Raw genomic sequence first — 230,686 nt, 5'->3', positions numbered from 1 at the left:
GCGACTTCACCAATGGCATAAATATTTGTGTCGGAACTGCGGCAATGCGCATCAATTGTGATGCCGCCGCGTTCGCCGATGACCAGGCCGCAGTTGCGTGCAAGTTGGTCGCATGGCCGGATGCCGGCCGAGAAGACCACCATGTCAGTTTCCAGGAAATCGCCCTCGGCGAAGCGTAAGCGGTAACGGGACGATAAGCCTGTGGAGATGGCTCGTGTCATTTTACGCGTGTGAACATGAATGCCCATAGCTTCGATTTTGTTGCGTAACAGTTGTCCACCCGATTCGTCAATCTGCATGGCCATCAAATGGCCGGAAAACTCGACAACATGTGTGTCGAGACCCAGGCTATGTAACGCACGCGCGGCTTCCAGACCCAACAAGCCACCACCGATCACCACTCCCCTGCGGGCTCCTTGAGCCCAGTGTCGAATCGCGTCAATGTCGGTTAACGAGCGATAAGGTAGGCATCCGGGTTGGTCGTTGCCCTCGATGGGTGGTATGAATGGGTTTGATCCTGTAGCCAGAACCAGTTTGTCGTAAGGGTAGACGCTCTCCTGCGCCGTATAAACGCATTGCTTTTTTCGATCTATCCACGCTACCGGTTGGTTGTGCAGCAATGTTATGCCGTGGTGGTGGAAAAAAGTTTCATCCGTTAGTTTGATATCGTCCGGCGAAGAGCCGTTAAAGCACTGGCTAAGCTGTACCCGGTCGTATGCAAGGTGGGGCTCGCCGCTGAAAACAGTAATGTCATAACGCGCGCCTAGTTGCATGAGTTCTTCCAGCAGTCGTTGTCCGACCATGCCATTGCCAATCACGATCAGGCGTGGTTTCCCGGTGAAACGTTCGTTGGAAAGATCATTGGGTTTCATACTTCACTCCAGCTCATCAATGGTTTTAGGGACCGTAAATGCAAAAAAGGCGCCTACACCAAAATTCCTTGGTGCAAGCGCCTTTGCTCAGAAACTGACTGCATGTCCGTATCAGTCGGGCAGTTATCTTTGCCGGCCGTCCTTGGTCTGCGTTTGATGACTGCTTGTTCTATACCAAGCAATAAACGTGCCAATTATTTAGAGGTTTCGTCGTGCCCTGTTTATTACCAGTTAAAGCGGTTTACTGAATAGGTTGTCGGCTTGTTGATGTGAGGGCGAACTGAAGGTGCACTGTATTGGTGCTCACATGCACCAATGCTGTCTTCATTTTTCGTCGAGCAAATGTTTAGTCGGGGGAATCGGCGGGTTTGTCATTAATCGGTTCAGCGGGTTTGTCGGTTAGCTCCGACAGGACGCCGGCGATTTCAATTAGTTTACGACCACGGTTCATCGCCATGCGACGCAGCTCCCGGTGAGCCTGGTCTTCAGTCCAGCCATACCATTGCATTAGTCTGGTTTTGCCGCGCTCCAGTATCTTGATCTCTTGCGCGGCTATTTCTGCCTGAGCGAGTGCTTCGCGGGTTTCCCGCAGGCTACGTTGTTGCTCGTAAGCCCAATCCATTAACGTTTGGCCCAATTCAGGTGGTAAGTTAGTGTCGGAAATCGTGCTTGGTTCGGTTGACCAATTTTGCGGGTGTTGTGCAACAGGCAGGTAAAGCCCTACCAGTGGGGGTGTGGCCGGCATGGCGTCAAGTGACTCGCTATTGAGCGCGATGGTGGCTTGGGCCAAGCGGGCTTGTGCCTTTTCTTTCAGTTGGTTCTCTAGTGATTTCTGGTAATTGAGTAAGGATTCAATGCGTGCTGTACTGATCTGGAACCAGGCTTCACCCAATGATTCTCCCGACGAGTTTTGTCCTTCCAGAGTGTGTGCCAAACGCCGCATTCGTTCTAACAATGCCATGTCGGACGTTTCGAATTCCGATTCTCCAAGGGTACCGTTATGGGCTTTTTCAATCGATTTTGCCCGTTCTATGCACGCTTCTTGTGCGTGGATAAGTTGTGTTATTTGTTGCAAGTGTAATTTTGAAAAACTTCCTCGCGTGAATCCCGCCATTGTCAGTGCCCGCTCTTGTCCGGCATATTCTTTTGCCTGCATAACGGAAAACAATGCGACAACCTGAGCCGCCAAATGGGGATCAACCCACAAACTGGTCGTTTCGTAAACCGTGTGAAGTAAGCGGGTAATGATCGAAGCGTATTTTTCGAACGCGGTGTCAGCGCGAATCCGGCGCGCGAAGCATTGCTGTCGTAATAGCTGAAGGCTTTGCAAGCCCGAGAGGGCGTCGGCAAGGCGATTGAATAAACGGGCGGCACTCGGGCCCGACGGATTTTTGAGTACTGTTTGAGCAGGAGGCAGCAGTTCTGGCAATACGGAATCGCTGAGCGCCACAGCGTTTTTCAACAACGCTATGCGGGTGTCATCAAGATCGTTTAAATAGCCTTGTGTCGCACCTCGTTCGCGTTGTAATGCATGAGTTACCCGGCCAAGTGCTTGTGTTAGATCGTGCAAGGGTATTGCCGCCTTTAGGCCTTCAATTTCCGTGCGTAATGCCGTGCGACGTATGGGGTCTATGATCTCGGAAAACATGGTGGTCTTGATGTTAGTCGGATTGCGCCGTGTCGTGATGTTCCGGGGCCGCTGCGTCGGCCACTCGCCCGGCAAAGCCCGGCGCCGACATCCCCGGCACATGCCCGTCGGAGATACAAGCGCGGCAGCGTTCCATAAAAGCTTCCACCACACTGCGCAGTTTCTGGTCTTTCAACCAGGCCAGCCCTAATTTCATGGGGCGGTGCCGGCCTTTCAAATTGACACTGACCAACCTTTTTCCGTCGAGCGACACATTGGTGCGCGGCCTGACATTCGCCAGTGAGTAACCTACTCCATTGGCGACCAGGGAGCGCAGCACGTCGGGGCTGGTAGACCGCGCAGCAATAGTGGGTGATACCCCCGCCTCACGGAACAGCGATAAAAAGTATTCCCGGCTAAGCGGCAAATCGAGCAGGATCATTGGGCGTTTGGCCAACGCTTTCAATGAAGTGATCCGGTTTTGCGCCAGCGGGTCGGTTTCGCTCACAATGACGAAGGGCGGCAACGACGCCAATGCTTCAAACTCAATGTCACTTTCAGCGACGTTCAGGTCGTAGGTGATGGCAACGTCAATCTGGGCGTTGCGCAGGCGTTCTATCAGGCCTTCATGGTGATCCTCAATTTGCAACACTTCGGCACCTGGGTGGGCGCGGGCAAAGCCTTGACACAATTCGGGGGCAATCATGGCAGCCAGCGGCGTAAAACACCCTACACGCAATGGTCCGCGTACTAAATGCTGGGTGTTGTTGGCAATATCGTAGAGGCTGAGTGCCTGATCAAGCGTCAGGCGAATTTGCTTCAGGACTTCCACGCCGGCTGGTGTAAGCGACAGGCCTTGTGCATGGCGGCGTATGAACAGCGTGACCGATAACTCGGTTTCAACCTGAGTAATGGCCGCCGAAATGGACGACGGTGAAATGTGGATATACTCGGCTGCTTTGGCAACGCTGCCGAACTCGCCGGCGGCCAAACAATATTCCAGTTGTCGGAAAGTAAGTCGGGTGAGCATGGGTTTAGGCAGGCAAATGTTTTCTAAAAATTGTTTTAGTTGCCTTGTTTGCCACCAAGGCGCGAATATCACGAAACAATGATGCGCATACAGTGCAATTCATTCTATCACGCGTCATTTCGCGCAAAAAAAGCGCTCACAACCCCTCAAAACTGCTGTGGAAGGGCGGTGAGCGCTGAACGGGCAGCTTGACGGTGCCGGCTGGTTTCGGGGCCGGCAACCGATGTGCTTACTGACTATGTCTTAGTAGTTTGTCCATTCACCGTTTTTAACGGTACGTACTTCAATGTCGACCGGGATTTCAGTTTGCCCGTTATCGTCGAATGTGGTGGTGCCCAGGGCGCCTTCGTAGCTAATCCCGCGAATGGTTTCGGCAATGGCCTTTTTGTCTTTCGGCCCGGCTTGTTTAATCGCTTCAAGCAGAATGCCGGTGGCGTCGTAGGCATACTTGGTGTAAGGGCTTTGTGCTTCTTTGTAGTCTTTCGCTTTATAGGCCTCTTCCATGGCTTTCAACTTGGGGTTGCTTTGTGCCTTGGGCACGCCTACCACCACGCCATTGGCTGCATCTCCGGCGATTTCGATGAGTTGCGGATCATGGATGCCGCTGATGCCAAGCATGGGTTGCTCCATACCCAGTTCGGCCATTTGCTTGCGAACAATACCCGCTTCGGTAATCACGCCGCCAAAGTACACCGCATCGGGGTTCAGAGATTTGACTTTGGTCAGGATGGCGCGGAAATCGGTGGTGCCCACCGGGAAGCTTTCACGCGCAATGATTTCGCCGCCCGCTTCTTCGAAGAAGGTGCCAAACCATTTCAGGTTAGCCGCGCCGTAGTCGCTGGTGTCGGAAATAATGGCAATTTTTTTGGCGCCCAGTTCTTTGGCCGCCCAGTCGGCCAATGGTTTGTTTTCATTAACCAGCGTTGGTGTGACGCGTGTGGTGTTGGGCAGGTTCTGTTCGGTAATTTTCGGGCTGATCGCGCCCCAGACAATAAAAGGCATTTGCGAGCGGTTGAAGACAGGCAAGGTTGCCAAGGCGACCGGGCTGTTCCAGTGACCGGTCGCGGCAACGACGTCGCGATCATTAACCAGTTTCAGCGCGGCGGAAACACCGGCCTGGGGGTCGGATGCGTCGTCAAGTACGATGCCTTCCACCTTGAAGGGCACGCCTTCGGTTTCATTCCATTGGTCGATGGCCAGCAGGAAGCCGTTTTTGGCGCCCAGTCCTTGTTGGGCGTTGCCACCGCTTAATGGGCCGATAAAGCCAAGTTTAATGGTGTCTTGCGCTTGGGCGACGCCCGCACCAAGGAGTGTGGCGCATGCGACAACGAGCGCTCCCGCCAAGTGGCGGCGTCGCGACGCAGATGTTTTTGTAAGAGTTGAAAATGCGTTCATTGTCAATCCTCTGAAGTTTCATTGGTGGGGTCGGCGAAGGGGTCAACCATCACACGACTGAAAAAGCATCATACCGAGGGCGGGCCGGATGCTGGTTCGCGTTTTCCGACGTAGTTAATTGAAAAAAGCGAATCAGTGACGGCAATTTTTTGGGTTTAATAGACCCCTTGCAAATCGTTCCATCGGAACTTTCAGGAGTCAATGGTATGCAGGACGTCTTGTTCCAGCAGCTTATTAACTGGTTGACCTTGGGTTGCATATACAGCTTATTGGCATTGGGCTTTAGTCTGTTGTTTGGTGTATTGCAGGTCATCCATTTTTCTCATGGCGATGTGGCGCTGGTGGCGCCTTTTGTTGCCTTGGCAGCTGTTCAAATTGTGGCTGCCAGCCTGGGCGCAGATGCCTCGTGGCTGGTGTTGGGAGGCGCTTGTCTGATCGCGATTGTGGCGGTGGGCTGGCTTGGTGTGGGGCTCGACAAGCTGGTTATCAGCCGTTTTCGTGACGCGCCGGCCATGATGCCGTTGGTGGCGACTGTTGCACTGGGTATCGTTTTACGCGAACTTATTCGCCACGTGTATCCAGAAGGGAGCAATCCACACGCTTTTCCCGCCGTGGCGCAGGGCAGCATCACCACACCGTTTGGTGCAATTCCCATGATTAGCGTGGTGTCGGTTCTGGTGTCGGTCGGCCTTGTTATTGCGCTTTTATATGTTCTGCATCGTACGCCGGCCGGCATGCGCTTACGGGCGGTTTCGCAAGACCGCGAGACGGCTCGCCTGTTCGCGATTGCTAGTGGCCCCGTTTTTCGGCGCGCTTTTTTCATTGCGTCGGCTATTGGCGCGGTGGGCGGCATTTTTATGGCCAGCTACGCGGGCGTGGTGCGATTCGATTTCGGCATTCAGGCCGGCCTCATTGGCTTTTCGGCCGCAGTAGTCGGTGGTTTGGGGCGTTTGGGCGGTGCCATTATTGGTGCGTTGCTCATTGCGGCCATTGAAACCATTGTGCAGGGCTATGTTCCCAACGGTACCTCTTATCGCCTGGTGTTCGTCTTTGCATTGGTTATTTTGGTATTGGTGTTCCGTCCGGCAGGCTTGTTCGGATCCCAGAAAATGGAGAAGGTCTGATGCAAAAGAATCAAGTAAGGCATTCAACAGACCCGGTTGGCGCACAGGCAGCCCCTGGTGGGTTGGTCGATTTGCTGATTGTGCTCGTGCTGACATTTGGCGCGACGGCATTTTTGTGGGTGTTTTTGGCCGTTGAAAGCTGGGTTGCCGTGCTGGGCTTGCTGGCGTTGTTTGCCGTTGCACTGGTTGCCGTTCAGCGCCGCCCGTTGTTTGAAGAGCGGCTGGTTGAGGCTTTCCGTCGTAAACGCAGCGTGGCCACTGTGTTGGGTATTGTTTTGGCGATTGTGTTCCCCTGGTTATTGGGCGGCGACACGTATGCGCTGCACCTACTGATTATCGGCAATCTGTACGCGGTATTGGCGTTGGCACTGAACTTTCAGTTGGGCAGTGCCAATATTCCAAACTTTGCCACGGGAGCGTCGTACGGTATTGGGGCCTATGCCTCGGCGTTGTTGGCCATTCATTTCGGAGTGAGTTTCTGGGTGGGGTTGCTAGTGGCTGCCGTTGTCGCCACTACGTTCGGCTATTTGCTGGGCCTGCCCTCAATGCGCACCCGCGACAGCTACCAGGCACTGGTCACGATTGCGTTCGGCATTGTGGTTCACCAGTTACTGATGAATCTGGAATGGACGGGTGGCGCAAATGGTTTGGTGGGGATTCCGCCGCCCACTTTGTTCGGCCATTCCTTCAATGACCCCATTGAACTGTTTGGCCATAGCTTGCCGGGCCAGGGCAACTTCTATTATGTGTCGGTTGCGCTGGTGGGGCTGGCGATTTTGTCGGCCAAACGTTTGCATAGCTCGCGAATCGGCCTGGCGTGGAATGCACTGCGCGATGACGAAATCGCGGCACGTGCCTGCGGTATTAACGTTACCTGGTACAAGGTGCAGGCGTTCGCGGTTGACGCCTTCCTGGCCGGTTTTGCCGGCACGGTGTATGCGTTCTATGTGAGCTTCATTTCGCCCGACAACTTCACTTTCCTGGTGTCGGTCACCATTATGACCATGGTGATTGCCGGGGGGATGGACAATATTCTGGGGGTAATCGTGGGTGCCTTGCTGCTGACCATGCTGCCCGAGAAACTTCGTGCGTTCTCCGACTACCGAATTTTGTTCTACGGCCTGGTTGTCATTCTGTTCCTTGTTATCCGTCCGCGCGGCATTTTCCCTCAGCGAGTGCGTAACCATGAGCATTGATACACAAGTGAAAGCGCCCGAACCCAATACGTCCGAGTCGCTGGTACTCGAAGGTCGTGGACTCACCATGCGTTTTGGTGGTTTGGTTGCGGTTGAGTCCGTGGATATTACGTTAAAGCGTGGTGAGGTGTTGGCCATTATTGGCCCCAACGGTGCCGGCAAGACAACTTTGTTGAACCTGATTACCGGAATTTACACGCCGACTGAAGGGGATGTTTTCCTGGAAGGGCAGCGGTTGAACGGGATCCCCGCACATAAGATTGCTGAAGCGGGCATTGCCCGTACATTTCAAACGAGTCGATTGTTCGGCAGCTTAAGTGTGTTGGATAACGTCATTATTGGTATGCACACCCGCACAAAATGCGGTGTCTTGACGGCTTTATTGTTACCCGGGCGCGCCAATGCCGAAATGCGTCGCGCTGCCGAGCGCGCAGGTGAATTGTTGAAACGGGTTTCGCCGGATTTATACGAGCGTCGTAATCAACTGGCCAGCAGCTTGCCGCAGGCTGATCGCCGTCGCCTGGAGATTGCCCGTGCGCTGGCAACGGAACCAAAAGTCGTGCTGCTCGATGAACCTTCCAGCGGGATGGATGATCGTGATACCGACGCCTTAATCGCCGATATTCGGCGTCTTCAGCAAGAGAACCCGACGCTCAGTTTCATCATTATTGAACACGACATGCGTTTGGTGGCGGCCTTGCCGCACCGGGTCATGGTGCTCGATTACGGTCGCAAAATCGGTGACGACCGTTTCGAAGTGGTACGTCAGTTGCCGCGTGTTCAGGAAGCTTATTTGGGAAGAAAGGCCAGCCATGCTTGAGCTTGATGCAATTAGTACGCGCTATGGCGTTGTCAACATACTAAACAAAGTCAGTTTGAAGGTGGATGAAGGCAGCGTTGTTTGCCTGTTGGGTCCGAACGGTGCCGGAAAAACCACGACGTTCAAGGCGATTGCCGGCCTGTTGAGGCCTTACGAAGGCCAGATCACCATTTATGGCCGCAAGTTGGCCGATATTAAAACGGAAGACCTGGCCGGGCTGGGTGTGGGGTTTGTGCCGGAAGGCCGCCGGCTCTTCCCGGAAATCAGTGTGCGTGAAAACCTGCAAATTGGTTATGACGCCTTGAAACCGAAGGATTCTTTCAAACAGGCGCTTGAGCGCGTGGTTGAACTCTTCCCCCGCGTGGGCGAGCGCCTTGCCCAGGACGCCGGCACTTTGTCCGGCGGCGAACAGGCCATGGTGGCATTGGGCCGGGTGCTGATCGGTAACCCGAAAATGGTTGTGATGGATGAGCCCACGCTGGGCTTGTCGCCCAAATTGATTGAAGAGTACTTCATGACGGTAGAGCGCATTCACAAAGAAGGCATTACGGTGCTGCTGATTGAGCAGAACGCTGAGGCGGCTTTGTCGATTGCGCATAGCGGCTATTTATTGCTGAAAGGGCAGATCGTAGCGTCGGGGTCTGCGAAAGAATTACTGAGCAACGACGTGATCAAGCATTTGTATTTGTAGTTTTGTAGTGCGTTTGTATATACCTCTGTAGAAAGAAGGAACAGCCATGACGGTAGAGAAGAAATCGATTGACACACTGGTTGTGGGTGCCGGCCAGGCAGGGATCGCCATGAGCGAGCACCTGACCGCGCAGGGCGTGCCACATGTGGTGCTGGAGCGTAATCGAATCGCCGAGCAATGGCGCACGGGGCGCTGGGATTCGTTGGTAGCGAACGGGCCGGCCTGGCACGACCGTTTTCCGGGGCTGGAGTTTGAGAATTTTGATCCCGATGGCTTTCCGGGGAAGGATCAAATTGCCGACTATTTCGAAGCCTATGCCAAAAAGTTCAATGCGCCGATTCATGCGGGCGTTGAGGTGCACAAAGTGGTGCGTAATCAGGGGCATCCCGGTTTTACGGTGGAAACGTCGGAAGGTGTTTACGACGTCCAGCGTGTGGTGGCCGCAACCGGTCCTTTTCAGCGGCCCGTTATTCCGCCGATTGCGCCTAAAGATGATCGACTGACGCAAATTCATTCGGCCCATTATCGCAATCCTGAGCAGTTGCCTGAAGGCGCTGTGTTGGTTGTCGGTGCGGGTTCGTCGGGTGTGCAGATTGCTGATGAACTGAATCGCGCAGGTCGCAAAGTGTATTTGTCGGTAGGTCCTCACGATCGGCCCCCGCGTGCCTATCGCAACCGCGACTTCGTGTGGTGGTTGGGTGTATTGGGCCAATGGGATCAGGAGGTCGCCACACCAGGCAAGGAGCATGTGACCATCGCTGTCACCGGCGCGCGCGGTGGCTATACCATTAACTTCCGTGAGTTGGCGCATCAGGGCATTAACCTGGTCGGTTTAACGCATGCGTTCGAAGACGGCAAAGTGACGTTCAAATCAGACCTCGTTCAGAATTTGAATAATGGGGATGCGAACTATTTGGCCTTGCTGGATGCCGCCGACGCGTATATTGAACGTAATGGCCTTGATTTGCCGGAAGAACCCGAGGCGCGCAAGGTATTTGCCGACCCCGAGTGTGTAGCAAACCCCATTCTTGAACTGGACTTGGACCAAGCCGGAATCAATAGCATTATTTGGGCCACCGGGTATACGGTTGAGCACCCTTGGTTGCAGGTTGATGCGTTCGACGAGCGGGGTAAGCCGAAACATCAGCGTGGCGTGTCCGCCGAACCGGGTGTTTATTTTGTCGGCCTGCCATGGTTGTCGCGCCGGGGTTCATCCTTTATTTGGGGTGTTTGGCACGATGCCCGTCATATAGCCGACCATATCGCGACACGGCGCAAGTACGAGGCGTATCGCGATGCTTCACAGCGCGAGCGCGAGCGGGAAACGGCTAGGGCGTAATCGCGCAGCCGGCAAAATTTGAAATTTTTTGATAGCGTGAGAAGATAACAGGAGGGCGTGATGCCAACTCATACGCGCATTCGGATGTTCAACACCAAGGATACGTATCCTAACCAAGCGTTGGATAATGATCTTTGCCAGGCCGTGCGGGCCGGCAACACGGTGTATGTTCGTGGTCAGGTCGGAACCGACTTCGACGGCAAATTGGTGGGGCTGGGTGATCCCCGCGCTCAGGCCGAACAGGCCATGAAGAACGTAAAGCAATTGCTGGAAGAGGCCGGTAGCGATATGACGCATATCGTTAAAACAACCACTTATTTAACCGATCCGCGTTTTCGTGAACCGGTTTATCAAGAGGTCGGTAAATGGCTGAAAGGGGTTTTCCCCATTTCAACCGGTTTGGTAGTCAGCGCCCTGGGTCAGCCGGAATGGTTGATGGAAATCGATGTGATTGCTGTCATTCCGGACGATTGGAAACCCCAGCAGGCGTAATAAGGAGGCTTTTATGACATTCTCGATTGTGGGTCGTTGCGAGAAAACCAACCAATTTGGTATTGCCATCAGTTCGTCCAGTATTGCGGTAGGGGCACGTTGCCCCTGGGCGCGCTCGGGGGTTGGTGCCGTGTCCTCCCAGAATGTCACGTTGCCTTCGCTAGGTAACCAGATTCTCGATTTACTGGCTTCCAAAGGGCTGTCGGCCGAACCGGCGTTGAAGGCGGCGCTGGAGACAGATGAGTGGCGTGATTATCGCCAGGTTACCGTTGTGGACAATCAGGGCCGCACGGCGTTTTTCAGTGGCAAGGAAGCGCTGGGGATTTATAACGCCGTCGCGGGGAATCAATGTGTCGCAGCAGGTAATTTGCTGTCGGACCAATCGGTGATTGCCGCCATGGTGCCCGCATTCGAGAACACGTCGGGCGAATTGGCGGACCGTTTGTTGGCGGCGATGCAGGCTGCCATGGATGCGGGCGGGGAAGCCGGGCCGGTTCATTCCGCCGCGTTGAAAATTGTAGGTAACGTGCCGTGGCCGATTGCCGACTTGCGTGTCGACTGGGCCGACGAAGATCCCATTGGCCAGTTACAGGGTTTGTGGAAAGCCTACCAACCGCAGATGCAAGACTATCTTTCACGGGCGCTTAACCCAACCGTTGCGCCAAGTTATGGGGTGCCGGGCGATGAGTAATGTGTCCAGCCGTGCGATGCTTGAGCAATTAATCAGCTTTCCAACGGTAAGCCGCGACTCCAACCTTGAGTTAATCCGGTTTATTCAAGCCTATCTTTCCAGGCTGGGCGTAGAAAGCGAGTTGTTCTATAACGCCGAGCTCACTAAGGCCAACTTGTTTGCCACCGTGGGCCCGCCGGACCAGGGGGGCGTTGCGTTGTCCGGTCACACCGATGTGGTGCCGGTAGACGGTCAGAACTGGACGGTTGATCCTTTCAGTCTTTCAGAAAATGACGGGCGTCTGTATGGCCGCGGTACGTCCGATATGAAAGGGTTTATAGCTTGCGTGTTGGCCGCCGTGCCTTCTTTTCTGGTCAAGCCGTTGAAAAAGCCCATTCATCTCGTTTTTTCTTACGACGAAGAGGTGGGCTGTTTGGGTGTGCGCCCCATGTTGGCCGAGCTGGAAAAACGCAACAACAAGCCGCAATTATGTTTAGTGGGCGAGCCTACGTTGATGCAGCCGGTGCTGGGTCATAAAGGCAAGCTGGCCATGCGTTGTAGTGTGAAGGGTGCGGCGTGCCATTCCGCCTATTCACCGCAGGGTGTGAATGCCATCGAATATGCTGCCAAGCTCATTGGCAAGTTAGGGGAAATAGGCGAAGCGTTGGCGCAACCCGAACTGCACGACCATCGGTTCGAGCCGCCCTATTCAACCGTACAGACCGGGGTCATTAAAGGCGGCCGTGCATTGAATATTGTGCCGGCCGAATGTGAGTTTGATTTCGAAATTCGCGCAATTCCCGGGTTTGATGCTGCTGTGGTGCCGGATCAACTGAAAACCTATGCCCAGGAAACCCTATTGCCGAAAATGCGTGCGGTAAGCGGGCAAAGCGACATTCAGTTCGATCATTTAAGCGATTATCCAGGCCTGGCGACACCACCGGAAAGTGAAGTGGCACAGTTAGTGGCCGCGCTTACAGGGTCAACCCAGTTCAGCACGGTGGCCTTTGGCACCGAAGGCGGGTTGTTCAACCAGGCGGGTATTCCTACCGTTATTTGTGGCCCGGGCAGTATCGACCAGGCGCATAAGCCCGATGAGTTCGTGAGTCTTGAACAGCTGGCCGCTTGCGACGCCATGTTGGCGCGGCTGGCAAACTTGTTGCAAAACAAATAATCAACTTATTGGCGCTTCAATTTTTGCGCAATCATTGAGCTGATAATGAGCTGCAGCAAGTGAAATAACATTAGTGGCAATACGATGACGCCGGCGGTTGCTGCGCTAAATAGCACTTGCGACATGGGTACACCGGTTGCCAGGCTTTTTTGCGCCCCGCCGAATAACGCGGTAATACGATCTTCCCGGTTAAAGCCAAACCATATGGCCAAACCGTACACGTAAATCATCGACAAGATCAGAAGAATAAAGCTGATCACCAACAGGCCGGCAATCATTTCCCAAGATATTTTTTGCCAGAGGCCGCCAACTACTGCCGCGCTGAACGCGCTGTAAATTACCAGCAAAATGGCGCCGCGATCCACGAACGAAAGGAGCTTCCCGGTTCTCTTGAACAGTGTGTCGAAATAGGGGCGCAGCAAGTGGCCGGCCAAAAAAGGTAGCATCAGCTGCATGAAAATTTGAGCGATGGAATCAAACGTTGAAGCGGACCCCATTGTGGAAGTGATCAAGCCGTTCACCAGAAACGGTGTGATCAGAATACCAAGCAAAGTGGAAAAAGAGGCACTGCACACCGATGCGGGAACGTTGCCACCGGCGATACTTGTTAAGGCCACGGCCGACTGCACTGTGGCGGGCAGCATGCACAAATAAAGTACACCAAGATAGAGTTCATGATTGATCATGGGTTGCAGTAGTGGCCGCAGCACAAACCCCATGACGGGAAAGAATAAAAACGTGCAACTAAGAATCAGTGCATGCAAACGCCAGTGCGTTACACCGTCGATGATCGCCTGCCGTGGTAATTTGGCGCCGTGCAGAAAAAACAAGAGCGCGATAGCCGCGACGGTAATGTACTTTAGGCCAACGGCAAACATGCCGCTTGCGGGTAGGTAGCTGGCCAGCACAACGGTGCCGACCAGCAAGAAAGTGTATGAGTCGGGAAGAAAAGGGATGCGTTTCATGACCGCTATTGAAAGGCAAAGTGGCCTGTTTGCGCAACCCGTAATATAAGAATAAAAACGTTTGTAGTCTTTACTGAGTTAATACGCCGTCTTTGTCGTAATCGTAGCGATCGAAGTCTCGGCTTACCTGAGTCATAAACTCTTCCTCAGTGACAACACCGTCTTTGTTGACGTCGACGCTGTCAAACTGTTCCGATGTAAGGACATTGGCCGTTTCGTTCTTGGTGAGGCGCTTGTCGCCGTTGGCGTCCATTTTTGTGTAGGACTCGCGCATGAATTGCTCGTATTCCGCTTTGCTGACGCCGCCGCTGCCATCGCGATCGAGTTGAGCAAAGTGCTCGGGTGTGAGCCCGCTTTGCTGAGTTTGATTTTGCGCTGTTGCATGCCCTGCGGTTGCCACGCCGGCCACCACAAACATTGCGGCCAAAATAGATTTAATGGTGAATGTTCTCATTATCGGCACCCCGCCTGGTTTCCAAGATATCCCCCAGCACCGATGCCTGCCGCTGTTGCAAGCGTGTTGCCGCGACCGCCACCGATAGTGCTGCCTATTAAACCGCCAATAATGGCACCGCCAACCGTACCGGCAATGCAGTTGAATTCCGAGTTTCCACCCCGGCCGGCCTGTGACGGACTTTGACAGGCGGTGAGCGCGCCCAGGCTAAGCAGAGCGATTGCCAATGTCGATTTACTCATGATGGTTCTCTTATATGTGCGGTAAACGGCTGGATTATGTCACGATACGATGTGATTGTGAATGGGTTATCGCGGGCGTTAAAGCGCGAGAAATTATCGTTCAAGAAACTTGAAACACGGGGTTTTGCCTAGGTTGGTAGTTGCTCAAACGATGTTAAGGTAATCTTACTGAGCATGCTCATTTTTGAATTGAGGATGCCGGGATTGATTGATTTCCCGAATTTCTTATCTGGAGACGTCTAATGAAAAGATTTGCCATTGCCTGCCTGGGTGCCGCGCTGTGTTTCGGGTCGGCTGCCTACGCAGATGACCATGGAGCGAAAGCAAAGGCCGACGCGCAAGGAGAAAAGGTGTTTTTGAATTACACCCAAGCTGAACTGGACAAGAACTATAACCAGGGCGAATGGGCGCCGAATATTCGTCAAATTCTTCAGCGCTATGGTGCGCGCAGTGAAACCGCGCGTGAGCGTTTGGGTGATCCGGAAAAGCTTTCGTACGGCGACAGTGAAGTTGAAACGTTCGATTTGTTCCGGGCCGAGAACGAGAAGGCGCCGTTGCATGTTTTCATTCATGGTGGGGCATGGCGTGCCGGGAAAGCAGCGGGATATCACTTCCCGGCGCAAATGTTTGTGGATAACGGCATCAGCTACGCGGCACTGGATTTCGGCTATGTACAAGATATTGGTCTGGACGGTATGGCTGAACAACTGCGCAACGCCATTGCCTGGATGTACAAGAACGCCGACAAGCTCGGTATTGATAAAGACCGCATCTATATTTCCGGCCATTCATCAGGTGGTCATTTAGGGGGCGTTTTGCTGGTAACCGACTGGTCAAAATATGATGTGCCCGCCGATGTTATCAAGGGCGCCACGCTTATTTCCGGCATGTACGATTTGAAACCGGTTCGTTTGTCGGCCCGGTCGTCTTATGTTCCGTTTACCGACGAGCTTGAAGACGCTATGAGTACTCAGCGTCATTTAGACAAGATCAACACGCCGGTTATTCTGGCATATGGTGGCCTTGAAACGGATGAGTTCAAACGCCAAACGCAAGATTTCGCCAAAGCCATGAAAGAGGCGGGTAAGCCTGTGGAGCTCATTTTTGCCGAGCACTACAACCATTTCGAAATCATGGATGATTTCGGCAACCCATACGGGTTGGTCTCTGCTGCAGCGCTGAAGCAGGCGGGAGCCAAGTAAAGAAAAAGCCGGCTGAATTGCCGGCTTCTTTGTATGTGGGTTAAGGTTCTGAGTCTTATAGCAACGATTTCACTAACCCGCCGTCTACTGTAATGTTTTGGCCCGTTATGTAGCTTGCGTGTGTGGAACACATAAAGGCGCATACCGGGCCAAAATCTTCAGCCAGACCAAGGCGTTTCATGGGAACCGATTCGGCCATGCGGCGTTTTGCTTCATCGGTCGAGATGTTCTGCTGTTCCGATTGGGCTTTGTACACGCGTTCCAATGCGCCGGTATCCATTAAGCCGGGCAGGATGTTGTTCACGGTAATGCCCAGCGGCGCCACTTCGTGAGCCAGGCTGGCCATGGCGCCGGTTAGGCCCGCGCGTACACCGGTTGCCAGCCCCATATTGGGATAAGGCTCACGGACGGTAAACGAAGTAATGTTTATGATTCGCCCGAACCCCGCCTGCTTCATGTTGGGCAGGGCCATTACAGTGAAATCAAGGGCGGCCAGCATATTGGCTTCCAGTGCTTTGTGCCAGGTTTCCTGTGAGTGCTGTTCCACCGGCCCGGGCGGCGGCCCACCCGCGTTGGTAACCAGAATGTCGATGCGGCCCAGTTTGTCGCGTGCAGCATTGAAAATGGCAAGCCGCTTTTCCGGGCTGGAAATGTCGCCCGGCACGGCAACGGTGCCGACCCCCAATTGCGCGGCGGCGTTTTCCGCCCGCGTTGCATCACGACCATTCACGGCCACGCTAACCCCCGCCTCGGCCAGGGCCTGGGCGCAGGCGAATCCAAGACCTTGTGAGCCACCCAGTACCAATGCGCTTTTGCCGGAAATGCCTAAGTCCATATTTGTATCCAAGATATCAATGAGTTAACAATTTAAAATCACATTAGCGATGGTAGCCAAAGAATAATATCGGGTACGAGCGCCAACACAACAATAACGAGCAGATAAAGCAGAATCACGGGAACGGATGCCCGGTAAAGTTCTTGAATCGTAGTGCCTTTTGCCGCGCCTTGTAAGGCAAAGAGTGTATAGCCAAAAGGCGGCGTGACATTACCGATTGAAACGTTCACCAGGAAAATAGCCCAGAACCATAAGGGGTCGAATCCCAAGGCGGCAATAATGGGCTTGTAAAGTGGCACCAGCAGAATCATGACGGCGATCTGGTCGATGAACATGCACAGCACAAACCCAAGTGCCATCAGCATGATAAACATCAGTACCGGGTGCCACTCCAGGCTGGTGACGGCGTTCACCAGGTGGGTTGTCACGCCGCTCATGTTCAGAATCTGGCTAAAGGAGACCGAGCACACCATAATGATCATGATCATGCCGGTGGTCCATGCAGTAGACCGCAGCGCTTGCACCAGTGTCGGCCAGCGCAGCGAGGCAAACAGCGAACAGGTGATCATGGCAACGACACAGCCCATGGCGGCTGCCTCCGTGGGAGTCGCAACACCCGAAATAATCAGCACCAAAATGGTGGCGATAATTGCCAGGAACGGTACAGCCCGAAGTAAAAGCTTTATGCGTTCTTGGGCACTTAAGCTTGACGACTCGATAACGGCGGGCGCCAGTTTTGGGTTGAGCTTGACCCGAATCACGATATAAATAAAGAACACCAGCGCCAGCAAAAGGCCCGGAAGAACGCCGGCAACCAGCAGCCCGGAAATGGAGACGCCGGCCAAAATGCCCAGAACGACCGCCATGACGCTTGGGGGAATGATGGGTGCAAGGCTTGAGCCACCCAATATCGTGCCTAACGACATGTTTTTCTGGTAGCCGCGTTTTTCCATTTCGGGTAACAACGATGCACCCATCATGGCGGCAACGGCCATGGCAGAGCCCGAAAGTGCCCCGAAAATAGTGGACAGAATCACGCTGACGATATACAAGCGTGACTTTACGGCGCCAACCACCGCGTCGACGGCGTTGAACATGACATTGACAGCGCTTGAACGAAAAAGTATTTCACCGAGCAGAATAAAAAGCGGAATGGCCGCCAAAGACAAGCTTGTGCCGGTGTCGTACATCGAGTTCACCACCAGCAAGACGCCTTTGAAATTCCCAGTTAACGCATACAGACCCAGCAGGTTCAGTGTCAGGAACGACAAAAAAATAGGCAAGCCTGTGGCGAACAGCAGGAGCATCAAGCCTACGGCGGCAGAAATGAGCACGTACCATTCCATTATGTGGCCCCGGTGTTGTTTTGTTCGCAGGAGCCCGCCCAGGTGCACAGGAAGTGGCGCAGGAAATAAAAGCCCATATTTGATAAGGCGTACACAATGGCCAACATGAGCCACCACTTTGGAATGGGCGTAACGGCAATCATCATCACATTGCCGGCGAAAACGCGTTTAAGTTCGGCAAAGCCAAACCATGCGGCAATGAGGCAGACAGTACAAGCCAATAGCCAGGTAAAGCGTTGTAGCCAAACAGCGATGTGCTCGGGTAATGCGTTAACCACCATATTCATGTTTGCGTGCCCGCTTTTCCAGGCCAGCATAGGGGCCGCGCAGAAAGTAATTAAAGCGAAGCTGATTGCCGCCGTGTCGGGCCCCCATCCGGTGGGGTTGTTGAGCGCGTAGCGGGCGATGACCTCCCAGGCCAAGACCAGCGTTAGATAAGCCGAGGCGATAACGGCAACGACAAACGTAATACGCGTAATGACATCTTGAAAAGCGGCCAGCAGACACAAGGCGTGTCGTACTGGCCGAAAGGGGCCGGAGGCACTCATTGACTGGTTAAACCCTTTTCAACAGCAAGCTTGTGGAAGGCTTCGCCATCGGCACCGGCGCGATTGCGAACCTGTTTCCAGACACCTTCAGCAAACATGGCGTCGACTTTAGGCGCGACGTCTGGGCCGAACTGGGTAATTTCAAGACCGGCCTCTTGCATGGCTGCATCTTCTTTGGCCCAAAGGTCGGCGAAAACCTGGCGACCGGATACCTCAAGCTCGCGCGCCACTTCCATAATGGTGTCTTGTTGCTGTTTCGATAACCCGTTCCAGGTATCGAGGTTCATGAGCATGACTTGGTTAGTGACACCGAACGTGGGGCGGGTCATGTAATCGGAAACCTCATACCAGCGGTATTCCATTGCGCCAAACACTGGCCAGGCGGCGCCGTCGACCACACCCCGTTCAAGGCTGGAGTAAATTTCGCTAGGCGGAAGGGTGACCACGGCACCTTGCAATTCCTGCACCATATCGTGATAGGTTGCCGACGCGCGGATTTTGCGGCCTTTAAGTGCGCCATCTTCCGCAATTGGTTGGCGTAGCAGGAAGTGATAACCCGAGGCGGAAGAAAAGACCCCGATCAATTTCAAGCCACGGCTTTGGTAGTGTTTATCGATGAGCTCGTAAATACCGCTTTCGCGTCGCGCGATGGGGTCATCTTTAACGGCGTCCAGTCCGAATGCCATGCCGGTTTCACCCAAGTGGTAGGCGCCGTGGGTGAAGAGCATGTCGAACAGCCCACCGGCAACGGGTTGCAGTTGCTCAAAGGGAGGAACGGTTTCAGGGCCTCGAACCTGAACGCTCAGATCGCCGTTTGATTTTTCTTTCAGCTTTTCCACGAATTGGCCGACGAAAACGGGGACGGCGTTGTAGTTGTCGTCCCAGCTCGAAAGCAAAGTAAGGTCTTTGGCGTGGGCCGAGGCGCTGATAAGTAGGCAGGCCGAGGTGAGGGCCGTTGCAAGCAAGCGATGCAGCATGATTTGTCTCCTTGATTATTTGTTTATCTAAGATAAGCAGGCGGGTACAGAGCGTCAAGGAGAAACCGACGCAAAGGTTCCGCACTGCGGAATTCATGCGTCGGCCGGGCGGCGCGCTTTTTGCCTCTTGTTACGCCTGGTGCACCACAATGCCGCCAACAGCGGTTGCTTTCACTTCTATATCGCGCAGTTTCATGGGGTCGACTTTGTAAGGGTCCTCCGCCAGCGCGACCCAGTCGGCCAGGTAGCCCGGTTTCAGCATGCCCCGCTCGTGTTCTGAAAACGCCAGCCAAGCGGCATCCCGGGTGTACATGGTGAGGGCCTGGTCAACGGTGATCGCTTCATCGGTTCCCAAAGCGACGCCTAGCTCATCCACATAGCGGGTGACAGCGTGCCAAATGCCCGTTAACGGGGCGTAAGTGGCAATCGGCGAATCGGATCCGCCGCCGACACGAATGCCGCCGTCGAGCCAGGCTTTGAGTGGCGTTGCTTTGCCCACCAAATCGGGGCCGAATCGCCGTGTGAGTAAAGGGGCGAACTGATACTGCATGGGAGCCTGGGTTGCGACGCCCACACCCAGTCGGCGCGCTGTTTCAATGTTCTCTTGCGTGGGCCACAAGTATGCGTGAATCAGGCTGAAGCGAAGTCCGTCAATGGGGTTTTTCTGATGCGCCTGGTCGAACAGTTCCAATGCCAAATCAATTGCCTTTCCGCCCACCGCGTGAACGCCTAAAGACCAACCTGATGCTGCGCAGAAGTCGACAATGCGGTGAAACACGTGTGAATGAGTGACCTGAATGCCGCATTGGCAACGCTCATCAGGATACGGTTCGCGCATGAGGGCGGTGTTCAGCGAAGCGCCGCCATCCAGATACACTTTAATGGCGCCCAATTTCAACCACTCATCGCCAAAGCCGGTGCGCATGCTCCAGGACTTCAAGCTGGCCATCAGCACCTCGGGATCGGCGTCGACCTGCGCCTGTGGCATGGCGACAGTGCGAACAGAGAGTTCGCCTTTGCGCCATAACTCCTGATAGATTGACATGTCGTCGGCAAACAGGCCCGGTTCAATCACGCCGGTAATGCCCGCTGCGTGGTAGGCCTTCTGAATGTCTTTTAATGCTTGAATGCGGTCGTCGCGTGAGGGGGGAGGGAGCAGGTCACCCACCAGGTTAAAGGCGGGTAATTCCATTAACAGCCCATTGGGTTCGCCTGTTTCGTCGCGGTGAATTTTGCCGCCTGCCGGGTCGGGCGTGGCGGCGGTGATGCCGGCCAGTTTCAGGGCAATCGAGTTCACCGAAGCGGAGTGTCCCACGCGTGGCAGGTAAACCGGGCGGTCCGGCACAACGGAATCCAGTTCCTGGCGAGTGGGGTAGCGCTTTTCCTGCAGCGCTTCAATGTGCCAGCCTGCGCCACTGACTATCCATTCTTTGTCAGGATTGTCGCGGCGATAATCGCGCAGCGTGTCCAGTAATTCGGCAATTGACCGGCAGGCTGAGAGATCGACACTTTGTTGCTGCATGCCTGTCCAAAGCATGTGATTGTGGGAGTCGATGAGACCCGGGATCACAACGCCTTCTTGGTAGTGATGCACCGTGGTGTCGGCGCCCATCATGCTTTTAACGTCGGCAAACGTGCCTACGCAAACCACGCGTCCGTCTTGTACACCCATGGCCTCAACACGAGGCTGGTCTGGGTTCATGGTGATGATGTCACCGCGCACAATGCCGGCTTGTGTGTTGGCGCGACCGCGATATTCAATTGTGTGGCCCGTTTGCATAATGTCTCCATGGTTTGGTTTTGCGCTTCAGCTTGTTTCGATTCTATCGGTAAATTCACCTGACTAAACATCTTTGGCGTTTTCTGCGAAAATCAGACCACTGATTATTTAGTAGACATGATTCCTACAGGAGACAGCATGCTATTCCCCACCACTATTGTTGGTAGTTATCCGCAGCCGGATTGGCTGATTGATCGTGAAAAACTGGCTGGTCGCTTTCCGCCGCGTGTGCGTGCCAAAGAGCTTTGGCGCATTCCCGAGGCTTATCTGCACGAAGCCATGGAAGACGCCACCATTGTCGCCATTCGGGCACAAGAGCGTGCCGGGCTGGACATCATTACCGACGGTGAAATTCGCCGTGAGAGCTATTCAAACCGTATCGCTACAGCGCTGGATGGCGTCGATATCGACAACCCCGGTACTGCGCTGGATCGCTCGGGACACCCGAATCCGGTCCCGCGCATTGTGGGCAAAATCCGACGCATCAAGCCGATAGAAGTTGAAGATCTGTTATTCCTTAAAAAGAACACTGATCGTAAAGTAAAAATTACGGTGCCCGGGCCGTTCACCATGTTGCAGCAGGCACAAAACGATTTCTATGCGTCGGAAAAAGAAGCGGCTATGGATTATGCCGCCGCGCTGAATGAGGAAATCAAAGACTTGTTTGCCAACGGGGCAGACATTGTTCAGGTCGACGAGCCTTACATGCAGGCTCGTCCTGAAAAAGCCCGCGAGTATGGTGTTGAGGCGTTGAATCGCGCGTTGGAAGGTGTGCAGGGCCAAACCGCTGTGCATATTTGCTTTGGTTACGCTGCGGTAATTCATGCGCGCCCAAGCGGGTACGATTTTCTGCCGGAATTGAATCAGTGCTCTTGCAATCAGGTTTCCGTGGAAACCGCGCAGTCGAATCTGGATTGCACGGTGCTGGAAACGTTGGGCAACAAGCAAATTATGGTGGGCTGCCTCGACTTAAGCGATATGACGGTGGAAACGCCCGAATTGGTGGCTGAGCGTGTTCGCAAAGCGCTCAAGCATATCAAGCCCGAGCAGGTTATTTTGGCGCCCGATTGCGGCATGAAGTATCTGCCTCGTGAAGTAGCCGATGGCAAGTTGCAGGCTATGGTTAAAGCGGCTGAAATTTTGCGCAAGGAATATGCCTGATTAACGCAAAAGAAGAAAGGCCCGGTCTTATAAACCGGGCCTTTCTGGTTTTCGCCGGCCGTGCTGCGTTAGGCGAAACAGCACGGTTGACGAAATTTACATGGGCATCACGACCGTATCAATAACGTGAATGACACCGTTGTCGGTTTGGATGTCGGTTTGTACAACGGTTGCGTTGTCCACCATCACCTTGCCGTTTTTCACACTCACTGTGAGCGGGCTGCCTTGAACGGTTTTGACTTCACCGGGTTTAACGTTGGCGGCCATTACTTTGCCGGGTACCACATGGTAGGTAAGCACACCGGTTAACGCTGCTTTGTCTGCAATTAGCGCGTCCAGTTTGTCTTTCGGAATTTTGGCAAAAGCGTCATCGGTTGGAGCGAAGACGGTGAACGGACCCGGCCCTTTCAGTGTTTCAACCAAACCCGCGGCTTCAACAGCGGTAACCAGCGTGTTGAAAGAGCCGGCTGATTTTGCGGTATCCACGATGTCGGCGGCGGAGGCCGTGCCAACGGCGAAAGCAAGAGACATTCCCATTAAAAAGCGTTTCATCATTAACTCCTTTGGTGAACTAAACCAAGTGTTGAACTAACCAACCCAGCGCACTTGTACTGGGTATGGTTCATAATTTAGGTTTATTTCCCCTTTTTGTCCATGTTTTGAATCGTTTTAGTTTAAATAAAACGGTTCAAAATAGGTTCAATAAGTAAGAAATTTTTAAGGAAACGTATCCATGTCCAACGTGAGCGAACCTATTCAAGGCACTATTTCGGCTTTATATATTTACCCCGTTAAGTCGTGCGCCGGCCTGAAACTAAGCCATACCGCGGTGCGGTCGACCGGGTTGGCGTTCGATAGGGAATGGATGGTGGTGGATACAAATGGTCACTTCCTTACGCAACGGACTCACCCACGCATGGCGTTGATCCAGCCGCGCCTGCACAAGGTGGACGGTGTTGATGGTTTAACGCTGTCGGCACCGGGAATGAATGACTTTACGCTCATTGCGCCGGGCAGCCCTGATCCCTTAATGGTGAAAGTCTGGCGTGATTCGATGTCGGCTTCAGACATGGGCGACGAGGCGGCCGAGTGGTTGAGTGATTTTCTTGGAACAGCTTGTCGTTTGGTGCGCTTCGATAAGCGTGAACGTCGTATTTGCGACCCTGAGTGGACGCGAAATAACGAGACGTCCACGTACTTTGCCGACGGCTTTCCGCTGTTAGTGTTAAGTGCTGCCGCCATTGCGCACTTGAACTGCCGCATGAGCGAGGCAGGGCGCGCGACGGTTGGTGTGTCCCGGTTTCGTCCCAACATTGTGGTGAGTGACTGGCCGGCTCACCTGGAAGATAAGGTGCCCGGGTTAGTTGCGCCGGACGTTGCATTGCGTTTCGTGAAGCCTTGCACCCGGTGTGCAATTCCCGATATTGATCCGCTTACCGGGCTGGTGACGAATCGGGTAAATGATATTTTGCGCGACTACCGGCGCGATGCACGCATGAAAGGAGCACTGACGTTCGGTATGAACGCGGTGATTACGCGCGGCGTGGGTGAAACATTGAAAACCGGGCAGGTGGTATACAGCGACGACCCAGTTTAAACGGTGGTGCTGGCCCGCCAGAATACTTGTTGAACACCGGGCGTTTTCTTCATTTTTCCCATGAGTGTGTCCAGTTCCGTTCCCTGCAGGGACACAGGAAGCAAACTGGTTTCAATTTCCGTGCGTTGTTCACCGAATGCTTTTATCTCCATGTCACGGAATGGCAGGCCCACTGTGCCCAGTGCTTTTTCCAGGGCCGATAACACGGCATCACTTTGTTCTTCATGTGTAATGACGTGAATTGAGTAGGTCACCTCCACCTCGTCTGGATGCAACGGCCGTCGGTTGATGCGGTTTACGGCAGGGCGCAATAGTGTGTTTGCAGCCAAAACAAACAGTGCGCCCAGTATGGCCTCGGGTAAAAGATCGGCACCTGCCGCGCATCCCACTGCCGCTGATCCCCAAAGAGTTGCCGCCGTGTTAATGCCGCGGACATTCCCTTGTTCGCGCATAATGACCCCGGCACCAAGAAAGCCGACGCCGGACACCACATACGCCAGCACTTGCAAGGTGCCTGGAGATCCGCCGTGAATCTGATGAAAGCGCATGGCCGTGTCAACAAAAAGCGCCGCCCCCACTGCCACCAGGACATTGGTTCTTAAGCCTGCTGTACGAAGGCGAAATTGTCGCTCAAGGCCAATTGCCCCGCCCAGGATAAAGGCGGCAACAAGGCTGACCAGGGAATCAAGAAAAGGGGTTGTCTCGAAATAGGCAAATGCTTGCATAATAGGACTTCAAACCAAGTTGCCTCTATTGTAAGCACCAGCGTTTAACTGATGTGGTCTCCGACGAAATGCAGGTGCCGCCGCGAACCGTGAATACGCTATGGAACGTGTTGACGCGACTTGTTGGGGCGTCGCGGAGCAGGATCTGGGCAAGTTCCTGCAAAAGCGGGGTTAGTTGGTAATTACCCTTTGATTTTTTTGCCAAAACCTTGAACTAGGCTTAGTTCCGACATTTCCCAAGTTGCTTGGCCTGCCAACGCGAGACGCAAATATTTCCATGCAGAGCGAGAGTGTTCTACAGACATGAATTGGGCGCGGGTTCCTTCGCGGGCGCGAATGGCTTCAGCAACTGCTCTGTGCTGTTCATTCGAATGTTGCAAGATGGCTTTGATTCCGGGGAAGTCTGTTTGTGATGATTTAACGAAAGCGTTCGGTGCAGCAAACGGTAAAGTAAGTACGCGTTCTAAGGAGCGTTTGAGCATGGTGCTTTGCGATGCATCGACTAATAGCTCGTGGAATCTGTCGTTGAGTTCGACATAAGCATCAAGATCTTCGGCTCGTTCAAGTGTGCTCACGACAGTGTCCAGTTTTTTGACGCAGTCGTCCAGTGCGTCAAGAATTTCCAAACTAACGCCTCGTTCGGCCGCATATCTTGCGGCCAATCCTTCCAAGGTGCCACGTATTTCGATTGTTTCGGAAACGTCACGCATTGAAAAGCCGCTAACTACAAACCCGCCGGATGAAAGCGGTTCAATAAGCCCTTCTTCCTTTAGTTGCATTAAGGCCATGCGCGCCGGTGTTCGCGAAACACCGAACTCTCTTGCGAGAAACGTTTCAGAGACGCGCTCCCCTGCACGCATTACACCGTCGACAATTAAGCCTCGCAACCCCAATACGGCTTTCAGAGTTTGTGATTGGCGAGAACTTTTTTGCATATCGGCCCCTTTTGCGTCATGGCGGTCTTTAAGTATTTCGGACTTGCAAGTTTTAACACAAGTGCATTTTCATATTGCATTCTATATGTATACATAAAATACAAAAAAACTTATTTAATTTAAGGGTTAATACTAGTTTTTAAAGATATATGTATACATTCATAATTCAGGCGCATACATTTTTTATTTTAATAAGAGTGGAGACATCATGATCAAAAAAATTGGAAGAGTAGTTTTTGCGGCTGCAGCTTTCGCGTTAAGTTTGACGACTGCTGGTGCAGAGGTGGTGAAGGTCGGGGTTATCGGGCCTTTTTCGGGGCCTTTTGCCGGTGCGTTTGGCACTCCGTTTAAACAAGGTATTGAGGCCTATGTCGAGATGCACGGTACAAAGGCGGGGGGTAATGAGGTTGAGTTTATCTATCGAGATCTAGCTGGCCCTGATCCACAAAAAGCTCGAAGCTTGGCACAGGAATTGGTTGTCAAGGACAAGGTTCAATACCTGGCAGGGGTTGTATTTACTCCAAATGCCCTTGCAATTGCACCATTGTCCCAAAGCGCCGAAATTCCATTGGTGATTTTCAATGCGTCCACATCGGTAGTAGTTTCAAAGTCCGATTATTTCGTTCGCACATCAAATACATTGCCTCAGGTTACGGTACCGGTTGCGCAGTACGCACTCGACCAAGGCGTTAAAACCGTCGTGACGATTGTTTCTGATTATGGTCCTGGCATCGATGCAGAAAAAGCGTTTACGAAAACATTGGAAGGCGGTGGTGGTAAGGTGATAGAGCAAATCAGGATGCCGCTCAACACAACCGATTTTGGACCTTTTTTGCAGAAAATAAGATCAATCAAACCGGATGCTTTATTTACTTTCTTGCCCTTTGGTCCACCCACTTTCGGGTTTGTAAAGGCTTATAACGATAACAAGTTGAAAGACGAAGGTATCAAGTTTCTGGGTACGGCAGAAACACAGGAAAGTGACCTTCAGGCATTGGGTGATGGTGCCATCGGTTTGGAAACGGCATATTTTTATTCTGGAGCTCACGAGACTAAAGAGAATGATGCATTCAAAAAAGCGTTGAAAAAAGTTGATCCAGATGCAATAGCGAACCCAGCGACTGTCTCTGCGTTTGATGGTACGCATGTGCTTTATAAGATGATTGAAGCCACGAACGGTCAAGCTAATGGTTCTGAGGCTGTCAATGCGGTGAAAGGGTTGTCGTGGGAAAGTCCACGAGGTCCTGTCACTATCGACTCAAAAACCCGTGACATTATTCAAAATGTGTATATGCGCCGTGTGGAACGAGATTCTAATGACATGTTGATAAATCGCGAGTTCAAAGTTTACGAAGCCCAACCCGATCATGGTTTGACGCTCGGTGATTGATTCTACGAATAGCCATGTTTGAATCATGAAACGGTGTGAGGTAACGGGTGGAATTGATTACAAGTATTTTGATTGATGGATTGGCCTACGGAATGATTCTTTTCATCATTTCCGTAGGTTTGTCTATCACTATGGGGCTTATGCGAGTGGTGAACCTAGCACATGGTGTTTTTGCCATGCTGGGAGGGTTTTTCACTGTCGCGATTGGGGCTTGGCTAGGGTTGCCGGTCGAGCTGTCTGCATTGCTCGCCATTGTGGCAGTCGGGATATTGGCCTTGCCTTTGGAAAAATTCATCTTTCGGCTTATTTATGGCCGGAGCGAGTTACAGCAGGTGCTGTTAACGATTGGCCTGGTGTTTATTGGTATTGCGGCTACCGGTACGTTATTTGGCAACGCGCTTACTGCAATTCAGCTTCCGTTGTACATGCAACAGTCGATTGATATTGGGTTTCGTGTCGTTCCTGCGCATCGAGTTGCAGTGGTGATTGCCGGCTTTGCAGTTTTGGCAGGGTTATGGTGGCTATTTACTCGTACGCGTTTTGGAATAAATATCCGGGCTTCCGTTGACAAGGCTGATGCTGCCGAAGCTGTAGGCATTGACACATCAAAGGTGTATCAGTTGGGATTCATGCTTGGTGCGGCTTTGGCGGCATTGGGTGGCATTCTAGGTGCTGAGCTGCTTCCAATAGAGCCTTATTACCCCTTGAAATATTTGGTGCTGGTTCTCGCTATTGTTGCAGTCGGGGGAATGGGCAGTGTGTTTGGCTCATTTCTAGCAGCTCTTATATTGGGAACGGTCGAGACAGCCGCGAAGTATCTTATGCCTGAAGTTGCTTCCATTGTGTTTTATCTAACTATGTTAGCGGTTCTAAGCTGGCGTCCGCAAGGGTTGTTCGGGAGAAGTGGATGACAATAATGAAAAATAAAATGGTCGGTTTCCCTGAAGTCAGCTTGTTGGTAATGGGGCTGGCGGCCATGTGGCTGATGCCCAATGACTTAAGCTTCCTTACCCGGATAATCACTTCGGCTCTCTTTGTGCTGTCTCTAGACCTCGTGTTGGGCTACGGGGGGATCGTGACATTGGGGCATGCCGCTTTCTTCGGTGTAGGAGCTTATGCGGCAGGTGTATACGCGATTAGCATCTCAGGTGAACCCTTAACCGGGCTGCTGGTAGGTGGAGTTGTGGGAGGTCTAGTCGCCTTGGTGACGGGTGCGTTGCTGTTAAGAACGCACGGCCTAACGTGTTTGATGATGACTATTGCTATTGCTCAGATTCTTCTTGAGGTTCTGAACAAATGGCGCAGTGTCACCGGGGGTGATGACGGTCTGTCGGGTATTGTTGTCGAGCCTATTTTTGGAGTGTTTGAGTTTGATTTCATGGGGCGCACAGGTTTTGTGTATAGCCTTATAACTCTTGTTGTTTGTTTTTGGATAATGCGCAAATTGGTTAGCTCTCCTTTTGGACTGACTTGTGTGGGGATTCGTGAGGATCGGTTACGTATGACAGCACTGGGCTGTAATGTGTATCTGCACGCTTTGGTAATGTACGTCGCGGGCGGGGTGTTTGCCGGAATCGCCGGTGCCCTCATGGCACAAACAACGCAGGTCGTGGGGCTGAGCAGTTTAGGTTTTACCTGGTCCGCAGAGGCCTTAGTCATGCTGGTATTAGGCGGTATGGGTCATTTGTGGGGCGCGGTCATTGGCACCATTTTGTTTATGGTAGTTCATCATTTTGCGTCTGCAATCGATCCTTTTCAATGGATGTTTGTCATCGGGGGCCTTTTGGTTGCGGTCGTGCTTTTGTTCCCGCAGGGGCTTGCCCAAGCGGGCATCGGAATGTTTCAGAAAATTTTTGGGTATGGTCGCATTGCTGAGGAGAAGTCATGACCGAGGCCCTGAAAATCGAAAATTTGTGCCGTAATTTTGGGGCATTGCAAGTCACTGATGATGTTAGCTTTTGTCTGGAAAAGGGCGCAAGGGTGGCTTTGATTGGTCCTAACGGCGCTGGAAAAACAACATTGGTGAACTTGATCGCGGGCAGCTTGTCTCCGAGCTCCGGTCGCATTTATCTTCATCAGCAAGATATTACTCACATGGCTCAAGCTGCGAGGGTTCATTCGGGACTGGTTCGTACTTTTCAGGTCACGCGGCTTTTCAATGAGCTAACGGTTGAAGACAACATTCGCATGGCTATTGTTCAACATCATAAACAATCGTTTCGGCTTTTTTCGCCTCTAAGAAAATTAGCCAATCTTGATTCTGAGTTGCAGCATGTAGTGGACATGATGCAACTTAATGACGTTGCACGGCGCCACGTACGAAATTTGGCTTATGGTGAACAAAGGTTAGTGGAAATTGCTATGGCTTTAGCGCTGAAACCCAGGGTCTTATTACTTGATGAGCCTGCCGCGGGCGTACCGCAAAGTGAAAGTGATGTGGTAATGAGAGCTATATCTGAGTTGCCAGAGGAGATTGCGATTCTGTTCATTGAGCATGACATGGATTTGGTCTTTCGATTTGCACACCGGATATTAGTGCTGGTTTCCGGGGCTTTGTTACTTGATGACACACCGGAAGCTGTGGCTGCGGATGAGCGCGTTCACAAGCTTTATTTAGGAGAGGCGGCATGACGAAAGTGGCGTTTCAACTTAACAACGTGAGCGCAGGTTATGGTCACACAACTGTTATTGAAAACATTGATTTTGCGGTTTGCCCGGGAGAAAAACTCGGGATTATTGGTCGTAATGGTGCGGGTAAAACCACCACTCTGGCTACAGCGATGGGCCTTACGCGCCTGCGCTCAGGCACGATCTATTTCAATGGTAGGGACGTATCCTCAGCTCGACCAAGCATGCGGGCGACGATGGGTTTGGGTTATGTTCCGCAAACGCGCGACATTTTTCCGTCTTTGACGGTGGAAGAAAACCTTAAGGCGGGCATTAGAAGAAAATCCTCCACTTCCGAAGCGTCATTGCTTGCTGAGGCTTATCAACTGTTCCCTCGATTGAACGAACGTAAAAATAATTGGGGGAATGAGCTATCCGGCGGCGAGCAACAGATGCTGTCTATCGCTCGCGCATTGATGGGGCAGCCTTCTGTCCTTTTGCTTGATGAGCCGCTGGAAGGCTTGGCCCCCGTCGTTGCTCAAGAGGTGATGGCCGCTATTCGCTTCCTGACCGGGAAAAGGGGGATCGGAATAGTTCTTGTTGAGCAACATGTGGAATTGGTTTTGGATTTCAGCACAACGATTTTGGTGCTAGAGCGTGGGCAAGCTGTTTACTATGGTTCTACGGCTACGTTGAAAAATGAACAACGTCAAATACTCGATTTATCTATCGGATTAAAGAAGGTGCCTGCGAGCGCCGGGCTTTAAGCAAACTGTATGGGAGTGATGTAAATGTATATTCAAAATGCTTGGTATATCGCCGCTTGGAAACATGAAGTGAGCCAAAAACCATTTGCGCGTCGTATTTGCAATGAGCCGATTGTGCTTTTTCGTGACAAGTCGAATAAAATTTGGGCCGTTGAGGATCGTTGCTGTCATAGAGGGGCGCCGCTTCGTTTTGGAAAGGTTGTTGATAGCGGCTTGCAATGTGGCTATCACGGTTTGGTTTTCGACGGCAAGGGACATTGCGCGGATATCCCAGGCCAGCAAAACATTCCCGCTAAAGCTCGTATTCGGCATTTTTCGGTGGTTGAGAAGGATGAATTTATTTGGATTTGGATGGGGGAGGCCAGTAAAGCTGACGAGTCTCTAATCATCGACTATCCGTTTCACAACGATTATAAAAACTGGCCTCACAAGCATGAGGTTTACCATATTAAGGCGAACTACATGCTGATGGTTGATAATCTTATGGACATGACGCATTTAGCTTATGTTCATGTTGGGTCCATCGGTGGGGATACGAAAAGTACGCATTCGGCAAAAATGGAAACTACCCGGACAGATCTTGGTTTGAGGTATGTGCGGTGGATGTTGGGAGTAAAACCTCCTCCAACTTATTCGAAGGCTGTACCGACGTTGGCTGAGAGTGTTGACCGGTGGCAAGAGTTTGAGTACATAGCGCCCGGCAATATTATTCAATGGAGCGGGGCCACGAATGCTAACACCGGGGCATATGACAAAAATCTTCGTGAGGGTGGATTTTCACTGCGTTTGTTTCATGGTTTAACACCTGAAACGGAGAGCACTTGTCATTATTTTTGGTCGACAGCGAATGGTTATCGTCAGGATGATCCTTCTGCAACTGAGCAGTTGTTCGACGAGATAGCAAGAGCTTTTCAAGAAGACAAGGTGATTGTTGAAGCCCAGCAGGCAAACTTGGATGAGTTGAGTGATCGACCTTTGGTCGATGTCGTTTCTGATTCTGCACGAATTCACATGCGTCGCACCGTTGATCGGTTGATTAAAAAAGAAACGCTTTGAGGGTGAACCCTCATAGATGTAATTGGAGAAAAAATGCCTTATGTCAAATCGAATGGTGTCCGCTTAGCTTATGACATTTCTGGTCCGGAGGGTGCGCCATTTTTGATTTTGTCTAATTCTATCGCGACAACAAAAGCGATGTGGAATCCGCAACTTGATGCGCTTTCCAAAGAATTTCGTGTCGTTCGCTACGATACGCGTGGGCACGGGAAATCGGATGTTCCTTTTGGCCCCTACTCAATTGATGATCTTGGACAGGATGTTTTGGGCCTATTGGATAAGTTAAAAATTGATTCTGCTCATTTCTGTGGCTTATCCTTGGGTGGAATGACGGGCATGTGGTTGGCCTCGAAGTATTCGGAACGGGTTAATAAATTAGTTTTATGTCATTGCGTTTCTCATATAGGCAATGCTGAGATGTGGAATAAACGAATAGCGCATATTCGGGAAAATGGCATGAGCGATATCGCTTTTGGTCAGGTTGAGCGATGGTTTAGAAAAGGTTATGACTGTTCGCATCCTGATATTTATCGGATGTTCCAGAAGGGAGTTTGCGATACTCCCGTCGAGGGGTATGTCGGCTGTTGTGCAGTGCTACGAGATGCTGATTTAAGCAGTTTATTAAGTACGATCACGTCGCCAACATTGGTTGTGGGCGGAAGAGAGGATATTGCAACACCACCTGAGAAGACGAGGGTTGTGGCGCAGAAAATAAAGAATGCTGAATATATGGAGCTTGAGGGTGGGCATCTATCGAACTGGGATTCAGAAACTGATTTCACTAACGTATTGAATGATTTTTTGAGGTGTTAGCGTCATGATTAGATACGTTCATTGAAGCAGGTTTCAAGACAAAATGAAGTAATTTCACTATGCTCTTCGGATATGTTATCCGGTGTACGTTGGAGCTTTAGTGATTCTGCTTTTGCAAACCTTTCTGCAAATGAAAAGAAAAGAAGTCTGGCCGGTTATGCTGGCCGGTCTTTTCTTTTTCTGCGTACTTGCTGCATTGATGGTGGTGCGACCGGCCCGCGAGGCGCTCGGTTTGCAGCGGGGTATTGAAACGGTGCGCTGGCTTTTCCTGGGCACCTTGTTGTTAACACTTCTGGTTAACCCCCTGTTCGGCGTTCTGGTGAGTCGCTTTCGGCGCCGTGTGTTCGTCAGCATCACCTACTTATTCTTCGCAGCCGGGTTACTGGTTTTTTACGCGTTACTGGTATTCACCCCTACGGCGGTGGGGCAAACGTCGGGCATGGTTTTTTATGTTTGGTTCAGTGTATTTAATTTGTTTGCCACCATGCTGTTCTGGGCGTTTATGGTCGACAGTTTTACGCCGGATCAAAGCGAGCGGCTCTTTGGCGCTGTTGCGGTTGGGGGAACGTTGGGGGCGTTGTTCGGGCCGTGGCTTGCGGGGGCCTTGGTTCCCCATGTTGGGACTGCGGCATTGCTGCCGGTTGCTTCCGGTTTTCTTGTGGCTGCGGTTGTGGCAGCGCACGTGTTGGGTGCTTTGGTAAAGCCGCGAGCTGACAGGGTATTCGGTACTGACCCATCATCACCGCAACCGACCGATCCACACATGCAGGGCGGGCGTGTCATAAACGAGGTTTATCCCGATCCGCTTGAAGAACGCCTGATTGGCGGCAAGGCCTGGGACGGCTTCAAAACCACTGTGCAGTCGCCCTATTTGCTGGGGATTGCCGGTTACGTTTTGTTGGTGGCCATTATGGCGACTTTGCTTTACTTTACCCGTTTGCAAATGGTGTCGGCCCTGGTCGACGATACCGATGGCCGGACGGTGATATTCGCGCGTATCGATTTCATAACGCAAGCCACCACATTAGTTCTGCAGGCATTGATAACGGGTCATATTATGCGGCGTCTGGGCGTGGCAGTTGCCCTGGTGCTGTTGCCCGTTACAGTGGCGTTGGGCTTTGTGGGTTTGGCCGTCACCGGAACGTTAACCGCGCTTATTGTGCTCGAGGCGGCGTTTCGTGCAGTGCAGCGTGGCATTATGCGCCCTGCGCGTGAAACGCTTTTTACGGTTGTGCCCCGCGCACAGCGCTACAAATCGAAAGCATTTATTGATACGTTTGTGTATCGGGGCGGCGATGCCGTTGGTGCGCAAACGGAAGGCTTGCTGGGACGGCTGGGAATGGGGCTTGCCGGCTTGGCGGCATTTGCGCTGCCGCTGGCTGTGTTGTGGGCCATGCTGGGTGTCTGGCTGGGCTGGATGCAACGCAAACGTAAAGGAGAAAGTCATGACGACGCGACGTGATGTATTGAAATACGGGGCCTGCATGTTGGGTGGGTTGGCGACAGCCGGTGCGGGTGGCGTTGCGCTGGGAGCCCATCATGAAAATGATGCCATGGGAAAGCTTATTTACCGTGCGATCCCATCAAGTGGGGAAAAGCTGCCCATTATGGGGTTAGGCAGTTCGGCAACATTTCAGCGTATTGCAGGTAGTGAAGATGTTGCAGCGGTTAAAGGCGTGTTGTCGACGATGGTTGAGCTGGGCGGAACGGTGTTCGATACTGCGCCCAGTTACGGGGCCTCGGAACAAGTGGCCGGCCAAGTGGCGAAAGAGCTGGATATCACCCAAAAACTTTTTTGGGCGACGAAGCTGAATGTGGCGGGCTATGGTGGCGGTAAGGCCGATGAAAAAGCGGCTCGCGAGCAATTGGAGCGCTCGTTTCAATATGCGGGTAAAGAAGTGATTGACCTGGTGCAGATTCACAATATGGGGGACCTGCCCACGCAATTACCTATATTGCGCGAATACAAGCAGGCCGGGCGCATTCGCTATATTGGCGTAACCACGACGTTTCAAACGCAATATGAGGCATTTGTGCAAATGATGAAAGACGAGACGCTTGATTTCATTGGCACAGATTACGCCATCGACGAACGTCACGCTGAAGAGATGATTTTGCCGGTGGCGCGGGAACGTGGAATCAGTGTTCTGGTCTATGCGCCGTTTGGCCGCAGTCGTTTGTGGAGCAAGGTGCGCGGCAAGGCTGTGCCGGAGTGGGCGAAAGAGTTCGACGCCGCGACTTGGGCGCAGTTTTTCCTTAAGTATGTGGCCAGCCACCCCGACGTGACGGCAATCACACCTGCAACCAGCAAACCTGCAAACATGGCCGATAATATGCGCGGCGGCATGGGACGCTTGCCTGATGCGGCAATGCGAACCAAAATGGTTGCGTTAATTGAATCTTTGTGAGAATAGATAGAACATTAAGTGGTGGAAAGAAGGCGTAGTTGTTATGTCTCACTTGTGTGAATGAATTGGTCTTGGAGAGCTATATGCGTTGTGCCGCCGTCCCGTCGTTTTCGTCTTTGGCTGCGTTTAACCCTTCCTTTAATACGGAGGATGGTTTCATCGGGTCGCATGAAGGGGCATATCTGGGCCGGCGTCGTCAACCGGTTTGTACGTGTGGGGGGGTAGCGGCGCAAGTCTTGCACGATCGCGTTATGGCATCCATGACCCGCCGAATGTTTTTGGGGGGCGCGGCGGCGGCTATGGTGCCGTTTATTGGTTTTCAAACCAGCAAAGCCATTGCGCAGCAACCCGCTCCTCCGGATCGCCCGGTGCTGTTAACTAACCTGCGTTTGTTCGATGGGGTTAGCGGAACAGTGCAAGAGGGGGTTAACATTCTCGTCGAGGGGAATCGTATTTCGGCTTTGCCCGGGGCAGGCGAGGTAATTGAAAACGCGCAAATGATCGATTGTGGTGGGCGCCTGGCCATGCCCGGATTAATCGACGTGCATTGGCACTCCATGTTTTGTGGCCTTACAGAAATGGCTGCCATGACGGCGGACATTGGTTATGTTTATCTGGTTGCGGCGCGTGAGGCGGAACGTACGTTATTACGCGGTTTTACCAGTGTGCGCGATGCCGGTGGCCCCAGCTTCGCTTTGAAGCGGGCCATTGATGAAGGCATTGTTGTTGGGCCACGCATTTTTCCGTCGGGTGCGATGATTTCGCAAACTTCCGGCCATGGTGACTTTCGCATGCGTTACGAGGTACCACGTCAAACGGGCGGTCCGCTCAGTTATGCCGAAAAAATGGGGGCCGCCATGATTGCCGATGGCGCCGACGAAGTATTGCGCCGTGTGCGTGAGCAACTTATGTTGGGTGCCAGCCAGGTGAAGCTTATGGCCGGCGGCGGCGTGACATCGCATTACGATCCGCTCGACACCACGCAATACACGGAAGCCGAGTTGCGCGCGGGGGTGCAGGCTGCGGAAGACTGGGGTACGTATGTCATGGTGCATGTGTATACCTCCAAAGGTATTCAACGCGCCGTGAAGGCGGGCGTGCAATCTATTGAACATGGGCAGTTGGCCGACGAAACAGCGGCCAAACTCATGGCCGATGAGGGCGTTTGGTGGAGCCTGCAACCTTTTCTTGCCGATGAAGATGCCAACCTAAAGGCGGATCCGAACAGCAAGGAAAAGCAACGCGAGGTGGCCGAGGGGACCGTGCGTGCGTACCAGATGGCGATCGACATGAAAATTAAAACCGCCTGGGGTACTGATATTCTGTTTACGCCGCAGAATCTGTCAACACAAGGTCGGCAATTGGCGAAGCTTACCCGTTTTTACGATCCGCTGAGCTTGCTGAAAATGGCCACGGCGCAGAACGGCGAATTGTTGGCCATGGCGGGGCAGCGTAGTCCGTACAAGGGCAAACTGGGCGTGATCGAGCCGGGCGGGCTGGCCGATATCCTGATCGCCGACGGTGATCCCACTCAGAATCTTGACTTCATCAGCGACCCAGACAAGAACCTTAAGCTGATCATGAAAGATGGTCGTATTTACAAAGATCAACTTTAAGCAAAGGGTGTGCCATGTCCTGGCTTAAAGCAATCAGGTTGGAAAAAGTCGTTTTAACCTTCCCGGTGTTCTTCATGCTGGCGGGTTGTTCCCAGGGGCGTGCCCCTTCATTTCTTTTGTTTGGCTCTTATTTTCCCTCATGGCTGGTGGGCGCGGCCATTAGCATCCCGTTAACCCTGCTTGTTCGCTGGGGCTTGATACGTGTCGGTATCGACGACGTTCTGCCCCTGCGTTTATTGGTTTATGTTTGCCTGGGTCTGATCTTCACAATGATGTTTGCATTTCTTTTTTCTCCCCGGTGATGCCAATGGCCGACGCTAATCATTCTTCAAACCGCCGTCTTGCCGTTCTGTTGGCGGTTGTCGTGATTCTGGCCGCTGTGGTTGCCGGTACGGTTTACTGGCGTTATCTCGATCGCAACCTGATGTCTGAAGATGCCGTGTTGGAAGCAGATGTGGTTCACATAAGTGCGGCGGTGCCCGGCAAGATTACTGAGTTGAACGTGGCTGAAGGAGGTCGGGTATCGAAAGGCGACGTGCTGTTTCGCCTTGATCCCGAGGCGTACCGCCTGCGGGTGCAACAGGCCGAGGCCGAGTTGGCGGCTGCCCAGGCAGCGCTTGCGACACGTGAACGGCAAATTCGGGCTGAAACGGCAAATGCTTCCGTTGCCGACGAACAAATCGGGCGCGCGCAGGCCAATTTAGACCTGGCGCGTAAAACGGTAGAGCGCTTAACACCTTTGGCCAAGAAGGGGTACGTTACCCAGCAGGATCTGGATGCCGCCAAAACCGCACTGCGCGATGCGCAAGTCAGTCTGAGTCAGGCGCAATCCCAATCCACCGCCGCCCGTGAGTTAATCGGTGAACTGGAAGCCACGCAGGCAACGGTGGAAGTGGCTCAAGCATCGTTGGCGCTTGCTCGTAAAGCGCTGAACGATACGGTTGTTCGCGCACCCCATGATGGCTTGGTGGTAGGCTTGAAGGTGATGACCGGTGAGCACATGGCACCCGATCAGGCATTATTTACGCTGATTGATGCAAACGAATGGTTTGCCACGGCGCTGTTCCGGGAAACCGACCTTGCCCATTTGAAAGCGGGGCAATGCGCGCAGGCGTATGCCTTGTCGGATCCCACGCGAGAAATCAAGGGTAAGGTCGTTAGCATTGGTTGGGGTGTGGCATCTGAAGATTTGGTGTCGTTACCGCGATCTTTGCCCTATGTGCAGAAATCCCTGAATTGGGTGCGTGTGGCGCAGCGCTTTCCCGTCCGTATTTTATTGCAGGATCCTCCGGCTGATTTGATGCGGGTCGGGGCATCGGCTTCGGTGGTGGTGCGTACTGATCGCGAGTGTTAATTCCTATGGTTTCCTGGTTCCAACGTGAAATCATTCAAGAGCTCAAGCCATTCGAAGGCAGGTTCGAAACGGCCTGGCGGATTGCCCTGATTTGTTCGCTGGCGGCACTGGTGTTCATGACCTATGGCATTCCTCTGGTGGCCATTGGTTGCTATTTGATCCTGTTTGTCATGAAGCCCGACCCCGCAGAATCCACGCTCATGGCGATTGGTATCAGCGTACTGGTTTCAATTGTGGTGCCGGTTTTGGTGCTGTTAACCAACCTGGCGATTGATGTGCCGCTGTGGCGCATGGTTATTATCGCGGTCAGTTCATTTTTGTTTTTGTTTCTGGGGGCCGCCTCGCAGTTGGGGCCGGCAGGCAGTATTCTGGCGTTGGTCGTGGCGTTCATCATGACCTTGTTGGGTAACGCGCCATTTGGTGAAGTGGCTACGCGCGGTATTTTGTACGCGTGGCTGATGGCGGCGGTGCCCATGGGCTTGATTATTGTGTGCAATGTGGCGTTCGGGCGCTCGGTACCACGTTTATTGCAGCGTTTGGTCGCTGAGCGTTTGAACGTGGTGGCCGACGTTCTTCATGGGCACGCATCGGCGGATGATGTCTGGACCCTTTTACGAAAGGGTAATACCGAAGCCGACAGTTATATGAAGTATGTTGCTTTGTTTCACCTCATTCCTAAAGTGCAGCAAGCCCAGCTGAAAGCAGCCGTCACGCGAAGTTATGAGCTTTTGATTCATGCCAGTCAATTCGACTCATTGGGAACAGCCGACGACAAAACGCACGTGGCGCAGCGCGGCGGTTCCGACAGTTATGCTACAGAGTCGGCGGCTCAGTGCCGTCGGCTGGCGCAGGCTTTCCAGGCCGGCCAGTATCCAGCGCTGCCGCAGCAGGCGGAAAATGTTTCGGTTAGGTTGCAGCCTTTCACGAACGCCATGGCCTTGTTATACACACCCGTACCCGAAGGCGGGTCCGCTCCCCATTCGGGTTTCTTTTATCCGGATGCACTGACTAATCCGGTTTATCAGCGGTTTGCGCTTAAAACCACATTGGCCGCCGTGATTGCCTACACTGCGTATACGGCGATGGATTGGCAAGACATTCACACGGCCATGATTACCTGTTATGTGGCAGCGCTGGGGTCCACTGGGGAAACCGTTCATAAATTAACGTTGCGTATATTGGGTTGCCTGGTAGGGGCGGCCATGGGTGTGCTTTCCATTCTGTTTTTGATTCCGCTGATGACGTCGATCGGGCAGCTTATGTTATTGGTGTTTGCTGGAATATTCTGCGCGGGTTGGGTCTCCAGCGGTTCCGAGCGCAGTGCTTACGCCGGTGTGCAAATTGGTCTGGCATTCTTGTTGACGGTGCTTCAGGGGTTTGGGCCCGATGTGCAAATGTCCGTTGCGCTGGATCGCATAATGGGCATTTTGCTGGGGAACCTGATTCTTTATCTTGTATTCACGCGGATATGGCCCATCAGTGCCGCACAAGCCGCTCGCGCCAGGCTAAGCGCGGTTTTAAAGCGTTTGTCCTGCTATAGCGGGCAGTCTCACCCCGGTCCGTTATGCAGTCCTAATCAAACGGCGCAGAATCTGGCTGCTCTGGACGCCGTTCGCGAGCAGCTATCGCGTGTGCATTTCGAACCCCGTTCGTTACGCCCCCCGCGTGAAGAATTGGACCTGCTTAAGAAAACGCTGAAACAAAGCGAAGGATTTTGTGTGCGAATGGCATTAGCGCAAGAAAGTCGTGGTACCGTCGCGCAATGGGAGCGTCAGTTAACTGACATGCGTCATCAGCTAAGTGTGCAACCGGCATGAACTATTCTCCAACCTGTTTTTTCAGCAGTCGGGCTACGGTCAGTGCTGCGCGCGTGGGTCGTCAGACGCTATCCCTTCTGGCATGTGTTGCCTTGTCGTCGTGTGCAAGCAATGCAATTAATCGTGCGCCCGCGTCGGCTCACGAGCCTTGGCGGCCAACTGAAAGCCAGGCGTCGGCGGGTTTGGATATTAGCCCTCCTGACCTTTCCGGTTTTTCAATTCCTTCGGTGCCGGCTTTGGCGCAAGTGGATTCCGGCCCGGATCTTGATACGTCGAGACCTTTACAATTACCCGAGCTCATTGATATCGCCCAGCGTGAGAATCCCCAAACCCGTCAGGCTTGGAATCGGGCGCGGCAGGCGGCCTTAGCCACCGGCATGGTGGAAGCCACGTTCTTACCCATGTTGTCGGCCAATGTCATTGGCGGCTATCAGCGTACCAGCCAGCCCTTGCCCTTGCAGGTAGGTGGCTATCGAAACCTCGATACCGATATCAGTGGAACTGTACCGGCAGTGGCTTTAGGCTGGCTATTATTCGATTTTGGCCAGCGTGAAGCGTTGCTGGAAGGGGCGTCCCAACTATCGTTCGCAGCGAATGTGTTGTTCAATGCAGCGCATCAAAAGGTGATTCGCGACGTTACCGATCAGTTTTACCAATACAACACGGCGCGCATGCGGACAAAACTCGCGCGTGAAGCGCTGGCTAATCAACGTAAAGTTGAGCGTGCTGTACGTGACAAGCTGGACGCTGGTGTGGCGACATCCATTGAGCTCTCTTTGGTTCGACAGGCGGTGGCGCAAGCCAAACTGAATTTGGTCGATAACGAGGGTTTGGAGCGTAATGCGTATCTGGGACTGATGAGCGCGTTGGGCGTGCCGCCGACAACCCAACTTAATATTGCGCCGGTTCAAACACGCGCGTTGCCCGTTGCAACCGACCCGATCACTTCGGAGCGTATGCAACAGGCGTTGGCGCAACGCCCTGATTTAGTGGCGGCCTATGCGGCGGTAAAGGCGGCTAAAGCGAATGTGAAAGCGGCCGAGGCCGAATTCTTGCCCAAGGTGTATTTAGGCGCGGTTGCCGCCAACAGCCGCATCAGTTTCGATGTGCGGGGTTTGCCTGGATTAAGTCAAACAGCCACGTCAAGCGGGGTTTTGCTGGGTGTCACAATGCCGATTTTCGATGGCGGTTTGCGACAGGCTCGTTTGCGCGACGCCGAAATTGAGGTGGACGAGGCACAGCAAGCGTTGCGAACACAGCGTCGTGATGCTTTGCGGGAAATGGTTGCTGCGGAAACGGTGTTGCGATCCGCATTGCAAAGCTTTGAGGCTGCAACGGAACTGGTGTCCACTGCGCAAACCACTTACGACGCGTCGTTTGATGCGTATCGCAGTGGTGTGGGAACATTGACTACGGTGACCGAGGCAACGACCGATTTGCTGGAAGCACGCCAGGCGCGAGCGGATGCCTATAATGCGGCAATGGCGGCGGCCGCGAATCTGGCATTTGTGATGGGGCGCATGACAACACCGCGGTCGTCTTGGCTTAGGTCACCATAAGGTTTTCTGTGAGGGTTTGTGCGGGCTCAGGTTTGCCGTAGAAGAAGCCTTGGTATTTATGGCAGCCCAGCTGGGCCAGTACGTCTCGCTGCGCCTGGGTTTCAACGCCTTCGGCGATAACATCCAGATTTAACGCCTTGCCCAGGTTAATAATGGTTTGAACAATGGCTATGTCGTTGCGATTGAAAACCAGGTCACGTACAAAAACAGCGTCAATTTTTAATTGGTCGACCGGCAGTTGTTGAATTTGGCTTAACGAGGAATAGCCGGTGCCGAAGTCGTCCAGTGCCAGTCGTATGCCTTTTTGTTTCAAGGCCTGCATTTTTTTAATGGCCGCATCAACGTCTTGCATGAGTTGGCTTTCGGTCAGTTCCAGTTCCAGTTTTTCCGGGGGGGCGCCGGTTTCGTTCAAGGTATGTGATACATAATCAACGAATCCGTCGTCGAAGAATTCTTTCGCACTGACATTTACCGCAATGGTTAAGTGTTGTGTCGCAGGGCACACTTGCCAAAGCGCCAATTGGCGACATGCCATGTGCAACACTTTTTTCCCAAGCGGCACAATCAGCCCGGTGAGTTCGGCCAGCGGAATAAAACTGGCTGGAGATGTTAAACCTTGTTGCGGGTGCTGCCACCGCACCAGTGCTTCAACGCCGACAATGCCGTCGGTACGGTCTATTTGGGGCTGGTAGTAAAGAACGAACTCGTTTCGTTCAATAGCCTGACGCAGGCCGCGTTCCATTTCCGAGCGCGCAGTGGCAAGGGCCTCCATTTCAGGTTCAAAAACGCGAATGGTGCCGCGCCCCACAGATTTTGCCTGGTATAGCGCCAGTTCGGCTTGTTTCAATGCCTCTTCCGCACGGGTGGTGTGGGCGTTGAATATGGTGGCGCCGATACAGACACTTCCCTGGAATTCGAGCTGCTCGAGCATAAAAGGCCGGCTAAGTTGTTTGCGCACAGTGTCGGCAAAGTCAAGCACATGGCTATTTGCCTGAGCGTATAAAGTGGGTAGTTCGTCGACATAAATAACGAAGGAGTCGCCTACAAGGCGCCCGGCAAGATCATTGGGCCGACATAAACTGGTAATGGTGTTGGTCACAGCGATCAGCAGTAAATCCCCAACCCGATGACCCTGCGTGTCGTTCAGCGAACGAAAGTCATCAATATTAATAATGATAAGCGCGGCATTCATCAAACGCATTGCGTTGTTTTGCAAGCGTTTCTCAAGCTGTTCGAAGAAATGGCTGCGGTTGGGTAATGCGGTTAAGGCGTCATATTTGGAAAGCTTTTCAATGGTGTCACGAAAATGGCGCTGCTCGGAAATGTCGGTTGATATTCCGCATAGCCCGACGATTCTGTTTCCGGCGTCGCGCAACGGGATCTTGACCGAATAAAAATAAGTGGTCAGGTTGTTGTTGCGCGTTGTGTCGACCTCTTCTCCGGCAAAGCGCTCACCTTTTTCAATTACCTGGTGGTCAATCTCGTTAAGATGTTTTACCGTTTCCCGGTCGAAAAGGTCTTCGTCTTTCTTGCCGACGATATCGGCGGCGGGACGATTGAATAGTTTTGAGGCCGCCTGGTTTACATATAAATAACGAAATTGCAGGTCTTTGATGTAGATGCAGGCGTCGACGGCATCCAGGATGGTGTTGCGTAGTGACTCGCTTTCGGCCAAACGCCGCTTACGTTGCTTCACTTCCCGGCGAAGTCGTGACGCGGCAAATAACGTTAATCCAAGCAGTACCAGGCTTGCAGCAAGTGTCCACCAGACATATCGCGGCACTTCTGAAATGATCGGCTCGCCACCCCATTTTTTCAACGTGTCGTAATAGAACGATTGCGTGTCCGCCTGCCAGGCTTGAAGTTGCTGGTCGACTGTTGCCAGCAAAGCGGGATTCTGACCTTCTGCCGTTGTGAAGTAAAGCGCGCTTGGAAGAAAAATAATGGGCGTTTCGTCAACGTTAAACGTGTTGGCGGTGTAGTTGCCGAAATGGTGGTTCGACACCACGGCATCGGCTTGCCCTTGTTCTACAAGCTTGAACCCTTCTTCGTAGCGATCAACAAGTATGATTTTTGCGTTCACCCCGAACCCCGCAAGCGCCGATTCAAGATACGACTGTTGAATGGATTGCGCAAGCACCACAATACGCTTGCCTTCGAAGTCACGCAAAGATTGTATGTTTTGGGTTGGATTCTGGTACACCTGAGACCAGCTGTACAAAGCCGGAGTCTGGTGAAAATCAAGCTGAGTGTCGCGCAACTCTGAAAGTGCCACGTCGGGCATCAGGTCAATTTTGCCTTGCTGGGTTAATTGCAGACACGCCTCCCAACTACAGGGAACCACTTCAATATCCCAACCTTGCTTGTCGGCAATGGCGTTAATGAGATCGCCGAAAATGCCGGTAATGCGTCCGTCGGGAGAGATAAATATTTTGGGTGGGTTGTGGTAGACGCCCACGCGTACTGATTGCGCTTGCGTGCTTGTTAATGGAAGCAGGAGCGCCAAGCTAAAACCACACACCCATTTGGAAATGCGGCTGACATGAACAGGCGGTTTAACGGCCATGGAATCCTTGCTGTAGAAAGGGAGCGCTTTCCGTTAACATGTGGTTATCCCCGTGTTTGATTTTGACACTGATCCTTTCCCCGTACAACATAATTCAGGTTAAGCCATGCCTCTTCATCCCCGGAACAAAATTCGCGACCGTTTGCTCGACGATGTTTATGCTTCAACCGACTTGTCGGTGAGTATGCCCAAGTATCGTTTCCCGAAAATAGAGCAGGATCCCCGGCATGTGTATCAAGTGGTTCACGATGAACTGATGCTCGACGGGAATTCACGCCAGAACCTGGCGACATTCTGCCAAACCTGGGTTGAAGACGAGGTGCATCGTCTTATGGACGAATGCATCGATAAAAACATGATCGACAAGGATGAGTACCCGCAAACGGCCGAAATAGAGGCCCGCTGTGTGCACATGCTGGCTGATTTATGGCATTCCCCTGCGGCGGAGAATACGTTGGGTTGCTCCACAACCGGTTCGTCTGAAGCGGCAATGCTGGGAGGGCTCGCGTTGAAATGGCAATGGCGCAAGAAAATGCAGGCGCAAGGAAAGCCAACCGACAAGCCGAACCTTATTTGTGGTCCAGTGCAAATATGCTGGCATAAGTTTGCACGTTATTTCGATGTTGAGCTTCGGGAAGTGCCGTTGGAGGGAGACCGTTTGATTTTGTCTCCGGAAGAGGTGATAAAGCGCGTTGATGAAAACACGATTGGGGTCGTGCCTACGCTGGGCGTCACATTTACCTGCGATTACGAGCCGGTTGAAGCCATTAGCCAGGCGCTGGATCAATTGCAGGCGCAAACCGGGCTCGATATTCCCATGCACGTTGATGGGGCCAGCGGTGGTTTTCTGGCGCCTTTTTGCGCGCCCGAGCTGAAATGGGATTTCCGTTTGCCCCGCGTGCACTCCATTAATGCTTCGGGCCATAAGTTCGGTCTGTCGCCACTGGGAGTGGGCTGGATCGTATGGCGTGATGCAGAAAGCTTACCTCGGGAGTTGATTTTCGACGTTAACTACCTGGGCGGCAATATGCCTACTTTTGCGCTGAATTTTTCACGCCCCGGCGGGCAAATCGTGGCGCAGTATTACAACTTCTTGCGTCTTGGTGTCGAGGGATACCGCAAGATTCAAACGGCGTGTTATGAAGCCGCGCAGTATCTGGCGCAGGAAATCGACAAGCTGGGGCCTTTCAAAGTGCTGTTCGACGGCGACATGAAGCGCGGCTTGCCGGCTGTGTGCTGGACACTGAAAGACGATGCGCAGTCGCGTGGTTATACCTTGTACGACTTCGCCGATCGGCTGCGCAGTCGCGGCTGGCAGGTGCCGGCGTATTCCATGCCGGCGAACAGAACCGATTTGGTGATACAGCGGGTGCTGGTGCGGCACGGGGTCAGCCGTGATTTGGTTAGTCTTTTGGTCGATGATATGAAACGCAGTCTTGAGTATTTCGAGAAGCACCCAGTTGACGTACCGATGAGTGCGGGTGAGGCGGGCGGCTTTCATCATTAAACTTAGCGTCTGAAAATTTGGTGGTTCTTCGAGTGAGTTTTTGAGCATATGGATGGCCTGGTTGACAATCGTTTCGAGCGCGAATGGGAGGCGCTTCATGAAGGGGTTGAGCCTGTCGTTGAGTACGTGACGGCTGAACAGGTGGCGCACCACGCGTCATTATTGGCCGATCACTTTTATCAAACTATGCTCGATGATGTTGAGGCGGGCCAGTTTCTGACTCACGATAAAGTCAAACAACGTTTGCATCGCTCAATGATGCAATGGCTGATTGATTTGAATGCAGCCAAAACGCCTGCCGAAATTCATGCTTTATACACACATCAACGTAAGATTGGCGCGATTCATGCGCGTCTCGATATTCCGGTATCGGTTGTGTTGAAAGGCGCGCGTTGCCTTAAAAGTCGCTACGCTGCGTTGGTGGATAACGCCGTCGATATCGCGCAACAACAGCGACATTTTTCGATACGGTTGTTTTGTTCCCGTGTTGATCTGGCCATGGAGGTGATGAGCGAAGCGTATACCTTGAATGTTGAACGTCAGGCCAAGTCCTGCGAAGCATATCGTTTGTTTTCAATTACTGAAAATTTGTCGACCGAGAAAGAGAAACAAAAGGCCGCGCTATTGAACTGGGAAAGTGAGGCGATGTTTCAGGCGGCGTTGGGCGGCCTAACCGACACCCGCTTGCCGCGAATTCGGGAATCGGAGTTTGGCCTGTGGTTCAGGCACAAAGGGTCGCACGCCTTTCAGGGCGTGACCGAGTGTGCAGTAATAGAGCAGGTTATTGAAGAGGTTGATACTGTTTGTTTGCAGCGCATTGAACGTAGCGCACATGATCTGTCGTTGCGGGCTGAGCAATTGCGTGTGCTTAAAACACATGCACAGAATTTGTTGCTGCAGCTGTCAAGCTTGTTTGAAAAGAGCCTGGAGCTTGAGTCGGGTAAAGATGTTCTCACTCATTTGTTAAACCGAAAATTTCTGCCAACGGTGTTGTCTCGCGAGATCGACCTGTGTCGCAATCAAGGGCGGGAATTTGCTGTTGTGTCGGTTGATATTGACTACTTTAAACGTATTAATGACCGTTATGGTCATGAAGCGGGTGATGTGGTTGTGCAGCAGGTGGCCGCCCTTTTGCAGAAACAATGTCGCGGCGGAGACTTTCTGTTCAGAATGGGGGGTGAAGAGTTTCTGGTGCTTTTGGTTGATGTGGGGCGGCACCAGGCGTTGGAGCTCAGTGAGGCCCTTCGCGTAGCCGTAGAGACGCATCAGTTTGAGTTGCCTCAAACTGATGCGTTGAAGTTAACCGTGAGTATCGGGTGTGCAGTGTATTCGGGCCATCCCGATTACAGCTATCTGCTGCGCGAAGCCGATAACGCTTTGTATGAGGCTAAAGAAGCCGGCCGTAATCGGGTGTGTATGGCTTGAGTACGTTGGTTCTTATCGGGCCACAAAATCAAAATAAGTTTCTGGGAAAGGTTCGTTTTCCAGGGTGAAATGCCACCACTCCTGTTGCAGCGGCATGAAACCGTGCTCCATCATGATTCTTCTTAACAACAACCGGTTCGCGCGTTGTTGGGCTGTTATGCCGGCATAGTCGGGCCAGGATTCCTTGCCAAGAAAGTCTATGCGTGTGCCCATGTCCAGTGGCGTTCCGGTGTTCAGGTCGCATAGGGTCAGGTCGACCGTGCTGCCGCGGCTGTGTCCTGATTTAGCGGCAATATAGCCTTCTTTGAATAGGTCGGGCTTGGAAACATCGGGGTAATAATTTTCGCGCATTTTATTGTCATCGGTGCGAGACCAGGCAATGAAATCGTCGACTGCGCGTTGGGGGCGATAGGCATCGTAAACCAATAAACCGAGCCCAAAAGGTTTCAGGCTATCTTGTGCTTGCTTTAACGCTTGTGCAGCCGATTTGGTGAGGACGGCGCGCGCGTCCTCATATCCGTTAACCGGGCGCCCCAGAAAGTTATCGCTGCCGGTGTACATCAAGTTGATCTTGATCTCTGGAATGGCTACTTCCAGATAAGTGAAACCGGCAGGTAATGCGTTGGCGATAGCGTAGGTGGGAAACAAGCTGCTCATTGCGAGTATTAAACCAAATAGCCAGGAATGGAAACGTGTGCGCATAACAAACCCGATATGTTGAAATACAAAACGCCGCTGAAGGCGGCGCTGCAAGGGTGGGAAGGCAGCTTCCCACCCATCGGCGAAAGGTCAGCTTAAAACTTATAGGTGGCTGAGGCAACAATACTGCGGCGCGCGCCATACCAGCAGTCACCGCGCGACAGGCATGTACTGACGTAAACCTTGTCGAAAATATTGTTGGCATTCAGTGCCAGGCGCCAATCGGGTGTTTCGTAGGCGATCATGGCATCGACCAGGGTTACGCTGGGCGTGCGGGGTGCGTTGCCGTCGGTGAAGGCGCCGAACCAACGTACCCCGGCACCGGCGGAAAGCCCATTTTGCTCTTCACCGGTAATTTGGTATTTGCCCCACAAGGCCGCCTGATGGCGCGGCAATGCTTCCAGTTGTTCGTCGACATCGGTGTAGTTGTAGTTGGCCAGCACATTAAGCTTGCGGGTCACTTTCGCTTTCACTTCAATTTCAAAACCACGGTTGGTTGTTTTGCCGGCTTGAATGTTTTGAGTCGGGTTGGCCGGGTCACTGACCAGGCGATTTTCTTCTTTCAGGTTGTAGACCGCCGTGTTGACAAGAATGTTGCCGTCGAACGACTCGTATTTCAAGCCGGCTTCAATTTGTTTGCCACGCAACGGTACATAGGGAGAGCCGGCCGAGGTGCGGCCTAACACCGGAGTGAATGATTCGCTGTAACTGACATAGGGCGAAACGCCATTTTCGAAGGCGTACATGATGCCGAAGCGATTGGTCCACGCGGTGGATGTTTGATCCTGCCCGCCATCGGGCGCGTTAGTGGAGCGGTCGTAACGCAGGCCCGCTACGAAAATCCAGTTCTGATAGCGCATCTGATCTTGCACGTAGAAACCGATATCGCGTTGGCGAATGGTGGGAAGCTCAGAGAACGAGGGTGGGGTGTAGGCGGGATAAACCGGATTATAGGCGTCGATCAGCGGTACGGTGCCACCGTTGTAGTTCGGCGCATCATAAGCTGAGCGCTCTTCTTCACGACCGTAGGTGGCGTCAAAGCCTAGTAAAACGTGGTGTTTCAGCGCGCCGGTGTCAAACTTGCCTTCCAGGTGCTGGTCGGCCGAGGCCATGAACACATTCTTGATGGAGCCATAGGCAATGCGCCCCAGCATGCGTTTGTTGATCGGGTCGCCGGCCCAGCCGCCGGGCAGTGTGAAGCTGTCGCCATAGAGCGAGCGGTAATCCACTTCATTCTTCGAGAAGCGGGTGTTTTGACGAACAGTCCAGTTATCGTTGAACTTGTGTTCGAACTCCCAGCCAATGGCACGGCGCTTCGAGTTATAGCGATCCCAGTCGGGGTCACCAATGAAGCGGTTGGTGGGTAGTTGGCCGTTTGGATTGTAGGTAGCCACCCCTTCCCAAGGGAAGAACTGGGAGGTTGAGCCTGATTTATCTTCCTGTAATAGCGCCAGCAGGGTGAGCGAGGTTGAGGCGCTGGGCCGCCAGGTTAATGACGGTGCCAGTACCCAACGGTCGTCCCGCACGTAATCGACTTGCGTGTTGGACTTGCGCTTGAGTGCAACCAGACGATACAGCCACTTTCCGTCTTCATCGATTGCACCGGTTAGGTCTGCCTGTATTTGACGGCGGTTATGCGAACCATAGGAAATGCCAATTTCGTGATGTGCCTCTTCCTGTGGCCGTTTGCTAACCATATTAATGACGCCGGCTGTGCTGCCCTGGCCATACAGCATGGATGACGGGCCCCGCAAGACCTCGACGCGTTCGAGCGTGTAGGGTTCTGTGCGGGTTGTACTGGTGTAGTAGTTATAGTTGGTGCGCAGGCCGTCCAGATAAATGGAGGGCGAGGCGCCGCGAATACGGAAATTGTCGGAGCGTGAGTCGACGCCGTATGCTTCGGTGCGTACCCCGGCCGCATAGTTCAGCGCGTCTTGAAGGCTTTGTGCACCCGTGTCTTCAATTTGCTCTTGTGTGACAACGGTGACCGATTGCGGCGTTTCAATAAGAGGTGTGTCTGTTTTGGTTGCGCTGATTGAACGGGTGGCAATATAGCCGTCGACCGGGCCCAAGGGTGATTGAGCATCCTGGCCTTGAACAACAATGGGTGTCAGCGTACGTGTTTGGGTGACGGCGTTGTTGGTTGTTTGGGCCCAGGCGGTTGAGCCGAGGCTGAGCAGCGCGAGTGTAAAGGCGGAAAGGCGGCACACAGAGGCCTTATCTGCGCAGTAGTGCGAAGAGGACATGGAAAACTCCCTGAGTTGTATGTGACTGTTTTTGTGAGCGAGCCCGGATGCAGTTTTATTGGCGTCGGTGCTGGATGGTTCGGGTTTTGTTTCTGGGGAAAATCCAGAAACCTGCGCCAACCAGCAGAGGTATCGCCATTGCGATCCAGCTAAACACATTCCAGATGCCGCTTCCCAATAGTGCGGAAAGCAGGCCGAAACAGGTAAGAATTCCCAACAAAACAGGGGTGCGCCAGACATGGACACGAGGGCGCGGTTGTGTGGAGGAGAGGGGCTGGGATGACATCATGACCTCGTTGCTGAATAGGCGGGGGTAAGCGTATCGGCAATTTGTCTGATGCGGGCATCATTGGTTTTGCGTCGTGCAACCCACAAGTACAAGCCGCTTACCAGCACCACAATGGTGATCAGGTCGAGTAAAGTCCAGATGATTTTGAGTGGTAGCCCGCCGTAATCGCCAAAGTGCAAGGGGCGGGATAGCTCCAGCATGACCAGATACCAAGGGGGTTCAGCAATGGCGGTTACTTCAGCCGTTGTCGCGTCGACTAATACGGGTGTGAATAAATGGGATGTAAGGGGTGTTGATCCTTTCATCCAGAATACGTAATGATGCGGCGTGGCGAACATATTGCCGGGATGGCTAAAACTGGTTGCTTCGCTATCGGGCAAAGCCTGGGTGGCCGCCGCCATGGCGGCGTCGGCTGATACATATTCCGCCGGGGGCGTTTTGTTCTGGTAGGGCGCTATTAGTGCGGCGACTTCTGTGGACTGCCAATAGCGGAACATGGGCGTAGCCAGCTCATTGATTACGCCCGTTACCCCCACAACCGTCACCCAGACGACGGTGACAATACCCAAAAGGTTGTGCAGATCGAGCCATTTGATTCGGCGTGACCGATCGGCGCGAACGGAACCAAACTCGAGTTTCTTCATGAAGCGGCCGTAAAGCACAACGCCCGATACGGTGGCAAGTACAAACAACAGCCCCATGAAACCCAGGAAAAGTTGACCCGGCAGACCCGCAAACAAGTCGACGTGCAGGGCGTACATGACGCCCATGAATGTGAATTGCTCTTCAAATACGCTGGGCCCGTCGTAGAGCAGTTCCGCGGTATGGGCGTCGAAACGCATGTAATGATGGCTTTTCGCGTCGGAGGCCGTTGCGGGGTCGGCCATGCCGACCCAGACTACGGGTTCGTGATCATCAACGTAGGTATATTGCAGTGCTTCGCCGGGGTACAGTGCCTTGGCATTGGCGTGAATGGCATCCATGGCGGCGCGGGGGGTGCCTTCGGGAACGACGGTGTGAGGCTTGCCGTCTTCGAAAGCATGTTCAATTTCCTCATGAAATATCAGCGGTAGCCCAGTCAGGCAGATGAGGAGCAGGAAAATGGTACAGACGAGGCTGGACCACTTATGCAGCCAATACCAGGTTTTAAGCGACGCGGCAGTTGTCATGGAAAACCTATGTTGAAAGGGGGAGTTCAGTTTACTAATACAACTGAGAACCATTCTTATTTTAATTCATCTGTCATAAATCGTCAATCCAAGTGAGGCCTGTTTACAATGTCCGGCATATAACAAAAGGAGAACACGCATGCAGCTTATTATTTCGGCCGGCGTCATCCTGCTGATCGTCATGTGGGGGATCATTGCGCCGCAATCCCTCGGGAGCATTTTCGACGAGCTTCTTGGTTTTATAACGGTTACGTTTGGCTGGCTTTATTTGTGGATTGTTTTGGGGCTGGTGGTCGTAGCCGGTTTGTTGGCGTTCAGTCGTTACGGCGATTTAAAACTGGGGGCCGAAGACGAAGATCCGGAGTTTTCTCTTCATAGCTGGTTCGCCATGTTGTTCGCGGCGGGAATGGGCATCGGTCTTGTCTTTTGGGGGGTGGCGGAACCCATTTCCCATTATGGCTCGCCGCCTCCTGGGTTTATAGCCGAAACGCCGGCGGCTGCATCGGCGGCGATGCGTTACAGCTTTTTCCATTGGGGGCTGCACCCCTGGGCTGTATATAGCGTGGTGGCATTGGCCATTGCCTTTTTTTGTTTCCGCCGCGATAAACCAGCGCTGGTCAGTGTGGCCACCAGTTCTTTGCCATGGTCGTGGGCACCTCACTTGGGTTTGGCGGTGAATGTGCTGGCCATTATTGCAACGGCTTTTGGGGTAGCGGCCTCGCTGGGTATTGGGGCGCTGCAAATTAATAGTGGGCTGCACTATGTGTTGGGCGTACCCATTAGCGTAACGTCCCAGGTTTTGATTATTGTGGTCACAACCATTTTGTTTTTAACCTCTGCCGTTACAGGGGTGACACGCGGCATTAAATGGTTGTCCAACATTAATTTGATTCTGGCTTTTCTTTTAATGGTCACGGTTTTTCTGCTTGGGCCAACCGTTTCGTTAATCGATACCTTTACGACCACCCTGGGCAGTTACGCCAGCGAGTTTGTGCGCATGAGTTTACGAACGACCCCGTTCATGGACGATAGCTGGATCGGTGGCTGGACCATCTTTTACTGGGCCTGGTGGATAGCCTGGTCGCCGTTTGTTGGTTTGTTTATTGCGCGGGTTTCGCGGGGTCGGACGATTCGTGAATTTGTGCTTGGTACGGTTTTGGCGCCCACATTGGCGGGTTTTCTGTGGTTTTCAGTTTTCGGCGGTACGGCGCTGCACATGCAAATCTGGGATGCCGTACCGTTGGCCGATGCGGTCAAGGCCGACGTGTCCACGGCGTTGTTTGTGATGTTCGATGCCATGCCGTTAGGTACGTTAATGTCCATTGTCGCTACCGTTCTGGTACTGGTGTTTTTCGTGACCTCGGGCGATTCCGCCACACTGGTATTAGGCATGATGAGCACTGGGGGCGAACCTAATCCACACGCCCGTGTAAAAATTATTTGGGGTGTTCTGGTGGCGGGTATTGCAATTAGTTTGTTATTGGCCGGCGGCATTCAGGCGGTACAAACGGCCACGATTGTATTTGCGCTTCCGTTTACGTTAGTTATTGTGCTGATGGTGGTCGCGCTCTGGAGGGGGGTGAAACAGGATTATCGCGAGGAGCGCCGCCGCGAGCGTGAATTGCGTCGCAAGTTGCGGTATTTGGCTGATCGTGAAGATGGGCAAGCGGCTTCTACGCCGCCATCGCCTTAATGCATGGCAGTGGGCAAACAGGAAACAAGTATGAACAGCATGAAGATAATGAAACCCGTAAAGTGGATGCTTTCGTTAAGTGCAGCGTTTCTGGTTGCGCCTTCTGTTTCGGCGGTGGTTCTGACGGAAGGGTCACAGCATTCCGTTGAGCTGTACGGTTCATTGCGCATGCAGTTGGAGTCTGTGCATCCCGGAAATAGTGGGCCATGGGGTTCCTATGTGGGGTTGCGCGACGCCTACACGCGTGTCGGCTTGAAAGGCGAGTACCGTTTTAATGAAGATACCGCTGTGTTCGGCCAGTTTGAGTTGCCGTTCGACACTGCCAATTTCCGTATCAGCGACCCCTATGATCAGGGCGGGGCGGGGCGCGATCATCGCCAGCGTATCCGTATTGCCCAAATCGGCGTGCGCACAACGGCGGGTACTTTAATTGCCGGCCAGCAATGGATGCCTTATTACAACGCCGTTGCCGCTCCGGTTGATCAGTTCAGCAGTTACTACAGCGGTTTTGCCACGTACACCGCGTTTCGGATTCCAGACACGATTTCGTACTACAGTCCGGCCGTTTACGGTTTCACCCTTTCGGGCAGCTACACGTCGGCTGCGGGTAATCGTCGCTCAACTTCGCGTATCGATGACCGCCGCATGCAGGCGGCTTTATCGTATGTTTTGGGCGACACGCGTTTGGCGGTTGGGTTTGACGATCGTGGTGATACCGGGCTGGGGAAGGACCGAGTGTATGGTGTTTCAGCCAGCCACCAGGCCGGCCCGTGGTATTTTGCCGCCAAGTACGAGATATTCGACACAAATAATCATACGCCCGGTGCTTTCTCGCGTGATGGCAATAAAGCGGTTAATTTGTTTGCCAGTTACAACACGGGCCCGTATACATTCAAAGCGATGTTTGCCAAAGTGCAGAACTACGGCGACAACATTGTGCATTTGGGTGTCGACTATCAATACGATAAAAACCTGAAATTCTTTGCCGAGTTTTATCGTGAAGGGTCAACCGCTTCTATTGTCGAAAAGCGCGGGGGCCTGGCTGATTTAACCTCGGCCAGCCAGGGTGGACGCGTCTTTTTGGTGGGTCTTCGTTTCGATTTCTAAGCCAGGTTTTTTACCTGGCCTTCCAGGTTGTTTTTCAGACCCGGCTCCAGCTTTAATTGTCTCGCCAGTTCATCCAGATAGGCGCGCTCCATAAAGCTTTGGTCATCAATAACCAGCAAGCTGGCCAGGTACATTTCAGCGGCCATTTCGGGCGTTGCCGCCTGCCGGGCAACGGCTGCCGGGTCGGCCGGTTTTTGCAGCTCAGAATGAAACCAGGCTTGATCTTGCGCGCTGCCCAACCGGGTGACCTCTGCTTCCAAGAGTGTGCGTTCTGAATCACCGATATGGCCATCGGCTTTGGCTGCGCCGATCATGGCGGCCAGTACTGCCTGGCTATGTGTTTCAGTGTCTTTTTCCGACCAGCCGAGTGCGGCACTTGAAGTTTGAGCAGCTTGAGCACCGGCCATTGGCGTGGGTTGCGCTGACGCGGACGCGTTGTTGGTTGAGCGTTGCGTTTGCCAGTCTTGATAAGCCTTGAGAGCGACCGCGCCCAACGCCGCCGCTGCGCCGTAGGTGGCGACTTTACCGCCCATTTTTCTGAATTTTTTGTTGCCTAGCAGAAGCCCCAGTGCGCCGCCGGTTAACGCACCGCCGCCAAATCCGCCTAGCCCGGTTTTGCGGCCCAGGTCGTTCAATTGAGTGCCGGCGGATTGCCCGGCCTGCTGCCCGGAGGAAAGCATTTGCTGAAGTAGATTTTGTATGGACATTGGATATTTCCCACCGCGTATTGAACCAAATTGGGTCAATAATAGCAGGGCTTGGCGTCAATTTTTGCCGGCTTGTGGGAAGGTGATTTCAGCTGCTGGAAAGGTGATCGGGTGTATTATCAGCGCACTGATCATGTTGGAGGCTGTTCATGTCCGCAAAACCCAGGCTTTTTAACCCTAATCTCGTGCTGTTGATTGTTTGCCAGGGCTTGTTTTTTACGAATAACGTGACCTTTATCGGTATTAACGGCTTGGTGGGGATGAATTTGGCGACGGTCCCCTGGATGGCGACGTTGCCCATCATGGGCTACGTCATTGGCGGCGCGTTGTCGACGGCGTTGGTTGCCAGAACCCAGAGTCGCCATGGTCGTAAAAGATCTTTTCAGTTGGGCTTGGTCGTTGCTGTGTTGTCGTCCTTGCTGTGCGCATTCGCGGTATGGATTGAAAGTTTTTGGTTACTGGTATTGGCCACACTGATTGCGGGCTACTACAGCGCTAACGGACAGCTATATCGTTTTGCGGCAACCGAAGTTGTTGACGCCGGCCTACGTGAAAAAGCGATTTCCTGGGTGCTGGCCGGTGGGCTGATTGGCGCTATTGTGGGGCCGGCTTTGGCGCAGCACACGAAAGACGTGGCGGCGTACCCGTTTATGGGGGCTTATTTGGCTTTGGCGGTGCTGGGCGTTTTGGGCATGGCCGTGATGCATTTCATCCGCTTTCCTGATGATGCAAGAACGGAAGCGCCCAAATCGAGTGGTCGTGATTTAAAGGAAATTGCCCGCCAACCTGTCTTCATTGTGGCGGCTTTGGGCGCCGGTATCGGCTATGGCATCATGAACCTGTTAATGGCGGCCACCCCGTTGGCAATGGAGGTTGATGGTTTTCCGTTCTCAGACACCGCGACGGTGTTGCAATGGCACGTTATCGGCATGTTTGCCCCAGGCTTTATTACCGGTTCGCTCATAAAGCGTTACGGTACATTGCAGATCATGCTGGCAGGGTTGGTGTTGAACATGGCATGCATTTTCATTGCCCTGTCGGGTAACACCTACGAGCATTATTTAATTTCTCTGTTTTTGTTGGGCGTGGGCTGGAATTTCCTGTTTACCGGCTCCACCAATTTGGCCACCCAGGCGCATACCCCGCAAGAGCGCGACAAAGCACAGGGGGCCATTAATTTTGTGGTGTTTTTTGTCATGGCCGTGTCGTCGTTCAGTTCCGGTGCGCTGGTAACGACGCAAGGCTGGTGGTGGTTGAATATCGGGTCACTGGTTCCCGCAGTGATTGTGGGCGTCGCGCTTTTGGTTCTGTACTTTCGTCGCGCCCGTTCGAGCGCGGCGTGAAGAGTAATGATCCGTTTCGGTGAGTTCTACGTTGTTACTCAAGATTAAAAACAAGCACGCTTGATGTTGCGGAAACATAAAGGCGCCCATCCTGATCAGTGAGTTTTGCTTCTGAAAAAATAACGCGTTTGCCACTGCTTGTAACAATACCTTCCGCCCGCAGCAAACCCGTATCCTTGTTAATTGGCCGATGATACGAAACTTTCAAGTCAATGGTGGAAACGGATTTGCCTGCTGGAATCTTGCTCATCGATGCATAGCCGCAGGCAAAATCCATCATGGTGGCTGAAAAACCGCCATGTATGAAGTAGTTTGGGTTATATAAATGTTTATCGGGCGTGGCCTCGAATACCGCGCGGCCGTCTTCGGCCTCAACCATTTTAATATCCAGTGTTTTCGCGATTGGGCAGCGTAGGTCCTGATCCAGCATAATCTGCAGTTGTTCCAGGCCGTTTAGATGCAGACCCAGTTCGTGTGTCATTGTCATTGCATTTTCCATTTGTTACGTCGTATGTTGAAACAGAAACCGATTCTAGCGAAATTGGTGAAAATGGGTTGAAGGGCAACGTTAGCAGGTGTAGCTTTGTGAAGTGCTTGTTAAGGAATAGGTCGTTATGAAAGCAGTTTGGTATGTCCGTAACGGTGCGGCGCGTGAAGTGCTCGAGTATGGTGAGTTATCCGATCCCGAGCCAGGCATCGGTGAAGTGCGAGTGAAGTTGCATGCGTCGGGTATTAATCCGTCGGATGTGAAGTTTCGTTTGCGCCGACCCTTGGATTTTGAACAAATTGTGCCCCATAGTGACGGCGCGGGAACGATTGATTACGTGGGGCCGGGTGTTGGGTCTCATCGTGTCGGTCAGCGTGTATGGGTATGGAATGCCCAGTGGCGCCGCCCGTGGGGTACAGCTTGTGAATATGTTGTCTTGCCGGAAGTTCAGGCTGTGCCCCTGCCCGACGCAATGAGTTTCGAGCAGGGTGCGTGCCTTGGTATTCCGGCGTTAACTGCGGTGCAGTCTATCCGGCTGGCCGGTTCATTGGCAGGTAAAACGGTTCTGGTAACCGGGGCGGGCAGTGCGGTGGGTCACTACGCAACGCAGATGGCTGTGCTTGAAGGGGCGCGTGTTATTGGCACGGCTGGCTCAGGTGCGCGTCGTGAAGATGCCGAGCAGGCGGGCGCATTTTCGGTTATCGACTATAAGCAAACCGCAGTTGGGTCGCGCGTGCTTGAGTTAACGCAGGGTGCGGGTGTTGATGCCGTCATTGATATGGATTTCTCTTCAACGGCTGCATTGCTTTCGGAAAATGTGCTGAAAACACATGGTGTGTATGTTTGTTATGGCTCCAACACGACCGGTGTTTTGCCTGTTGATTTGAAAACCCTGTTGTGGCGTTCAATCGATTTGCGCTGCTTCCTGGTGTACGACTTGCTGCCCGACGATCGTGCAGCCTGCATCGAAAAATTGTCGGGGTGGCTTGAGCAAGGGCGTTTACAACACCGCGTGGCCAAAACCTTTCGTTTGCGTCAAACCGCTGCTGCACATGAGTTCGTGGAATCCGGCTCCAAACGCGGCACGGTCGTGTTAAGGATTTAAGGCGCTTTCACGCAGCGGCGACATTAAATTCCAGGAAATGGTCTGTGCGGCTTGCCGCAGTTCGGGCAATAGTTTTTTGATAATGTCTTCCTTTTTTGCGATCTTGTGAATCCAGGTCAGGTTTACGATTGCCACCACTTCTTTGCCCGCCCAAATGGGCACGGCAACCGAGTCTCGCCCGTCGTCGAACTCGCGACGTGTTTTGTCGTAATGGCCGCCGAAGTCGGGTGTGCGCAAACCGTAGCCTAATTGGCGTGTCTCTTCCAGCAATTGTTTAATTTGTTCAGGGCGACGCGCCAGATAGTTGCCGGGCTCGTTGCTGGCGGCCAAACGTTGCAAAACCGATTGCCTTTCCGTTTCACTGCAGAAAGCCAGGTAGGCGCGACCGGTGGCTGAGCGCAACATATTCACCCGAAAACCGATTGGGCCCAATGGAATGTGCGAGAAGTAGGAGCGCGGGCTGTTGGTTTCAATCACGGCCATATGATCCAGCCGCGGCACAGCCAGAATGGATGGCCAGTCGACTTTACGGCACAGTTGTACCAGGGTGGGTGACGCCACTTGAACCAGATAGTTTTCGTCATTGACTTGGGGCGGCCGGGGCTGGTAGGTGTGGCTGGCCATGAAGGCGCCGTCGGCCACTCTTTGCCAAATCAGTCCGCGACGCTCCAGTGTTGCGATAACCCGGGTCAGGGTGGCTTTGGGCAAACCGGTGGCCAAGTACAAATCGTGCAGGCTGGCGTTGCGCGATTTGTGCAGGTATTCCAGTACTTCCAGGCCGCGATCAAGGGCGCGGATCGTCTTGACTTGATAATCTTTCACTAAATTTCACCAGGTGAAAAGTTGTTTGGCAATGCTAGCACTGTCGTGAAGGTTTAGGCAAAACTGGTTGCAAAAGGGTTGGTTTAAACCGGCACATGAATCAGACAAACAGGGTGTTTTTGGAGCATTGACATGAGCTTTACCCACGACGACGTGCAGCGCATTATCCAGTTGCTTGACGCGTCACATTTCGACGAGCTGCATTTGGAAGCCGATGGTATCAAGTTGGATCTGCGTCGCAACAGCGGTGCATCAACCGCGGCGTCGGATGCTTCGGGTGCGTCGGCAATGCCATCAATGCGGCAAGGGCCATCCGCCACGTCGGTTTCAGCGCCTCAGTCGCCAAATCCAGAAAAAACAGCAGCGCCGTCCTCGGGTGCGGATGAAAATAGGGCGTCGTCATCGGGCCAGGCCGCATTGCTCGAGATTAAAGCCCCCATGCTGGGCACGTTTTATCGCGCGCCGAAACCGGGGGCGGATCCGTTTATTGCGGAAGGATCAAAGGTCGAGCCGGAAACGGTGGTGGGCATTATCGAGGTCATGAAATTGATGAATTCAGTTCCCGCCAATATAACCGGCGAGGTTGTTGAGGTGGTGGCGCAAGACGGTGAACTGGTTGAGTACGACCAGGTTTTGTTCCGCGTGCGTCCTTAAGGCGGGTTTATGGCTATCACAATGGTTGATCGCACTCAGACTCCACCGATTACGCGTGTACTTGTGGCCAATCGGGGTGAGATCGCAGTGCGGATTATTCGCAGCCTTAAGCGCCTGGGCGTTGAAACGGTCTTGGCGGTTTCAAGCGCCGATCGCGACAGCCGGGGGGCGCGCATGGCCGATAAGGTGGTGTGCGTGGGGCCAGGTCGGGCCACTGAAAGCTATTTGAAAATCGATACCTTGGTACATGCCGCTCAAGCGACGGGTGCGCAAGCGATTCACCCTGGTTATGGTTTTCTGTCAGAACGTGCTGAATTCGCGCGTGCCTGCGAAGAACACGATGTGATTTTCATTGGCCCCACCGCCGAACAAATTGAACAGGTCGGCAACAAGCTGGAGGCGCGACGCATAGCCGGCGAGGCAAATGTACCCATTACGCCGGGCGGGCCGGTTGAAACCCTTGATGAAGCCTTGGCTGTTGCCGATGATATCGGTTATCCCGTCTTGATCAAGGCGGTCGGCGGCGGAGGTGGTCGTGGCCTGAAGCGCGCTGATACGCGCGAGTCATTGATTCAACAGTTTGATATGGCCAGCGCCGAGGCGCTTTCCGCTTTCGGTGATGGGCGCGTGTATGTTGAGTGCTTCGTGACGCAAGGCCGCCACGTCGAGGTACAGGTGTTGGGTGACGGCAAAGATGTCCTCCACCTGGGCGATCGCGACTGCTCAGTGCAGCGTCGATATCAAAAGCTGATTGAAGAGGCACCCGCGCCGCACCTGTCGGATGCGTTACGTAAAGGTTTGCACCAGGCGGCTGTCAGGTTTGCCCGCCATATCGGTTATCGCGGTGCGGGCACAATTGAGTTTTTGGTTGATGTACCGCGCGAGCAGTTTTACTTTCTGGAGATGAACGCACGCATTCAGGTTGAACATCCGGTGACCGAAGAGGTGACGGGTGTTGATTTGATTGAGGCGCAGTACCGTATTGCGCAGGGTGAACCATTGCCATGGTCGCAAAACGACATTCAGGTGCACGGCCATGCCATTGAGTGCCGAATTAATGCCGAAGATTGCGATCACGATTTTAGGCCGTCCCCCGGGCGTGTCACACAAGCCTATTTCCCTTCCCACGACGGTTTGCGTATTGATACGCACATTGAAGCCGGTGCCATGATTCCACCTTTTTATGACTCCATGGTGGCCAAAGTGATTGCGGTTGGGCAAGACCGGGAACAGGCTCGTCTTCGCTTGCGTATGGCGCTTGATGAGTTGGTATTGGAAGGCGTGAAAACCAATATTGCGCTGCATAAAGCTATATTGGAAACACCGGAATTTACGCAGGGCGGAGTCGATACAGGCTTTTTGGGCCGTTATTTGGCGGAAAAGCCCAGCTTGCAAAATGAAGCGCGACGGGAACAAACATGACGCAAAAAAAGATTCAGTTTATTGACACGACATTACGAGACGGCAACCAAAGCCTTTGGGGCGCAACGGGTTTGCGCACCGGCATGATGCTGCAAATTGCATCCGTGCTTGATCAGGTGGGTTATTACGCAATTGATTTCAGTACCAGCACGCATATGGCGGTGACGGTACGTTTCCACAAGGAAGATCCTTGGGAGCGTTTGCGTTTAATGAAATCCCGTTTAAAAAATACACCGCTCACCTTTCTCTCCACAGGTATGCGGTTTATTTCATGGGAAACGGCTCATCCGGAAGTGATGGCGTTGTCGTATCAGTTGCTCGTGAATAATGGTATTGAGCGTTTCATGGTCATGGACCCCATGAATACCACGCAGGCCGTTATTAATAATTGTCAGGCCATTTCCAAGGCAGGTGCCTCGGAAGTGATCGGCGCGTTGGTGTATACCGTGAGCCCGATTCACGACGATGCTTTTTTTGCACAAATGGCGCGCGAATTGGCGGCACAGCCTTTTATTAACCGGGTTTACCTGAAAGACCCGGGCGGTTTGCTCACGCCCGACCGCGCGCGTACCTTATTGCCGGCCCTTCGTGAGGCTGTCGGTTCCAAGCCGCTTGAGTTGCACTCCCATTGCACGATTGGCCTGGCGCCGTTCACATACCCCGAAGCGCCTGGATTGGGTGTCGATGCCTTACATACCGCAGCGCAACCGTTGGGTAACGGTAGTAGTCAGCCCGCAGTTGAAAACGTGATCAGTAATCTGGACAGCCGTGGTGTTGCGCATGATCTCGATCTGGATGCCATGGCGAAGGTAAGCGAGTACTTTACGACTCTGGCCACGGCGGAAGGGCTGCCGATGGGTATTCCGCAGGAGTACGACGAACGTTATTTCGCTCATCAATTACCGGGTGGCATGATTGGTACCATGAAACGTCAGCTTCGTGAGATGCGTCAGGCGCATCGCCTGCCTGAGGTGTATGAAGAAGTGGAGCGTGTGCGGGCCGAGCTGGGTTACCCCATTATGGTGACGCCATTTTCGCAGGTTGTAGGCACCATGGCGGTCATGAATGTGTTGTCGCCCGAGCGCTACGCCAATGTGCCCGATGAAGTCATTCGTTACGTGGTTGGGCGCTTTGGTACGCCGCCGGGCGATGTCGACCCGAACGTAAGGGACCGTATTGAGCAGTTGCCGCGCGCTAAAGAGCTGGTGGGTCAGTCGCCCATGCCGCCGCTGGCGGAATTGCGCAAAAAGTTTAGTCCTAAGTTGTCGGATGAAGAGTTTTTGTTGCGTGCGGTGATGCCGGCGGAGCAGGTTGATGCCATGGTGGCGGCCGGGCCTTGCCGACAAGATTACAACCCCAGCGTGGCGCCGGTGGAGCACCTGATTAAAGCGCTTTCAGAACGTCCCGATGTCAAGCATGCCCGAATCGAACGTGACGGGTTTCTAATGGAGTTACGCGGCCAATAAGCTGCGGGAGAAGTTTAATGACTGAAGTAAAGGCGCCCGATCTGAACGCAATGCGCGGGTTTATTTTCGATGTGGACGGCACCCTGGCATTGGCTGATCGGGGTTTGAACGGTTATGCGCCGTTGCCTGGTTCACTTGAGTTGCTTGAGCTCTTGCGTTCGCGTGGGTTGCCCTATGTTGTTTTTACCAATGGTTCATTGAAAACGCCGGTGCAGTTGTCGCAGGCGCTGGGCAACGCGGGAATTGAGGTGGCCCCCGAACGTGCTTTAACGCCTCCTGCCATTGCCGTATCGGTTTTTCGCAACAAAGGCTATAAGAAAATTTTGGTGCTGGGGGCGGAAGGTGTTTGGAAGCCGTTGGCTGATGCGGGTTTTGAAGTGGTGTGTGCGCCCGAGCGGGCAGACGATGCCGATGCGGTTTTTATCGGATGGTACCCCGAGTTCGGTTTGCCCGACCTTGACGCCGCCAGTCGGGCGATTTGGCAGGGGGCGGGGTTTTATACGGTTTCCACCGTGCCGTACATTGCCAGCCGTGATGGCCGTACCTTGGGTATTTCGGGCGCCTTAACCGCCGCTATTAGCAGTGTGACCGACAAGGAGGCGATTGTCGTTGGCAAACCGGCCGCCGAGGCTTTTGCCATCGCGCGCGAAATTCTGGGCGTGGCGCCGGAACATGTGGCGATTGTGGGTGACGACCCGGCGCTGGAAAATGAAATGGCGCATTTGAACGGGGCGATTTCGGTCAGTGTTCATACCGGCTTGTACAAAGCGAACGACTTCGCTCGTTTGCCTGATAACCGCCGGCCACATTATTCGTTGTCGGGTATCGACCAGTTATTGGAGTTAATGCGATGACGCAGTCAGCAGACAAAGCAACGTCGGCTCAACCTTTGTGGACACCGAGCCAGTCGCAAATAAATGCCTCGCGGCTGGCGCATTATCAGCAGTGGCTTGAGCGCCGTTACGGCCTGCCGCGCGGCGAGTATGCCGATTTATGGCAATGGTCGGTCGATAATCTCGAGTCGTTCTGGACGTCAATCTGGGAATATTTCGATGTTCAGGCCGGCGGATCGAACCAGCCGGTGCTGGCGTCTCAGACGATGCCGGATGCAAAATGGTTTCCCAACGCAACCCTTAATTATGCAGAACATATATTTCGCAACGCAACGGATCAACGTCCGGCGCTGATCGCGCGTAATGAAACGTCAGAGCCTTATGAGGTTTCCTGGGCCGATATGCAGCGTGATGCCGGTGCATTGGCCGCCGGTTTGCGCAAACTGGGCATCGGTAAAGGCGACCGTGTGGTTTCTTATTTGCCCAATCGCCCTGAAACGGTGGTGGCGTTTATGGCCTGCGCCAGTTTGGGTGCAGTGTGGTCAAGCTGCGCACCCGATATGGGTGTGCGGGTCGTGACCGATCGCTTTAGCCAAATTGAACCCAAGCTTATTTTTGCCACCGACAGCTACAGTTACAACGGCAAATTTCACTCCCGGGTAGAGCAGGTGAGTGAGTTGCTTGATGCGCTGCCAACGGTACAACATGTCATTCATGTGCCGGGCCCGAACGCAGAGGTGAATCAACCGCTGCCTTGGCGAAATCAATTGTCGTGGGCAAGCCAGGTTTCCGAACCGGCGCAATTAGTATACGAGCGTGTACCGTTTTCGCACCCGCTTTGGGTGGTTTACTCGTCGGGTACAACCGGTTTGCCCAAGGCTATCGTGCACAGTCATGGCGGCATTGTTTTAACGCATATGAAAACCATGGCTTTGCAGCACGATTTGCGCGAGGGGGATCGTTTGTTATTCCTGGGCGGAACCGGCTGGATTGTATGGAATTTACAGGTGGGTGGCTTGTTGGTGGGCGCCACCGTTGTGCTTTACGACGGCAACCCCGCATGGCCGGATCAGAAAGCGTTATGGCGTTTTGTTAACGATTACGACGTCACCCTTTTAGGGTGTGGTGCGGCCTATTTAATTAACTGCATGAAAGAAGGGCTGTTGCCTAAGGAAGTTGGGCCTTTCAATGCTTTGCGTGCCATCAATGCCACGGGCTCCCCGTTACCCACTGATGCGTTCCAATGGGTGTACGACAACGTCAAGTCAGACCTCTGGCTCGCTTCGATTAGCGGCGGCACGGATATTGCGTCGGGGTTTGTCGCCTGCGCGCCCACCCTGCCGGTGTATTCAGGCGAGATTCAGTGCCGCGAATTAGGTGTGGCTGCTTACGCTTTCAACGAGAGCGGCGAGGCCGTGGTCGATGAAGTGGGTGAACTGGTTATTACCCGGCCCATGCCTTCAATGCCTATTTATTTCTGGAATGATCCGGGTAACGAGCGCTACCACGATAGTTATTTCGATATGTTCCCGGGGTACTGGCGTCATGGCGACTGGATTCAATTCACGCCGCGTGGAACCAGCATTATTTATGGCCGCTCTGACTCCACAATTAATCGCTTCGGGATTCGCATGGGCACCGCAGAGATTTACCGTGTGGTCGAAGCGCTGTCGCAAGTGCGCGATAGCCTGGTGGTGGATCTTGAGTATTTGGGGCGCGATTCGTTCATGCCTTTGTTTGTGGTGTTGGACGAGGGGCAAGTGCTCGATGACGATTTAAAGACGCAAATTAAAACGCAAATTCGCACCAAAGCATCGCCGCGTCATGTGCCCAACGAGATTTACCAGGTTCAAGCCATACCCCGTACTTTAACCGGCAAGAAAATGGAGGTGCCGGTCCGGCGTTTGCTGTTAGGGTCGCCCGCGCACAAGGTGGCGCATCCCGACGCGATGGCGAACCCGGACAGTCTCGATTTCTTTATTCGTTTGGCCCAAAAACTGAATCCGTCTTAGCGTGGCTCTATAGGCGCGGAATCAAATAATATTTTCAGGAGACAACATGAGTACAAAACCAAAAGTTTTATTAATCGCTACGCTCGACACCAAAGCGGTGGAAGCCAAATACGTGCGCGACAATCTGGAGGCGCAAGGTGTCGAGGTGCTTCATATGGATCCCAGTATTCGGCGTTCGGTCAAGCCGGGAGCTGAAATTACGCCCGAGGAAGTGGCCGGCGCAGCAGGGAAAACCATTCAGGATGTCCGCGACCTAGGTCACGAAGGCAAATGTCAGGCTGTCATGATGGAAGGCGCCGCCAAGCTGGCGTTGGCGCTGCACGCCAAAACACCGCTCAGTGGCATTATCGGTATTGGCGGCTCTATGGGGAGCTCATTGGTAAGCACCGTTATGCAGGCCATGCCGTATGGGTTGCCCAAGGTACTTGTGTCGACCATGGCATCGGGGTTCACGCAACCATTCGTGGGCGCGAAAGACATCACCATGTTCAATCCTGTTTGTGATATTGCAGGCATTAACAGCATTACCGGCGATGTTTATCGCAATGCAGCCATCGCGGTGGCTGCCATGGCCAAGCACTACGAGCCGAAAAAGGCGTCCGACAAGCCCATCATCGCCATGGGTACATTGGGGACGATTGATCGATGTACGGTGCGTGTGCGTAAATCGCTGGAAGATAAGGGTTATGAAGTATTGGTTTTCCATACCCTCGGCACCGGTGGGCAGGCTCTGGACCAAATTGTGAGCGAGCGCGACGTTATCGCAGTAATCGAATCGTCGGTGGTTGAGCATAATGATTTTCTGAATAACGGCCTGTGTAGCGCCGGGCCCAATCGTTCCAAGGCTGCGTTGGCCAAGGGGATTCCAGTGGTGATCGCGCCGGGCAATGCCGACTTCATGGTGTCCGGCCCCCCGGAAATGGCCGAGCGTCAATTCCCGGGCAAACGCTATCACATTCACAATAAAGCACTTACTGCGGTTCGTACCGAGAAAGAAGAGCTAACACGGTTGGCGCAGCATTTGGCCGGCCTCGTAAAAGAAGGCAAAAGCCCGGTGTCGGTGTTAGTACCCTTACAGGGTTTCTCCCATCATGACAGCCCGGAAGGACACCTGCATGATTCTTCTTTATGCCCGGTTTTTTATAACGCGGCGAAAGAAGCCATGCCGGCGTCCGTTAAGGTTGAGTCATTCGATTGCCATTTGAATGATGAAGCATTTGCCGATGCGATTGTTCAAGAAGTTCTTGAACTGATCAAAGCACGAAATAACAACTAAAAACAACCAATCAGGTAATCTGATACATAGTGTGTAAATTGTTATAGTCATTACCTGGCCACTTGTATGGGGTGCGTGTTGTCGGGTGTGTCATCACTTTAAAAACCCCTTATTTTCCGGAGACAAAAAATGACCGTTAAAAAATGGACATCAAAGCTGGCGACACTGGCGTTAAGTCTGTCGGTGGTGGGTGCCGCGGCACCCACCCTGGCCGCCGAAGCGCCCGAGTCAATCGTAATCGGTTACGCCCTGGCAAAAACCGGCCCTAATGCCCCGGGTGCGTCCACGACGCAGCGACCCAACTATGAAATGTGGGTCGAAGAGGTTAACAAAGCCGGCGGTATCATGCTAAGCAAGTACGGCAAGCGTGTACCCATTACAGTGGTTGAATATGATGACCGTTCCAGCACCGAAGAGGCGGTGCGCGCGGTGGAACGCCTGATAACACAAGATGAGGTGGACCTGCTATTGCCGCCTTGGGGTACGGCAACAAATCTGGCCGTTGCGCCGTTATTCGACAAGCACGGCTATCCGCAACTGGGCACGACCAACCTAACTGATAAAGCCGACCAGTTCGCCAAGCGTTGGCCCAATCATTATTTCTTGCTGGGCTCGGCGTCGATGTATGCGAATGGTTTGTTTGATACATTGGCCGATGCGCTGAAAGAGGGCAAAATCAATAACAAAATCGCCATGATCAGCGTTGCCGACGGTTTCGGTGTTGAATCCGCCTCTGCGGCTCGCAAGGCTGCGCAAGCCAAAGGCTTCGAGCTGGTAATGGATGAAAGTTATCCTGTCGGCACGTCTGATTTATCTACGCTGTTGAATCAGGTTAAAGATTCGGGCGCCGATACCTTTATTGCTTATTCCTATCCGCCCGACACGATCCTGATCAGCGATCAGGCGCGTATCATTAGCTTGAACCCCAAGATTTTCTACACCGGCGTGGGTACCCAGTTTCCCTTCTTCATTGGTAAGTACGGCGCGCAAGGTGTTGAAGGCCAAATGAGCTTGGGCGGTATCGACGGCACATCCAAGGCGATTCAGGAATATCGTGCACGCCACAAAGAAATGACGGGTAAAGACACCGACTATTGGGGCAGCCCGGTCAGTTACGCTTCATTGCAAATGCTGCAGCAGGCAATTGAACGTGTCGGTGAAGTTGATCGCGAAAAAATTTCGGCCGAACTCAAGAAAGGCGGTTTCGAGACTATTCTGGGTGACATCAAAATTGTTAATAACCAGTTGGTTGGTATCTTCACCGTCGGTCAATGGCAAAACGGTGTTTTCCAGGGTGTCGGGCCGAAAGACCTGAAAGGTGCGCAACCCGTTATCATTCCTAAACCCGACTGGAAGAAGTAATCCGATCGGCCAACATCGGAGCCCGGTTTCCCGCGCTCCGATGTTGCTCCAGTTCAGGGGAAAAACATGTTGTTCATTGAGCTTTTGCTGGCGTCACTGACGCTGGGCGGGCTGTATGCGTTGATTGCCATGGGGCTGACGCTGCAGTACGGGGTTGCGCGCATCATGAATCTTTCGCACGGCGAATTCATGGTGGCTGCGGCATTTTTTTCTTATTGGTTGGTTACCAGCCTGGGCGTGCACCCATTGATGGCGCTGGCCGTTGCCGTGCCGCTGGGTTTTGCGCTGCAGTGGGTAATTTACCAATTATTGCTGACGCCGTTGGTGCGACGCTCGCCCACAGCCGACGCACTTGAAGTTGATAGCATTTTGGCTACGTTCGGCATTTTGTTTGTCGTCCAGGGCATTTTGCTTATTATTTTCGGCGGTAATTATTACAGCTACGATTATTTAACTGTGCCGGTTAATGTGTTGGGTTCTGCGGTTGCGGCCAATCGCTTGTTGGCGGCGGGGGCGGCACTTGTCATTGGCCTGGCGGTTTATTTTGTGCTGGTGAAGTCGCGCTGGGGTGCGTCGTTGCGCGCCATGGCCAACGCGCCTCAGTTTGCGCATTTGGTGGGAATCAATCCTCGCGCCATGGCTGCATTTGCCTTCGCCCTGGGCGGCGCATTGGTCGTGGGTGCCGGGGTTTTGGTAAGTATGTTTCTTCCGTTCAGCACCTACATTGGCGTGGCGTTCACCATGAAGGCGCTGGTTATTGTCATTATGGGCGGCGTGGGAAATTTGCTGGGTTGTATTCTGGCCGGCTTGTTGCTGGGGGTCGTTGAAACGCTGGTGTCCCGTTTTGTTGATCCGGGCTTAACCATGGCGGCGACATTTACTATTTTCCTGCTGGTGTTGTTGTTGCGCCCGCAAGGCATTTTCGGGAGGGCCGGCAAATGAATCAAAATAACGCCATGTTCTCTCCGGGCTTTCTCGTGGTTGTCGTTGTCTTAATTATTGTGGCGGCCTTGCCGTTGCTCATAGACAGCAGTTATTTCCTGGCCTACAGCATTAATGTTTTGCAGTATGCCGCGTTGGCCACCGCCTGGACGCTCTTTTCCGGTCCTACGCGTTACATTTCATTGGCCACCACCGCGTTTTTCGGTATCGGCGCATATACCGTGGCCGTGCTCTCGGAAACACTCCCCTGGTTTGGTGTATTGGGTGTCGCCATGGTTATCGGCATTTTGCTTGCGTTAGTTGTGGGGCTCTCAACACTGCGTTTGTCGGGTATTCATTTCGTCATTTTCACTTTCGGCCTGGCCGAGTTGGTTCGTCAGATTGTGACCTGGTACGAGGTCAACATCACCAAATCAATCGGACGCTATATTTTTCTGGATATCACCCAAGAGGATATTTATTGGCAATTGCTGGCCTTGCTCACGCTGGTGCTTTTTGCCGGTTGGTGGATACGGCGCTCAAGGCTGGGGTTGGCTTTGCGGGTTATCGGCGAAGATGAACACGTGGCGCGGCATCTGGGCATGAACACCACCGTGGCGAAAGTATCCCTGTTTGTAATCAGTGCCACGTTCATGACGCTTGTGGGTGCCATTATGGCGCCGCGCTGGACATACATTGACCCGGCTATTGTCTTCAACCCCACCGTATCATTCCAGGTATTGATTATGTCCTTGCTGGGTGGCGTTGGACATTTACTGGGGCCTTTGGCCGGCGTTATTCCGTTGACGGCCTTGTTTGAAGTGTTATCGGCCAACTTCCCGAATCATTTCGCTTTGTTCCTGGGTGTCGTATTCCTGATTATTGTGTATCTGGTGCCTAATGGGATTGTCGGCGTACTGCAAAGTCGTTTCGGGCGTCGCGGCGGTCGCGAACGCGACGCGGGTAAGGAGCAAACATGAGGCTACTGAAAGTTGAAGAACTCAGAAAATCGTTCGGAGGTCTGAGGGCGGTTGACGGCCTGAGTTTCGAGGTGGCCGAGGGCGAAGTCATGGGTTTGCTGGGGCCGAACGGCTCCGGCAAGACCACGGCCATGAATCTCATATCAGGGGCATTGCACGCCGACTCCGGAAGCATTCGGTTGGAGTCCGACGAGCTTATGGGCTTATCCGCTTATAAAATTGCCCGCCTGGGCGTTGCGCGTACCTTCCAGTTGGTGCGGGTACTGGGTGGGATGACCTGCGTCGAGAATGTACAGGCCGGCATGGCGTATCGAAAAGATCACAAGTTCGGTGCGGCGGCCCATACCGAAGCACTGGAATTGCTGGCATTAGTGGGATTAAGCAAGTTTGCCGATACGCCGGCGGTGGATCTTACTTATATCGATCAAAAGCGTCTGGAATTAGCGCGTGCGCTTGCACTCAAGCCGCGTTTGCTATTGCTCGACGAATGGCTGGCCGGGCTGAACCCCACTGAATTGCAAGAGGGCATCAAACTGATTCGCAATTTACGTGCACAAGGGTTAACGGTCATTTTGGTCGAGCATGTCATGGAAGCGGTGCGTGCGTTGTGTGATCGCTGTGTCGTCATGTTGGCCGGTGCCAAATTGGCAGAGGGCAAGACCGAAGAGGTTCTGGCTCAAGAGGAAGTGATTACCGCTTATTTGGGAGCACCGCATGTTTGAAGTGAGTCAATTATCGGTACGCTACGGCAAGCACCTGGCTTTGGACAATGCCGCCATCCAGGTTGGAGCAGGTGAGCTTGCCGTCATTTTAGGTGCCAATGGCGCGGGCAAATCTTCCATGTTGCGGGCTTTAGGTGGCATGCTCAAGCCGCTCCCGGGCGCTAAAGTTTTGCTTGATGGTGAAGATTTGCTGGCAGTCCCGCCGCATCATTTGGTCGAGAAGGGGTTGGCATTGGTACCCGAAGGGCGCGGCGTGTTCGTTGACCTTACTGTTCGGGAAAACCTGCAACTCGGGGCGCTCACTCCCCGGGCCCGACCTCACGAGCAAGAAAATCTGGCCAACGTGCTTGATCTGTTTCCGCGATTGGCCGAACGTTTGCCCCAACGGGTGGGCACCATGAGCGGTGGTGAGCAACAAATGGTTGCGGTGGGCCGTGCCATTATGTCGGCGCCACGCTATTTATTGCTCGACGAGCCCTCTCTTGGCTTATCGCCCTTAATGTCGCAAGAGCTTTTCCGGGCGATTAAGCGTGTCAAGGAAATGGGAGTCGGTGTGCTGATGGTTGAGCAAAATGTTAATCTGAGCCTCGATATTGCCGACCGGGGCTATCTTATTGAAACCGGTCGCATTGTGGGCCAGGGTAGTGCAAACGATTTGCGTAACGACCCTGCCGTTCAGCAAGCCTATTTGGGGCATTGATTCTCACTGTGACCGACACCATTGCCGATTTTCGCCGTTTGTTTCTTGATTCAACGCCGCTTATGGATGTACGAGCGCCCATTGAGTTCAACAAAGGGGCATTTCCCGGCGCGGTAAATTTGCCGTTAATGAACGACATTGAGCGGCAAAAAGTGGGTACCTGCTATAAGCAGCATGGGCAGGATGCCGCCATTGAACTGGGCCACAAGCTTGTTTCCGGTGCCGTTAAGGCTCAGCGCATCGAGGCGTGGGTCGATTTCGCTAAAGCCCATCCTGACGGATGCCTGTATTGCTTTCGGGGTGGCCTGCGGTCACGGTTGGTGCAGTCGTGGCTGGCCGAGGCGGGGGTGTCATATCCTCGCGTAGCAGGTGGCTATAAGGCCATGCGCGGTTTTTTGCTGAACGAAATCGAGCAGGCTGTCGACCGGTGCGAATTCGCCCTGGTGGGCGGGTTAACCGGTTGCGGTAAAACCGATGTCTTAAAACGCCTGCCGTCTGCGCTCGACCTGGAGGGGTTGGCAAATCATCGCGGTTCAAGTTTCGGTAAACGCGCCACGCCGCAACCTGCGCAAATTGATTTTGAAAACAAGCTGGCTATTGAGCTGATGCGCAGTCAGGCCAACGGCCGGCGCCGTTTTGTGCTTGAAGATGAGTCGCGCCTGGTGGGCAGTTGTGCGTTGCCATTGAGCCTGTATCAGCGCATGCAAACGCTACCTGTTGTGTGGCTGGAAGACACGTTCGAGAATCGCGTGACACGTATTTTGCATGATTACGTGGTGAGTTTGTCGCAGGAATTTATCGTGCTGCAAGGTGAGCAGGATGGGTTCCATTCTTTTGCACAGCGTTTGCGGCAAAGCCTGGCCAATATCGTGAAACGGCTGGGTCACGAGCGCTACCAGCGCTTCGATGCCTTTATGCAGCAGGCACTGGAGGAGCAACAGCGGTCGGGGGATATCAGTTTGCATCGCGTTTGGATTGAGGGTCTTCTGCATGAATACTACGACCCAATGTATGCGTCACAGCGTGAAAAGAAGGCGGCCCGCATTGTGTTTAGCGGGCCGCAAGATGCCGTCGTTGACTATCTGAGTCGAATTTAACAATTATTTAAGATTGTTGTTGAACCAGTTAAGTGCCTCCTGCCAGCCGGCTTTGGCCGCTTCTTCGCGATAGCTCGGGCGGTAGTCGGCGTGAAACGCATGGGGGGCGTCGGGATAAACGATGAATTTCGATGCTTTAGAGGCAGTGTTACCTTTTGCCAGCGCGGCCTCCATCGCTTTAATTGTGTCGGGCGGGATGCCGGCGTCTTTTCCGCCGTATAAGCCCAGCACCGGCCCGTTCAAAGAAGCGGCAATGTCGACCGGATGTTTTGGTGTAAGTTCGGTGCTGTCGCCCACCAGGCGCCCGTACCATGCCACGCCTGCTTTTACGTTCGGGTTGTGCGCGGTATAAAGCCATACAATTCGCCCGCCCCAGCAAAAGCCGGTGATGCCGATGTCTTGGGTATTACCCCCGTTCGAGCCGGCCCATTTTGCACTGGCGTCAAGGTCGCTCAGGACCTGGGCATCGGGCACTTTGCTGACTACTTCAGCAAAAAGCTTCGGGATTTCCGTATATTTAGATGGGTCGCCCTGGCGCGCATAGAGTTCTGGGGCAATAGCCATATAGCCTTGTTTGGCAAAGCGTCGACACACATCTTTAATATATTCGTGAACCCCGAAAATTTCCTGTACAACGAGAATCACCGGGACATTGGTTTTTCCTGCCGGCATGGCTCGATAGCCGGGGATTTCCCCGTCGCCCACCGGGATCATAATGTCGCCGGCGGTCAGGCCTTCGGTATCGGTGCGGATAATGGTTTCGGCATTGAGTGGCCCGGCGGCAAGCGTGAAACCGGTTGCCAGCGCGGTAACCATGAAGCCGCGCCGGTTCAGCTGTAACGGGGGAAGAAGGCTGTTGAAATCTGCATCAGGAATACGGTTCATTGAGTTTCTCCTGGGGTTGACGACGACTCTTCTGGTACATCCAAACGGAACTGGGTGCGTTTTTGCATACTGATTTGTTCAACATAAGTGGGTTTTCCATCTTCGGCAAACTCAACATAGCCGATGCCGGCCTGATTCAAAAGGCGTTCGCCGTGTGACGCGGTTTCGGGTTTGAAAGGGTTAATCTTCATGCCCCGGCGCCGAGTGAAGTAATTCAACGGTGAGCGCGGCGAATAAAGCCATCGACTTAAGCGGTCTAGCGTGTCCAGTAGCTTGCGCGGGAACTCGTTCTTGATTCCGCTACTGGTAATTTGCCATAAATGGGGAACACCGCGTTGTGACTTAAGCTGAATGCCGTAAACGAAAGAGTAGTGCACATCTCCTGAAAGTATGACGAAATGGGCCGGCGTTCGGGTATGCCGAAAAATATTCAGAATGGCGCCGGCGGTTCCTTTGTGTGCCATCCAGTTTTCCGCATCAACCAGCAGCGGTTTTCCGGCGAGGCTGAAACACTTCTGCACCACTTCAATCAGTTTTACACCAAAAATCGGCGCGGGTGACACCATCACAACCGAATCGTGGTTCAACAGCTCAGTTTGCAGTTCAGTAAGCGCTTCCCAGTCCATCAGGCCTGAAGGGCGATTCAGGTTCCGTTCCGACCGCCAGCGCCGTGTGCGCGTGTCCATGACCAACAATTTGGGTTTTGTGTCCAGGCTGTATTCCCAATGATGAAAGTGCAATAAATGATGGATCAAGTCATCTTGGTGCGGCTTGGTGGGTGATTGGGACCACGCTTGTATTTTCTCGAGTGTGTCGTCTTTGAATGCATCGGGGTTGTTTCCCCAACCCTGGCACAGCATGTACCCCACCAGAGCATTCCCGATGATGCGTCTTGAAAAGGGGTGGCCGTAAGCCGTTTGCTCCCAATCGGCCGTCAAGTTCCAGTCGTCGGTGACGTCGTGATCATCGAAAATCATCAAAGTGGGCATGTGTGCAAGCACGCGGCGCACCGATTTGAGGCCACCAATGAAGTGAGTCAGGGTCTCGCGCTCTTTGCGATAACGTTCCGTTTCTTCCGGGCTCAAGCCCGCGGGCAACCCTTCGGGCAGGCAATCCCACGTTATCGGCGACCAAACCAGCAAGTACATTGCCAGTATTTCGGCCAGGGTCACCAAATGGTTATCGGCACTACTGGTGGTGAAAACCGGTTTTTTCGCCCCTTCAAAAAACCGCTTGCGCAACGGGTCGTTGGGTCGCACGTCCGGCAAGAGTTCGCTGCGTCGATAGTAGTTGTATTTGCTCTTGTACAGCGTTTGGCTGTCTGGAACCAGCGCCTCTTCTATCTGTTCGTCGTAAAGCCCGAGCTCTTCAATTAACTCATGAATGGCCGTGAGCATCGGCCCGGCCACATCGTCGACATACACCTGATCTCCGGTCAGCATCAGAAAAGCCGGCCAGCTTGCGGGGTCGTTAGCTTTAAGGTTCAGCCAGTGATCTGCGGCAACGAGCCCATCTTCACAAGGGTAATGGGGTTTGCGGCATGAACCGTGCAATACGCCGGCCAGGCGCGTACGTTTTACGAATTGCGGCAGGTCGTGGCCGTCCTGGCACAAATCGGGCGCCCATTCGCGAATACTGACCCAGTTTTCTGCTTCGCTCGAAGATTCCTTTTGCCACTGCAGGTCATAAGGGAGCGCCTGGTCTGTCGGCAGGTCTGAATCAAGTACGAAATCCAGAAGATATAAAAAGCAATGACGGCCGATGCGCACCGGTGTAGCATTTGGAACAAGTGCAGCGCCGTTTTCAATATCCTTTATTGAAAGACGCCAGATGCAGGGTTCTCGGGCTGCCAACCAGAACACAATTCGTCTGGATTCCAGTCTTCGAAGAATGGGTCCGGCAAGCACGTTGTCAGTTTTTCGGGTCGTGGTGTTAGCAGACATTTAAGTGTTTTAAAAGGGGTGGAAAACGCAGATTTTTAGCGATCAAGGCGCTGTAACAATTTACACCCTTAATTTATGGGTAAGCATGTCGTTATAACGTATTTAGCCGTTGGGCTTGCAGAACGCAGGAGAGACCTGTTTACATGCTGGAAAGTTCCTATAACCCTTCGCTGGTGCTGTGGTCTTTGGCCGTGGCCGCACTCGCGTCATATACCGCGCTTGATCTGGCCAGTCGCGTAGCATCCAGTCATGGCGCTGCCGCCCGGTGGTGGCTGGCAGGCGGGGCGTGCGCCATGGGGTTGGGTATCTGGTCCATGCACTTCGTGGGCATGCTGGCCTTTAATCTTCCCATACCGCTTGGTTACGACCCGTTCATTACGGCCATATCGCTTTTAATGGCAATTGCGTCGTCGGGTTACGTCTTGTGGTTGGTTTGTCGTGCCACGCTGCCCTGGTATCGTTTGCTGGCGGGTGGGTTCATTATGGCCATCGGTATTGCCGGCATGCACTACACCGGTATGGGCGCCATGTTAATGCGGCCGGGCATCGACTATCTACCGTCATGGGTTGCACTTTCCTTGCTTATTGCATTTGGTGCATCGGTTGCCGCGTTGTGGCTGGCGTTTCGTTTGCGCAAGAATCTGAACTATGTGAAAGCGCTGCGGGTGGGTGCCTCTGTGGTGATGGGAGCTGCCATTGCGGGCATGCATTACACCGGGATGGCGGCGGCGCAGTTTCCGGTAGGCAGTATTTGTGGTGCGGCGTCTACCGGCGTTGATGTGTACTGGTTGGCTTTGTTAACCATTTCCGTTACGCTGGCGGCCTTGCTGGCTACCCTGGTCGTGTCCGTGCTCGACAACCGGATGCAACTGACGTCAACCACTTTAAGCACGTCGTTACGTAAGGCAACCGACCAGCTTGAGCATTTGTCGTTGCACGATGGCCTTACCCAGTTACCCAACCGTATTTTCTTTGAAGAGCGGCTCGATCAGGCCATTCGAAGCGTCAAGAAGAACGGCGGTTATCTGGCGGTGTTCATGATCGATGTCGATGGCTTTCAGGTCATTAACGATGCGTATGGGCGTCATGTGGGTGATCGTTTGCTGGTCGCTATGGCGCAGCGCCTGCAAAACGGCATCCGGGCACAAGACACCCTGGCCCGGCTGGCCGGCGACGAGTTCGTTTTGCAGGCGTTTATTTCCAAGCCTGATGACGCTAGTTTAATGGCCGATAAATTCATTCATTTGGTGCAGGCGCCGTTTCAGATCGTGGGCCGTGATTTGCATATTTCCGTGAGTATCGGCGTGACTATGTGTCCCGAAGACGGTGATCTTAGGGAGACGTTACTGGCTAACGCCGACGCCGCACGTCGGCATGCCAAGTCATCAGGGCGCAATACCTATCGATTTTTTGAGTCGTCGATGAACGACAATGTGTATGAGCAATTGCGTTTGCTTCAAGACTTTCGCATCGCCCTCGAGAACGATCAGCTCAGCTTGGTTTATCAACCTATTTATGATTCCCGTGGCCGCGGTTTGGCCAGTGCGGAGGCTTTATTGCGTTGGACGCACCCAGACCACGGGCGGGTGGCTCCCGACAGCTTTATTCCCATGGCTGAGCGTACAGGCTTGATTGTGCCCATTGGGGAGTGGGTGCTGGATCAGGCATGTTCGCAATTGCGCTGCTGGCAAGATGCGGGTTGGAAAGATGCTCGCGTCGCCGTTAACTTGTCGGCGATGCAGTTCAGTCATTCGGGTTTGGTGGAAATGCTTCAAACCATCCTCGATCGTTATCGCATCAAGCCTGAATCACTTACGTTGGAAATTACAGAAACCACTGCCATGCAAAATGCTGAAACCAGTATTGTTATTTTGCATAAGTTGCGGCGTCTGGGGGTGCGTATTGCAATCGATGATTTCGGTACGGGCTATTCCAGCTTGCTTTATTTGAAACGTCTGCCGGTGTCGGAATTGAAGATTGATCGTGGTTTCGTCCATGATCTGACGCTGCAAAAAGAAGATGTTGCCATTGTCGAAGCCGTGGTCACACTGGCGAACAAGCTTGGGTTAAGCGTTGTGGCTGAAGGGGTTGAAACGACGGAACAACGTGACTTGCTGGTCGATCTGGGGTGCGATTACCTGCAAGGTTATTTATTGGGTCGACCTGTTCACGCGGAAACGCTGCTGGGCCTGGTTACCGAGGGTACACGGGCGGAGCACTTAGCCCAGCTGTGACGAATGCGGTAATTTCCTCGATAACTTCCTTTGTGTCGTTGGGGTCGCATTCCGTCGGCGCCAATTCGTCGAGCCGGTGTGTGTCTGAAAAGGCGTACATGTAGGCCCCAATGGTTAAGGCCATACGCCAGTTCACATCTTTTGCCGACAAGCTTGGGCATATTTCCAACAAGGTATTTACAAACGCACGTGTGGAGATGTCGTAGGCTTCATTACGCAGCCGGTATGAAATTTCCGCCGGTTCGGTATGCAGCCGTGCCTGCAAGCGCAGAAATCGGCGCCCTGCAGGCTCTTCCCGTAAGGCAATGGTGGGTTCCAGAAAGGCCCTGACCACTTGTTCAACCGTAATGGGGTCGGTTTGTTGTTTTAATTGATTGAGCCGCCGTAAACGCTCGTCGGAAACGACCCGACCGCGTCGAATGAAAACAGCCTCATAGAGCCCGTATTTGGATCCGAAATAATAGTTGATCAGGGCTTGCGTGACCCCGGCTTTCTGGGAAATGGCACGCAAGCTGGTACCGGTGTAGCCGGTTTCGGCGAATTCGTCTTCGGCGGCATCCAGAATACGCTCTGATGCGTTGTCCCCCGTGCCTTCAGGGCGGCCCGGACCTTTACGGCCCGTTTTGCGTTTTGGAGCTGGGGGGGAGAGGCTGTTGTAGATTGTCATAAGGGCTAAACCACGGGTTCGAAATCGGTCGCGTTATAAGCATAAACCCAGTTTGCCTTGATGCCGCCGGCGTGAGGGTCTTTCTTTTGCTGTTCACGATATTCGGCATCACGCTTGGCTTGCGCTTCTTTCGATGACAGGTGATAGGTTTTGCCGCGTTCACGCGCCTCAAGCTGCACGCGCGCGGTGCGGGGCAGGCGCTCTTTTTCGTATTGCTGCAGTGCATTTGGGAGTTGATCGGGCAGGGCGGCCAGCGCTTTGGCCAAAACGTAAGCGTCTTCAATAGCCATCGCCGCGCCCTGAGACAGGAAAGGTAGCATGGGATGGGCAGCGTCGCCTAGTAGGGTGATACGGTCTTTTGACCACGTTTCCATGGGGTCGCGATCGAACAAGCCCCAGCGGTACACGTCTTCCACACGATCAAACAATTGTTGGATGTTGGTGTGCCAGCCCTGGAAATCGGCCAGCAATTCTTCTTTGGTGCTGCGCGCGTTCCAGGACTCTTCAACCCATTTTTCAGTTTCATGCACCGCCACGATATTAACGGCTTTGCCGCTGTTTACGTAGTAAGTCACGATGTGGCTGTTGGGGCCGAGCCAGAACGAGGCTTCCGGTGCCACGAAGTTGGGGGGGGAGTCGAATGGGACAACCGCGCGATAGCACATATGACCGGTAAATTTAGGATCGTCGTCGCCGAACAGGGCATGGCGAACAACCGATCGCACGCCGTCGGCACCGATAATCAGATCGGCTTCAAAGCTGCTGCCGTCGTCAAAATGCGCCACTGCTTTGTCGCCGGTTTGCGAAACACCGGTACAACGAATTGAAAACGTGACTTTGCTGCGATCGACCATGTCTGCAAGAAGATGATGCAGATCGGCCCGATGCACGTGAAAGAATTCGGCACCGTACAAGCGTGGGCAATCACTTTTCAGAGGCATGCGAAATGTTTCTTCGGCCGTATCCCAGTTTCGTCCAACCAAAGCTTCCGGCAGGAAGCCAACCTTATTCAAGGCGTCCCACGCTCCGAAAGCTTTAATGACTTTGACGGCGTTGGGTGTCATTTGTATGCCGGCCCCTACCTCGCCGAACTCCGCGGCTCGTTCGAACAAGTGGTAGTCGATACCGCGTTGGCTTAATGCCACTGCAGTTGCGACACCGCCAATGCCGCCGCCGATAATGCCTACTTTCAATGGTTTGGCCATGTTGTGCTTCTCCAGGAAGTGTTATTTATTAACTATACGATTAATAAATTATAGATAGAATATAATTGGCTGACAACTTCATTCAGAACAAGGAAAAATCATGCATAGTCTTTCAAAAAAGTCGGAGCTGTGTGTACTTGCAATGTGTTTCAGTGCAGGTGCGGTGTTGTTGCCGAGTCCGGTTCATGCCGACGGCGCGGGCGTAGGGTTGCGTGCGGGTGCGGGCAACCATTACCAGCGCTATGAGTTGGCTTGGGTGTCGCCTACGTTGTGGCAATATCGGTTTGCCGAGTCCGGCAGCCGGCTCGATTTGGTGGCTGAGGCTGGGGCGGCTTTCTGGAAGGCGAATGGCAACCGGGATCGTTCCAGTGTGTGGCAAATCGGGTTCACGCCCTTTTTGCGCTGGACGTTTCCCAATAATATGTATCTTGAGGCTGGGGTGGGCATCAATCGTTTTTCGCATACGCGTTTTGCCGACAAGACTTTATCGACCCAGTTTCAGTTTGGGTCGCACATAGGAGCAGGAGTCAACTTGTCGTCAGCCGGTCGCCTGGGGTTGCGTTACTCCCATTACTCCAACGCGTCAATTAAACGCCCGAACGATGGGCTTGACGTGGTTCAGCTTACTTATAGCCACGTGTTTTAGCCGGCATTTCGCTTGCGTTTTCGTTCAACGCCTGACATTGTTGAAATGCGCGTAGTTCATTACCATAGTGGGCATTACATTAATGAGCTAACTTAACGAGCTAACGGGGGTCAAGCATGAGCGACAAACCAAATGAAAATGAACCAATGAGTTCCCCGAGTGGCACGAATCCGCAGGTTCAGAAGATGCTGGCCTCATTGAGTGATCGTTGGGGTTGGTTTGTTGCGCTGGGCGTTGCGATGGTGGTGTTGGGTATGGTGGCGCTGGGGCATGTGGTTGCGGCCACTTTGGTAAGCGTACTGTTTATCGCAGTCCTGATGATAATTGGCGGTATCGGGCAGTTAATTCATGCCTGGCGTCTGAAGCAAATGTCGGGGTTCGTGTTTTGGACAATCGGCGGGGTTTTGTATTTGGGTGCGGGAGTATTGGCGCTGGTTCGTCCTGAAACCGGGGCTTCGCTCTTAACCCTGCTTTTTGGTGCAACGCTGATTGGTTCGGGGGCATTGCGTTTGTGGATCTGGTTTAACAATCGGGCGCAACGCGGCTGGCAATGGTTGGCCTTGTCCGGCGTCGTAACACTATTGGTTGGTTTATTGATTGCGTTTGGCTGGCCGGGTAATAGTGTTTGGGTTTTAGGGTTGATTCTTGGGGTCGATTTGTTGATTCAGGGCTGGACTCTTTTGTTTATTGGCTTTGCGCTACGCAACCGGCAGTCCGGTGGTTAGTCATGCGTAAACCGGTGCTCTGGGGGCTGGGTGCGGGCTTGGTGGTGCTGTTGGTTGGTATTTATATTTATCACACAGCAACGAGCGTAACGAAAGCATATATTGACCCTTCCGACGCCCGTTTGGTGCAGTTGGGTAAACAAGTGTACGCGGCGCAATGTGCCGCTTGCCATGGTGCAAACCTCGAGGGGGAACCAAATTGGCGGCAACGGAAACCGAATGGGCGACTCCCCGCGCCGCCGCACGATGTTTCCGGGCATACATGGCATCACCCCGATCAAGTCTTGTTCGATATCGTAAAAAACGGATTGGTGCCCGGCGTAACGGCACCCATTGGTTATGAAAGCGATATGCCGGCTTACAGCACTGTTTTAACCGACGAGGAAATCCGGGCCAGTCTTGCGTATATCAAGCGTGCCTGGCCCGAAAAGGCAAAGACAGTTCAACAGCAGTTAACCCAGGAATATCAGAAGGCACAATAGGCATGTCGGCATCCGAGCGTTCTTCATCTGCAACACGTCCGCAATTTGCTTCGCAGTTCGAGGGCTATGAAGATGGCTTTCGCCACCGGATGTTTGTGGTGATTTTTGAAGCCGACACCCGCCTGGGCCATTGGTTCGATTTCACGCTGATTGCAGCAATTATTCTTAGCGTCACGGTTGTCATGCTGGACAGCATTCACGCTGTGCGACAGCAATACGGTTCCAGTTTAAGCGTGCTCGAGTGGTTTTTCACCGTGTTGTTTACGCTCGAATACATTGCCAGGCTGGCATGCGTTAAACAGCCCATGAAGTATGCCCGAAGCTTTTATGGCGTTGTGGATTTGCTGGCGATCCTGCCCACGTACGCAGCGGTTCTTATGCCTGAGCTACACGCTTTGGTTGATCTGCGGTTGCTCCGGTTGTTGCGCATGTTCCGGTTATTGAAGCTGGTCTCGTATGTGCACGAATACTCAATGCTCGGCCAGGCGTTGATGGCCAGCCGGCGCAAAATCATTATATTTTTGTCGGTTGTGGCGATTGTCGTTACGCTGAACGGCACACTGCTCTATTTGGTTGAAGGTGGCCCCGGTACTGCGTTCAGCAGCATTCCCACAGCGATTTATTTCGCCATTACTTCGTTAACGACCGTGGGCTTTGGTGACATTGTTCCGCAAACAGATTTAGGCAGGGCGATAACCGCATTCACCATGCTGATTGGTTGGAGCGTCCTGGCCGTACCCACAGGTATTATTTCGTCGGAGATGACGGCGCAACGCTTCTTGCCGCGGGTTAACACGCGTACGTGCCCCTCTTGTCTGGCAACGGGTCTTGATGGCGATGCCAAGTTTTGCAAGTCGTGTGGCACCGCGTTGCCTGAATATCAAAAGGAAACATGAGTCGGGGCTGAACTCTGCTAAAGTGAATTTTTATCATCAAGGAGAAGGGCGTGAATAGGGTATTAGCATGCGTCGATGACTCCCCCCGCGCCACAGCGGTGTGCGACTACGGCATTTGGGCGGCTCGTTTGCTAGAGGTGAAGTTGCAGTTTCTTCATGTGCTCGATCGCCATCCGGAGCGCGCCGGCTTAACGGATTACAGTGGGGCGCTGGGTATGGATGCCCAGGAAAGCCTGTTGGAGCAATTGAGCACGCTTGATGAAGAGCGCAGTCGTTTGGCTCAGGAGCAAGGGCGGCAAATTCTGCAAGCGGCGCACAAGCGGGCCGACGCGGCAGGGGCGAAAGACACTGACACCCTGCAGCGCCATGGCTCGCTGGTTGAAACCTTGCTTGAGCTCGAGTCGGAAACCCGGTTGGTGGTTATCGGGCAGCAGCGATCCTCCGGTAGTGCATCCAAATGGTATCTCGATCAAAACGCTGAACGCGTTGTACGTTCACTGCAGCGTCCGGTTTTGGTGGTTGACGGCGACTTCAAAGAGCCGGAGCGGTTTGTCATCGCGTTCGACGGCAGCCAGACAGGTAAAAAAATGGTGCAAATGGTTGCCGCCAGTCCTCTCTTGAAAGGACTTTCCTGCCATGTTATTGGGGTGGGTGATGAAAGTGAAACACAACAACAGAACATCGATTGGGCAAACGACACCTTGGTCAATGAAGGTTTTGATGTTGTGAAGGTTGTTCGGCCCGGTGAAGCGGAGGTCGTTTTGCGTGAGTATCTGCTTGAGGTGAATGCCGACCTGCTGGTGATGGGGGCGTATGGGCATTCACGTATACGCCACCTTATTATGGGTAGTACCACCTCTACGTTGTTACGCACCAGCCCAGTGCCGGTACTGGTTTTGCGATAGCCGCTCTTTTCCGGCACACGCCCCGGTAGTTCAGACCGATAATGGTTGTGGTCGCCGGGGCGGCAATGAAAACGCCTCGAATTCCTCTGTGTTTAAGGGGCGGCTGAAATAGTAGCCTTGCACCCTGTCGCACCCAAGGGTCTTCAGGAGGTCCAATTGGGCCGACGTTTCAACACCTTCGGCGGTCGTACGCATGCCCAGGGCATGGGCCATATGCACAATAGCCTGCACAATGGCGCGATCACGTGAGTCATGGGTTAAGTCGCGCACGAACGACTGGTCTATTTTCAGTGTGTTTGCGTCAAACAGTTTCAAATGGCTGAGCGATGCATGGCCCGTGCCGAAGTCGTCAATTGAGAGTGCAATGCCTTGTTCCCGTAAAGTACGCAAGGTTTGGATGGCAGTTTGCGCATTATGCATGGCAACGCTTTCAGTAATTTCCAGGCCCAGGTAATGCGGCGGCAACTGATAGGTTTTCAACAGATATTGAATGCGTTCGACCAGCAGCGGGTAACGGAACTGAACCAACGACAAGTTAACCGAAAAGCAGACATCCGGCGGCAGGCCCTGACGAACCCATAGTGAAATTTGGGCAATGGCAGTTTTTAATACCCACTCACCTATTTCGGGCATCAGCCCATATTTTTCGGCCACCGGTATGAACTCGGCCGGGCCCACCGTACCCAGTTTCGGGTGGGTCCAGCGGACCAGGACTTCGGCGCCCGATAAACGACCGTCGGCCAAATTCATAACGGGTTGAAACGCCAGGTGCATTTGCCCGTTTTTAATCGCAGCCTCAAGGGCTTTCTCCAACTTCTGTACCCGAAAGGGAGGGGGTTGCAAATGACCGGTGTCCAACGCCATATACAGCAATAGATAAGCCGCCGCTTTGTATATGTGGCCCAACAGCATGGCGGTATCTGAAATCGCCGTGTAGGACGTAAAAAGCAGTTCACTGACGGCCATGAGCAAGAGTGCGCTGGCCAACAGATACAAGTTGCACTCGCTGTTGTTGGGCAGGCGTCGCAGCAAAATGGCCAATGCCACGATATGCAGTGTAATGATGCCGTACTCGGCCATGATCTTCAGATCACTTAAGCCGGTTTCAGTGCTGAATACGTTGGGTAGCCAAGCGGGAGCGTACAAGACAACCCCGTGGGTGATGATGACGATCCCCAACACAATACTTAACGGCCAGGTCAGATGTGCAAGGCGACTGTGGCGTTGCGGTAACTCAGTGATTGAAGGCCAAGGCAGCCAAACGACAATGAGAAGCCCGATGGCGGCCAAATAGCGCGCAACCAGCCAAAAATAAATGGATTTCTCTGGGCTGTTGGGCGTAACAAAGGCAGGCATGCCTTCAAACGACAGCGTGTGGGCAATATCAAGCAACGCGACGCCCAGAAAAGCGCAGGCCAGATAGAGAATATTTCTTTGTGGATGCTTTCGGTAAGTACTCCACCCCAAGGCGAAAACGGCAAAAGCGAAGGCAATAGAGGCGATTTCGAGCGTCAGGTGCCAGGTAAGGTAGTGCCGGTGAGCCCAGGCCTCCACTGGCTCCACTAACATGGTTGCCAGCCCAACAAGCGCAGCTACCACGAAACTAATACCAAGCCATAAAGGGAAGTGATAGTTTGACGGATGGGAGAGCGAAATGCGCGGCATGCGTCTGCCTGAAAATGGAAAGTGGCGGTGCTGACAGTGTGACATCGCAAGATTAGCGATATGGGATCGCTTTAGCAAGGGGGTACGTGTGATTAAACGAGGGAAGTTGTAGTAAGTGAGTGTTTGTTTTCAGCTTTCAACCGGTGCGTAAGAAAGTTGCAAGAATTGGTCGATAAGATGCCTGCTTTGGTTCACGGATAGGGAATCCGCATGAAAAAGGGAGTGCGTCTTGGCCTGGGCGTCAAGATGATCATGGCTTTTCTTCTGGTTGCCGCCATGTCGGCCCTCACGGGCGCGTTTGGCGTGCAGTTGTTGGGGCAGGTGAACGCCATGGCGGTAAAAATGTTCAATCAGGAGGTGGCCGGCGTTAGGCATGCCTCTCAGGCACAGGCACACATGACGGCGGCGGGCCGGGCGGCTGCCAATGCGTTGCTGGTGGCGGATAAGGGGGCGCGCATCAGTGAGATTTACTTTATGCGTGATCATCTTGATGGCGCGCATGCTGAGCTGGAAAAGTTGAAGCCGTTATTCGACAACGAGGAGGGCAGGCTGGCGGTGGAGCAGGTGATCGGCTTAACTGAACGTTATGCCGCCGCTTTGGAAGATTATGCCGGACGCTTGGAAACCGAAGGTATGCAGGTGTCTGCAGATCCCGATTATTTACAAGCGTTGGCCCAGGCCCACGCCATCGGTGAGCAGGCTGAGACGGGTGCCGTGGCGTTGGTGTTGCAGAAGCAGAATACGTCTTCAGCACTGGCCGATGAAACAACCCAAATTTATCAATTCGCCTTAAGCCAAATGGGCGCACTTTCTTTGGCCGGCGCGCTGTTGGCGATTGTGCTGGGTGCTGCGCTGACGCGCGGACTTAAGCGCCAGTTGGGCGCCGAGCCACGTGATGTGGTGCAGGTCACTCATGCGGTCGCGAAAGGGGATTTGTCTCATTCATTGAATTTGCGCAAGGTCTCCAAAAGCAGCGTGTTGTTCGCCATGCATCACATGCAGACCGCATTGCGTAACGTTGTGGGTGAAGTCCATCAAAGTAGTGACGAGGTGGCTTCAGGAGCCCGCCATATCGCGGAGGGAAGCATCGATTTGGCTCAGCGGACCGAGCAACAGGCTCAAAGCTTGCTGGAAACGGTGGCAACGATGGAGTCGCTGGCGCAAACAGTGGATCGCAATGCGAGTGTTGCGCGCGATGTGGCGCAAAAGGCGACACTTGCCCGCGAGCGGGCGGAAAATGGAGGGGAAGCGGTTGAAACATTGGTGAATGTGATGCAGCGAATCGATGCTTCGTCCCGGCGTGTTACGGAAATAGTGGCGTTGATCGATGAACTGGCTTTTCAAACCAATATTCTGGCGCTGAATGCGGCGGTGGAGGCTGCCCGAGCTGGTCAGCAGGGTAAAGGATTTGCTGTGGTGGCCGGTGAGGTGCGTCATCTGGCGCAACGCAGCGCGACCGCGGCGCGGGATATCCGCCACCTGGTTCAAGACAGCGCAGCGGTGGTTGAGAACGGTAGCCGGATTGCCGGGCAAACCCGTGCGCTGATTACCGAGGTGGTCGATGAAGTCAGGCAAGTATCGGCACTGATTCATGAAATCAGCGAGGCAACCGACTCGCAGAAGACGGGAATACAACAAGTTAATAGTGCTGTGTCGAGCCTTTCGTCGGTGACGCAGGAAAATGCGATGCTGGTGCACGACGTTGCAGCGCGCGCCGATGGGTTAAGTGGCCAGGCCGCCGCTTTGCTCAAAGTAATGTCAGTGTTTAAATTGGGGGCGAAACCAGTATTGCAGAGGTGACCCGTTTTGTTATTATCAGGGAATATTACAAAACATCGAACCCTAAAATTTAATGCCACCACTTTCATGCTCTCAGTGTCGCGATAATGAACCACTCGGTTTCCAGTTCAGTTATGCGTTTCAGCCTATTTTAAATGTTGCAAACCGGGAAGTATTTGCCCATGAGGCCTTGGTCCGGGGGGAACGAGGCGAATCTGCTTATTCCGTGCTTGCGCGGGTTAACGATGATAATCGTTACCAATTCGACCAATCTTGCCGGGTAAGAGCGATTCAAATTGCCTCGCAATTGGGCATGGCTTCGCGGCTGTCCATTAACTTTCTCCCCAACGCCATTTACAAGCCGGAGCTTTGTATTCGTACCACTCTCGAGGCGGCAAAATCGTTCGATTTCCCCATCGATCAAATTATTTTTGAGACGGTGGAAGGCGAAGAGGTTGAAGATGGAAAATGGCTGGCGGAAATTTTGCGTGAATACAAGCGCATTGGGTTCACAACGGCCATCGATGATTTCGGTGCGGGTTTTGCCGGTTTGAATTTATTGGCCGACTATCAGCCCGATATCATCAAGCTCGATATGGATTTAATCCGTAACGTGCATGAAAGCCGTCCGCGCCAGGCAATTATCAAAGGCGTGGAGCGCATGGTGGAAGAGTTGGGCATTGTGATGATTGCCGAGGGTGTGGAAACTTACGAAGAATATCGCTGTTTAAGCGATTTGGGTATCAGCCTGATGCAGGGATACTATTTTTCCAAGCCGCTTTTTGAAGCCAAGGCCTCCGAGGCGGACATCCCCTGGCCCGATTGCGCCGGCTCGTGAGGTGTGCGTAAATCCGACTCAATGCGGCCGTCCACCAGGGTAATTGTGCGGTCACAGGTCTCTGATAACCGAGGGTCGTGAGTCACAATCAGAACAGCGCAGCCGAACTCGCGGTTGAAGCGCCGAAAGAGCTTAAAGATGCCGGCCGCTGTTTGTGTATCAAGGTTTCCCGTGGGTTCATCCGCCAGCAGCAGTGCCGGTTGCGTAATCAGCGCGCGGGCAATGGCGACGCGTTGTTGCTGGCCGCCTGAAAGGTTTCCGGGCTTTTCCTGGGCGAATTTTTCCAGCCCAACTTCAGCAAGCAGTTTTATCGCGCGCTCCTGGTCAGTTTTGCCGGGTTTGCCTTGCGCAATCATCAAAGGCATGAGCACGTTTTCAAGCACGCTGAATGCGGGAATCAGGTGGTGAAACTGGAATACGAAACCAATTTTTCGGCCGCGTGCAGCCGTTCGGGTTTCATCATCCATTTCGCGAGTAGGTTGGCCTTGCAGAAAAAGCTCACCTGAGGTTGGGTGGTCGAGCAAGCCCAACATGTTCAGAAGTGTACTCTTGCCCGAACCTGAAGGCCCCACAAGCGCCGCGAAATCGTCCTCGCCAATTTCCAGATCGATACCATGCAAGACTTCGGTTTCGTTGGGTTTGCCGACGTTATACGATTTTCTTAGTTGTTTCAGTGTTAGAACGGGTCGAAGCGTTTCAGACATAGCGGATCGCCTCTACCGGGTTTAAACGCGCTGCACGCCAGGCAGGTACGCTGGCCGCTAAAACGCCCGTGAACGCAGCAAACACCATGGTAATGGGGATAAGAACAGGGCTTAATGGAATATAGAAAAGTTTTGGGCCAAAGGTGTTGAATGCCCAGACCAAGCCGGTGCCGGCCACTGCACCAACCGCCGACCCAGCCATTCCCAGCAACGCACCCTGAACGAGAAACACACGCAACATTTGGTGTTGTCGTATACCCATGGCGCGCAAAATCCCAATTTCCCGCGTGCGTTGGGTCACGCTAATCGCCAGCACACTGGCAATACCGAACGCAACCGACAAAGCCACAAATACGGTAATCATGGTGGTTGAGAGCCTTTGTGAGCTCAAGGCGTTCATCAATTGGGCATTGGTTTCTATCCAGCTTTCCGCTTTCATGCCTGTTAGCTTCTGAATTCTTTGTGCGTCCAGATCGGCGGTGAACAGGTTATCAACCGTGACGTCGATTAGGGTGACGCCACCAGGTAAATCCAATAACGACTGTGCCTGTTTCAGGTCGAGGTAAACATAGCGTTGATCAAGTTCACGTACGCCCAGTTCAAAAATACCGGCGATCGTCACTAACGCAATCCTTCCATCGCCCGCCTCAATCCGCATTTTGCTGCCGGTACGCAGCCCTAGGTCTTTAGCCAACAGGCGCCCAATAACGGCGTCGCCGGCGCCGACACGAAAGCGGCCGGCGATCATGTCATCGCTGATCGGGATGATTCTTTCATAGCGGTCGGGGTCAATGCCAATGAGCGACACCGATTTTAAAACGTCGCCCCTACGGGCAAAGGCCGGGCCGGAAACGATGGGTGAAACGGCGGTGATGCCTTCCAGATTATCGAGTGTGGACTGGACCGCAATCCAGTTGTTGATGGAGCGTAACCGTTGACCCCGAGGATCCTCGCGGATCAGGGCAATGGTGCCGGGTTGAACCGGTGCAATCAGATTTTGCTCTTCAGCCGGTTCAATCCGAATGTGAGACTGCGTGCCCAGCGTGCGTTCAATAATGTTGGCTTGCAAACCATTAATCAGCGTGGTGATAAAGACAATCACCGACACCCCCACGGCTATGCCCACCAGAATCAATGCGGTTTGAACCAGATTCTGGCGTAAAAACTTTAAGGCAATCAGTGATTCAAGCCACATGTGGAAGGGCCTAATCCAGTTTCATGGGCGTTTCCCCATCGGTTCGTTCGGCTGCATTAATGGTACGGCTTTGCGGTAAAGGGCTGATGGTTGCCCGAACCCGTTGCCCATCGGTCAGCCCGTCGGTGGAGCCAAGAACAATGTCGCCGGCGCTCAAGCCTTCGGTAATTTGCGATAGCGCCAGGCTGTTGAGCCCTGTTCTCACTTGGGTTTCGTTAGCCTTGCCGTGGCTGTATACCCAGACCTTCGCCCGGTTGCCGTTTTGTTGGAACAGTGTGTCGTTGGGGACGACAAGTGCGGCATCGTTCCGCGCCGTTTCTATTGTGGCGGTGATCGTCATATCTTCCTTCAGGAAATCAGGGGCGGGCGCGGCCGATAAACGAATATCGACCGTACCGCGCTGTGGGTCGATGACCGGCGCAATACTCGTAATTTCTGCCCTAAAAGGTTCATTGGGATAGGCATCCGCAATGATAATGGCGGGCTGACCCACCTCAAGAACGCCCAGGTTACGTTCGTCCACGGGCACCAGCAGTTCAATCTTGCTTTGGTCGCGTAATGTCAGTAGTGCTTGCCCCGGCTGAACTGTATCACCGGGTGACACGTAACGTTCCAATACCGTGCCTGAAAACGGCGCTCGAATTTGTGTTTTATCCAGGGAGGCACGGATGGCATTCAGGCGTTGCTGCAAAATAGACTCCTCGACGCCGCCTTGCGCCAAAGCCGAGACGTCGAGTTTAGCCTGGTCAAATCCCGCTTGTGCCGCAGCCAAGGCGTTTTCCGCTTGTTCCAGATCTTCGGTTGGAATGGCTTTTTCTTTGGCCAGTAAGCGCCGCCGCTGTACCTCCCGTTTTGCTTGCGCCAGATGCGATTGCGCTTGCTCCAGCCGCGCCTGTGCTTGCGGTCGACGCGAACTGCGCATTAACGCCAGGGCCGCTTGCGCCTCTTGCTCTTGTGCTTTTAATTGGTCTGCACTAAGTGTAATCAGGACTTCATTCTCTTGTACCGGCTGGCCACGGTCAACCAGGCGTTCTTTAACGACAGCCGTAATTTCACTGCCGATATCCGCGCGGTCGTCGGAGGCGACGCGCCCGGTTGCGACCACTTGTTGAATCAGCGGATGCGATTCGACACGGTAGGCGCGTATTTCAGGACCACGCCATTTTTGCCAGACGATTATGCCGACCACAGCCACAAGCAAAGCCGGCAGCAGCATCTTCCAGTTGACCCATTTTTTTGACACAGCGACCCTCAAGATGAAGAATCCGGGCACTTGCAATCCGGAGGTGGACGGCAAGTGCGCTTAGTGTAAACCTGTGCGGCTTATCTTTGTTGACGCCAGCGTTGCACTTGGCCGGGTAGGTCTTCAAGATGTGCCATGACGCTCACCCCCGGAATGTCCCGTCGTTGCAACACGGAATGAGGGCTGCCCGCCCAGAGTTCAATGGAGGCGGGCAGCATGGCACGCAGCTCATGCAGCGCATCGGCCGATTGCCCGGGGTTGCTTGCAGCTGAAAAACTAATGGCGACGATGTCCGACCGGTGCGCGTTTGCGGCACTGATCAGATCGTGTAGTGGGGTTTGTGAACCCAGGTTCATGCAACTGCATCCTTCGACCAGAAATAATGCTTCAGCCATCAAAATACTTAAGCTGTGACTTTCTCCGGGGACGGTGGATAACAATATACGGGGTCGACTGTTCGCTGAAGGTTCGGGCGCGGTTGCCAACGCGGCGCGCAAACTGGTTTCCAGGACTTCGCTGCACAGATGTTCCTCGAAAATGTGCAGGTCGCCGCTCGCCCAGGCTTTGCCGACATCACGCATCAGCGGGATTGCAATATCCAGAACAAAACGGGCCAGGCCGATGCGCATAATCTGTTGGGAGAAACGTCGTCGCAACTGTGTGGGGTCATGTGTTTTAAGCAGGTCCAGAAGTTGCGTAATTTCCAGTTTCTGTAATGACGCTGTGTCGCCGGCGGCAATTGTTGCATTGGTTGCTTCTTTCAGTGCGTCACTGAGTTCATGCAATTGAGCCAATTGCAATGCAACCACCCGCCCGGGCCGATGGCCGGCATCCAACAACCGTTTGATAATGCGCAGGCGCTCCACTTGGTCGGGCGGGTACAGACGTTCGCCGTTTGTATCGCGTTCCGGCTGGGGAAAACCGTAGCGTCGCTCCCACACGCGCAAAGCGTCTTTGCCAATCCGGGTATCGCGTTCCACAGCGGTGATGTTCAGCATGAGCTGCGGATTCTTCGGAACAGACGTCATGGTTTTGAACCTGTTTGTTTTCCAGTTTGTCATGGACAAGAATAATAGCAAATTTATTTTGTCTAGGACATATATTGAAAAAAAACTATTTTAAGCCTATTATTTCGCTAATTACCAATTTTTGACTTAGACAAATATTATTTTGTCTAGGCAAGGAAAAGCGAAAGTGAAGAAAGTTGCGGTTGTTGGATCAGGCATATCGGGCCTCAGTGCAGCGTGGTACCTGGGTCGTCAAAGCTACCCGGTCGCGGTCACGTTATTCGAAGCGGAGGATTATTGCGGGGGCCACACTCACACGGTCGACGTCACCTTGCCGAATAGTCGGGGTGAGTGGGTGACGCATGGCGTTGACACCGGCTTTTTGGTTTTCAACGAACGGACCTATCCCGGTTTGATTGAGCTGTTTAACACACTGAATGTCCAAACGGCGCCTTCTGATATGTCTTTTTCAGTTCAGGTTCCGGCGCAATCGCTTGAGTGGTGTGGTAGTAACTTGAATACCGTATTTGCCCAGCGCAAGAACTTGCTGCGGCCACAGTTTTGGTCGATGTTGTCGGATTTGGTGCGTTTTAACCGTCAGGCCACTACGCTGGCTCGTTCCGGCACAGAGGCCCAATTGCAGGAGCCGCTCGGCGCTTTCCTGGAAACCAATGGTTATGGTGACAGTTTTCGCGACTGGTACCTGCTTCCCATGATTAGCAGCATTTGGTCATGCCCGGCAGATCAAATGATGGCATTTCCCGTCGCCACGTTGATTCGTTTTTGCCATAACCATGGCCTGCTTCAGTTGGTAAATCGGCCGCAATGGCATACGGTGCGTGGCGGTGCACGTCACTATGTGGAGAAAATGACAGCGGAGATCCCCGATTTGCGCTTACGTACGCCGGTTATATCGGTACGACGGCATGGGCAGAACACGGGGGTATCGGTTACCACCCGTTTCGGAACCGAGTATTTCGATGACATCGTGATGGCTTGTCATTCCGACCAGGCCTTGAAGTTGCTGGCGCTGGATGCGCATCCACAAGAGATCGAGATGCTTTCCGCGATTCAGTATCAACCCAATCATGCCGTGTTGCACACCGACATCAGCGTGCTACCAGCCAGAGAAACGGCCTGGGCAGCCTGGAATTATGAGCATGGTGTTCGCGGCGATGATGCAATGCCGGGCGTCTGTCTGCATTATCTGTTGAACCGTTTACAACCTTTGCCATTCGATGTGCCGGTTGTTGAAACGCTGAACCCGTTGCGCGAGCCCGATCCCGGCAAAGTTTTGGCGCGGTTCGATTATTCGCATCCGGTTTTTGATTTGGCGGCACGGCGCGCTCAAGGTCAATTGCCCGATTTGCAAGGTCGGAATCACACTTGGTACTGCGGAGCATGGACGGGCTACGGCTTTCATGAAGACGGGTATCAGTCGGGTTTGAGGGTGGCAAACCAATTGGTGGAATGTTGGCAACAGTCACCCGTCCGACCTTCATCCGCGTTGGCGGCATAAGTGAGCCACCTATGAAAACGTCGAACATCACCACGAGGCAGGCGAATCGTGCACATGCACGTAGCGTTCCTTTGATTGGTATTGGCCAAATCCGTCATGCGCGGTTGCATCCGGTTGAGCACGCATTTTCATATCGCACCTGGTTTCTGATGTTGCCTATGCGAAGCGCCCATCATGTCGGCTGGCGTGGGCTGGCGCGTAATAAGTCCGCCCTGGTTGCATTTCACGACAAAGATCACGGTGATGGGGAGGGCGATGCGCTTGCGTGGTTCGACCAGTTATTGCAGCGGTCGGGTATTCACGATGCCGACGGCGAAGTGTGGTTGCAAACCTATCCGCGTGTATTCGGCTACGTTTTCAAGCCGGTCAGTTTTTGGTATGCCTACAACCGCGAAGGCAAGCTACGAGCCATTGTTGCCGAGGTGAACAACACTTTCGGTGAGCGTCATTGCTATTTGCTGGCGTCGTCAGTGCAGTGGGGTAAAGAAATGACGGCAGACAAGGTATTTCATGTGTCGCCGTTTTGCCGGGCGTCGGGGCGCTACCGGTTTCGCTTCATGCGTACAGACGCTGCGTCTTCCCGCTTAGAGCGTATTGTGGCGCGCATTGATCACGACGATGCGAGTGGCCGGGCTATTTTGCAAACCAGCATAAGTGGGCATCTTGAAACGCTTGGCCGCGCCACCCTCTGGAAAGCCATGATATCCATGCCTTTCCTGACTTTTGGAATTATGGCCAGGATTCACTGGCAGGCGCTGCGCTTATGGCTCAAAAAAGTGCCGTTCAATCGCAAGCCGCCACTTGATCAACCTTTTGTCACCCAGGGTGACGACCCCGATACGTCTTACTCCAGGAGCTCAGAATCATGACACGCACTTTGGATTCTCATCCGACCCTTGGCCGCACCGGTACGCAGCACAGTCGGCCCACCTTCGCGGCGCGCACGGTTTTGCGGATGCTTAACAAGCTATCTTGTGGTCGGCTGGAGGTTGAGCTACCCAATGGCGAAATGCGTCGCTTTGGGCCGGGTGGTCAACCTCATGCAGCCTTGCGGTTGAATAACTGGAATGTATTTTCCGCAGCGTTGAAATCCGGCGATATTGGTTTTGCCGAGAGTTATATTCAGGGCGATTGGACAACTTCCGACCTGACATCGCTGATTGCGCTTTTTATCGTTAATCGCGAGCAGATGGAGCGTGTGCTTTACGGTGCGTGGTGGGGTAAGTTGGTCTATCGGATGCGCCATATATTGAACCGCAACAGCCGTAGTGGCAGCAGGCGCAACATCCACGCCCATTACGATCTGGGCAATGCGTTTTATCGCTATTGGCTTGATGAAACCATGAATTATTCCTCGGCCTGGTTTCAGGATGATCGCACGCAGTCGTTGCCACAGGCTCAGCACGCGAAAGTGAGGCGCGCACTGGACGAAGCGACAGTAGCTGAAGGTGATCGCGTGTTGGAAATTGGTTGTGGTTGGGGGGCGGTAGCCCATGCCGCTGCGCAGCGCGGCGCCAGCGTCGTGGGCGTGACGTTATCGACCGAGCAATTGCATTATGCGCAAAACCGGTTGGATGATGCAGGATACGGTGCCCGAGCCGACCTGCGATTACAAGATTACCGAGATATTCAGGACGGCCCCTACGATGCGTTGATTTCGATTGAAATGTTCGAAGCAGTGGGGCGTGAGTACTGGCCGTCTTTTTTTGAAACGGTGCGCAAGAACCTGAAGCCCGGCGGGCGGGCGTGTATTCAGAGTATTACGATTCGCGACGACCTGTTCGATCGCTACGTTAAGTCAACCGATTTTATCCAGCAGTACATCTTTCCCGGCGGCATGCTGCCTAGCGAACGCGAGTTTTGCAATGCCGCGCAGCGTGCCGGGTTACGTGTCGAGAACGTTTTGCGTTTCGGCCCCGACTACGCGGAAACGCTGCGCCGATGGCGTGCGCCATTCCACGCGAACGAGCCGGCCATTCGGGCTCAAGGGTTTGATACTGTTTTTATGCGAACCTGGGATTTCTACCTTTCATACTGTGAAGCGGCATTCGATACCGGCAATACGAACGTCGTGCAGTTCACGCTGGTTAACGAGGCGCAGGAGGCAGCATGAAAGCGCGCAGGAAAGATCAAGCCGTTGTTGCGAGTCGTAGGTTCCATGGGGCGCTTTATGCACTCATGTTTTTACTCTTAATGGGTGTTGGGGTTTCAACGTCATCGTCGCAAACCTATGATCCGCTTTCAGCGCAGTCGGCCGATGCGGCCGGCTCGGATGAAAGCAAAGCTCAGGTTGCTATTCCGCCGGAAGTGCGAGAGGTGCTGGGCGATGCCCAGTTGCAAGGGCAAGAGCGTTTTCGGTGGTTTGGCTTTTCTGTGTATGACATTCGCCTATGGGTGAAAGCACCGTTGAATATCGAGGCATGGGCGGGTCGCCCGTTTGCGTTGGAATTGACCTATGCGCGTAGCCTTAAGGGTCAGGCCATTGCCGAAAAGTCATTGGACGAGATGCAAGCGCAGGAAAGTATTGATGCCCAGCGCCAGGCAAGTTGGCTGTCTTTCATGCAATCGGCCTTTCCAAACGTGGAAGAGGGTGATCGCTTAACCGGTATTTACCGGCCCGATGGCGGGGCTGCATTCTATTTCAACGGGCGTGAAACCGCGTCAACGGACGATGCCGATTTCGCACGGCTTTTCTTTGGAATCTGGCTGTCGCCGGATACGTCGGAGCCGGCGTTGCGCCGCGCGCTCTTTGGGATGAAGGAATGACAATTCCGTCGGTCCGTTCAGGCTTGCAATACGGAGCGCTGGGGTTACCCCTGTCCTTTGTCGCCTTGCCGCTTTATGTGTACATGCCTTCTTACTATGCCAACGAATTCGGTATGTCGCTGACCCTGCTTGGGGCGCTGTTACTGGGGGTACGGATATTTGATGCGATTACCGATCCGGTAATAGGTCAACTTGCCGACGATGTTTTCCAACGCGGCTTAAAGTTGACTGCATGGGTGCTTGGCGTATCGGCGGTGTTTCTTTGGCTTGGCTTTACAGGTTTGTTCTTCCCGCCACAACTATTTTTCGATATGGGGAAAGGAAATGGCAGTGGCCTTTTAATCTGGGCGGTTCTCGCTTTGCTGCTTACTTATCTTTCTTACGGCGTACTCACTATTGTCCATCAATCCTGGGCCGCCCGTTTGCGCGGAGATGACCAAACGCAAAGTAAATGGGTGTCGTGGCGTGAGGGCTTTGCGTTGGTTGGTGTACTGGTTGCGAGCGTTTTGCCTTCCGTGTCGGGAATGGGAACAACCAGTGTGGTCTTGGGGCTGACGCTGGCGATGGGCGCCGTGGCATTAATGCTGGGGCCTGCACCCAGCCGCAACGTGCATGATCCGAAACACGTCGCCCCGCGGCGCTGGGCACAAATGGTTCAACCATGGCATATTTCCGCTTATCGCGGTTTGATCGTCGTGTTTTTGTTGAATGGGATTGCCAGTGCCATTCCAGCAACCCTGTTGCTTTTCTTTGTGAACGACCGTTTGATGGCACAAGGTTGGGAAGGGTTGTTTCTCTTCATTTATTTTGCGCTGGCTACCGGCTCTATGCCCGCGTGGATTGCATGTGTGGCGCGTTGGGGGTTAAGCCGTACGTGGCTCATCGGGATGGCGTTGGCTATTGCGGGGTTTATAGGTGCGGCCTTTATCGGTGCCGGCGATATTGTGGCGTTTGCTTTGATTTGCGCCGCCAGTGGGTTTGCGTTAGGGGCCGATCTTGCCTTGCCCGCAGCATTGTTGGCCAAGGTCATTCGTCGGCATGAGGCAGACGTGGGGCGTGAAGGTGCGTATTTCGGCTGGTGGAGCAGCGCCGCCAAGTTGAATCTGGCGTTGGCCGCCGGATTGGCGTTGCCGTTACTGGAGTGGCTGGGTTATTCACCAGGCACGCAAGACGCGGCCGGGCTTTTTGCGCTTACTGTCGGATATGCCGTTTTGCCCTGCATATTGAAGTTGTTCGCCATGGGTGCGCTATGGGTTTGGCGCATGAATTTTGACCGAAAAGGAGAAGTTAATGAGCATGTTTGGCATTCGGCTTAGCCGTGTTTGGCGGCGTGGTGTGTTGGCCGCACTAACGTGCCTGGTGTTAACGGCGTGTGCATCGCCGACACCTTCCGATTACGCTCAGGAAAAGCCGCGTCTGGATTTGAAAGAATATTTTGACGGTGATATTGATGCGTACGGCATTTTTACTGATCGCAGCGGCAAGGTTGTGCGTCGGTTTACCGTCCGCATCAAAGCGTATTGGGAAGGCAATAAAGGGACGCTGGAAGAGGATTTTATCTACAGCGACGGTGAAACCCAGCGCCGCGTCTGGACGCTCATCGATGAGGGCAACGGTCGTTATACCGGGACGGCGTCTGATGTTGTTGGTGAAGCCGAAGGTTATGTTGCCGGGAATGCGTTCCAGTGGAATTATGTGTTGCGCCTGCCGGTAGGTGACACCACCTACGATGTGTCGTTCGACGACTGGATGTTCCTTATGAATGACAAGGTCATGTTGAATCGCGCCACCATGAGCAAATTCGGTATTCGCTTGGGCGAAGTGACGTTGTCGTTCTACAAACGCTAAAAGGAGTTCTTATGCCGATGAACCCGCCTATGCGAAATTGGAAAGGCCGTGTGGTTTGGGTGGTGGGCGCGTCCAGTGGCATTGGGCACGCTGTTGCCCACGACTTGGCGCAACAGGGAGCCAAAGTGGTGGTGTCGGCGCGCAATGCGCAGGCGCTGGACACTTTCGTTGAAAAGCATCCCGGGGCTTTGGCTGTTCCGTTGGATGTCACTGATGTTCGTACATTTGAGCAAGCCATGGCGCGTATTACCCAGGAATTGGGCGAGCTTGAGGTGGTGTTGTATTGCGCCGGCTATTTCAAGGCCATGCGGGCGCAGGACTATGATCTGGACACCATGCTGCGGCACGAGCAGGTTAATTATGTGGGCGCGTTGAATATGTTGCATGCCGTACTGCCGCCAATGCAGGCCCAGGGGGCGGGGCATATCAGTTTTGTATCCAGTGTGGCCGGCTTTACGGGCTTGCCCCAAAGTCTGGCTTACGGGCCCACCAAGGCGGCGTTAACGCATTTGGCCGAAGTGTTGTATCAGGATTTGAAACCGGCCGGCATTCACGTTTCGGTTGTCCACCCTGGGTTTGTTGAAACCCCGCTCACTGCGCAGAACCCGTTTCCCATGCCGGCAATGCAAACGCCTGAACAGGCTGCAACCGCCATTTTGAAGGGGTGGTCGCGCGGGTGTTTTGAAATTCACTTTCCACGTCGTTTCACATTGGTTCTGAAGTTTCTGCGTTTATTGCCTTACCGTTTGTATTTTGCGCTGGTCCGGCGGGGAACCGGGTTATGAGCGCACCGGGCATTCAACATGTTGCTGCGTTCTACGAGCGCCTTGCGCCTGAAAGTCTTGATCGATTGGATGAGGTGTACGCAGCCGACGCAGCGTTTACCGACCCATTTAACGATGTGATCGGTATTGACGCTATCCGGCGCATTTTTGAACATATGTTTGCCACAGTGCATTTGCCGGTGTTCAAAGTGGATGCGATTGCGTCAGAAGGGCGCAACGGCTTCTTAACCTGGACATTCTCGTTTCAAACCGGGAAAGCAGGCGCCCGTCGCGACTGGACGGTAAAGGGGGCTACGCATGTTCGGTTCAATGCTCAAGGAAAAGTGTGCATGCATTACGACTACTGGGATCCTGCCCAGGCCTTGTATGAAAAAACCCCGCTGGTGGGCGGGGTTTTTCGCTGGCTACGTCGAAGGTTATCTTCAGGCGCCTAGTAGTTTTGGGGTATGACTAAAGGGTTCGTTGTCTTGTTCGATTGTTTTGGTGGCAGCTTTATGGGCTTGTGCTTCCACGCGGAATGTGGCAACCAAATTGGCCAGCGATGCGGCCTGATCCTGCAGGCTGGCCGATGCCGCTGAGGCCTCCTGAACCAATGCCGCATTTTGTTGCGTGACCTGGTCCATTTGCGCAACGGCCTGGTTCACCTGGTCGATACCAATACTTTGTTCCTGGCTCGCGGCGGTAATTTCACCCATGATGTCGGTCACCCGTTTGATGCTGCTAACGGTTTCTTCCATTGTTGAGCCGGCTTCGGCGACCAGACGGTTGCCTTCCTCGGTGATGGAAACCGATTTGTCGATCAGATCTTTGATTTCCTTGGCCGCCTGGGCGCTGCGCTGTGCAAGCGAACGCACCTCCGAGGCCACAACCGCGAAACCTTTGCCCTGTTCCCCGGCGCGTGCCGCTTCGACAGCCGCGTTCAATGCCAGGATGTTGGTTTGGAAGGCGATACCGTCGATCACGCTGATGATATCCACCACTTGCTTGGACGATTCGTTAATCGCGCCCATGGTGTCAACAACTTTGGATACGACTTTGCCGCTATGGGTGGCCACATTCGCTGCCGATTCGGCCAGACCGTTGGCCTGGTTTGCGTTGTCGGCATTTTGTTTTACTGTAGTGGTAATTTCTTCCATGGTTGCGGCTGTTTCCGCCAGCGAGCTTGCCTGCTGCTCTGTGCGTGACGATAAATCGGTGTTGCCCGCCGCAATTTGGGTGGAAGCGGTTGCAATGGAATCGGCGCCGTCGCGAACCTCGAGAACCACGTCGAGCAGATTGGCGTTCATGCGCTGCAGGGCGGCCAGCAAGGTGGCGACTTCATTCTTGCCTTTTACCGAGATATTACCGGTTAGATCACGAGATGAGACTTTTTCGGCGAAGTTAACGGCATTTCGCAGCGGAAGCGTAATGGAGCGAGTGATGCCGACAGCCATCAGTACACCGATAAGCAACGCGGCGACCGTCAGACCGATCATGATGGTAAGCGCAAGCTCATTTTCTTGATTTAAGTCTTGCGCGCGCTCGTTAATGAGTCCTTGCTGGAATACGAGGAGATTTTGAATACTTTGCGTGTAGTTTGCCAGCAAACTTTCAAGTTGATTATCGAAAAAATCGCGTGAAACCGCAAAGTTTCCTTCCTTGCGAGCTTGAATGGCTGCTTCTCGTTTTCCGACATATTCGGAACGGCGCTCCTGAACTTCGTCGAATAAGCGTAGCGCTTCAGGATTCGTGATAGATTTTTTCAGTTCGGCTTGTAGTTTGGAAATCTCAGCGCTTGTTGCTTTCATTTGTTCCTGAAAGTACGCAATAGTGCCGGGGTCGGTTAACTTGGCATTGGCAATCGTGCGTGTGGCGTTCAACGCAGTCAGCATGTTCCATTTTGCTATTAGTCGTTCGTTATCGAGGCGAACTTCTGTAAGGTCTTGTGCCATGGCATCGGAACTTTGAACGCGCCAGATGCCGACACCGGCCAAAATGGCAATGAACAGCAGCATTACAACGAACCCGATAATCAAACGGGTACTGATTTTAAGATTGTGCATCATGAATAGGCTTACTCGGAAAAAGGGTGGTTACAATTGGCTTGACAGCTATGTGTAGCTATGGTTACGTCAACCTTTCAGGAAACTTAAGGCATTTTAGGGGCCGGGGGTGGCATTAAAAGGGCGGAAATGAAGGTAGGTATTGCTGGAATTGGGGCTTTTGGGCTGAAACATTTAGAAGCAATTAGTCATATCAGCGGGGTTGAGGTGGTTTGTATTACCGGTGGCCGTGATACCGCCCGACTGGAGGCGATTGCACGCCGGTTCAAGGTGCCTGCGGTCTTGCCGTCGCTGGAAGCTTGCCTGGCACTGCCCGAAATCGATGCGATGATTTTGTGCGGCCCCACCCAAGTGCACACCGCTCAGGCTTTGGCCTGTCTTCACGCCGGCAAGCATGTTCAAGTTGAAATTCCCATGGCCGATAACCTGGCCGATGCGCGCGCTTTGGCTGCCAAACAACAGGAAACCGGCCTGGTTGCGATGGCCGGGCACACGCGCCGTTACAACCCCAGCCACCAGTGGATACATCATCGTATTCAGCGGGGTGAGTTGGCGTTGCAGCAATTAGACGTGCAAACCTATTTTTTCCGGCGCTCCAATGTGAACGCGGAAGGGCAACCCCGAAGCTGGACAGACCACCTGTTATGGCACCATGCTTGCCACACGGTAGATCTGTTTCAATATCAAACCGGTGAGGTGGCGCAGGAAGTGCACGGCATGCATGGGCCTTTACATCCCGCACTTGGCATTGCCATGGACATGTCGGTGCAATTGAAAGTGGCATCAGGGGCGCTTTGCACGCTGTCGCTTTCGTTCAACAACCAGGGGCCGCAAGGCTCTTTCTTCCGCTATATTTGCGACAATGGTACTTACATCGCACGTTACGATGAATTGGTAGACGGCGAAGGTAAGGTCATTGATGTATCGGGGGTTGATGTTTCGTTGAATGGCATAGAGTTACAAGACCGTGAGTTTTTTGCGGCTATTCGGGAACACCGCGAGCCGCGTTCCAGTATTGCGCGTGTATTGCCTGCCTACGAGACTTTGGATCGTATTGAAAAGACCTTGAAATGACCAGCGATTCACTCACTCCGGAACAACGCGCCGAATTGTTGCGCGCCATTCTTAAAAGCCCTTCCTATCGGTTAGCCTATCACGACGCCGAATTTATGCGGGATGAAGATTTGCGTCCCGTCAGGTTGCAACTTGAGTTGCTTAAGCCCGAGTCGTATTTGCGTGAGAACCACATTGAGTCAACGATTGTGGTTTATGGCAGTGCGCGCGTATTGTCGCCGGTCGAAGCGAAGAAAAGATACGATCAGGCGTCGGAATTTCTGAATCATCACCCAGATGATCCGGACGCAACGCAGGCGTTGAAGCAGGCGCAGCGACAGGTTTACTACTCACGCTACTACGAAGAAGCCCGGCGGTTTTCCTATCTTATTTCACAACGTTTTCAGGCAGATAACCCTTGCCAGTTTGTGGTGGTCACAGGGGGTGGGCCCGGCATTATGGAGGCAGGTAACCGCGGCGCGTTTGATGCGGGAGCAAAAAGTATTGGGTTGAACATCACCTTACCGCACGAGCAGGTTCCCAATCCGTTCATTACGCCCACGCTGTGCTTTCATTTTCATTATTTCGCCTTGCGCAAAATGCACTTCATGTTGCGTGCGCGTGCTCTGGTGGCGTTTCCAGGCGGTTTTGGCACGCTGGATGAATTGTTCGAAGCGTTAACTTTGGTGCAAACCGAGAAAATGTCGCGTATGCCGATTATTCTGGTTGGCAGAGACTATTGGTCTCGATTGATTGATTTTGATTTTATGGTGGAAGAGGGCATGATTTCTCAGGCAGACCGGGAGTTGGTTACGGTGGTGGAAACGGCGGAAGAAATTTTGTCGCTTCTTGAGGTGTTTTATGCAAATTGTGCCGATCGGCCCTTTCCTGGGGAGCCGGTATGAGTGGATCTTCTGATCAAGCATCATGGGGCGAACTGCTTTCGGGACGCAATGGTCTGCGTTCGCTGGCGGTGGCTGGTGGTGTGGCATTGCATGCCATTAATGTATACATTGCGGTCACCATTTTGCCTTCCGTTGTGCGTGATATTGGCGGCCTGGAGTATTACGCGTGGAACATGACGCTGTTCGTTGCGGCCTCAATTATGAGCTCGGCCTTATCGGCCAAGGCGAATGACGTATTCGGCTTGAAAAAAGCCTTCCTGGTCGCTATTGCGATCTTTTCAGTGGGTACTGCCACCTGCGCGCTGGCGCCCAGCATGCTTTGGATGCTGGTTGGCCGTACGGTTCAGGGTGCAGGTGGTGGGTTGTTGTTGGGCCTGTGTTATTCGTCGATTCGAGTTGTGTTTGAGGAGCGCCTTTGGCCGCGTGCGGTGGGGCTGACATCAAGTATGTGGGGCGTTTCCACGCTTAGCGGGCCCGCAATTGGCGGTATTTTTGCTCAGTCGGGAAATTGGCGCTGGGCTTACGGGGCGATTTTGCCGGTGGCGTTTGGGTTGGCCTGGCTGGTGATTACGCAAATTAACGCTTCCACGACGGGCAGCACGAATGCGCCCAGCCAACGTATTCGAGTGCCCGTTGGCAAAATCGCGCTTGTGGTGTTGTCGGTACTGGTTGTTTCAATGGGGAGCTTGTCGACCCATGTGGGCTGGAATGCGTTGGGTGTTTTTGTGGGGTTGGGTATTGCGGTGTTGGTCGCGCGTAGCGATATGAACGCCGATATCCCGCTGTTGCCACAAGGTTCTTATTCTTTACGGCAGGCCATGGGTAGCATTTACGCCTGCGTGGCCCTGATCAGCGTATCCATTACCGTCGAAGTTTTCATTCCTTATTTTTTGCAGGTGGTTCATGGCTACGAGCCGCTGGCGGCCGGTTATTTAACGGCTCTGATGTCTATCGGCTGGACGATCGGGTCAATTTTTAGTTCGGGTCGCCGGCCGGCCACTGCGAAATGGTTATTGCGGGCGGGGCCTGCAACGATTGCCGTTTCGCTCGCAGCACTGGCGGTACTCATGCCCATGCTGCATTTAACGCAAACATATTGGCTTTGGGTGATGTTGGCGCCTTTGTTTGGTGTGGGCCTTGGCATTGGCATTTCCTGGCCTCATTTGCTCTCGCAGGTATTCAGAAGTGCGCCCGCGGGGCAGGAAAGTATCGCGTCCGGCTCGGTTATTACTGTCCAGTTGTTTGCGCTTGCAATGGGTTCAACCATTGCCGGCATGATTGTTAACGCGGCCGGCATTACTGACCCCGGAGGTGTTCAAGGAGCGCAATCGGCCGCGTATGCGCTATTGTTCGCCTTCGCGCTTGCACCCGGGGCGGCGTTTTTTATTATTGGGCGTGTGATTCAGGCCAAAGCCGAAACCGACGCAAGAGCGGCGGCACGTGCTATGGCCCAGGAAATAACGCCTTAAATTGGTTTACGCCTTAGGTAAGCGGAAGCGTTCCGGATCGGGTCCGTGGCGCGCATCGTCGTCGTGTAAGGTGGCAATGTCGTTCATGTCCTGCTCATCCAGCTCGAAGTCGAACACTTCAAAATTTTCTTCGATACGTTTTGGGGTGACCGATTTTGGAATAACCATGCAGTCCAGTTGCAAATGCCAACGCAGTATGACTTGCGCAACCGAACGTTTATGTTTTTGTGCAACTTTGGCCAGAATCGGGTTTTCCCACAACAGGCCGTGCCCAAGCGGGCTCCATGACTCGGTAACGATGTTGTTCTCTGCGTGAAACGCGCGTAGCTCAGGCTGCTGGAATCGCGGGTTCAATTCAATTTGATTCACGACGGGCAGTACGCCTGTTTCGTCGAGCAGCATTTGCAAGTGGTCAATATTAAAGTTTGAAACCCCAATGGAACGAACCCGGCCTTCTTCACGCAGTTGCATCAGTGCTTCCCAGCTCTTAACGTATAAGCCGATTTTAGGTGCGGGCCAGTGAATAAGGTAGAGGTCGATATAATCGAGGCCGAGTTTATTGATGCTTTCCTCGAATGCTTTCATGGTTTCATCGAAGCCATGCCGATCATTCCAGACTTTGGTGGTAATGAAAAGGTCTTTACGATCGACGCCGCATTCTTTTATGGCGCGCCCGACGCCCTCTTCATTGCCGTATATGGCGGCGGTGTCAATGAGACGATAGCCGGTTTTTACGGCGGTTTTGATGGCGTCAACGGCTTCATTGTTCTCTACTTGCCAAACGCCGAACCCAATACGTGGGGCTTTGTGGCCATCGTGAAACGTAACGCTATTTACAATATCGGTCATGCGATCTCCCTAAGGTGTTAAACAGGGTAAGCTTATGGTCATTATAAGGTTCTCGATTCCGGCATAAACCAGGAGCTGTCTGTGAGCGTACATTCCAAAACAAAACGTATCAGTATTCCCGACCTCATGGGTTACAAGGGCAAGAAAAAAATTGCTTCCCTAACAGCCTATATTGCGCCCATTGCGCGTTTGCTTGATGAAAGTCAGGACATGATTCTGATTGGCGATTCCACGGCGATGGTGGGTTACGCCATGCCCAATACGCTGGCCATTACAGTCGATCAGATGGCCGCTCATGCTGCGGCTGTTGTGCGCGCAACGCAACGTGCCTGCATTTTGGTCGATATGCCGTTTGGCTCTTATCAAGAGTCGCCGGAGCAGGCGTTTCGCAATGCGGCACATATTTTGGCGGTGAGTGGTGCAGCCGGTGTAAAAATGGAAGGGGGAAGCGCACTGGCGGCCACGACGCGGTTTTTGGTCGATCGTGGGGTACCCGTGTTGGCGCACGTAGGTTTAATGCCGCAGTATGTGAACACCATGGGCGGGTTTAAGGCCCAAGGGATGTCCGAAGAGGCGGCTGAGCGAATCTTTCAGGATGCGCTGGCGCATGAAAAAGCGGGGGCGTTTGGATTGGTGCTGGAAGGCGTGGCCGAAGAACTGGCACGTCGCATTACCGATGCGGTGGCAATTCCTACAATTGGTATCGGCGCATCGCCGGATTGCGATGGCCAGATTCTGGTTACCGAGGATATTCTGGGATTAAGCGGCGATCGCATTCCCAAGTTTGCCAAACCGTTTGGCGATGCGGCCGGTGTTATCCGCCATGCCGCCGCCCAATACGCCGCAGAGGTGCGCGAGGGCCAGTTCCCAACGCTCGATCATTGTTTTGGAGTCAAGAAAAAATCATGACGTTGTCGCCGGAGTGGATTGGTCTTCTCTTGTGGGGGCTGGGCCTGCTCATGGGGGGAGGCGCAGCGATGATATACGGCCGGCGCGGTTTGGCCGAAGCCCGCAATCGGAATGAGCTTGCGCGAACGCAGTACGAGGCGCGCATTAGCGACTACGAGTCGCGTATTCAGCAGCTTGATCGACAGCTTGCCGGTTATGAGGCCGAGTTGCGCAGTTTGCGTGAAAGGCTCGACGAGGCGCGAGATGCCGTGAATGATAAAAGCCTTGAGCTGGCCGGTGCACAAAGCCGTGTGAATGACCTGGACCGCCGGCTTACCCGCTTGCAGGCCGAACATGAAGAAAAACAGGCTGCCTTTGAAACGCTGAAGCAATCGTTCGAGCAATCAAAGGAACAGTTGAAAACCGAGTTTCAGAATCTGGCGAACAAAGTGCTTGAGGAGAAAGGACGCTTGTTCACTCAGTCCAGTACGTCGTCGCTCGACGCCATGTTGAAACCGTTTCGTGAACAAATTTCAGCCTTTCAGCAACGTATTAATCAAGTGCATGACGAATCGGTTAAAGGCAACGCTTCGCTGGGTACGGAAATTAAGCAAGTGTTGGAAGTGGGCTTACGCATGAGCGCCGAGGCCAACAATTTAACGCTGGCGCTGAAGGGGGATAAGAAAACCACAGGCACTTGGGGGGAGATTCAACTGGAGAAAACGCTGGAACTGGCGGGTTTGGTAAAGGGCGACCACTACGAGGCTCAGCCCAGGTTCAAAGACGGCGAAGGGCAGAGCCGGCAGCCCGACTTTGTGATTAAGCTGCCCGATGACAAGCATATGGTGATCGACAGCAAGGTATCGTTGGTTGACTACGACCGCGCCTTAAGTGCTGAAACCGAAGCGGAGCAGGGCGCGGCGTTGCAAGCCCACGTTAAGGCCGTCAAGCAGCACATCGATGACCTGTCGCGCAAGGATTATACGAACCTCATTGGCATGCGCAGCCCAAGTTTTGTACTCATGTTCATGCCTATTGAGTCGGCTTATATCGAAGCGTTGAAGAATAATCGCGATCTGTTCAACTATGGTTACCAGCGTAATGTGGTGATGGTGTCGCACACGACCCTCATGCCCATTTTGAAGACCGTGGCTAACCTGTGGATGGTGGCGCGAAGCAGCGCTCAGGCGCAAGAGTTAAGTGATCGCGCCGGTGAGATCTACAACCAGGTGGCGGTTGTTGCTGAAAACTTGAAGAAGTTGGGTGATACGCTGGGCACAGTCAGCAATCATTACAATCGTACCGTAACGGCTTTGGCCGGGCGTCAGGGCTTGTACGGCAAAGTAAACCGGTTTAACGAGCTTTCGGCCAAAGCCAATAAAACCTTGCCGCCCATTGAGCCGCATCATGGCGATTATCAGGTTGAGCGGTTAGCGCTATTGGCGGCTGAGCCTGACTCAACACCAGACCCGGAGAAATAAGCCTGGCGTCTTAGCCCTTTAAATGGGCGATACCTTAAGCTTGCGGTGTGTCGCCCGCCCATGCCCGACGAAGCAGGGCGCGCAAGCCTTCCGCCTCCAGAGGGCGTGGGTTCCAGTATGGATTTTTTAGCGCAATCTCGGTTGCCTTTTCGATATCGGTTTCTTTGAAACCCAGATCCTTCAAGGCTAAAGGTGCATTTATGGATTTAGCCAGTTCCCATAAACCTTGCCCCGCGTTCGCGTTGCCCAGCGCACGCCGCACTGCGTCCATGGCCTCAGCGGCGGCTGGTTCGTTGTAGGCCGCAGTATGAGGCAACATAATGGCGTGCGTTTCCGAGTGGGGTAAATCGAACGACCCGCCCAACACATGACACAACTTGTGGTGCAGTGCCATGCCGGCCGAACCCAGGCAAATACCGCATAGCCAGCCCCCGTACTGTGCTTTTGTGCGCGCGGATTTGTCGTTTGGGGCGGCAATAACCGCCGGTAGTGATTCAGCAAACGCGCGGATGCCTTCTTCGGCAACAAGCGAAATGATGGGGTTACGGTCTTGCGCATAAAGAGCCTCAACCGCGTGTGCCATCGCGTTCAGGCCACTGGTGGCGGTTAATGCCGGTGGCAAGGTGAGTGTTAAATTCACGTCGTAAATCACAGTGCCCGGCTGGATCACGGGTTTTTTTTGCGTGGTTTTGACGCCATTTTCAGTTTGTCCAAGAATGGGTGTCATTTCCGAGCCTGCATAGGTTGTCGGCACGGCAATTTGTGGCAACCCGGTACGCAGGGCAATGGCTTTTCCCAGTCCAATGGTCGAGCCTCCACCCAGTTCGACAACGCAATCGGCCCCGACCTTGTTTAAAAAGTTGATGGCGTCTTCCGTAACGGTAACCGGTGTGTGCATGGCTGCTTGTGAAAAAACGCCTGCGCTTAAGGTTCCTAGTGATGTGGCTATTTCGTGTGCCCAATCTGCCTGGTGAGGTGTTGAGAGGACAAGTGCTTTTTTGAGACCCGCTCGTTCAAGTTCCTCTCCGAGGCTGTCCAGTTTGCCCTCGCCGAAAATGACGCGGGCTGGAAGAGTTTCGTAGATGAAATGGGTCTGCATGTGACTTTGTCCTGTTTTGGCTTGTCGCTATTAAGATGTTGATGGAACTAAACGGCTTTCAGAGTGAAATCGTACCGCAAGTAGGCATAGGGTTGGTCCATCTTTTTACCATCTGGAGCGGTGCCGGGGTCGTGCATTTCAAAGTTTCGGATCAGGGAGTTTTTTACGCCGAATACGACATCGCTGTCGAGGTATTTGTCGCCATCGGCAAAAACATGGGTGACCAGCTTCTGGTGGTTCGGCGACTGAATCATAAAGTGCACGTGAGCGGGGCGGTAAGGGTGGCGCCCCTGGGCGCGCAGCATATTGCCCACAGGCCCGTCATCGGGAATAGGGTAGGCGGAAGGGCGTACGGTCCAGCAACTGAAGTTACCGTTTTCGTCGGCGTGAAACTGGCCTCGCAATGCAAGTGAATCGAGGTGTTGGACGTCGTAGAAACCGTCTCCGTCGGACTGCCAGATATTGATGTGGGCATTGGCAAGCGGGTTGCCGTCCTGGCTTCGCACATTGCCTTGAATCAGCATGGGCGTACCTTTAATGTTTTCGGTTATATCGGCGCCAAGCGGAAATTCGTTTGCATTCTCAACATAAAACGGGCCTAGCACGGTGGTTTCGGTCACGCCTTCCGGCAAACGGTGGTTGATGGCGTCAACCAACATGGACACCCCCAGGGTGTCGGACAGCAGAATAAATTCCTGTCGCTTGTCATCGCACATATGGCCGGTGTTTGTGAGGAACCCGATAGCGCTTTCCCATTCTTCCTGAGTCGGTTCTATTTCCCGCACAAAGGCGTGTAAATGACGAACCAAGGCTTCACTGATTTGCTTGACTCGGGGGTTGTCGCAATGCTTCAGGCGCGCAATGACTTCATCGGTCAAGGTGTTTTCATTAAGGTCACGCATGGGATAGAGTCTCCGAAAGGGTTATTCATATTGGTTTTATTGCGCAAGAATCCGGCTGAAAATCGCGTTTGCCGATTGAGTTTCGTTGCCCCGCCAGGCGACGATCTGGTCTGGGCGTATCAAGGCGAAATCGGCTTCGTATAAATCGCGGGCCTGCGGTGCCGTTACGACTGTTAAATCGAGGCCACGCTGCTGAGCCTGTTCTTCAAAGTCGCTAGTGTAAACATTGTCTGGGTTCATACAAAGCAGAGTCCATTCAAACCCGAATGTGTCGTACAGGGATTTGTCGGCCGATAGCCAGCAGTGCGGAGGCCGGCCGCCGGGGCATGCGGTGGCGGTGTATTCGTTGGCCGCATCGGGTGGTGGGGCGCTGCCGTCCGACACTATAGCTGGTGAGCCGTCGTAGCGACCGCCGAAAGTAATACCGGGAATATTGAATTCAGCACGTCCGTGCGCCTCAAAGTATTGGCCGGCCTGTTCACGCGCTTGTCGCCCCGCCGCGGAGTCTTCTTCAATTTCAGGCACCGGCGCATATAGCCCGAGTGAGTCGGCAAATGTTTTCGCATAAGCGGTATTGCGAACTGCCAGCGGCCGACGCTCAAGCTCGTAGGATTCCAATAAAGACGGTGCAGCCTGACCTTTCAACACGGCGGCCAGCTTCCATCCTATATTGACCGCATCTTCCACCGCTGTGTTGTAGCCCAACCCTCCTGTGGGAGTGAATAAATGAGCGGCATCCCCTCCTATAAAGACACGGCCTTTCTGCATATGATCGGCAACCAGAGAGTGGCCCGCAGTCCATGCGCCATGAGAGAGAATTTCTGCTTTAACTGGTGCGCCCACCCCCATCTGGAACATCCGTAAGGCATCTTCCTGAGTGATGTCTGCTTCATTCTCATGGGGTTTGAGTTGAGTGTGAAAGGCGAATTCGCCTTTACCGTCGACCGCCGCCATAAAGGCGCGCCTCTCGTTGTTGAAGCAGACGTTCATCCACGCAGGGGCGTGAGGAACGGTTTTGTAAAAGTCGGGGCTACGAACATAGATGGCATACATACGTCCACCCATGAAGTCACGGACAACACCGGTTTCGCCTGTGTATCGGTAACCCAGGGCTTCACGAACAGGGCTGCGAGGGCCATCGGCACCGATCAGATAAGCTGCGGTGATTTCCCGTCTTTCACCATCTTCAACCCGTTCAACCAGGACCCGAACATCCTTTCCGGTATCAGAGAATTCAACCATGCGCCAACCAAAGTTAACAGAGATACCAGACAGTTTCTCCGCTTGTTGACGCAAGACTTGCTCCACATACTTCTGGGAAATGCGATGGGGCAACTCGGCGGCACTCCATGACCCTGATAGTGAATGGATTTTCTTTTTTGCCTCTGCAGCAGAGGGAAGTTTGAAGCGTGCCAGCTCGTGCGTTGCATACCGGGTGAAATAGGCGATATCTGTTGGGAAATCACTGGGCAAACCCAAGTCGCGTATGTCATTGGCAAACCCCAGGCGGCGATAGTGTTCCATGGTGCGCGCCTGGGTTGCATTAGCCTGTGGATTGAAGGCGGTACTGGGTTTTTCATCGACCAGCACGGCTGAAACACCGCGTCGCCCCAACTCGTTGGCGAGCATCAGGCCGCAGGGTCCGCCGCCCACAATCATTACGGAAGTATTACTCGGTAGCATAACTATTCCAGGTCCAGGTTTGTCAAAAGCCAAAGATATGCTGCTTTTTAGAACAGCTATTAATCGTGGTATTCCTCTCAATAGTAAGATTACCTTACTATAATGTCAATAATATTGATTGAGCCGCCTCGTAATGGAAAATCGAAGGCAGTATTATGGGATGGTGAAGTCAGCCCGGCATGCTGCTGCCAGGTCATTAGTGCCTGTTTCGGTCGTAGCGCAGCAGGGCATTGCGCAGTGCTTCAAACATTTCCTCACCTAGCTCGGCGCACATTTCTTGTTCGGCACGGTTCAGTGCCGTGCCGAATGCGTCGAGCCATTTCATGCCGGCGGGTGTGAAAAAAATGATTTTTGCGCGACGATCGTTGGGGTCGGGCTGGCGTTCGATAATGCCGCTTTGTTCAAGCTGCGCAATCAGTTCGCCCATGGATTGTTTTGTAATACCTGCACGCCGGGCCAGTTCGGTTGCGCGTGTGCCTTCCGTGTCGAGGTTACGTGTAATGGTTATGTGGCTTAGAGAGAAGCCCCCATATCCGGCTTTTTCCATTTCCAGCAAAATACGACTCTCAAACCGTTTAATCGCATTATTAAGCAATCGGCCGATGTTATCGATACGCCAGCGCGGCGTGAAAGGTTCTCGGGTTAGGGCGTTCATGGTGGGCAGGCGGTAGCGTGGTGTTGTTACGTTATTATTACAATTTGTTTAATAATTTCTCAAGCTTCCTGATAAGTTTAGCCTCGCCACCTCGAATTAGAAAGGTAAACGTGTTATTAAATGTAACTTAAATTCGGTCGGAAGGCTTGCCATGCGTGTCAATGAGACTAAAATGCCAGCTTGTGTTGCATCGAAATACCCTGTTTTAACGGAGACTTACGCATATGAATGTAGCAACTGACGGCACACCTTCCATTCAATTGAACGCGCCGGATTGGGTCAAGCATGAACGGCTTAAAGAATGGGTTGCCGAGATTGCAGCACTAACACAGCCTGATCGCGTCGAATGGTGCGATGGTTCTCAGGAAGAGTATGATCGTCTTTGCGGCATGATGGTAGAAGCGGGCACGTTAAAGCGTTTGAATCCGGAAAAAAGGCCGAATTCTTACCTGGCCTGGTCCGATCCCACCGACGTCGCACGGGTGGAAGACCGCACTTTCATATGTTCACAGAAGCAAGAAGATGCCGGCCCTACCAATAACTGGATGGATCCGGCCAAGATGCGTACCACGCTGAACGGGTTGTTTGAAGGGTGCATGCGCGGCCGCACTTTATACGTTATTCCGTTTTCCATGGGGCCTTTGGGCTCGCCCATTGCACACATTGGGGTTGAGTTGTCTGACTCCCCCTACGTTGTCGTGAACATGCGTCTCATGACACGCATGGGGCGCAAAGTTTACGACGTGCTGGGCGACAACGGCGCGTTTGTGCCTTGCGTGCACTCAGTCGGCAAGCCATTGGAGCCCGGCGAAAAAGACGTGGCGTGGCCTTGCAACGAAACCAAATACATTGTGCATTACCCGGAAACCCGCGAAATATGGTCGTTCGGGTCCGGCTACGGCGGTAATGCTTTGCTGGGTAAAAAATGTTTTGCATTGCGCATTGCGTCTACCATGGGCCACGATGAAGGCTGGTTGGCGGAGCACATGCTTATTTTGGGTGTGACCTCGCCCGAGGGCAAGAAAATGCACGTCGCGGCGGCATTCCCGTCGGCTTGCGGTAAAACGAACTTTGCCATGCTGATTCCCCCCGAATCCTTGTCCGGCTGGAAAGTCACGACCATTGGCGACGACATTGCCTGGATTAAACCGGGTAAAGACGGGCGCCTGTATGCCATTAATCCTGAGGCGGGTTATTTTGGTGTTGCGCCGGGCACCAATGAAAAAACCAATTTCAACTGCATGGCCACATTGCGTGAGAACGTGCTGTTTACCAATGTCGCCTTAACCGACGATGGCGATGTTTGGTGGGAAGGCATGGGCCCGGCCCCCGAACATTGCACCGACTGGCAAGGAAAGGATTGGACCCCCGACTGCGGCCGCAAAGCGGCGCACCCGAATGCGCGCTTCACGGTGGCAGCAGACCAGAACCCGGTGATCGATCCCGACTGGGACAACCCCGCCGGTGTACCCATTGACGCCTTTATTTTCGGTGGCCGCCGTTCCGACACCGTGCCATTGGTCACCGAAGCGCGCAACTGGGTCGAGGGTGTTTATATGGCAGCCACTTTAGGTTCCGAAACAACGGCGGCCGCGGTGGGTGCGCAAGGTGTGGTTCGCCGCGACCCGTTCGCCATGCTGCCTTTCTGTGGCTATAGCATGAGCGCCTATATTGCACATTGGTTGCGCCTGGGCGATAAATTGAACGAAATGCAGGCAACGCACCCCAGAATCTTCTGCGTAAACTGGTTTCAAACCGACGAAAACGGCCGGTTTATCTGGCCCGGATTTGGCGAGAACATGCGGGTGTTGAAGTGGATGCTCGAGCGAATTCAGGGTGAGGCCAATGGCCACGAGCACCTTTTTGGCATTACGCCACGCTATCAGGACATCACCTGGGAAGGGCTCGATTTCAACGAAGCCTATTTTCAGCAAATTACTTCAATCGATGAAGAGGCCTGGAAGAAGGAGTTGGCTTTGCACGCCGAGTTGTTCGATAAATTACGTCATCGTTTGCCCGATGCGCTGCCTAGTCTGCACTCCCGGTTCCAGGCGCAATTGCAAACATCATGATGTTCAAAATCGGTATGGCTCATGTTGTTTCGTGAGCTGGTTTCGGCATCGCGGCAACGTTTGCAGGGCTATAGCTGGTTGTCCCAGCAACCAGCCATGCTGGTCTGGGCCACAGTGGCCGGCGTTCTTGGAGCGCTGGCCACTTTCCTTTTTTATCAGGGCATCCACTTCTTTCAGCTGATTTTTCTTGGTCAGGCCGGAGAAATCGATGATGTTGTGTCGACCTTACCCTGGTGGGCACGTTTGATTTTGCCCGCCTTGGGTGGTGTTGCCGCCGGCTATGTCTTGCGGGCGTCATCCCGGTTCAGTGCCGATAAGCCGTCCGACTATATGGAATCGGTTGCGATCGGCGATGGCCAGTTGTCAATTCGGCAGGGCCTCTTGCGCTCGCTGTCTTCACTTATTTCTGTGGCCTCCGGAGGCTCGATCGGTCGTGAGGGCGCTATGGTGCACCTGGGTGCGCTGGGGGCGTCAGTGTTGGGCCGCTTTGCACCGTTCAATCGTTCACGTTTGCGTTTGATCGTCGCCTGTGGTGCCGCGGCAGGTGTTGCGGCTGCGTACGGGGCACCGATTGCAGGTGCGTTGTTTGTCGCCGAAATTGTGTTGGGCACAATGGCCATCCATACGGTGGGGCCGTTGTTGCTGGCCGCAGCCGTGTCCAGCTTCACTGTAAAGGCTTTGGGTGGGCATTTGGTGAGTTATACCCTGCCGGCCGTACCGACGTTTGGCATTGATGCCATGGCACCGATGCTGATTTTGGGTATTGTTGCCGGTTTCGGCGCACCTTATTTCCTGAAGTTTCTCGATCTGTTTCGCAGCGCTTTTAAAAAAACCGGCTGGTCGGAGCCCTGGCGTTTGGGGCTGGGCGGCTTGTTGCTGGGGGTCATTCTGGTGTTTATGCCGTTGGTTGCGGGCAATGGCTATAACGTTGTTGCCTCGCTACTGGGAACGTCGTGGCCATGGCATGCCGTGTTGCTGGTACTGCTTATGAAGTTGCTGGCAACTGCGCTTACGGTGGGTTCGGGCGCGGTAGGGGGTGTTTTCACTCCCACGCTGTTCATGGGTGCGGTGGTGGGAACCTTGTTTGGTCAGGCGCTTGAATGGCTGTTCCCGGGTTTTGCGCTTCCTATGTTTGTCTACGCTGCGGTGGGAATGGGTGCTTTTTTGGCTGCCGGTACAGGCGCGCCGCTTATGGCCATTCTGATGGTCTTCGAGATGACACACAGCTATGCGTTGGTGCTGCCTTTAATGCTGGCTTGCGTATTGGCTTATTTCGTTGCGCGTGCCGTTGCGGAAGTGGCGATGTATGAAGTGACGCTGGTGCGCGAACGCGACACGAATTTGCGCAATCGTTTGCGCGATACGCTGATTGGTGACCTGATCAAGCCTGCGGTCACGGTTGTGGCTACCGCAACGCCGGTCAAAGTCGTATTGCAGCGGTTTTCCGAATATCCGGTGCGTTATTGGTATGTCGTTGATGAAGACAGTATTTTCCAAGGGGTGATTGCTCAGCAGGATGTTACCGGGTTGTTGTTGGGGCAGGGTGACATTGAGGACAAAACCGCCGGTGATATTTTGCGTCTGGATTTTGTGAAGCCCCTGCATCCGGACATGAGTTTGGATGCCGCTCAGGATATTTTTGTGAACTTTACCGGCGAGCGGATACCCGTGGTAAGTCACGGCGAGGCCCCGAAATTATTGGGTGTCGTGTATAAGTCGGATTTGCTGGAAAAGTATTTTGCCTTGAAAAAGTCGCTTGATAGCGGTGGCGACTCGGTACATATTTAAGGTCGTTGCGTCCCACTATCGTGAGAAGGCTAATGAGTCTAGGTTGCGCTCTTCCACGAACTTAAAGGCATCGTGTGCGCTCAGGAAAATAAGGCCTTCCAGGGCGCGCCCCAGGTGAGTTTCATGTAGTCGGTCCATAACCGGGCCTTTTACTTCGGCCAACATAAATTGAATGCCTTTTGCGCTAAGGCTTTCCTGTAACTGTGTTAAAGCCTCAAGGGCGGTTGAATCGATTTGATTCACTGCCGGGCACAGTAAGAGCACGTATTCCACCTTCGGGTTGGCGGCCACACATCTTTCAATATGGCTTTGCACCAGCGAGGCATTGGCAAAGAACAGGCTTTCGTCAACGCGCAGTGCCAATAAGTTGGGCAGCGTATCGACTTTATGCCGCCGGACATTTCTGAAGTGTTCCGTACCAGGTACCCTGCCGACAATGGCGATATGCGGACGGCTGCTGCGCCATACAAGAACCGCAAGTGATAGCGCCACGCCTATCAATACACCCGCTTCGACTCCCAGCAATAGTACGCCTATTAAGGTCACCACCAATGACAATGCATCGGCACGGTCGTACTGCCAGGCGGCTTTAAAGGTTGAAAAATCCACTAATGCAGTAACGGCGATGATAATGGTGGCCGACAACACGGCTTGAGGCAGATGGTGGAAAAGCCCGGTTAGGCTCGCGATTACAATCGCCATAAGAACGGCCGAAATCACGCCGGCCAGAGGGGTGTTGGCGCCTGCGGCAAAATTAACGACGGAACGGGCGAAGCCGCCCGTAACCGGGTAACCGCCTGATAATGCACTCGCCATATTGGCGGCGCCCAAACCCAGAAGTTCACGGTTCGGTTGGATACGTTCCTGCCGTTTAAGGGCTAATGACTGCGCAACGGAAACGCTCTCTACAAAACCCACCAGAGAAATCAGGAGCGCAGGAAGCCAGAGCGCAGCCAAGTGGTTCATGTTGGGCACAAGAACATTAAGGGAAGGCAACCCTGCCGGCACTTCACCCACAATGGCAACGCCGGCCTCAGCGGCGAGGTCCCATTGGGCTACCGTGATAATTGAGACAATAACCGCAACCATGGGAGCCAGCCTGGAGATGAGCGACGCGGTTTTTTGTTTTAGCCCTATTTTTTGCAGCACTCCGCTTAGATAAGTGCGTGCGAAAAATAAAAATATCAATGTTCCCAGCCCCAGAGCCGTGGTGGCTGGGTTTGCTTGTGGCAATAGTGCAAGCAGTTGATAAACTTCCTGGAAAACGTTACCGGCATTGGTTGTTAAGCCAAACAAGTGCTTCAATTGGCTGACGGTGATAAGAATAGCCGAGCCTGAAATGAAGCCGCTGATGACCGGATGGCTAAGAAAGTTGGCCAGAAATCCCAGGCGCAGCAAGCCAAATGCCAGCAGCATGATGCCTGAAAGAAAGGCGAGTGTGGCGGCTAAAACCACATACTGTTCTGAACCGGGTTGCGCCAGCGGTTGCAAGGCGCTGGCCGTCATTAAAGACGCAACGGCAACCGGCCCAACGGCGAGCGTCATGCTTGAGCCCAGCAAAGCGTAAGCGACCAGCGGCAGCACGCTGGCGTACAGGCCGATTTCGGGCGGCAGGCCGGCCAGCATCGCGTAGGCCAGGCTTTGGGGGATAAGCATGACCGTGACAATCAGGCCCGCTGTAAGATCGCCGGGCAGCTTTGTCTTTTGATAGTGTGCCAACCATTCGGGCAGCAGTCGCATGAGGCTTCCTGTGAACGATGAGCTTGTTGTTGGGTTTAGCGGGAGCGGCTGGTTTTGCCCTGCGCAATTTCGTATATCGCCATGCCTGCCAACATGGCGACAACGAAGATCAGTGCCTTAGATTGGCCCGAGCCAAGGGAAACCAGGGCGGGTCCGGGGCAATAACCTGCCAGACCCCAGCCTACACCGAAGGTGAGGCTGCCAATGACCAGGCGCTTATCGATATCGTTTGAGGTGGGCAGCTTCAGTGCGCCTCCCAGAAAAGTCGTGGTGCGTTTGCGGGCAAGGGCAAACGCAACCAGCCCCACCAGAATGGCGCCGCCCATCACGAATGCCAGGGAAGGGTCCCATAACCCCGTAAGATCAAGAAACCCCAGCACTTTCGAGGGGTCACTCATCCCTGACAGAATAAGGCCGAGGCCGAAGACAAGGCCGATAAAGAATTCAAAAATGCGTTGCATGATAAGTCCTTGAAAGTCGGTTGCGATCAGGCTAATAAATGGCGAACAACGTAAACAGTGAGAAAACCGGTTGCCATGAATGCTAGGGTGGCAACGACTGATCGAGGCGACAGGCGCGATAAGCCGCATACCCCGTGGCCGCTGGTGCAGCCCGAGCCATAGCGGGTGCCAAGCCCAACCAGCAAGCCTGCCAGAATGAGAACAGGCGTAGAGGCCTCAATAGTGGCTTCTACCGGCCCGATGACTGCAGACCAAATCCAGGGTGCGGCAAGCAAACCCAGTACAAATGCCAAACGCCAGCCCCAATCTCCGGCTTTCGGTTTGAGCAGACCGCCCACGATGCCGCTAATTCCCAGAATTCGACCCAAAAACAGGATAAAAACCGCAGCTGACAGGCCGATAAGCAGGCCGCCTGCCAGAGACGTCCAGGGAGTGAAGTGAGTCCAGTCAATTGTCATGCGTTACTCCTTGTTTGGGCCGCAGAATTGTTCATACAGTACTTGCATGACGGCAAGCGCCTGCTGACTGCCGATTTGGTAATACACATTTTTGCCTTCGCGCCGGGTGCTGACGATATTTTCGGTACGCAAAACCCCCAGTTGCTGGGAAAGGGTAGGTTGGCTGATTCCCACCAACGCTTCGAGTTCGCTTACGCATTTTTCACCTTCAGTAAGCTGGCACAGCAAAAGCAGACGATCGGGGTTCGATAGAACCTTCATTAAACGGCAAGCCTGCTCAGCTGATTCTCGAATTGACTCCAGGTTAAGGGTAAGTTCAGTCATGATGTGTTGATGAGAATCAATGCTCAGGAAGTTAGAATACGATATCATTATATTTGAATATATTATATTTTTCAATATAATGAAAGCAAGATAAATTACTTTGAAGGTGCACTATGAACCCTATTGTTAAAGGCTTTTACGATGACACCACCGGCACGGTGACTTATGTTGTGTATGAAAAGCCCGGGTCCGTTTGCGCAATTATTGATCCGGTGCTGGATTACGACCCAAAAGCGGGGCGAACGTCAACGGCCTCCGCCGATAAGGTCATTGCTTTCGTGAAGGAACTGAATTTGTCGGTTGAGTGGATTCTGGAGACCCATGTCCATGCCGACCACCTGTCGGCGGCGCCTTATGTGCGTTCGCGCCTGGGAGGAAAAATAGCCATCGGTGCGAACATTACCCGAGTGCAAGGCGTGTTCAAGAAAATATTCAACCTTGAACCTGAGTTTCGCCTGGACGGAAGTCAGTTCGATCACCTGATCGAAGAAGGAGTGCCGTTTACCATTGGGAATCTGCAAGCCGAGGCGATCCATGTGCCCGGCCACACCCCGGCATGCATGGCTTACATGGTGGGCGATGCGGTGTTCGTGGGCGACACCTTGTTTATGCCCGATTTGGGAACGGCCCGTTGCGATTTCCCTGGGGGTGATGCTCATACTTTGTATCGTTCAGTGCAAAAGTTGCTTCGCCTGCCATCGGAAACACGCTTGTTCATGTGCCACGACTATCCGCCTGAAGGGCGCAAGGTCAATTTCGAGTCCACAGTGGGGGAGCAGCGAGTGCATAATATTCATATTCACGAAGGCGTTTCTGAAGAGGCTTTTGTGGAAATGCGCACCCAGCGTGACGCCACACTTGATATGCCCAATCTTATTTTGCCGTCAGTGCAAGTCAATATTCGGGCGGGCCAAACGCCGCCGCCGGAAGGCAATGGTGTAAGTTATTTGAAAATACCGTTGAATCAACTATAGGTGTTGCTGGATTACAATTCACGCGGGCATGCTGAAGGGGGCGCTATGAATGATTTCAATCCGGTTTCGTTATTTCATATTATGTGGCAGGTGTTGTCGGGGTGGTTTTGGCCACTGGTCATCATTACGCTGGTTCTAATCTATGGTGTTTTCAGTGGCTTCAAAGGGCTGCGGCGGCGGGGCTTGCGCGCGGGGCCGCCTTTGTTCTGGGCGCTGGTGGCCGGGTTGTTGGCAACGGTTGTTGCAACCTGGCTCTTACCGTATTCAACACACGCCGATCTGTCGATATTCCGTTCATTGATCGATTTTCTGGCCGTCGTTCTGTTGGCGCTGGTATGTGGTCTGGGTGTGTTTGCGCTGGTTTTTTCTATCGTTGCCCGTAAGCGAATCAGGAGAATAAATTAATGCGGGGTTTCCGGCGTATTGCGTGAGGCGGTATAGCTAGCGGTCGGATCATACAGTTCGAAGCCGCAGCGATTTTTTCGTTTTACTGCGTACATGGCCAGGTCGGCATGATGCAGCAGTTCAGTTGCGGTTTGGGCGTGTTCGGGGTAAATCGCGGCGCCGACACTTGCAGTGAGGGTTACCTGTTCGCCGTTATCCAGCAATACCGGTTCCGAGATGGAGTTCAGAAGCCGATCGGCCAGACGCTCGGGGTCGCCTACCGCGCGCACACGGGTAAGCACAATAGCGAACTCATCTCCCCCCAACCGCACCAGTACATCGGTTTCCCGTAACAGAGCCTTCATTCTTTGCGCCAGCTTAATCAACACTTCATCGCCTATTGAATGGCCGTATTGGTCGTTCACTGGTTTGAAGTCGTCCAGATCGATCATCACTGCAGCCATGCGACCGCCTGTTTGTTCGTACTGTGTAATCACACCGCTCAGGGTACGATTCAGTTGGTTGCGATTTCCAAGGCCGGTTAGGGCATCGGTTAGCGACTGTTGCTCGAGCTCAAGAAACTCGAACACTTCATTCAGGCTAGTGCGCAACCGAAGGGCACTCTCCAGTTCGCTGGCAGACCATGGCGCGGAAATCCCCTGCACAAGCTGACGCCATGTTTCAAACGACGTACGCGGCGTCAGCCCGGCTTTCGGGTCGTTAGGGTTAGCGGTTTCTTGCGGAACACCTGCCCATTCCATTTGTGCCGATTGTTCCTTGCGCATAAGGATCAGAAATTCGTTACGGTTCAGTTCGATGCGAAGTAGCCCGCTCGCCGTCTTACGAAGTTCTTCGTTCTCTTTGAGTTCATCGTCGAGCTCATGACGTGCAATGACCGGCTCGGGAGTCTGGGTTGCCAGCCAGTTAAGTAGTGTTGTGCGCGTGTGCGTGTTGGGAACTGCACCGTCGAAAAAATCACGCTCCTGATAGCGCATCCAGGTGCCGTCGGCAACAAAGGTTTCACGTATTTGTTGTAGTTGACGTTGAAAGGTGGGCCCATTGGCGCCGTTGGTTTGAATGTCTTGCCGCAGTTGCCGGCGCATGAGCAAGTGTGTATGCCGTTCTTTAGCGTGGCGCAGTTGCGCCAGGCCCGACATATGCAAGCCCGCAATACGGCTAAGGTGTTCGCACAGTTGCCGGTCGGCGAAAGACAAATGTTTGCTTTTCAGGTTATGGCAGGGAATCAGGCCCCACAAGGCATCACCAATCACAATTGAAACGCTGAACGACGTAATGACATTCATATTTTTCATATATTGAATATGAACAGGATGAACGGCGCGCAATTCGGCATAGGTCAGGTCAACCGGTTCCGGGCGTGTTGACAGAATGTGGATTGTTTCGGCGTGCGCATCGGCAATAAGGCGTTGCAGCTTGCGTGTGTATAGCCTGCGGGCGTTCTCGGGTATGTCGTTGGCAGGGAAGTGATGATTCAAATAGCCGGAGATACCGGGCTTTAACGTTTCTGCAATGACTTTGCCATGCCAGTTCGGTAGAAACTGCACGAGCATGACGCGGTCGAAACCCGTGACCATGGCAATAAAACGCATCAGGCATTCGGCAGCAGCCTGTTCGGAGTCGGTGCGCCCCATTTGCGAAAGGCACGCCGCCAAAATAGCGCCTCGATCACGTCCGAATGCGTTTGTTTCGGATTCGGCTTCAAACTCGACAACAACATGATCTCCGGTGCGATGCCTGACCATGATAAGTGACCTGTTGTTGATGTGCACAGGATGCAAGTGAATGCCCGACAGGCCTATTGCTTCAAATGAGCTCAGCGACGAGGGAGGGTGGATTTGGGGAAACAGCGCCATCCAGGGGCGCCCCAACATTTCCTTGGCATTTGGACCCAGCCAATCTCCCGCGTTCTCCGCTGCCGCCACGATGACATCGTCCTCGTCGGCAACCAACAAGGTGCCGTGATCCTGGGTTTTGCCCAGGAACTCGAGTTGCGCAGTCAGGCAGTCGCTGAAATAGATAGGCGTCATTTAATGGTGTGTTGAAGGGGTCAATGACGCGATGAAAGATTCAAAAACCCAGGTCGCCCCACGTTTTAATTCCGACAATGAAACAGGCCTGTCGTTTTGCGGTGTATCGAGTAGATGACAAAGTTGACGCCATGCAGGTACTTGGGTCAGCAGGGTGTGCCAATAGCCTTCGGGATGCAGCGGCCAGGCTGGGTGGTGGTTCCGGAGGGCCCGAATGACATAGGGTGTGCCCTGTGAAGCGCCTTCCAGAACGTAACGGCCACCCAGATAAGCCGACAGAGGGCATAAAAATGCCGGCATGGGGGGCAGGGCAGCACCGGGTTCCGCCAAATCTGAATCAGAATTGTTGAACATGACATATTCTTTTCTGATATGCGGCAGGCGTGGTTCATAAGCCGGCAGAACAGGTTGTTGAATGCTTTGTTCAAGTGCAGCCAGACCGGGTTCAATATGTTGATACGCAAGGTGAAAATTAGATAACGCACGTGCATAGGTAGGCGCGTCGAGATTGGGCTGCGTTAAGGCTTGAAGGGTGGGGCTTTGATCGAGCTGCTGGTGTAATGGCCACACATGAGCCCGCAAGAGAGACCGCAATGTATCGGGAGGATTCAAGAAATTTTCCATATTTAATGCGGAGCCTTATTAATGCCGGTGCTTTTATTGCTCCGTAGCGGTCATACTACATTTAAGCTCATCGTAATAGATCGCTTATTCTGCCCGTAGAATGACATTTTTTACAAGTGCAGAATACACTCATGTCCCACAATGCCAACCTTTACGCTATTTTGGCCTCGGGCTTTCCGACTGACCGGAACACCGTTGCCATAGAGACACCCAGCCGGCAGTATAGCTATGGTGATATTGAACAAACGTCGGCACGTTTGGCGGCCTATTTAACCAGTCTGGGGATGGCCCCCGGCGAACGCGTGTTGGTTCAGGTGGAAAAATCTCCTGAAGCGCTGATATTTTATTTGGGTGTTTTGCGCGCCGGCTTTGTTTACGTACCGCTTAACAGTGCCTATCGGGAAGCCGAAGTGGCTTATTTTCTGGGGGATGCCCGACCTTCGCTAATCGTATGCGATGAATCAAGCCGCGCCTGGATATATGGGTTGGCGCATGAGGGCGGGGGCGTTCGGGTTGAAACGTTGAATGCGGACGGCTCAGGCACATTATTCGATGCCGCCCAGGATTTCGAGCCGGCATTCACCACGGTTGACACGCGGAACGATGACCTGGGTGTGATTCTGTATACGTCGGGTACCACGGGCCGCAGCAAGGGCGCCATGTTGTCGCATCGGAACATGGCGTCGAATGCCCAGGTATTGCACCAATATTGGGGCTGGCAATCGAGTGATGTTTTGTTGCATATGCTGCCCATCTTTCATGTGCACGGTTTGTTCGTGGCGGCGCATGGTGCTTTGTTGGCCGGTGCGCGAATGATTTGGTTGCCCAAGCTGGATATTGAGCAAGCCCTGCATTATTTGCCGCGTTGTACGGTCATGATGGGGGTGCCCACCTATTATGTTCGCTTGTTGGCCCAGCCAGAGTTCGGGCGTGAGCATTGCAAGAGCATGCGGTTATTTGTGTCGGGTTCGGCTCCGCTTTTGCAGGAAACGTTTGAAGCTTTTCAGCAGCGCACCGGGCACTTTATTCTCGAGCGCTACGGCATGAGCGAAACCGTGATGCTGACATCCAATCCATATAGCCCGGAAGACGGCCCCAGGTTAGGTGGAACGGTGGGGCGACCCTTGCCGGGGGTATCAGTGCGGATTACAAACGATGTTGATCAAGCTTTGCCTGACCTGGAAATCGGCCATGTTCAGGTTCGGGGTGAAAACGTATTTTCGGGTTATTGGCAGATGCCTGATAAAACCCGTGAATCGTTCACCGATGATGGCTGGTTCCGAACGGGGGATGTGGGACATTGGAACAGCCAGGGTTATTTGGTTATTGTGGGGCGCAGCAAAGACTTGATTATTTCAGGCGGATATAACGTTTATCCCAAAGAAATTGAATTGATGATTGATGAGATGCCGGGTGTTTCCGAGTCTGCCGTTGTGGGCGTGCCACACCCCGACTTCGGCGAGGCGGTGGTGGCGGTAGTGGTGCCGCAACCGGGTGTCATGCTTGATCCCATCGCGATTCAGCACCACTTAAAAGCATCGATCGCCAACTTTAAGGTACCCAAGCAAGTACATATTATTTCTGAGCTGCCCCGCAACACGATGGGTAAAGTGCAAAAAAACGTATTGCGGGAGCGCTATCAAACCAGTTGAAGCAAATCGTTTAGTTGCTTCACGGTTTGGTCACCGTTTTTGCGTGGAATGCATGCCATGACGTAACGGTCGGGGCGCACAAGAAGCCAAATGTCTTGCGCCCCGGGGCAGTGACGCTCGAACTCGCCTGAAACGTCACGCACGGTATGGGTCGCGCCGGGCGCGGCAGGGAAGGGGTTGTAAAAGCGTGGTGTGACACATAACCGTTTCAGGTTCAGGCTTTGCTCAAAAGGCAGTAACGGCATGCCTTCAAATGCCTGGGCCGGGTTGGTGTGACACGCAATTAATGCAAAATCGTTTCCCAGCAGGTCGTCGAGTCGAATCAGGCTACGATCAGGCCTTTCCAGTATGGGCTGGCACACCATCCGCCCCACCAGTGTGTTGCGCGGGTCGGCCCCGTCGGCCACGAAAAAACCTTTCGTGAAACGGGGTTTGGGCTTATAGCGCATTTGCGTGATGTAATCGTTGGCGGGCGGGATCCACCGTAACGCACGGAACGCAGCTTGAATGAGCTTGGCTTTCAATAGTGTGCCGGGCATCATGATTTTCCCTAACGTCATAGCCATTTCAATGAGCTGCCAGGCGTGTTCGGGCCGTTCTGCTTGATAGCTGCCCAATGCTTTTGGAGGCAAGCGACCTTGCAATACGGCGGCTAATTTCCACGACAGGTTTGCCGCGTCGCGTAGCCCGCTGTTTAATCCCTGGCCCGCGAACGGCGGTGTTAAGTGTGCGGCGTCTCCCAGTAAAAAGACACGTCCCTTTTGCCATTCATTCGCCATACGGGCGTGGAAGGTATAAACCTGTTTGCGTACGATTTCAATGTGTTCATCGGGGCCGTGGTCGCGCAATAACCGACGCACGAAATCAATATCGGTTACCTGCTCGTCGGTTTCACCTTCAAGTAGCATGAATTCGAAACGACGGGTGCGGTTGGGACCTGGCAGGTTAATGCCGGGTCGGCGCGGGTCGCAGTAAACGCGGGTTTGACGAAAGTTGTCGTGTGTTCCCTTAAGGTCGATGATCAACCATTTTTTCTCATAAGTATTGCCGTGCATGCCCACGCCCAGCATGTGACGCAGCGGGCTGCGGCCGCCGTCGCAAGCGGCAACGTACTGACTGGTGTGAACGTATTGGCCGCCGTCATGGCGTTGAATGGTGAGTTGGACACTTTCATCATTTTGTTCCATAGCGCACACTTCCTCGCCAAAACGGATTTGTGCGTGTGGGTACTTGCCCAGATTCTCTGCGAGCATGGCCTCGAGTATGGGTTGTGCAAAAGCACTGCGTCGAGGGTGTCCGTACTCGGCGGAAGTAGGAGATACTGAAGCAAAGGGCTGTCGATCAGGGCCCAGATAGACGGAGCCGTAATCCATTGCGCAGGTTGCTTTCAATGCCGCGTCCAGTTCTGGAATCTGCAGCGCACGCAACGACTCATCGTCAATTGAAATGGCCCGTGGTTCCTGAACGGTTGTGTGGTGGCGTTCTATTACCACTACCGGTACGTTATACGCGGCCAGAAGGTTGGCCAGCATCAGCCCGACCGGGCCGGCGCCGACGATCGTGACGGGGGTATGCGGTTCGCTGATCATGAGGTTATTGTTTTGTCTGTGTCGGATCGAGAAAGTTTTTCCGAAATACGAGCGGCGGCGGTAACGATACCCATAATCAAACGGTCTTCGTCGGCCGTGCTTGTTTTGTCGTCGAGCGTCACGACGCTTAAGCTATGTGCAACATGCCCTGTTGAGCTGAATATCGGGGCGGCGATTCCCATGCGGCCTGCGTCGACCTCACCGCGTGAAATGCAGTAACCGCGCCTGCGTATTTCGCGTAGCCCGGCGCTGAACGATTTCCAGTCGTGCCCCATGCCGGCGGCGTGAATTTCTTTCTGGTTCTGTTCATATTCGCGTTTTTGTGCGCGCCAGGGCTGATGCGCCAGGATGACTTTCGACGTTGCGCCACGGTAGAGTGGCATGGGACGGCCGCGTTCATAGCTAATGTGTGTCGGCCCATTGCCCGTGGTTTGCTCATGAATACACATTACCTTGCGCCGGTATACCTGGCAAAGAATCAAGGTTGAGCCGGACTCCAGGGTGTTGGTGAGTCCCGCCAGGACAGGCCCGGCCACGGTGGCAAGCGGGTCGGTGATGCGAATGATCCGGTCGTATTCAATGAATGCCGGCCCCAGACAATAACCTTGTCCGGGGGCTTCATCCAGATATTCAAAGCGCAGCAGGCTCTGGAAATAGCGATAGGTACTGCTTACGGGAAGCCCGAGCTCGGCGGCGACTTCTTCCACTGTCCATATTGGTCGCTGTTCAGTGAACAAGCGGGGAATAGACAGCATGCGTTCAACCGCGTTGGCTTTCTGCATTCCCGCTGCTTCCTTACACCAGTTCGTCGGCGATGGGGTTGCGCAAAACGCCGACTTGAGTGATTTCAACTTCAACCGTGTCGCCCGGTTTCATGTAAACAGCGGGTTCACGTTTGAAGCCCACCCCACCCGGCGTGCCGGTTGCAATGACGTCGCCGGTTTCCAGCGGCGCGAATGATGATACGTACTCGATGATCTCGCCAATTGAAAAAATCATGTCGGCAATCCTGGCTTGCTGCATGATTTCGCCGTTCAGTCGTGTTGTGAGTGTTTGTGACTCAATATCTGATACTTCATCGCGGGTTACCATCCAGGGTCCGAATGGACCTGTTCCGACAAAGTTTTTGCCTGGTGTGAACTGGTGTGAATGACGTTGCCAGTCGCGAATAGATGCGTCGTTGTAGCAGGCGTAGCCGGCAATATGATTAAACGCGTCGGCTGCTTTAATGTACCGGCCGGGTCGCCCGATGATGAGGGCCAACTCACCTTCGTAATCTAGTGCGGTGGAGACTCGGGGGCGAATAATAGGGTCGCCTGCCGCTATTTGGCTGGAGGCAAAGCGCGTAAAGATAGACGGGTGGGCTTCTTTCGGCCGGCCCGTTTCTACGCGGTGTGTTTCGTAATTCAGCCCAACACAGATAATCTTGTTCGGGTTCGGAATGACGGGTAACAAATGGATTTCATGGGTGGATAAAACCGGGGCGAAGTTTAGCGCGACTTGCGCTTCTTCCAGCCCGCTAGCCAACAACGATTTCAGGTCGTTATAACGATGGCCGAGTACGGCCGAAAGGTGGGCGACTTGTTGATCGTTAATTTGAGCGCCATAGCCCGATTGGCCGTTGCGGCTGACAAAAGAAATTAAACGCATGGATGTGTACTCCGTGATTGAATGATTTGCATGTATTGCGGCAACTTCTGATTTAACTGCGCAGATAGGCTTTACCCCAGCTATTTAAGGTTTTTTCGCGATGTTGCCAGGAGCCGGTGGGCCGGTCTTCCGTCACTAGCTCAAGTTCGGCTGAAATTTCCAACCAGTTGGTGTCGGGATCTCGGATCATGAAGAATAGATTTTTGCCGGGTCCATGGCGCCCTGGGCCCCAATCAAGCAGAATGTCTTGCTCAGAGAGAAAGTCGGCCCAGTCACGAATCAGGTTCCATTCACCGGCTTCATAGCAATGGTGGTCGAATGCGTTCTGCCCTGCCACGAAAATGGCCAGAATATGATGCTCGTTGCCTGCGCGTAGAAATGAGGAACGCAGGCTGCCATCGTCGGCATATACATTGTCGCTGATGCGCATGCCCAGTGTTTTTTCATAAAAGTCGAGCATGGGCTGAATGTGGGTGGTGCCGAACGCGAAGTGTTGCAGGCGTGCCGGCAGGCCGGCGTCTTGTGTTCTGTTCGAGCCGTCGTGGCCTATAACCAGGTGATGGCCATCGGGATCGGTAATGGTAAAGGCGTTGTCATTGAAAAACGGCGATATAGAAGGCCGGGTTTGGATGCCGGCGGCTTCAACGCGTTTTTTCAGTTCTTCCAATGCCTCGGCCGAGGGGACATTCCAGGCGAAATACCGCAATGTTTTTGCATCGCCGGGGTAAAACACCATACGGCGTTCACGCCCCTCACAAATATATTCTTCTTCCTTACCTTGAGCGACGCGCATTTGCATGGCTTTACAGTAGAAAGCGGCAATGGATTCCGGGTTGGGGCTATTAACGGCTAAATGATCGAGTTGGGCGGTGAGCAGGCTCATGGCTTTCTCCGGGTGCGAGGTCGTTCCAGTGCGGCACGATATCTTGCATTATAGTAAAAACGTCTTAACTAATTAACATTTTTACCATATATTGATAATTATAAAAAATTTTATTTAAAAAAAGCCGCGAAATACTTCACGGCTTTGGGTGGGGCGCAGTAGGAATCAGGCCGCAGCGCTTTCGCGTCGCCATCCTTCAACATCAGCCAGACGGTCCAGCGCGTTTTCAAGCAACGATCGTGCTTGTCCGGCGGTTCGTTGCAGATCACGGTGCAGGGCCGCATCCTGTGGGCTTCGGTTTACACATTCGGCGCTGTATTGCTCGAAGCTGTTCAAACTCAGGATCAGTTCAATCAGGTGGCGAGGGCATTCGCAATAGGGGTTGTTGGAAGCCGCCAGAAACTGGCTCAAGGTTTCGGCGTTAAACCGGGGTGCCGGCGGCGTGTCGTTTGAACTCAGGTTCGACGAAATAACGGGCGAAGGCTGGCTGTTGCTATGCAGCAGGGTTTGGCATAGCGCTGCCACTTCATGTGGGTCCGACGTTGCGCGAGCGACTTTGATTCCGTTTTGGCGCAAACGGCGCACCACTTTTCCGGGAGCAAAGCGGTACAACACAATCGCCTGGCTTGCGTCGCACGCTTGTTGAATGCGGCTGACAACATTTGGGGTGTCGTCGGTTAGCGTCGGCAATTCCACAATAACCGCTTCAATATGGGCGTCTTTGAACAGGGTTGCCGCTTCTGCCGGAATCATGGTGTGGCAGGTCACACGCAAGGCTGAGTGTTTCAATGCCTCGATGACATTCGGGCTGGCGACAAAGGCACCCGCAATGCCTACATGATACGTTTTGGTGGGTTTTTCGGGGGCGCTGCGCATGCTTTGCAGGCCGGCTGTTGGTAAATGTGCGATGGAGCCTATGGGGTAACCCCCGTCAACCAGCTGTTTGATAAGGGTCAGCCGTTGAATATCCTCATTTGAGTAGAGGCGCTGCCCGCGCGGGCTGACACGGGGGCCGACAACCTTATAACGCCGCTCCCATACACGCAGTGTTTCAACAGGCACACCGGTAAGGCGGGCTGCCGTGCCGCTGCGGTAGCCCTCGGACTTTGGGGAAGAGTCGTTCTGTGTCATGAGCCTGTCCTTGTTGAGAATGATAAAATCTTAGTTTGTACTGCTATTGAACTGATTTAAGCGTTTCAAATTCAATTTTACCGGGAAACATGAAAATAAAAAGCGGTGAACCGCTCAATATCGGTTCACCGCTTAAAGGTCGGTCATTTTGACCCGTTAACTGGCTTTATTTCGCGCCATGCAAGTCGAGACGGCGACGGTCTTCTTTGTACGGGGCGGGTTGCACGGTGGCACGAATCGCCTTTTGCGGGCCGTCGGGGTAGCCCCAGTACACCTCAACCTGGTTGCCAATGTCAGCCTGATCAACGTCGATGGTGCACAGCGAAAGCATTTCACGGAAGTAATAACTGAAGCCGCGGGCGGTGGCGATACCCACTTCCTTGCTGCCTTTCATGACTTTATCGGCCCACATGAAGCCGCGCTGATCACGTGGCATGTCCATGAACGGGTAATGGTCACCTTTGCGGAACAGTGACGCTTGTACGTCGAGTACATCATCGGCATTCCAAACCAGGGTGCGCATGGTGCGACGCGGATCGGCCACTTCTTTTTCCAGGGCCTCGCGGCCAATGAAATCGTGATCGAATTTGATGTTGCGCGACCATCCCAGCTCCACAGGACTGCGATAGTAGTCGCTCACGTGCTTGCCATCGAAGCTCCCGGCCACGTTGAATGTGGTGGCAAAAGCCGGCATGGCGGCACGGAACTCGTTGGCATAGTCGATCATGTCTTCGCTGAAAATCGCCGGAAGGTAGTCAACCACAATGGTGGGGAAGCAGGCTTCCAGGTGGTTAATGGATGACACCCGTCCGCCAATCCGGCGCAAGCCGAACTCTTCGCCGGCTTTTTGAATCGTTTCCATAATTTCAGGCCCCCATTCTTTAGGCCCTTGCAATTCGAAACCGATCTCGCCGGACATCCCCTGACGCAGCGCCCAGATTTTATGGCCGCATATTTCAATTTGGCCCTGATGCATGAATTTAATGTCGCGCAAATTGCCTTTGGCGACTTTTTCCAAAATGGCAAGGCAGTTGGGGCCGGCTACCTGGTAAATAAACCAATCGTCGGGGATGGTTTCGGCGTCGTAGCTACCGTGTCGCAGGTTGTAGTCAACCCAGAATCCACCCCGCCCGTGCAGCATGAACTCTTCCTCACCCAACCGGCTTAGAACACCCTCGTGAATGACTTTGCCGTCTTTATTGGTGTGAATAAGGTGTTTTGCCTGCCCGACAACAAACTTGGCCAGGCTGTTAACAGATACGTCGGACAGCAGGCGTAGCGCGTCTTTGCCCACAATACGACGTTGCCACAAGAAAGACCAATCGCCGATTGAGGCGGTTTTCTTCCAAGACATGCTTTCGTCGAGCCAGTCGGTGTATTCGGGTAGCCCGAAGCGCACCGAAAAATAGCCAGGCGGCGTTTTGCGCATATCCGCGACGGATGGAATCATGATTTTGTCTCCTTGTTCAGGACATTTGATGTGTTTGTATTGATTTATAGATAAGTGTACATAATTAAGATTTTTCCAGATTCCTGCTAAGTTGATCAAGTTGTTTTTGAATGCGTTCAAGCTGATCATGCAGATAATCCTTGTCGGCTTGTTCCAGACGGTCTTTTTCCCATTGCTGCTCTGCTTGCTCGGCTTCGTGAAAGGTTTGCATGGTGTTCACGATAATGGCAATGAACAGGTTCAACATGGTGAACGTTGCAATCAAAATGAAGGGAATAAAAAAGGCCCAGGCCCATGGGAACGTATCCATCACCGGGCGCGATATGCCCATTGACCAGCTTTCCAGCGTCATGATCTGGAACAGGGTATAGAAAGAGCGCCCCAACGTGCCAAACCAATCGGGAAAGTTGTCACCGAAAATATTGGTGGCGATCACGGCCGCGACATAATAAATAAGCAACAGCAACACCACAATCGAACCTAAGCCGGGTAACGCGCCCAGCAAGGCCGCCACGACTTTGCGCATGGCGGGCACCGCTGAAACCAGGCGCAATACCCGTAATACCCTGAGGGCACGCAGAATGGCCAGCGGCCCCGAGGCCGGCACCAGCGAGATGCCAACCACAATCAGGTCGAACAGGCTCCATGGGTCGACAAAAAAGCGCGTGCGCCAGGCGTAGATGCGTAGCACAAGCTCAACGACAAACACCGCCAGAAACAGATTGTTGATCAAGCCCAGGGTCGGACCCCATTGGGCAACGATGGTGGGCGATGTTTCCATGCCCAGAATGATCGCCGTTAGAATAATCAGGGTAAGAATAGTGCCGGTGAAGCGAGGGTGTTCTACCAGCTTTCGGGTACGTTGCTGCAATGAAATAGACGTGGCATTCATGATGAGGGAAACAAGAGGATTTGACCGCCGATATTCTAGAGGAAGTTGGTCTTTGCCAAGCGCGTCGGTTTACCCGCGGCACAGACGTTGATTTTCGTAAAGTTTGTGGCTTATAAAGACTTTGTTGCCCGCTAAAAATATTTTCGAACACTATTTTGCGTTCGCTTGTGTGACAATCAAAGCGTCGTAATGGGGTTGCTGCGTTGATCCTGTTCTCTTCTATTCTGGAGGCACCATGGTTGTACTAGATAAATTTGAAATGCCGAATATCGATCTCGACGGGATCGTTAAGCACCTTAAAGAAACCGGTAAATATACTCACCAGCTTTGGCTGAATGATGAGTCGTTGGCATTTATTGCCCGCGGGCGCACGTATCGTAGCGAGTTTCACATTAATCCCAGCTATGAGATTCAGTTTTCCTTAATTGGCGATCTCGACCTGCACTACCGCACGCCGGAGGGTGAAACGAAAATTGCGCATGTGCCGCAGGGGTCGGTGTTGTATCAAGAGCCGTTTGTGCCGCATTCACCCCGGTTTGCACCGGATGCTTTCCAGTTCATTATCGAGCGTGCGCGAAAGCCGGGCGAAATAGATCGCTTCCATTGGTTCTGTCCGAAGTGCGATAACTTTTTGCATGAAGAAACCTATGTGGTCGACGATTACCGCAAAGATCCGGTTGGGCGTGCTTACGACAACTACTACACCTCGCTGGAGTTTCGTACGTGTAAGAAGTGCGGTACCGTCGCACCCGGGCGCGACTAGTTCAGGGGCAGGATACGGTGTCATTGCTTGAAGCGCAGGTTCACCCAGAATCGACGGCGTTGCTGGTCGTAGATATGCAGAATGATTTCTGCGCAGAAGGTGGTTATTTGCACCGCGAAAGGGGTTACAACGTGGGTTTTGCGCCCGCGTTGGCCGATCGCATTCAAGGTTTGGTAGATGTCGCCCGCACGGCCGGCATGCCGGTGGTTTGGATTCGTTCGGTTTACGACTTTAAGTATCTGAACGAACCTTATCGGGTGAAGCGACGAGACGAAGGGTGTTGCCTTGAGGGTACTTGGGGTGTCGAGTTTTTCCGCTTGCAGCCCGAACCCGGTGAGCCGATTGTTACCAAACACCATTACAGCGCTTTTTTTGAAACGGATCTGCATGCCCAACTGCAGTCGCTTGGGGTGAAGACATTGGTCGTCACAGGCGTTGCCACCAACGTCTGTGTCGACTCAACGTTACGCGAAGGTTTCTTTCGTGGTTACTATATCGTGGTGCCGGAAGATTGCGTGAACAGTAACAGTAAAGCGGGCCACGAAGGTGCGTTGGCGACGGTACGCAACAATATTGGTATTGTTTGCCCGTCGGAAGACATTATTCAAATACTTACGGCCCCCAGATAGGCAGGAAGGAAGGGTGGTCGGTGCGTTCCGGGTTGTGCTTGATCCGGCATACAAATGGTTCGGCAAAGTGCATGGGCAGCATCAGGATATTGTGATCAACACATTCATTGAGCACGGCCAGACGAGTTTCGAGTGCTTTCACGCGGTCATCATCGAAGCGTGACCAAACTTCCGGGTAAGGCAGTTGAATGGGGTGGTGAATCACGTCGCCGCAAAACAGCGCGTGGTGGTGTTGATCTTTAAGCCGGATTTTTGCGTGCCCGGGGGTGTGGCCAATGGCGCTTTCCACGGTAAGCAAATCATCAACGGTATAGCCGTCTTCCACCAACAGCATCTGTCCGGCTTCAGCAATAGGCAGAATGCTGTCCTCAAAAACATTTTCTTCAGCCGTGGTATGAACATAGTCGGGGCGCCGTGTATCCCAGCGCTCGAATTCTTTGCGTGAAAAAATATATTTTGCGTTGGGGAAGGTGGGAACCCAGCGGCCGTCAACCAGGCGGGTGTTCCAACCCACGTGATCGGCGTGAAGGTGGGTGCACATCACGAAATCCACATCTTCGGGCCGCGCACCGGCGCGCGCCAGGCGCTCCAGCCAGGGCTCGTTACGCATGTTGAACCGCTCGTTGTGCGGGCGCTCTTTGTGGTTGCCCACGCAGCCGTCAATCAAAATAGTGTGATGTTCGGTGCGAACCAGCCAGCTGTGAATCGTTGAGGTGATTTTGTCGGATTCCGGATTGTAAAAAGTCGGCACCAGCCAGTCTTTATGGGCCTCGAACATTTCGGGGCGAACTTCCGGAAACATGAAATTGCTGATAAAGCCGGGGCCGTAATAGTCTTGAACACGGGTGATTTCCACTTTGCCCAATTGCAACCCATGGCCGCAGCAGTTAATGTCAAACCCTGATGTCATGCGCGTTCCTTTGCTGTTATGTTTGAACTGTTATGTTTGAAATATCCAAGAAAAATCGATTTTAGTGCCGGGCGCCACTATGGAAATGTGTTACTTTTGCTAACTGCGTCACATGTAGGGTTTTATTTTCACACGCGAGTGCGTGAATTTTTTTAAAATCACTACGCATATAAAATTTTTAGGCAGTATTAGAAGTATTTTGGTATCGACGCAGCAAGGCGTTTAGCGCAAGAATAGGCGTCTTTTCGTTACCATGCCAAAGTTCGGGCACGAATCGCTGTGATCCAATGTAATAACGTTTTATCAACGGAGGCTCCATGAAAAATATCATTAGTCGCACATTATTGAGCTTGCTGGTTGCCGGTGGTTTTGCCACCCAGGCCAACGCAGCGGAAAAGGTAACCCTTAAGGTTGCACACTTCCTGCCGACCGCAACGACAGCCCACTGGGACATGATCGTACCGTGGTGCGAGAAGATCAAGAAAGAGTCCGATGGCGGTCTGGAATGCCAGATCTATCCAGCCATGCAATTGGGTGGTACGCCTCCCCAGCTGTTAACGCAAGCACGTGACGGTGTGGCCGATATTGTCTGGACATTGCCCGGTTATACCCCAGGGCGCTTCCCTATTTCCGAGGTGTTTGAACTGCCGTTCTTTGCGCCCGATCACCAGAACACATCGCGTGCCTTGTGGGAATTTGCAGAGAAGCATGCGCTTAAAACAGAGTTCGCCGGACTCAAGCCGATTGGTATCTGGGTCAATGGGCCAAACTACTTTCACCTGCGTGACAAAGAGGTCAAGACAGTTGCAGGGATGCAGGGTCTGAAAATCCGTGCTGCTTCACGTATGAGCAATCAGTTCCTGACGGATATCGGCGCCAATGCAATGGGCATGCCACTGCCGCAAGCGGTTGAGGGTATTTCCAAAGGCGTGCTCGATGGCCTGATGGTGCCATGGGAAGTGGTGCCTTCGGTGAAACTCGACGAGCTCACCAAATACCATGCTGAAATCAAAGACGATTCAGGTAATTTCATGGCGACTTCGACGATGGTTTATGTCATGAATCAAGCCAAATACGACAGCCTGCCAGACAACCTGAAAAAAGTCATCGATGACAACAGCGGTGCTGAAACGTCTGCCTGGATCGCCAGCCGCTTTCAGGCTGCCGACGTACAAGGTCGTAAAGCTGCCGAGGAAGCCGGTGGCGTCATTTATGAATGGTCTCAGGAAGAAGTGAACAAGTTGAAAGACGCGTCTTCCGAAGTTGCCCAGCAATGGATCGACGAAATGAACGACAAAGGCATGGACGGCCAGGCTTTGTATGACGATGCCCGTGCATTGGTGGAAAAATATAATAAAAAATGAGTGTTTCAATCTTTTCGCAAGTACGTAAGTACGTAGAAGGTTTTTGCGCCGTACTCGCGGGGGTGGGCTTCTTCCTGTTAATAGGGGAAGCCCTTCTTTCCGTTACCAGTATTATCGGGCGCAATACAATCGACTACGGCGTGCCCGGCGACTATGAATTGGTTCAGTTGTTGACGGCTGTGGCCATTGCCATGTGCCTGCCTTACTGTGAATTCAAACGCGGGCATGTTTTTGTCGACTTCTTTACTTTGTGGGCATCCGACCGGCTCAAGCATGTTCTGGACGCAATAGCCGCACTGATTCTGGCAGCAGTGTCTTTTCTTATTGCCTGGCGCACTTATGTGGGTATGTGGGAAATCCGCGATTATTCGGAAAGCACCATGGTACTGAACGTGCCGGTATGGTGGGCTTATATTCCTCTGCCCATCTGCTTTTCGCTGCTGGGTGTTGCCGCATTGTTCAATTTTCATCTCGAATGCTCAAAGCGTGATTCATGACTAGTGTTGAAATCGGGCTGGCAATGCTGGCCTTCATGATGGTGCTGCTTGCACTGCGGGTTCATATTGGTATCTCCATGTTCCTGGCCGGCGCCGTCGGTTATGTATGGATTACCGGGCTTAACCCGCTTTTGTCGGTGCTCAAGCATGCACCGTTTTCCCGTTTTTCCTTGTACGATTTGTCGGTGGTGCCGCTGTTCCTTTTAATGGGGCAGTTCGCCACGCATGGCGGTTTGTCCCGCGCGTTGTTTAAAGCGGCAAACTCGTTCATCGGGCATTGGCGTGGCGGCATGGCGATGGCCGGTGTGGGTGCGTGTGCCAGCTTTGGCGCAATTTGTGGTTCATCGCTGGCGACCGCGGCAACCATGACCCAGGTCGTATTGCCTGAGTTGCGCCGCCATCAGTACGCGCCCTCATTGGCTGCCGGCTCCATTGCTGCGGGCGGTACGCTGGGCATATTGATTCCGCCGTCTGTCCCGCTCGTCATTTATGCCATTATGGCGCAGCAAAATATCGCCAAATTATTCATGGCGGCCCTGGTTCCAGGGATTATTGCCGCTATTGGCTACATGATTGTCATTGGGATTGTGGTGCGTCGTAATCCTGGCGTAGCCGGGCCCGGTGTCGAGCCGCATTCCTGGCGCGAGCGTATGCAAACGTTGGCTAAAACATGGCCGGTCGTGCTGATTTTCCTGGTGGTCATCGGTGGTATTTATGGTGGTATTTTCACACCCACCGAAGCCGCCGCCGTGGGTGTTCTGGCTACAGGTGCCGTGGCATGGAAGTCGGGCGGCCTTAAGAATGGCGGTTTGGCAGACAGTATTTCCGGAACGGCCAAAGGCACGGGCATGATCTTTTTGATTCTGCTCGGCGCCGATATGTTGAATTCGCTGATGGCGGTCAGTCAGATTCCGAACGTGACGTCCGACTGGGTTCAAACGCTGGGTATTCATCCCATCGGCATTATGCTGGTGCTGATCCTGATCTATGTGCTGTTGGGTTGCGTGATGGACAGCCTGTCCATGATTCTGATCACCATTCCGATTTTCCTGCCTATCGTGATGGGGCTCGAATTTTACGGTTTGGCTCCCGATGAGAAAGCCATCTGGTTTGGGGTGATTGCGCTGGTTGCCATGGAAATGGGGCTGATAACGCCGCCGGTGGGTATGAATGTTTACATTATTAACGGCATTGCCAAAGACGTCCCCATGGCAACAATTTTCAAGGGGGTGGTGCCATTTATTATGTCCGACCTGGTTCGTTTGGCCCTGATGGTTGGCTTGCCTTCCATTACACTCGGCCTGCTTTGGCTGTTCCCCAATTAACAAGGATTTGAACATGCCTATTGCCAGACTCTCCATTATGGAAGGCCGCAGCGACGAGGACGTGGCCAAACTGATTGCCGCGGTTACTGAAGCGATACATGCGTCTTTGGATGCGCCTCATCAGAACATTCGGGTTTTGGTTGATGAGGTCCCGCGCACCCATTGGGGGATTGCCGGTATTTCTGCGGCAGAGCGCGGGGAGCGTTAGCGCTCCCCCGCTTTTTAATCATGCTTCCGGCCCCAAAACATCTTCGGGCGTTTCACGCCATTTGCAAAGAGGGCAGCATGAAAAGAGCGGGTGACGTGCTGCGTCGTTCCCGCTCTTCTGTTTCTCATGCCATCGACGAGTTGGAGTCGGAAATTGGCTTCAGTCTTTTTGAGCGCAATGCGCATGGCATGTTGCTGACGGAATTCGGCAATATCCTGTATCGGCGTGTTGATTTTGCCTTTCAGGAAATGGCAGTAGCACGCCGCAGCCTTGAGATGCTTCATGCAAACCGGATGTTGTCACCCAATGCGCCCATTTTTTCGCTGGCGGTAAGTCAACAACGTATTAATATTTTTCTTGCTTTTGCCCAGCTACGCCATATGAGTGCGGCGGCCCGAGAGCTTGGTGTTTCGCAGCCCGCTGTCAGCATGGCGTTGCGTGACCTCGAGCAAAGTATTGGCGTTCCTTTATATGAGCAGGTTGCGGGAACGTTCCGCTTTACTCGTTCCGGCGATATTTTGTTGAACCACCTTAAACGGGCTTTGGTTCAGTTACGGCTTGCCCGGGTTGAAATGAATCGCGTCAAGGGGCAATTCGAGGGAAGTATTGCGGTGGGTGCCTTGCCGTTTGGCGGCGCCAGCATTCTACCCCCGGCTATTTCGCGTTTGTTGGCCTCTTATCCGCAATTGAAAATTTCAACGCACGAAGGTTCGTTCGATACGCTGGTGGCGGGTTTGTGGTGCGGTGACCTGGATTTGGTTGTGGGCGCACTTCAACCTCTGGAGCAGCATGCAGGCCTGGTCAGTGAGCGCTTGTTCGACGATCCGATTGTGGTCGTTGCGCGCGCCGATCACCCTTTGGCGCAACAGCGTAATGTGACATTGGAAGACGTGGTGAAAGCTGGCTGGGTATTGCCTGCTGCAGGGACACCGACGCGCGAAGCCTTGTTTTCCGCACTTCAGCAAAAGGGCGTCAATTGTCCCAGGGTATCGGTTGAGTCGTCCGATGTTTCCACGATTCGTGGGTTGTTGTTGGAAAGCGATCTAATCAGCGCCGGTGCCCGCCGTCTATTTCACCACGACCTGCAATCGGGTGCGTTAGTGCGCTTGGCCGATGACTACCCTATTGCTCAGCGATCGATTGGCATCCTTACCCGAACCCAAGCGCATTCGTCACCGCTTGCGCAATTATTGATGGATGAAATTCGCTTTATCGCGCGATCGGTGTCATGACAAATCCATTAATTTCATGTACAGTTTAATATCGATTTTTTTATATTAAATCGATTGTTTTTGGTGTTAATAGAACTTAAGGATTCCTATGCTTCCCCCACGTATAGACAAAGAAATTGTGCGTAACTCTATTGGTGAATACGCCGATAAGAAAGCAAGCGTCGAGGAGCGCGGCAAAATTTATGAAGAGCTTCTGGGATTTGTGCCCCCACGCATTGAAGCGCGCTTGCATGTTACGGGCGCTCTTGACCCCGAAATTGTGGACATGCAGGAACGCATTCGCGAACACGCCATGTACCCAAAATGCTTCGATGTCAAAACAGCACAGCTGATGCTTTTTGGCATGTTGCTCATGGACGGCAGCGATGCTTCGGTACTGCACGGTATTGCCGCGCGCAAGGCGGGGGCAAGCTGGGAGGAAATGCAAGCGGTTGTGAACCTGTGTTTCCTCTTCCGTGGGATGTCTGCGGCGAATCGCGGCGCGGAACAATTGGCCAGTATCGCCAAGCGCGAAGCCGCTGCTGCTGAAAAATAATTTGCCAACTGTTTTTAAAGGGTGTTGTTATGCCGAAAGAGATCATTCATAGCCAGTCTGCACCAACGACTGGTTTTACCAATCAGAATACGCCTTCTCCTTTGGCGCAGGCGATTCGTGCCGGCGATTTTCTTTATGTGTCCGGGCAGGGGCCGTTGAACCCTGAAACCAAAGAAGTGGTGTCGGAAGATATCCGTGAACAAACCGTTCAAGTGTTAACCAATTTGCGTTCCGTCTTGGAAGCCGGTGGTGCCACAATGGCGCAGGTGGTGAATATGCGCGTGTGTTTGCGCGATGTTGCCGATTTCCCCGCTTTTAATGAAACGTTTCGCGAGTTTATGCAGGGAGAAAAAACCACACGTACTTGTACAGGTGGCACGCCGCATCGCAAGGGTGTGAATGTTGAGGTGGACTGCGTTGCTTATTTGGGTTAAGCGCTGCTCATAAGCCACCCTTTCGTAAAGCGGGGTGTTCAGGCGGCTTGTTGGATTCTGGTAAAACCGGGGTTCAACAAGCCGCTTTATCTTTGTGCGTTTGCGCAATCTGCTGGTTCAGCGCATTCAGCGCGTAAGCCGATGTACGCTCGATGTGATTACGCAATAAGGCGCAGGCTTCATCGGCGTTGCGTGTGATGGTTGCGTGGCAAAGCGCTTCATGCTCCTGGCGAACATCGCGGTCAATTGTCGTGTTCTTCAGAAAAATACGGCGATAGCGATCGTTCAGGTCGTGCAGGGTATTACAGAAATGCAATAGCAAAGGCAAATTGCAGGCCGCCACCAATTTCCGGTGGAACGCGGCATGCGCGGACTCCCATTGTTTCATTTGATCGCCGTCGACATGAACGCGTTCAATTTTGTTTAATCGATGCAGGGCGGCGATTACGTCGCCTTCCCATTCGTCGTCACCAAGGCGAATCGACTCGCGTAAAGCGAAACTTTCCATTTCACAACGCAGCCGGGTAATTTCGGTTAGGTTCGCAGGTGAGGTGGGAGCCACTTTGTAGCCTCGTTGGCCTTCGGCTGCCACATAACCTTCAGCACACAATCTTGATAGGGCTTCCCTTAAGGGGCTTAAGCTTACCCCGAACACGCCGCGAAGTTCATCCAGGCGCAATTTCGACCCCGGACTCATCTTGCCGCTGACGATGTTCTCACGCAGTTTTTCAGCGATAGAGTTTGACAAGGTTTGAGATGGATCAAGCTTTGTGATCGTAGACATGGAAAACCCTTAGGTCAGTTTCTTGACAGGAATTATAAACGACTCTACAGTTCGTCGATATTAGCTTAATAAATCGGAATTAGGAGAAAAAATCGATGGGAATTCAGAATGTCGACCGGACATTGCCGTCGAATCAAATGGTTTTTGAGCTGCGTCGCGATGCCGAGAAGTTTCGCAAATTCCAAAACGACATGGAAGCGTCCATGGAGGATTTCGGTTTGACGCCTGCAGAACGCGAAGCCTGGCGGAACATGGATATTGCCGGCCTGGGTGCTTTGGGTGTTCATCCTTACTTTTTGCCGCAGGTGAGCCGCTTGTTCAAAGGGGGCGGATACAACCACAACGATAGCGATGCGGCACGCCTGTATGCCGAGAAAATGGGTATTTTGAAGGAAGGGAGCTAAGAATGGCGCAATTAGTTGCAACCATGGGGATTGCGCACGCACCGGGTGTTACCGGTTGGCTTGATCGTGCTCCCAAGGAAGAACAAGATGCGGTGCTGGCCGGCTATGCCGAGTTTGCGCGGCGCATGGAGGCATTAAAGCCCGACGTCATTATTGGGGTGGCGAACGACCACTTGCTGAATTTTCCCATGAGCAATATTCCTGATTTTTGTGTCGGAATTGGTGATCACTGGGACGGCCCGGCACCGTGGTTCAAAGATTGGTTGAATGTGCCCGATTACGCTATTGCAGGTCATCGTGATATGGCGCGCGCACTGGTGCGTGAGTCAGCCAAGGCAGGCATCAACCATGCCTTTGCCGAGCATCTGCTTTTCGACGATAACTGGTCGGTGCCGTTGAAGTTTCTATTTCCCAAATACGATGCCAAGTTTATTCCGATTCATATGAATCCGATTGTGCCGCCCACGCCGTCTTCGGGGCGTTGCCTGGAAGTAGGCAAGCAAATCGCGCGCATCGTAAGTGCTTATCCCAGCGACGAGCGTGTGGTTGTGATGGCGACCGGGGGGCTGTCGCATGATCCCGGTGGTGTGGACTACTTCACGGTTCATGAGGATTTTGACCGTTGGTTTATGGGCCTTCTTGAAGATGGGGATGTGGCGCAAGTTGAGCGTGAATTGCCATTTGAAAAGTACCTTGAAGGCGGCGACGGCGGCGGGGGTGAATTGCTGGCCTGGCTGGTGGCAATGGGTGCTGCAGCGGAAGCGGGGCGTCCGAACGCTGAAAGCGTGTTTTATGTTCCGTCCGTCCCGTTGCGTTGTGGCATGGGCGGTTCCTATTGGGATTTAACTTAAGGGGCCTTGCGTGACGGCAACAAAAACAGTCGCATCATTAAGCGAATTGCTCACATCCGGGTCAGCGGCTTTGGTTATTGTTGATATGCAGAACGATTTCTGCGCACCCGGCGGATATATCGATGCAGTAATGGGCAAAGATGTGGCGGCTGCCGCCACTATTTGCGACAACCTGACCGCATTGGTGAGTGCAGCCAGAGCGGCGGGCGTACCGGTTGTCTGGATCGGCTCCGATTACTCTCCGGAGCGTATTCCTGTTGCGATGAAGCGCAAACTTGATCAGCGGGCAATTACGGCCGTGTGTTGCGAGCCGGGCACCTGGGGTGCGCAGTGGTTCGGGGTTACACCCATGCCCAACGAAAGTGTGGTTATTAAACATGCGTATAGCGGGTTTTCGAATACCCCGTTGCATGGCGTTTTGCAGGAAAAAAACATCGAAACGCTCGTGTTCGGGGGGGTTCAAACGCAAGTGTGTGTCGAGTCCACAGTGCGCGAGGCGCATTCCTTGGGGTATATCGCCGCCGTTGTGAAGGACGCGGTTGCGTCACACACCCCGCCGTTGCATGAGGCCAGTCTGATGAATATGCAGTTTCTTTTTGGGGAGCTTTGTGAGACCACCGATGTGGTGGCGCAGTGGGCTCCTCAGTCATTGTCGTAGCGCATTGTCGAAGCCTGTTGGAATCGGTTTTAATCAAGGAGAATTAAATGAAACGCCGAACCGTTTTGGGCAGCCTTGCTGCCGCCGTACTTGCATTAAGTTCTACTGTCGTTGCTGCACAAGAGAAAAAACCAATCCGCATCGGTGTCATCACCGAAATGTCGGGCCCGTTTGCAGATTATGGTCGACAAGTTCAAACCACGATCGAGGCGTTTCAGAAAGCCAAAGGCGATACGGTGGATGGCCATAAAGTAGAAATTATTTATCGTGATACCACCGGGCCGAATCCGGAAGTGTCGCGGCGCGCAGCTCAGGAGCTGGTGTCGGTGGAAAAGGTTGATTTTCTGGCCGGTTTTGGGTTGTCGCCCAACGCCATGGGTGCGGCACCGATTGCAACGGCATCGAAAACCCCGATGATCATCATGAACGCTGCTGCCACTTCCAGCATTGTGATGCGTTCACCTTATATCGTACGTGCTTCGTTCACCCTGCCTCAGGTATCTGCGCCGCTGGCAGCCTGGGCCGCTGAAAATGATATTAAAACGGTTTATACGCTTGTGTCGGATTACGGTCCAGGTCTGGACTCGGAAAAAGCCTTCATCAAGGCGTTTGAAGCGGCGGGTGGCAAAGTATTGGGCAGTGTCCGCGCGCCCATGGCCAACCCAGAGTTCGGTCCGTATCTGCAGCGCGCAAGCGATGCCAAGCCCGATGCCATTTTTGCTTTCGTGCCATCCGGCGATACCGGGGTTCAATTGCTTAAGGCTTATGAACAACGTGGGCTGAAAGACCAGGGCATTCAGCTGATTACAACGGGCGACATTACCGATGATGTCTTTCTTGATCGGATTGGCGATGTGGCGCTGGGTCTGGTTACCAGTCATCACTACTCCATGGCGCATGACTCTCCTGAGAACAAGGAGTTGATCAAGGCTTATCAAGCTGTTCATGGTCCCGATGCCCGTGTGAACTTTTACATGGCCGCGACCTGGGATGGCATGAATATGATGTATGACATTATTCGTGAGCTGGACGGTAATATTGACGGCGATAAAGCCGTAGAGCTGGCCAAGAACATGAAAATTACCAGCCCGCGTGGCCCCATTGAGTTCGACGAGAATCGCGATGTGGTGCAGAACGTTTACATTCGCCGCGTAGAGAAAGTAGACGGCAAGCTGTACAACGTTGAATTCGACACCATTCCCATGGTGAAAGATCCAGGCAAGGAAGAGTGATCCGGATCAATCGACTTTCTTTTCATTAAAGTTGTTCATATACCGTTAAAACTAACAATAAGCGACTAAACCTATGGTGAATTTTATAGGGGTCGTGATTGACGGGGTGTCCTATGGAGCGCTGCTTTTTCTGCTCTCCATAGGGCTGTCAATCACTTTGGGAATGATGGGATTCGTGAACCTTGCCCACACTGCCCTGGCGATAGTGGGCGGTTATTTTGTCGTCAGTTTTACGAATTACCTGGGCTGGCCGTTCAGTATTTCGGTGTTGGCCGCCGTTGTACTGGCCACCTTGGTGGGCATGATTCTTGAGCGTTCACTGTTTCAGTTGGTCTACCGTCGCAGTCCTTTGGCACAAGTGTTGCTCACCATCGGCGTCATGATGATTGTGGGCGCATCGGTTACCTACTTGTGGGGGCCTTCGCTTCAGCTCATTCAAATTCCCGAAGTGCTAACGGGTCGTATTTATCTTGGAGAGGAAATTTCCTTTTCACGTTATCGGCTGCTTTTGTTGGTGATCAGTGTCGTATTGTTGGTTGTGCTTACGCTGGCTTTGGATAAAACCCGCTTTGGGTCTATGGTACGGGCGGCGGTGGATAATCAACGTGTTGCGGCGGCCTTGGGTATTCCCATCCAGAAAGTATTTATGGTGTGTTTTGCGGTAGGCACGGCTTTGGCCGGCCTGGGCGGTGCGCTGGGCGTTGAGGCCCTTGGCCTGGATCCGGCGTTTGCCATTAAGTATCTGGTTCTTGCTTTGCTGGTTGTGGTGGTGGGGGGCGCCGGTTCGGTTAGCGGCACCTTTATTGCTGCCATGGGTTTAGGTTTTTTCGACATTGCCACCAAGTATTACTTACCAGATTTAGGCTCGTTCGCCATGTATGCCATCATGATTCTTATTCTTATGGCACGCCCGCAAGGTTTGCGTGGTCTTAAAACGGGAGGTGTTTAATGCGTTGGACACCGGCCTCCCATCGGGGTGATCCTTTTTATAAATCCTGGCACGCCGCCGAGCTTTTGCTTTGGGTGGCAGCCATCGCGGCTTTCTTCATCTACCCCAACTATTTACCTTTGGCTACGCTGGTGGTTATTGTGGCGCTGTTTGCGCTGTCACTGGATTTGGCCATGGGTTACGCGGGTATTGTGTCTCTGGGGCACGCCGCTTATTTCGGCTTGGGCGCTTATGTGGCCGCCTGGCTCGGCAAGTACGGCTGGACTGAGCCGATTACCGGCGTGTTAGTTGCCATGGTGGCAAGCGGCTTGTTGGGTTTGATAACGGCGCGTGTGGTTGCGCGGGGCACTGAGCTAAGCTGCTTGCTAGTGACGCTTGGCCTGGGGCTGTTGCTGTTCGAAGCGGCAAATAAAGCGAATGACATTACCGGCGGTATCGATGGGTTGTATGGTGTGGTGATTGCACCGGTGCTGGGTTTGTTTGAATTCGATTTTGCCGGCAAAACCGGTTATTGGTATTCGCTGTGTTGGCTTATGTTTGGTTTGCTGGTGGTACGAAAAATCATTGGCAGTCCATTGGGCCTTACTTTGCGTGGCATTGGGCTGAACAAGAAGCGAACTGCCGCATTAGGTGTAGACAACAGTCGTGCGTTAACTATTGCTTATACGATCTCAACTGCACTGGCGGGCGTGGCCGGCGCACTGCTCACGCAAACCACGCAGTACGTGGCAATTGATGTGCTGGCGTTTCATCGGAGTGCCGATGTGTTAACCATGCTGATTATTGGTGGGGCCGGCTACTTGTACGGCGGTATTCTGGGTGCCGCGGCTTTTATTATTCTGCAAGATTTGCTCTCGGGGATGAACCCAATTTATTGGCAATTCTGGCTGGGTTGGGCGCTGGTGGTAATTGTATTGTTTTTGCCCGAAGGTGCATTCGGTTCTTTCCAACAGCTCGTTCGCCGCCGCCGACCCAAGCTAAACAAGGAGCAGGATCGTGCTTGAGATCAGAAACCTGGATCTGCATTTCGGTGCGCTGTATGTTACTCGAGACATTAATCTAACGCTTCCGCGCGGCGCCAGACATGCGCTTATCGGCCCCAATGGAGCCGGAAAAACAACGCTTGTCAATTTACTCACCGGTCAACTAAAGCCCGATTCGGGCAAGATTTTGCTCGACGAGCAAGAGATCACCCGTTTGCCGCCGCATCAACGGGCCCGACGCGGGCTGGGGCGGACATACCAAATTAACGCGTTGTTTCGGTCCATGACGCCCGTTGAAGCGGTTTCGTTGGCGATCGCTCAGCGCGACGGTAACGCTTTACGCGTGTTTGGTACGGCCGCGCTTGGGCGTCGCACCGGTGAGGAAGCCCGTGAACTCTTGCAGGCGGTCGGCTTGGGTCAATATATGAACCACATGACGCGAGAGTTGCCTTACGGGGTACAGCGCTTGCTGGAGGTGGCCCTGGCTTTGGCGGGAAAGCCCAAGGTATTGCTGCTGGATGAGCCCGCAGCCGGTGTTTCCACCCAAGCGGGTGACCAGCTTTTCCGTTTAATCGATTCTCTGCCTTCCGATTTGGCCATCTTGCTGATTGAGCACGATATGAGATTGGTGTTTCGTTTTGCCAAGCGCATTACGGTGTTGGTGGGAGGTGGGGTGCTCGTGGAAGGTACACCGGAAGAAATTGGGGCCGACCAAAGGGTTCGCGACGTCTATTTGGGGCATAAACATGCTGCTTGAAATCGAAAAGTTGTCGGCCGGGCATGGCGATGCGATTGCCTTGCATGATATCTCTTTGCAGGTCGAGGAAGGGCGAAGCGTTGCCGTATTGGGTCGCAACGGTGCGGGTAAAACCACCTTGCTGGAAACCATAATGGGTTTAACGACACATTACTCAGGTAACCTCCGATTTCAGGGTGAAATTTTGAACCGGCGTTCGCCGGTACAACGCGCCCACGCGGGCCTGGGCTGGGTGCCGCAGGAACGGGAGGCCTTCCCTTCGCTAACCGTGACTGAGAATTTAATGGTGGTGCATCAAGACAAGGGGCCGTGGAACCTTGCCAAGGTCTTCGCGCTTTTTCCCAGGCTTGAAGAGCGCCAGGCGAATCTGGGCTCGCAGTTATCCGGGGGCGAGCAGCAAATGCTGGCGATTGCGCGTGCGCTGATGACCAATCCACGCTTACTTTTGCTTGATGAGCCCATGGAGGGCCTGGCGCCGATTATTGTTGAAGAGTTGTCGGCAGCCGTTATGCAGATGACCCGTGAAACGGGGTTGACGACGTTGGTGGTGGAGCAGCATCCGATTGTGGCCCTGGCCATGACGCATTCCGCCATTATCCTGGATCAAGGTCATGTGGTTTATTCGGGGCTAAGTGCCGAACTTAGCCGGGATGAAGCCACGATTGATCGTTATATTGGCGTGGGTCAGGAAAGCTGATTTCATGCCGGGAGTGGTTGTATGTCGCAAGAACGCGTTGTGAATGTCTTTTCCGACACCATTGCCGAGATGACCTGGTTTGAAGTTGACCAGGCGGCTAAAGACGGTGCCATCTTGTTGTGGTCTTTTGGTGTTATTGAACAGCATGGCCCTCATTTGCCCTGTGGTACCGATGTCTACATTCCTCAGGCACGGTTAAGAGAAACCAAGAAAATTCTGGCTGAACGGGGGATTCAGGCTTTAATTGTGCCGCCTTATTATTGGGGCATTAATGTTGTCTCCGGCGCTTTCCCGGCTTCCTACAAGGTGCGGCCGGAAATCATGGTTGAACTCATGTCCGATTTGTTCGACAGCTTCAAAGGTGATGGCTTTGGTCGGGTGTTCTGTTTTTCCGGGCATGGCGATCGTTTGCACAACCTGACCATTTTCGAGGGCATCAAAAAGGGGGTTGAGCGAACGGGTATGGATATCAGTTTCGTTTCTGATACCGCCTTGTTATTGCGCCTGGGTATCCCTTTGAACGATCCGAAAGTGACCGTGCATAAGGCCGGCAGTGGCAAGTTGTTCGGTGCGCTGACGTCTTCGCCGTCGGCGTTCGATGAAGATGACGACGCGCCGCCCAAATTCATTGACGTGCATGCCGGGCAATGGGAAACATCGATGATGCTGTGCTCGTGTCCCGATCTTGTGCACGACGAGGTGCGTCGCGGTTTGTTGTCAACCGACTTCGGACCCGAAGATCTGGACGAGTGGCGCAAGGGGTTTGAACATGCCCGTGCCAAAACCCCTCAAGGCTATCTGGGCGATCCGGCGGCCGCCAGCCTGGAAGAAGGGCGTCGTTCGCTGCGCCTGTCGGCTGAGCGGGCGGCGGACGCCATTGAGGAACGCGTTAAGCAGCGCGCGCAATCGGTGCGTTAAGTACGCTTTTCCTTGCGCTTGAACGCATTTTGTTATTTCATTGGAACAACAGCGTTGTTCTGATAAGGATGACATTATGTCGTTAAAGCACAAGGCCGCTGCTCCAGCGGCCGACTCCAGTTTGTTCGATCAATCCGAGTTGCAATATCAGTCGGGTTTTGGCAATGATTTTGCAACAGAGGCGTTGGCCGGCACCTTGCCGGTTGGGCGAAATTCGCCGCAGCGGGTAGCGCACGGTTTATATGCAGAGCAAATTTCGGGAACGGCATTTACCGCCCCGCGCGATGTAAACCGGCGAAGTTGGGTTTATCGCATTCGCCCGGGTGCGGTACATTCGCCTTTCAAGCCGTATTCAAATGCCTGGGTGGAAGAGCCATTGTGTGCCCAACCGGAACCCAATCCAATGCGGTGGAATCCGCTGCCGATACCTGCGCAGCCAACAGATTTCATTGACAGTTGGCGGCTGTTTGCCGGGAACGGGGCACCACAGTCGATGTCGGGCTGTGCCATTTATATGTATTGCGCAACCGAGTCGATGGGGCATCGCTATTTTTATAACGGCGACGGTGAGTTGCTGATTGTGCCCCAGGAGGGGCGGCTGGGGATTAAAACCGAGTTTGGCCTGTTACGTGTTGAACCGCAGGAAATGGTGGTTATACCGCGAGGGTGCCGGTTTAATGTGAGCTTACTCGACGGCCATGCGCGAGGCTATATTTGCGAGAATTATGGTGCCTTGTTGCGTTTGCCCGATTTGGGGCCGATTGGTTCAAATGGCCTGGCCTTATCGCGCGACTTTGAAACGCCTGTCGCCTGGTATGAAGATCAGGAGGGTGACTACGAGTTAATTGCCAAGTTTCAGGGCGCATTGTGGTGTGCGTCGATCGGTCATGCACCATGCGACGTGGTGGCTTGGCACGGCAATTACGCGCCCTATAAATACGACATGCGTCGTTTCAACACAATCGGCACCATTAGTTTCGATCACCCCGATCCGTCGCTTTTCCTGGTGTTGCAGTCACCCAGCTATGCTCCCGGCGTGGATGACATCGATTTTGTCATTTTCCCGCCACGCTGGCTGGTGGCAGAAAACACCTTTCGTCCGCCATGGTTTCATCGTAATGTTGCCAGCGAGTTTATGGGCTTGGTCCAGGGGCAATACGATGCCAAGTCAGGCGGGTTTGTGCCGGGTGGGGCGAGCTTGCATAATTGCATGGTTTCGCATGGGCCCGATGCGGAAACTTTTGATAAAGCCTCGAACGAAGATACCAGCCAGCCACGAAAAGTAACGGATACGCTGGCTTTTATGTTCGAGACACGTGTTCCGTTGTTGCCCTCGAATGAGGCGCTTGGCAGCCCCTTGCGACAGAAAGACTATTATTTGTGCTGGCAAAGTGTTGCACGCCACTTTAACTCTGGAGAATCTGTATGACCACGATTGGGCCGCAACCAGATTGGCGTAGCTGGGTTGAGTCTGCCAATTCGGCTGATACGCACTTCCCCATTCAAAACCTGCCTTATGGTGTTTTTTCGCCTGAACCTGGGGCGAGTCCACGTATAGGTGTTGCAATTGGCGATTTTGTACTGGATTTATCTGAACTGGAAGCGGAAGGCTTGTTATGGTGCGGTAAAAAAGTTTTTGATCATTCCACGCTGAACCCTTTTATTACGTTGGGTCGGGCGGCCTGGCGTGACGCCCGCCAGCGTATCGCACAACTTTTGCGGGATTCAGAACCCGCTTTACGGGATAACGTGATGCTGCGAGAGCGTTGTTTGGTTCCCAGCACGCGTGTACAAATGCATTTGCCTGTTCAGATTCCGGGCTATACCGACTTTTACTCCTCCAAAGAGCACGCCACGAATGTCGGCAAATTATTTCGCGATCCCGATAATGCCTTGCTGCCAAACTGGCTTGAGATGCCCATCGCCTATAACGGCAGGGCATCGTCGGTGGTGGTGAGTGGCACGCCGGTTCAAAGGCCTAATGGCCAAATGAAGTTACCCGACCAACAGCGCCCCGTTTTTGGCGCGTGCCGCAAGCTCGACCTGGAGTTGGAGATGGGCTTTATTGTGGGCGCACAGACGCCGTTGGGTACGCCGATCCCCTGTGATCAGGCGCAAGAGTATGTGTTCGGCATGGTCTTGTTGAACGACTGGAGCGCGCGTGATCTTCAGGCATGGGAGTACGTGCCTTTGGGGCCGTTTAATGCCAAAACGTTTGCGACCACCATTTCGCCCTGGGTTGTGCCGTTCGACGCGTTGGAACCATTCCGGGTTGCCCAGCCGTCGCAGTCACCCGAGCCGCTGGCGTATTTACAGCAAACCGGTGAGCATGCTTTCGATATTCATCTTGAGGCCTGGTTGAGGCCGCATGAGGGACATGATGAAACATTGTTGTGCCAAACCAATTTTCGCTATTTGTATTGGTCAATAGCGCAGCAATTGGCGCATCACACCGTTTCGGGCTGCAATGTTCGGGTGGGTGACCTCATGGGCTCGGGAACCATTAGCGGCCCGGAGCCGGGGTCTTTGGGGTCGTTGCTGGAAATCACCTTGAATGGTCGTGAGCCCCTGGCGTTGAAGGGCGGGGGGCAGCGCGGCTTTATTGAAGACGGCGATGCGATTAGGCTTACCGGCTGGTGTCAGGGCGAAGGCTATCGGGTGGGCTTCGGAAATTGCGAAGGGAAAGTGTTGGCTGCTCGGTCACTGTAAGGTTTGCACTGCCGCAACCGAGCCGTCCGGCTGATGATGGATCACGACCACTTTGTTTTCGTGAAGTGCCTGCAAGCTTGCGTGACTAATGTTGAAACTATGAAGTAAACCGTCCTGGTTCAAGTTTTCAATTGGCTTGCGGCGCTCTTTTCCCCGAAATCTGTAAATATTGTAGCGGGCCCAAAAAAACAAGATCAATGCGTTAAGAATGCCCAAAATCGTATAAAAGCCGAAGGTGTTGATAAGTGGAATGACCTCATTCACCAGATATTCGGGATTATGGTTTTGCAGCATTGCCCACAACGACTTGAACCCCATAACAAACAACGCCAAAAACCCGGCCCATGCAATGACGGTGAGTACGGTATCAAGCACTATGAGGTGCCATGGGCGTTGCGTTTGAATAATCATTCAGATCGTTCCACGGGTTGATTATGAATGCCTCGGTCGGGGCTGATCCAGCGAGCCCGGGGGCGTTGGCCCATAAGCGCTACCTTTGTAAAACTAACCAACGTAGTTGCCAGATTAATCATCCAGTACACCATGGGATACCAAACAATCCAGAACAGGTTACGCAAACTATTACGCTCGTAGCGTTGATCGATGAAGGCGCTAACCGTAAATTGCATCAGACACACAGCGCACAGTACCAAGCCGGTAAAGCCGGGCGGCACCAACTTGTGAACTCGAATAGCCTCCGGCAACGGAGCAAACTGCCCAACAAGCCAAAGAAGAATGGAAGCCGCAAAGAGATAAGCCCACAATGTTGAAAGGCAATACTCTGCAAACATGGGCCAAAGACGCCGATGTTGCCAGGTCCATAAATCGTGAACATTTTTCACGAATACTTCAGCGCCACCTTGCGCCCAGCGCAGCCGTTGCTTCCACAAGCCTTTCAGGGTTTCTGGCATTAGAATCCAGCAAAGTGCTCGTGGCTCATAGAAGATCGACCAATGGTCTCTTTGGAGTTTCCAACTGATATCAATATCCTCAGTAATCATGTCCAGGCTCCAGTACCCCACCCGGTCGAGTGCGCGCCGCCGAAACGCGGCAACGACGCCTGATACGGTAAAGACTTGCCCGTAAATGCGCTGGGTGCGCTTGATTAAACCGATAATTGAAGAGAACTCGCCAACCTGGATTTTGCCGACCAGCGTGGATCGCGTGCGAATGCGTGGGTTTCCTGTCACCGCGCCAACGCGTGGATACTGAACCAGCGGTTGAACAAGGTAAGCTGCCGCATCATGATCAAGGCAGGCGTCGCCATCGATACAAACCAGGTATTCGCTGTGGGCGGCGAGTGCACCCATGCGCAGAGCGACCGCCTTGCCCTGGTTTTCCGCCAAATGGACAACGCGAAGCTTAGGGTGATCAGTTGCGAGTTCGTTCAAGATTTCCGCAGTGCGGTCGCGAGAGCCATCGTTGATCGCAATGACTTCAATATTGGAGTAGCGTTGATTAAGTGCGTAATGTAGCGTGTCGCGCACGTTCTCTTGTTCATTAAAGCAGGGAACAAGAATGGAAATGAGCGGATCTCCGGGCAAAGCCGGTGGTTTGCGATCGGGGCCCCATTCCCATTGCCGTTCCCAATGCCACCAGAAGTACATCCCGCCGGCCATCCAGAAGCCCGACATAAACAAGGGATAAAAGAAAAGAAAGCCCAGTACGACCTCTTCGCCTAATGCAAAAAGTGCCGCAACAGGGGTGGCAAGCATGAATATCAAGGCAATTTTGGTAAAGATGCGCTCTTTCATGGATAGGGATACCAGGAAGCCGAGATTGCCGGTCGAATTTCGGACAATGGGGGATGGTTGGCGATAAAGTCGTCAGGGTAGTACCCAAAATGTTTTGCACCAGATAATTGCAATGTTTTCATCCAACCGGCCATTACCGGGCCGCTAATAAACGGGCTGCCTGGTTTCGACCAGTCGCGGGCCTGAATTTCGAAAACAGTCCGCTCAAGGGCACCAGGCCGTTCAGCCACTTCCTTCACTATTTTTGTTAGCCATTCATTTGATTGCTCCGGCGCAATACCTTCCATATAGGGCATGGCCATGGGCGCGGTGTAATCGTACAGCGCAAGAAAGTCGTCAAGGTTTTGGGCGAACCAGGCTTCGCTTTCTGGTTGTAATATAGGCATAGCGAAGATATTGCGCGCAGTTTTTATTTGCGGCCCACGCACGGCTTTAACCCGCTCGGCAAGTTCCATGGTGAAGTCATTAAGCGCTTTCGTTTTAAAGCGTGTCCAGCGGTGCATGAGTGCAGGATTGGAACGCAGTGCTTCAATATCGTCGGGCAAGCCTGCTTGTTTATAGGCTTTAAGCGCCGAGGGGCTAACGTCTTCGAAATCACCCAATAAAGCATCGTCATGGAAAAGTAAGCCGTCGAAGTGCGCATACCGGGCGAGGTCTTCGTAGATGTCGATAATCTGCTTGCGTGCGCGTGCGTCGAATGGTGAAAGTCGCCTGTACTGGTTGGGGTCGGGTTGGGCGTTACTTTGAGACGTGTTTGGATCCCATCGGGCGACGCGGTCGAAAGCGGGGTCCAGATCAAAACTAAGAACCGGCATCCAGGCATAAACCTTAACCTTCGCCCGGTTGCGAAGTTGCCAGGCAACGCGGTTGAAAATATCGGCCCGAACCGGCAACCACCGGTTGGGGAAGTAAACCGATTGCACCAATCCGTCGCCAATCGGGTCTGCGTAGGCCTGCAGGAAAACCGTTGTAATTTCCAGGTCTGCGATTCGTTGCACAAGCAAGCCCAGGTTTCTATCCATTTGAGCTGGGTTTGAATCATAGAGATAGTCAAGGTCTATATGGGCCACCCGCACCACGTCGGGCTGATCCACGCTTAATGCCTGAGACGCGAAATCGCCCAATCCGGGTGCGTTGGCCAATAGCATGCGAGGCATGTTCATGAGCGCGTTCACTGTTCCTGCGCCATTCTCCAGCGTCATGGCCACTCGATAACCCTCTTGCGCCAGAATATGCAATGCTGTTCCACCTGCCGAGCCATAGGGCCAGACCCATACCCGTGGTGCTTTTCCGGTCGCCTTTTCTATCTTTCCGGCAATTGCTTTGGCATCTTTCGATAGGCGCTGCCGGTAATGTTCCGGGGATTCGTATTTTTGCGTTTCTGCATTGAATCGATAACTGGATGCGGCTGGTTCTTTATTGCCTTGTGGGTTGGCCAGTGTGCCAAAGTGCAAGTCGTTGGTATGGGCGGCAATTTCAACCAGCCCCGATTTCGACATTTCTGCAATTTCCCGCCAGTTCAGGAAGCGATCACGATTAACGGGTGTACCGCCAAAATCAACTTTTCCGCCGGGCGGTGTATCCACCCACTTTCCTACCGGCGCCAGTACAGCCGGCCATTGGTAGGCTTTTAATATTGGGTACACACGGGTATAGAAACTTTTGTAACCGTCGTCGAACGTAAGCAAGACTGGTTTTTCGGGTAACGGTTCCAGCCCTTTATGTGCGGCCATAACCTGATCAACCGACACGGCTTCGAACTCGTTTTCGCGTAGCCAGGCCAATTGATTAATCAGTTGGTCTGTACTGACACTCAAGAAAGTTTGGTCGGGCGTTCCGTCTTCCACATCGTGATAGGCCAACGTAAGCAATTCGTGTTGGGGCCATTCAGTTTCCATGCTGCCCGTTGGCCTTTCGTTGGGCGGTGTGAACGGCATGGAATCCAGCGTGTGGCAGGCTGAAAGCAAGGCAAGACCGGCAAGGGCCAATGCCCAGAAGAGAAGCCGAAATGCGTCAAGACGAATGAATGGGTTCATGTTTTCAGAATCGGTAACTCAGGTCGAATTGAATGCGTAGCTCTTTCTCGCGTGCGCCATCGTAGGGGCGCGACGTGCCGGTTATGCTCAGTCCGGCTTCCAGCACTTTATTCAGGCTGATGCGCTGCCCATAACCGAGGCTGATTAAGGCACCAGTTCCATAACCTTTTTGTGTGTAGGCGCCGGTGGCCAGTGTGACGAAATGACGCCAGTGGGTATCGTAGCGGCGGTGAAGTGTCTGGTTAAACGTTAGGCCGGGCACAACTGTTAAGTCGCTGCGCGGGTTAAAGTAATTCGCGTTATGTAATGTGTTGCGCTGAAAGGAAAGGTCCAGCGTGGCGTCAATTTGATAAGTTGGCTGAGTCAGTAAACGCTGACGCCCCATTAACAGCGTAAGAAGACGGTGGTTGCCGTCGGAAAAACGAGCGTATGTCAGCCCCATATTAATAGACGTTTTCTCATGAGGCGCCCAGCGCAGGGCGATGCCTGTACTGTTTGAGCGAATGTTGTCTTTAAGGGCTCGCAGCGGGGTTTCACGAGACAGTAGCGCGCCGTGTAAACCGAGTTGCCAGTCGTCACTCAAATCAATGTCCCCTTGCAGACGGGCGCCGGTTTTGGTGCCGTATCCGAACCGGTTGGCCGACAGCTCCGCTTCAACGCTAATCGCGCGACTCCGCCATTGCAAGCCGGCTCTTTGCCAACGGTAATCAATATTTTCGTCGTCGAATGAAGCCGTTGCCTGACCGGCTCCGGCAAACGCTCGCCAATTGTGATTGAATGGGGATGTGTAAATTGCCGAGTCAAACCCCCAATCGCGGTTGCCGACGGCGGGGTTGTCTGACGCCAGCCCACGGTAAGCCTCAATTCGCAGCTCCGGGCGTTGGTGGATGTGCCAGTCGCGTTCGAGTGCTTGAACGCCAGGCTCTTCGGGGTAGCGGGTCACCAGATCGCTTATCAGCATGTCGGCTTGTTGCCATTCTTGTAATTGTAGAGCGGTGTATGCCTGGCCCGCCTCTACATCGCTTGCCCGTGGTGTCATGGTTTGCGCCAGTTGAAGTTCGCGCTCGGCCGCACGCGGCCAGCCGCGTGCTCGATATACGGTTGCACGCGCAGTGCGTAAAACCGTATTGTTTGGGGCTTTTTCAACCATTTCGTCGAGACTTGACTGGGCTTTTTCAAGGTCGTCCAGGGCGTAATAAGCCATGGTGTGTGTTAAAGCGGTATCGAGTTTTCTCGGGTTGGGCAGGCGCTCAGGTTGGCCTGGAATATATAGCCAAATTGGCTGGCGTTCATCGGCTTGTGTGATGACATTCAAGGCATCGTCGTAACGGCCACTTTCGAGCAGCGCGTAATACAGGCCGATTTCATCGTCGACCCGGCGCGGTTTGCGCCATTCACCTTCTGGCGTTTGCAGTAGACGTTCATATAGGCGTGTGGCAATTTCCGGTTCACGTAAGGTCAGGTAAGACGACGCGACCACGCTGAGGGCGTAGTCCGGTACATTTATTCCTTGCTCGACCAGCGCCTCGTACTCTTGAATGATACTGGCGTAGCGCTTGCGTGCGTGTAAAGCGCTTAAGCGATCAATGCGTAGTCGGATGATGTCGGAATGGGCCTGGTTTTCCAACTGCCATTTTGCGATGGTTCGGGCGTAGTCTGCCAGCACGCGATCGGCAATATTGAATCGGGCTGAATCAGGCCTGGCAGGTGCGGTTGCCAGTCGAGTCCGTTCAGCCAGTACGTCGCCTTTCAGTTCCCGTTTTTGTGCGGGGGTAAGCAGATCCGGGTGTTCTTCCGACAGGTTGAAAGCTGGAACGGGCATTCCTGCGCGTTGTAACGCGAAAATATATTCCCGCTGCACATAAGCCAGTTGGGGGGCAAGGGTGTAGGCTTTGTCGACGAAAAATAAAGCCGCATGAGGTTTTTGATCACGAAACTCAACGTATGCGGCCGCAATGTACGAGTCAGGTTGGTCGGGCCATTGGGTGTGTAGCTTTCTTGCCTGAAGGCGTGCCGAATCAATGTCGCCGGCATCCGCCAATGTCATTGTCAGCCCAACGGCCAAAGGCAGCGATTGCGGGTAGCGTTGTATACCTTCTTTGAACGATGCAATAGCGGCAGCCCATTTCTGCTGATCGCGTAACTGGCTGGCTTGTTGGTAAATGGCATTTGCGCTAAGAGCCTGGTTGGCTTGAGTATACGTGGGCAGCAATAATACTAGAGCAAATATAAAGAACGGCAATAGGCGCATGAGCGAAGAAAGGAGCGGTTGTTTTGCAGATTTTAGGCGTTTAGGGTGGTGTTGCGGTTGTTTTTGCAATAAAAAGCTTGAGTTGAATCAAGAATGCAACAACGCTGTTTAAATCAAAGGTTATCGTAATGAGTTCTTCAGTATTTCAGCCAGTGCTTCTAAAGCATGCAAACCGTTTAATTAATCATGGCCCCACCGTGTTGGTAACCAGCGCGCATGAGGGTAAGCGGAATATTATGGCCGCTGCGTGGTCGATGCCGGTTGAGTTTGAGCCGCCGCGTATTGCTATTGTTATCGATAAAACCACTTTTACACGAGAACTGATCGAAGGCAGCGGGGTGTTCGGTATTTGTATACCGGGCGCGACGGCGATTGATTTAACGTATTCCGTAGGCCGAGTAAGTGGGCGTGATCACGATAAAGTAAGTGCGTTGGATGTTCCGGTCGTTGTTGGGTCGGAAACCGGCGTACCGCTTGTGGAAAGCGGCTGTGCCGCATGGCTGGAATGCAGGCGAATTCCTGAAAAGCATACCGAAGGTGCTTATGACACATGTTTTGCGGAAGTGGTGAGTGCGGCAGCCGATCCGTCTGTTTTTTCCAATGGTCGCTGGCAATTTAACGACCAAAACCAGGCTTTGCATACTATTCACCACCTGGGTGGCGGGGTTTTCGCCACCGCAGGCAATATTGTGCAGGGCAAGGCCCTGTTATGACCTCGCAAGCTATTGCGCTGCAAGCTTGCCTGTTTCTTTTGGCAGGCTTGGCACACGCATAGTTGTTCGTTATCGTTAAGGCGCTCTGCGGCCCATATAGGTTTCCAGCACTGCGTGTGCGATCTTAAGCGTCGGGCACGCAACACCAAGGCTCTCCCCCCGACGCATCATGTCGCCCACCAAATGGTCACCCTCCACCGGCAGGCCTGCTTGCATATCGCGGTACATTGAAGCACTGAAACCGGAGTGGCGGTTGGTGAGCGCCTGTTGAATGCGTTCAATTGATTCAGGGTGTAAGGGGTGCCCGGATGCCGCCGCAGTGTCGGCGCATTCTTTGAACAGTTGCAAAGCAATTTCACCGCCTGCCTGGCTGCGCATATATTCACCTACTGCGCCGCCCAACAGGCAGTTCGCAGCGCCCAGGGATGCCATGAGGCAGTACTTGTCCCACATGTCGTCCATGATGTGCTCACTAAAATAGGTGTGAACCCCGCCTGCATGTAATGTTGCGGCTACGGCTTCGGCATTTGCTTGTTGTTCGAGTGTTCGCGCGCCAACGGTTATGTTACCCGGCCCATGTTTAATTTGAATACACGAGGGTGTTGCAAGGGTGGCGACGGTTTTGGCAATACCGCCCAGTACACGGTTATGGCCAAATTTTTGGCCGAGTATTTCAAGATGCCGAAGCCCGTTAAGCAAAGGCAGAATAACGGTTTTCTCGCCTATGGCGTGGGTTATATCGTTAATGACACTGTCCAGCGAATACGCCTTGCAGCTGATCACAATCAGCTCGTAGTTGGGCGTAAGTTCAGCGGCGGTCAGTGTGCGCGGTTGTATACGCACTTTTCCGGTTGGCAAGTCAAGCGTTAAATCTTCTTTATCGATGATTTCCTTACGCGCCGGGCGCAAAAGAAAATGAACGTCTGCGCCGCTTTCGTGTAAATATGCGCCAAACTGGCCGCCCACTGCGCCGGCGCCAACCATCAGAATTTTCATTGCTTTGTCACTCCTAGTTTCTGCAAATTTTCAACCATATCTTCAGCAGAGGTTTCAGGCCGTACATTCGTATCAATTTTCAGAATACGCCCGTCTTTACCAATATAAAACGTATGCCGTTTGGCCACGCCCGATGCGCTTAGCACGCCGTACGCTTTGGCAACGGTTTTCTCTTCATCGCTTAATAAAGGGAAATCGGCACCTGTTTCTTCGGCAAAGCCTTTGTTGTCGAGCAGCGGGTCGACACTGGCCATGAAATAGGTGACATCAAACTGGCGAATCTTGTCACCGTTTTCGGCTAATGATTTGCACTCAATAGTGCAGCCGTATGTGTACGCTTTTGGGAACCAGGCCAGTACAACTGCTTGCTTGCCGCGAAAGTCGGATAACGAATAGGTGTTGCCGTCGGAGGCGGGTAATGAAAAGTTGGGTGCCATGTCACCCACCTTAAGCGCCCAGGTCGGCGAGGCAAACAGCGACAGGCAGGTAAAAAATATAAGAGGCTTGAGGAATTTAGTCATGGTGGGCTCCTTGTCTAACTGAGATAATAGCCCGCATTAAATTAAGTTGTTGAGTTTCGTTTTATGAAAAAAGTTTATCTGGCGGGGCCTGATGTGTTCCGTGTCGACAGCGTTGAATGGGGGCGGTATTTAAAGGAACGTTGTCGTCAGGCAGGGTTGGAAGGGTTATATCCGTTGGATAATGAAATTTCAAATGCCGGTTCATCGTTTGACACTGCCAGGGCAATCGCGTTGGCTAATATGCAAATGATTCGCGAGGCCGATGGTGTAGTGGCCAACTTGCAGTGGTTTCGCGGCAAAGAGCCTGATTCCGGTACGGCTTTTGAAGTGGGGGCGGCCATTGCGCTTGGCAAGCCGGTGTGGGCCTATTTTCCCGATCACGGGTCGTTAAAGAATCAAGTTGAGACGAACCAGAACGGCCTTGACCCAGATGGTTTGCTGGTGGAGGATTTTGGTTTACCGCGTAATTTAATGATGGCGTGTCAATGGGCCGGGTTTAGTCATTCAGTTGACGAAGCGATTCAGGAAATAGCGCGTATTTTGAAGTAGGTGGAATCGCTAGCTCTATACTTATGGGCGCTGATTTTTAACAATCGTTTTTGCAACAGGAGAGAAAGTGCTGCTAACCGAGCTGGACTGGTCATGGCTTGTATGGATAGGCGTTGGGGCGATTTTCGTTGTTGGCGGCATTGTAAAAGGAACAATGGGTGTGGGCTTGCCAACGGTTGTACTGCCTATGTTGTCTCTTGTTGTTCCGGGTACCCAGGCCATGGGTTTGTTGGTCATGCCGGTTCTATTGTCGAATTTCTGGCAGGCGATAGAGGGCGGTAACTGGCGTTATAGCCTGCGACGTTTCGGTAGTGTCATCGGGGTACAGTTGTTGTTCACGGTCGCCACCGTAAAACTCACCGCCGGGTTTTCCGTTGCGTTTTTCAATGTGGTTGTTGCCGTTGCGGTACTCAGTGCAGTGGGTTTAATGTTCGTGCGTCCACGCGAAATCAGGCCGGAGCAGGAGCGCTGGATGGGGCCGGTGGTTGGGGCGATTGCCGGTGTTATGGGGGGCGTGTCGACGCTTACCGGGCCGATTATTATTACTTACTTGATGGCACTTCGCCTTAAACGCGAGGAGTTTATTGCGTCGATTAGTATTATTTACTTACTCGGCTCCTTGCCCACGTATATTGCCATGCTATGGTACGGGCGTTTTGGATTCAACGAGGTGGCTTTGTCTGCGCTGGCATTGCTGCCAATGTTTGTTGGGTTGCGGTTCGGAAAAGCGATTCGCCGGTTTTTAAGCGAAATCGCCTTTCGTCGCGTCCTTATTGGGTTTCTGGTGATTCTGGCTTTAATGCTGGTTGTAAAGTCGGTTTAACCAAGTTGGCTTTTCCCCGGCCGGCTCAAGCCGGCCTAGCGCAGGTTGGTTTTGGCAATTTCCACCACTTCGTTGCCTTTTCCGCTTAACACAGCACGCAACATATACAAACTGAAGCCTTTAGCCTGTTCCAGCGTAATTTTGGGTGGCATCGCCAGCTCCCGCTTATCGATGACCACATCCAGAAGTGCCGGTCCGGGTAATGCCAGAAAACGGTCAATTGTGTCGGGTAAGGCCGAGGATTCGGTAACACGTATTGCGTCAAGGCCGGCCGCTTTGGCAATATCGGCATAATTAGTGTCTATGAAGTCGGTACCTGTATCAACATAGCCGGCCGCTTTCATTTCCATTGCAACAAAACCCAGTGAGCTGTTGTTGAAAACGACAATTTTTACCGGCAGATTCAGCTGTCGTGCAGAAAGCAAGTCGCCCAGCAGCATCGACAAACCGCCGTCACCCGAAAGGGAAATAATCTGTTTCCCCGGATTGGCGGCTTGCGCACCGAGTGCCTGGGGCAGGGCATTGGCCATTGATCCGTGGTTGAAAGAGCCGTGCAGCCGTCGGCGGCCATTCATTTTCAGATAGCGTGCGGCCCATAGGGTAGGGGTGCCGACATCGACCGTGAACACGGCATCGTCGGTCGCGCGTTCACTGATCAGGTGAGTCAGGTACTGAGGATGAATGGCGGCGTTATCGGCGGCCGGCCGGGCGTAGTCGTTCAGTTCTTTTTGGGCCGCTTGATAATGCTTGAGTGCTTTATTCAGAAATGCACGGTTTTCTTTTTGTTTAATGCTTGGCAGTAGCGCTGTTAAAGAGGCGCGAACATCGGCATTGATACCGAGCTCTATCGGAACACGCTTGCCCAGAGCCTCCGGGTTGATGTCGATTTGCGCAACGCGTGCCCGCGAAGGATAAAAGTGTCGGTAAGGAAAGTCGGTACCCAGCATGACCAGCGTATCGCATTGCTCCATGGCGTGATAACCAGAACTAATGCCAATGAGCCCCGTCATGCCGACACTGTTGGGGTTGTCGTACTCAATGAATTGTTTGCCTCGCAGTGCATGTACGACGGGTGCGCCAAGGGCCTTCGCCAGTGCCACAACTTCGTCGTGCGCGCCTTCGCATCCACTGCCGCACAGCAGTGTGACGGCCTCGGAATCGTTAAGCAGTTGAGCAAGCTGGGTGATATCACCTGCAGCGGGCACTAAGGTGGCCGACCTGGCCGCGCTTACCGGTTTGGCTTGGTCGGGTGCGGGTTTAAGCGCGACGTCACCAGGCAGTACGATGACGGCAACGCCGCGTCGGCGTATGGCCGCTTGCATGGCGCGTTCAAGTATGCGGGGGAATTGCGCCGGGTCATTCACCAGCTCGACATAATGGCTGCATTCCTTGAACAGTTCTTGAGGGTGGGTTTCCTGGAAATACCCCAAGCCGATTTCCGTTGAGGGAATATGAGCTGCAATGGCAAGAACGGGAACGCGATTCCGATGGCAATCGTATAGGCCGTTGATCAAGTGCAGGTTGCCTGGCCCGCAACTGCCGGCGCATACCGCCAGTTGCCCTGTTTCCGCAGCTTCAGCACCGGCTGCGAACGCGGCTACCTCTTCGTGTCGGGTGTGCATCCATTGCAGCGTGCCCAGTTTGCGCATGCTGTCGGAAAAGCCATTCAGGCTGTCGCCTGTCACCCCCCATATCCGGCTAACTCCTGCATTGGTGAGTGTTTGGGCAAGATAGTCTGCAATGGTGATGGCCATCATGTATGTCCTTGTACCAGTAGTTTGCGACACGCGAAACAGTTTACGTGATTATCGGTTCATCCGGATGAATCCCTCTTGCGAAAAGTTGAGTAAATCGGTAATGTCAGGATTCCGTATATTTGTGATTTTTACAATCATCGGTTTTACAGTGATACGGGTTGCATCAATATCAACACACACACAAAAAAAATAAACATAAAGCAACGGAGAAAACACTCATGGTGAACTTCAGTTTGAATGGCAAGTCGGTTTCAGCCGACGTCGCCGACGATACCCCTTTGTTGTGGGTCCTGCGCGAGCAGTTCGACCTGACCGGCACGAAATTTGGTTGCGGCATGGCCCAATGCGGCGCCTGTACCGTGCATATCGATGGTCAGCCTATGCGGTCTTGTGTCATGCCGGTTTCAGCAGTTAAAGACAAGGTCGTTACGACGATAGAGGGCTTTATGGAAACGGAACAGGGCAAGGCTATTGAGCAGGCATGGGTAGAGGCACAGGTGGCGCAATGCGGTTATTGCCAGTCAGGGCAAATTATGTCGGCCGCCGGCGTTATTAAAAATGCAAAAGGCCCACTAACACGTGAGGAGGTGCTCGATGGTATGTCGGGTAACCTCTGCCGTTGTGGCACCTATAACCAAATCGCGTCGGCCGTTGTTAACGCGCAAAAAGCGTTGTCATAAGGGGGCACCATGGAATTGAAATCTGTTTCTCGTCGGTCTTTCCTGGTGGGCAGTGGCGCCACAATGGTGGGTGTCATGCTAGGCAGTCACGGTTTGCTCAATGTCGTTCAGGCCGCGCAAGATTCTACAAACGGCGACACTTTCAGCCCGGTTGCATGGGTTGTTATCTCACCAGACAACAAAACACTCATCTACTCGCCCGCTTCTGAAATGGGGCAGGGCACCATGACATCGATTCCCGCCATTTTGGCAGAGGATATGGAACTGGATTGGTCGACCGTCAGCATCGAAAAATCGCCCAGTAATGCCAAGCTTTTTGGCAATCCGCGCTTTGGCGGCGGCCTGGTTACAGGCTCCTCCCGCACGGTGGTTGGTTATTACGAAGTGATGCGTCTGGCGGGTTTACAGGCCAAATTGGCATTAATTAACGTTGCGGCGAAGGCGTGGTCTGTGCCCGCTAATGAGGTTGTGGCTGAAAACAGCGTGTTGAGGCATGCAGCAAGCAAACGTCAAATGACATACGGTGAGGCGGCCGCTCAAGCCGGCGACTCAGTGCAAGTGCCGGCAGTCGACAAAAACATGCTCAAGCCCATGTCTGAGTTCCGCATTATTGGTAAAAACCAACCTCGTGTTGATGTGCCGGCCAAATCCAGCGGGAAAGCCGATTTTGGTATCGATGCCAAAGTGCCGGGTATGGTCTGGGCCGCCGTGATGCGCACGCCTGTGCAGGGCGAGAAACCTGAAAAGGTTGACGACACTAAAGCCAAAGCAGTGAAAGGGGTGCAAAAGGTTGTGACGTTGCCGTATGGGGTTGCGGTTGTGGCCGATACGTTTGCCACGGCAAAGAAAGCGCGCGACCTTCTGCAGGTTACCTGGTCGGAAACATCAAAAACCCGTTCTTACGACAGTGATGTTGCGTTGCAAGAGTTTGTTGCCCGTGCTGAAAAAGTCGGTGAAGCCGGCGATGTCTGGCATAAAGAGGGGGATGTTGCGGCCGAGCTGAAAGGTGCTGCTCGTACCTTGTCCGCCACATTCACCTCACAGCACGTGGCCCAATGCACCATGGAGCCGATGAACTGCATGGCGATGGTCAACGGCGACAAGATTACCTTTTGGGTGCCTTCCCAGTCGGCCAGCATTGTTACCGGCACGGCCGCAGCGGTGGGGGGGTTCAAGCCGGAAAACATTCAGGTGAATATTACTTACCTGGGGGGTGGTTACGGGCGTCGGGTTGAAGCCGACTATGCCGCTGATGCGGTGTTTCTGGCAAAAGCCATGCCCGGTATTCCTGTGCATGTGCTATGGACACGCGAAGACGATTTTCTGCGCTCTCGTCCCCGTCCGCTCACTGCTCAGCATATTGTGGCCGGTCTTGATGACAAAGGAAATATCGTTGGCTGGCATCAACGTGTGATTTCGGAAGGGATCTACGCCCGTTTCAATCCCAAGGCGTATAAAGCATCAGGCAATAAAGATGCGCCAGTGATGGAAGGGGCTGACACCATTTACGCGATTCCCGGACAACTGTTCGAGCATGGTCTGGAGCAGCGTGGGTTGGATGTGTCATTTTGGCGTGGTGTCGGGGCCGGATACACCAAATTTGCAATCGAGGCGTTCATTGATGAAGTTGCCGGGCAAACGAGTCAGGATCCGCTGGCATTGCGTCTTGCATTGACAAAAGATCAGCCTCGTGCCCAAAAAGTACTAGAGGAAGTGGCTGCCATGGCCGAGTGGAAAAAGCCGCGCCCGGAGGGCCGTGCATTGGGCCTGGCATTCTCTGACACCTGGACTTCTTTCGTCGCTATGGTGGTTGAGGTCTCCATGAACGAGGGCAAGCCGGTGGTGCATCATATTTGGGCGGCGGTTGATTGCGGGCATGCTGTTTCGCCACGTAATATTGCCAGCCAAATTGAAGGGTCCGCGTTGTTTGGCTTGTCGGCCTTGCTTGATGAAAAATTGGTATACAAAGGTGGGCAGGCACAGCAAACCAATTTCCATCAATATAATTTGCTGCGTGCGAACCAAACGCCATTGGTTGATGTCAAGGTCATTCCAACTGACAACGCTCCGGGGGGAATTGGAGAGGCAGGCTTGCCGCCGGTTGCACCGGCCGTGGCTAATGCGGTGGCGAAACTGACAGGCAAGAGAGTGCGCACATTGCCGTTTCCCAAAGAAATTTAAATAGCGCGGCTTGATCGTATTGTTAAAACCTGGTTCCGGCTCACATTGCCGGGGTCAGGTTTTTTTGCGCCTGCGATCTCAAACATCTTGAATATGATCAGTTATCATCGCCGTCAGTGCAACACAGGGCATTAACAAAGGATGGTGCAGGTTTGATTGTCTGGCGTGATATTCAGCGGTTTCTCTACAGCCATTATTTACTGACAGGGGTGCGTCAAGCCGTTGGGGCCCTGACGCCTGCCGTCGTTATTGTGGCGTCAGGGCACTCATACGCGGCTGGGTTGACGATGTCGATTGGCGCCTTGTGTGTTGCGATTGTCGATCAAGCCGCTGGTGGGCAGCCACAAACGCGAAGCGCCATGCTGTTTGCGATGGGCTTGAGCGTGGTTTCCGCATTTATTACCGGCCTGGTGTCAGCGCATTCCCTGCTAGTCTGGTTGGTCGTTCCCATACTGGCATTTTTGTTTTCCATGTTGGCGGTATATGGGCTGCGCTCTACGATAACCGACAAGATCTCGATGTGGCCTACCGTGGGTTGATCCGGGCGCAATCGGCTGTCGTGGATGCGGTGCAGACGCTTGATCAAGATCGTTGTCCACCGATTTTAGCCAATGCGTTGCAACGCTTGTTAACCAACTTCGTTGATACCAGAACTGACTTCTCCTCTATACGAAACGACCTGCATGAGCCTGTCGTGTTGAATGCTATGCACGATACGTTGATGAAGATGGCTGATCGAATTGCGCGACTTGCCCTAAACATTGCCCGAAATCGCGCAACCTATGCCGAACCCCTTGCACCGACCTCAATGGAACTGATTCAGCATGCGCTTCAAGAAAGTTCAAACGGGCAATACAGCCCGGAAAAAAGAATGCTTTATGGGTACTGCAGCAGGTTTATTAGCGCTTTTGCCGCGCACAGGCAATGTTGAATGAACTTGCCCAATACACATCCCATCGCGATTTACTCTCGAATGCCGTAGCGCCCGGTCGTCCGACATCGGCTTTTTTGAGCCCGCTTATTGCGCCAGAGCGCTGGCATTTAGGGCTTTATTTGGGCAGTTTGCGTCTAAGCGCGCCCAGTTTTCGTCATGCTCTGCGCGTAACAGTGGCTGTTCTGTTGGCAATGTTTTTGTCTTATGCCATGGCTCAGACGTTTCAAGATGACGCCCTTAAGGCAATAGGTACACATGGATATTGGGTGGTACTGACCGTTATTGTGGTGATGAAGCCCGGCTTTGCGCTTACGCACCAGCGAAATGGCTGGCGCCTGGGGGGAACGCTGATTGGCTGTGGCATTGCCGTAGTGTTGTTTCATTTAATTCATGATACTGCGTTGTATCTTGCTGTTTTGTTCTTGTTTGGGGTTTTGGGTTATGCGTTTATCCAGGTTAACTATCTCGTGTCGGCGTTGTGCAATACGGTGTTGGTGCTCACGGCGTTTCATCTTCTGAGTCCAAGTGGCGATGTTGTTGTGGGCGCGCGATTTGTAGATACGTTGCTCGGGTGCGCAGTGGCACTTTTATGCAGCTATATTTTGCCGACCTGGGAAGTGCGATTTTTGCCCGGGCTTGCAAATGAACTGAAAGCGGCAAACATTCGATTGCTGAAAGCCGCAATTGCTTTAATCGGGGCGCCGCAGAATGCGACAGATCAGGCGCGCAAAAGCTGGGGTGCGGCAGAGCAGGCCGTATACGTTGCCTTAAGCCGCTTTTCAGCATCGTTTTATCGCATGATGAATGAACCTATGCGTCATCAACAACAGGCAGTCACGTTCAATCATTTAATGATTCAGAATCATGTCTTGGCCATGCAGGTAATGCATGTTGTATCAACGGTCGAGTCAAGGCCGGCTGCGGCGAACGAAATCAAACGTGCTTTGTTGGAGGCGAAAAAATTGCTTGAGTCGCAAGATGTACCCGTTGTTTCAAATAACAAGTCGTATTCGATGAGCGAACCGCATTGGGTGTCAGACAGTGTTGTGCCTTCTATGGCTTTGCAACAACTCATCGATGCGGCTGAGGCGATTCGCCGGGACATGGTGCGTTCAGGCGCCGCGTAGTGGCAAATATGTGGTTCCCACATCGAAAAACAGCAAGCGTTGTTCTTTTAGCGTTCTACCGGAAATAGTGGTGCGGAACAAAGGGTAAAGAAACAACCGTAACGGGTAATTTTTTCCCGCGTACTTCTGCCAGTAAAGAGGTCTGTGCCTTGGCTACAGGGGTTTGGACATAAGCCATCGCAATAGGGCGTTCCAGCGAGGGGCTGAACAGGCCCGACGTGACATGGCCGACGGGGTTACCGCTTTCATCGTATAAGGCGGCACCTTCACGTACGGGCACGCGGCCTTGTACTACAAGCCCAACTCGCTTTCGTGTTTCACTCTTGTCAACCAGTTCGCGAAGTATGCGCCTGTGGCCCGGAAAGCCGCCTTCACGCGCTGCGCCAATGCGACGAGCTTTGCCAACAGACCAGTTCAAACCCGCTTCGACAGGGGTGGTATGCGCGTCGATATCATGGCCGTACAAGCATAAGCCGGCCTCTAATCGCAAAGCATCGCGTGCGCCCAATCCGGCCCACGCAACTTCTTTTTGCGCCAATAGTTGTTCGGCGAACTGAGTGGCGGCTGCAATGGGTATGGAAATTTCGAAGCCATCTTCACCGGTATAACCTGAACGGCTTACATAGCATTGCACACCGTTAATTTCCAGTGCACGCGAGGCCATGAAAGTCATTTGCTGTATTTCGGGTTGGAGTCGGGCCAATACGGTGGCGGCCTGCGGCCCTTGAAGCGCCAATAGAACCCGGTCATGAATTTCGTCAACGGCGATATCCTCACCCAGGTTGGCTTTTAAGTGCCCAATGTCGTGTTCACGACGTGCGGCATTCACCACCATGTAAAGATAATCGACATAACGGCTGACCATGCAGTCATCCAGAATGCCGCCCTCAGAGCTGGTGAGCAGCGCGTAACGTTGCTGGTTTAACGGAAGGTCAACGATGTCGGCTGGGGTAAGGTGTTCCAGGGCACGGTCGGCATGCCGGCCATGTAATCGCAGTTGACCCATGTGAGACACATCAAATAAAGCGGCCTGGGTGCGGCAGTGCAGGTGCTCTTGTTTGATACCCGCCGGGTACTGCACCGGCATGTGCCATCCGGCGAATGCCACCATGCGTGCGCCTGCGGCAACATGCAGGTCGTGAAGAGGAAGGTGTTTAACAGCAGGGCTGGAGGAGATGTTTTTCATAAGAGAATAAGTTTCCGATAGTGGAAATATTCTAGTTGTTTTTTTGCCATGCTGTCACCCACAAAACGATTGCATCGTCCTTGCTGGTTGAAATCAATGCATGGCCCATTTCGCAGTCGTAATAAGCGCTGTCGCCCTCCTGAAGCTCAATAGGTTCGTAAAACTCGGTGTACAGCATCACCTTGCCCGACAGGACGTAAAGCAGTTCCTCGCCGTCGTGCCGCACCCAGTCGTTGTAATCATTGAACGACCGAGCGCGAACCGTTGTTTTGTACGGAATCATGCGCTTGGTGGTAAGTTGGGTTGCCAGCAACTCATGCTCGTAAGTGGGTGTAGGGTGCAGCTTGCCGTGCCCTTTCAGGGTGATATCGCGTCGCCCGCCCATTTGTCGCGGTTGTTTCGGGCGGGTGAATAGTTGCGGCATATCGATATTCAGCCCGCGTGCCAGTTTCGTAACGGCCATGAAGGTGGGCGAGATTTGTTCGTTTTCAATCTTTGAAAGCGTGGAGCGTGCAAGCCCCGTTAGTTTTGCCGCTTCTTCAAGTGTCAGGTTTTGACTCAGGCGAATTTCGCGCAAACGTTTGCCTAATTGCAATGGTTCAACCACTTCATCGGAACGTGTATGTGTGAGCCTGGATTTCTCATCATCTTTCGGAAGAAAATCAGTTTGATCGGACATCGCATCGGTTCCTAAGCTGTTTGAACAAAAATTTCTTATAGGAAATTTTTTGTTAGTTAGACTAGAATTATTTCTAGCGTATCAATTTTTTCGGGTTTTGACCCGCAATCAAGCGTTTTCGGGGGATTAAATATGAGTGAACTACCGTCGAATTTGAAATATACCGCGTCCCACGAATGGGTTCTTGATAACGGTGATGGCACGGTGACTGTGGGTATCACTGATCACGCTCAGACCCTGTTGGGTGACGTGGTCTATGTAGAGCTGCCTGAAATGGGAAGCCGGGTGGAGCATGGCAAGGAGTTTGCCGTCGTGGAATCGGTGAAAGCCGCTTCGGATCTTTATGCGCCGGTTTCCGGCGAGGTGGTCGCGGTGAATGAGGTTTTGGAAGGGGCGCCCGAAACTGTGAATAACGCACCCTACGGTGAAGGCTGGGTTGTAAAGGTGCGTGTAAGCGATTCCGCAGAGCTGGCATCGTTACTCGACGCACAGGGTTATGCCGCCACGCTGGGCGATTGAGCAGACATTTTTTACGATAATTTCAAGGGAGAGGGGAATGTCGGGTTCGACGCCATTGCACTTTAGCGTTTTGCATCATTTATTGCCGGACAACGACTTTGTGGATCGACATGTTGGTATCAATGAGCACGATCGCGAGGCTATGCCGGCTGCAATGGGTGGGCTGTCGCTGGACGGGCTGATCGAGCAAACCGTGCCCGCCGATATCCGGTTAACCGAGCCGCTTGACCTTGACGACGCTTTGAGTGAACCCGACGCCTTGGGGCTATTACGCAGTTATGCACGACAAAACCGGGTGAATCGCTCGTTTATTGGGATGGGGTATTACAACACCCATGTTCCTCCGGTGATTCTGCGGAATGTATTGGAAAACCCCGGTTGGTATACCGCTTACACACCTTATCAACCTGAAATTTCCCAGGGTCGCCTGGAGGCTTTGCTGAACTTTCAGCAAATGACCATGGATCTAACCGGATTACCCCTGGCCAATGCGTCGCTGCTTGATGAGGCAACGGCCGCCGCAGAGGCAATGGCACTGAGTGGGCGGGCCAGTCGTAAGAAAACGCAAACGTATTTCGTGGCGGTCGATGTTCACCCTCAAACGGTGGATGTTCTGCAAACACGCGCGCGCTATTACGGCTTCGACGTGGTGGTGGATCATGCCGCCAATATTGATCAATACGATGTCTTTGGCGTGTTGTTGCAATATCCCGGTACCTATGGCGACGTGCCTGAGCTGGAACCGTTCATCGCAGCGGCAAAATCACAGCAGGCGCTCGTTTCTGTAGCCAGTGACCTTATGGCTTTGGTTTTGCTGCGCCCCCCCGGTGCCATGGGGGCGGATATTGTGTTTGGTTCGTCTCAGCGGTTTGGCGTGCCCATGGGGTTTGGGGGTCCGCACGCCGCTTTTTTTGCCACAACCGACGCCTTGCGCAGAATGGTGCCTGGGCGTGTGATTGGCGTGTCGGTCGATCAGCGCGGAAAAACGGCCCTGCGTATGGCCATGCAAACGCGGGAGCAACACATTCGGCGTGAGAAGGCCACATCGAATATTTGTACCGCCCAGGCTTTGCTTGCCAATATGGCAAGTTTATATGCGGTTTATCATGGCCCCAAGGGCTTGAAGAAAATTGCCGAGCGCATTCACCGTTTAACGCGTTTGCTGGCGGCAGCCTTGGCACAGAATGGTTTTTCGACGAACGCATCTTATTTTGACACCTTGTGCGTTACGGTTGGCGATCAACAGGCCGGAATCTATCAACGCGCGCTGGATCACGGCATGAATTTGCGCCGGATCGGCGACGGCGGTTTGGGGATTAGCCTGGACGAAACCACGACCCTAAGTGATGTGGCGGATTTGTTATGCGTTTTTACCGGTAAAGCCTGTAACGTGGATTTCAAAGCGCTGGACCAGCAAGTGGCCCGGAATGATGAAGCCGGAATTAAGGCGCAATGGCGTCGTACCGATGCGTTTCTGAGCCACCCGGTGTTCAACCGCTACCATTCTGAAACCGAGATGTTGCGCTATCTGAAGCGCCTTGAAAATAAAGATTATTCTTTGGTGCATGGGATGATCCCATTGGGTTCATGCACCATGAAGTTGAATGCCGTGGCTGAAATGATGCCGGTGAGCTGGCCTGAGTTCGCGCAGATTCATCCCTTTGCGCCCGAAGATCAAACCCGGGGATACCGCTTGCTTTTGGCCGACCTTGAACACCAACTCGCAGAAATCACCGGATACGATGCCGTGTCGCTTCAGCCTAACTCCGGAGCACAAGGCGAATATGCAGGCCTGTTGGCGATTCGTAAATATCATGAATCCATTGGTCAGGGCCATCGTGATGTTTGCCTGATTCCGTCTTCTGCGCATGGGACGAATCCCGCTTCCGCCGCCATGATGGGCATGCGGATTGTCATGGTCGCTTGCGACGACAGTGGCAATGTCGATATTGATGATTTGGCCGCGAAAGCGAAGCAATATGCGAACGACCTGTCTTCATTGATGATTACGTATCCTTCCACGCATGGCGTGTTCGAGGCACGTATTGTAGAAGTATGCGATATCGTGCATCGTCATGGTGGGCAGGTTTATCTGGACGGTGCCAATATGAATGCCCAGGTTGGTCTGAGCAAACCGGGTTTAATCGGTGCCGATGTTTCGCATTTGAATTTGCATAAAACGTTCGCGATTCCTCATGGTGGGGGCGGCCCGGGCATGGGTCCTATTGGCGTGAAAAAGCATGTGGCCCCGTTTCTGCCCAGTCATAAAGTGGTCCCCATCGCTGGGTTGAATATCGAAAATGGGGCGGTATCGGCATCACCTTATGGTTCTGGATGTATTTTGCCGATCAGTTGGATGTACATTCGCTTGCTGGGCCGAAACGGGCTAGTGAAATCAACACAAAACGCAATTTTGGCGGCTAACTATATTGCCGAGAAACTGGCCCCCCATTACCCCGTTCTTTACCGTGGGGTGCAAGGGCGGGTGGCGCACGAATGTATTCTTGATATTCGCCCGCTTAAAGAGAAAACCGGCGTAACTGAAGAGGATATCGCCAAACGTTTGATGGACTATGGCTTTCACGCGCCAACCATGTCTTTTCCGGTTGCAGGTACGCTCATGATTGAGCCGACCGAGTCGGAATCGAAATTGGAGCTTGACCGTTTTATTGAAGCGATGATCGGTATTCGCGCTGAAATCGATGCGGTTGCGTCGGGTCACTATGCGTTGGAACAAAGCCCGCTGCGGTTGGCACCCCACACTGCTGCTGATTTGGTCGATGTGCAATGGGATCGTCCTTATACGCGGGAAACGGCAGTGTTTCCCACTGCATTTACACAAGAAGCCAAGTTCTGGCCGGCTGTTAATCGCGTGGATAACGTGTATGGCGACCGTAACTTTGTGTGCTCTTGCCCCGGCGTGGAGGCGTTTGCCGAAGCACCGTGATTTTCACATAAGCTTTACCAACGCCAGCGATAGCGCGGGGAAGAACACCAATAGCATTAATCGAATAATGTCTGCGCCGATAAAAGGAATGAGGCCCCGGAAAATATCCTTGAACGCAACGTTGGGCAGTGTGGCTTTAATGACAAAGACGTTCATGCCGATAGGGGGGGTAATCAGTGCAATCTCGGTGGCGACCACCACAAGAATGCCGAACCAGACCAAGTCGAATCCGTTGGCCACCACAATAGGAACGAACAAGGGGACGCAAATTAAAATAATGGCCAGTGAGTCCAGCACGCATCCCAAAATCAGAAAAACGGCCAAGATGGCGAAAATGAGCTGATAGGAGGAAAGCCCGGCGTCTTCCACCCAGCCCAACAGACCTTCGCCCAGGCCCGAAAAGGAAATGAGTTTGGCGAACAGCATGGCACCGAATAACACGGTGTAAAGCATGACCGAAACAAACGCTGATTCCAGAAAAATGGCGCGAAAGCTTGCTTTGCTGATACGTTTTTGCCAAATGGCAATAATCAAGGCAAAACCTGCACCCATCCCGGCGGCTTCGGTGGCCGTGAAAATCTTGACATAAATGCCGCCGATAATGAGCATGAACAGCAAGACAAACGGCCAAACGCCCTTAAGTGAGGCGATTTTTTCATGCCGGCTGGTTTTCTCGCCACGCGGCGCGTTACCTGGTCGCAGCAACGCAACAATGTAGACGGCACCCATATACAGCAACAACCCCAGCATGCCCGGGATGACGCCGGCAATGAATAGGTGCCCGATATTGGTTTGCGTGAGAATGCCGTAAATCATCAGGATGATGGAAGGGGGGATGAGAATGCCCAGTGTGCCGCCTGCCGCGATGGTGGCCGCCGACAAGCTATCTGAATAGCCGTATTTCTTCATACTTGGGTAGGCCACTTTCGACATGGTGGCGGCGGTTGCCAGGCTGGAGCCACACACGGCGCTAAAACCGGCACAAGTTACGATGGTCGATAGCGCTAACCCGCCTTTAATGTGGCCGAAGTAGGCGTTGGCGGCGCGAAACAAGTCCGCTGAAATGCCCGAGCGCGATAAAATATTGCCCATAAGAATGAACAACGGGACGACGGCAAGCTCATAGGAAAACACCGCCTCTTCAATTGTCATGGAGGTCATCGTGAGGGCGGTTTGCAAACCCATATCGACCGACAAGGCCGTAATAGAAACCGCGAATAATGAAAATGCCAGGGGGACTCTTAGAAAAGTAAGGAGTAAGACTGCAAAAAGGGCGGCAGAACCGACAATCATGTGTTTTCCTCGGGGGCGTTGAGCGGTGCGCTCGGTGGCAGCAACGCTGCAATGGCGCTGGCGAAGCAACTGAGGCTGATTAAGGCATAGAAGTAGCTGCGGGGAATCAGCAGCTCCTGGCTCACTTCCTTGATTTGGTTGGCATCAATGGTGGCGAAGATAAATTGATATCCAATTAAAGCCAGAATGACGGCGATAAGTAGTGTTGTAAGCCCGCGCCACCAGCGCATGGCGTTGGTCATCACGAAACGGTCGAAAAGGTCAACAACCAGGTGGCCACGGGCCGATGTGAGCAAAGGCAAGCCGGAGAAAACAATGAGTGCCATCAAATGTTCAGTGATGTCGTGCGCGCCGTAGATGGGGGCGCCGAAAAAGCGGCGCCCAATGACGTCGGCAAACGTTAGAAACACCATTGCAAGCAAAGCACCAATCAAAAATCGCTCGATAGCTTTTCGGGTTTTTTGCAGAAAAGAGTGCATGAGGCTTTCCGGGAAAATTTCGGTTGTCGTTTAGGCGCGGGCAAAGAGTGCCCGCGCCCGTGGCGCACCGACCATCTGACAAGGGCTTTAACCGTAACGGCTTTAGTTCTTGTTTTTCAGTTCGTTGTATCGGGAGCGATAAAACTCTACCATCTCCATGGGGTCGTCTACATTGAACGACGCGCCATCAGCAGCCCATTCGGCGACGACCTTTTTGTTCACCTCTTTTATTTTGGCCATTAATTCCGGCGAAGGTGTATTGAACTCGTGATCCTGCGCTTTCAGTTCTTTGAGTGCCATTGCGGTTTGACGGTCGTATTCGCTGCCCCAAAGGCGGGAAAAATGTTCTCCCGACACACTCATAATGGCTTTTTTATCGGCTTCAGAAAGCTTGTTCCATGTGCCTTCATTCATGGCCAGGAAGAAGGTGGCGTCGTAGAAGCCGCCGGGCACAAGGGTGTGGTGTTTCAGCATATCGGCTGCGCGGAAGTTGATGACAGACTCAATGGGGTTTAACGAGCCGTCAACCACGCCATTTTCCACCAATTCGTACACTTGTGGCGCGGGCGCGGCAATGGGTACAGCACCCATTTCCTCTAGCAAGCGTTTTTGAATGGGTCCGCCCATCCGAATTTTCTGGTTGGCGAGATCTTCCGGGGTGATAATATTTTTTGTGCCATGGTGAATTGCACCGCCGCCGAACATGCCGGTTCCCAGCAGTTTCACGCCCTGGAAAGTAGGCGTGTCTTTTAGGTACTTTTGGTAGGTGTCCCACAAGGCAACCGATTGCGCTTCGGAATTGTCACCATTGAATGGAAATTCGGCAAACCATATGGCTTTGAACCGGTCGGGTTCATAGGTGAAGTTACCCCATGTAATGTCGGCAATGCCTTTGCGTGCCAGTTCCCAATGTTGGGGTGGACTGCCAACGGGTTTGGGCAGCATGCGAATCTTGACGCGGCCTTCTGTAGCTTGCTCTACGTTTTTCGCCCACACTTGGAGAATATCGCTGGTAACGAAGTGCGTGGGTGGCACCCAGTTGGAAAGCGTAAGGGTTGTGGCTTGTACGCCTGCCGCACAGGTAACCAAGGCTGCGGCAGTTAGCAATTTGAGGGATTTAAAGGTTTGTCTCATTGTCGTTATTCCTCTGTTGGTGAAATGAATGAAAGGCGTGATCCTCTTTTGGCCGGGGATTCAGTTGCCTTTGTTGAAAAGAACAGTTGGACCAGATTGAGCCAATAGGCGGCCCCATAAGGCAAGCAATCATCGTTGAAGTCATAGTGCGGGTTGTGCACACTGCACGGCCCCAGCCGTTTTCCATGTTCGTGACCGTTGTCGCCGTTGCCGATAATCAGATAGCCTCCAGGCACTTTTTGCAGCATGTACGCAAAATCCTCACTGGCCGCCAGTGGGGAAGCCTGAGTCTCAACGCGCTCATTGCCAAACGTCTGTTTGGCAGCACGCTCCATCAGTTGCGAGAACGTGGGGTCATTGACCAGCACGGGATAACCCAGTTCGTACTCTGTATTTACGGTGCAGTCGTATGCCTTGGCCTGATGCAGCGCCATGCTTTCGATTCGCTCGCGCAGTTTTTCGCGAACGTCGGGTTGCAGCGCTCTGACACTGAGTTCCAGCTCGGCCTGGTCGGGAATAATGTTGTAGCTTGCCCCTGCGGCAACCCGCCCTACGCTAATCACACCCGATTCAAAGGGGCTAAGGTTACGGCTGATAATGGTTTGCAGCCCCATTAACGTTGCGGCCATAGGAAGAGTGGGGTCTTGTGATAGTTCCGGCATCGCGCCATGCCCGCCTTTGCCCTGAAAACGCACCCGCACCTTGTCAGACGAGCACATGAAAGGACCAGGGCGGAAAAAGCTATGACCCACCGGTGTACCGGGGAAATTATGCAGCGCAAAAATGGCATCGCAAGGGAAATGGTCGAACAAACCTTCCTCTATCATGCGTTGTGCGCCGCCGCCGCCGCCAATTTCTTCGGCGGGTTGAAAAATTATGTGCAGAATGCCGTTGCCCGGTAGTTGTCCAGCGGCGTTCATTTTGGCCAGTGCTTTGGCGGCTCCCATCATAATGGCAGTGTGGCCGTCATGGCCGCAAGCATGCATTTTGCCGCTTACCCGACTTTGCCATGGTAAACCGGTTGCTTCCTGAATAGGCAGGGCATCCATCTCGGCCCGTAAGCCCAGCTTCGGCCCTTCGCCTGTGCCAATAACCAGTTTCCCAACCACACCTGTGCCGGCCAAACCAGTGTGAACGTCATAGCCCCACTCAGTCAGCGAACGTGACACTAAAGCGCTGGTGCGCTCTTCTTCGAATCCAAGTTCCGGAAATTGGTGCATGGCGTGGCGCCATTCTTTCATTGATTGCAGATCCAGTTCTGGATGTGCCATTGTCTCTCCTTGTCTCTTTTTTTTATTCTTGCCGGAGTAGGTGATAATTAAAAGACTATATTTTTGGCAAGGTGAACACTTTTTGATGTCATCTTGGCTTTAGCTGAAATAGACTCACCTTTTTAGGCTTGGAAAATGAAATATCAGCACGTAAAAGCGTTTGTGCAAGTAGCCGACAGCGGCTCAATTCGTGCAGCCGCCCGCTCCTTGCGTATCAGCCAAAGTGCGCTGACACGCGCAATGAAAGAACTGGAAGAAGATATGGGGGCCGAGCTGCTCAATCGCAGTTATCGGGGTGTTTCGTTCACCGATGCGGGGAAGGCTTTGTTGGGTCGGGCGCGTATGATTCTGTCTACGATGGAGCGTGCCCGTAACGAGGTTCAGCAAATCAGCGGCGGCGCCGGCGCACGGGTTTCCATTGGTATTACACCGGTGGTGGCCATTACCATTTTTCCGAATGTCTATCGGCAATTTGTGGCGGCGTTCCCCGAGGCGGTCATGACTTTGAAAGAAGGTTTCATGACCGAAATTATTCCGGGCCTGCTGGAAGGGGCGCTGGACTTTGGCGTTGCGATCGCCTCCCGGGATGAATTGCCGCCGGAAATTGTGTTTATTCCTTTGTGTCCAACGCCGTTGTTAATTGCCGGCCGTAAAGGGCATCCGTTAACTCAGGCACAAGACTGGGGCGCGGTGTCTAAAGCAAGGTGGATCTTGAATTTAACCAACGGGAGTACCGGCCACCATTTGTTGCATTGGCTGGATCGAGTCGGCTTGCCGCAACCACAACAGATTGTTCAATGCACTTCTCCCGCCCTCATGATTGAAATGATGCGCCGCACTGACTTGGTGGGGTTCGGGCCTGATCGTTTGTTTACCGATCCTTTGTTCAGCTGTGGTGTGGAAACTTTCGCGGTAGAGCCGAAACCGCCGAATGCGACCCTGGGTTTGTTCCGGGTTCGCGGTGTACCGCTAACGCCTGTGGCACAAAAACTGGAAACCTGGATTAAGCGGGCTATTAGTAACGATAATCGCGCCGCTGCAAAGGCGGGGTAAGTTTCAGCCTCCCGAGCGTCTCAACGTTTCCGATGGAAGTTCGCCAAATTGTTGCTGGTAGCTGGCGGAAAACTGTCCCAGGTGCGTGAACCCCCAACTTAATGCGACGTGGGTGACCGCAGTATCCGATTTGGGGTGCAATAGGTCGTGGCGTACCTGCTCCAATCGAACCTGCTTTAGAAAACGCATGGGTGACGCATTCCGATACTTGCGGAAACCAGCGAACAAAGTGCGGATGCTGACCCCTACCTGGTCGGCAATGTCACCTGCCGTCAACGGCAGGTGGGCGTGGTGTTTAATGTAATCTTCTGCCCGCTTTATAAATCCCGGTGTTACGTGGCCTGTGTCGAAGTGGATGGGTTGATTATGCTGCAAACTACCCAGCAATGACACCATCAGTACTTCTTCAAAGTGCGCAGCAATAAGGGGTTGATCGAACAGGTCGCCTTCGGAAGCTTCATATAACTGCCAGTCGAGCAAGCGTTTCAGCGACTGCAAAGAAGGGTGTTGCAGATGAATGGCCGGATTGAAGTGCAGTGCGCCGTGCGCCAGGTGCCCGTAATATTGCGCGCATTGTTGTTCGAATGCACTACGCTCCACCCGAATAAACAGTTTTTCGGCATTGCGCTCATGGCGCATGCGGAATTCCAGGTCGGGACTGATAATGGTGCCCACACGGGTGTCGGAAAGAATTGCGTGCCGGTTGTACTGAACGGCCTCTTGCCCTGCAACTGGAATTTGAATGAGGTAAAAGTCGTCCAGTTTACCGGGTTCAATATCTACCGTTGCACCGTAAAGCATGCGCCCATAACTTACGCGCTTACCCCGGCGAAAGTGAATTTGTGTGTTTAGCGACTGCGACTTCCCGACAATTTTCAGGTCGTGGTCGCAAAAAATGCGGCTAACCTGATGCCGCACTTCCTCGGCGTCGTGTGAGGTGAATTTTGGGAATCGGCTAAACAGATGGCGATGCATTTGCGAGTTGGGTGCCGCTTGCATACGCAGTTCCTCAAAATAGAGTGGCCGGACCCTTCAGTTTTGAATGAATGAACCGTAGTGGCCGTGCCAATAAGTAAGAGGCTGTGGCCCGGCGTGCACATTGATAAGCGTGACTTTGCCCGCAATCAAGGCATGTTCACGGTGCATCCAGACCTTCTCAACATCGCAGGCGAAGCCAACCAAGGCCCGTCGGGATAACCAGACACCGTCGGGTGTTTGATACCAGTCGTCGTCGGCGTAACGGTCGGCGCCTTTGCGCCCGCCTTTTCCCGAGAAATGCTCAGCCACAACCTGTTGGTCTTGTTGTAGCACATTAATACCGAATTTTCCCGATTTTTCAATGACCGGCCACGACGAGGACGACCTGTTAACCGAAATGAACAGCTCGGGCGGATCCATGGAAATGGACACCACCGACGTGGCCGTGAGACCGGTTCGGTTTTCGCCGTGGGCGGCGGTAATAACGGAAACGCCGCCCGCCAGCTGACGCATGGCGGTGCGGAATTCCTGATTTAGCGCATTATTGCTGTCACTCATACAAATTTCCTGCGGATACCGCGTGATTCAAGGATAGGCAATACATTATCGCGGAAATAGGGAAATTCTTCTGCATAATCAAAGAATGAAAGGGTTGTGCCACTGAAACCGGCTTCATGCAATTGTGTAATGCCGTCGGCCACTTGTTTGGGCGTCCCTACTAAGGGGAACCCGCCATGGCCGGCCGCGAACCGTTCGCGGATCAGTTGCAAAAGGTCATGTGGGAATGATTGCGCGTGAGCAAATTGCAGACGAATCAGGTTGTCGGTGGCTTCCCAGTCGGCATTGTCTTGCAGCGATTGCCACACTTTTTGTGCTTCGGCCTCGGTGGGGCGGCAAATGACATGAGCAAATGTCAGTACGCCCACTTTACGACTCTCTTGTTCCAGCGCCTGTTGCTTCAGTTCTGACACTTCCTGTTTTGAGCGTGCAAGGTCGATGGCCGGTGTAAACAGGAAGTCGGCGTTATGGGCGGCAAATTCGCGGCCTAATCCGGAACCAGCCGCGTTGTAGATGGGCGGCATGGTTTGTGGTTTGGGGTTGCCATAGGTGTGCTTGAGCTTGAAGTAGGTACCGTCCCAGTCGAAAGGACCGTCGTGTGTCCAGAGCTTTTTAACAATATCGAACCATTCCTGCGCGTAGCCGTAACGGGTTTCATGGTCGTCGGGCAACGTTAGACCCAGTGCTTCATATTCCGGTTTATTCCAGCCCGCCACGATATTCAGCCCCACACGCTCATCGCTCATTTGTGCCATGGTGGCGATTTGTTTGGCGACCACCACGGGGTGATTCGCCGCCGTGTGAATAGTGGCAAAGACAGTGAGCTGTTTTGTGTTGGCCAGCAGCGCGGTAGCCCAGGTAACTGTTTCAAGCACGTAACCATGAAAGTCGGTTTCGCCGCCGTAACCGATCCAACGTGCAATGGGCAGCATGAAGTCGATGCCTGCTGCATCCAGCAACTTGCCTATTTTCAGGTTGCTTTCCCAGTCGGCCTTCCAGCGGTCGGGCAGTTTTGAAACTGTCATCCCGCCAGAGCAGTTGGTGGAAAAAGTACCCAACAGAAAGTGGTCCCTTTTAAGGAATTGATTGGTTTGCATGGTGTCTCCGAAGCAATTTGAATTGTTGTGATGATTGAAGGCTTGGTAGCGTGCGCTTAACCAGCCGACGTTCTTCGAACAATAGAGTGTGGCGTGTCGTGGCGGCTATCGGATTTATGCATCAAATATCTGGAAAGTGCAGAAATTTTGTCGGCAAACAACTGGTCGTGCTTATAGTTGCCGCCAAGTGTTATTCAGCGTTCGCTATACACTGTAGCCCCTTAAGCTTCTTGGCAGAGTTGCGTTATGGCCCTTCGTGCCACTATTTATAAAGCCGACCTTCACATTGCCGACAACGATCGCGCCTATTACGCCAGCCATTCCGTTACGGTTGCGCGGCATCCGTCGGAAACCGATGAGCGCATGATGGTGCGTTTGTTGGCTTTTGCTTTGTATGTCGACGACTCGGAAAGTCTGGTCTTCACCAAAGGCCTGTCGGAAACGGATGAGCCCGACTTGTGGCGTTTGGATCTAACCGGTGCGATTACGCAATGGATCGAAACCGGGTTGCCCGATGAGCGGCGGATTCTGAAAGCCTGTGGACGTGCCAACGAGGTGGTGGTGATTGCCTACGGGCGCAACGCGCAGCTATGGTGGGACGGCGTAAAAAGTAAATTGAGCCGCGCGCAGAACCTACAGGTTTTTTGCGTCGATGTTGAAGGCACTCAGGCGTTGGCGGCATTGGCCGCCCGAAAAATGGTTTTGAATATTAATACTACTGATGCCACTGCGTGGGTGTCGTCGGAGCAGGGCGAGGCCAGTGTGATGGTTTCGCGGTTGGCATAACCCTTGACAGAATGTATTGGTGTGGCAATAGTGGCTGCTTAAAGCCGATATTCAGCCGTTTGTAAAAATCAAGGAGGTAGTTGTGTCACGAAAACTCATTAACCCACCTGAATTACATCCCGCACCTGGATTTAGCCATATTACGGTAGCTGAACCGGGTCGCGTCGCCTACATTGCCGGCCAGGTTGCGCTGGCGCCCGATTTTTCCATTGTGGGTGGCGACGATTTAGGCGCCCAGACACAAGCAGCCATGCGCAATATAGAAGTAACGCTGAAGGCCGTGGGCGCGAGCTGGAGCGATGTAGTGCGCCGAACCATCTATACGCTGCACCCCACAGAATATGAAGTGATCACCCAAGCCATTGAAGCGGTTCAGGGCAACCAGGAGCACCCTGCCCAAACAATTATTGGCGTAACGGGTTTGGCTGTGCCGGGGCTGCTGATTGAGATAGAGGTAACGGTTAGGTTGCCGGAGTAAGTGAGGTGACTAAGGGGTAGTACCTATTGTTCTACAAATAGAATGTTATGAAAATGGATCAAGTTATTGCGCTATAACGATCTCATTTTTTGTATTTGCTTCCCCGCATATTGGACATCGCGTTTATAGGGCAGGAAGCAGGGCCTTCTGTTTATAAGGAACAATGATGAAAGCTTTACGATATTTCGTTGCAGCATTAGGTAGCCTACTTGTTTCTGGCGCAATGGCAAGCGAAGTAGTTGCGCTCAAGTTTCCGCATGATCTTCCAGAAAATACGATTAAAGCCAGGACAATTAAATTGTTTGCGGAGAAGGTGGACGAATACAGCAACGGTACGTTGCGTATTGATGTGTATCCGGGCGCGCAGTTGGTTTCTTCTAAAGATGAAATTCGTGCCGCAATTCGTGGTCAAGTCGATATTGTTGCTCCCTTAACTTCCTATTACGTGCCTTTGGATGATCGTTGGGAGATTTTCAATCAGCCCGGTTTGTTCAATTCTTTTGAGCACAGCATCAAAGTGTTCGAGGGCGAGATTGGTCAAACACTGCTGAAAGATCTTGATCAATTCAAAGTGCGCGGTATTGGCTTGTGGAATGATGGTCCGGGTTACATCTATACCAGCGGTGAGCCAGTGGTAAAACCTGAAGATATGGCCGGTCGTAAAGTTCGTGTAACGCCTTCGGCCCCTCTTGAGGAAGGTGTGCGTGTTGTAGGTGCCTCCCCTGTCTCCATTCAAGCCCCCGATGTTTATTTGGCCTTGCAGCAGGGTTTGGTGAACGGTGCCATTACGACTGTCACCCTGGCTGCATCGGCGCGCTGGTACGAAGTTCTAACGGGCATGACCCGTGTATTGCAGCAGCATGGTGGCTATGCCGTTGTGATCAATCAGGCACGCTGGGACAAATTGAGTGAGGACCATCGCAATGCGTTGATGAAAGCCATGGCCGACGCACAAAAATGGAATCACGACGTCTCGGTCTCGAACTCGGCCGCTGCCGAGAAAACCCTGGTGGATAACGGTGTTGTGATTCAAGAGGTTGATGGCCAGGTGCTGGCGCAATGGCGGGATAAATACAAAAGCGTTTATGAAAGTCAAAGTGAGCCGGTACGCAAACTCATTGCCGAGATTCAAAGCGCTGCGGGCCAGTAAGACGACAAGACAGGAGGCCAGCCCACCATGCGTAATATGCTAAGCACGGTCGGTCGTGCGTGGGATCGTCTTGAAATATTCATTGGCGGGCTGTTCCTGACGCTGTCGGTATTTATTATTGTTCTGCAAATATTCCTGCGATCAGTCTTTGGATTTTCAATCATAGGCGGTGATGAAATTGCCGCCTATGCCATTATTTGGAGCATTCTTTTTACCGCTGCGTTAGCAGTCAAGTCTAATCAACATGTGCGGATCGATGTGATTTTCACCGTGCTTCCCAAAACTGCCGGTCGGATTCTAGACATGCTGGGCACGTTGTTGTCCCTTTTCTTTGCTTTGTATCTTACCTATTCCGGTTGGGAGTTGGTCATGGAAAGCCATATGCTGGGTGAAGTGTCCATGACGATGCTGCGCATGCCAATGTGGATACCCCAGGTCATTTTGCCTTTAGGTGGTGCGCTTTTATCGCTACGGTTGATTCAGCGATTTGTTTCTCTCTTGACGGGTGCCGCTGATCCGCAATCAGAGCAGGCCGAATCTTCAGCAACATGACTGTGGTAGGAACTGACCCATGTTTTCATTTTTGACGACATTTGCTGTTGGCCTGGCAAGTGGAATGCCGATTGCGTTCGCATTAGGCTTGTGCGGTCTTGTGTATTTGCTCGTACAAGACGCCATGCCTGCGACACTGGCCTCGCAACTCTTTAGCGCGTTGAGCACACCCAGCTTGTTGGCTATCCCCTTTTTTATTCTGGCAGCCGAGGTGATGAGCCGCACGGGTGCCACCAACCGATTGATTCATTTCATTGACGTCTTGATACGCCATACACGCGGTGGCTTGCCCGTGGTGGCTGTTTTTGCGACCGTCATGTTTTCGTCGATCAGTGGCAGTTCGGTTGCCACTGCTGCCGCGGTGGGCACGATTCTGATCCCGGAAATGGTTAAACGTGGATACGACCGGACGTTCTCGGTTGGTCTCATTGCCAGTGCGGGTGGACTGGGTATATTGTTGCCCCCGTCGGTGCCACTGGTGATTTATGGCATCGTGACCGAAACGTCAATTGCCAGGTTGTTTACCGCGGGCGCGATCGTGGGCATTATTCTGACCGCGCTTTTAACGGTTGTTGCGTATGGATATAGCCGGGCTTCCGGCGTGCCGCCTCAGCCAAAGGCAAGTTCGCGTGAACGGCTCGCGGCTTTTAAATCGGCATTTGGTGTGCTGATGTCTCCCGTGATTGTTCTGGGCGGGATTTATTCCGGTTACTTTACGCCCATGGAGGCTGCTGCAATTAGCTCTGTATATGCCATATTTCTGGCATTGTGTTACGGCGTTTCCGTTAAAGGCCTGCTTCCGATCCTCACCAGTTCCGCCAAAATGTCCAGCATCATCATGATGATTCTGGCGGGGGCTCAGTTATTTGGGTATGCCATTACAAGCGAGCGCATACCCCATGTCTTATTCGACGGCATCATGGCGATGAACTTAAGCAGTACCGAGTTCCTCGTTGGTGTCATGTTGCTGTTCTTCCTGATTGGCATGGCGTTGGAAGTCATTTCCGTTATTTTGATTACGATGCCTATTCTCATGCCGATGATTATGGGGTTTGATATTGACCCTGTTTTTTTTGGCATGCTGCTGATTCTGAATATGGAAATTGCGGTTATTACACCCCCCATCGGGCTGAATCTGTTTGCGATCAGCGCCATCAGTAAAGTGCCCGTCATGCGCGTTTTCAAAGGATGCCTGCCCTTTGTCCTGCTGCTGTTCTTAATGTTGGTATTCATGACGTTTGTACCGCAAGTACAAGACATGTTCAGATTATTGTGAACGAACTCTCTGGCTTGATGCCGGGGCGAATTGCTTAACGATAGGTGCCTGCTTGTGCTTCAGACAGCAAAAAGCCCCTGAAACTTTTGTGCCGTTAGGCATAAAACTACCGGTAATTAAAGCATAAAGCTGCCGATCGTCCAGTAAAAAATCTACCCTAGATTACAGACGGTTTTCATTGCCGTGCACAATGTCGATTTAGGCTTGCTGGCAAATCATTGTCACAACCACCTTTTTCGATGATGATGACGCTTCGCAGGGGATTTGTGAGATCACTCATCTCGATGGTGCGCATGCACTAGCGTGTCGATATCTATTGCTGGGGCTTAACATGCTTGAAAGCCGCATCCCTTGCTTCTTGAATTTTTTGGATTATGGCCTTTCGTACCTGATTCTTGCTTCCTTCTTCCAAGCGGGGGATTCGTTCAATACTGAAATCGAACATAGTTCCGGAGTAATTGTCGTCTCTTGACGTTTTTCCAGAGAAGGCGAACTCAACACCGCAATCGCCAGCATTTGCGCCGAACTTGAAAGCATATGTAGCCGTCATTTTCACCAAATAGTAGTACTGGTAGTAAGTTTTCTCCTGAAGAAGAAAGACTTTTCCAAGATCGCTTCCTTTTATCTGTATTTTATTGACATGCCCGTCCATCCACTCAATCCGTTGCTCTTTCGGCAGTGCTCCGGCCTCCTGATCTCGAATGATCTCGAAATTATCAATTTCCTTGAAAGTGAAATCGGAAGTGTTAATAGATGTCAATTGCAGGAAGAAGCGGATACGTTCACTGTTTGTGAAGTCATCAAAAACAATAGACTCCGGTTTTTCACTCGTAGTTATGCCCTTTGATTTGTAAAATTTGCCAATGGCACCGATCACCGCATCATTTAGTTTACTGGTGTCTTTTGATGTTCTGGTTTTACTGGCTTCAATTTCCAAGCCATCTCCAGATTGTCTGAGGTGAATTTCGCCAGGGTAAACAATCTCCTGCTCTATAAAGTCCGCGCTAAAATCCAGCATCCGTACAGAGTATGTGATCTGTATATTTCCATTAGGATCGACGGATATGGCGGGCTCAGAGGCAAATTCTCGGCCACCCTCCAACTCGATGCCTCCGACTACTGAATCGAAGTTATTCAACAGTTCTGTTTTCCAGTCAACCTCTGCGGAGCTTAGCTTCAGCTTATCGGATGAATACTTTTTACCCGATTCTCGAATAAATGACTTTCCAATTAGGCGCTTAAATTCGTTGGGAGTAAGCAGGCAGGCGCTTAATAGCGGCACAGTATCAGACTTATCGGTACTGCCAATAAATATTCCTTTTTCCTTGAGCGTCTCATTTATCTCGCCACTGCTGATGTGGTCACTATTGAGCAATACTCTCAAACGGTCCCCCCATAACATGGCCCGTTCGTAATCAAATTGTTTCGCAGGGGTTGTCTTGGTCGGAGTGCTCATAATCAATACTCCAGAAGATCAAGAATGGATTCCTTGTAGCAGAATACTTTGATGTTTGCTTTCCTATCCTGGTATGCCATAAGAACTGCATCCTTTGTCTGTTTGTCCTCTGCGGGATGGTAGCTTTCCAAGCCGATAAAAATATCCTGCACCCATCCATCCGCAAAGTCAAAAGCAAGGCTGCAAAGCTTCTTCATCGACTCCTCCGAAAAGGATTGCTTGGCGTACAGGCAGAGAGAAGGTTTTTCCCCTAGCGTGAATCGGATAGGAATGAGGTCAGATGCCATGAGTTCGATAGGCAACAAATCCCCATAGCGTTCATCGGCATTTGCAATAACATTTCCCAGTTTGGGGTAGTAAAAGTGGTATTTCTCCCCTTGCTTGCTTGCTCTGAAATGGCTGATGGCCTCCTTAATGAAAGATGCACGGGCCATGTCGACAAGATAGAGTGGGCAGTTCGATGCCAAATCCAGCTGGATACGACTCAAGGCGGGCTTAATATCTCTATTTTGGGTTTCCCGATCGCCATGCAACCATACGAGTAAACCAACATGTTTCTTCTGTTTGCGCCCTTGGAAGGTTTGTATTGCCTGTTTAATTTCGCCGCTGACCTTTGAACAGGATACGATCCCATCAAGCTCTGATAAATGGCCTTTGAAGGCTGTCTTAACCCCCTGGTCACCTTTTGGGTAGCCTTTCTTGACGTTCTTCGAAGATACATAAACTATATCTGTGCGGTTCTCATGGAGTGGGTTGTTGTAAATAAAAACGAAGTCATTGCCGTGAGTCTTCTTGTCATGCGATTTGCTATTGCAAGGAACACTGACACCCTTCAGGGGGCTGCTCCAGCCAATTAGCTTCAAGAGTTCTTCCGTGATTTTTTCCCCATTCTCTCCGGAAGTTTTCGATGATTCACCCACTGTTCTTCTCCAGCGTTACGCTTACCTGTACAGATTTGCCATCTATTTTGAAATCCACGTCGCTCAATGACAGGCTGTCAGGGACCATCAGGCTAATGTTGTGGCCCAGGTTGATGCGATTAAATATTCTCTTCAGTTTGGTCTGAAGGCTTCTTGCAGATACGCTAATTTCTCCGGTGCCAATCAACCCTTTGCGTTCAACAAGCCTCTCCAGTTCTGTGTGCCATACATCAGGAGAAACATATCGTTCCGACACCTCTCTGATTTCTTCACCAAGTACCTCGTTTCTATCTGAGCATAAGGCAACGACTTCGCGACAAAAATCCTGTCGCGCCATAGGGCTTTCAATGTTTTCCCGAACTTTATCTATCAGCCCGGCGGCGACGGCGGACTTAGTGCTTTCATTGGGAATCTGTTTTGCCTTCAGGAAATCATCAATCCAATATTTTGTCCGACTACTGAGTCGATCAATGGCATAGATAACATCGGAGCCATCAACAATCAAAACGCCCTTGTCGATCAGGTCGGGATTGATGCCGCTGTAAACTTCGAGCTCCTGTATTTGTCCGTGCGTACGAGCGGACAAATACTGCTGTTTTGATTCTGACTTATAGATGCCGACTGCAGATTGGTAAGCACCATCCACTTTCAATTTTTCAAAAAGGATAACGAAGAGATCGCCAGCTGCAATGTTTGGGTGATGGGCCGAAGCATATAAATGGGAGGCCAGATTATGTGACAATTCCACGAAGGACATTTTTTTGGTGAAAAAGCCCGACACGTGATGTGCCACGTCGTTTAGAGCCATGTCGCTCTCATGACTCAACACATATTGGTTCTTGTCGCTGACGATGCCGCGCAGATAACCGCCGAGAATGACGTTAGAGATACGATCTGTTATCGCGAAGCAATGCTCCGCCAGAACCAGAGGCTCCTCCCGCAATCGGTTCCCGACCTGATGCAGGATGACCGCTTGGACAACCGATTCCCCAATCTCCATTAATCTATCCTTTTGTTCCAACGCACATAGTGCGACCGTCTACTCCAAGCCTGCTTCAAGTGCAGGGGGTTGTTGTAGTTCGACGTAATCTTGCCATCAGGGAGTAGACTCAAAAGCATCGATGGACTGCACAACGGGGAAAGGCAATCATGGCTGCCTTTTGGGATAGAGGCCATGTGGCAAGTCTTCCGCAATCATGTCAGCTCCAGATGGCGACCAACTCGGCAATTTTGGTTGCGACCACCGCCATTGCGTCGTCCGACGTGTCCAGACCGCTTCGCGAAGCGAGCATGGGGCTAACATCGCGAAGCGCTGTGTACGTCGTTCCGTGTACGATGGGCACGAGCCGGTTACTCTGCAGGAGGGTCGAAAGCTCTTTGTCGGCGACTCCCTCTTTCGGGAGGCGTTCTAGCAATGCAGGGGTCACTAGGACGAGCCCAATTTTCGAGGCCGCCAAACCCTTGTCGATGGCTCGCATCATCGGCACGCCAAGGCCAAGGTCCTTTTCACTGAACCAAACCTTGACACCAACTGCCTGGAGCAAGTCGTACAATTCCTTGGCGGCTCCCTGCCGATCATCCCAAGCATGGCATAGGAAGCAATCCCTAAGGTCTAGCTTCGCCCCCGCTTCTTTTTCAACAGCCTCGCGAACCGGTGTTAGGGATGCTACCTGAGCAGGGGTGTACGTGACGGATGAACCGGCAGGCGACCATCGCGGCCTTGAAGTACCGCCTCCGCTTGATCTGCCACTGCGGCTGAAGCTGCTTCTGCCTCCAGACGAGTATGGTGAGCTGTAGCTGCTGCGGTAACCGCCATAGCGGGAACTGCATGCAGGGCAGGCCGCTCGCGCTGCTGCGGAACTGTGCCCCCGAACTGGTGCCGTGCATCTTGCCATTGCTGTGCTCCTCTCTTCTTGTCACTATGCCGATAGTAACAGAATGTGTCTTTTTTGGCAGGACTCCCCAGTTTGGAGCCGTTGCCTTCGCTCGGCGCATTCGACTTCTCAGGAAGAAATAAAATGAAGTAGTCAGGACGTATGCTGGAGCGCTTCTACGATCGAGAGCACATATCCGTAGCTGAGCCGGAATGTTCGTTGCACGAGGTTCATTGTTATCCAGCCCCGCTTAATCGCGAGTTCTTGGGCTCGCTCATAGTAGTTAATCTCAAAATCTGAGGTTTTGTATGCCCAGCGGATCCTCTTGTGGAAATTGTTGTTGGGTAAACTCCATGAATGTTGGGTCACGGTACAGTCGGCAGCGGCGTTGGTCACCCAAGCGCTCAGTGTCCAGATCTGTAACCACGAGGCCATCGGCAATTGGCTTTGAACAAAAAATCTGCGCTGAAGCTATACGGAGGGCTGGTCAAGTCCGCCAGGAACAGCATGCCCTCCTTTTGTAGCGGTAAGGATAACGCTCGGCGAGTTTGACTAGCCTGTCGTCGGATTTCAGCCGAGCACTACAGATCGCGACGTAATAAGTACAACAACATGCGCGCGTTGCACGCGCAATAAGTATTAGCCTAGGCGCGATCAGAGGACTCAAGGTAATGGGGGTTTCTATTTACGAGACTGAGGGGTACGGGTACGGATAGGCCTGCCGACATGATATTTGAAGTTTCAGGGTGTAAGACCCGGGCTTGGCAGGTGTGTTGCCAAATTCCTTGAAATTGTCCAAACTTAAGTGAATATGACAAATATGCGCGGGCAGGGATTGATTGATGAATCGAATTACAAAGCTCCGGAGTTGTAGAGGGCATGGTGACATTGGCTGCTCTACGGGGTGTTGTGGAGTATGACCGCTATTACGAGTGCTCTTCAAAGCAACGCTAATCCGCAGCAGCTACAAGCCATTCTTGCCACTGAAGGCCCGGTTCTCATCATCGCGGGTCCGGGCTCGGGGAAGACTTTCACCCTGGTCGAGCGCATCGTATATCTCATCACGCAAAAAGGCGTTGTGCCCGAATCGCTGTTCGTCGTTACTTTCACCGATAAAGCCGCGCGTGAGCTGACTACACGCATCTCCAATCGGCTGGCCGATCTCGACATTCAGTTCAACCTGAACGAGATGTATTTGGGTACTTTCCATTCTATCTGCCTGCGACTGCTGGAAGATTTTCGGGAGTTCACTCGCCTCAAACGTAGCTTCACACTGTTTGATCAGTTTGATCAGCAGTATTTTTTGTACCAACGTATCAAGGAATTCCGCGCACTGCCTGATGCGCAGCTTGTCATGGGCGAAGACCAGTCGGGGCGCTGGAAACAGTCAGAGAATCTGCTTAAGTGGCTCAATAAGGTCGGGGAAGAGGCGCTTGATATCGCAGCGTTGACGCTAGCTCCTGAGCCCGAAATTCGCGCGCTCGCCGCCTGTTTCGTTAAGTATCAGGAGCTCCTGCTGGAGCACAACTCTCTTGACTTTTCCGGTATCCAGTACGAGGCGTTGCAGCTGCTGCAGAGGCATCCGGAAGCTCTGGCTCAATTGCGTGAGAGGCTTACCTACCTGATGGTAGATGAGTACCAAGACACCAATACTATTCAGGAGCGTATTCTTTTACTGTTGTCGGGCGAGCGCCGCAATCTATGTGTGGTGGGTGACGACGATCAGGGCTTATACCGTTTTCGCGGTGCCACTATCCGCAACATTCTGGAATTTCCCGGGCTGTTCGCCGAAGGTCAGTGCAAACAGGTCAAGCTCACGGTCAACTACCGCTCGCATCCGGACATTATTCGCTTCTACAACGAGTGGATGAAGGAACAGACCTGGGAGGATGGGGCGCGCACCTTCCGTTTTGCCAAGCAGATTGTGCCTCGCGAGGATGATTTCCCCGAAGTGCCCGCTGTGCTTCGCCTTTCTGCAGCTGACAGTCAGGAAGAAGCGGTTAATTGGCATGCCGAAGTGCTGGCCTTTCTCAACGGCCTGAAGGAATCGGGGCAGTTATCTGACTGGAACCAAGCGGCCTTTCTGTTCCGTTCGGTCAAGAATGAGAGGGTCGTGTCGCTGGCGCGCTTCCTGGAAGCCGAGGGTGTGCCTGTGTTCTCGCCACGCTCGAACATGTTTTTCGAGCGCGAGGAGGTCCGCCTGATGATAGGCGCCTTGATCTTCCTATTCCCGCAGTTTCCCCAAGTACGAGAGTGGGCTGCAGGCGTAACGCTACCCATCTGGGATTACTACGATCACCAGTGCTTCAAGACGTTCGCCGACGAGCTGCGCAAGCCTGAAAACAAACCTCTATTGGATTGGGCACGGCCGCTGGCCAAGCGTCACGCCGTGCTGGCGCAGAATACTGATTACGCCTTCTCAGGCCTGTTTTATCAATTACTTCAGTTCCCACTGTTTTCGCGATTCCTGTCGGAAGATGCAGTGCTGGGCCTAGACAAAGGCCGGGCGGCGCGAAACTTGGGCACCTTTTCTAAGCTGCTTACTAAGTTCGAGTATCTGCACTTCGTCAGTGTTTTGAATCCGCAATGGTTGGAAAAAAACATCCGCGATCTGTTTCATCAGTTTCTGCGCTTTCTAGTTGAAGGCGGTATCGGCGAATACGAGGATGAGGCTGAATATGCGCCCAAGGGCTGTGTGTCCTTTCTCACCATTCACCAGTCCAAGGGGTTGGAGTTCCCGGTAGTGGTGTGTGGTTCGCTCGAAGCAGTGCCGCGTAAGCAGCACAGTGCACTGGATGCGTCGCTGGAAGAGGGGGGCTACCTTTCTAAGTCAGCCTTCGAGCCGTTGGAGCACATTAAGAATTTTGACTTCTGGCGACTGTTTTACACCGCCTTCTCGCGTGCGCAGAATTTGTTGGTATTGGCCGCACAGGAGCGTCGGGGAAAAGGTCTTGGTAAGTCACCATCGAAATATTTCGAGCGGATGTTCTACGAGCAGCCCAGTTGGCGTGATGCTGACTTTTCAGCACTGAGTTTCGAGGCGGTCAAGCAGATCAGCCTCAAGAGGGAGTATTCCTTTACCTCGCACATTACGGTGTTTGAGAACTGCGCAGAGCAGTACCGTTTCTTTAAGGAATTGGAGTTCGCTCCTATACGCGAAAGCCCGATGCTGTTCGGTACCTTGGTGCACCAGACCATCGAGGATATCCACAAGACCGTGCTGCGCGGCGAGGAAAGAACCTTGAATCGAGATGCCATCGAAAGCTGGTTCTCGGCCAACTATGCCATGCTGTCGAAGAAGGAACGTGTCTATCTCGCGCCGTCGTCGCAACAGGCGGCGTTGGGGCACGCGCTGCGTTACTACGAGCGCGAAAACGGAAACTGGGATCGTATAAAAGAAGCCGAAGTTGAGATTTCACTCATCAAGGATCAGTACATCCTACGGGGTAATGTCGACTTGATTCGGGGCGAACAGGGCACGGTTGAGATCATCGATTTCAAATCGGAAAAGAAGCCCGACATGGAGAAAGACCGCGACCGCCTTCGCCAGTATCAGCACCAACTGGAGGTATATGCGCATTTGGTGGAAGAACGCACCGGCCAAAAGGTCAGTCGGATGCACCTATACTACACCGGCGAAGATGCGGGTAATCCGTATGTATCCTTTAGTAAAGATGATCGCGCAATTGACAAAACCATTGCGCGTTTTGATGACATCGTGTCGCGTATTGAGCGGCAGGACTATCAGATTACGTCGCGCCCGGCCAAGTTATGCCTGAGCTGTGATATACGGCCCTATTGCGATAGTAAAAATTGGAAGTTTAGAGAGTAGATGATGAGTGATGGTACGAAAGAGCAGTTGAATCTGGGTGTTGCCGAAGTCAGCCCGAAATACCTGGATTCGGTAGAAAAATACGAATTCGAACCCATCAAGGGCTATCCGATGCTGAACTGGCGTGGCAAACGTCCGTTCACGTCCACGCAGTATTATCCGGCACAGTTGAAGGAGGTTCACGGCGAGGAAGTGGACGGCTGGCGCAATAAGATTTTCTGGGGGGATAACCTTCAGGTGATGAGCCACTTGCTGAAGGAATTTCGGGGCAAGATTGATTTTGTTTATATTGACCCGCCATTTGACTCGAAGGCGGACTACAACAGAAAGATTAAATTAAACGGGAGATCTTCTACGAATGATTATTCCTCGTTTGAGGAAAAGCAATACACCGATATTTGGGCTAATGATGATTATTTGCAGTTCATATATGAACGTTTAGTTTTAATTAGAGAGCTTCTCTCTCCAAGAGGTGCTCTCATCGTGCACGTGGATCAAAAGCAAGCGCACAGGGTAAGACTGATTCTTGACGAGATTTTTGGGGTTTCGAATTTCAGAAATGAAATAATTTGGCACTATGGCCAGAGAACAGCTGCTAGAGAGAAAAAGCTAGACGCCAAGCATGATAATTTGCTTATGTACGCCAAAAGCGACGAGTTTAGTCTAAGTGAAGTGACAGTGCAGTGGTGCTATGAAGATTTTGTTGCTCATCGGCACGACATTATTAAAGATGAAAATGGTGAAGAGTATGTCCTAAGTGATGCTGGGAACGGCGAACGCTATAGACGTTATGTAAAGGATATCGTTTCTGCAGGTAAGCCCCTAGACACCGTCTGGGACCTGCCCTTGTTGAACTCGTCAGATGGTCAACGAACAGGTTATCCAACTCAGAAACCAGATTATTTACTTGAACGCATTATTAAACTCGGATCGAGTTCTGGCGATTTGGTTTTTGATTGCTTTATGGGCTCTGGCACGACTCAAGCCGTAGCGATGAAGCTCGGCCGCCGATTTATCGGTGCTGACATTAACTTGGGTGCAATTCAGACGACGGCAAAGCGGCTGAGTGGTGTCGCCGAAGATTTACGTCAGAAGTCGCTTGAAGAAGAGACCAAGTACTACACTGGGTTTGATGTCTACAACGTCAATCATTATGACGTATTTCGCAACCCCGTTCAGGCGAAGGAACTGCTGATCGAAGCCCTGGAAATCCAGAAGCTGGAGTTCAGTACCGTCTTCGATGGCGAGAAGGATGGACGCATGGTCAAGATTATGCCCGTCAACCGCATCGCCACGCGCGCGGATCTAAATGAGCTGATCGCAGGCTTTGACTATAAGGCCTGGGAGCGCAAGCAAAACGAAAGTCCGAACCGTCCGGTGGAGAAGATTACACTCGTCTGCATAGGCCACGAACCTGACTTGGCCGCGCAACTGGAGTATGCCGCCAAGCCCTTCAAGATCGATGTGGAAGTGGTGGACATCCTGCGTGACAAGGCCGATCTGGAGTTCAAGCGCGACTCGCAGGCCAAGGTCGCCATCAAGAATGGCGAACTGCTCATAGAGCGCTTCTATCCGATGAACCTGTTGCAGAAGCTCTCGCTGCATAAGGAGTCGGTTGAGGATTGGAAGGAGCTGGCCGAATCGGTGCTGATCGATTGGAACTACGACGGTGCGGTTTTGCAGCCAGCGGTGGTGGACATCCCCGGCAAGAACGACCTGGTCAAGGGTGTGTACTCAGTGCCCGAGGGCGCTGGCACCATCCGCGTCAAGATTACTGATCTGCTGTCGGAATCCTGGGAGGGGAGTATCAGCCATGGCGACTAAGCGTGCGGCCAAGAAGGCGGCCAGCAGTTCCAGCGCATCGCTGAACTTCGCCTTTTTCCGATTTCTTTGGCAGTTTTATCAGGATAATCGGGGGGCGATCCGGCAGAACTACAAAGAGTTGACCCGCAAGTTCCTCGACTTCAATAATCCGGAGAAAAGCCCCACCGCTTTTTTGCGTCAGCCGCAGTTCGAGGCGCTGGAAACCTATATTTTTTTGAAAGAGTTTTTCGGCAATGTCAAGGTCGAGGAAATCTTCAAATCCTGGTACGAGCGCAGCGACAAGTTTGAAGGCCGTAGGTTTGGCTCTTTTCTTGGTACCGCCGGGCAGGAGATGTTCCAGTTTGGCGAGTCTGACGAGCTGGAGCTGAGCTCGTACAAGCTGCTGTTCGAGCGGATGCGCAAGAACTCTCGCGCTTACCCGAACTATATTTTCGCGTTGACGATGGGCACCGGCAAAACCATCCTGATGGCGACCTGTGTTTTTTACGAATTCCTGCTAGCTAACAAGTTCCCAAAGGATGAGCGTTACTGCCACAATGCTCTGGTGTTTGCGCCGGATAAGACTGTGCTTCAGTCGTTGAGGGAAATCGAAGCCTTCGACCTGACTCGTGTGGTGCCACCAGAATACGTCAACTTCCTGACCATGCACCTGCGTTTCCACTACCTAGAAGAGGCAGGCACCTCGCTCGATACGCTGGATCGGTCGCGTTTCAACATCATTGTTTCCAATACTCAGAAGATCATTCTGAAGCGCAAGCACAAGGAAAAAAACTCTGTCGACATGTTGTTCGGCGCGACCGGCGAAACCCTCACCGCCACAGGTGTGTATGCCGATGCGGCCGACCTTTATAACTTCGATCAGCCAGAGGAAGAAGGCGAGCTCACCACCAATCAGCGCTTCGAAAAACTGCGCCGTCTGGAGCAATTGGGCATCTTTGTTGACGAGGCCCACCATGCCTTCGGCAAGGCGCTGGCCAAGGACATGGGCGTTGGGGCAAAGGAAACCGACACTAGCCTGCGCACCACCATCGACATCCTGGCGACCAGTCTGAGCGCGGCGGGTACGCGGGTGGTGGCCTGCTACAACTACACCGGTACGCCCTACGTTGGGCGTGAAGTGCTGCCCGAGGTGGTTTATGCCTACGGGCTTAAGGAGGCCATCGAAAAAGGCTATCTGAAGAACGTGGAGTTGCGCGGTTACGCCAACACACGCAATGATGAGTTTGTCGATATCGCGGTCGAGACCTTTCTCAAAGAAACAGGCGATTTGCGCCCGGAAGGTCTGCTGCCCAAATTGGCCTTCTTCGCTAGCACTGTCGACGAGTTGGTGGAGGAACTGAAGCCGGCCGTCGAGCGTGCACTGCTCAAGTACGGCATTCCCACATCACGGATTTTAGTCAATGTAGGCGACAGCAAAATCACCACCAACGACGACATCCGTGAGTTCAACCGGCTGGATACTGAAGGCTCGGAGAAGCAGTTCATCCTGTTGGTCAACAAGGGGCGGGAAGGCTGGAACTGCCGTTCTCTGTTCGGCGTGGGGCTGTTTCGCGAGCCCAAATCCAAGGTGTTCGTGCTGCAGGCCACTATGCGATGTCTGCGAGCCATCGGCCAGGCTCAGCATACCGGCCACGTCTTCCTCTCGGAGCCTAACCTTAAGACACTCAACGATGAGCTGCAGCAGAATTTCCGCATCAGCGTTGATGAGCTGCAAAAGGGAGGTAAGGACAAGGAGCGTGTGGAAATCCGCGTGGTCGAGCCGCCGGTCAAGATCAAACTGGTACGCGTGCGCAAGCTCTACCAAATGCGTGAAAAAAAACTGGTACCCGGCCAACCTCTGGGGCTAGCCCGTGCTGACCAGGAAAGCTGGAAGGCAATGGTTGAGAAATACCGGCTGATCGAAACGCGGCAGGAGGGTTTGACCGTTGCTGCTGCCGCTCGCGCTTCTGGTAGTCAAACTTTCGACCTGACCTCGCGGCGTGAGAAGCGTGTTTTCTCGCGGCTCTCGTTGGTGGCTGAGGTATCTCGCTATTTGAATCGAAGCCCACTGGAGGTGGAGGATCTGCTCGACGCTACGAAGGAAGGTACTGACGAGTTGGTGGCTATCACCAACGAGTTTAATGAGCTGCTCTACGACGAGATCATTCCACGTCTGTTTCGTTTGTTGTTCGATCTCGACGAGTACGAGAAGAAGGATGAGTACGAGGTTGACCTGATCAAGATACCTGTAAATGGCTATTATGAGGTGTCGGCGGCGAAGGACAAGGTCGTGCGAATGCACGACGCGCAAATTAAGGAAGACGAGCGCGCCAAGAGCTTCCACCTTGACACCTACTGCTTCGACTCCGGCTCGGAGAACTGGCTGTTCTGGGATTTGTTGCGTGAGCAGCGCGTGAGGAAGATCTACTTCACCGGGATGCTGACCCATGGGCAGTCCGATTTCTTCGTTCAGTACATCGATCCCGATTCCCGTACTGTGCGTAGCTACTATCCCGACTTCATTTTCCAGCGTGAAGAGCCCGACGGTAGCCTCAAGTATGTCATTGTCGAGGTAAAGGCCGACAACCAGATTGAGGACGCCGTTGTGCAGGCGAAGAAGGAATTCGCCCAGCAGATGGCGGTGGCAAGCGGTATGGAGTACCGGCTTCTCAAATCGTCGGATGCAGACAAGCGGAATTTTCGGATGCTTCTATAAGGCAATTGAGATACTAGGAGGGGACTTTGGCTTTGGGGCGAATGGAGCGCATTCTGATTCTGGCGAAAACGTATCCCTCGCCCAGTGCACAGTACGTCGAGACCTCGTGCGTGGCGGGCATCAGCCAGGATGGTTCGATGCGTCGCCTATATCCAGTACCCTTTTCGGATGATCGAGGAGGGTCGGCAGTTCAAGAAGTGGCAATGGATTGACGTTCGAGTTGAGAAAGCCAATAAGGATCATCGACCTGAGAGCCACAAGCTCTACGTTGATACGATTACCTGTGGAACCAAGATCGACTGGCTTTTAGCAATTTCAGGCAAACTTTCTAGTTTAACCTCTGATCCCAATAAAGCGTAATGTTGCCGATCGGGATTTAAAGCATAAGTCTTCCGAATGGCGGTTTTATGCTTAACGGCACACTTTTCATTATAACTGGGGCCGAATGGTGGCCTGGGGCGGAATCGAACCACCGACACGCGGATTTTCAATCCGCTGCTCTACCAACTGAGCTACCAGGCCATTCGGTAAAGGCAGAATCATACACTAATTTTTTGTTCTTTGCTGACGTTGCGGCGTGGGTTTTTCCGGTCTTGCATTTTCATGGTGTTGTCACAAAATACAGTATTAACCCTAGTGCCGGTATAATGAGGGGTTCGAATCAATTGCCTGGGCTTTTACAAGCGCTTTTCAAATGTCTGTCGACGTTTATACCTTCGGTCTGAATCACGTTTCCGCGCCGGTTTCGGTGCGTGAGCGTGTTGCCATGCCGCTTGAAGTAATCAAGCCGGCGCTGGATGGTTTGCGCTCGACATTCGGCGAACGGGTAAAAGAAGCCGCTATTCTTTCCACCTGTAATCGCACGGAACTGTATTGCGCGGCCGACCCGGAAGTGTCTTTGCATTTGCCGCGTTGGCTGGCTGATTTCAACCAGTTGGATGCGCATCATTTGCAGCCGCATCTGTATCAGCATCATCACAATGAGGCCGTGCGTCACGCGTTTCGTGTGGCCAGTGGGCTCGACTCCATGGTGTTGGGCGAGCCACAAATTCTGGGCCAAATGAAAGAGGCGGTGCGGGCGGCGGAACAAGCCGGTGGCTTGGGTACACTTTTGCATCAGCTTTTCCAACGTACGTTTTCGGTGGCGAAAGAGGTGCGTTCGCAAACGGCTATTGGCGCGCATTCGGTTTCAATGGCGGCAGCGGCAGTGCGGTTAGCCGAGCGCGTGTTCGGCGACATTTCCGAAACCCGTGTGCTGTTTATTGGTGCAGGCGAAATGATTGAACTGTGTGCCACGCACTTTGCGGCGCTGAACCCCGCCCAAATGACGGTGGCTAACCGCACGGTAGAGCGTGCCGAAACCTTGGCGTCGCGTTTTATGGCACGTACATTAAAACTTAGCGAGTTGCCGCAATCGCTCGAGCAGTTCGATATTGTCGTGTCCTGTACGGCCAGTTCCCTGCCCATATTGGGTTTGGGTATGGTCGAAAGGGTAACGCGTGCCCGCCGTCATCGCCCCATAGTCATGGTCGACTTGGCCGTGCCGCGCGATATTGAAACAGAAGTAGGCCGGCTGGACGACGTGTATTTATATACCGTCGACGACCTGGGCCGCATGGTGCAAACCGGCACCGATGCCCGCCGGGCAGCGGTTGTGCAGGCTGAGGCCATTATTGAAACGCGGGTTCAGCATTTCATGCACTGGTTGCAGAACCGCGATATCGTTCCCGCGATTGTGAATATTCATGAGCAGGCCGATCTACTTAAACAGCGTGAACTTGAGCGCGCGCGTCGCTTATTGGCTAAAGGTACTGCGCCGGAAGAGGTCATGGAGATACTGGCGCACAGCCTGACGCAGAAATATATTCATGGCTCTTTGGCAACGTTGAATCGCAGTGATGCTGAACAACGCGAGCAATTGCTCGATCTTTTGCCGCGCCTGTTGCCGGGTTCAGAACGCCGTCGTTAGCGCTGCCGCTATTCTTAAACGGCGCGCCTTTCACTTTTTATCCCATTTTATTTATGAAAGATTCCATGCGTGGCCGGCTGGAGCAACTTGCTCGTCGGCTGATTGAAATTGATGCTTTGTTGGCTGAACCGGATATTGCTTCGGATATGGATCGTTTCCGTAAACTGTCGCGTGAGCGGTCGGAAATTGAGCCTGTGGTGATGCAGTTTCAACAGTATGAGGCCACCGAAGGCGATATTCAGGCAGCCAAGGAAATGCAGTCCGACCCGGATATGCGTGAAATGGCTGAAGAAGAGTTGAAGATCGGCCGCGAGCGCCTTGAGGTGCTGGAAGATGAGTTACAGGTCTTGTTGTTGCCCCGCGATCCGGATGACGGCCGCAGTGTCTTTCTGGAAATTCGAGCCGGCACGGGGGGCGATGAAAGCGCCTTGTTCGCGGGTGATTTACTGCGCATGTACAGCCGCTACGCCGAAACCAAAGGCTGGCGTGTCGAGATTATGTCGGAAAGCCCTTCCGAAGTAGGGGGCTATAAAGAAGTGATTGCCCGGATCGACGGCGACGGGGTGTACGGGCGCTTGAAGTTTGAGTCGGGGGCGCATCGTGTTCAGCGGGTGCCCGCCACGGAAACGCAAGGGCGTATTCATACCTCGGCGTGTACAGTGGCTATATTGCCCGAAGCCGACGAGTTAAGCGATATCGTGATTAACCCCTCTGACTTACGCGTGGACACGTTCCGCGCCAGTGGCGCCGGCGGCCAGCACGTGAACAAAACCGACTCAGCGATTCGGTTAACGCACTTGCCCACGGGTTTGGTGGTGGAGTGTCAGGAAGACCGGTCGCAACATCGTAATAGAGAAAAAGCCATGCAGGTTTTGGCGGCCCGCTTGAAAGACAAGCAAATGCAAGAGCAGCAAAGCAAGGAAGCGGCCCAGCGTAAAAGCCTGGTGGGCTCAGGGGATCGCTCCGAGCGTATTCGCACCTATAACTACCCGCAAGGGCGGGTAACCGATCATCGCATTAACTTAACGCTGCACAAGTTGACCACGATCATGCAGGGCGATCTGGACGAAGTAACCGACGCTTTAATGGCGGAACAGCGTGCCGAAATGTTGGCGGCCATGGCGGAACAGGTTTAAGCAGGCCAGGAATGCATTGTGTGCGCGACTTCCTGATGCAAAGCGGCCTGGCGCGGGTGGATGCGCAGGTTTTGTTGCAGCATGCGCTTGGGGTCTCGCGCAGTTGGTTGATTGCCCACGACACCGACCCGCTTTCCACCGACCAAGTGCGCTTGATTGAGGCCTGTTTTCAACGCCGTAAAGCGGGTGAGCCCGTGGCGTATATCGTCGGCGAACGCGAGTTTATGGGGCATGTTTTCAAAGTGTCTCCAGATGTATTGATTCCCCGCCCCGACACGGAAGTGCTGGTTGAGGCGGCAATTCATGCGCTGCAGGGTATACAGAGTGATCGTAAAGCCTTTCTCGACTTGGGGACGGGCAGCGGCGCTATTGCTGTATCCGTGGCGCTAGCCTGTCCAGAAGCCAAAGTGGTGGCAACCGATGCCAGCCCGGCTGCATTGCGCGTGGCGCAAGAAAACGCAGCGCGTTTGGGCGCACGGGTCGAATTTTATGCCGGTAATTGGTACCATGCGCTGTTGGGCTCGCAGCAATTCGATGTAATCGTGTCGAATCCGCCGTATATTGCGTCGAATGATTCCCATATGGTCGAGGGGGATTTGCGGTTTGAGCCGCGCCAGGCGCTAACCGACGAAACCGATGGCCTTCAGGCGATTCGCCATATTGTGCAAGACGCGCATAGGTGGCTTAAACCGGGCGGCACGTTATGGCTGGAGCATGGCTGGGATCAGGCTGCCGCAGTGCGGGCGCTGTTGGAACAATCGGATTTTAACAGGGTCGAAAGCAGGAAAGACCTGGCCCAAATCGAACGTATTTCCGGTGGGCATTTATAGCGTCTGCCTTTAACGTCGTTCATTCTGAATGTTCGGCCTTTATAATTCATATATTCTTCCTATTTCTTTAGAGAGCACCATGAGCGAAGTTCAAGATTTCATTAAAGAAACCGTTACCGGTAACCCTGTTGTTTTGTTTATGAAGGGTACGGCCCAGTTTCCGCAATGCGGTTTCTCCGGGCGCGCCATTCAAATTTTGAAAGCGTCAGGCGTCACGAAGCTGGTCACGGTTAACGTACTGGAAGACGAAGAAGTGCGTCAGGGCGTGAAAGATTATTCCAACTGGCCCACCATTCCCCAACTGTATGTGGGGGGTGAGTTTATTGGCGGTTCCGATATTCTTGCCGAGATGCATGAGTCGGGCGAGTTGGTGACGGTTCTGAAGGAATCGGGCGCGCTTGGTGGCGAATAAACGCCGTCTGGTTATTGGCATTACCGGCGCAACCGGGTCGGTTTATGCCGTGCGTATGCTGGAAACGCTGCGCGATGTGCCGGATATTGAAACGCATGTGGTGGTGTCGCCGTCGGGCGTGCTAAACATCAAGTACGAGCTTGAGATAACACGCCAGGCGGTACACGGCTTGGCCGACTGCGTGTACGGTTTTCGCGATGTAGGTGCAACCTTGGCCAGTGGCGGGTTTGCTACCGTGGGTATGGTGGTAGTGCCATGCTCCATGCGCACGCTGGCAGCGGTGGCGCATGGTTTTTCCGATAACCTGATTACGCGTGCCGCCGACGTTACCTTGAAAGAGCGTCGTCGCCTGGTGTTAATGGTGCGCGAAACGCCTTTGAATTTGGCGCACTTGCGCAATATGACGGCGGTAACGGAAATGGGCGGCATTATTTTCCCGCCTTTGCCGGCGTTTTACCACCATCCAAAATCCATCGACGAAATGGTCGACCACACCGTGGCACGCGTGCTGGAACTGTTCGACATTGATGTGAACGGCCCGCAGTGGGAAGGCACCTGAACGCTTATTAAAAAGAGGGCTTAAGCAAAAACTTAAGCCATCAAGGTCTGTTTTCAGCCTAGTTTCTGCAAGTTTCCTACCACGCTAAGCGGAATAATCCTCTGACCGGTGGCCGACCGTTCTGCGGCGGCTTGCCCGGCCGCAGGTTCATGGTCAGAGTCACCATGATCGGCAGGGGTCAGTACATCGGGCAAGTCGGGAAAGGTTTCTTCGTCGAATGCCATATCCCCTTCAAAGCTCGCCGGATCCACTTCGAGATTCGTGAAGTCGAACAAGTTTGGGTCCATGAGGTGCGACGGCACCACCCGCGTAAGTGCCCCGAAAACACTCATGGCGCGCCCCGGAAATTTGCGTTCCCATTCGCCGATCATGCGGTTAATTTCCTGACGCTTCAGATTCTCTTGAGAGCCGCACAGCGAGCACGGAATAATGGGAAATTCCTTCAGCTTGGCGTAGGCGATTAAATCTTTCTCCGGCAAGTAAGCCAGTGGGCGAATTACAATGTGTTTGCCGTCGCTGGATTTCAGCTTGGGCGGCATCCCTTTCATGCGTCCGCCGTAGAACAGGTTTAAAAAGAAGGTGGCCAGAATATCGTCGCGATGGTGCCCAAGTGCAACTTTGGTGGCGCCCAGCTCAGTGGCAACCCGGTACAGAATGCCACGACGCAGGCGCGAACACAGTGAGCACATGGTTTTCCCTTCGGGAATCACGCGGGTGACTACTGAGTATGTGTCCTGGTTTTCAATGTGGTACGGCACGCCGATGCTTTCAAGGTATTCAGGCAGCACGTGTTCCGGAAAACCGGGTTGTTTCTGGTCCAGGTTCACGGCCACGATGTCGAAATGAAAGGGCGCACGCGACTGGTGAATGCGTAACAGGTCGAGCAGGCCATATGAGTCTTTTCCACCGGACAGGCACACCATGACCTTGTCGCCCGCTTCGATCATGTTGAAGTCACTGATGGCGCGGCCGCTTTCGCGCACCAGGCGCTTCACCAGTTTGTTCTCGTTCACGCTTAATTTGCGATCGGATCGAATGATTGAAGGGTCGTTGCTGGCGTGTGTCATAACTATTAATCGTTGCGGCTGCGTTGAATTTCAACGCCGACTGCGGCGCAGTCGGAAAAAGCATTGGGTTTGCTGATGCGCAGTTTCAGGTGGCGCACTTCAGCAAATTCGCGAAACAGGCGGTCGGCCACTTGCTCGACCAGTGTTTCGATGAGGTTTACGTGGGCCTGCGTACATTCTTCCACAATGGCGCTACGTAGCAGGCGGTAATCGAGCACGGTTTGAATATTGTGATCATTTACCGGTTGCGAAATATCAATGTCCACCTCAACATCGATATGCAAAGGTTGCGTGGCACGCAGTTCGTGTTCAAGGATACCAATACGGGCGTCGAGCGCCAACTGTGAAAAATAAATACGGCGGGTAAGCATACGTTTAACCTGATGAGTGAGACGCAATTGTAGTGCGAATAGGGCATCGCTTCCGATACACTTTGCGTATTGGGTTATTTACTGGCAGGGTCAATGAGTCTTCAAGCAAACAGTGCACCTTCTTTTTACGACGCAATGATTGTGGGTGCGGGTCCGGCGGGCGTGTCGTGTGCGGTGTGGTTGTCGCGCCTGGGCTTTAAGCCGTTATTGGTCGACGCCGCCGATGCAGTGGGCGGGTTGTGCCGAATCAATCCGTTCATGGACGATTGGAATGCCAGTTTGCCGGGTGTGAATGGTTTGCAGGTTGCGCAGAATCTGGCTCAAAGCCTGGCGCAGTCGAAAGTGGCGTTGCGTCTGGGGTGGCCGGTTCAATCGGTGCGGGTTTGCGCGCCGGGCTTTCAGATATCGGGCCCACACAATGAAACAATCAAAGGTCGTTTTTTGGTGCTGGCCACAGGTGTTAAAGCGCGAGGGTTAAATCAAGCGCCGCCTGATCCCCGGGTTTTGGTTGGGCCGGGGCAACATGTTGCCGGCTTTGATTTTGCCAATAAGCGGGTTGCGGTTCTGGGCGGCGGTGACAATGCATTTGAAAATGCCTTGTTTGCGTTCGAAAAGGGCGCGCACAGCGTGCAGGTTTATGCCCGCACGGTTCGCGCGCAACAGCAATTTGTTCAGCAGTTACCGGTTGGTTGTCTAACGGTCGGGGCGTATACCGTTGACCCTGAGCAGCGCACGGTGAACGGTGTGGCTTATGATATTCTGCTGGTGATGTATGGGTGGGCGCCCAACGCCGATTTTGCGAACGACTTGGGCTTGGCGTGTACTGCGCGCGGTTTTATTTCAAGTGACTTTGATACGGCCCAAACCAGTTCTGATGGGGTCTATGCCATTGGCGAGGTGGCATCGCGTCAGCATCCGTGTGTGGTAACCGCCCTGGCCGATGGGGTAACCGCGGCCAAGGCGATTCAAGCAAGATTGGAAGCGAACGCTAAGTAGCAGCCGTTTGGGCGCGTTTCAGTGTCCATTTATCGTTTGGCGGCGAGGCGGTTTTCACTTTGTACACGCGTAACTCGTCGCGGCGGAAAACATGAACCGGCACGCTCTGGTTAGGTCGGCACAGGCGCATGGCCTGGTCCAGTGAGGCGGCGTCGGTAATACGCAGCCCGTTTACCGCCACCAATAGGTCGCCGGCCGATAGCCCGGCCCGGTGCCCCGCCCCCCCTTTGTAGACGGTCGCCAGTTCCAATTGGCCGCTGCCGGTTTTGGTTCGAACATCGATCGACGGCAACGCATTGCTTTTTTCGCACGCCAGCGTGACTCCCTGGTCTGCCAGTAACTTGGTTAGCGGTACATCTTCGCAGCCATAGACATAACGCAACAGGTAGTCATCGACATTTACGCCGGTGGCTTCCTGAATCAGGCCCGCCATGGCATCTTCTTCAATTCCTTTTTGCACGCCGGTGTAAAAAGTTTTGCCATAGCGTTGCCATAACAGAAGCATGACATCGTCGAGCGAGCGGGCTCCATTGGTGGCGCTTCGAAGAGTAAGATCGAGCCCCCAAGCGGCTAAGGCGCCTTTGCTGTAGTAGCTCACAATGGCGTTGGGCGACTCTTCATCTTGCTTGTAGAAACGGGTCCAGGCATCGTAACTGCTGTCTGCAATCGATTGCCGGTGGCGTCCCGGTGAGCGCATGACGAGACCAATCGTTTTTTCCAGCAGCGAAAAGTACTGGGTTTCGTTGATAACGCCGGAGCGCAATAACATCAGGTCGTCGTAGTACGAAGTGAAGCCTTCGGCCACCCACAGCAAGCGCGTGTGATTTTCCTGCAAGAGGTTGTAGGGAGTGAATGCTGCAGGCTTAATCCGTTTGATGTTCCACGTATGGAAGTACTCATGGCTGACCAGGCCCAAAAAGGTGGTGTAGCCATCTGGTGCTTTCTTTTGCGCGACAACAGGTAAATCGTTGCGGCTGATCATCAGCGCGGTTGAGGCCCGGTGCTCCAGGCCGCCGTACGCATTGCCGGTTACCATCGTCATGAACACGTAACGTGAAGCGCTATCGAGGAACGGTGCTGCCTTGGTTTGCGGCTCGAACAGTGCAATTTGCGCTTCACAGATTTTCTGTGTGTCGGCGGCGATACGTTTCAGATCCAGGCCCGGTATTTCACCGGTAAACACCATTTCATGTTCGGCGCCGTGCGCTTGAAACGACACTACTTGCGGCGTACCCATTTCAACAGGATGGTCGATCAGGGCATCGTAATCGGGTGCTTCATACAGACCGAAACCATGGCGTTTGGCCGCCTTTGAGTAATGCTGAGGATTGGCTTCGGGCAGGCTGGTGAAGACTTTCCATTTGTTTGTGTGTGGCGGTGGAGAGATATCCAGCAAGCAGGGCTGGTTGGTTTGGCCGTGCGGAAATAGAAAAACACTGGTGCCGTTGAAAAAAGCATGGGTTTCGTCGAAGTGGGCGCCGCGTACTGAAAGATCCCAGGCATAGACACGGTACTCAATGTGCAAAGCCCCGTGGCAAGGGGCGCATTGCCAACTATGGGAACCGGTTTTGGTGATGGCGACGGGCGCGTTTTGTGCGTCGTGGGCACGAATATCCTGGATTTGTCGGGAAAAATCGCGTAGCAGGTAACTGCCTGGGATCCAGGCAGGCAAGCTGAGTATTTGCCCTTCTGTACTCGGTTGCGCAATGGTCAGTTGAACTGAAAAACAGTGGCCGGCCGGGTCGGCGGGCGTTAAGCGGTAAAGTAACGGTTTTGTATTCATGCATTTAGTTTACTTTGCAAAGGAGAGTTCATGAGCGAGCCAATGATCAAAACCGAAATTCAAGGGCGTGTGGGGCTGGTTACCCTGAATCGGGCAAAAGTGTTGAACGCGCTCAGCAATGAATTAATCGATGAAGTGGCGCAGGCCATGCGCGACTTCGATGCAAACGACGACATTGGCGCCATTGTTTTAACAGGGAGTGAGAAAGCTTTTGCTGCCGGCGCGGATATTGCGGCGATGAAAGATTGGTCGTATGCCGATGTTTACAAACAGGATTACCTGGGCCACAACTGGGAATCGCTGCGCCGTATTCGTAAACCCGTTATTGCTGCGGTGTCCGGCTTTGCGCTGGGCGGAGGCTGTGAGTTGGCCATGCAATGCGATTTCATTATTGCCGGTGAAAACGCCAAGTTTGGGCAGCCCGAAATCAAGCTGGGCATTATTCCCGGTTATGGTGGCACCCAGCGATTGCCGCGTGCCATGGGCAAGGCCAAAGCCATGGACATGATTCTGACGGCCCGCATGATTGGTGCGCAAGAGGCCGAGCAGGCCGGCCTGGTTGCCCGGGTTGTGCCCACTGAAAAAGTGCTGGAAGAAGCCATGGCGGCTGCAGCGGTCATCGCCTCCATGCCTTTGCCGGCGGTTATGATGGCCAAAGAAAGCATTAATCGTGCATACGAATCACCGTTGAATGAAGGCTTGTTGTTTGAGCGCCGCAACTTCCACGCCTTGTTCTCCACGCATGATCAAAAAGAAGGCATGAATGCATTCGTCGAAAAGCGTGAGGCCAAGTTTCGGCATGAATAAAGGGCCGGGTGTGCGTTGCACAAAAAAGCCGCCTTACGATTTGCTTAACGCTTAAAAAACCAGTTATACTCTCTGGGTTTGACACCAAAGAAGCAGGGGCTTGTGAAGCCTGGGGAAACCGAGCCGGTAAGGCTTGAACCAATAAAGCTAACTGAGGCCGAGCGCAGAAAAGTGCAGGCAAGCGCCGTTAAAGGGCTTGTTCGTGTGCTGGCCGCTCAGGCGGGCATGATGCTTGTTGCCGTTGTGGTTTCCTGGGGGGTCGCAGGGGTTGAAGCCGGAGCATCGGCGCTTTTGGGCGCGTTGTCCTGTTTTGTTCCTAATGCGCTTTTTGCTGCGCGCCTGCTGTTGGCCATGGTTGCCGGTCGGCCGGCCAGTCCCGGTCGGTTTCTGGTTGGCGAGCTTGTTAAGCTGTTTGCATCAGTTGCATTGCTGGTGCTGGTGGTTTACCTGGCCCAGTCGTGGCTTGTGTGGCCTGCGCTGCTGTTCGGCTTGCTCATGGTGTTGAAAGGTTACGTGTTGCTGCTGATGTTCGGGCGGCTACCGTAACGTGGTGCGAATTCCAATTTCATGGGCCTGACACACTTCTGTGTCAGGCTCTGTTTAAAAAAGTTAACAGGTAAGGGTTCAAATGGCTGCTCCAAGTGATATCTCGCCACAATCCTATTACATTCAGCATCACTTAGTGCATTTGAATGGTCTGGGGGAAAAGCAAACTGCAATTGCCGACTTCAGCGTTCTGAATTACGACTCGATGTTCTGGTCCCTGTTTATGGGGCTTATCGTGATCTTTTTCTTGTGGCGTGCAGCCAATAAAGCAACAAGCGGTGTTCCCGGCCGGTTCCAGTCGGCCGTTGAAATGCTTGTTGAAATGGTGCAGAACGAAGCCAAAAGCATTATTCCTAACGAAGAGAGCCGTCGTTTTGTTGCGCCGCTGGCACTTACCGTATTCTTGTGGATTATCCTCATGAACACGCTCGACCTGGTTCCGGTCGATCTCATGGCATGGATTTTCAAAATGACAGGCTTGGGTGCCGAGCAGGGCGACCCACTTTATTACCACCGTATTTTGCCGACAGCCGACCTGAACGTGCCAATGGGTATGTCGTTGGGCGTGTTGCTACTCACTCTTTACTACGGCATTAAAGTCAAGGGTGGCCTGGGCTTCACAAAAGGCTTGTTTACGGCTCCCTTCCACGGTCACGGTGTTGTGGGTGTGCTTCTTATTCCGTTCAACATATTGTTGAACCTTATGGAATATGCCGCCAAAACGGTGTCGTTGGGTATGCGGTTGTTCGGCAACATGTTTGCCGGCGAATTGCTCTTCATGCTCATCGCCCTATTGGGTGGTGCGGCGGCAGGCTTTAATGGTGCCAGTGTGGGTTTGGGTATCGGTCATATTCTGGCCGGCTCCGCCTGGGCGATTTTCCACGTGTTAATCGTGGTGTTGCAGGCCTACATCTTCATGATGCTAACCCTCGTTTACGTTGGTTTGGCTCACGAAGACCATTAATGAATTCCTAGCGGGCGGGCCCTTATTTCAACGGGGTCGGTCTGCTGGATAGCAAGGTTTTCTTGCAAAGCAGTTTTTAATTTTGGCTTATTGATTACACAAGGTTTATTAACCAAGGAGTTGTTATGACCAACGTTGCTTTCGTTGCTCTGGCTTGCGGTCTTATTGTTGGCCTGGGTGCTTTTGGCGCCTCGATCGGTATCGCTTTGATGGGCGGTAAATATCTGGAAGCTTCGGCTCGTCAACCCGAGCTCATGAACGCTTTGCAAACCAAAATGTTCTTGTTGGCCGGCCTGATCGACGCCGCCTTCCTGATCGGTGTGGGTATCGCCATGCTGTTTGCTTTCGCCAATCCGTTCGTCGGATAAGCTTTAGCAACGCGCCTGCCTTCGGGCAGGCTAACGTCGTCGTTGGTGGTGCTTTAAGTGCCATCTGCGACGTGGACATTGGGCATCGTGCAGTTAATCTGTAAGGTGCCAGTGGTAATAAAGGGAAACGACCGTGAACTTAAACGCGACTCTCTTTTTTCAGATGATCGTGTTTTTTGTCTTGGCGTGGTTTACGATGAAATTCGTATGGCCACCCCTGACAAAAGCAATCGAAGATCGCCGCCAGAAAATTGCAGATGGTCTGGCTGCTGCCGATAAAGGCAAGGCCGATCTGGCGCAGGCTCAGGCCCGTATCAGCCTGATCGAAGCATCAGCGAAGTCTGAAAATCACGCTCGCATGCTCGAAGCTGAGAAACAGGCTGCCGCCCTCATCGATGAGGCACGGCGCGAAGCCGAGGCTGAAAAAGCTCGGATTATCGCCCAAGCCAAACAAGACGCCGAACAGGAAGTCCAGCGTGCCCGCGACGGGTTGCGTGACGACGTTGCTGTGTTGGCTGTCAAGGGTGCAGAACAGATTCTCAAGCGCGAGGTCGATGCACAGGCACACGCCGAGCTGTTGAACCAGCTTAAGGCACAACTCTAATCTCAGGGCAAAGCCATGGCTGAATTATCGACAATTGCCCGACCATACGCCGAAGCGCTGTTTGCTTCGGCCAAAGGTGACCAGGCTTCTCTGGCATCGTGGTCGGATTTGGTGAACGAGCTTGCAGCAGTGGCAAGTTTGGAAGACGTGCGCGACGCGCTTACCGATCCGCGCCTTAGCAATGAGCAACGTTTCGAGTTGTTCTGCGGGCTGGTGAAGTCGGCGTTGTCAGATCAGGCACGCAATTTCATCGAACTGCTCGTCCAGAATGGTCGCATTTTGCTGCTGCCGCAAATTGCCGAACAGTTCGACCTGCTTAAAAATCAATTCGAAGGGAGTGCGGTAGCCCAGATTACCAGTGCATACGAATTATCCGATGCACAGGTCACCGAGCTGCTTGCAGGCCTCGAGAAAAAATTTGGCCTGAAACTTAAGCCGTCCGTCACCATAGACTCTTCCCTGATCGGTGGTGTCCGGGTGGTTGTCGGTGATCAGGTACTCGACACTTCCGTGCAGGCCCAACTGGCCCGTATGCGCGATACGTTGGCTGCTTAAAGGCAGCAACTAACAGGATTCCAGGAGTCTGAACATGCAACTTAACCCGTCAGAGATCAGCGAGCTGCTCAAGAGCCGTATCGAAGGCTTGGGCGCGTCGACTGACGTACGTACGCAGGGCACGGTCGTATCCGTGACCGACGGTATTACCCGCATTCACGGTTTGTCCGATGTGATGCAGGGTGAAATGCTTGAATTTCCCAATAATGTATTCGGCCTGGCGCTTAACCTTGAGCGCGATTCGGTCGGTGCCGTTATTCTGGGCGATTACACCGGCGTTTCCGAAGGTGATCCGGTAAAAACAACCGGTCGTATTCTTGAAGTGCCTGTCGGCCCCGAGTTGTGCGGCCGTGTGGTCGATGCCCTGGGCACACCTATCGATGGCAAAGGCCCCATTAACGCCAAAGCCACCGATATTATCGAAAAAGTGGCTCCCGGCGTGATCGCGCGTCAGTCGGTCGACCAACCCCTGCAAACAGGTGTTAAGGCGATTGACTCCATGGTGCCTATCGGCCGTGGTCAGCGCGAACTGATTATTGGTGACCGTCAAACCGGTAAAACCGCTGTGGCCGTCGACACCATCATCAGCCAGAAAGGCAAGAACGTTACCTGCGTTTATGTCGCTATTGGTCAGAAAGCTTCTACCATTAACAACGTGGTTCGCAAGCTCGAAGAGCACGGCGCAATGGAATACACCATCGTTGTTGCCGCTGCCGCCTCCGATTCCGCCGCCATGCAGTATCTGGCCGCTTACTCCGGTTGCACGATGGGCGAATACTTCCGCGATCGCGGTGAAGACGCCCTGATCGTATACGACGATCTTACCAAGCAGGCATGGGCTTATCGTCAGGTGTCGTTGTTGCTGCGCCGCCCCCCCGGCCGTGAAGCCTACCCCGGCGACGTGTTCTATCTGCACTCCCGCTTGCTCGAACGTGCTGCTCGCGTTAATGCCGAGTACGTAGAGAAATTCACGAATGGTGAAGTAAAAGGTAAAACGGGTTCGTTAACCGCGCTGCCAATTATTGAAACGCAGGCCGGCGACGTTTCCGCCTTCGTTCCCACCAACGTTATTTCCATTACCGACGGTCAGATTTTCTTGGAAACTGACTTGTTTAACGCGGGTATTCGTCCTGCTATTAACGCAGGTATCTCGGTTTCCCGTGTGGGTGGTTCGGCTCAAACCAAAGTGGTCAAGAAACTGGCCGGCGGTATTCGTACCGACTTGGCCCAGTATCGTGAATTGGCTGCGTTTGCTCAGTTTGCGTCCGACCTCGACGACGCAACCCGTCGTCAGCTCGAGCGTGGTAAGCGCGTTGTTGAGTTGCTTAAGCAGCCTCAGTATCAGCCTTTACAGGTTTGGGAACTTGCCGTTTCGCTGTTCACAGTGAACCGGGGTTACCTCGACGACGTTGAAGTCGACCAGGTTCTGCCTTTCGAGAAAGCCTTGAAAGAAACGCTGAAATCCAAGCACGCCGATTTGGTTCAGCGCATCGAAGACAAGAAAGAATTGTCCAAGGAAGACGACGAGGCACTTGCTGCTGCAATTGACGAGTTCAAGAAGCACGGCGCTTATTAATGACTGGCGGCGGCAACGGTTGAAAGGCCGCTGCTTGCGCAATACCGGGGTAACGCAAGTTTGTTGTTACCCCAACCAACGCCCTGACAGGATTTGCGATGGCCGGAATTAAGGAAATTCGAACCAAGATCAAAAGCGTGCAGAACACGCGAAAGATCACCAAAGCCATGGAGATGGTGGCGGCATCCAAAATGCGCAAAGCGCAAGACAGGATGCGTGCCGGCCGTCCCTATGCGACAAAGGTACGTGAAATCGCTGCGCATCTTATGCAGGCGCACCCCGATTACACTCATCCCTTCATGATTGAGCGTAACGACGTTAAAGGTGTCGGCATTGTATTGGTGACAACCGACAAAGGCTTGTGTGGTGGTTTGAACACCAATATTACGCGTTTGGTGTTGTCTCGCATTAAAGAGTTCGACCAACAAGGTATCAAGGTTCAAACAACCGCTCTGGGTAACAAAGGGTTGTCGTTTCTTACGCGAATCGGCGCGAGCCTGGTTTCCCAGGAAGTGCAGCTTGGCGATGCCCCCAACCTTGAGCGTCTTATTGGCGCGATCAAGGTGCAGGTCGATGACTTCATCGACGGCAAAATCGATGCGGTTTATGTAGCGACAAACCGCTTTGTTAACACGATGAAGCAAGAGCCCAGCTTTATTCGGCTGTTGCCGCTTCCCAGCGGTTTGGCCGATCCTTTTCAAACGGAAAGTTCGTTCTCCAAGGAAGAGGATGCGGTGCTGAAGTCCAAGTACGGTTGGGACTACATCTATGAACCCGACTCCAAGTCGGTCATTGATGATCTGCTTCAGCGTTATGTAGAAGGTTTGGTGTATCAGGCGGTTGCCGAAAACATGGCCTCCGAGCAGTCTGCTCGAATGGTGGCGATGAAAGCAGCGTCGGATAACGCCAAGAAAATCATCGGCGAACTTGAACTGGTTTACAACAAAACCCGTCAGGCCGCTATTACTAAAGAAATTTCTGAAATCGTCGGGGGCGCTGCCGCTGTTTAATAAACAGAAGGGCATCCCGTCAAAGATATTTAGCAAGGACTAAACATGAGCAACGGTACCATCGTTCAGTGCATCGGCGCCGTGGTGGATATTCAGTTCCCCCGCGACAGCATTCCTAACATTTACGACGCTCTCAAACTGGCTGACGACAGCTCCAAGTTTGCCGAGGCCGGTCTAACCTTCGAAGTTCAGCAACAGCTGGGCGACGGCGTGGTTCGTACCATCGCCATGGGTTCCTCCGACGGTCTGCGTCGTGGCATGGCCGTAGCCAACACCGGCGCACCTATTTCGGTGCCGGTCGGTAAGGCAACACTGGGCCGCATTATGGACGTACTGGGTCGCCCCATCGACGAGCGTGGCCCCATCGAAGCGGAAGAAACCCGCGGTATCCACCAGGACGCACCCAAGTTCGACGAATTGTCGCCTTCGGTTGAATTGCTTGAAACCGGCATTAAGGTTATTGACCTTGTTTGCCCGTTTGCAAAAGGCGGTAAGGTTGGCCTTTTCGGTGGTGCCGGTGTAGGCAAAACCGTGAACATGCTTGAACTGATTAACAACATCGCCAAAGCGCATAGTGGTTTGTCGGTGTTTGCAGGTGTGGGCGAGCGTACCCGTGAAGGTAATGACTTCTACCACGAAATGTCTGATGCAGGTGTTATTCAATTAGATAACCTGCCCGAGTCAAAAGTGGCGATGGTGTTTGGTCAGATGAACGAACCTCCAGGTAACCGTCTACGTGTGGCGCTGTCGGGCTTGACTATGGCGGAAAAGTTCCGTGATGAAGGCCGTGACATTCTCTTCTTCGTTGATAACATCTACCGTTACACCCTGGCCGGTACCGAAGTGTCGGCACTGCTGGGTCGTATGCCTTCCGCGGTGGGTTATCAGCCTACACTGGCCGAAGAAATGGGTAAGCTCCAAGAGCGCATCACGTCAACGAAAACCGGTTCCATTACGTCCATTCAGGCCGTTTACGTTCCCGCCGATGACTTAACCGATCCGTCTCCTGCCACCACCTTCCTTCACCTGGATTCCACCGTGGTTCTGTCGCGTGATATTGCTGCCCTGGGCATTTACCCTGCAGTTGACCCGCTCGACTCCACCAGCCGCCAGTTGGACCCTCAGGTTGTGGGTGAAGAGCATTACGATATTGCTCGAGGTGTTCAGCAAACATTGCAACGCTACAAAGAGTTGCGCGACATTATTGCCATTCTGGGTATGGACGAATTGTCACCGGAAGATAAGCAGGCCGTGGCACGTGCTCGTAAAATTCAGCGCTTCCTGTCGCAGCCTTTCCACGTTGCTGAAGTGTTTACCGGCTCGCCTGGTAAGTATGTTCCGCTGTCGGAAACCTTGCGTGGCTTTAAAATGATTGTTGAAGGCGAGTGCGACGCACTGCCCGAACAGGCTTTCTACATGGTCGGTTCCATCGACGAAGCCTTCGAGAAAGCGAAAAATCTGTAATAAGGGGTGGTTATGTCCACACTACATGTTGACGTTGTCAGTGCAGAAGAATCGATCTTTTCCGGTGAGGCGAAGTTCGTGGCGCTGCCTGGCGAAGCCGGCGAGTTGGGGATTCTTCCGGGGCACACGCCCCTGATCTCCCGTATTCGCCCGGGTACAGTCAAAATTGTCCATGCCGATGGCAGCGGTGAAACCAACGTGTTTGTTGCCGGCGGCATTCTTGAAGTTCAGCCCGGTGGCGTAACGGTTCTGTCCGATACGGCTATTCGTGCTGAAGATCTCGACGAAGCGAAAGCATTGGAAGCACGCAAGCGTGCTGAAGAAGCTTTGCGCAATGCCAAAGACAAGGAAGATATTGCCGTGGTTGAGGCTGAATTGGCTATGTTGGCGGCACAACATGCTGCTGCACAGAAGCTGGCTCGGATACGGAATTCGCGGCACTAAGTCTGTCAGCTATTTGCTGCCCGGCATCTTCGGTGAACGGCCCTTCGGGGCCGTTTTCCGTTTGGCGATGTATGGTGTTGTCATATGACTTACGTAGTTTCCGATGGGCTATTTCTACGAATAGCCTAGGCTGATAGGCTTAATTATCATTTCTCTCGGGGGTACGACATTTCGTTGACCCGCTTACCCACGAGGGCATTATGAGAGAAAGAGTTGATTGCACATGGCTGGTCCCATCAGGAGACGAACAACAACAGAAGATATTGGTTGCCCCTGGGAACCATTTGGGTGGCCGGCTTACGTTAAGCCATTTCCAGGTGGCCGGTGATGCAAATGCGGCCGCCGGCAATGCGCTACTGCCTCCCCATGATGTTTTGGCCGAAAACGCTATGTCTTTGCGCCGGTATGATGCCGTACTCATTAGCGTCAGTCCGGCTACGCTGGCTTGGTCAAGGCTACTGTTGTCGGCCAGTAAAGGGTCTGTTTCAACGCCGCTTATTGCCATTGTTTCAGATCTTAAAGCCACCGCCTTGAATGATTTATTTGCTTTGGGTGTCGCCGATGTTCTGCGTGCTCCGGTCTGTTTGGAAGAGCTTCGCTTTCGTGTCCATCGGAGAGTTCAGTCATCCACTTATTCTGTCTTGGCGGAACCCGAGAAGCCGGGCTTTACGGTTGCACCTGCTCTGGTGACCCCCAATAGTGTCAGCGAGGAGGCGTTGTCTGATAGTATTCTGGGTCGAAGCGGAGCAGAGCTCGATGCATTTGCTGTAGCAGCGGCGGCGGCGCATGCAACCTCGAAACAATCGTTTCGTGCCGCCAAAGCGAAAATTATTGAGCGCTTCGAGAAGGCGTACATTAATGCTTCATTAATGCAGCATGGCGGCAATATTGCCATGGCGGCACGTTGTTCCAAAAAGCATCGGCGGGCTTATTGGGCTTTAATGCGTAAATATAATATTGATGCCGGCCCTTATCGAAGCGAGTCCGATTTTAACCCTTCCCCAGACGGGTAAAATAGGGGGAATTATTTTCAGAGGATTGCTGTGTCTTTTCCAACTTTAAAGAATGATGTTTTTCTTCGGGCGTTAAAGCGTCAGCCCGTACCCTACACCCCTATTTGGCTTATGCGTCAGGCAGGTCGTTATTTGCCCGAGTACCGCGAAACAAGAGCCAAGGCGGGGTCGTTCCTGGGGCTGGCGCAAAACCCTGAATACGCTTGCGAGGTCACATTACAGCCGCTCGAACGCTATGCGTTCGATGCTTCCATTCTTTTTTCCGATATCTTAACGGTACCCCACGCAATGGGGTTGGGGTTGCACTTCATTACAGGGGAAGGGCCCAAGTTCGAGCATCCGGTTCGCGATGAAGCTGCGGTGGCGAAATTGGCGGTACCCGATATGTCGGAATTGCAGTATGTGTTCGACGCCGTGACTTTGATTCGTAAAGAGTTGAATGGGCGGGTTCCGCTTATCGGCTTTGCCGGAAGTCCATGGACGGTTGCCTGTTATATGGTGGAAGGGCAGGGTTCCAAAGATTACCGTCTTATAAAAAGTATGTTGTACAGTCGTCCCGACCTTTTGCACCGCATTCTCGAGGTGAATGCGCAAGCCACCGCGAACTACTTGAACGGGCAAATTCAGGCGGGCGCCCAGGCACTGATGATTTTCGACAGCTGGGGTGGGGTATTGGCCGATACGCTGTTTCAAACTTTCTCGCTGGCTTCTATTCGTCAAGTCATTCAGCAATTGAATCGGGGTGAGGGAGACGACGCGATCCCTGTTATCGTGTTTACCAAAGGCGGTGGGTTATGGATTGACGATATTGCGCAAAGCGGTTGCGATGCGGTTGGTCTTGACTGGACAACAAGTTTGGCACGGGTGCGCAAGCAGGTGAGTGATCGGGTTGCGTTGCAGGGTAACCTTGATCCCATGGCCTTGTTCGGCAGCGAGTCCGCAATTCGGGCCGAGGCACGTCGTGTTCTCGACGATTTTGGTCCGGTAGGCAGTGGTGGCCATGTGTTTAATCTTGGGCATGGTATTTCCCAGTTCACCCCGCCGGAGTCGGTTTCGGTTTTGGTTGACGAGGTGCATTCATATAGTCGCAACATGCGCTAATTTTATGCAATAAAACAAGGGCTTAACTTTTTGAAGAAGCTATTTTCCGCCAAGTTGTACACAGTTTATTCCGCATTGCATCAATCGCTTCTGTCGTTAAGTTACACTCTTGCTATTCATCGTAATTAATTGTTTTTAAAAGAATTTTTAAAAATAATGACGCTTATTAAGGGAAAATACTAATCCCATTTTTTAGAGCAAAAAATTAGGTGATCCTTTTTTTTCCCCAAAGTTATCCACAGGATGCTTGCGTAAAGTTGAACCCGGCTTGAATCCACCGTCTAGCGATAACTCCTATGAAACCACTTTAACTTTCGGCATGTCTGCTCTTCAAAAAAACTCTGACACGTGTGGTATTGAGCAAGAGCAGCCCGGCTCACAAATCAACCCCAAGGTGCATTGGGTGGGTGTTGCGCTTGATGTACCGCTTGGGGATGGCGTATTTGACTATAAGTCGTCCGACCCGGTCGAACTTGGCGTGCGCGTGATTGTGACGTTTGGCCGGCGCAAAATGATTGGGGTGGTGGTAAGCCGACAAGATAAGCCGCGTATCGACCCCGAACAAGTTCGGGAGATCGAGGAAGTCCTTTCCGATATTGCACCGCTACCGGCTGATTGGTTGCGTATGGCCCAATTTGCCGCGGGTTACTACCAGCGTCCGCTGGGCGAGGTTATGCTGCCGAGCTTGCCTGCGCCGCTTAGAAAGGTTAGTGCTTATCAGGGAAAGGCCTCTCGGGGTGGGCCGGTGGCGCGCATGAGGAAGCAGCGGTCGCCGGCGCCGTTACCTGACCTAACGCCTGATCAAATCCCGACCTTAAATACTGAACAATCAGGTGCAGTTGACCAAATTGTTGCGTGCAACTCGCATCAGACGTTTTTGCTGCATGGTGTCACCGGCAGCGGTAAAACCGAGGTGTATCTGCATAGTGCGTTGCACTATTTGGCGGGCGGTAAACAGGTGCTGTTCATGGTGCCCGAAATTAATCTAACGCCGCAGTTTGAGCAGGTATTGCGTGCGCGCCTGGTGCATCAGGGAGGTGAAGACGTCCTGGCCGTGTTGCATAGCGGTTTGTCGGACGGGCAGCGGCTGCGGGAGTGGTTACGTGTTAGTACTGGGCAGGCGCGTGTACTGCTTGGCACGCGTTTATCTATTTTTACCCCCATGCCACACTTGGGGTTGATTATTGTCGACGAAGAGCACGATGCGTCGTACAAGCAGCAAGACGGGCTAAGGTATTCCGCGCGCGATCTCGCGGTTTGGCGAGGGCATGACCGCAACATTCCGGTCGTGCTGGGTTCTGCGACTCCGTCGCTGGAGTCTTGGCACCACGCGCAGAAGCAACGTTATACATGTTTATCGCTGCGGCAACGTGCGCGCGACGTGACCTTGCCGCATATTCGTTTGGTTGATACACGGCGTCTTGAGTTGCAGCAGGGTTTTTCACCCCAGTTGCTTGAGGCGATGGGAAAGCGCCTGGACGCCAAAGAGCAGGTGCTGGTATTTTTGAATCGCCGTGGTTATGCCCCTGTTCTGAGTTGCACGTCATGCGGCTGGGTCAGTCAGTGTCCACGGTGCACGGCCTATACCATTTTGCATCGCAGCGGCTCAGCGGCGCGTCATCATCATTTGCAATGCCACCATTGCGGTTACCATGCACGCGTGCCCGAAAAGTGCCCCGATTGTGGCGATGCCGATTTACGCCCCATGGGGCGAGGTACCCAGCGATTGGAGGAGTATCTGGGTGAGTGCTTTCCTGCTGCGCGCATCGCCCGAATTGATGCCGACAGTACGCGCCTGAAAGGCAGTGCCCAGAAGCTTTTCGCCAAAGTACACGCCGGAGAGATTGATATTCTGGTGGGAACGCAAATGGTGGCAAAAGGTCACGACTTTGCGCGCCTTGGCTTGGTCGGGGTGTTAAATGCCGACGCCATGTTGTTTGCACAGGATTTCCGTGCGCCCGAGCGTTTGTTTGCGCAACTGATGCAGGTGGCCGGTCGGGCGGGGCGACATGTTGCAGGCGGCGAAGTGATTGTACAAACCGATTACCCCGAGCAGCCGGTGTACCAGGCGCTGCTTCACCATGATTACACGGGTTTCGCGCGCCATAGCTTGCAGGAGCGTGAGTCAGTCGGCCTGCCGCCGTTTGCGTTTCAGGCACTTCTTACCGCCGAAGCCAAAACGATTGCCAAGGCCCTGAGTTTTCTGGAAGAGGCAAAGTCCGTTGCCCAGAATCAGTTTTCAGCCTATATGGATATGGCCGTGACGTTCTATGACCCTGTTCCGTTGCGCGTTGTGCGGGTTGCGCATGTGGAGCGCGCCCAGTTGCTGGTTGAAAGCACAAGTCGCCCCGTGCTGCAGGCGTTTTTGTCGGCCTGGAATCCGCAACTGGGGCCGTTGGCCAATCAGTTGCGCGTGCGCTGCACTCTGGAGGTTGATCCGCTGGAGATATAAGTGTGGTTTCCGAAAAAAGTGAAAATAGTAAAGGGATGAATGGTGTTATTGCTTGAAGGTGTCTTATGTCGCTGAATATGCCGGGTGACACACTGCCGGTTGATTTAAATGCTGCACAGCGCGAGGCTGTAAAGTATTTGAATGGCCCGTGCCTGGTGTTGGCCGGAGCGGGCAGTGGCAAGACCCGGGTAATTACACAGAAAATAGCTTATTTGCTTCGCGAGTGCGGGTATTCAGGGCGTCATATTGTGGCCCTGACTTTCACCAATAAAGCGGCCAAAGAAATGAGCGAGCGTATTCGTAGCTTGGTCGATACGCGTCTCGCCCGCGGACTCACCGTATGTACTTTTCATTCTCTTGGGGTACGGTTTCTTCGGGAAGAGGCTGAACAAATAAACTTAAAACCGCAGTTTTCCATCTTCGATGCAACGGATGCCCTGGCCATTATTCAGGAACTGCTGGCAACCACCGACAAGGCGCGTTTGCGTGCTGTTCAACAAACTATTTCCTTGTGGAAAAATGCCATGTTGGGGCCGGATGAGGCGGCCCAGCGGGCATTGACACCCAGCGATGAGGAGGCGGCGCGCGTTTATCGTAGTTACGAGGCAACCTTGAATGCGTATCAGGCAGTGGATTTTGATGACCTGGTAAGACTGCCGGTTCGGCTGCTTGAACAAAATACCGCTGTTCGGGAGCGTTGGCAGCAGCGGGTACAGTATTTGTTGGTTGATGAATACCAGGATACCAACGAATGCCAATATCGGCTGGTTCAATTGTTAACCGGAGACCGTGCTCAATTTACTGCGGTTGGCGACGACGACCAGGCCATTTACGCGTGGCGTGGGGCAACGGTTGAAAACCTGGCGAAGTTAACCACTGATTACGCGAATTTAAAACTCATCAAACTTGAGCAAAACTATCGGTCGGTCCAAAGGATACTGTCGGCGGCCAATAGCGTTATTAGCCACAACCCGAATCTGTTTAACAAAAGGTTGTGGTCGGAACACGGCGCAGGGGAATCGATAGGCGTCAAAGCCATTGACTCCGACGAGGCGGAAGCGGAATGGGTGGGGTTAAGTATCTCCGGTCAACGCTTTGATCGTCGCGCCGAGTGGCGTGACTTCGCTGTTTTGTACCGCAGTAATCAACAGGCTCGGGTACTTGAACAGGCCTTACGCAATTTACGTATTCCTTATACCGTTTCCGGCGGGCAGAGCTTTTTCGACAAAGCAGAAATTCGCGATGTACTGGCTTATTTGCGACTTCTGGTGAACGAGGCCGACGACCCTTCGTTTATTCGCGCCGTCACCACGCCGCGTCGGGGGGTTGGGCAGGGGACCTTGAAAACCCTGGGGCAATTTGCGGCAACGCATGGCATTTCTTTATTTGAGGCGGTTTTCCAAATCGGGATGACAGAGCAACTGGCACCGCGCCAGTTGGAGCCATTGGAAACATTCGGTGCATTTATTAACCGTATTCAGGCACGGGCCCAGAAAGACGGGCCGGACTCCAGCGCGGAAATTTTGGATGAACTGATCAGTGCGATTGGCTATGAGCGTCATCTGTATGACACCCTTGATGAGCGGCAAGCCCAGGCACGTTGGCAAAACGTGCTGGACTTACTAGCCTGGCTGAAACGCAAGGCGCAGGAAGATAGTCTGACCGTCATTGATCTGGTGCAACATGTTGCGTTGGTCAGTATGTTGGAACGCCACGACGAAGCCGACCCCGATGCGGTTAAACTGTCTACCTTGCACGCTTCAAAAGGGCTGGAGTACCCGCATGTATTTTTAGTGGGGGTTGAGGAAGGCTTGTTGCCGCACATGGGGCGTGAGGACGATGAGCAGGTTTTAGCGGCTGATGCAAATATGCTGGCTGCCCGGGTTCAGGAAGAGCGCCGTTTAATGTATGTGGGTATTACGCGGGCGCAGCGCACCCTAACGTTAAGCTGGTGTAAACGGCGGCGGCGGGCGCGTGAAGATGTGGTTCGGGAGCCCTCGCGGTTTATTAGCGAGATGGGTTTGGCATCGCCGGTCGATGCTTCACCAGATCCGCAGGCAAACTATTCGCCAAAAGAGAGGCTGAGCGCTTTAAAGTCGCTTTTGCAGAAAACCTGATTCGCGTCGGGGAAGGAAAGTATCTTGTGCTTGCCGGGTGGTGCCGGGCAGGCTTATTTATTGTGGAGTCATGAAATCATGAAGGATATTAAAACTATTGGTATTGTGGGCGCCGGCGCAATGGGCAAGGGTATTGTCCAAATTGCAGCGCAGGCAGGTCTAACGGTTAAGTTGTTCGATGTAAGCTCGCAAGCCGTGGAAGCGGCGTGCACGTCGTTGCAGCAAACCTGGGATAAGCTCAGTGCCAAAGGAAAGTTCACGCCTGAACAGGTTAAAGCCGCCATGGCAAACGTCGTCGCTTGTGATTCTTTGGAAGCCATGGCCGACGCTGACCTGGTTGTAGAGGCGATCGTTGAGCGGCTGGATGTTAAGAAAGATCTATTCAAGCAGCTTGAGGGCATCGTTTCTGCGCAATGTGTGTTGGCATCCAATACGTCGTCGCTGCCTATCACCGCGATTGCATCGGCTTGCGAACACCCTGAACGCGTGGTGGGGTATCACTTTTTCAATCCCGTTCCACTGATGAAAGTGGTGGAAGTGATCGATGGCTTGCGTTCTGACCCTGCCGTGGGCGATGCCTTAATGGAACTGGCACGGAAAATGGGTCACACACCCGTTCGTGCCAAGGATATGCCCGGATTTATTGTGAATCATGCGGGGCGTGGCCTGAATATTGAAGGGTTGCGTGCAGCCCAGGAAGGCGTGGCGCAGTTTGATCAAATTGACGCCATCATGCGTGAGCAAGCCGGCTTCCGTATGGGCCCATTTGAGCTCATGGATTTAACCGGGCTCGATGTATCGCATCCGGTGATGGAATCCATTTATCAACAATTCTACGATGAGCCGCGTTTTCGTCCCTCGCCCATCACCGCTGTTCGCCTGGCGGGAGGCATGCTGGGCCGGAAAACCGGTGCAGGCTTCTATCGTTATGAAGACGGTCAAAAGCAATTGCCTGAGTCATCCGCTCCAGCTTCACTTTCCCAGGATCTGAAAGTGTGGGTGGCCCCCTATCATTCAGTCGGCCATAAGCGGGCTTTGTCGTTGCTGAAAACCTTGAATGTTTCTGTCGTTTCCAGTGATAAGCCGCCTGCTGACGCGCTGATTGTTGTCACGCCATACGGTGAAGATGTCGCCAGTGTAGTGAGTGAGTATCAACTGGATGCCGAGCGTGCGGTTGCATTGGATACGTTCTTCGGTTTGGAACAGGGCAAGCGCCGCGTGGTGATGTGTTCTGCGGCGACGTTACCGCAGTGGCGTGATGCCGCCGCGGCGCTGTTTGCCTCAGATGACTCTCCTGTCACCGTTATAAATGACTCAGCCGGCTTTATTGGCCAGCGAGTGGTGGCCACCATTGTGAATGTGGCAAGCGATATTGCCCAGCAAACGATTGCGTCACCGAAAGATATTGATTTGGCGGTTTCGTTGGGGTTGGGTTACCCGAAGGGCGGGCCGCTTAGCATGGGTGATAGCCTGGGTGCTGCGCATATTGTTGAAATTCTGCGCAATATGCAAAGGGTTACCGGCGATATGCGTTATCGTTCCAGTTTGTGGTTGCAGCGTCGCGTTCAGTTAGGAATGAGTCTGACGGTGGAAGCGAAAACCGGAACCGTATAAAAGTGGTAGCCGATAAAAAAGGAAGCTGAGAAGCTTCCTTTTTTAATGCGTTGGCCGCTGAGGCGGCCTTTTCGCTTCAGCAATAAGTAATCGTTTTACTGAGACTTGGATACCATGAATTGCACTGCGGCGCGGATTTCAGCGTCGGAGGCTTGAACTGCGCCACCTTTGGGCGGCATGGCGCCTTTGCCCGAGATAACCGTGCTGACCAGGGAATCAATGCCTTTGGCAGCCAAAGGCTCCCATGCGGCTTTGTCTCCCAGCTTAGGTGCGCCGGCTACACCTGCTGCATGGCAGGCCAGGCAAACGGTGTTGTACAGCTTTTCACCGGCCGGATCGATTTCAGCCGGGGCGGCCGCTGCAGTTTGCTGCGGCTCGCTATTCGTTTTGGTTTCGGCAGCAGCGTTGTCGCTGTTGCTTTCTGCTGACTCGGCAGGTTTTGCTTGTGTCGCCGCCTGGGCATTTGCGGGTTCGGCCGGCTGTTGCGCTGCGGCGGCCTGAGTACTGGTGCTGCTATCTTCCTGTTCGCTTGCTGCGTCGCCTTCGGCGGCGGGCTCTTTGGGCTCATCGAATGAGGCGCCGGCTTCATTGGCCATATACACAACAGCACGTGCTACTTCGAAATCGTCGAGATTAGGGTTGCCACCTTTGGGCGGCATGGCGCCTTTGCCTTGCAGCGCAATTTGCAGCATTTGCTCGTAGCCTTGAGCGATGTGTGGCGCCCAGGCGTCTTTGTCGCCGAATTTGGGCGCCCCGGCGATGCCCGCGTTATGACAGGAGGCGCAGGTGGATTCATAAACCTGCTGCCCTGTTTTGAATACTTTGGGTGCGTTGGCATCGACCAATTCAAAACCAGCAACAGGCTGAATGCGCATGGCAATGGCTTCCGGTGTTTGGGCATCGGACCCGGCGCCAATAATGTCGCTGGACACCACCAAACGAATAAGCAGGAAAATAATGAGTACGGGAACAATAAAGGACAGAACGACGGTAACAATAAGTTGTTTCGGCGTTTTGATTGGGCCTTCGTGGGTTTCTTCGGTATGGTCTTCTGTGTTGTTCATTCTCGAGTCCTGCTTATACGGGAACCAAGGCGCACTGGGCCTAAATTCGAGGCGGTTTCATTTGCACCCGTTTCCGGGCATAGTTACTGGGTTCAATTGCTACTAACTAAGACTGCGATTATACCGGTTGTATGGGGGAAATGCAGGGAAGCAGTGAAACCGCTACAATGTCGCTGCTGTGCGCCCGTAGTTCAATGGATAGAATTAGAGTTTCCGAAGCTCTCGATACAGGTTCGATTCCTGTCGGGCGCGCCATCTTCCCCCACCTCATGCTTTGGTGTTTTCGCTTTTACGCGAAACGCGCTTTCCCAATTGTTGGCTCGGCTTTTTTAGCGGGTCGGCCGTTGTCGTAGATTCCACACCGCTTACCATTTGTATGCCCGGCAGAATACGCACCGCCAGTTCAGGGTCTTGCATGGCGAACTGCAGGTTCTGGCGCGCAATTTCCACGTGCTCTTCACCTAAAGCCTGGGCTCGGCTACCTTGCCCAAGTTCGATTGCCTGGACGATTGCGTGGTGGGTGTGGTGGGCGATTTTCATCCATTCCTGGCCTTCTTCCATGGACGATTGCATGGGTAATGTTGCACTGGGCGCGCCGAAAGCCTGGCTGTTGAGTTGATCCATTACGCGCATGAGCGCTTTATTGCCACACCCTTGAACGAGGAGTTGGTGGAAACGGTCGTTCATGCGTACGTAAAGAGCGTAATCGTCCAAATCCATACTGGTTTTGTAGACCACGGCATCGCCTTCGTCGAGGCACTTTTTCAGTTCCTTTGTGATTGATTTGCTTGCGCCACGCTCAGCTAATGTTCGCGCTGCAAATCCTTCCATCACGCCTCTGAGGCGAATGGCGTCGGCAACTTCTTCCATGGTGAAGGCCCGCATTTGATATCCGCCGCCCGGAGAGGGTTCGATTAAACCTTCGTGCTCGAGTGTGGCCAGTGCTTGCCTAATTGGCGTACGTGACGTGTTTAATCGCTCGGAAAGCGGGATTTCCGCCAGGCGTTCGCCAGGGGCGAACGTGCCGTTCAGAATTAGCCCGCGCAGTTGGACCAGAACGCGTGATTGCTGTGAACTCATGGTGTTTAAGTTGTTCAAATCAAGATGTTTTCATTGTATACAACAAATTCCATTTCGTGAAATTTGAACGTTTTGTGACTTTGATTAAATTTAATTAATTCATTGAAAATAAATAACTTATTGAATTTCTAACGGCTAAGTTAAAAAATGCGCTTTTCTTGTTTGAGTATTGTTGTATACAATGGAAATAACTTTTTTATGTTGGAAGGAATAGTGCAATGTTGACTGTGGAACAGAATGATTTCATGACGCGTGTAGGGTCCGAAGCGCCGGCCGGCAAGCTATTGCGCAGGTACTGGCAGCCTGTTGCGTTAACCGATGAACTAGAAGGCAAGCGTCCAGTGCGCCCGGTGCGCTTAATGGGGCAGAATTTTGTTTTGTTTCGCGACGAAAACGGCGAACTGGGGCTGATGGATCGCGATTGCCCGCATCGCGGTGCCGACCTGGCATTTGGCCGCGTTGAAGACGGCGGCTTGCGCTGCCCATTTCACGGTTGGTTGTTTAACGTAAAGGGAGCCTGTCTGGAAACGCCTGCGGAACCTGAAAACAGCACCATGTACAAACATATCCAGCAAAGCGCGTATCCCGTGGTCGAGCGCAGCGGCATTATTTTTGCCTATTTGGGTGAAGGCGAGCCGCCCGCGTTTCCCGAGTTCGATTGCTTTGTTGCGCCGGACACCCACACGTTTGCTTTCAAGGGCTTGATCGAGTGCAACTGGCTCCAGGCTTTGGAAGTCGGTATCGACCCCGCGCATGCATCGTATTTGCACCGTTTCTTTGAGGACGAAGACACTTCGGAAAGCTATGGCAAGCAGTTTCGGGGAGCATCTGCCGACTCCGAGATGCCTATCACCCAGGTGTTGCGTGAATATGGTCGCCCCGATATTAAGGTGGAGCCAACCAATTACGGCATGCGCTTAACGGCATTGCGTCACTTGCCGCAGAACCAAACGCATGTTCGCGTAACGAATCTTGTATTTCCGCAGGCGTTTGTTATTCCCATGAGCGCGGAGATGACCATTTCTCAATGGCATGTGCCGGTTGATGATGAAACGTGTTACTGGTACGCCATTTTTACCAGTTTTACCGGCCCGGTGGATAAAAAGCGTATGCGAGAGCAGCGGCTGGAGTTGTACGAGCTGCCCGATTACATATCGCGTCGCAATCGCAGCAACAACTATGGGTACGATGTAAACGAACAACTGTCGGAAACGTACACGGGGATGGGGCACGATATTAATGTGCATGACCAGTGGGCGATTGAGTCTCAAGGGCGTATCCAGGATCGCACGCGCGAACACTTGGGTACCAGCGATAAAGGCATCGTGACTTATCGTCGTATGTTGGTTAAGGCGATTGAAAGCACCTTGAAAGGTGGTGACGCACCATTATTAATCGACGCATCGCAGGCGGGTGAGTTCTCGGGGCCGCCCTCGATTGACGGTATTGAAAAAGCGGGTGTAGATCCGGTCACCTATTGGAAAGAGGCCGATATCGAGCGGCGCCGGGGCTCAGACTGGGCTTCTGAGCGATTGCCGCAACGCGTTGGCGGGGATGCATAATGGCCAGCTTTGTTGAGCGGTACGATTTATGGTCGCCCGACCAGCACAAATGGGCTCACGACGTTGTTAAGCGTATTGAAGCAGAGAGCCTGAATCTGGTGCGCTTTGTCTTTCCCGACCAGCACGGTATTTTGCGCGGCAAAACGTTGGTTGCAGAAGAGGCCAAGCAGGCGTTGTGGGATGGTGTGAATTTAACTTCTACGCTGTTGTTGAAGGACACATCACATAAAACAGTTTTCCCTGTTTTTAATAGCACGGGCTTTCAAATTGAAGGTTTGAAGGGCGCATCCGATTTCACCATTGTGGCCGACCCGCAAACCTTTCGTGTGTTGCCGTGGGCAAATAAAACCGGCTGGGTTCTGTGTGACGCTTACACCGTTGAGGGCCAGGTCATGCCCATCTCTTCGCGCCAGTTAATGCAGCGGGCGCTAAAAGAGTTGGATGGCTTTAGCTGTGATTTTGTTGCAGGCCTTGAGGTGGAGTTTCACGCTTTTAAGCTGGAAGGACAACGATTGGGTCTGGCCGATGGTGGGCAGCCTGGAACCCCGCCCGACGTCTCGCTGTTAACGCACGGGTATCAATACCTCACTGAACTCCGGTACGACCGAGTGGATGACCTCATGGAATTGCTGCGATCCCAGCTTCAGGCGGCTGATTTGCCGTTGCGGTCCATGGAAATTGAGTTCGGCCCAAGCCAGTTTGAGTTAACTTTCAGTCCCACAGTGGGGATGGCGCCGGCCGATTTAATGGTGTTTTTGCGTAGCGCGATCAAGCAAATATGCTGGCGCAACGGTTATCACGCCACGTTTATGTGTAGGCCCAAGATCCCCAATGTGATGTCCAGTGGCTGGCATTTGCATCAGTCGCTACGCCGTCGCAGCGACGGGCAGAATCTTTTCATGCCGCAAGAAGATGGGCAGGAATTGAGCGATATGGGGATGCATTATTTGGGCGGCCTGAAGCAGCATGCCCGCGCCAGCGCGGCCTTTGCCTGCCCAACCATTAACGGCTATAGGCGCTACCGGCCCTTTTCCCTGGCCCCCGACCGTGCTGTTTGGGCGCGCGATAACCGGGCTGCCATGTTGCGAATTTTGGGCGGAAAGGGGCTGGCTGCGTCACGTATTGAAAATCGTATGGGTGAGCCGACTGCAAATCCTTATTTATATATGGCGTCGCAATTGTTTGCCGGGTTGCACGGTATGCAGAACCAGATCGACCCCGGGCCATCGGTGGATGTACCTTATGAAACCCAGGCCGAACCTTTGCCGCGTTCTTTGCAGGAAGCAATCGACAGCTTGCGCGAGGATTCCTATTTGGTTGAAAAGATGGGGCGTGTTTTTGTTGATTACTATTGCTTCATTAAAGAGGCCGAAATCGCCCGCTTTAATTTGGATGTAACCGAATGGGAGCATCGCGAGTATTTCGATCTTTTTTAATATTAATGGCGTGAGTATGAATATAGATCAGTTGCATCAGGCGTTTTCCCGTCGGGAACTGTCGCCGGTTACGGTGCTGGAAACGTTGCTTGATGAAATTGAGGCTGATAAGCAAGACATTAACGCTTTTGTATTGATCGATCGCGAGGTGGCGCTGGAGCAGGCTCGGGCGTCTGAGCAACGTTTTGCGAATGGCACGCCGATCGGCCCGCTTGACGGTATTCCTGTCTCTGTTAAAGACATGATTGCGGTTAGAGGTTGGCCTAACCGGCGTGGATCCCGCGCTACCGAGCATGACCCGCTCCCGGCTCAGGATGCACCGTCTGTCGCGGCGTTACGTGCTGCCGGAGCCGTTATTTTCGGTAAAACAACCTCAACCGAATTTGGCTGGACCATTATGTCCAGTAATCCTCATACCGGTGTCACGCGTAATCCCGTCAACCCGCTTCATTCGGCCGGTGGTTCCAGTAGTGGTGCGGCAGCTCACGTGGCAAAAGGGTGGGGGCCGTTGGCACTGGGCAGCGATGCCGGGGGGTCGGTTCGGATTCCTGCCGCACTTTGCGGCGTGGTCGGATTCAAGCCAACGTATGGCGCGATTCCATCTCCTCCCTTGAGCGCCTTCGCCGATTTTGCGCATCAGGGAGTCATTACCCGAACGGTTGCCGATGCGCAGGTGGCTTTTGCATCCCTGTCGAAGGGCCACTATTCAGATCCCTGTTCCTTGTTTCAGCGCAGTTTTGAAAGCCGGCCAGGCAAGTATCTGAAAATAGGCTGGTGCGATCGAATTGACGCCGATGATGTCATCGATGCTTCCGTCGATCAGCGATTTCAGGAAGTGCGCGAAAAACTAAGCGAACAGGGCTATTGGCTTGAGCGCGTGAATTTGAAAACGGAAGGGTTTGCGCACTCGATTTGGGCCGTTTGGGTCGCCCGGATTTTCGAGTCTTTTCAATCCTGGCCCGACGAGAAGCGCCAGTTGCTGGATTCAGCGCTTCTTCGTGTTTACGATGAAGGGGCGGCGATTGATACTGCTTCGGTGTCGGCAGGTCGTACTGCACTACGCGATTTTCATAATCGTTTGAATGCCGTGTTCGGGGAAGTGGATATTTTGTTAACGCCCACGACGTCAGCTCCGGCACCCCAATTGCCTGATGCGTCGGCTTGCACGCAAACAGACCTGAATTGGTTTGCAGGCAACAGCTTTGCCTTCCCATTCAATATGTCTCATCAACCCGGTATCAGTATGCCGGTTGGAACTTCGTCTGAAGGGCTGCCGATTGGATTGCAGATCGTTGGGCGCAAGTATGCGGATCAACAAGTGTTAAGCTTTTCGGCAGAGATAGAGCCAATATTGAACTTGTTTACATGAAACTTGTTGCCGTTTTTCAGCATACCGAAGTTGGCACGCCGGGCACGGTTGTGCCCATTCTGCACGACCTGGGCGTTCGAACTCAAGTGATCCATGTCGACCAGGGCGAGCCCGTTCCAGAAAACCCCGAGGTGTTTTCCGGGTTGGTTCTTATGGGAGGATATATGGGTGTTTATGACCCATTCCCATGGATTAATCAGGAAATTGAACTGATTCGTCGGGCGAACGAGTTGGGCATGCCGGTAGCGGGCCACTGTTTGGGCAGCCAGATTTTGGCGGTGGCCTTAGGTGCTAAAGTTGAGAAAAATCACCGCGCCGAGATTGGCTGGCAATCTATTCAAACGGAAAATTGTTTGTTTTCTGATGCGTGGTGGCAGCGTAAACCCGGAGAAGAATTACTTACGTTTCAATGGCATAGCGATACCTTCTCGCTTCCACCCGGCGCTGTCCGTATTGCGACGAACCACACCTGTGAAAATCAGGCTTTCGTGGTGAACGATTTGCATATTGGCATGCAGTCGCATTTTGAGATGACACCGGCATTGGTTGAGGCTTATGTGGCTAAAAATGGCGCATTCCTGAAACGTGAGCGTGAGGTAGGCAATCCGTCTGTTAGCTCAGAAAATGAAATGTTCAGTAACATTTCGGAAAGAACGGCGGGTTTAACGGAGGTTTTGCGAAGTGTTTATCGGCGCTGGGTACAGGGTTTGAAGAATTAATCACAAAAAAAGCCGGCTAACCTGTCGTCGGCGCCAATAGGCAATTTACCCCAGTTTTCCTACGATCGTACTAACCCAAATAGCGTAGGCGCAGTCTGCGCGTGATCGAATACTGGAAAACATTATGGCTACTGGATTTGCAACCGTTGTTGAAGTAACCGGCGAGGCATGGGTCCGTTCTGCGGATGGCTCCCTCGTTGCGGTGAAACTGGGCGATCAGATTCCGCTGGATGCGGAAATTGTTACAGGTGACGTGAGCAGCGTTGAGCTGACCATGGAGAACAACCCGTTGGTGGTTGTTGGGTCGAACCAGGTCTTTGCGGTTGAACCCAGCCTTGATATTCCAGATGTGGATCCAAGTGAAGCCAGTGTGCCTTCGAATCCCGATGTCGCCGGTTTGGCTCAAGCCCTGGAGGCGGGGCAGGATCCATTTTCTGCCTTGGCGCCTACGGCTGCCGTTATCCAAAACAACGAGCGTGCGTTTTCCATTGATCAAAGTGAAACCAGTGATGTAGCCAACGTAGATTCGGTTGAGAATCTGGTGCGTATTTTAGGTATTCAACAAGCAACACTGCCTTTGAATGCTCAGGTAACGCGGGAAGTAGATCCGCTGGTACAAACTTTAACTGGGCCGGAGCTTGAGACGACTCAGGGTCAGGGCGGCGCCACTGGGCGTGAAGATGCCGATCGTGGCCGCCCATTTGATCCGCCAGCCGGGCCACCTGCGCCGCCTCCCATTGCCAATATTGCGATCGCCAATATTGCATCAGACAACATTATTAATGCCGCAGAAGCGCGTGGTACGGTTCGCGTGTTCGGCGCGGTGGGCGGTACGGTTAGCCCGGGCGACACGATTACTTTGTCGATTGGCGGAAAAACATACACCACTGCAGTTGGGGCCAACGGTGCAACATGGTCTATCGAGGTTCCAGGCGCAGATCTGCTGAGCGCCGGGTCGATTAGTGCTTCCCTTACCACCACCAATATTGCCGGCCTTTCGGCTACTGGTACTACGTCGCGTCCGTATTTGGTTGATACGGACATTTCCGCAAGCGTAACAATTAACCCGGTTACGGCTGACAACATTGTTAATAGTCTTGAGTCAGGTCAGGCAGTCACGTTAAGTGGGCGCGTTGGTGGTGACGTGCGTGCCGGGGATGTTGTCACAATCACTATCGGCTCCGCCACGTATACCGCGACGGTTGCTGCTAACGGGGTTTCTTGGAGCGTCTCGGTACCCGGTTCTGTCTTGGCCGGCAACACAGCGATTTCGGCTCGCGTCACCGCGACGGATGCCGCAGGCAATTCGGCTACCGCATCTTCATCGCAAAATTATGTTGTTGATACTGGGGTTAGTGCATCGGTTGAAATTGATCCAATCACAGGCGACAACATAATTAGTGCCGTTGAGTCTGTGGGGAGTGTTGTTCTTGCCGGTACGGTTGGCGGAGACGTTAAGGACGGTGATACGGTTACTGTGACTGTGGGTGAGAACAGCTACGAGGCCACGGTTTCTGGTGGTACGTGGTCTGTGTCGGTGCCGGGTTCGGTTTTGGCAGCGAATTCCAACGTATCTGCCTCGGTGACTACAACGGATGTTGCCGGCAACAGTACCAGTGCGTCCAGCACTCAGGGCTACACAGTTGATACCGAGATCGATGCGTCGATTACTGTTAATGACATCACATCCGATAATGTCATCAATGCGGCTGAGTCTGGCGGTGACGTCACTGTCTCCGGCAGTGTCGGTGGTGATGTCCAGGACGGCGATACGGTCACGGTGACTGTGGGTGAGAACAGCTACGAAGCGACCGTCTCCGGCGGCACGTGGTCCGTCTCTGTTCCTGGCTCAGTTCTTGCCAATAACAGCAATGTGAGTGCATCTGTCTCCACAACGGATGCCGCAGGCAATACAGCGAACGCCTCGACCTCGCAGGGTTACACCGTTGACACCGAGATCGATGCGTCGATCACGGTGGATGACATTACGGCAGACAACATCGTCAATGCTGCGGAAGCAGATACAGATGTGACCGTTTCCGGTAGCGTCGGCGGTGACGTTCAGGACGGTGACACGGTCACCGTGACCGTCAATGGTCAGACCTACACGACGCAGGTGGCCGATGATTCCTGGTCGGTGGATGTAGCCGGTGCTGATCTGGCAGCAGATAGTGCCATTAACGTCTCGGTCACAACGACCGATGCAGCTGGCAACAGCGCTAC

Annotated in this window: 213 protein-coding genes and 2 tRNA genes (1 of these 215 cut by a window edge); 136 read left to right on the top strand and 79 right to left on the bottom strand. The window is 53.1% G+C overall.

Going from position 1 to position 230,686, the window contains the following annotated elements; translation table 11 throughout:
* From nirB to CJO09_RS06060, 4 genes are all read right to left on the bottom strand, one after another.
* Positions 1–872, bottom strand: the 5' end (the start) of a protein-coding gene (gene nirB / locus CJO09_RS06075) for a nitrite reductase large subunit NirB (RefSeq protein WP_119441573.1). The gene continues 1,693 nt to the left of window position 1, outside the view; the window shows 872 of its 2,565 coding nt (coding positions 1–872); its start codon is at positions 870–872; the stop codon falls past the left edge of the window.
* A gap of 346 nt (positions 873–1,218) precedes the next feature.
* Positions 1,219–2,520 (bottom strand): nitrate regulatory protein, encoded by a 1,302-nt coding sequence (locus tag CJO09_RS06070; RefSeq protein ID WP_158582716.1) that lies wholly within the window; start codon positions 2,518–2,520, stop codon positions 1,219–1,221.
* 13 nt (positions 2,521–2,533) lie between these two features.
* Positions 2,534–3,529 carry a LysR family transcriptional regulator gene (locus CJO09_RS06065; protein ID WP_119441571.1) on the bottom strand — a complete coding sequence of 332 codons (996 nt, stop codon included), beginning with the start codon at positions 3,527–3,529 and terminating at the stop codon, positions 2,534–2,536.
* Between the two features lie 243 nt (positions 3,530–3,772).
* Entirely contained in the window at positions 3,773–4,924 is a 1,152-nt protein-coding gene (locus CJO09_RS06060) for a branched-chain amino acid ABC transporter substrate-binding protein (RefSeq protein ID WP_119441570.1), read from the bottom strand.
* A gap of 206 nt (positions 4,925–5,130) precedes the next feature.
* Between CJO09_RS06060 and CJO09_RS06055 the strand changes: the two genes are divergently transcribed.
* From CJO09_RS06055 to argE, 8 genes are read left to right on the top strand one after another with little or no spacing between them, the layout of a single operon-like run.
* On the top strand, positions 5,131–6,048 hold the full coding sequence (locus CJO09_RS06055; protein WP_119441569.1) for a branched-chain amino acid ABC transporter permease: 918 nt from the start codon (positions 5,131–5,133) through the stop codon (positions 6,046–6,048).
* Entirely contained in the window at positions 6,048–7,244 is a 1,197-nt protein-coding gene (locus CJO09_RS06050) for a branched-chain amino acid ABC transporter permease (protein ID WP_119441568.1), read from the top strand. The genes CJO09_RS06055 and CJO09_RS06050 overlap by 1 nt, the downstream gene beginning before the upstream one ends.
* Complete coding sequence (locus CJO09_RS06045) at positions 7,234–8,064, top strand: ABC transporter ATP-binding protein (protein WP_119441567.1); 831 nt, start codon at positions 7,234–7,236, stop codon at positions 8,062–8,064. The genes CJO09_RS06050 and CJO09_RS06045 overlap by 11 nt, the downstream gene beginning before the upstream one ends.
* Positions 8,057–8,755 carry an ABC transporter ATP-binding protein gene (locus tag CJO09_RS06040; protein WP_119441566.1) on the top strand — a complete coding sequence of 233 codons (699 nt, stop codon included), beginning with the start codon at positions 8,057–8,059 and terminating at the stop codon, positions 8,753–8,755. The genes CJO09_RS06045 and CJO09_RS06040 overlap by 8 nt, the downstream gene beginning before the upstream one ends.
* A gap of 46 nt (positions 8,756–8,801) precedes the next feature.
* Entirely contained in the window at positions 8,802–10,094 is a 1,293-nt protein-coding gene (locus CJO09_RS06035) for a flavin-containing monooxygenase (protein WP_119441565.1), read from the top strand.
* A gap of 60 nt (positions 10,095–10,154) precedes the next feature.
* Positions 10,155–10,586 (top strand): RidA family protein, encoded by a 432-nt coding sequence (locus tag CJO09_RS06030; protein ID WP_119441564.1) that lies wholly within the window; start codon positions 10,155–10,157, stop codon positions 10,584–10,586.
* Between the two features lie 13 nt (positions 10,587–10,599).
* Positions 10,600–11,277 carry a DUF1028 domain-containing protein gene (locus CJO09_RS06025; RefSeq protein ID WP_119441563.1) on the top strand — a complete coding sequence of 226 codons (678 nt, stop codon included), beginning with the start codon at positions 10,600–10,602 and terminating at the stop codon, positions 11,275–11,277.
* A complete protein-coding gene (gene argE, locus CJO09_RS06020; protein WP_119441562.1) occupies positions 11,270–12,430 on the top strand; it encodes an acetylornithine deacetylase in 1,161 nt (386 codons plus the stop codon). The genes CJO09_RS06025 and argE overlap by 8 nt, the downstream gene beginning before the upstream one ends.
* Before the next feature lie 5 nt (positions 12,431–12,435).
* Here the strand turns inward: argE and CJO09_RS06015 are convergent, their stop codons facing one another.
* The 3 genes from CJO09_RS06015 to CJO09_RS06005 all read right to left on the bottom strand — a co-directional run bounded on the left by CJO09_RS06015 (position 12,436) and on the right by CJO09_RS06005 (position 14,091).
* Positions 12,436–13,395 carry a bile acid:sodium symporter family protein gene (locus CJO09_RS06015; protein ID WP_119441561.1) on the bottom strand — a complete coding sequence of 320 codons (960 nt, stop codon included), beginning with the start codon at positions 13,393–13,395 and terminating at the stop codon, positions 12,436–12,438.
* A gap of 70 nt (positions 13,396–13,465) precedes the next feature.
* Positions 13,466–13,849, bottom strand: coding sequence for an EF-hand domain-containing protein (locus tag CJO09_RS06010; protein ID WP_119441560.1), 384 nt, complete (start codon positions 13,847–13,849; stop codon positions 13,466–13,468).
* Positions 13,849–14,091: a hypothetical protein gene (locus tag CJO09_RS06005; RefSeq protein WP_114419390.1), complete on the bottom strand. Its 243-nt coding sequence runs from the start codon at positions 14,089–14,091 to the stop codon at positions 13,849–13,851. Before CJO09_RS06005 ends, CJO09_RS06010 begins: the two co-directional genes overlap by 1 nt.
* Before the next feature lie 242 nt (positions 14,092–14,333).
* Between CJO09_RS06005 and CJO09_RS06000 the strand changes: the two genes are divergently transcribed.
* Complete coding sequence (locus tag CJO09_RS06000; protein WP_119441559.1) at positions 14,334–15,293, top strand: alpha/beta hydrolase; 960 nt, start codon at positions 14,334–14,336, stop codon at positions 15,291–15,293.
* 55 nt (positions 15,294–15,348) lie between these two features.
* Here the strand turns inward: CJO09_RS06000 and CJO09_RS05995 are convergent, their stop codons facing one another.
* The 5 genes from CJO09_RS05995 to CJO09_RS05975 form a co-directional block, all read right to left on the bottom strand.
* Positions 15,349–16,128: an SDR family oxidoreductase gene (locus CJO09_RS05995; protein ID WP_119441558.1), complete on the bottom strand. Its 780-nt coding sequence runs from the start codon at positions 16,126–16,128 to the stop codon at positions 15,349–15,351.
* 38 nt (positions 16,129–16,166) lie between these two features.
* Complete coding sequence (locus CJO09_RS05990) at positions 16,167–17,474, bottom strand: TRAP transporter large permease (protein ID WP_119441557.1); 1,308 nt, start codon at positions 17,472–17,474, stop codon at positions 16,167–16,169.
* Positions 17,474–18,022, bottom strand: a complete 549-nt coding sequence (locus tag CJO09_RS05985) for a TRAP transporter small permease (RefSeq protein ID WP_119441556.1) — start codon at positions 18,020–18,022, stop codon at positions 17,474–17,476. The genes CJO09_RS05990 and CJO09_RS05985 overlap by 1 nt, the downstream gene beginning before the upstream one ends.
* On the bottom strand, positions 18,019–18,999 hold the full coding sequence (gene dctP, locus CJO09_RS05980; RefSeq protein ID WP_119441555.1) for a TRAP transporter substrate-binding protein DctP: 981 nt from the start codon (positions 18,997–18,999) through the stop codon (positions 18,019–18,021). Before dctP ends, CJO09_RS05985 begins: the two co-directional genes overlap by 4 nt.
* Positions 19,000–19,129: 130 nt before the next feature.
* Positions 19,130–20,779, bottom strand: coding sequence for an amidohydrolase (locus CJO09_RS05975; protein WP_119441554.1), 1,650 nt, complete (start codon positions 20,777–20,779; stop codon positions 19,130–19,132).
* Between the two features lie 138 nt (positions 20,780–20,917).
* Between CJO09_RS05975 and CJO09_RS05970 the strand changes: the two genes are divergently transcribed.
* Entirely contained in the window at positions 20,918–21,940 is a 1,023-nt protein-coding gene (locus CJO09_RS05970; protein WP_114419397.1) for a uroporphyrinogen decarboxylase family protein, read from the top strand.
* Positions 21,941–22,036: 96 nt separating this feature from the next.
* Here the strand turns inward: CJO09_RS05970 and CJO09_RS05965 are convergent, their stop codons facing one another.
* Positions 22,037–22,492 carry a fasciclin domain-containing protein gene (locus CJO09_RS05965; RefSeq protein ID WP_119441553.1) on the bottom strand — a complete coding sequence of 152 codons (456 nt, stop codon included), beginning with the start codon at positions 22,490–22,492 and terminating at the stop codon, positions 22,037–22,039.
* A gap of 181 nt (positions 22,493–22,673) precedes the next feature.
* Between CJO09_RS05965 and CJO09_RS05960 the strand changes: the two genes are divergently transcribed.
* Positions 22,674–23,537 carry an MOSC domain-containing protein gene (locus tag CJO09_RS05960; RefSeq protein WP_119441552.1) on the top strand — a complete coding sequence of 288 codons (864 nt, stop codon included), beginning with the start codon at positions 22,674–22,676 and terminating at the stop codon, positions 23,535–23,537.
* Here the strand turns inward: CJO09_RS05960 and CJO09_RS05955 are convergent.
* Both CJO09_RS05955 and CJO09_RS05950 read right to left on the bottom strand, forming a co-directional pair.
* A complete protein-coding gene (locus CJO09_RS05955) occupies positions 23,534–24,262 on the bottom strand; it encodes an MgtC/SapB family protein (RefSeq protein ID WP_114419400.1) in 729 nt (242 codons plus the stop codon). The two genes, CJO09_RS05960 and CJO09_RS05955, sit on opposite strands and share 4 nt — an antisense overlap.
* A gap of 182 nt (positions 24,263–24,444) precedes the next feature.
* A complete protein-coding gene (locus tag CJO09_RS05950) occupies positions 24,445–25,197 on the bottom strand; it encodes a GntR family transcriptional regulator (RefSeq protein ID WP_119441551.1) in 753 nt (250 codons plus the stop codon).
* A gap of 208 nt (positions 25,198–25,405) precedes the next feature.
* Here CJO09_RS05950 and CJO09_RS05945 point away from each other — a divergent pair, with 208 nt between their 5' ends.
* From CJO09_RS05945 to CJO09_RS05880, 14 genes are all read left to right on the top strand, one after another.
* Positions 25,406–26,587, top strand: a complete 1,182-nt coding sequence (locus tag CJO09_RS05945) for an ABC transporter substrate-binding protein (RefSeq protein WP_119441550.1) — start codon at positions 25,406–25,408, stop codon at positions 26,585–26,587.
* 47 nt (positions 26,588–26,634) lie between these two features.
* The gene (locus CJO09_RS05940) at positions 26,635–27,498 is read left to right on the top strand and encodes a branched-chain amino acid ABC transporter permease (RefSeq protein WP_119441549.1); all 864 of its coding nucleotides are present in this window, start codon (positions 26,635–26,637) and stop codon (positions 27,496–27,498) included.
* A 5-nt stretch (positions 27,499–27,503) separates the two neighbouring features.
* Positions 27,504–28,475, top strand: coding sequence for a branched-chain amino acid ABC transporter permease (locus CJO09_RS05935; protein WP_218961034.1), 972 nt, complete (start codon positions 27,504–27,506; stop codon positions 28,473–28,475).
* On the top strand, positions 28,472–29,218 hold the full coding sequence (locus CJO09_RS05930) for an ABC transporter ATP-binding protein (protein ID WP_119441547.1): 747 nt from the start codon (positions 28,472–28,474) through the stop codon (positions 29,216–29,218). The genes CJO09_RS05935 and CJO09_RS05930 overlap by 4 nt, the downstream gene beginning before the upstream one ends.
* Positions 29,215–29,961 (top strand): ABC transporter ATP-binding protein, encoded by a 747-nt coding sequence (locus CJO09_RS05925; RefSeq protein WP_119441546.1) that lies wholly within the window; start codon positions 29,215–29,217, stop codon positions 29,959–29,961. The genes CJO09_RS05930 and CJO09_RS05925 overlap by 4 nt, the downstream gene beginning before the upstream one ends.
* Before the next feature lie 24 nt (positions 29,962–29,985).
* The gene (locus CJO09_RS05920; protein ID WP_119441545.1) at positions 29,986–31,017 is read left to right on the top strand and encodes an aromatic ring-hydroxylating oxygenase subunit alpha; all 1,032 of its coding nucleotides are present in this window, start codon (positions 29,986–29,988) and stop codon (positions 31,015–31,017) included.
* Between the two features lie 33 nt (positions 31,018–31,050).
* Positions 31,051–31,830 (top strand): 3-oxoadipate enol-lactonase, encoded by a 780-nt coding sequence (gene pcaD, locus CJO09_RS05915; protein ID WP_119441544.1) that lies wholly within the window; start codon positions 31,051–31,053, stop codon positions 31,828–31,830.
* Between the two features lie 100 nt (positions 31,831–31,930).
* Entirely contained in the window at positions 31,931–33,292 is a 1,362-nt protein-coding gene (locus CJO09_RS05910; RefSeq protein WP_245961245.1) for an NTP/NDP exchange transporter, read from the top strand.
* Positions 33,276–34,238, top strand: a complete 963-nt coding sequence (locus tag CJO09_RS05905; protein ID WP_245961244.1) for an aldo/keto reductase — start codon at positions 33,276–33,278, stop codon at positions 34,236–34,238. Before CJO09_RS05910 ends, CJO09_RS05905 begins: the two co-directional genes overlap by 17 nt.
* 83 nt (positions 34,239–34,321) lie before the next feature.
* Positions 34,322–35,854, top strand: a complete 1,533-nt coding sequence (locus CJO09_RS05900) for a metal-dependent hydrolase family protein (RefSeq protein ID WP_245961243.1) — start codon at positions 34,322–34,324, stop codon at positions 35,852–35,854.
* 14 nt (positions 35,855–35,868) lie between these two features.
* Entirely contained in the window at positions 35,869–36,156 is a 288-nt protein-coding gene (locus CJO09_RS15765) for a YtcA family lipoprotein (RefSeq protein WP_174233132.1), read from the top strand.
* Positions 36,157–36,161: 5 nt separating this feature from the next.
* Positions 36,162–37,208: a multidrug transporter subunit MdtN gene (mdtN, locus tag CJO09_RS05890; RefSeq protein WP_119441543.1), complete on the top strand. Its 1,047-nt coding sequence runs from the start codon at positions 36,162–36,164 to the stop codon at positions 37,206–37,208.
* 5 nt (positions 37,209–37,213) lie between these two features.
* A complete protein-coding gene (locus tag CJO09_RS05885; protein WP_119441542.1) occupies positions 37,214–39,025 on the top strand; it encodes an FUSC family protein in 1,812 nt (603 codons plus the stop codon).
* Complete coding sequence (locus CJO09_RS05880; RefSeq protein ID WP_119441541.1) at positions 39,022–40,584, top strand: TolC family protein; 1,563 nt, start codon at positions 39,022–39,024, stop codon at positions 40,582–40,584. Before CJO09_RS05885 ends, CJO09_RS05880 begins: the two co-directional genes overlap by 4 nt.
* Here CJO09_RS05880 and CJO09_RS05875 read toward each other — a convergent pair.
* Complete coding sequence (locus CJO09_RS05875; RefSeq protein WP_119441540.1) at positions 40,571–43,150, bottom strand: EAL domain-containing protein; 2,580 nt, start codon at positions 43,148–43,150, stop codon at positions 40,571–40,573. The two genes, CJO09_RS05880 and CJO09_RS05875, sit on opposite strands and share 14 nt — an antisense overlap.
* 106 nt (positions 43,151–43,256) lie before the next feature.
* Here CJO09_RS05875 and gad point away from each other — a divergent pair, with 106 nt between their 5' ends.
* Both gad and CJO09_RS05865 read left to right on the top strand, forming a co-directional pair.
* Complete coding sequence (gene gad / locus CJO09_RS05870) at positions 43,257–44,657, top strand: glutamate decarboxylase (RefSeq protein ID WP_119441539.1); 1,401 nt, start codon at positions 43,257–43,259, stop codon at positions 44,655–44,657.
* 48 nt (positions 44,658–44,705) lie between these two features.
* The gene (locus CJO09_RS05865) at positions 44,706–46,082 is read left to right on the top strand and encodes a GGDEF domain-containing protein (RefSeq protein WP_119441538.1); all 1,377 of its coding nucleotides are present in this window, start codon (positions 44,706–44,708) and stop codon (positions 46,080–46,082) included.
* Positions 46,083–46,094: 12 nt separating this feature from the next.
* On the opposite strand, the gene CJO09_RS05860 is transcribed toward CJO09_RS05865, so the two are convergent.
* From CJO09_RS05860 to CJO09_RS05845, 4 genes are all read right to left on the bottom strand, one after another.
* Positions 46,095–46,784 (bottom strand): M15 family metallopeptidase, encoded by a 690-nt coding sequence (locus tag CJO09_RS05860; protein ID WP_119441537.1) that lies wholly within the window; start codon positions 46,782–46,784, stop codon positions 46,095–46,097.
* 92 nt (positions 46,785–46,876) lie between these two features.
* Positions 46,877–49,027, bottom strand: a complete 2,151-nt coding sequence (locus CJO09_RS05855) for a TonB-dependent siderophore receptor (RefSeq protein WP_119441536.1) — start codon at positions 49,025–49,027, stop codon at positions 46,877–46,879.
* Between the two features lie 55 nt (positions 49,028–49,082).
* Positions 49,083–49,316 carry a hypothetical protein gene (locus CJO09_RS05850; protein ID WP_245961242.1) on the bottom strand — a complete coding sequence of 78 codons (234 nt, stop codon included), beginning with the start codon at positions 49,314–49,316 and terminating at the stop codon, positions 49,083–49,085.
* Entirely contained in the window at positions 49,313–50,485 is a 1,173-nt protein-coding gene (locus CJO09_RS05845; protein ID WP_119441534.1) for a PepSY-associated TM helix domain-containing protein, read from the bottom strand. Before CJO09_RS05845 ends, CJO09_RS05850 begins: the two co-directional genes overlap by 4 nt.
* Positions 50,486–50,624: 139 nt before the next feature.
* Between CJO09_RS05845 and CJO09_RS05840 the strand changes: the two genes are divergently transcribed.
* Together CJO09_RS05840 and CJO09_RS05835 are read left to right on the top strand one after the other, a co-directional pair.
* Positions 50,625–52,178 carry a BCCT family transporter gene (locus CJO09_RS05840; protein ID WP_119441533.1) on the top strand — a complete coding sequence of 518 codons (1,554 nt, stop codon included), beginning with the start codon at positions 50,625–50,627 and terminating at the stop codon, positions 52,176–52,178.
* 30 nt (positions 52,179–52,208) lie between these two features.
* Complete coding sequence (locus tag CJO09_RS05835; RefSeq protein ID WP_218961032.1) at positions 52,209–53,285, top strand: porin; 1,077 nt, start codon at positions 52,209–52,211, stop codon at positions 53,283–53,285.
* Here the strand turns inward: CJO09_RS05835 and CJO09_RS05830 are convergent.
* Positions 53,282–53,992, bottom strand: a complete 711-nt coding sequence (locus CJO09_RS05830) for a tellurite resistance TerB family protein (protein WP_119441532.1) — start codon at positions 53,990–53,992, stop codon at positions 53,282–53,284. The genes CJO09_RS05835 and CJO09_RS05830 overlap by 4 nt on opposite strands.
* Before the next feature lie 149 nt (positions 53,993–54,141).
* Between CJO09_RS05830 and CJO09_RS05825 the strand changes: the two genes are divergently transcribed.
* Positions 54,142–55,335 carry an MFS transporter gene (locus CJO09_RS05825; RefSeq protein ID WP_119441531.1) on the top strand — a complete coding sequence of 398 codons (1,194 nt, stop codon included), beginning with the start codon at positions 54,142–54,144 and terminating at the stop codon, positions 55,333–55,335.
* Positions 55,336–55,369: 34 nt separating this feature from the next.
* Here the strand turns inward: CJO09_RS05825 and CJO09_RS05820 are convergent, their stop codons facing one another.
* Complete coding sequence (locus CJO09_RS05820) at positions 55,370–55,822, bottom strand: PaaI family thioesterase (protein WP_119441530.1); 453 nt, start codon at positions 55,820–55,822, stop codon at positions 55,370–55,372.
* Between the two features lie 127 nt (positions 55,823–55,949).
* On the opposite strand from CJO09_RS05820, the gene CJO09_RS05815 reads away from it, so the two are divergent.
* Positions 55,950–56,927 (top strand): NADPH:quinone reductase, encoded by a 978-nt coding sequence (locus tag CJO09_RS05815; RefSeq protein ID WP_119441529.1) that lies wholly within the window; start codon positions 55,950–55,952, stop codon positions 56,925–56,927.
* Here CJO09_RS05815 and CJO09_RS05810 read toward each other — a convergent pair.
* On the bottom strand, positions 56,916–57,749 hold the full coding sequence (locus CJO09_RS05810) for an IclR family transcriptional regulator domain-containing protein (protein ID WP_119441528.1): 834 nt from the start codon (positions 57,747–57,749) through the stop codon (positions 56,916–56,918). The two genes, CJO09_RS05815 and CJO09_RS05810, sit on opposite strands and share 12 nt — an antisense overlap.
* A 132-nt stretch (positions 57,750–57,881) precedes the next feature.
* Between CJO09_RS05810 and accB the strand changes: the two genes are divergently transcribed.
* From accB to mnmH, 12 genes are all read left to right on the top strand, one after another.
* Complete coding sequence (gene accB, locus CJO09_RS05805) at positions 57,882–58,403, top strand: acetyl-CoA carboxylase biotin carboxyl carrier protein (protein WP_119441527.1); 522 nt, start codon at positions 57,882–57,884, stop codon at positions 58,401–58,403.
* A gap of 9 nt (positions 58,404–58,412) precedes the next feature.
* On the top strand, positions 58,413–59,825 hold the full coding sequence (locus tag CJO09_RS05800; protein WP_245961241.1) for an acetyl-CoA carboxylase biotin carboxylase subunit: 1,413 nt from the start codon (positions 58,413–58,415) through the stop codon (positions 59,823–59,825).
* Entirely contained in the window at positions 59,822–61,291 is a 1,470-nt protein-coding gene (locus tag CJO09_RS05795) for a biotin carboxyl carrier protein (protein ID WP_119441526.1), read from the top strand. The genes CJO09_RS05800 and CJO09_RS05795 overlap by 4 nt, the downstream gene beginning before the upstream one ends.
* Positions 61,292–61,308: 17 nt before the next feature.
* Complete coding sequence (locus CJO09_RS05790) at positions 61,309–62,145, top strand: HAD-IIA family hydrolase (protein WP_119441525.1); 837 nt, start codon at positions 61,309–61,311, stop codon at positions 62,143–62,145.
* Entirely contained in the window at positions 62,142–64,136 is a 1,995-nt protein-coding gene (locus CJO09_RS05785; protein ID WP_119441524.1) for an acetoacetate--CoA ligase, read from the top strand. Before CJO09_RS05790 ends, CJO09_RS05785 begins: the two co-directional genes overlap by 4 nt.
* Before the next feature lie 46 nt (positions 64,137–64,182).
* The gene (locus CJO09_RS05780; protein WP_119441523.1) at positions 64,183–65,412 is read left to right on the top strand and encodes a Tm-1-like ATP-binding domain-containing protein; all 1,230 of its coding nucleotides are present in this window, start codon (positions 64,183–64,185) and stop codon (positions 65,410–65,412) included.
* Positions 65,413–65,541: 129 nt separating this feature from the next.
* A complete protein-coding gene (locus CJO09_RS05775) occupies positions 65,542–66,774 on the top strand; it encodes an amino acid ABC transporter substrate-binding protein (protein ID WP_119441522.1) in 1,233 nt (410 codons plus the stop codon).
* A gap of 66 nt (positions 66,775–66,840) precedes the next feature.
* Positions 66,841–67,716 carry a branched-chain amino acid ABC transporter permease gene (locus CJO09_RS05770; protein ID WP_119441521.1) on the top strand — a complete coding sequence of 292 codons (876 nt, stop codon included), beginning with the start codon at positions 66,841–66,843 and terminating at the stop codon, positions 67,714–67,716.
* The gene (locus tag CJO09_RS05765) at positions 67,713–68,675 is read left to right on the top strand and encodes a branched-chain amino acid ABC transporter permease (protein WP_245961240.1); all 963 of its coding nucleotides are present in this window, start codon (positions 67,713–67,715) and stop codon (positions 68,673–68,675) included. Before CJO09_RS05770 ends, CJO09_RS05765 begins: the two co-directional genes overlap by 4 nt.
* Complete coding sequence (locus tag CJO09_RS05760; protein WP_119441520.1) at positions 68,672–69,397, top strand: ABC transporter ATP-binding protein; 726 nt, start codon at positions 68,672–68,674, stop codon at positions 69,395–69,397. Before CJO09_RS05765 ends, CJO09_RS05760 begins: the two co-directional genes overlap by 4 nt.
* Positions 69,390–70,097: an ABC transporter ATP-binding protein gene (locus CJO09_RS05755; protein ID WP_114419425.1), complete on the top strand. Its 708-nt coding sequence runs from the start codon at positions 69,390–69,392 to the stop codon at positions 70,095–70,097. Before CJO09_RS05760 ends, CJO09_RS05755 begins: the two co-directional genes overlap by 8 nt.
* A gap of 8 nt (positions 70,098–70,105) precedes the next feature.
* Complete coding sequence (gene mnmH, locus CJO09_RS05750; RefSeq protein WP_119441519.1) at positions 70,106–71,194, top strand: tRNA 2-selenouridine(34) synthase MnmH; 1,089 nt, start codon at positions 70,106–70,108, stop codon at positions 71,192–71,194.
* 3 nt (positions 71,195–71,197) lie between these two features.
* Here mnmH and CJO09_RS05745 read toward each other — a convergent pair whose 3' ends face one another.
* Complete coding sequence (locus tag CJO09_RS05745; RefSeq protein ID WP_119441518.1) at positions 71,198–72,079, bottom strand: dienelactone hydrolase family protein; 882 nt, start codon at positions 72,077–72,079, stop codon at positions 71,198–71,200.
* Positions 72,076–74,022, bottom strand: coding sequence for a metallophosphoesterase family protein (locus tag CJO09_RS05740; RefSeq protein ID WP_119441517.1), 1,947 nt, complete (start codon positions 74,020–74,022; stop codon positions 72,076–72,078). Before CJO09_RS05740 ends, CJO09_RS05745 begins: the two co-directional genes overlap by 4 nt.
* A gap of 143 nt (positions 74,023–74,165) precedes the next feature.
* On the opposite strand from CJO09_RS05740, the gene CJO09_RS05735 reads away from it, so the two are divergent.
* Entirely contained in the window at positions 74,166–76,256 is a 2,091-nt protein-coding gene (locus CJO09_RS05735) for a putative bifunctional diguanylate cyclase/phosphodiesterase (protein WP_119441516.1), read from the top strand.
* On the opposite strand, the gene CJO09_RS05730 is transcribed toward CJO09_RS05735, so the two are convergent.
* Positions 76,216–76,923 carry a TetR/AcrR family transcriptional regulator gene (locus CJO09_RS05730; RefSeq protein ID WP_119441515.1) on the bottom strand — a complete coding sequence of 236 codons (708 nt, stop codon included), beginning with the start codon at positions 76,921–76,923 and terminating at the stop codon, positions 76,216–76,218. The two genes, CJO09_RS05735 and CJO09_RS05730, sit on opposite strands and share 41 nt — an antisense overlap.
* 5 nt (positions 76,924–76,928) lie before the next feature.
* Complete coding sequence (locus CJO09_RS05725; protein ID WP_119441514.1) at positions 76,929–78,128, bottom strand: FAD-dependent monooxygenase; 1,200 nt, start codon at positions 78,126–78,128, stop codon at positions 76,929–76,931.
* A 100-nt stretch (positions 78,129–78,228) separates the two neighbouring features.
* On the opposite strand from CJO09_RS05725, the gene CJO09_RS05720 reads away from it, so the two are divergent.
* The 5 genes from CJO09_RS05720 to CJO09_RS05700 all read left to right on the top strand — a co-directional run bounded on the left by CJO09_RS05720 (position 78,229) and on the right by CJO09_RS05700 (position 81,782).
* Entirely contained in the window at positions 78,229–78,774 is a 546-nt protein-coding gene (locus CJO09_RS05720) for an acyloxyacyl hydrolase (RefSeq protein WP_245961239.1), read from the top strand.
* 146 nt (positions 78,775–78,920) lie between these two features.
* Entirely contained in the window at positions 78,921–79,499 is a 579-nt protein-coding gene (locus CJO09_RS05715; RefSeq protein WP_119441962.1) for an HdeD family acid-resistance protein, read from the top strand.
* 2 nt (positions 79,500–79,501) lie between these two features.
* Positions 79,502–79,981, top strand: coding sequence for a c-type cytochrome (locus CJO09_RS05710; RefSeq protein ID WP_119441513.1), 480 nt, complete (start codon positions 79,502–79,504; stop codon positions 79,979–79,981).
* A gap of 2 nt (positions 79,982–79,983) precedes the next feature.
* On the top strand, positions 79,984–80,877 hold the full coding sequence (locus CJO09_RS05705) for an ion transporter (protein WP_119441512.1): 894 nt from the start codon (positions 79,984–79,986) through the stop codon (positions 80,875–80,877).
* A 50-nt stretch (positions 80,878–80,927) separates the two neighbouring features.
* The gene (locus CJO09_RS05700) at positions 80,928–81,782 is read left to right on the top strand and encodes a universal stress protein (RefSeq protein WP_119441511.1); all 855 of its coding nucleotides are present in this window, start codon (positions 80,928–80,930) and stop codon (positions 81,780–81,782) included.
* Between the two features lie 30 nt (positions 81,783–81,812).
* On the opposite strand, the gene CJO09_RS05695 is transcribed toward CJO09_RS05700, so the two are convergent.
* Positions 81,813–83,447 (bottom strand): bifunctional diguanylate cyclase/phosphodiesterase, encoded by a 1,635-nt coding sequence (locus CJO09_RS05695; protein WP_158582715.1) that lies wholly within the window; start codon positions 83,445–83,447, stop codon positions 81,813–81,815.
* 210 nt (positions 83,448–83,657) lie between these two features.
* Between CJO09_RS05695 and CJO09_RS05690 the strand changes: the two genes are divergently transcribed.
* Together CJO09_RS05690 and CJO09_RS05685 are read left to right on the top strand one after the other, a co-directional pair.
* Complete coding sequence (locus CJO09_RS05690; protein ID WP_119441509.1) at positions 83,658–85,247, top strand: methyl-accepting chemotaxis protein; 1,590 nt, start codon at positions 83,658–83,660, stop codon at positions 85,245–85,247.
* A gap of 52 nt (positions 85,248–85,299) precedes the next feature.
* Positions 85,300–86,064: an EAL domain-containing protein gene (locus tag CJO09_RS05685; protein WP_119441508.1), complete on the top strand. Its 765-nt coding sequence runs from the start codon at positions 85,300–85,302 to the stop codon at positions 86,062–86,064.
* On the opposite strand, the gene CJO09_RS05680 is transcribed toward CJO09_RS05685, so the two are convergent.
* The 4 genes from CJO09_RS05680 to CJO09_RS05665 all read right to left on the bottom strand — a co-directional run bounded on the left by CJO09_RS05680 (position 85,989) and on the right by CJO09_RS05665 (position 90,234).
* Entirely contained in the window at positions 85,989–86,768 is a 780-nt protein-coding gene (locus CJO09_RS05680; protein WP_119441507.1) for an ABC transporter ATP-binding protein, read from the bottom strand. The genes CJO09_RS05685 and CJO09_RS05680 overlap by 76 nt on opposite strands.
* Positions 86,761–87,963, bottom strand: coding sequence for an ABC transporter permease (locus CJO09_RS05675; RefSeq protein ID WP_119441506.1), 1,203 nt, complete (start codon positions 87,961–87,963; stop codon positions 86,761–86,763). The genes CJO09_RS05680 and CJO09_RS05675 overlap by 8 nt, the downstream gene beginning before the upstream one ends.
* 10 nt (positions 87,964–87,973) lie before the next feature.
* The gene (locus CJO09_RS05670; protein WP_147404903.1) at positions 87,974–89,206 is read right to left on the bottom strand and encodes an efflux RND transporter periplasmic adaptor subunit; all 1,233 of its coding nucleotides are present in this window, start codon (positions 89,204–89,206) and stop codon (positions 87,974–87,976) included.
* Positions 89,207–89,286: 80 nt separating this feature from the next.
* Positions 89,287–90,234 (bottom strand): MerR family transcriptional regulator, encoded by a 948-nt coding sequence (locus tag CJO09_RS05665; protein ID WP_119441504.1) that lies wholly within the window; start codon positions 90,232–90,234, stop codon positions 89,287–89,289.
* A 166-nt stretch (positions 90,235–90,400) separates the two neighbouring features.
* Here CJO09_RS05665 and CJO09_RS05660 point away from each other — a divergent pair, with 166 nt between their 5' ends.
* The 8 genes from CJO09_RS05660 to CJO09_RS05625 are packed head-to-tail and all read left to right on the top strand — an operon-like array spanning position 90,401 to position 97,565.
* Complete coding sequence (locus tag CJO09_RS05660) at positions 90,401–91,732, top strand: NAD(P)/FAD-dependent oxidoreductase (RefSeq protein WP_119441503.1); 1,332 nt, start codon at positions 90,401–90,403, stop codon at positions 91,730–91,732.
* Between the two features lie 11 nt (positions 91,733–91,743).
* Complete coding sequence (locus tag CJO09_RS05655; RefSeq protein WP_119441502.1) at positions 91,744–92,601, top strand: DUF1365 domain-containing protein; 858 nt, start codon at positions 91,744–91,746, stop codon at positions 92,599–92,601.
* The gene (locus CJO09_RS05650) at positions 92,598–93,845 is read left to right on the top strand and encodes an SAM-dependent methyltransferase (RefSeq protein ID WP_119441501.1); all 1,248 of its coding nucleotides are present in this window, start codon (positions 92,598–92,600) and stop codon (positions 93,843–93,845) included. Before CJO09_RS05655 ends, CJO09_RS05650 begins: the two co-directional genes overlap by 4 nt.
* Positions 93,842–94,498 (top strand): chalcone isomerase family protein, encoded by a 657-nt coding sequence (locus CJO09_RS05645; RefSeq protein WP_119441500.1) that lies wholly within the window; start codon positions 93,842–93,844, stop codon positions 94,496–94,498. Before CJO09_RS05650 ends, CJO09_RS05645 begins: the two co-directional genes overlap by 4 nt.
* The gene (locus tag CJO09_RS05640) at positions 94,495–95,814 is read left to right on the top strand and encodes an MFS transporter (protein ID WP_119441499.1); all 1,320 of its coding nucleotides are present in this window, start codon (positions 94,495–94,497) and stop codon (positions 95,812–95,814) included. The genes CJO09_RS05645 and CJO09_RS05640 overlap by 4 nt, the downstream gene beginning before the upstream one ends.
* Positions 95,795–96,346 carry a DUF3833 domain-containing protein gene (locus CJO09_RS05635; RefSeq protein ID WP_119441961.1) on the top strand — a complete coding sequence of 184 codons (552 nt, stop codon included), beginning with the start codon at positions 95,795–95,797 and terminating at the stop codon, positions 96,344–96,346. The genes CJO09_RS05640 and CJO09_RS05635 overlap by 20 nt, the downstream gene beginning before the upstream one ends.
* 11 nt (positions 96,347–96,357) lie before the next feature.
* Positions 96,358–97,131, top strand: coding sequence for an SDR family NAD(P)-dependent oxidoreductase (locus CJO09_RS05630; RefSeq protein WP_114419446.1), 774 nt, complete (start codon positions 96,358–96,360; stop codon positions 97,129–97,131).
* A complete protein-coding gene (locus CJO09_RS05625) occupies positions 97,128–97,565 on the top strand; it encodes a nuclear transport factor 2 family protein (protein ID WP_119441498.1) in 438 nt (145 codons plus the stop codon). Before CJO09_RS05630 ends, CJO09_RS05625 begins: the two co-directional genes overlap by 4 nt.
* Here CJO09_RS05625 and CJO09_RS15840 read toward each other — a convergent pair.
* Positions 97,554–99,173 carry a methyl-accepting chemotaxis protein gene (locus CJO09_RS15840; RefSeq protein WP_119441960.1) on the bottom strand — a complete coding sequence of 540 codons (1,620 nt, stop codon included), beginning with the start codon at positions 99,171–99,173 and terminating at the stop codon, positions 97,554–97,556. The two genes, CJO09_RS05625 and CJO09_RS15840, sit on opposite strands and share 12 nt — an antisense overlap.
* A 129-nt stretch (positions 99,174–99,302) precedes the next feature.
* Here CJO09_RS15840 and CJO09_RS05615 point away from each other — a divergent pair, with 129 nt between their 5' ends.
* Genes CJO09_RS05615 through CJO09_RS05605 form a run of 3 tightly spaced genes read left to right on the top strand, consistent with a single transcriptional unit; the run spans position 99,303 to position 102,600 of the window.
* Positions 99,303–100,247 (top strand): Gfo/Idh/MocA family oxidoreductase, encoded by a 945-nt coding sequence (locus CJO09_RS05615; protein ID WP_119441497.1) that lies wholly within the window; start codon positions 99,303–99,305, stop codon positions 100,245–100,247.
* Entirely contained in the window at positions 100,244–101,131 is an 888-nt protein-coding gene (locus CJO09_RS05610) for an LOG family protein (protein WP_119441496.1), read from the top strand. Before CJO09_RS05615 ends, CJO09_RS05610 begins: the two co-directional genes overlap by 4 nt.
* Positions 101,128–102,600 carry an MFS transporter gene (locus CJO09_RS05605; protein ID WP_119441495.1) on the top strand — a complete coding sequence of 491 codons (1,473 nt, stop codon included), beginning with the start codon at positions 101,128–101,130 and terminating at the stop codon, positions 102,598–102,600. Before CJO09_RS05610 ends, CJO09_RS05605 begins: the two co-directional genes overlap by 4 nt.
* Positions 102,601–102,606: 6 nt before the next feature.
* On the opposite strand, the gene CJO09_RS05600 is transcribed toward CJO09_RS05605, so the two are convergent.
* Entirely contained in the window at positions 102,607–103,449 is an 843-nt protein-coding gene (locus CJO09_RS05600; protein ID WP_119441494.1) for an aldo/keto reductase, read from the bottom strand.
* Between the two features lie 81 nt (positions 103,450–103,530).
* Between CJO09_RS05600 and panB the strand changes: the two genes are divergently transcribed.
* Positions 103,531–104,358, top strand: a complete 828-nt coding sequence (gene panB, locus CJO09_RS05595) for a 3-methyl-2-oxobutanoate hydroxymethyltransferase (RefSeq protein WP_119441493.1) — start codon at positions 103,531–103,533, stop codon at positions 104,356–104,358.
* Positions 104,355–105,818, top strand: coding sequence for a DNA recombination protein RmuC (locus CJO09_RS05590; RefSeq protein ID WP_119441492.1), 1,464 nt, complete (start codon positions 104,355–104,357; stop codon positions 105,816–105,818). The genes panB and CJO09_RS05590 overlap by 4 nt, the downstream gene beginning before the upstream one ends.
* A 34-nt stretch (positions 105,819–105,852) precedes the next feature.
* Here the strand turns inward: CJO09_RS05590 and CJO09_RS05585 are convergent, their stop codons facing one another.
* The 4 genes from CJO09_RS05585 to CJO09_RS05570 all read right to left on the bottom strand — a co-directional run bounded on the left by CJO09_RS05585 (position 105,853) and on the right by CJO09_RS05570 (position 110,157).
* A complete protein-coding gene (locus tag CJO09_RS05585) occupies positions 105,853–106,917 on the bottom strand; it encodes a maleylacetate reductase (protein ID WP_119441491.1) in 1,065 nt (354 codons plus the stop codon).
* Positions 106,918–106,964: 47 nt separating this feature from the next.
* Positions 106,965–107,819, bottom strand: a complete 855-nt coding sequence (locus CJO09_RS05580; protein WP_119441490.1) for an intradiol ring-cleavage dioxygenase — start codon at positions 107,817–107,819, stop codon at positions 106,965–106,967.
* A gap of 36 nt (positions 107,820–107,855) precedes the next feature.
* Positions 107,856–109,502: an FAD-dependent oxidoreductase gene (locus CJO09_RS05575; protein WP_119441489.1), complete on the bottom strand. Its 1,647-nt coding sequence runs from the start codon at positions 109,500–109,502 to the stop codon at positions 107,856–107,858.
* A 196-nt stretch (positions 109,503–109,698) separates the two neighbouring features.
* The gene (locus CJO09_RS05570) at positions 109,699–110,157 is read right to left on the bottom strand and encodes a MarR family winged helix-turn-helix transcriptional regulator (RefSeq protein WP_119441488.1); all 459 of its coding nucleotides are present in this window, start codon (positions 110,155–110,157) and stop codon (positions 109,699–109,701) included.
* 224 nt (positions 110,158–110,381) lie between these two features.
* Here CJO09_RS05570 and CJO09_RS05565 point away from each other — a divergent pair, with 224 nt between their 5' ends.
* Together CJO09_RS05565 and CJO09_RS05560 are read left to right on the top strand one after the other, a co-directional pair.
* Positions 110,382–112,229: a phosphoenolpyruvate carboxykinase (GTP) gene (locus CJO09_RS05565; protein ID WP_119441487.1), complete on the top strand. Its 1,848-nt coding sequence runs from the start codon at positions 110,382–110,384 to the stop codon at positions 112,227–112,229.
* Positions 112,230–112,250: 21 nt separating this feature from the next.
* Positions 112,251–114,017, top strand: a complete 1,767-nt coding sequence (locus CJO09_RS05560) for a ClcB-like voltage-gated chloride channel protein (RefSeq protein ID WP_119441486.1) — start codon at positions 112,251–112,253, stop codon at positions 114,015–114,017.
* A 15-nt stretch (positions 114,018–114,032) separates the two neighbouring features.
* On the opposite strand, the gene CJO09_RS05555 is transcribed toward CJO09_RS05560, so the two are convergent.
* From CJO09_RS05555 to CJO09_RS05540, 4 genes are read right to left on the bottom strand one after another with little or no spacing between them, the layout of a single operon-like run.
* Positions 114,033–115,757 carry a SulP family inorganic anion transporter gene (locus CJO09_RS05555; RefSeq protein WP_119441485.1) on the bottom strand — a complete coding sequence of 575 codons (1,725 nt, stop codon included), beginning with the start codon at positions 115,755–115,757 and terminating at the stop codon, positions 114,033–114,035.
* A gap of 35 nt (positions 115,758–115,792) precedes the next feature.
* Positions 115,793–116,218: a YeeE/YedE family protein gene (locus CJO09_RS05550; RefSeq protein ID WP_119441484.1), complete on the bottom strand. Its 426-nt coding sequence runs from the start codon at positions 116,216–116,218 to the stop codon at positions 115,793–115,795.
* Positions 116,219–116,244: 26 nt separating this feature from the next.
* The gene (locus CJO09_RS05545; protein ID WP_119441483.1) at positions 116,245–116,676 is read right to left on the bottom strand and encodes a YeeE/YedE family protein; all 432 of its coding nucleotides are present in this window, start codon (positions 116,674–116,676) and stop codon (positions 116,245–116,247) included.
* Positions 116,677–116,679: 3 nt separating this feature from the next.
* On the bottom strand, positions 116,680–117,000 hold the full coding sequence (locus CJO09_RS05540; RefSeq protein WP_119441482.1) for an ArsR/SmtB family transcription factor: 321 nt from the start codon (positions 116,998–117,000) through the stop codon (positions 116,680–116,682).
* A gap of 113 nt (positions 117,001–117,113) precedes the next feature.
* Here CJO09_RS05540 and CJO09_RS05535 point away from each other — a divergent pair, with 113 nt between their 5' ends.
* Together CJO09_RS05535 and CJO09_RS05530 are read left to right on the top strand one after the other, a co-directional pair.
* Positions 117,114–117,974 carry an MBL fold metallo-hydrolase gene (locus tag CJO09_RS05535; protein ID WP_119441481.1) on the top strand — a complete coding sequence of 287 codons (861 nt, stop codon included), beginning with the start codon at positions 117,114–117,116 and terminating at the stop codon, positions 117,972–117,974.
* A gap of 45 nt (positions 117,975–118,019) precedes the next feature.
* The gene (locus tag CJO09_RS05530) at positions 118,020–118,379 is read left to right on the top strand and encodes a DUF5368 family protein (RefSeq protein WP_119441480.1); all 360 of its coding nucleotides are present in this window, start codon (positions 118,020–118,022) and stop codon (positions 118,377–118,379) included.
* On the opposite strand, the gene CJO09_RS05525 is transcribed toward CJO09_RS05530, so the two are convergent.
* Complete coding sequence (locus CJO09_RS05525) at positions 118,376–120,406, bottom strand: sensor domain-containing diguanylate cyclase (RefSeq protein WP_119441479.1); 2,031 nt, start codon at positions 120,404–120,406, stop codon at positions 118,376–118,378. The two genes, CJO09_RS05530 and CJO09_RS05525, sit on opposite strands and share 4 nt — an antisense overlap.
* Positions 120,407–121,030, bottom strand: coding sequence for a biliverdin-producing heme oxygenase (locus tag CJO09_RS05520; RefSeq protein ID WP_119441478.1), 624 nt, complete (start codon positions 121,028–121,030; stop codon positions 120,407–120,409).
* 131 nt (positions 121,031–121,161) lie between these two features.
* On the opposite strand from CJO09_RS05520, the gene CJO09_RS05515 reads away from it, so the two are divergent.
* Positions 121,162–122,682 (top strand): malonate--CoA ligase, encoded by a 1,521-nt coding sequence (locus CJO09_RS05515; RefSeq protein WP_119441477.1) that lies wholly within the window; start codon positions 121,162–121,164, stop codon positions 122,680–122,682.
* On the opposite strand, the gene CJO09_RS05510 is transcribed toward CJO09_RS05515, so the two are convergent.
* The 7 genes from CJO09_RS05510 to CJO09_RS05480 form a co-directional block, all read right to left on the bottom strand.
* Positions 122,670–124,271, bottom strand: a complete 1,602-nt coding sequence (locus CJO09_RS05510) for a bifunctional 3-(3-hydroxy-phenyl)propionate/3-hydroxycinnamic acid hydroxylase (RefSeq protein WP_119441476.1) — start codon at positions 124,269–124,271, stop codon at positions 122,670–122,672. The two genes, CJO09_RS05515 and CJO09_RS05510, sit on opposite strands and share 13 nt — an antisense overlap.
* A complete protein-coding gene (locus CJO09_RS05505; protein WP_119441475.1) occupies positions 124,268–125,053 on the bottom strand; it encodes an IclR family transcriptional regulator in 786 nt (261 codons plus the stop codon). Before CJO09_RS05505 ends, CJO09_RS05510 begins: the two co-directional genes overlap by 4 nt.
* Positions 125,054–125,066: 13 nt before the next feature.
* On the bottom strand, positions 125,067–125,921 hold the full coding sequence (locus tag CJO09_RS05500; protein ID WP_119441474.1) for a fumarylacetoacetate hydrolase family protein: 855 nt from the start codon (positions 125,919–125,921) through the stop codon (positions 125,067–125,069).
* Positions 125,922–125,973: 52 nt separating this feature from the next.
* Complete coding sequence (locus tag CJO09_RS05495; RefSeq protein WP_119441473.1) at positions 125,974–126,804, bottom strand: VOC family protein; 831 nt, start codon at positions 126,802–126,804, stop codon at positions 125,974–125,976.
* A gap of 165 nt (positions 126,805–126,969) precedes the next feature.
* Positions 126,970–127,935 carry a MerR family transcriptional regulator gene (locus tag CJO09_RS05490; RefSeq protein WP_119441472.1) on the bottom strand — a complete coding sequence of 322 codons (966 nt, stop codon included), beginning with the start codon at positions 127,933–127,935 and terminating at the stop codon, positions 126,970–126,972.
* A 166-nt stretch (positions 127,936–128,101) separates the two neighbouring features.
* Positions 128,102–129,385, bottom strand: a complete 1,284-nt coding sequence (locus CJO09_RS05485) for a hypothetical protein (protein ID WP_218961031.1) — start codon at positions 129,383–129,385, stop codon at positions 128,102–128,104.
* A gap of 64 nt (positions 129,386–129,449) precedes the next feature.
* Complete coding sequence (locus CJO09_RS05480) at positions 129,450–130,277, bottom strand: ion transporter (protein ID WP_119441471.1); 828 nt, start codon at positions 130,275–130,277, stop codon at positions 129,450–129,452.
* A gap of 235 nt (positions 130,278–130,512) precedes the next feature.
* Here CJO09_RS05480 and CJO09_RS05475 point away from each other — a divergent pair, with 235 nt between their 5' ends.
* Entirely contained in the window at positions 130,513–131,040 is a 528-nt protein-coding gene (locus CJO09_RS05475; RefSeq protein ID WP_119441470.1) for a 3-hydroxyanthranilate 3,4-dioxygenase, read from the top strand.
* Between the two features lie 17 nt (positions 131,041–131,057).
* Positions 131,058–131,669 (top strand): cysteine hydrolase family protein, encoded by a 612-nt coding sequence (locus tag CJO09_RS05470; protein WP_119441469.1) that lies wholly within the window; start codon positions 131,058–131,060, stop codon positions 131,667–131,669.
* Here CJO09_RS05470 and CJO09_RS05465 read toward each other — a convergent pair.
* Positions 131,653–132,579, bottom strand: coding sequence for an MBL fold metallo-hydrolase (locus CJO09_RS05465; protein WP_119441468.1), 927 nt, complete (start codon positions 132,577–132,579; stop codon positions 131,653–131,655). The two genes, CJO09_RS05470 and CJO09_RS05465, sit on opposite strands and share 17 nt — an antisense overlap.
* A 317-nt stretch (positions 132,580–132,896) precedes the next feature.
* Here CJO09_RS05465 and CJO09_RS05460 point away from each other — a divergent pair, with 317 nt between their 5' ends.
* The 7 genes from CJO09_RS05460 (at position 132,897) to CJO09_RS05430 (ending at position 138,174) form a co-directional block, all read left to right on the top strand.
* Positions 132,897–133,943 carry a TRAP transporter substrate-binding protein gene (locus CJO09_RS05460; RefSeq protein WP_119441467.1) on the top strand — a complete coding sequence of 349 codons (1,047 nt, stop codon included), beginning with the start codon at positions 132,897–132,899 and terminating at the stop codon, positions 133,941–133,943.
* Entirely contained in the window at positions 133,940–134,440 is a 501-nt protein-coding gene (locus tag CJO09_RS05455) for a TRAP transporter small permease (protein ID WP_119441466.1), read from the top strand. Before CJO09_RS05460 ends, CJO09_RS05455 begins: the two co-directional genes overlap by 4 nt.
* A complete protein-coding gene (locus tag CJO09_RS05450; protein WP_119441465.1) occupies positions 134,437–135,765 on the top strand; it encodes a TRAP transporter large permease in 1,329 nt (442 codons plus the stop codon). Before CJO09_RS05455 ends, CJO09_RS05450 begins: the two co-directional genes overlap by 4 nt.
* On the top strand, positions 135,716–135,973 hold the full coding sequence (locus tag CJO09_RS05445; protein WP_391523657.1) for a 2-hydroxymuconate tautomerase family protein: 258 nt from the start codon (positions 135,716–135,718) through the stop codon (positions 135,971–135,973). The genes CJO09_RS05450 and CJO09_RS05445 overlap by 50 nt, the downstream gene beginning before the upstream one ends.
* Positions 135,974–135,993: 20 nt before the next feature.
* Entirely contained in the window at positions 135,994–137,205 is a 1,212-nt protein-coding gene (locus CJO09_RS05440; protein ID WP_119441464.1) for a LysR family transcriptional regulator, read from the top strand.
* Between the two features lie 88 nt (positions 137,206–137,293).
* Positions 137,294–137,740 (top strand): carboxymuconolactone decarboxylase family protein, encoded by a 447-nt coding sequence (locus tag CJO09_RS05435; protein ID WP_119441463.1) that lies wholly within the window; start codon positions 137,294–137,296, stop codon positions 137,738–137,740.
* A gap of 29 nt (positions 137,741–137,769) precedes the next feature.
* Entirely contained in the window at positions 137,770–138,174 is a 405-nt protein-coding gene (locus tag CJO09_RS05430; protein ID WP_119441462.1) for a RidA family protein, read from the top strand.
* A 73-nt stretch (positions 138,175–138,247) separates the two neighbouring features.
* Here CJO09_RS05430 and CJO09_RS05425 read toward each other — a convergent pair whose 3' ends face one another.
* Positions 138,248–138,958 (bottom strand): GntR family transcriptional regulator, encoded by a 711-nt coding sequence (locus CJO09_RS05425; protein ID WP_245961237.1) that lies wholly within the window; start codon positions 138,956–138,958, stop codon positions 138,248–138,250.
* A 95-nt stretch (positions 138,959–139,053) separates the two neighbouring features.
* Between CJO09_RS05425 and CJO09_RS05420 the strand changes: the two genes are divergently transcribed.
* From CJO09_RS05420 to fahA, 11 genes are all read left to right on the top strand, one after another.
* Positions 139,054–139,362 (top strand): hypothetical protein, encoded by a 309-nt coding sequence (locus tag CJO09_RS05420; protein ID WP_119441461.1) that lies wholly within the window; start codon positions 139,054–139,056, stop codon positions 139,360–139,362.
* A 2-nt stretch (positions 139,363–139,364) separates the two neighbouring features.
* A complete protein-coding gene (locus tag CJO09_RS05415) occupies positions 139,365–140,213 on the top strand; it encodes a DODA-type extradiol aromatic ring-opening family dioxygenase (RefSeq protein ID WP_119441460.1) in 849 nt (282 codons plus the stop codon).
* Between the two features lie 10 nt (positions 140,214–140,223).
* Positions 140,224–140,871, top strand: coding sequence for a cysteine hydrolase family protein (locus CJO09_RS05410; RefSeq protein WP_119441459.1), 648 nt, complete (start codon positions 140,224–140,226; stop codon positions 140,869–140,871).
* A 47-nt stretch (positions 140,872–140,918) separates the two neighbouring features.
* The gene (locus CJO09_RS05405) at positions 140,919–142,103 is read left to right on the top strand and encodes an ABC transporter substrate-binding protein (RefSeq protein ID WP_119441458.1); all 1,185 of its coding nucleotides are present in this window, start codon (positions 140,919–140,921) and stop codon (positions 142,101–142,103) included.
* A gap of 73 nt (positions 142,104–142,176) precedes the next feature.
* Entirely contained in the window at positions 142,177–143,052 is an 876-nt protein-coding gene (locus CJO09_RS05400; protein ID WP_119441457.1) for a branched-chain amino acid ABC transporter permease, read from the top strand.
* On the top strand, positions 143,052–144,056 hold the full coding sequence (locus CJO09_RS05395) for a branched-chain amino acid ABC transporter permease (RefSeq protein WP_119441456.1): 1,005 nt from the start codon (positions 143,052–143,054) through the stop codon (positions 144,054–144,056). Before CJO09_RS05400 ends, CJO09_RS05395 begins: the two co-directional genes overlap by 1 nt.
* Complete coding sequence (locus CJO09_RS05390; RefSeq protein WP_245961236.1) at positions 144,049–144,792, top strand: ABC transporter ATP-binding protein; 744 nt, start codon at positions 144,049–144,051, stop codon at positions 144,790–144,792. Before CJO09_RS05395 ends, CJO09_RS05390 begins: the two co-directional genes overlap by 8 nt.
* Positions 144,782–145,489, top strand: a complete 708-nt coding sequence (locus tag CJO09_RS05385) for an ABC transporter ATP-binding protein (protein ID WP_342772182.1) — start codon at positions 144,782–144,784, stop codon at positions 145,487–145,489. Before CJO09_RS05390 ends, CJO09_RS05385 begins: the two co-directional genes overlap by 11 nt.
* Positions 145,490–145,510: 21 nt before the next feature.
* On the top strand, positions 145,511–146,407 hold the full coding sequence (locus tag CJO09_RS05380) for a creatininase family protein (RefSeq protein WP_119441454.1): 897 nt from the start codon (positions 145,511–145,513) through the stop codon (positions 146,405–146,407).
* 76 nt (positions 146,408–146,483) lie between these two features.
* Positions 146,484–147,836, top strand: coding sequence for a homogentisate 1,2-dioxygenase (gene hmgA, locus CJO09_RS05375; protein ID WP_119441453.1), 1,353 nt, complete (start codon positions 146,484–146,486; stop codon positions 147,834–147,836).
* Positions 147,833–149,116, top strand: a complete 1,284-nt coding sequence (gene fahA / locus CJO09_RS05370; protein WP_119441452.1) for a fumarylacetoacetase — start codon at positions 147,833–147,835, stop codon at positions 149,114–149,116. Before hmgA ends, fahA begins: the two co-directional genes overlap by 4 nt.
* Here fahA and pgaD read toward each other — a convergent pair.
* Genes pgaD through pgaA form a run of 4 tightly spaced genes read right to left on the bottom strand, consistent with a single transcriptional unit; the run spans position 149,108 to position 155,118 of the window.
* Entirely contained in the window at positions 149,108–149,527 is a 420-nt protein-coding gene (pgaD, locus tag CJO09_RS05365; RefSeq protein WP_119441451.1) for a poly-beta-1,6-N-acetyl-D-glucosamine biosynthesis protein PgaD, read from the bottom strand. The genes fahA and pgaD overlap by 9 nt on opposite strands.
* On the bottom strand, positions 149,524–150,870 hold the full coding sequence (pgaC, locus tag CJO09_RS05360; protein WP_114419497.1) for a poly-beta-1,6-N-acetyl-D-glucosamine synthase: 1,347 nt from the start codon (positions 150,868–150,870) through the stop codon (positions 149,524–149,526). The genes pgaD and pgaC overlap by 4 nt, the downstream gene beginning before the upstream one ends.
* Entirely contained in the window at positions 150,867–152,906 is a 2,040-nt protein-coding gene (gene pgaB / locus CJO09_RS05355) for a poly-beta-1,6-N-acetyl-D-glucosamine N-deacetylase PgaB (protein ID WP_119441450.1), read from the bottom strand. Before pgaB ends, pgaC begins: the two co-directional genes overlap by 4 nt.
* A 4-nt stretch (positions 152,907–152,910) precedes the next feature.
* Positions 152,911–155,118: a poly-beta-1,6 N-acetyl-D-glucosamine export porin PgaA gene (gene pgaA, locus CJO09_RS05350; RefSeq protein WP_158582714.1), complete on the bottom strand. Its 2,208-nt coding sequence runs from the start codon at positions 155,116–155,118 to the stop codon at positions 152,911–152,913.
* A gap of 167 nt (positions 155,119–155,285) precedes the next feature.
* Between pgaA and CJO09_RS05345 the strand changes: the two genes are divergently transcribed.
* Positions 155,286–155,870 carry a flavin reductase family protein gene (locus tag CJO09_RS05345; RefSeq protein WP_119441448.1) on the top strand — a complete coding sequence of 195 codons (585 nt, stop codon included), beginning with the start codon at positions 155,286–155,288 and terminating at the stop codon, positions 155,868–155,870.
* Positions 155,871–155,945: 75 nt separating this feature from the next.
* On the opposite strand, the gene CJO09_RS05340 is transcribed toward CJO09_RS05345, so the two are convergent.
* Positions 155,946–156,866 carry a ketopantoate reductase family protein gene (locus CJO09_RS05340; protein ID WP_119441447.1) on the bottom strand — a complete coding sequence of 307 codons (921 nt, stop codon included), beginning with the start codon at positions 156,864–156,866 and terminating at the stop codon, positions 155,946–155,948.
* Positions 156,863–157,387, bottom strand: coding sequence for a peroxiredoxin (locus CJO09_RS05335; RefSeq protein ID WP_119441446.1), 525 nt, complete (start codon positions 157,385–157,387; stop codon positions 156,863–156,865). Before CJO09_RS05335 ends, CJO09_RS05340 begins: the two co-directional genes overlap by 4 nt.
* Before the next feature lie 63 nt (positions 157,388–157,450).
* Between CJO09_RS05335 and CJO09_RS05330 the strand changes: the two genes are divergently transcribed.
* Both CJO09_RS05330 and CJO09_RS05325 read left to right on the top strand, forming a co-directional pair.
* Entirely contained in the window at positions 157,451–157,936 is a 486-nt protein-coding gene (locus CJO09_RS05330) for a nucleoside 2-deoxyribosyltransferase (protein WP_119441445.1), read from the top strand.
* A 67-nt stretch (positions 157,937–158,003) separates the two neighbouring features.
* Positions 158,004–158,759 (top strand): sulfite exporter TauE/SafE family protein, encoded by a 756-nt coding sequence (locus CJO09_RS05325; RefSeq protein WP_119441444.1) that lies wholly within the window; start codon positions 158,004–158,006, stop codon positions 158,757–158,759.
* A gap of 35 nt (positions 158,760–158,794) precedes the next feature.
* On the opposite strand, the gene poxB is transcribed toward CJO09_RS05325, so the two are convergent.
* A complete protein-coding gene (gene poxB, locus CJO09_RS05320) occupies positions 158,795–160,513 on the bottom strand; it encodes a ubiquinone-dependent pyruvate dehydrogenase (protein WP_119441443.1) in 1,719 nt (572 codons plus the stop codon).
* Positions 160,514–160,734: 221 nt separating this feature from the next.
* Between poxB and CJO09_RS05315 the strand changes: the two genes are divergently transcribed.
* The 5 genes from CJO09_RS05315 (at position 160,735) to CJO09_RS05295 (ending at position 165,438) form a co-directional block, all read left to right on the top strand.
* Positions 160,735–161,196, top strand: a complete 462-nt coding sequence (locus CJO09_RS05315) for a (2Fe-2S)-binding protein (protein ID WP_119441442.1) — start codon at positions 160,735–160,737, stop codon at positions 161,194–161,196.
* A gap of 9 nt (positions 161,197–161,205) precedes the next feature.
* On the top strand, positions 161,206–163,377 hold the full coding sequence (locus CJO09_RS05310) for a xanthine dehydrogenase family protein molybdopterin-binding subunit (protein WP_119441441.1): 2,172 nt from the start codon (positions 161,206–161,208) through the stop codon (positions 163,375–163,377).
* 152 nt (positions 163,378–163,529) lie between these two features.
* Positions 163,530–163,916: a hypothetical protein gene (locus CJO09_RS05305; RefSeq protein WP_119441440.1), complete on the top strand. Its 387-nt coding sequence runs from the start codon at positions 163,530–163,532 to the stop codon at positions 163,914–163,916.
* Between the two features lie 20 nt (positions 163,917–163,936).
* Complete coding sequence (locus tag CJO09_RS05300; RefSeq protein ID WP_147404902.1) at positions 163,937–164,308, top strand: hypothetical protein; 372 nt, start codon at positions 163,937–163,939, stop codon at positions 164,306–164,308.
* Positions 164,302–165,438, top strand: coding sequence for an FUSC family protein (locus CJO09_RS05295; protein ID WP_119441438.1), 1,137 nt, complete (start codon positions 164,302–164,304; stop codon positions 165,436–165,438). The genes CJO09_RS05300 and CJO09_RS05295 overlap by 7 nt, the downstream gene beginning before the upstream one ends.
* Positions 165,439–165,493: 55 nt before the next feature.
* Here CJO09_RS05295 and gcvT read toward each other — a convergent pair whose 3' ends face one another.
* A complete protein-coding gene (gene gcvT, locus CJO09_RS05290) occupies positions 165,494–166,624 on the bottom strand; it encodes a glycine cleavage system aminomethyltransferase GcvT (RefSeq protein WP_119441437.1) in 1,131 nt (376 codons plus the stop codon).
* A 31-nt stretch (positions 166,625–166,655) separates the two neighbouring features.
* Complete coding sequence (locus CJO09_RS05285; protein ID WP_119441436.1) at positions 166,656–167,303, bottom strand: helix-turn-helix domain-containing protein; 648 nt, start codon at positions 167,301–167,303, stop codon at positions 166,656–166,658.
* A gap of 132 nt (positions 167,304–167,435) precedes the next feature.
* Between CJO09_RS05285 and gcvH the strand changes: the two genes are divergently transcribed.
* Both gcvH and gcvP read left to right on the top strand, forming a co-directional pair.
* Complete coding sequence (gcvH, locus tag CJO09_RS05280; protein ID WP_119441435.1) at positions 167,436–167,822, top strand: glycine cleavage system protein GcvH; 387 nt, start codon at positions 167,436–167,438, stop codon at positions 167,820–167,822.
* Positions 167,823–167,859: 37 nt separating this feature from the next.
* Entirely contained in the window at positions 167,860–170,769 is a 2,910-nt protein-coding gene (gene gcvP / locus CJO09_RS05275) for an aminomethyl-transferring glycine dehydrogenase (protein WP_119441434.1), read from the top strand.
* Between the two features lie 3 nt (positions 170,770–170,772).
* Here the strand turns inward: gcvP and CJO09_RS05270 are convergent, their stop codons facing one another.
* The 4 genes from CJO09_RS05270 to CJO09_RS05255 form a co-directional block, all read right to left on the bottom strand.
* The gene (locus CJO09_RS05270) at positions 170,773–172,062 is read right to left on the bottom strand and encodes a TRAP transporter large permease (RefSeq protein WP_119441433.1); all 1,290 of its coding nucleotides are present in this window, start codon (positions 172,060–172,062) and stop codon (positions 170,773–170,775) included.
* Entirely contained in the window at positions 172,059–172,541 is a 483-nt protein-coding gene (locus CJO09_RS05265; RefSeq protein WP_119441432.1) for a TRAP transporter small permease, read from the bottom strand. Before CJO09_RS05265 ends, CJO09_RS05270 begins: the two co-directional genes overlap by 4 nt.
* A gap of 102 nt (positions 172,542–172,643) precedes the next feature.
* Entirely contained in the window at positions 172,644–173,675 is a 1,032-nt protein-coding gene (locus tag CJO09_RS05260; protein ID WP_119441431.1) for a TRAP transporter substrate-binding protein, read from the bottom strand.
* Positions 173,676–173,680: 5 nt separating this feature from the next.
* Positions 173,681–174,946: a M20 aminoacylase family protein gene (locus tag CJO09_RS05255; RefSeq protein ID WP_119441430.1), complete on the bottom strand. Its 1,266-nt coding sequence runs from the start codon at positions 174,944–174,946 to the stop codon at positions 173,681–173,683.
* A 135-nt stretch (positions 174,947–175,081) separates the two neighbouring features.
* Between CJO09_RS05255 and CJO09_RS05250 the strand changes: the two genes are divergently transcribed.
* Positions 175,082–175,999 (top strand): LysR family transcriptional regulator, encoded by a 918-nt coding sequence (locus CJO09_RS05250; protein ID WP_119441429.1) that lies wholly within the window; start codon positions 175,082–175,084, stop codon positions 175,997–175,999.
* Between the two features lie 3 nt (positions 176,000–176,002).
* Here the strand turns inward: CJO09_RS05250 and CJO09_RS05245 are convergent, their stop codons facing one another.
* Genes CJO09_RS05245 through CJO09_RS05235 form a run of 3 tightly spaced genes read right to left on the bottom strand, consistent with a single transcriptional unit; the run spans position 176,003 to position 178,632 of the window.
* Positions 176,003–176,998, bottom strand: a complete 996-nt coding sequence (locus CJO09_RS05245; protein WP_119441428.1) for an AraC family transcriptional regulator — start codon at positions 176,996–176,998, stop codon at positions 176,003–176,005.
* A gap of 33 nt (positions 176,999–177,031) precedes the next feature.
* Positions 177,032–177,535, bottom strand: a complete 504-nt coding sequence (locus CJO09_RS05240) for a flavin reductase family protein (RefSeq protein ID WP_119441427.1) — start codon at positions 177,533–177,535, stop codon at positions 177,032–177,034.
* Positions 177,532–178,632, bottom strand: coding sequence for an LLM class flavin-dependent oxidoreductase (locus CJO09_RS05235; RefSeq protein WP_119441426.1), 1,101 nt, complete (start codon positions 178,630–178,632; stop codon positions 177,532–177,534). Before CJO09_RS05235 ends, CJO09_RS05240 begins: the two co-directional genes overlap by 4 nt.
* Before the next feature lie 246 nt (positions 178,633–178,878).
* On the opposite strand from CJO09_RS05235, the gene CJO09_RS05230 reads away from it, so the two are divergent.
* The 5 genes from CJO09_RS05230 (at position 178,879) to CJO09_RS05210 (ending at position 182,874) form a co-directional block, all read left to right on the top strand.
* Positions 178,879–179,418, top strand: a complete 540-nt coding sequence (locus tag CJO09_RS05230; protein WP_119441425.1) for a YaeQ family protein — start codon at positions 178,879–178,881, stop codon at positions 179,416–179,418.
* A gap of 82 nt (positions 179,419–179,500) precedes the next feature.
* Positions 179,501–179,896, top strand: a complete 396-nt coding sequence (locus CJO09_RS05225) for a RidA family protein (RefSeq protein ID WP_119441424.1) — start codon at positions 179,501–179,503, stop codon at positions 179,894–179,896.
* Between the two features lie 166 nt (positions 179,897–180,062).
* The gene (locus CJO09_RS05220) at positions 180,063–181,046 is read left to right on the top strand and encodes a TRAP transporter substrate-binding protein (protein ID WP_218961030.1); all 984 of its coding nucleotides are present in this window, start codon (positions 180,063–180,065) and stop codon (positions 181,044–181,046) included.
* Between the two features lie 27 nt (positions 181,047–181,073).
* Positions 181,074–181,598: a TRAP transporter small permease gene (locus tag CJO09_RS05215; protein WP_119441422.1), complete on the top strand. Its 525-nt coding sequence runs from the start codon at positions 181,074–181,076 to the stop codon at positions 181,596–181,598.
* A 19-nt stretch (positions 181,599–181,617) separates the two neighbouring features.
* Complete coding sequence (locus tag CJO09_RS05210; RefSeq protein WP_119441421.1) at positions 181,618–182,874, top strand: TRAP transporter large permease; 1,257 nt, start codon at positions 181,618–181,620, stop codon at positions 182,872–182,874.
* A 313-nt stretch (positions 182,875–183,187) separates the two neighbouring features.
* On the opposite strand, the gene gapS4b is transcribed toward CJO09_RS05210, so the two are convergent.
* The 4 genes from gapS4b to CJO09_RS05190 all read right to left on the bottom strand — a co-directional run bounded on the left by gapS4b (position 183,188) and on the right by CJO09_RS05190 (position 187,145).
* On the bottom strand, positions 183,188–184,330 hold the full coding sequence (gene gapS4b / locus CJO09_RS05205; protein WP_119441420.1) for a GapS4b family protein: 1,143 nt from the start codon (positions 184,328–184,330) through the stop codon (positions 183,188–183,190).
* A gap of 2 nt (positions 184,331–184,332) precedes the next feature.
* A complete protein-coding gene (gene gapS4a / locus CJO09_RS05200) occupies positions 184,333–185,250 on the bottom strand; it encodes a GapS4a family protein (RefSeq protein ID WP_119441419.1) in 918 nt (305 codons plus the stop codon).
* Entirely contained in the window at positions 185,243–186,250 is a 1,008-nt protein-coding gene (locus CJO09_RS05195) for a nucleoid-associated protein (RefSeq protein ID WP_119441418.1), read from the bottom strand. Before CJO09_RS05195 ends, gapS4a begins: the two co-directional genes overlap by 8 nt.
* Before the next feature lie 199 nt (positions 186,251–186,449).
* On the bottom strand, positions 186,450–187,145 hold the full coding sequence (locus tag CJO09_RS05190; protein WP_119441417.1) for a toll/interleukin-1 receptor domain-containing protein: 696 nt from the start codon (positions 187,143–187,145) through the stop codon (positions 186,450–186,452).
* Positions 187,146–188,040: 895 nt separating this feature from the next.
* On the opposite strand from CJO09_RS05190, the gene CJO09_RS05180 reads away from it, so the two are divergent.
* Genes CJO09_RS05180 through CJO09_RS05165 form a run of 4 tightly spaced genes read left to right on the top strand, consistent with a single transcriptional unit; the run spans position 188,041 to position 195,687 of the window.
* Positions 188,041–190,956: an ATP-dependent helicase gene (locus CJO09_RS05180; RefSeq protein WP_119441415.1), complete on the top strand. Its 2,916-nt coding sequence runs from the start codon at positions 188,041–188,043 to the stop codon at positions 190,954–190,956.
* A gap of 3 nt (positions 190,957–190,959) precedes the next feature.
* The gene (locus CJO09_RS05175; RefSeq protein ID WP_119441956.1) at positions 190,960–192,780 is read left to right on the top strand and encodes a site-specific DNA-methyltransferase; all 1,821 of its coding nucleotides are present in this window, start codon (positions 190,960–190,962) and stop codon (positions 192,778–192,780) included.
* Positions 192,770–195,475, top strand: coding sequence for a TnsA endonuclease N-terminal domain-containing protein (locus CJO09_RS05170; RefSeq protein WP_119441414.1), 2,706 nt, complete (start codon positions 192,770–192,772; stop codon positions 195,473–195,475). The genes CJO09_RS05175 and CJO09_RS05170 overlap by 11 nt, the downstream gene beginning before the upstream one ends.
* Positions 195,476–195,501: 26 nt before the next feature.
* Complete coding sequence (locus CJO09_RS05165) at positions 195,502–195,687, top strand: hypothetical protein (protein WP_245961234.1); 186 nt, start codon at positions 195,502–195,504, stop codon at positions 195,685–195,687.
* Positions 195,688–195,921: 234 nt separating this feature from the next.
* Here the strand turns inward: CJO09_RS05165 and CJO09_RS05160 are convergent.
* Positions 195,922–195,997 (bottom strand) — tRNA-Phe (locus CJO09_RS05160).
* A 172-nt stretch (positions 195,998–196,169) separates the two neighbouring features.
* Between CJO09_RS05160 and hemA the strand changes: the two genes are divergently transcribed.
* The 5 genes from hemA to CJO09_RS05135 all read left to right on the top strand — a co-directional run bounded on the left by hemA (position 196,170) and on the right by CJO09_RS05135 (position 200,381).
* A complete protein-coding gene (gene hemA, locus CJO09_RS05155) occupies positions 196,170–197,444 on the top strand; it encodes a glutamyl-tRNA reductase (RefSeq protein WP_119441413.1) in 1,275 nt (424 codons plus the stop codon).
* Between the two features lie 53 nt (positions 197,445–197,497).
* On the top strand, positions 197,498–198,580 hold the full coding sequence (gene prfA / locus CJO09_RS05150) for a peptide chain release factor 1 (RefSeq protein ID WP_119441412.1): 1,083 nt from the start codon (positions 197,498–197,500) through the stop codon (positions 198,578–198,580).
* Between the two features lie 11 nt (positions 198,581–198,591).
* Positions 198,592–199,410, top strand: coding sequence for a peptide chain release factor N(5)-glutamine methyltransferase (gene prmC, locus CJO09_RS05145; RefSeq protein ID WP_119441411.1), 819 nt, complete (start codon positions 198,592–198,594; stop codon positions 199,408–199,410).
* 79 nt (positions 199,411–199,489) lie between these two features.
* Entirely contained in the window at positions 199,490–199,822 is a 333-nt protein-coding gene (gene grxD, locus CJO09_RS05140) for a Grx4 family monothiol glutaredoxin (RefSeq protein ID WP_114421994.1), read from the top strand.
* Positions 199,812–200,381 (top strand): UbiX family flavin prenyltransferase, encoded by a 570-nt coding sequence (locus CJO09_RS05135; protein WP_119441410.1) that lies wholly within the window; start codon positions 199,812–199,814, stop codon positions 200,379–200,381. The genes grxD and CJO09_RS05135 overlap by 11 nt, the downstream gene beginning before the upstream one ends.
* A 53-nt stretch (positions 200,382–200,434) precedes the next feature.
* Here the strand turns inward: CJO09_RS05135 and ttcA are convergent, their stop codons facing one another.
* Both ttcA and folB read right to left on the bottom strand, forming a co-directional pair.
* Positions 200,435–201,448, bottom strand: a complete 1,014-nt coding sequence (gene ttcA / locus CJO09_RS05130; RefSeq protein ID WP_119441409.1) for a tRNA 2-thiocytidine(32) synthetase TtcA — start codon at positions 201,446–201,448, stop codon at positions 200,435–200,437.
* A gap of 5 nt (positions 201,449–201,453) precedes the next feature.
* Complete coding sequence (gene folB, locus CJO09_RS05125) at positions 201,454–201,819, bottom strand: dihydroneopterin aldolase (protein ID WP_114421997.1); 366 nt, start codon at positions 201,817–201,819, stop codon at positions 201,454–201,456.
* 93 nt (positions 201,820–201,912) lie between these two features.
* Between folB and CJO09_RS05120 the strand changes: the two genes are divergently transcribed.
* Positions 201,913–202,815, top strand: coding sequence for an NAD(P)/FAD-dependent oxidoreductase (locus tag CJO09_RS05120; protein ID WP_119441408.1), 903 nt, complete (start codon positions 201,913–201,915; stop codon positions 202,813–202,815).
* Here the strand turns inward: CJO09_RS05120 and CJO09_RS05115 are convergent.
* Positions 202,808–204,598, bottom strand: coding sequence for a M61 family metallopeptidase (locus CJO09_RS05115; RefSeq protein ID WP_119441407.1), 1,791 nt, complete (start codon positions 204,596–204,598; stop codon positions 202,808–202,810). The genes CJO09_RS05120 and CJO09_RS05115 overlap by 8 nt on opposite strands.
* Before the next feature lie 30 nt (positions 204,599–204,628).
* On the opposite strand from CJO09_RS05115, the gene CJO09_RS05110 reads away from it, so the two are divergent.
* The 15 genes from CJO09_RS05110 to CJO09_RS05040 all read left to right on the top strand — a co-directional run bounded on the left by CJO09_RS05110 (position 204,629) and on the right by CJO09_RS05040 (position 221,233).
* Positions 204,629–205,405: an enoyl-CoA hydratase gene (locus tag CJO09_RS05110; protein WP_119441406.1), complete on the top strand. Its 777-nt coding sequence runs from the start codon at positions 204,629–204,631 to the stop codon at positions 205,403–205,405.
* Positions 205,406–205,507: 102 nt separating this feature from the next.
* Entirely contained in the window at positions 205,508–205,951 is a 444-nt protein-coding gene (locus tag CJO09_RS05105; RefSeq protein WP_119441405.1) for an ATP synthase subunit I, read from the top strand.
* 82 nt (positions 205,952–206,033) lie between these two features.
* Positions 206,034–206,915, top strand: coding sequence for a F0F1 ATP synthase subunit A (atpB, locus tag CJO09_RS05100; protein WP_119441404.1), 882 nt, complete (start codon positions 206,034–206,036; stop codon positions 206,913–206,915).
* Positions 206,916–207,040: 125 nt separating this feature from the next.
* On the top strand, positions 207,041–207,283 hold the full coding sequence (gene atpE / locus CJO09_RS05095) for a F0F1 ATP synthase subunit C (protein WP_093969799.1): 243 nt from the start codon (positions 207,041–207,043) through the stop codon (positions 207,281–207,283).
* Between the two features lie 133 nt (positions 207,284–207,416).
* Entirely contained in the window at positions 207,417–207,887 is a 471-nt protein-coding gene (locus tag CJO09_RS05090) for a F0F1 ATP synthase subunit B (RefSeq protein WP_114422003.1), read from the top strand.
* Between the two features lie 15 nt (positions 207,888–207,902).
* Positions 207,903–208,442 carry a F0F1 ATP synthase subunit delta gene (locus tag CJO09_RS05085; protein WP_119441403.1) on the top strand — a complete coding sequence of 180 codons (540 nt, stop codon included), beginning with the start codon at positions 207,903–207,905 and terminating at the stop codon, positions 208,440–208,442.
* 34 nt (positions 208,443–208,476) lie between these two features.
* Positions 208,477–210,018 carry a F0F1 ATP synthase subunit alpha gene (gene atpA, locus CJO09_RS05080; RefSeq protein ID WP_114422005.1) on the top strand — a complete coding sequence of 514 codons (1,542 nt, stop codon included), beginning with the start codon at positions 208,477–208,479 and terminating at the stop codon, positions 210,016–210,018.
* 98 nt (positions 210,019–210,116) lie between these two features.
* A complete protein-coding gene (gene atpG / locus CJO09_RS05075; protein WP_119441402.1) occupies positions 210,117–211,028 on the top strand; it encodes a F0F1 ATP synthase subunit gamma in 912 nt (303 codons plus the stop codon).
* A 45-nt stretch (positions 211,029–211,073) separates the two neighbouring features.
* Complete coding sequence (gene atpD / locus CJO09_RS05070; RefSeq protein ID WP_119441401.1) at positions 211,074–212,492, top strand: F0F1 ATP synthase subunit beta; 1,419 nt, start codon at positions 211,074–211,076, stop codon at positions 212,490–212,492.
* A gap of 12 nt (positions 212,493–212,504) precedes the next feature.
* Positions 212,505–212,936 carry a F0F1 ATP synthase subunit epsilon gene (locus CJO09_RS05065; RefSeq protein WP_119441400.1) on the top strand — a complete coding sequence of 144 codons (432 nt, stop codon included), beginning with the start codon at positions 212,505–212,507 and terminating at the stop codon, positions 212,934–212,936.
* 200 nt (positions 212,937–213,136) lie between these two features.
* Entirely contained in the window at positions 213,137–213,949 is an 813-nt protein-coding gene (locus CJO09_RS05060) for a hypothetical protein (protein ID WP_245961233.1), read from the top strand.
* Between the two features lie 30 nt (positions 213,950–213,979).
* The gene (gene hemE, locus CJO09_RS05055; RefSeq protein WP_119441399.1) at positions 213,980–215,050 is read left to right on the top strand and encodes a uroporphyrinogen decarboxylase; all 1,071 of its coding nucleotides are present in this window, start codon (positions 213,980–213,982) and stop codon (positions 215,048–215,050) included.
* Positions 215,051–215,453: 403 nt separating this feature from the next.
* Entirely contained in the window at positions 215,454–217,502 is a 2,049-nt protein-coding gene (locus CJO09_RS05050; RefSeq protein WP_245961269.1) for a primosomal protein N', read from the top strand.
* Positions 217,503–217,567: 65 nt separating this feature from the next.
* Positions 217,568–219,619: a UvrD-helicase domain-containing protein gene (locus CJO09_RS05045; protein ID WP_391523655.1), complete on the top strand. Its 2,052-nt coding sequence runs from the start codon at positions 217,568–217,570 to the stop codon at positions 219,617–219,619.
* A 78-nt stretch (positions 219,620–219,697) separates the two neighbouring features.
* Positions 219,698–221,233, top strand: coding sequence for a 3-hydroxyacyl-CoA dehydrogenase (locus CJO09_RS05040; protein WP_119441952.1), 1,536 nt, complete (start codon positions 219,698–219,700; stop codon positions 221,231–221,233).
* Between the two features lie 95 nt (positions 221,234–221,328).
* Here the strand turns inward: CJO09_RS05040 and CJO09_RS05035 are convergent, their stop codons facing one another.
* Positions 221,329–222,297, bottom strand: coding sequence for a c-type cytochrome (locus tag CJO09_RS05035; RefSeq protein ID WP_119441398.1), 969 nt, complete (start codon positions 222,295–222,297; stop codon positions 221,329–221,331).
* Between the two features lie 180 nt (positions 222,298–222,477).
* Between CJO09_RS05035 and CJO09_RS05030 the strand changes: the two genes are divergently transcribed.
* Positions 222,478–222,552, top strand: a tRNA-Arg gene (locus CJO09_RS05030).
* A 12-nt stretch (positions 222,553–222,564) separates the two neighbouring features.
* Here the strand turns inward: CJO09_RS05030 and CJO09_RS05025 are convergent.
* Positions 222,565–223,377 (bottom strand): GntR family transcriptional regulator, encoded by an 813-nt coding sequence (locus CJO09_RS05025; protein WP_119441397.1) that lies wholly within the window; start codon positions 223,375–223,377, stop codon positions 222,565–222,567.
* Between the two features lie 218 nt (positions 223,378–223,595).
* Here CJO09_RS05025 and CJO09_RS05020 point away from each other — a divergent pair, with 218 nt between their 5' ends.
* The 5 genes from CJO09_RS05020 to CJO09_RS05000 all read left to right on the top strand — a co-directional run.
* Positions 223,596–224,939 carry an aromatic ring-hydroxylating dioxygenase subunit alpha gene (locus tag CJO09_RS05020; RefSeq protein WP_119441396.1) on the top strand — a complete coding sequence of 448 codons (1,344 nt, stop codon included), beginning with the start codon at positions 223,596–223,598 and terminating at the stop codon, positions 224,937–224,939.
* Positions 224,939–226,375 carry a glutamine synthetase family protein gene (locus tag CJO09_RS05015; RefSeq protein ID WP_119441395.1) on the top strand — a complete coding sequence of 479 codons (1,437 nt, stop codon included), beginning with the start codon at positions 224,939–224,941 and terminating at the stop codon, positions 226,373–226,375. The genes CJO09_RS05020 and CJO09_RS05015 overlap by 1 nt, the downstream gene beginning before the upstream one ends.
* A gap of 16 nt (positions 226,376–226,391) precedes the next feature.
* On the top strand, positions 226,392–227,744 hold the full coding sequence (locus tag CJO09_RS05010) for an amidase (RefSeq protein WP_119441394.1): 1,353 nt from the start codon (positions 226,392–226,394) through the stop codon (positions 227,742–227,744).
* Entirely contained in the window at positions 227,741–228,463 is a 723-nt protein-coding gene (locus CJO09_RS05005) for a type 1 glutamine amidotransferase (RefSeq protein ID WP_119441393.1), read from the top strand. Before CJO09_RS05010 ends, CJO09_RS05005 begins: the two co-directional genes overlap by 4 nt.
* A 124-nt stretch (positions 228,464–228,587) precedes the next feature.
* Positions 228,588–230,686 (top strand): retention module-containing protein (locus CJO09_RS05000; protein WP_119441392.1); only part of this gene is annotated, 2,099 nt, incomplete at its 3' end.

The organism is Neopusillimonas maritima (genome assembly GCF_003576595.1).
GTDB classification, from domain to species: domain Bacteria; phylum Pseudomonadota; class Gammaproteobacteria; order Burkholderiales; family Burkholderiaceae_B; genus Neopusillimonas; species Neopusillimonas maritima.
The sequence above is the reverse complement of the archived record's forward strand: the minus strand, read 5'-3'. Positions and strand labels throughout refer to the sequence as shown.

Excerpts from the sequence above, each read along its gene's own strand:
- argE (WP_119441562.1), top strand. The coding sequence starts at position 11,270 with ATGAGTAATGTGTCCAGCCGTGCGATGCTTGAGCAATTAATCAGCTTT.
- CJO09_RS05490 (WP_119441472.1), bottom strand. The coding sequence starts at position 127,935 with ATGACACAGAACGACTCTTCCCCAAAGTCCGAGGGCTACCGCAGCGGC.
- CJO09_RS06010 (WP_119441560.1), bottom strand. The coding sequence starts at position 13,849 with ATGAGAACATTCACCATTAAATCTATTTTGGCCGCAATGTTTGTGGTG.
- pgaC (WP_114419497.1), bottom strand. The coding sequence starts at position 150,870 with ATGAAAGAGCGCATCTTTACCAAAATTGCCTTGATATTCATGCTTGCC.
- CJO09_RS05815 (WP_119441529.1), top strand. The coding sequence starts at position 55,950 with ATGAAAGCAGTTTGGTATGTCCGTAACGGTGCGGCGCGTGAAGTGCTC.
- gcvT (WP_119441437.1), bottom strand. The coding sequence starts at position 166,624 with ATGAAAAACATCTCCTCCAGCCCTGCTGTTAAACACCTTCCTCTTCAC.
- CJO09_RS05535 (WP_119441481.1), top strand. The coding sequence starts at position 117,114 with ATGAACCCTATTGTTAAAGGCTTTTACGATGACACCACCGGCACGGTG.
- CJO09_RS05570 (WP_119441488.1), bottom strand. The coding sequence starts at position 110,157 with ATGAACGCCCTAACCCGAGAACCTTTCACGCCGCGCTGGCGTATCGAT.
- CJO09_RS05190 (WP_119441417.1), bottom strand. The coding sequence starts at position 187,145 with ATGGCAAGATGCACGGCACCAGTTCGGGGGCACAGTTCCGCAGCAGCG.
- CJO09_RS05220 (WP_218961030.1), top strand. The coding sequence starts at position 180,063 with ATGAAAGCTTTACGATATTTCGTTGCAGCATTAGGTAGCCTACTTGTT.
- CJO09_RS05170 (WP_119441414.1), top strand. The coding sequence starts at position 192,770 with ATGGCGACTAAGCGTGCGGCCAAGAAGGCGGCCAGCAGTTCCAGCGCA.
- CJO09_RS05795 (WP_119441526.1), top strand. The coding sequence starts at position 59,822 with ATGACGCAAAAAAAGATTCAGTTTATTGACACGACATTACGAGACGGC.
- CJO09_RS05780 (WP_119441523.1), top strand. The coding sequence starts at position 64,183 with ATGAGTACAAAACCAAAAGTTTTATTAATCGCTACGCTCGACACCAAA.
- CJO09_RS05690 (WP_119441509.1), top strand. The coding sequence starts at position 83,658 with ATGAAAAAGGGAGTGCGTCTTGGCCTGGGCGTCAAGATGATCATGGCT.
- CJO09_RS05310 (WP_119441441.1), top strand. The coding sequence starts at position 161,206 with ATGGAATTGAAATCTGTTTCTCGTCGGTCTTTCCTGGTGGGCAGTGGC.
- CJO09_RS05110 (WP_119441406.1), top strand. The coding sequence starts at position 204,629 with ATGAGCGAGCCAATGATCAAAACCGAAATTCAAGGGCGTGTGGGGCTG.
- CJO09_RS06040 (WP_119441566.1), top strand. The coding sequence starts at position 8,057 with ATGCTTGAGCTTGATGCAATTAGTACGCGCTATGGCGTTGTCAACATA.
- CJO09_RS05955 (WP_114419400.1), bottom strand. The coding sequence starts at position 24,262 with ATGCAAGCATTTGCCTATTTCGAGACAACCCCTTTTCTTGATTCCCTG.
- CJO09_RS05545 (WP_119441483.1), bottom strand. The coding sequence starts at position 116,676 with ATGACAATTGACTGGACTCACTTCACTCCCTGGACGTCTCTGGCAGGC.
- CJO09_RS05020 (WP_119441396.1), top strand. The coding sequence starts at position 223,596 with ATGTTGACTGTGGAACAGAATGATTTCATGACGCGTGTAGGGTCCGAA.
- gapS4b (WP_119441420.1), bottom strand. The coding sequence starts at position 184,330 with ATGAGCACTCCGACCAAGACAACCCCTGCGAAACAATTTGATTACGAA.
- CJO09_RS05440 (WP_119441464.1), top strand. The coding sequence starts at position 135,994 with ATGCTTCCGGCCCCAAAACATCTTCGGGCGTTTCACGCCATTTGCAAA.
- CJO09_RS06055 (WP_119441569.1), top strand. The coding sequence starts at position 5,131 with ATGCAGGACGTCTTGTTCCAGCAGCTTATTAACTGGTTGACCTTGGGT.
- prmC (WP_119441411.1), top strand. The coding sequence starts at position 198,592 with ATGCATTGTGTGCGCGACTTCCTGATGCAAAGCGGCCTGGCGCGGGTG.
- CJO09_RS05705 (WP_119441512.1), top strand. The coding sequence starts at position 79,984 with ATGTCGGCATCCGAGCGTTCTTCATCTGCAACACGTCCGCAATTTGCT.
- CJO09_RS05880 (WP_119441541.1), top strand. The coding sequence starts at position 39,022 with ATGAACTATTCTCCAACCTGTTTTTTCAGCAGTCGGGCTACGGTCAGT.
- CJO09_RS05520 (WP_119441478.1), bottom strand. The coding sequence starts at position 121,030 with ATGGAAAATTTCTTGAATCCTCCCGATACATTGCGGTCTCTCTTGCGG.
- pgaD (WP_119441451.1), bottom strand. The coding sequence starts at position 149,527 with ATGATTATTCAAACGCAACGCCCATGGCACCTCATAGTGCTTGATACC.
- CJO09_RS05765 (WP_245961240.1), top strand. The coding sequence starts at position 67,713 with ATGAATCAAAATAACGCCATGTTCTCTCCGGGCTTTCTCGTGGTTGTC.
- CJO09_RS05770 (WP_119441521.1), top strand. The coding sequence starts at position 66,841 with ATGTTGTTCATTGAGCTTTTGCTGGCGTCACTGACGCTGGGCGGGCTG.
- CJO09_RS05610 (WP_119441496.1), top strand. The coding sequence starts at position 100,244 with ATGACCAGCGATTCACTCACTCCGGAACAACGCGCCGAATTGTTGCGC.
- CJO09_RS05925 (WP_119441546.1), top strand. The coding sequence starts at position 29,215 with ATGACGAAAGTGGCGTTTCAACTTAACAACGTGAGCGCAGGTTATGGT.
- CJO09_RS05960 (WP_119441552.1), top strand. The coding sequence starts at position 22,674 with ATGTCCAACGTGAGCGAACCTATTCAAGGCACTATTTCGGCTTTATAT.
- CJO09_RS05210 (WP_119441421.1), top strand. The coding sequence starts at position 181,618 with ATGTTTTCATTTTTGACGACATTTGCTGTTGGCCTGGCAAGTGGAATG.
- CJO09_RS05885 (WP_119441542.1), top strand. The coding sequence starts at position 37,214 with ATGGTTTCCTGGTTCCAACGTGAAATCATTCAAGAGCTCAAGCCATTC.
- atpB (WP_119441404.1), top strand. The coding sequence starts at position 206,034 with ATGGCTGCTCCAAGTGATATCTCGCCACAATCCTATTACATTCAGCAT.
- gad (WP_119441539.1), top strand. The coding sequence starts at position 43,257 with ATGCCTCTTCATCCCCGGAACAAAATTCGCGACCGTTTGCTCGACGAT.
- CJO09_RS05605 (WP_119441495.1), top strand. The coding sequence starts at position 101,128 with ATGAGTGGATCTTCTGATCAAGCATCATGGGGCGAACTGCTTTCGGGA.
- CJO09_RS05295 (WP_119441438.1), top strand. The coding sequence starts at position 164,302 with ATGTTGAATGAACTTGCCCAATACACATCCCATCGCGATTTACTCTCG.
- CJO09_RS05565 (WP_119441487.1), top strand. The coding sequence starts at position 110,382 with ATGAATGTAGCAACTGACGGCACACCTTCCATTCAATTGAACGCGCCG.
- grxD (WP_114421994.1), top strand. The coding sequence starts at position 199,490 with ATGAGCGAAGTTCAAGATTTCATTAAAGAAACCGTTACCGGTAACCCT.
- CJO09_RS05785 (WP_119441524.1), top strand. The coding sequence starts at position 62,142 with ATGACGCAGTCAGCAGACAAAGCAACGTCGGCTCAACCTTTGTGGACA.
- CJO09_RS05515 (WP_119441477.1), top strand. The coding sequence starts at position 121,162 with ATGTCCCACAATGCCAACCTTTACGCTATTTTGGCCTCGGGCTTTCCG.
- fahA (WP_119441452.1), top strand. The coding sequence starts at position 147,833 with ATGACCACGATTGGGCCGCAACCAGATTGGCGTAGCTGGGTTGAGTCT.
- CJO09_RS05845 (WP_119441534.1), bottom strand. The coding sequence starts at position 50,485 with ATGACAACTGCCGCGTCGCTTAAAACCTGGTATTGGCTGCATAAGTGG.
- CJO09_RS05460 (WP_119441467.1), top strand. The coding sequence starts at position 132,897 with ATGAAAAATATCATTAGTCGCACATTATTGAGCTTGCTGGTTGCCGGT.
- atpD (WP_119441401.1), top strand. The coding sequence starts at position 211,074 with ATGAGCAACGGTACCATCGTTCAGTGCATCGGCGCCGTGGTGGATATT.
- CJO09_RS05525 (WP_119441479.1), bottom strand. The coding sequence starts at position 120,406 with ATGACGCCTATCTATTTCAGCGACTGCCTGACTGCGCAACTCGAGTTC.
- atpG (WP_119441402.1), top strand. The coding sequence starts at position 210,117 with ATGGCCGGAATTAAGGAAATTCGAACCAAGATCAAAAGCGTGCAGAAC.
- CJO09_RS05540 (WP_119441482.1), bottom strand. The coding sequence starts at position 117,000 with ATGACTGAACTTACCCTTAACCTGGAGTCAATTCGAGAATCAGCTGAG.
- CJO09_RS05990 (WP_119441557.1), bottom strand. The coding sequence starts at position 17,474 with ATGGAATGGTACGTGCTCATTTCTGCCGCCGTAGGCTTGATGCTCCTG.
- CJO09_RS06060 (WP_119441570.1), bottom strand. The coding sequence starts at position 4,924 with ATGAACGCATTTTCAACTCTTACAAAAACATCTGCGTCGCGACGCCGC.
- CJO09_RS05530 (WP_119441480.1), top strand. The coding sequence starts at position 118,020 with ATGAATGATTTCAATCCGGTTTCGTTATTTCATATTATGTGGCAGGTG.
- CJO09_RS05400 (WP_119441457.1), top strand. The coding sequence starts at position 142,177 with ATGGTGAATTTTATAGGGGTCGTGATTGACGGGGTGTCCTATGGAGCG.
- CJO09_RS05250 (WP_119441429.1), top strand. The coding sequence starts at position 175,082 with ATGAAATATCAGCACGTAAAAGCGTTTGTGCAAGTAGCCGACAGCGGC.
- CJO09_RS06035 (WP_119441565.1), top strand. The coding sequence starts at position 8,802 with ATGACGGTAGAGAAGAAATCGATTGACACACTGGTTGTGGGTGCCGGC.
- CJO09_RS05860 (WP_119441537.1), bottom strand. The coding sequence starts at position 46,784 with ATGCGCACACGTTTCCATTCCTGGCTATTTGGTTTAATACTCGCAATG.
- atpE (WP_093969799.1), top strand. The coding sequence starts at position 207,041 with ATGACCAACGTTGCTTTCGTTGCTCTGGCTTGCGGTCTTATTGTTGGC.
- CJO09_RS05555 (WP_119441485.1), bottom strand. The coding sequence starts at position 115,757 with ATGCGACTGCTGCCCGAATGGTTGGCACACTATCAAAAGACAAAGCTG.
- CJO09_RS05010 (WP_119441394.1), top strand. The coding sequence starts at position 226,392 with ATGAATATAGATCAGTTGCATCAGGCGTTTTCCCGTCGGGAACTGTCG.
- CJO09_RS05905 (WP_245961244.1), top strand. The coding sequence starts at position 33,276 with ATGACGACGCGACGTGATGTATTGAAATACGGGGCCTGCATGTTGGGT.
- CJO09_RS05035 (WP_119441398.1), bottom strand. The coding sequence starts at position 222,297 with ATGAACAACACAGAAGACCATACCGAAGAAACCCACGAAGGCCCAATC.
- CJO09_RS05385 (WP_342772182.1), top strand. The coding sequence starts at position 144,782 with ATGCTGCTTGAAATCGAAAAGTTGTCGGCCGGGCATGGCGATGCGATT.
- CJO09_RS05395 (WP_119441456.1), top strand. The coding sequence starts at position 143,052 with ATGCGTTGGACACCGGCCTCCCATCGGGGTGATCCTTTTTATAAATCC.
- CJO09_RS05215 (WP_119441422.1), top strand. The coding sequence starts at position 181,074 with ATGCGTAATATGCTAAGCACGGTCGGTCGTGCGTGGGATCGTCTTGAA.
- CJO09_RS05615 (WP_119441497.1), top strand. The coding sequence starts at position 99,303 with ATGAAGGTAGGTATTGCTGGAATTGGGGCTTTTGGGCTGAAACATTTA.
- CJO09_RS05505 (WP_119441475.1), bottom strand. The coding sequence starts at position 125,053 with ATGCAGAAAGCCAACGCGGTTGAACGCATGCTGTCTATTCCCCGCTTG.
- CJO09_RS05265 (WP_119441432.1), bottom strand. The coding sequence starts at position 172,541 with ATGCACTCTTTTCTGCAAAAAACCCGAAAAGCTATCGAGCGATTTTTG.
- CJO09_RS05345 (WP_119441448.1), top strand. The coding sequence starts at position 155,286 with ATGAGTTCTTCAGTATTTCAGCCAGTGCTTCTAAAGCATGCAAACCGT.
- CJO09_RS05745 (WP_119441518.1), bottom strand. The coding sequence starts at position 72,079 with ATGAACCGTATTCCTGATGCAGATTTCAACAGCCTTCTTCCCCCGTTA.
- CJO09_RS05480 (WP_119441471.1), bottom strand. The coding sequence starts at position 130,277 with ATGAATGCCACGTCTATTTCATTGCAGCAACGTACCCGAAAGCTGGTA.
- CJO09_RS05175 (WP_119441956.1), top strand. The coding sequence starts at position 190,960 with ATGAGTGATGGTACGAAAGAGCAGTTGAATCTGGGTGTTGCCGAAGTC.
- CJO09_RS15765 (WP_174233132.1), top strand. The coding sequence starts at position 35,869 with ATGTCCTGGCTTAAAGCAATCAGGTTGGAAAAAGTCGTTTTAACCTTC.
- CJO09_RS05465 (WP_119441468.1), bottom strand. The coding sequence starts at position 132,579 with ATGACATCAGGGTTTGACATTAACTGCTGCGGCCATGGGTTGCAATTG.
- pgaB (WP_119441450.1), bottom strand. The coding sequence starts at position 152,906 with ATGAACCCATTCATTCGTCTTGACGCATTTCGGCTTCTCTTCTGGGCA.
- CJO09_RS05725 (WP_119441514.1), bottom strand. The coding sequence starts at position 78,128 with ATGGCCAAACCATTGAAAGTAGGCATTATCGGCGGCGGCATTGGCGGT.
- CJO09_RS06065 (WP_119441571.1), bottom strand. The coding sequence starts at position 3,529 with ATGCTCACCCGACTTACTTTCCGACAACTGGAATATTGTTTGGCCGCC.
- CJO09_RS05665 (WP_119441504.1), bottom strand. The coding sequence starts at position 90,234 with ATGACGTCTGTTCCGAAGAATCCGCAGCTCATGCTGAACATCACCGCT.
- CJO09_RS05840 (WP_119441533.1), top strand. The coding sequence starts at position 50,625 with ATGCAGCTTATTATTTCGGCCGGCGTCATCCTGCTGATCGTCATGTGG.
- CJO09_RS05800 (WP_245961241.1), top strand. The coding sequence starts at position 58,413 with ATGGCTATCACAATGGTTGATCGCACTCAGACTCCACCGATTACGCGT.
- CJO09_RS05835 (WP_218961032.1), top strand. The coding sequence starts at position 52,209 with ATGAACAGCATGAAGATAATGAAACCCGTAAAGTGGATGCTTTCGTTA.
- CJO09_RS05510 (WP_119441476.1), bottom strand. The coding sequence starts at position 124,271 with ATGATCAGCGAACCGCATACCCCCGTCACGATCGTCGGCGCCGGCCCG.
- poxB (WP_119441443.1), bottom strand. The coding sequence starts at position 160,513 with ATGGCCATCACCATTGCAGACTATCTTGCCCAAACACTCACCAATGCA.
- gcvP (WP_119441434.1), top strand. The coding sequence starts at position 167,860 with ATGTCGGGTTCGACGCCATTGCACTTTAGCGTTTTGCATCATTTATTG.
- CJO09_RS05630 (WP_114419446.1), top strand. The coding sequence starts at position 96,358 with ATGCCGATGAACCCGCCTATGCGAAATTGGAAAGGCCGTGTGGTTTGG.
- hemA (WP_119441413.1), top strand. The coding sequence starts at position 196,170 with ATGTCTGTCGACGTTTATACCTTCGGTCTGAATCACGTTTCCGCGCCG.
- CJO09_RS05825 (WP_119441531.1), top strand. The coding sequence starts at position 54,142 with ATGTCCGCAAAACCCAGGCTTTTTAACCCTAATCTCGTGCTGTTGATT.
- CJO09_RS05735 (WP_119441516.1), top strand. The coding sequence starts at position 74,166 with ATGCTGGAAAGTTCCTATAACCCTTCGCTGGTGCTGTGGTCTTTGGCC.
- CJO09_RS05695 (WP_158582715.1), bottom strand. The coding sequence starts at position 83,447 with ATGCCGCGCATTTCGCTCTCCCATCCGTCAAACTATCACTTCCCTTTA.
- mdtN (WP_119441543.1), top strand. The coding sequence starts at position 36,162 with ATGGCCGACGCTAATCATTCTTCAAACCGCCGTCTTGCCGTTCTGTTG.
- CJO09_RS05495 (WP_119441473.1), bottom strand. The coding sequence starts at position 126,804 with ATGAGCCTGCTCACCGCCCAACTCGATCATTTAGCCGTTAATAGCCCC.
- CJO09_RS05575 (WP_119441489.1), bottom strand. The coding sequence starts at position 109,502 with ATGCTACCGAGTAATACTTCCGTAATGATTGTGGGCGGCGGACCCTGC.
- CJO09_RS05330 (WP_119441445.1), top strand. The coding sequence starts at position 157,451 with ATGAAAAAAGTTTATCTGGCGGGGCCTGATGTGTTCCGTGTCGACAGC.
- CJO09_RS05985 (WP_119441556.1), bottom strand. The coding sequence starts at position 18,022 with ATGAGTGCCTCCGGCCCCTTTCGGCCAGTACGACACGCCTTGTGTCTG.
- CJO09_RS06030 (WP_119441564.1), top strand. The coding sequence starts at position 10,155 with ATGCCAACTCATACGCGCATTCGGATGTTCAACACCAAGGATACGTAT.
- CJO09_RS05475 (WP_119441470.1), top strand. The coding sequence starts at position 130,513 with ATGGTTGTACTAGATAAATTTGAAATGCCGAATATCGATCTCGACGGG.
- CJO09_RS05995 (WP_119441558.1), bottom strand. The coding sequence starts at position 16,128 with ATGGACTTAGGCATTTCCGGCAAAAGCGCATTGGTACTGGGTGGCTCA.
- CJO09_RS05625 (WP_119441498.1), top strand. The coding sequence starts at position 97,128 with ATGAGCGCACCGGGCATTCAACATGTTGCTGCGTTCTACGAGCGCCTT.
- CJO09_RS05230 (WP_119441425.1), top strand. The coding sequence starts at position 178,879 with ATGGCCCTTCGTGCCACTATTTATAAAGCCGACCTTCACATTGCCGAC.
- CJO09_RS05040 (WP_119441952.1), top strand. The coding sequence starts at position 219,698 with ATGAAGGATATTAAAACTATTGGTATTGTGGGCGCCGGCGCAATGGGC.
- CJO09_RS05560 (WP_119441486.1), top strand. The coding sequence starts at position 112,251 with ATGTTGTTTCGTGAGCTGGTTTCGGCATCGCGGCAACGTTTGCAGGGC.
- CJO09_RS05065 (WP_119441400.1), top strand. The coding sequence starts at position 212,505 with ATGTCCACACTACATGTTGACGTTGTCAGTGCAGAAGAATCGATCTTT.
- CJO09_RS05120 (WP_119441408.1), top strand. The coding sequence starts at position 201,913 with ATGAGTCTTCAAGCAAACAGTGCACCTTCTTTTTACGACGCAATGATT.
- CJO09_RS06025 (WP_119441563.1), top strand. The coding sequence starts at position 10,600 with ATGACATTCTCGATTGTGGGTCGTTGCGAGAAAACCAACCAATTTGGT.
- CJO09_RS06050 (WP_119441568.1), top strand. The coding sequence starts at position 6,048 with ATGCAAAAGAATCAAGTAAGGCATTCAACAGACCCGGTTGGCGCACAG.
- folB (WP_114421997.1), bottom strand. The coding sequence starts at position 201,819 with ATGCTTACCCGCCGTATTTATTTTTCACAGTTGGCGCTCGACGCCCGT.
- CJO09_RS05760 (WP_119441520.1), top strand. The coding sequence starts at position 68,672 with ATGAGGCTACTGAAAGTTGAAGAACTCAGAAAATCGTTCGGAGGTCTG.
- CJO09_RS05060 (WP_245961233.1), top strand. The coding sequence starts at position 213,137 with ATGAGAGAAAGAGTTGATTGCACATGGCTGGTCCCATCAGGAGACGAA.
- CJO09_RS05015 (WP_119441395.1), top strand. The coding sequence starts at position 224,939 with ATGGCCAGCTTTGTTGAGCGGTACGATTTATGGTCGCCCGACCAGCAC.
- CJO09_RS05710 (WP_119441513.1), top strand. The coding sequence starts at position 79,502 with ATGCGTAAACCGGTGCTCTGGGGGCTGGGTGCGGGCTTGGTGGTGCTG.
- pcaD (WP_119441544.1), top strand. The coding sequence starts at position 31,051 with ATGCCTTATGTCAAATCGAATGGTGTCCGCTTAGCTTATGACATTTCT.
- CJO09_RS06015 (WP_119441561.1), bottom strand. The coding sequence starts at position 13,395 with ATGAAACGCATCCCTTTTCTTCCCGACTCATACACTTTCTTGCTGGTC.
- CJO09_RS05730 (WP_119441515.1), bottom strand. The coding sequence starts at position 76,923 with ATGACAATCTACAACAGCCTCTCCCCCCCAGCTCCAAAACGCAAAACG.
- CJO09_RS05685 (WP_119441508.1), top strand. The coding sequence starts at position 85,300 with ATGCCACCACTTTCATGCTCTCAGTGTCGCGATAATGAACCACTCGGT.
- CJO09_RS05430 (WP_119441462.1), top strand. The coding sequence starts at position 137,770 with ATGCCGAAAGAGATCATTCATAGCCAGTCTGCACCAACGACTGGTTTT.
- CJO09_RS05930 (WP_119441547.1), top strand. The coding sequence starts at position 28,472 with ATGACCGAGGCCCTGAAAATCGAAAATTTGTGCCGTAATTTTGGGGCA.
- CJO09_RS05950 (WP_119441551.1), bottom strand. The coding sequence starts at position 25,197 with ATGCAAAAAAGTTCTCGCCAATCACAAACTCTGAAAGCCGTATTGGGG.
- CJO09_RS05285 (WP_119441436.1), bottom strand. The coding sequence starts at position 167,303 with ATGTCCGATCAAACTGATTTTCTTCCGAAAGATGATGAGAAATCCAGG.
- CJO09_RS05820 (WP_119441530.1), bottom strand. The coding sequence starts at position 55,822 with ATGACAATGACACACGAACTGGGTCTGCATCTAAACGGCCTGGAACAA.
- CJO09_RS05085 (WP_119441403.1), top strand. The coding sequence starts at position 207,903 with ATGGCTGAATTATCGACAATTGCCCGACCATACGCCGAAGCGCTGTTT.
- CJO09_RS05005 (WP_119441393.1), top strand. The coding sequence starts at position 227,741 with ATGAAACTTGTTGCCGTTTTTCAGCATACCGAAGTTGGCACGCCGGGC.
- CJO09_RS05875 (WP_119441540.1), bottom strand. The coding sequence starts at position 43,150 with ATGGCCGTTAAACCGCCTGTTCATGTCAGCCGCATTTCCAAATGGGTG.
- CJO09_RS05340 (WP_119441447.1), bottom strand. The coding sequence starts at position 156,866 with ATGAAAATTCTGATGGTTGGCGCCGGCGCAGTGGGCGGCCAGTTTGGC.
- CJO09_RS05865 (WP_119441538.1), top strand. The coding sequence starts at position 44,706 with ATGGATGGCCTGGTTGACAATCGTTTCGAGCGCGAATGGGAGGCGCTT.
- CJO09_RS05415 (WP_119441460.1), top strand. The coding sequence starts at position 139,365 with ATGGCGCAATTAGTTGCAACCATGGGGATTGCGCACGCACCGGGTGTT.
- CJO09_RS05935 (WP_218961034.1), top strand. The coding sequence starts at position 27,504 with ATGAAAAATAAAATGGTCGGTTTCCCTGAAGTCAGCTTGTTGGTAATG.
- CJO09_RS05830 (WP_119441532.1), bottom strand. The coding sequence starts at position 53,992 with ATGTCCATACAAAATCTACTTCAGCAAATGCTTTCCTCCGGGCAGCAG.
- CJO09_RS05920 (WP_119441545.1), top strand. The coding sequence starts at position 29,986 with ATGTATATTCAAAATGCTTGGTATATCGCCGCTTGGAAACATGAAGTG.
- CJO09_RS05235 (WP_119441426.1), bottom strand. The coding sequence starts at position 178,632 with ATGCAAACCAATCAATTCCTTAAAAGGGACCACTTTCTGTTGGGTACT.
- CJO09_RS05485 (WP_218961031.1), bottom strand. The coding sequence starts at position 129,385 with ATGATTCCATCCGTCGCGGATATGCGCAAAACGCCGCCTGGCTATTTT.
- CJO09_RS05115 (WP_119441407.1), bottom strand. The coding sequence starts at position 204,598 with ATGAATACAAAACCGTTACTTTACCGCTTAACGCCCGCCGACCCGGCC.
- CJO09_RS05450 (WP_119441465.1), top strand. The coding sequence starts at position 134,437 with ATGACTAGTGTTGAAATCGGGCTGGCAATGCTGGCCTTCATGATGGTG.
- gcvH (WP_119441435.1), top strand. The coding sequence starts at position 167,436 with ATGAGTGAACTACCGTCGAATTTGAAATATACCGCGTCCCACGAATGG.
- CJO09_RS05585 (WP_119441491.1), bottom strand. The coding sequence starts at position 106,917 with ATGCAGACCCATTTCATCTACGAAACTCTTCCAGCCCGCGTCATTTTC.
- CJO09_RS05045 (WP_391523655.1), top strand. The coding sequence starts at position 217,568 with ATGTCGCTGAATATGCCGGGTGACACACTGCCGGTTGATTTAAATGCT.
- accB (WP_119441527.1), top strand. The coding sequence starts at position 57,882 with ATGAGCTTTACCCACGACGACGTGCAGCGCATTATCCAGTTGCTTGAC.
- CJO09_RS15840 (WP_119441960.1), bottom strand. The coding sequence starts at position 99,173 with ATGCACAATCTTAAAATCAGTACCCGTTTGATTATCGGGTTCGTTGTA.
- CJO09_RS05965 (WP_119441553.1), bottom strand. The coding sequence starts at position 22,492 with ATGAAACGCTTTTTAATGGGAATGTCTCTTGCTTTCGCCGTTGGCACG.
- CJO09_RS06005 (WP_114419390.1), bottom strand. The coding sequence starts at position 14,091 with ATGAGTAAATCGACATTGGCAATCGCTCTGCTTAGCCTGGGCGCGCTC.
- CJO09_RS05640 (WP_119441499.1), top strand. The coding sequence starts at position 94,495 with ATGACAATTCCGTCGGTCCGTTCAGGCTTGCAATACGGAGCGCTGGGG.
- dctP (WP_119441555.1), bottom strand. The coding sequence starts at position 18,999 with ATGCTGCATCGCTTGCTTGCAACGGCCCTCACCTCGGCCTGCCTACTT.
- CJO09_RS05195 (WP_119441418.1), bottom strand. The coding sequence starts at position 186,250 with ATGGAGATTGGGGAATCGGTTGTCCAAGCGGTCATCCTGCATCAGGTC.
- CJO09_RS05455 (WP_119441466.1), top strand. The coding sequence starts at position 133,940 with ATGAGTGTTTCAATCTTTTCGCAAGTACGTAAGTACGTAGAAGGTTTT.
- CJO09_RS05755 (WP_114419425.1), top strand. The coding sequence starts at position 69,390 with ATGTTTGAAGTGAGTCAATTATCGGTACGCTACGGCAAGCACCTGGCT.
- CJO09_RS05405 (WP_119441458.1), top strand. The coding sequence starts at position 140,919 with ATGAAACGCCGAACCGTTTTGGGCAGCCTTGCTGCCGCCGTACTTGCA.
- CJO09_RS05550 (WP_119441484.1), bottom strand. The coding sequence starts at position 116,218 with ATGCAACGCATTTTTGAATTCTTTATCGGCCTTGTCTTCGGCCTCGGC.
- ttcA (WP_119441409.1), bottom strand. The coding sequence starts at position 201,448 with ATGACACACGCCAGCAACGACCCTTCAATCATTCGATCCGATCGCAAA.
- CJO09_RS06070 (WP_158582716.1), bottom strand. The coding sequence starts at position 2,520 with ATGTTTTCCGAGATCATAGACCCCATACGTCGCACGGCATTACGCACG.
- CJO09_RS05740 (WP_119441517.1), bottom strand. The coding sequence starts at position 74,022 with ATGTCTGCTAACACCACGACCCGAAAAACTGACAACGTGCTTGCCGGA.
- CJO09_RS05255 (WP_119441430.1), bottom strand. The coding sequence starts at position 174,946 with ATGGCACATCCAGAACTGGATCTGCAATCAATGAAAGAATGGCGCCAC.
- CJO09_RS05240 (WP_119441427.1), bottom strand. The coding sequence starts at position 177,535 with ATGAGTGACAGCAATAATGCGCTAAATCAGGAATTCCGCACCGCCATG.
- CJO09_RS05420 (WP_119441461.1), top strand. The coding sequence starts at position 139,054 with ATGGGAATTCAGAATGTCGACCGGACATTGCCGTCGAATCAAATGGTT.
- CJO09_RS05675 (WP_119441506.1), bottom strand. The coding sequence starts at position 87,963 with ATGTGGCTTGAATCACTGATTGCCTTAAAGTTTTTACGCCAGAATCTG.
- CJO09_RS05025 (WP_119441397.1), bottom strand. The coding sequence starts at position 223,377 with ATGAGTTCACAGCAATCACGCGTTCTGGTCCAACTGCGCGGGCTAATT.
- atpA (WP_114422005.1), top strand. The coding sequence starts at position 208,477 with ATGCAACTTAACCCGTCAGAGATCAGCGAGCTGCTCAAGAGCCGTATC.
- CJO09_RS05635 (WP_119441961.1), top strand. The coding sequence starts at position 95,795 with ATGTTTGGCATTCGGCTTAGCCGTGTTTGGCGGCGTGGTGTGTTGGCC.
- CJO09_RS05850 (WP_245961242.1), bottom strand. The coding sequence starts at position 49,316 with ATGATGTCATCCCAGCCCCTCTCCTCCACACAACCGCGCCCTCGTGTC.
- CJO09_RS05435 (WP_119441463.1), top strand. The coding sequence starts at position 137,294 with ATGCTTCCCCCACGTATAGACAAAGAAATTGTGCGTAACTCTATTGGT.
- CJO09_RS06045 (WP_119441567.1), top strand. The coding sequence starts at position 7,234 with ATGAGCATTGATACACAAGTGAAAGCGCCCGAACCCAATACGTCCGAG.
- CJO09_RS05245 (WP_119441428.1), bottom strand. The coding sequence starts at position 176,998 with ATGCAAGCGGCACCCAACTCGCAAATGCATCGCCATCTGTTTAGCCGA.
- CJO09_RS05180 (WP_119441415.1), top strand. The coding sequence starts at position 188,041 with ATGACCGCTATTACGAGTGCTCTTCAAAGCAACGCTAATCCGCAGCAG.
- CJO09_RS05425 (WP_245961237.1), bottom strand. The coding sequence starts at position 138,958 with ATGTCTACGATCACAAAGCTTGATCCATCTCAAACCTTGTCAAACTCT.
- CJO09_RS05590 (WP_119441492.1), top strand. The coding sequence starts at position 104,355 with ATGACGTTGTCGCCGGAGTGGATTGGTCTTCTCTTGTGGGGGCTGGGC.
- CJO09_RS05945 (WP_119441550.1), top strand. The coding sequence starts at position 25,406 with ATGATCAAAAAAATTGGAAGAGTAGTTTTTGCGGCTGCAGCTTTCGCG.
- CJO09_RS05680 (WP_119441507.1), bottom strand. The coding sequence starts at position 86,768 with ATGTCTGAAACGCTTCGACCCGTTCTAACACTGAAACAACTAAGAAAA.
- hmgA (WP_119441453.1), top strand. The coding sequence starts at position 146,484 with ATGTCGTTAAAGCACAAGGCCGCTGCTCCAGCGGCCGACTCCAGTTTG.
- CJO09_RS05975 (WP_119441554.1), bottom strand. The coding sequence starts at position 20,779 with ATGCAAACGGGCCACACAATTGAATATCGCGGTCGCGCCAACACACAA.
- CJO09_RS05715 (WP_119441962.1), top strand. The coding sequence starts at position 78,921 with ATGAGTTCCCCGAGTGGCACGAATCCGCAGGTTCAGAAGATGCTGGCC.
- CJO09_RS05790 (WP_119441525.1), top strand. The coding sequence starts at position 61,309 with ATGACTGAAGTAAAGGCGCCCGATCTGAACGCAATGCGCGGGTTTATT.
- CJO09_RS05580 (WP_119441490.1), bottom strand. The coding sequence starts at position 107,819 with ATGCGTGACCTTAATGAAAACACCTTGACCGATGAAGTCATTGCGCGC.
- CJO09_RS05315 (WP_119441442.1), top strand. The coding sequence starts at position 160,735 with ATGGTGAACTTCAGTTTGAATGGCAAGTCGGTTTCAGCCGACGTCGCC.
- CJO09_RS06000 (WP_119441559.1), top strand. The coding sequence starts at position 14,334 with ATGAAAAGATTTGCCATTGCCTGCCTGGGTGCCGCGCTGTGTTTCGGG.
- CJO09_RS05500 (WP_119441474.1), bottom strand. The coding sequence starts at position 125,921 with ATGCGTTTAATTTCTTTTGTCAGCCGCAACGGCCAATCGGGCTATGGC.
- CJO09_RS05720 (WP_245961239.1), top strand. The coding sequence starts at position 78,229 with ATGCATAGTCTTTCAAAAAAGTCGGAGCTGTGTGTACTTGCAATGTGT.
- CJO09_RS05380 (WP_119441454.1), top strand. The coding sequence starts at position 145,511 with ATGTCGCAAGAACGCGTTGTGAATGTCTTTTCCGACACCATTGCCGAG.
- CJO09_RS05600 (WP_119441494.1), bottom strand. The coding sequence starts at position 103,449 with ATGACCGATATTGTAAATAGCGTTACGTTTCACGATGGCCACAAAGCC.
- CJO09_RS05900 (WP_245961243.1), top strand. The coding sequence starts at position 34,322 with ATGCGTTGTGCCGCCGTCCCGTCGTTTTCGTCTTTGGCTGCGTTTAAC.
- CJO09_RS05335 (WP_119441446.1), bottom strand. The coding sequence starts at position 157,387 with ATGACTAAATTCCTCAAGCCTCTTATATTTTTTACCTGCCTGTCGCTG.
- CJO09_RS05260 (WP_119441431.1), bottom strand. The coding sequence starts at position 173,675 with ATGAGACAAACCTTTAAATCCCTCAAATTGCTAACTGCCGCAGCCTTG.
- prfA (WP_119441412.1), top strand. The coding sequence starts at position 197,498 with ATGAAAGATTCCATGCGTGGCCGGCTGGAGCAACTTGCTCGTCGGCTG.
- CJO09_RS05645 (WP_119441500.1), top strand. The coding sequence starts at position 93,842 with ATGAAAGCGCGCAGGAAAGATCAAGCCGTTGTTGCGAGTCGTAGGTTC.
- CJO09_RS05855 (WP_119441536.1), bottom strand. The coding sequence starts at position 49,027 with ATGTCCTCTTCGCACTACTGCGCAGATAAGGCCTCTGTGTGCCGCCTT.
- CJO09_RS05655 (WP_119441502.1), top strand. The coding sequence starts at position 91,744 with ATGAAAACGTCGAACATCACCACGAGGCAGGCGAATCGTGCACATGCA.
- CJO09_RS05970 (WP_114419397.1), top strand. The coding sequence starts at position 20,918 with ATGCTATTCCCCACCACTATTGTTGGTAGTTATCCGCAGCCGGATTGG.
- CJO09_RS05775 (WP_119441522.1), top strand. The coding sequence starts at position 65,542 with ATGACCGTTAAAAAATGGACATCAAAGCTGGCGACACTGGCGTTAAGT.
- CJO09_RS05650 (WP_119441501.1), top strand. The coding sequence starts at position 92,598 with ATGACACGCACTTTGGATTCTCATCCGACCCTTGGCCGCACCGGTACG.
- CJO09_RS05270 (WP_119441433.1), bottom strand. The coding sequence starts at position 172,062 with ATGATTGTCGGTTCTGCCGCCCTTTTTGCAGTCTTACTCCTTACTTTT.